The 174043-nt window shown below is 62.1% G+C and carries 137 protein-coding genes and 3 pseudogenes (1 of these 140 running past the window's edge); 83 read left to right on the plus strand and 57 right to left on the minus strand.

Annotation, left to right across the window (positions count from 1 at the left end; genetic code table 11):
- The 9 genes from BLP82_RS03705 to BLP82_RS03745 all read left to right on the plus strand — a co-directional run.
- Positions 1-1031: the 3' portion of an LLM class flavin-dependent oxidoreductase gene (locus BLP82_RS03705; protein ID WP_092165434.1), read on the plus strand. It extends 388 nt beyond the left edge of the window; 1031 of the gene's 1419 nt are visible here — the last part of the coding sequence; the start codon falls outside the window, past its left edge; the stop codon is at positions 1029-1031.
- Between the two features lie 4 nt (positions 1032-1035).
- On the plus strand, positions 1036-2007 hold the full coding sequence (locus tag BLP82_RS03710; RefSeq protein WP_092165435.1) for an AMP-binding protein: 972 nt from the start codon (positions 1036-1038) through the stop codon (positions 2005-2007).
- Positions 2004-2774 (plus strand): ABC transporter ATP-binding protein, encoded by a 771-nt coding sequence (locus BLP82_RS03715; protein ID WP_092165437.1) that lies wholly within the window; start codon positions 2004-2006, stop codon positions 2772-2774. The genes BLP82_RS03710 and BLP82_RS03715 overlap by 4 nt, the downstream gene beginning before the upstream one ends.
- Complete coding sequence (locus BLP82_RS03720) at positions 2771-3652, plus strand: branched-chain amino acid ABC transporter permease (protein WP_060742781.1); 882 nt, start codon at positions 2771-2773, stop codon at positions 3650-3652. Before BLP82_RS03715 ends, BLP82_RS03720 begins: the two co-directional genes overlap by 4 nt.
- Before the next feature lie 4 nt (positions 3653-3656).
- Complete coding sequence (locus BLP82_RS03725) at positions 3657-4721, plus strand: branched-chain amino acid ABC transporter permease (protein WP_092165439.1); 1065 nt, start codon at positions 3657-3659, stop codon at positions 4719-4721.
- Positions 4722-4826: 105 nt separating this feature from the next.
- On the plus strand, positions 4827-6161 hold the full coding sequence (locus tag BLP82_RS03730) for an ABC transporter substrate-binding protein (protein WP_092165441.1): 1335 nt from the start codon (positions 4827-4829) through the stop codon (positions 6159-6161).
- Between the two features lie 65 nt (positions 6162-6226).
- Positions 6227-7003 (plus strand): ABC transporter ATP-binding protein, encoded by a 777-nt coding sequence (locus tag BLP82_RS03735; RefSeq protein ID WP_072405040.1) that lies wholly within the window; start codon positions 6227-6229, stop codon positions 7001-7003.
- 159 nt (positions 7004-7162) lie between these two features.
- On the plus strand, positions 7163-8395 hold the full coding sequence (locus tag BLP82_RS03740; RefSeq protein ID WP_092165448.1) for an SfnB family sulfur acquisition oxidoreductase: 1233 nt from the start codon (positions 7163-7165) through the stop codon (positions 8393-8395).
- Between the two features lie 9 nt (positions 8396-8404).
- Positions 8405-8800 carry a hypothetical protein gene (locus BLP82_RS03745; RefSeq protein WP_092165450.1) on the plus strand — a complete coding sequence of 132 codons (396 nt, stop codon included), beginning with the start codon at positions 8405-8407 and terminating at the stop codon, positions 8798-8800.
- A gap of 76 nt (positions 8801-8876) precedes the next feature.
- Here BLP82_RS03745 and BLP82_RS03750 read toward each other — a convergent pair whose 3' ends face one another.
- The 5 genes from BLP82_RS03750 to msuE (BLP82_RS03770) form a co-directional block, all read right to left on the minus strand.
- Complete coding sequence (locus BLP82_RS03750; RefSeq protein ID WP_092165452.1) at positions 8877-9725, minus strand: amidohydrolase family protein; 849 nt, start codon at positions 9723-9725, stop codon at positions 8877-8879.
- Entirely contained in the window at positions 9722-10852 is a 1131-nt protein-coding gene (ssuD, locus tag BLP82_RS03755; RefSeq protein ID WP_092165454.1) for an FMNH2-dependent alkanesulfonate monooxygenase, read from the minus strand. Before ssuD ends, BLP82_RS03750 begins: the two co-directional genes overlap by 4 nt.
- A 126-nt stretch (positions 10853-10978) precedes the next feature.
- Complete coding sequence (locus BLP82_RS03760) at positions 10979-12082, minus strand: sigma-54 interaction domain-containing protein (protein WP_092165456.1); 1104 nt, start codon at positions 12080-12082, stop codon at positions 10979-10981.
- An 8-nt stretch (positions 12083-12090) separates the two neighbouring features.
- Complete coding sequence (locus tag BLP82_RS03765; protein WP_092165458.1) at positions 12091-13278, minus strand: acyl-CoA dehydrogenase family protein; 1188 nt, start codon at positions 13276-13278, stop codon at positions 12091-12093.
- Positions 13279-13337: 59 nt separating this feature from the next.
- Positions 13338-13901 (minus strand): FMN reductase, encoded by a 564-nt coding sequence (gene msuE, locus BLP82_RS03770; RefSeq protein WP_092165460.1) that lies wholly within the window; start codon positions 13899-13901, stop codon positions 13338-13340.
- Positions 13902-14040: 139 nt separating this feature from the next.
- On the opposite strand from msuE (BLP82_RS03770), the gene BLP82_RS03775 reads away from it, so the two are divergent.
- Positions 14041-14439 (plus strand): YceK/YidQ family lipoprotein, encoded by a 399-nt coding sequence (locus BLP82_RS03775; RefSeq protein WP_256576535.1) that lies wholly within the window; start codon positions 14041-14043, stop codon positions 14437-14439.
- 42 nt (positions 14440-14481) lie between these two features.
- Here BLP82_RS03775 and BLP82_RS03780 read toward each other — a convergent pair whose 3' ends face one another.
- The gene (locus tag BLP82_RS03780; protein ID WP_092165464.1) at positions 14482-15351 is read right to left on the minus strand and encodes an NmrA/HSCARG family protein; all 870 of its coding nucleotides are present in this window, start codon (positions 15349-15351) and stop codon (positions 14482-14484) included.
- Positions 15352-15492: 141 nt separating this feature from the next.
- On the opposite strand from BLP82_RS03780, the gene BLP82_RS03785 reads away from it, so the two are divergent.
- Positions 15493-16368, plus strand: coding sequence for a LysR family transcriptional regulator (locus tag BLP82_RS03785; protein ID WP_092165466.1), 876 nt, complete (start codon positions 15493-15495; stop codon positions 16366-16368).
- A gap of 6 nt (positions 16369-16374) precedes the next feature.
- Here BLP82_RS03785 and BLP82_RS03790 read toward each other — a convergent pair whose 3' ends face one another.
- Positions 16375-16833, minus strand: coding sequence for a winged helix-turn-helix transcriptional regulator (locus BLP82_RS03790; protein ID WP_092165468.1), 459 nt, complete (start codon positions 16831-16833; stop codon positions 16375-16377).
- Between the two features lie 125 nt (positions 16834-16958).
- Here BLP82_RS03790 and BLP82_RS03795 point away from each other — a divergent pair, with 125 nt between their 5' ends.
- Positions 16959-18284: an MFS transporter gene (locus BLP82_RS03795; protein WP_092165470.1), complete on the plus strand. Its 1326-nt coding sequence runs from the start codon at positions 16959-16961 to the stop codon at positions 18282-18284.
- Here the strand turns inward: BLP82_RS03795 and BLP82_RS03800 are convergent.
- Positions 18209-19099 (minus strand): LysR family transcriptional regulator, encoded by an 891-nt coding sequence (locus BLP82_RS03800; protein WP_003200706.1) that lies wholly within the window; start codon positions 19097-19099, stop codon positions 18209-18211. The two genes, BLP82_RS03795 and BLP82_RS03800, sit on opposite strands and share 76 nt — an antisense overlap.
- 167 nt (positions 19100-19266) lie before the next feature.
- On the opposite strand from BLP82_RS03800, the gene BLP82_RS03805 reads away from it, so the two are divergent.
- The 5 genes from BLP82_RS03805 (at position 19267) to BLP82_RS03825 (ending at position 26130) form a co-directional block, all read left to right on the plus strand.
- Positions 19267-20349, plus strand: coding sequence for a 4-oxalomesaconate tautomerase (locus tag BLP82_RS03805; RefSeq protein WP_092165472.1), 1083 nt, complete (start codon positions 19267-19269; stop codon positions 20347-20349).
- A 41-nt stretch (positions 20350-20390) separates the two neighbouring features.
- Positions 20391-21716: a C4-dicarboxylate transporter DctA gene (dctA, locus tag BLP82_RS03810; protein ID WP_092165474.1), complete on the plus strand. Its 1326-nt coding sequence runs from the start codon at positions 20391-20393 to the stop codon at positions 21714-21716.
- A 142-nt stretch (positions 21717-21858) separates the two neighbouring features.
- Positions 21859-23163 (plus strand): CitMHS family transporter, encoded by a 1305-nt coding sequence (locus BLP82_RS03815; RefSeq protein ID WP_092165476.1) that lies wholly within the window; start codon positions 21859-21861, stop codon positions 23161-23163.
- Positions 23164-23254: 91 nt separating this feature from the next.
- Positions 23255-24508, plus strand: coding sequence for an OprD family porin (locus BLP82_RS03820; protein ID WP_092165478.1), 1254 nt, complete (start codon positions 23255-23257; stop codon positions 24506-24508).
- 365 nt (positions 24509-24873) lie between these two features.
- Entirely contained in the window at positions 24874-26130 is a 1257-nt protein-coding gene (locus tag BLP82_RS03825) for an MFS transporter (protein WP_092165645.1), read from the plus strand.
- A gap of 42 nt (positions 26131-26172) precedes the next feature.
- Here the strand turns inward: BLP82_RS03825 and BLP82_RS03830 are convergent, their stop codons facing one another.
- The 9 genes and pseudogenes from BLP82_RS03830 to BLP82_RS31520 all read right to left on the minus strand — a co-directional run.
- Positions 26173-26928, minus strand: a complete 756-nt coding sequence (locus BLP82_RS03830; protein WP_092165480.1) for an ABC transporter ATP-binding protein — start codon at positions 26926-26928, stop codon at positions 26173-26175.
- On the minus strand, positions 26922-27983 hold the full coding sequence (locus tag BLP82_RS03835; protein WP_063321700.1) for a FecCD family ABC transporter permease: 1062 nt from the start codon (positions 27981-27983) through the stop codon (positions 26922-26924). Before BLP82_RS03835 ends, BLP82_RS03830 begins: the two co-directional genes overlap by 7 nt.
- Positions 27980-29167 carry an ABC transporter substrate-binding protein gene (locus tag BLP82_RS03840; protein ID WP_092165482.1) on the minus strand — a complete coding sequence of 396 codons (1188 nt, stop codon included), beginning with the start codon at positions 29165-29167 and terminating at the stop codon, positions 27980-27982. The genes BLP82_RS03835 and BLP82_RS03840 overlap by 4 nt, the downstream gene beginning before the upstream one ends.
- Before the next feature lie 64 nt (positions 29168-29231).
- A complete protein-coding gene (locus BLP82_RS03845) occupies positions 29232-31643 on the minus strand; it encodes a TonB-dependent receptor (RefSeq protein ID WP_092165484.1) in 2412 nt (803 codons plus the stop codon).
- A 99-nt stretch (positions 31644-31742) separates the two neighbouring features.
- Positions 31743-32720 carry a FecR domain-containing protein gene (locus BLP82_RS03850; RefSeq protein WP_092165486.1) on the minus strand — a complete coding sequence of 326 codons (978 nt, stop codon included), beginning with the start codon at positions 32718-32720 and terminating at the stop codon, positions 31743-31745.
- Positions 32721-33236: a sigma-70 family RNA polymerase sigma factor gene (locus tag BLP82_RS03855; protein ID WP_060742745.1), complete on the minus strand. Its 516-nt coding sequence runs from the start codon at positions 33234-33236 to the stop codon at positions 32721-32723. It lies immediately after the preceding gene.
- 98 nt (positions 33237-33334) lie between these two features.
- Entirely contained in the window at positions 33335-34579 is a 1245-nt protein-coding gene (locus BLP82_RS03860; protein WP_092165488.1) for an MFS transporter, read from the minus strand.
- 16 nt (positions 34580-34595) lie between these two features.
- The gene (locus tag BLP82_RS31515; protein WP_256574117.1) at positions 34596-34805 is read right to left on the minus strand and encodes a hypothetical protein; all 210 of its coding nucleotides are present in this window, start codon (positions 34803-34805) and stop codon (positions 34596-34598) included.
- A gap of 70 nt (positions 34806-34875) precedes the next feature.
- A pseudogene (locus BLP82_RS31520) lies at positions 34876-34968 on the minus strand (IucA/IucC family C-terminal-domain containing protein); the annotation flags it as partial.
- Between the two features lie 114 nt (positions 34969-35082).
- Here BLP82_RS31520 and BLP82_RS03870 point away from each other — a divergent pair.
- Positions 35083-37305, plus strand: a complete 2223-nt coding sequence (locus BLP82_RS03870) for a TonB-dependent receptor (RefSeq protein ID WP_092165489.1) — start codon at positions 35083-35085, stop codon at positions 37303-37305.
- Positions 37306-37434: 129 nt separating this feature from the next.
- Here the strand turns inward: BLP82_RS03870 and BLP82_RS03875 are convergent, their stop codons facing one another.
- The 3 genes from BLP82_RS03875 to BLP82_RS03885 form a co-directional block, all read right to left on the minus strand.
- Positions 37435-37653 (minus strand): tautomerase family protein, encoded by a 219-nt coding sequence (locus BLP82_RS03875; RefSeq protein ID WP_003200762.1) that lies wholly within the window; start codon positions 37651-37653, stop codon positions 37435-37437.
- Between the two features lie 138 nt (positions 37654-37791).
- Positions 37792-39576 (minus strand): IlvD/Edd family dehydratase, encoded by a 1785-nt coding sequence (locus BLP82_RS03880; RefSeq protein WP_092165490.1) that lies wholly within the window; start codon positions 39574-39576, stop codon positions 37792-37794.
- 47 nt (positions 39577-39623) lie between these two features.
- On the minus strand, positions 39624-40805 hold the full coding sequence (locus tag BLP82_RS03885; protein WP_092165491.1) for a fumarylacetoacetate hydrolase family protein: 1182 nt from the start codon (positions 40803-40805) through the stop codon (positions 39624-39626).
- Between the two features lie 114 nt (positions 40806-40919).
- Here BLP82_RS03885 and BLP82_RS03890 point away from each other — a divergent pair, with 114 nt between their 5' ends.
- The 4 genes from BLP82_RS03890 (at position 40920) to BLP82_RS03905 (ending at position 45165) form a co-directional block, all read left to right on the plus strand.
- Positions 40920-41858 carry a LysR family transcriptional regulator gene (locus BLP82_RS03890; protein WP_092165492.1) on the plus strand — a complete coding sequence of 313 codons (939 nt, stop codon included), beginning with the start codon at positions 40920-40922 and terminating at the stop codon, positions 41856-41858.
- A gap of 306 nt (positions 41859-42164) precedes the next feature.
- Positions 42165-43547: an MFS transporter gene (locus BLP82_RS03895; protein ID WP_092165493.1), complete on the plus strand. Its 1383-nt coding sequence runs from the start codon at positions 42165-42167 to the stop codon at positions 43545-43547.
- The gene (locus BLP82_RS03900; RefSeq protein WP_092165494.1) at positions 43544-44284 is read left to right on the plus strand and encodes an SDR family oxidoreductase; all 741 of its coding nucleotides are present in this window, start codon (positions 43544-43546) and stop codon (positions 44282-44284) included. The genes BLP82_RS03895 and BLP82_RS03900 overlap by 4 nt, the downstream gene beginning before the upstream one ends.
- Before the next feature lie 32 nt (positions 44285-44316).
- Positions 44317-45165, plus strand: a complete 849-nt coding sequence (locus BLP82_RS03905) for an ureidoglycolate lyase (protein WP_092165495.1) — start codon at positions 44317-44319, stop codon at positions 45163-45165.
- 210 nt (positions 45166-45375) lie between these two features.
- Here BLP82_RS03905 and BLP82_RS03910 read toward each other — a convergent pair whose 3' ends face one another.
- The 4 genes and pseudogenes from BLP82_RS03910 to BLP82_RS31945 form a co-directional block, all read right to left on the minus strand.
- Positions 45376-48471, minus strand: a complete 3096-nt coding sequence (locus tag BLP82_RS03910) for an efflux RND transporter permease subunit (RefSeq protein ID WP_092165496.1) — start codon at positions 48469-48471, stop codon at positions 45376-45378.
- A gap of 3 nt (positions 48472-48474) precedes the next feature.
- The gene (locus tag BLP82_RS03915) at positions 48475-49644 is read right to left on the minus strand and encodes an efflux RND transporter periplasmic adaptor subunit (protein WP_092165497.1); all 1170 of its coding nucleotides are present in this window, start codon (positions 49642-49644) and stop codon (positions 48475-48477) included.
- A gap of 101 nt (positions 49645-49745) precedes the next feature.
- Positions 49746-50501 carry a methyl-accepting chemotaxis protein gene (locus tag BLP82_RS31940; protein WP_371914108.1) on the minus strand — a complete coding sequence of 252 codons (756 nt, stop codon included), beginning with the start codon at positions 50499-50501 and terminating at the stop codon, positions 49746-49748.
- 102 nt (positions 50502-50603) lie between these two features.
- Positions 50604-51797: pseudogene (locus BLP82_RS31945) on the minus strand (HAMP domain-containing protein); the annotation flags it as partial.
- 478 nt (positions 51798-52275) lie between these two features.
- On the opposite strand from BLP82_RS31945, the gene BLP82_RS03925 reads away from it, so the two are divergent.
- The 4 genes from BLP82_RS03925 to BLP82_RS03940 all read left to right on the plus strand — a co-directional run bounded on the left by BLP82_RS03925 (position 52276) and on the right by BLP82_RS03940 (position 57997).
- On the plus strand, positions 52276-53724 hold the full coding sequence (locus BLP82_RS03925; protein ID WP_092165499.1) for an APC family permease: 1449 nt from the start codon (positions 52276-52278) through the stop codon (positions 53722-53724).
- Between the two features lie 82 nt (positions 53725-53806).
- A complete protein-coding gene (locus BLP82_RS03930; protein WP_092165500.1) occupies positions 53807-55228 on the plus strand; it encodes an aldehyde dehydrogenase family protein in 1422 nt (473 codons plus the stop codon).
- Between the two features lie 11 nt (positions 55229-55239).
- On the plus strand, positions 55240-56589 hold the full coding sequence (locus BLP82_RS03935) for an aminotransferase class III-fold pyridoxal phosphate-dependent enzyme (RefSeq protein WP_092165501.1): 1350 nt from the start codon (positions 55240-55242) through the stop codon (positions 56587-56589).
- 82 nt (positions 56590-56671) lie between these two features.
- Positions 56672-57997 carry an alginate export family protein gene (locus BLP82_RS03940; RefSeq protein ID WP_092165502.1) on the plus strand — a complete coding sequence of 442 codons (1326 nt, stop codon included), beginning with the start codon at positions 56672-56674 and terminating at the stop codon, positions 57995-57997.
- A gap of 190 nt (positions 57998-58187) precedes the next feature.
- On the opposite strand, the gene BLP82_RS03945 is transcribed toward BLP82_RS03940, so the two are convergent.
- On the minus strand, positions 58188-58940 hold the full coding sequence (locus tag BLP82_RS03945; RefSeq protein WP_092165503.1) for an IclR family transcriptional regulator: 753 nt from the start codon (positions 58938-58940) through the stop codon (positions 58188-58190).
- Positions 58941-59214: 274 nt separating this feature from the next.
- On the opposite strand from BLP82_RS03945, the gene BLP82_RS03950 reads away from it, so the two are divergent.
- From BLP82_RS03950 to BLP82_RS03995, 10 genes are all read left to right on the plus strand, one after another.
- Entirely contained in the window at positions 59215-60756 is a 1542-nt protein-coding gene (locus tag BLP82_RS03950; RefSeq protein ID WP_060742720.1) for an acetolactate synthase large subunit, read from the plus strand.
- Positions 60757-60766: 10 nt separating this feature from the next.
- On the plus strand, positions 60767-62257 hold the full coding sequence (locus BLP82_RS03955; protein WP_092165504.1) for an aldehyde dehydrogenase family protein: 1491 nt from the start codon (positions 60767-60769) through the stop codon (positions 62255-62257).
- A 26-nt stretch (positions 62258-62283) separates the two neighbouring features.
- The gene (locus tag BLP82_RS03960) at positions 62284-63078 is read left to right on the plus strand and encodes an SDR family NAD(P)-dependent oxidoreductase (protein ID WP_060742718.1); all 795 of its coding nucleotides are present in this window, start codon (positions 62284-62286) and stop codon (positions 63076-63078) included.
- Positions 63079-63090: 12 nt separating this feature from the next.
- Positions 63091-64131: a YCF48-related protein gene (locus tag BLP82_RS03965; protein WP_092165505.1), complete on the plus strand. Its 1041-nt coding sequence runs from the start codon at positions 63091-63093 to the stop codon at positions 64129-64131.
- An 11-nt stretch (positions 64132-64142) separates the two neighbouring features.
- Entirely contained in the window at positions 64143-64592 is a 450-nt protein-coding gene (locus BLP82_RS03970) for a VOC family protein (protein WP_060742716.1), read from the plus strand.
- Positions 64593-64605: 13 nt separating this feature from the next.
- Positions 64606-65208 carry an amino acid synthesis family protein gene (locus tag BLP82_RS03975; protein ID WP_092165507.1) on the plus strand — a complete coding sequence of 201 codons (603 nt, stop codon included), beginning with the start codon at positions 64606-64608 and terminating at the stop codon, positions 65206-65208.
- A 26-nt stretch (positions 65209-65234) separates the two neighbouring features.
- On the plus strand, positions 65235-66098 hold the full coding sequence (locus BLP82_RS03980; protein WP_092165509.1) for an alpha/beta fold hydrolase: 864 nt from the start codon (positions 65235-65237) through the stop codon (positions 66096-66098).
- 2 nt (positions 66099-66100) lie between these two features.
- The gene (locus BLP82_RS03985) at positions 66101-67708 is read left to right on the plus strand and encodes a bifunctional 3-(3-hydroxy-phenyl)propionate/3-hydroxycinnamic acid hydroxylase (RefSeq protein WP_092165511.1); all 1608 of its coding nucleotides are present in this window, start codon (positions 66101-66103) and stop codon (positions 67706-67708) included.
- Entirely contained in the window at positions 67705-68466 is a 762-nt protein-coding gene (locus BLP82_RS03990) for a 2-keto-4-pentenoate hydratase (protein ID WP_092165513.1), read from the plus strand. The genes BLP82_RS03985 and BLP82_RS03990 overlap by 4 nt, the downstream gene beginning before the upstream one ends.
- A 257-nt stretch (positions 68467-68723) precedes the next feature.
- A complete protein-coding gene (locus BLP82_RS03995; protein WP_092165647.1) occupies positions 68724-69665 on the plus strand; it encodes a helix-turn-helix domain-containing protein in 942 nt (313 codons plus the stop codon).
- Positions 69666-69782: 117 nt separating this feature from the next.
- Here BLP82_RS03995 and BLP82_RS31525 read toward each other — a convergent pair whose 3' ends face one another.
- Complete coding sequence (locus BLP82_RS31525; RefSeq protein ID WP_256576538.1) at positions 69783-69905, minus strand: hypothetical protein; 123 nt, start codon at positions 69903-69905, stop codon at positions 69783-69785.
- On the opposite strand from BLP82_RS31525, the gene BLP82_RS04000 reads away from it, so the two are divergent.
- From BLP82_RS04000 to BLP82_RS04020, 5 genes are all read left to right on the plus strand, one after another.
- Positions 69904-70572, plus strand: coding sequence for a GntR family transcriptional regulator (locus BLP82_RS04000; protein WP_092165515.1), 669 nt, complete (start codon positions 69904-69906; stop codon positions 70570-70572). The two genes, BLP82_RS31525 and BLP82_RS04000, sit on opposite strands and share 2 nt — an antisense overlap.
- Positions 70573-70648: 76 nt before the next feature.
- Positions 70649-71455, plus strand: a complete 807-nt coding sequence (locus BLP82_RS04005) for an ABC transporter substrate-binding protein (protein ID WP_092165517.1) — start codon at positions 70649-70651, stop codon at positions 71453-71455.
- 12 nt (positions 71456-71467) lie between these two features.
- Positions 71468-72244 (plus strand): amino acid ABC transporter permease, encoded by a 777-nt coding sequence (locus BLP82_RS04010; protein WP_060742708.1) that lies wholly within the window; start codon positions 71468-71470, stop codon positions 72242-72244.
- 2 nt (positions 72245-72246) lie between these two features.
- Positions 72247-73026, plus strand: coding sequence for an amino acid ABC transporter ATP-binding protein (locus BLP82_RS04015; RefSeq protein WP_024616526.1), 780 nt, complete (start codon positions 72247-72249; stop codon positions 73024-73026).
- 64 nt (positions 73027-73090) lie between these two features.
- Positions 73091-74701: a gamma-glutamyltransferase family protein gene (locus BLP82_RS04020; RefSeq protein ID WP_092165519.1), complete on the plus strand. Its 1611-nt coding sequence runs from the start codon at positions 73091-73093 to the stop codon at positions 74699-74701.
- A gap of 16 nt (positions 74702-74717) precedes the next feature.
- Here the strand turns inward: BLP82_RS04020 and BLP82_RS04025 are convergent, their stop codons facing one another.
- A complete protein-coding gene (locus BLP82_RS04025) occupies positions 74718-75554 on the minus strand; it encodes an IclR family transcriptional regulator (protein ID WP_092165521.1) in 837 nt (278 codons plus the stop codon).
- Between the two features lie 82 nt (positions 75555-75636).
- On the opposite strand from BLP82_RS04025, the gene BLP82_RS04030 reads away from it, so the two are divergent.
- The 7 genes from BLP82_RS04030 (at position 75637) to BLP82_RS04060 (ending at position 84747) form a co-directional block, all read left to right on the plus strand.
- The gene (locus tag BLP82_RS04030) at positions 75637-76443 is read left to right on the plus strand and encodes an enoyl-CoA hydratase/isomerase family protein (protein WP_092165523.1); all 807 of its coding nucleotides are present in this window, start codon (positions 75637-75639) and stop codon (positions 76441-76443) included.
- Between the two features lie 3 nt (positions 76444-76446).
- Positions 76447-78528, plus strand: coding sequence for an acetate--CoA ligase family protein (locus BLP82_RS04035; RefSeq protein ID WP_092165524.1), 2082 nt, complete (start codon positions 76447-76449; stop codon positions 78526-78528).
- 103 nt (positions 78529-78631) lie between these two features.
- A complete protein-coding gene (locus tag BLP82_RS04040; RefSeq protein WP_092165525.1) occupies positions 78632-79462 on the plus strand; it encodes an ABC transporter ATP-binding protein in 831 nt (276 codons plus the stop codon).
- Positions 79463-79488: 26 nt separating this feature from the next.
- Positions 79489-80256: an ABC transporter permease gene (locus BLP82_RS04045; RefSeq protein WP_092165526.1), complete on the plus strand. Its 768-nt coding sequence runs from the start codon at positions 79489-79491 to the stop codon at positions 80254-80256.
- Positions 80257-80294: 38 nt separating this feature from the next.
- Positions 80295-81293 carry an ABC transporter substrate-binding protein gene (locus tag BLP82_RS04050; RefSeq protein WP_092165527.1) on the plus strand — a complete coding sequence of 333 codons (999 nt, stop codon included), beginning with the start codon at positions 80295-80297 and terminating at the stop codon, positions 81291-81293.
- A gap of 76 nt (positions 81294-81369) precedes the next feature.
- On the plus strand, positions 81370-82620 hold the full coding sequence (locus BLP82_RS04055) for an OprD family porin (RefSeq protein ID WP_092165528.1): 1251 nt from the start codon (positions 81370-81372) through the stop codon (positions 82618-82620).
- Positions 82621-82647: 27 nt separating this feature from the next.
- Positions 82648-84747, plus strand: a complete 2100-nt coding sequence (locus BLP82_RS04060) for a 3-hydroxyacyl-CoA dehydrogenase NAD-binding domain-containing protein (RefSeq protein ID WP_092165529.1) — start codon at positions 82648-82650, stop codon at positions 84745-84747.
- On the opposite strand, the gene BLP82_RS04065 is transcribed toward BLP82_RS04060, so the two are convergent.
- Both BLP82_RS04065 and BLP82_RS04070 read right to left on the minus strand, forming a co-directional pair.
- Positions 84719-85726, minus strand: a complete 1008-nt coding sequence (locus tag BLP82_RS04065; protein WP_092165530.1) for an NADP-dependent oxidoreductase — start codon at positions 85724-85726, stop codon at positions 84719-84721. The genes BLP82_RS04060 and BLP82_RS04065 overlap by 29 nt on opposite strands.
- A 99-nt stretch (positions 85727-85825) precedes the next feature.
- Positions 85826-86614 carry an SDR family NAD(P)-dependent oxidoreductase gene (locus BLP82_RS04070; RefSeq protein WP_092165531.1) on the minus strand — a complete coding sequence of 263 codons (789 nt, stop codon included), beginning with the start codon at positions 86612-86614 and terminating at the stop codon, positions 85826-85828.
- A 154-nt stretch (positions 86615-86768) separates the two neighbouring features.
- On the opposite strand from BLP82_RS04070, the gene BLP82_RS04075 reads away from it, so the two are divergent.
- Entirely contained in the window at positions 86769-87356 is a 588-nt protein-coding gene (locus BLP82_RS04075) for a TetR/AcrR family transcriptional regulator (RefSeq protein ID WP_092165649.1), read from the plus strand.
- A 16-nt stretch (positions 87357-87372) separates the two neighbouring features.
- Here BLP82_RS04075 and BLP82_RS04080 read toward each other — a convergent pair whose 3' ends face one another.
- From BLP82_RS04080 to BLP82_RS04105, 6 genes are all read right to left on the minus strand, one after another.
- Positions 87373-88365 (minus strand): LacI family DNA-binding transcriptional regulator, encoded by a 993-nt coding sequence (locus tag BLP82_RS04080; RefSeq protein ID WP_092165532.1) that lies wholly within the window; start codon positions 88363-88365, stop codon positions 87373-87375.
- A 75-nt stretch (positions 88366-88440) separates the two neighbouring features.
- Positions 88441-89943: a glycoside hydrolase family 32 protein gene (locus BLP82_RS04085; RefSeq protein ID WP_170842264.1), complete on the minus strand. Its 1503-nt coding sequence runs from the start codon at positions 89941-89943 to the stop codon at positions 88441-88443.
- Positions 89940-91079, minus strand: coding sequence for an ABC transporter ATP-binding protein (locus tag BLP82_RS04090; RefSeq protein WP_092165534.1), 1140 nt, complete (start codon positions 91077-91079; stop codon positions 89940-89942). Before BLP82_RS04090 ends, BLP82_RS04085 begins: the two co-directional genes overlap by 4 nt.
- Before the next feature lie 31 nt (positions 91080-91110).
- Positions 91111-91953 (minus strand): carbohydrate ABC transporter permease, encoded by an 843-nt coding sequence (locus tag BLP82_RS04095; RefSeq protein WP_092165535.1) that lies wholly within the window; start codon positions 91951-91953, stop codon positions 91111-91113.
- Positions 91950-92912, minus strand: a complete 963-nt coding sequence (locus BLP82_RS04100; protein ID WP_092165536.1) for a carbohydrate ABC transporter permease — start codon at positions 92910-92912, stop codon at positions 91950-91952. Before BLP82_RS04100 ends, BLP82_RS04095 begins: the two co-directional genes overlap by 4 nt.
- A 21-nt stretch (positions 92913-92933) precedes the next feature.
- A complete protein-coding gene (locus tag BLP82_RS04105; protein WP_092165537.1) occupies positions 92934-94208 on the minus strand; it encodes an ABC transporter substrate-binding protein in 1275 nt (424 codons plus the stop codon).
- Between the two features lie 170 nt (positions 94209-94378).
- Here BLP82_RS04105 and BLP82_RS04110 point away from each other — a divergent pair, with 170 nt between their 5' ends.
- Positions 94379-95935 carry a carbohydrate porin gene (locus BLP82_RS04110; protein WP_092165538.1) on the plus strand — a complete coding sequence of 519 codons (1557 nt, stop codon included), beginning with the start codon at positions 94379-94381 and terminating at the stop codon, positions 95933-95935.
- A gap of 113 nt (positions 95936-96048) precedes the next feature.
- Here the strand turns inward: BLP82_RS04110 and BLP82_RS04115 are convergent, their stop codons facing one another.
- The 7 genes from BLP82_RS04115 to xylA all read right to left on the minus strand — a co-directional run bounded on the left by BLP82_RS04115 (position 96049) and on the right by xylA (position 104827).
- Positions 96049-96324 (minus strand): fructose-bisphosphate aldolase, encoded by a 276-nt coding sequence (locus tag BLP82_RS04115; protein WP_092165539.1) that lies wholly within the window; start codon positions 96322-96324, stop codon positions 96049-96051.
- A gap of 693 nt (positions 96325-97017) precedes the next feature.
- Positions 97018-98157 carry an epoxide hydrolase family protein gene (locus BLP82_RS04120; protein WP_092165540.1) on the minus strand — a complete coding sequence of 380 codons (1140 nt, stop codon included), beginning with the start codon at positions 98155-98157 and terminating at the stop codon, positions 97018-97020.
- Positions 98158-98263: 106 nt separating this feature from the next.
- Positions 98264-99193 (minus strand): hypothetical protein, encoded by a 930-nt coding sequence (locus BLP82_RS04125; protein WP_092165542.1) that lies wholly within the window; start codon positions 99191-99193, stop codon positions 98264-98266.
- Positions 99194-99432: 239 nt separating this feature from the next.
- Positions 99433-100569, minus strand: coding sequence for a sugar ABC transporter permease (locus BLP82_RS04130; protein WP_092165544.1), 1137 nt, complete (start codon positions 100567-100569; stop codon positions 99433-99435).
- The gene (gene xylG, locus BLP82_RS04135) at positions 100570-102126 is read right to left on the minus strand and encodes a D-xylose ABC transporter ATP-binding protein (protein ID WP_092165546.1); all 1557 of its coding nucleotides are present in this window, start codon (positions 102124-102126) and stop codon (positions 100570-100572) included.
- 176 nt (positions 102127-102302) lie between these two features.
- Complete coding sequence (xylF, locus tag BLP82_RS04140; protein ID WP_092165548.1) at positions 102303-103304, minus strand: D-xylose ABC transporter substrate-binding protein; 1002 nt, start codon at positions 103302-103304, stop codon at positions 102303-102305.
- A 206-nt stretch (positions 103305-103510) separates the two neighbouring features.
- Entirely contained in the window at positions 103511-104827 is a 1317-nt protein-coding gene (xylA, locus tag BLP82_RS04145) for a xylose isomerase (protein WP_092165550.1), read from the minus strand.
- Between the two features lie 155 nt (positions 104828-104982).
- On the opposite strand from xylA, the gene BLP82_RS04150 reads away from it, so the two are divergent.
- From BLP82_RS04150 to BLP82_RS04165, 4 genes are all read left to right on the plus strand, one after another.
- Positions 104983-106170, plus strand: coding sequence for a XylR family transcriptional regulator (locus tag BLP82_RS04150; protein WP_092165552.1), 1188 nt, complete (start codon positions 104983-104985; stop codon positions 106168-106170).
- A 78-nt stretch (positions 106171-106248) separates the two neighbouring features.
- Positions 106249-107376 carry a saccharopine dehydrogenase family protein gene (locus tag BLP82_RS04155; protein ID WP_092165554.1) on the plus strand — a complete coding sequence of 376 codons (1128 nt, stop codon included), beginning with the start codon at positions 106249-106251 and terminating at the stop codon, positions 107374-107376.
- A 2-nt stretch (positions 107377-107378) separates the two neighbouring features.
- Positions 107379-107873, plus strand: a complete 495-nt coding sequence (locus BLP82_RS04160; RefSeq protein WP_092165556.1) for a DUF2269 family protein — start codon at positions 107379-107381, stop codon at positions 107871-107873.
- Between the two features lie 115 nt (positions 107874-107988).
- Positions 107989-108924, plus strand: coding sequence for a hypothetical protein (locus BLP82_RS04165; RefSeq protein ID WP_092165558.1), 936 nt, complete (start codon positions 107989-107991; stop codon positions 108922-108924).
- Between the two features lie 30 nt (positions 108925-108954).
- On the opposite strand, the gene BLP82_RS04170 is transcribed toward BLP82_RS04165, so the two are convergent.
- The gene (locus tag BLP82_RS04170; protein WP_092165560.1) at positions 108955-109194 is read right to left on the minus strand and encodes a hypothetical protein; all 240 of its coding nucleotides are present in this window, start codon (positions 109192-109194) and stop codon (positions 108955-108957) included.
- Positions 109195-109347: 153 nt separating this feature from the next.
- Here BLP82_RS04170 and BLP82_RS04175 point away from each other — a divergent pair, with 153 nt between their 5' ends.
- The gene (locus BLP82_RS04175) at positions 109348-109689 is read left to right on the plus strand and encodes a hypothetical protein (protein WP_092165562.1); all 342 of its coding nucleotides are present in this window, start codon (positions 109348-109350) and stop codon (positions 109687-109689) included.
- A gap of 181 nt (positions 109690-109870) precedes the next feature.
- On the opposite strand, the gene BLP82_RS04180 is transcribed toward BLP82_RS04175, so the two are convergent.
- The gene (locus BLP82_RS04180) at positions 109871-110779 is read right to left on the minus strand and encodes a LysR family transcriptional regulator (RefSeq protein ID WP_092165651.1); all 909 of its coding nucleotides are present in this window, start codon (positions 110777-110779) and stop codon (positions 109871-109873) included.
- Between the two features lie 124 nt (positions 110780-110903).
- Here BLP82_RS04180 and BLP82_RS04185 point away from each other — a divergent pair, with 124 nt between their 5' ends.
- From BLP82_RS04185 to BLP82_RS04200, 5 genes and pseudogenes are all read left to right on the plus strand, one after another.
- Entirely contained in the window at positions 110904-111656 is a 753-nt protein-coding gene (locus BLP82_RS04185) for an SDR family oxidoreductase (RefSeq protein ID WP_092165564.1), read from the plus strand.
- A gap of 247 nt (positions 111657-111903) precedes the next feature.
- Positions 111904-112044, plus strand: a pseudogene (locus tag BLP82_RS31950) (aldo/keto reductase); the annotation flags it as partial.
- Between the two features lie 111 nt (positions 112045-112155).
- Positions 112156-112950, plus strand: coding sequence for a DeoR/GlpR family DNA-binding transcription regulator (locus BLP82_RS04190; protein WP_092165566.1), 795 nt, complete (start codon positions 112156-112158; stop codon positions 112948-112950).
- A gap of 118 nt (positions 112951-113068) precedes the next feature.
- On the plus strand, positions 113069-113995 hold the full coding sequence (locus BLP82_RS04195; RefSeq protein WP_092165568.1) for a Gfo/Idh/MocA family protein: 927 nt from the start codon (positions 113069-113071) through the stop codon (positions 113993-113995).
- 15 nt (positions 113996-114010) lie between these two features.
- On the plus strand, positions 114011-114706 hold the full coding sequence (locus BLP82_RS04200; protein WP_092165570.1) for a tRNA (adenine(22)-N(1))-methyltransferase: 696 nt from the start codon (positions 114011-114013) through the stop codon (positions 114704-114706).
- Between the two features lie 154 nt (positions 114707-114860).
- On the opposite strand, the gene BLP82_RS04205 is transcribed toward BLP82_RS04200, so the two are convergent.
- Positions 114861-115238, minus strand: coding sequence for a hypothetical protein (locus tag BLP82_RS04205; protein WP_092165572.1), 378 nt, complete (start codon positions 115236-115238; stop codon positions 114861-114863).
- A gap of 113 nt (positions 115239-115351) precedes the next feature.
- Here BLP82_RS04205 and BLP82_RS04210 point away from each other — a divergent pair, with 113 nt between their 5' ends.
- Positions 115352-115978: a hypothetical protein gene (locus BLP82_RS04210; protein WP_092165574.1), complete on the plus strand. Its 627-nt coding sequence runs from the start codon at positions 115352-115354 to the stop codon at positions 115976-115978.
- A 33-nt stretch (positions 115979-116011) separates the two neighbouring features.
- On the opposite strand, the gene BLP82_RS04215 is transcribed toward BLP82_RS04210, so the two are convergent.
- Positions 116012-116737, minus strand: coding sequence for a CPBP family intramembrane glutamic endopeptidase (locus tag BLP82_RS04215; RefSeq protein WP_256576543.1), 726 nt, complete (start codon positions 116735-116737; stop codon positions 116012-116014).
- A gap of 427 nt (positions 116738-117164) precedes the next feature.
- The gene (locus tag BLP82_RS04220; RefSeq protein WP_092165578.1) at positions 117165-118409 is read right to left on the minus strand and encodes an acyl-CoA dehydrogenase family protein; all 1245 of its coding nucleotides are present in this window, start codon (positions 118407-118409) and stop codon (positions 117165-117167) included.
- Between the two features lie 377 nt (positions 118410-118786).
- Here BLP82_RS04220 and msuE (BLP82_RS04225) point away from each other — a divergent pair, with 377 nt between their 5' ends.
- From msuE (BLP82_RS04225) to BLP82_RS04260, 8 genes are all read left to right on the plus strand, one after another.
- Positions 118787-119350: an FMN reductase gene (gene msuE, locus BLP82_RS04225; protein WP_092165580.1), complete on the plus strand. Its 564-nt coding sequence runs from the start codon at positions 118787-118789 to the stop codon at positions 119348-119350.
- A 39-nt stretch (positions 119351-119389) separates the two neighbouring features.
- Positions 119390-120487 carry a dimethylsulfone monooxygenase SfnG gene (sfnG, locus tag BLP82_RS04230; protein ID WP_092165582.1) on the plus strand — a complete coding sequence of 366 codons (1098 nt, stop codon included), beginning with the start codon at positions 119390-119392 and terminating at the stop codon, positions 120485-120487.
- 14 nt (positions 120488-120501) lie between these two features.
- Positions 120502-121662, plus strand: a complete 1161-nt coding sequence (locus tag BLP82_RS04235) for an AMP-binding protein (RefSeq protein ID WP_092165583.1) — start codon at positions 120502-120504, stop codon at positions 121660-121662.
- A 13-nt stretch (positions 121663-121675) separates the two neighbouring features.
- Positions 121676-122458 carry an ABC transporter ATP-binding protein gene (locus BLP82_RS04240; protein ID WP_092165584.1) on the plus strand — a complete coding sequence of 261 codons (783 nt, stop codon included), beginning with the start codon at positions 121676-121678 and terminating at the stop codon, positions 122456-122458.
- Positions 122459-122525: 67 nt separating this feature from the next.
- Positions 122526-123407 carry a branched-chain amino acid ABC transporter permease gene (locus BLP82_RS04245; RefSeq protein ID WP_092165585.1) on the plus strand — a complete coding sequence of 294 codons (882 nt, stop codon included), beginning with the start codon at positions 122526-122528 and terminating at the stop codon, positions 123405-123407.
- 11 nt (positions 123408-123418) lie between these two features.
- Entirely contained in the window at positions 123419-124486 is a 1068-nt protein-coding gene (locus BLP82_RS04250) for a branched-chain amino acid ABC transporter permease (protein WP_092165586.1), read from the plus strand.
- A 72-nt stretch (positions 124487-124558) separates the two neighbouring features.
- Positions 124559-125884 carry an ABC transporter substrate-binding protein gene (locus BLP82_RS04255; RefSeq protein WP_092165587.1) on the plus strand — a complete coding sequence of 442 codons (1326 nt, stop codon included), beginning with the start codon at positions 124559-124561 and terminating at the stop codon, positions 125882-125884.
- 56 nt (positions 125885-125940) lie between these two features.
- Positions 125941-126702, plus strand: coding sequence for an ABC transporter ATP-binding protein (locus tag BLP82_RS04260; protein ID WP_092165588.1), 762 nt, complete (start codon positions 125941-125943; stop codon positions 126700-126702).
- 180 nt (positions 126703-126882) lie between these two features.
- Here BLP82_RS04260 and BLP82_RS04265 read toward each other — a convergent pair whose 3' ends face one another.
- Positions 126883-127986 (minus strand): sigma-54 interaction domain-containing protein, encoded by a 1104-nt coding sequence (locus BLP82_RS04265; protein WP_092165589.1) that lies wholly within the window; start codon positions 127984-127986, stop codon positions 126883-126885.
- 316 nt (positions 127987-128302) lie between these two features.
- Between BLP82_RS04265 and BLP82_RS04270 the strand changes: the two genes are divergently transcribed.
- From BLP82_RS04270 to BLP82_RS04280, 3 genes are all read left to right on the plus strand, one after another.
- Complete coding sequence (locus BLP82_RS04270; protein WP_092165590.1) at positions 128303-129565, plus strand: serine hydrolase domain-containing protein; 1263 nt, start codon at positions 128303-128305, stop codon at positions 129563-129565.
- A gap of 115 nt (positions 129566-129680) precedes the next feature.
- Complete coding sequence (locus BLP82_RS04275; protein ID WP_092165591.1) at positions 129681-131018, plus strand: alginate export family protein; 1338 nt, start codon at positions 129681-129683, stop codon at positions 131016-131018.
- Between the two features lie 38 nt (positions 131019-131056).
- The gene (locus BLP82_RS04280) at positions 131057-132160 is read left to right on the plus strand and encodes a polyamine ABC transporter substrate-binding protein (protein WP_092165592.1); all 1104 of its coding nucleotides are present in this window, start codon (positions 131057-131059) and stop codon (positions 132158-132160) included.
- A 51-nt stretch (positions 132161-132211) separates the two neighbouring features.
- On the opposite strand, the gene BLP82_RS04285 is transcribed toward BLP82_RS04280, so the two are convergent.
- The gene (locus BLP82_RS04285) at positions 132212-132823 is read right to left on the minus strand and encodes a TetR/AcrR family transcriptional regulator (RefSeq protein ID WP_072410139.1); all 612 of its coding nucleotides are present in this window, start codon (positions 132821-132823) and stop codon (positions 132212-132214) included.
- A gap of 438 nt (positions 132824-133261) precedes the next feature.
- On the opposite strand from BLP82_RS04285, the gene gabP reads away from it, so the two are divergent.
- From gabP to BLP82_RS04325, 8 genes are all read left to right on the plus strand, one after another.
- A complete protein-coding gene (gene gabP / locus BLP82_RS04290) occupies positions 133262-134659 on the plus strand; it encodes a GABA permease (protein WP_092165594.1) in 1398 nt (465 codons plus the stop codon).
- Positions 134660-135281: 622 nt separating this feature from the next.
- The gene (locus BLP82_RS04295; protein ID WP_092165596.1) at positions 135282-136532 is read left to right on the plus strand and encodes an iron-containing redox enzyme family protein; all 1251 of its coding nucleotides are present in this window, start codon (positions 135282-135284) and stop codon (positions 136530-136532) included.
- Between the two features lie 90 nt (positions 136533-136622).
- Positions 136623-137927, plus strand: coding sequence for an aminotransferase family protein (locus tag BLP82_RS04300; protein ID WP_092165598.1), 1305 nt, complete (start codon positions 136623-136625; stop codon positions 137925-137927).
- Positions 137928-137963: 36 nt separating this feature from the next.
- Positions 137964-141479, plus strand: a complete 3516-nt coding sequence (locus tag BLP82_RS04305) for a non-ribosomal peptide synthetase (RefSeq protein ID WP_092165600.1) — start codon at positions 137964-137966, stop codon at positions 141477-141479.
- Positions 141480-141518: 39 nt separating this feature from the next.
- The gene (locus BLP82_RS04310) at positions 141519-142430 is read left to right on the plus strand and encodes a DMT family transporter (protein ID WP_092165601.1); all 912 of its coding nucleotides are present in this window, start codon (positions 141519-141521) and stop codon (positions 142428-142430) included.
- A gap of 356 nt (positions 142431-142786) precedes the next feature.
- Positions 142787-144508, plus strand: coding sequence for a type I secretion system permease/ATPase (locus BLP82_RS04315; protein WP_092165603.1), 1722 nt, complete (start codon positions 142787-142789; stop codon positions 144506-144508).
- Entirely contained in the window at positions 144501-145871 is a 1371-nt protein-coding gene (locus BLP82_RS04320) for an HlyD family type I secretion periplasmic adaptor subunit (RefSeq protein WP_092165605.1), read from the plus strand. The genes BLP82_RS04315 and BLP82_RS04320 overlap by 8 nt, the downstream gene beginning before the upstream one ends.
- Positions 145872-145873: 2 nt before the next feature.
- The gene (locus BLP82_RS04325) at positions 145874-147223 is read left to right on the plus strand and encodes a TolC family outer membrane protein (protein ID WP_092165607.1); all 1350 of its coding nucleotides are present in this window, start codon (positions 145874-145876) and stop codon (positions 147221-147223) included.
- A gap of 225 nt (positions 147224-147448) precedes the next feature.
- Here the strand turns inward: BLP82_RS04325 and BLP82_RS04330 are convergent, their stop codons facing one another.
- Positions 147449-153061: a putative Ig domain-containing protein gene (locus BLP82_RS04330; RefSeq protein ID WP_092165609.1), complete on the minus strand. Its 5613-nt coding sequence runs from the start codon at positions 153059-153061 to the stop codon at positions 147449-147451.
- A 406-nt stretch (positions 153062-153467) separates the two neighbouring features.
- Between BLP82_RS04330 and BLP82_RS04335 the strand changes: the two genes are divergently transcribed.
- The 3 genes from BLP82_RS04335 (at position 153468) to hemN (ending at position 156765) form a co-directional block, all read left to right on the plus strand.
- Complete coding sequence (locus tag BLP82_RS04335) at positions 153468-153911, plus strand: CopD family copper resistance protein (protein ID WP_092165611.1); 444 nt, start codon at positions 153468-153470, stop codon at positions 153909-153911.
- A gap of 95 nt (positions 153912-154006) precedes the next feature.
- Complete coding sequence (locus tag BLP82_RS04340) at positions 154007-155380, plus strand: oxygen-independent coproporphyrinogen III oxidase (protein WP_092165613.1); 1374 nt, start codon at positions 154007-154009, stop codon at positions 155378-155380.
- Positions 155377-156765, plus strand: a complete 1389-nt coding sequence (hemN, locus tag BLP82_RS04345) for an oxygen-independent coproporphyrinogen III oxidase (RefSeq protein WP_092165615.1) — start codon at positions 155377-155379, stop codon at positions 156763-156765. The genes BLP82_RS04340 and hemN overlap by 4 nt, the downstream gene beginning before the upstream one ends.
- Before the next feature lie 166 nt (positions 156766-156931).
- On the opposite strand, the gene BLP82_RS04350 is transcribed toward hemN, so the two are convergent.
- From BLP82_RS04350 to BLP82_RS04380, 7 genes are all read right to left on the minus strand, one after another.
- A complete protein-coding gene (locus tag BLP82_RS04350; protein WP_092165617.1) occupies positions 156932-157138 on the minus strand; it encodes a hypothetical protein in 207 nt (68 codons plus the stop codon).
- 6 nt (positions 157139-157144) lie between these two features.
- Positions 157145-158569 carry an AdeC/AdeK/OprM family multidrug efflux complex outer membrane factor gene (adeC, locus tag BLP82_RS04355; protein ID WP_092165618.1) on the minus strand — a complete coding sequence of 475 codons (1425 nt, stop codon included), beginning with the start codon at positions 158567-158569 and terminating at the stop codon, positions 157145-157147.
- 83 nt (positions 158570-158652) lie between these two features.
- Positions 158653-159477: a helix-turn-helix transcriptional regulator gene (locus BLP82_RS04360; protein WP_092165619.1), complete on the minus strand. Its 825-nt coding sequence runs from the start codon at positions 159475-159477 to the stop codon at positions 158653-158655.
- A 601-nt stretch (positions 159478-160078) separates the two neighbouring features.
- Positions 160079-161239: an FAD-dependent monooxygenase gene (locus BLP82_RS04365; protein ID WP_092165620.1), complete on the minus strand. Its 1161-nt coding sequence runs from the start codon at positions 161237-161239 to the stop codon at positions 160079-160081.
- A gap of 86 nt (positions 161240-161325) precedes the next feature.
- Positions 161326-168624, minus strand: coding sequence for an amino acid adenylation domain-containing protein (locus tag BLP82_RS04370; RefSeq protein ID WP_092165621.1), 7299 nt, complete (start codon positions 168622-168624; stop codon positions 161326-161328).
- A gap of 107 nt (positions 168625-168731) precedes the next feature.
- Positions 168732-169997, minus strand: a complete 1266-nt coding sequence (locus tag BLP82_RS04375) for a glycosyltransferase (protein WP_170842265.1) — start codon at positions 169995-169997, stop codon at positions 168732-168734.
- Positions 169998-170400: 403 nt separating this feature from the next.
- The coding region (locus tag BLP82_RS04380) for a condensation domain-containing protein (RefSeq protein WP_139197806.1) at positions 170401-174043 on the minus strand (3643 nt) is incomplete at its 5' end.

Below are 174043 nucleotides of genomic sequence, written 5' to 3' on the forward strand. Positions count from 1 at the left end.
TCGGTTGGAACATCGTCACCTCTTACCTCGACAGCGGGGCGCGCAACCTCGGACAGAAAGCCCTGAGCGATCACGATGCGCGCTACGACTACGCCGACGAATACCTGGAGGTGCTCTACAAGTTGTTCGAAGGCAGTTGGGAGGAGGGCGCGGTGGTGCGCGACCGTGAGCGCGGCATCTTCAGCGACCCGAGCAAGGTCCACGAGATCCGCCACCAGGGCAAGCACTTCCAGGTGCCGGGCATCCACCTCTGCGAGCCGTCGCCGCAGCGCACGCCGGTGCTCTATCAAGCGGGAGCGTCGAGTCGTGGCAAGGACTTCGCCGCCGGCCACGCGGAATGTGTGTTCGTGGCCGCGCCGTCCAAGGTGATCCTGAAGAAAACCGTGGCCGATATCCGCCGGCGTGCTGCCGAAGCCGGACGCGATCCGCGCAAGGTGCTGATCTTCAACCTGCAGACGGTGATCGTCGACGAGACCGACGCCAAGGCCCAGGCCAAGTGGCGGGAACTGAAAACCTACAGCAGCTACGAGGGCGCGCTGGCGCTGATCTCCGGTTGGACCGGTATCGATTTCGGTCAGTACCGGCCCGACCAGGTGCTCAAGCACATCCATACCAACGCCATCCAGTCGGCCGTGGAAACCTTTTCTACCGCCGATCCGGACAAGCAGTGGACCGTCCAGGAGCTGGCCGACTGGGTCGGTATCGGCGGCTTCGGCCCGTTGATTGTCGGCAGCGCGCAAACCGTGGCCGACGAGCTGCAGGCCTGGGTCGAGGACACCGATGTGGACGGTTTCAACCTGGCCTATGCCTTGGCCCACGAAACCTTCCGCGATGTGGTTGAGTTGCTGGTGCCCGAGTTGCAACAGCGCGGTGCGTACAAGACCGAATACCGCCCTGGCACCTTGCGCGACAAGCTGTTCGGCGACGGTCCGCGACTGCCCGCTAACCATCCTGGCGCCGGCTATCGGGACTTGAAGCGCCTCGCCCCGCGCACCCGCCTCGCTGAACCGGCCTTGGCCGGTGAGGAGTAAGCGCATGAGTGTCTACGAACTCAATTCGCCACTGCTCGACCGAGTCACGGACAGCGCCCTGGCGGCCTTGCAACGCTGGGCCAGGGAACGACCGACGCAGATCGCCCTGCGCCATCGGCGCCTCGGTCTCTGGAAGGCCTGGCGTTGGATCGATGTGCAGCGCGAGGTCGAGCGTGTGTGCGATGGCTTGCGCCAGCAGGGCTTCGCCCCTGGCGCGCGGCTGGCCCTCAGTGGCGCCTTCGAGCCGAGCCTGCTGATCCTGGCACTGGCCGCGCGCCAACTGGGTGGGCACAGCGTGGTGATCGACCGCGACAGCCGGGGTGAGGATCTACAACGTCAGTTACGCCTGACCCGTCCGGCGTTCGCCTTTGTCCAGCGTCGCGAAAGCGTGTCGCACTGGCTGCAGTGCGGCCTGAATGAGGAATGGCCGCTGCGGCTGTATTCGGCCCAGGTCAACGTAGCGAATCGTGGTCTGTGGCAGGTGCAGTCGCTGTCGGTGCTGTTCGTCACCGCGGCGCCGACCGCGCAACGCCAGGGCTGGGCCCAGGTTGCCGAGGATGCGGTGGTGTGGGTCGATGAAGGCACCGAGTGGCGCGATGGCCTGGCCCACTTGTTCAGTCGCTGGCTGGAGGGCGGCGAAGGCTTGGCGTTTCCGGAAACGCGCGAGTCAGCCAGTCGCGATCGTCGCGAGATCGCCCCCACGGCCTTATTGCTGTCCGCGGTGCGAGTCGAATCGCTGGCGGCGGAAATCGAAGCTCGCCTGCCACTTCCCGGCAGTTGGCGCCGACGCCTGTGCGAATGGACCCTGGACGATCCGCGGCGTGGCCTGCGACGCTGGCTCAAGGCGCGGGTACGGCACCTGCTCGGCTTCCAGCGGCTGCGCCGGATCGAAGTGCCGAGCGCGCCCGCAGACGCGGTGCTGCAAGGCCCGGCACGCCAAGCGTGGTTGCAGGAGTACCTGGAGCGAGCGGCATGAGTGCGCTGCTGGAGGTGCGCAACGTGTCGCTGTCGTTCCAGGGCGTGAAAGCGATTTCCGACCTTTCGTTCAGCGTCAAGCTTGGCGAGATCTGCGCGCTGATCGGGCCGAACGGCGCGGGCAAGAGTTCGCTGCTGAACATCCTCAACGGCGTCTACCGGGCCGACGCCGGCCAGTTGTTCTTCGCCGCCGAACCGTTGCGTCGCCCGCATCCGCTGAAAGCGGCGCGACTCGGTATCGGTCGGACGTTCCAGAACAATGCGCTGTTCAAGAAAATGAGCGTGGTGGACAACCTGCTCACCGGCCTGTCGCGCTTCCAACGGACGTTTTTTCTCGAACAGGCCTTGGGTTTGCCGCGTGCCCGGCGCGAGGCGCGGGCGTTCGCCGAGCGTGCCGAGCGGGTGCTGGAGTTTCTCGAGTTGCAGGCCTGGCGCGACGTCGCCGTGGGCAGCCTGGCCTACGGCCTGCAGAAGCGCGTGGAGCTGGGCCGGGCACTGATTGCGCAGCCGACGCTGCTGTTGCTCGACGAGCCGATGGCCGGCATGAACACCGAGGAAAAACAGGACATGAGCCGCTTCATCGTCGATATCAATCGTGATCTTGGTACCACGGTGATTCTCATCGAGCACGACATCCAGGTGGTCATGGGCTTGTCCAGCCACGTGGTGGTGCTGGATTACGGACGCAAGGTCGGCGACGGCTCGCCGGCCGAAGTACAGGCCAATCCCGATGTGATCGCTGCCTATCTGGGGACGCCTCGCCCATGAACTTCTTTCTGGAAACCCTGATCGGCGGGCTGCTGGCCGGCACCTTGTATTCGCTGGTAGCCATCGGTTTCGTGCTGATCTACAAGGCCAGCGGCGTGTTCAATTTCGCCCAGGGCGCCATGCTGTTGTTCGCCGCGCTGACCTTCGTCAGCTTGCGCGAACAGGGCCTGTCCTTTGCCCTGGCGTTGCTCCTGACGGTGTTGGTGATGGTCGTCGGTGCGCTGCTGATCGAGCGCCTGGTATTGCGGCCGTTGGTCAACCGTTCGCAGATTACCCTGTTCATGGCCACCCTCGGCCTGTCGTTCATTATCGAAGGCCTGGCCCAAGGGTTGATGGGCGCCCAGGTGCGCGCGCTGGATCTGGGCATCGAGGACGTCCCGCTGTTCGTCGGCGAGATCATGATCAGCCAGTTCGACCTGATCGCCGCCGGGGTGTCCGCGCTGACCGTGGCGGTGCTGGCCCTGCTGTTCAACAAGACTCGCATTGGTGTTGCCCTGCGCGCCGTGGCCGACGACACCCGTGCAGCGCTGTCGCTGGGCATCAACCTCAACCGCATCTGGCAGATCGTCTGGGCCGTGGCCGGGGTGGTCGGGCTGGTCGCCGGGCTGCTCTGGGGCGCGCGCCAGGGCGTGCAGTTCTCGCTTTCGCTGGTGGTGCTCAAGGCGCTGCCGGTGCTGATCATCGGGGGTTTCACCTCGATTGGCGGGGCCATCGTCGGCGGGCTGATCGTCGGCGCCGCCGAGAACCTCGCCGAGGCCTATATCGGCCCGCTGATCGGCGGCGGCATCACGCCCTGGTTCGCCTATTTCCTCGCCTTGATCTTCCTCTACATCCGACCGGCCGGCCTGTTCGGCGACCGGATCATTGAACGGGTATGACGCCATGACCGCTACTGTTCCGCGCCTGACTGCCAGCTTCGACGAGGCGCCCCTGGCCCTGGTGCGCCGGCGCTGGCGGCCGGGCTTGCTGCTGTTGTTGCTGGTGGCCTTTGTCGGCCTGCCGTGGCTGGGCAACGACTATTGGCTCAACGCGATCCTGATTCCGTTCCTGGTGCTGTCGCTGGCCGGCCTGGGGTTGAACCTGCTGACTGGCTACACCGGCCAGACGTCGGTCGGCGCCGCCGGCTTCATGGCGGTGGGCGCGTTTGCCACCTACGGCCTGCTGCTGCGCGTACCCGGATTGCCGTTGCCACTGGCGCTGATCGGCGGTGGTTTGATCGCCGGGCTGGTGGGGTTGCTGTTCGGCATCCCCAGCTCGCGGATCAAGGGCTTCTACCTGATGGTCACGACGCTGGCCGCGCAGTTCTTCCTGGAGTGGGTGTTCGCCAAATTCCCCTGGTTCTACAACTACGCCTCGTCCGGCACCATCAGCGCGCCACGACTGGAGCTGTTGGGCCATAACCTGACCACCCCAGTCGGTCGCTACCTGTTGACCCTCAGTTGCGTGGTACTGCTGACCTGGATAGCGGCCAACCTGGTGCGCAGCCAGGTCGGCCGTAACTGGATGGCGATCCGTGACATGGACACCGCTGCCGCCGTGATCGGCATTCCTGTGGAGCGCTACAAGCGCCTGGCCTTCGCGGTCAGTTCGTTCTACCTGGGCATCGCCGGGGCGCTCTGGGCGTTCGCCTACCTGGGCACGGCCAGTGCCGGCAGCTTCGACATCAACCGCTCGTTCCAGATTCTGTTCATCATCATTATCGGCGGCATGGGCAGCATCGCCGGCAGCTTCATCGGCGCGGCCTTCATCAGCCTTGTGCCAATCCTGCTCAGCCATGCCGGGCTATGGCTGTTCAACGGCAACGTCGACGCCGGGCAGTTGCAGAACCTGCAGAAGGTGCTTTTCGGCGGCCTGATCATCTGGTTCCTGATCAAGGAACCGGAAGGGCTGGCCCGCCTGCTTGGCGACTTGCGCGAACGCATCAGGGTCTGGCCGCTGCGGTTCTGAGCGCCGACCCACGACCCAACAGACCTTGACCCGACCCAGGGAAAGGAGGTTTCCAACCGCCGGCCGTCATGACGCGGCCAGGCACTCAAACCGAGAAAGACAATCATGCATGCAACCTTCAAACGTCGTCTCGCCGCCATCGGCCTGGCACTCGGCGCCTGCGCGGCGCTGGTACCGGCTGCCCAGGCGGCCAACGAACAGTTCTTCCCCCTGGCCACCTACCGGGTCGGCGCCTATGCCTCCAGCGGTATTCCGGTCTGGGCCGGAATGATCGACTACCTGCGCTACATCAACGAGGTGGAAGGTGGCATCAACGGCGTCAAGCTGGTCTGGCAGGAGTGCGAGACCGAATGGACGGCGGAGAAGGGCATCGAATGCTACGAGCGCTTCAAGAACGGTCTCGATGGCGCGCCGGTGGCGGTCTATCAGCCCAACGGCGCACCGGCTGCCTACGCCCTCGCGGACAAGGCCGAGGCCGACAAGATTCCCTTGATCACCCTTGGCTATGGCCGTACCGAAGCCACCGACGGCAGGGTGTTCCCCTATAACTTCCCAGCCATGCTGACGTTCTACAGCGAGGCCTCGGCGTTCATCAACTACGTGGCCGAGCGGGAGGGCGGGTTGGACAAGCTCAAGGGCAAGAAAATCGCCACCGTCTACCACGACTCCGCCTACGGCCGGGAAACCCAGGGGCCGTTGGCGTTGCTGGCGCAGAAGTACGGCTTCGAGAACATCCAGATCGCGGTGGCCGATCCGGGTAACGAGCAGGCCGGGCAGTGGCGCCAGGTGCGGCAACTCAAGCCGGACTGGGTGTTCCTGCGGACCTGGGGCGTGTCCACGCCGGTGGCGATCAAGACCGCGGCACGTTTCGGCTATCCGGTGGAACGCATCGTCGGCGACATCTGGGCCAGCTCCAACGAAGACGTGCTACCGACCGGTGAGGCGGGCAAGGGGTATCTGGCATTGACACCCTATCCGGGCGGCGCCGACTTCGACATCCACCAGCGCATCCGCCAGCACATCCTCGATACCGGCAAGAGCGACCTCAAGGACCCGAAGAGTTTTGGCAGCGTCTACTACAACTCCGGCCTGGTGAATGCCGCCATTGCCGTCGAAGCGATCCGCACCGGGCAGAAGCATTTCGGCAACCGTCCGCTCAACGGTGAGGAAGGTCGCTGGGGCCTGGAGCATCTCGACCTCAACGATGCGCGCCTCAAGGAAATCGGTTTTCTTGGGCTGATGCAGCCGTTGCGGTTGTCCTGCAGCGACCACGAGGGCGGCGGGGCGGCCAAGGTGCAGCAATGGGACGGCCAGCAGTGGAACCTGATCACCGACTGGGTCCAGGCCGATCGCGCCACGTTGCGCCCGTTGATCGATGCCAAGGCCGCCGAATACGCGAAAGAGAAGGGCGTGACCCCTCGCGATTGCGCGGCGCAGTGACCCTGCACACGGCTCGGCAAATCGAAACGCAACCGGGCGCGACTGCGCCTAAGGAGTAGGGAACCATGACCATTGCGGCCCTGGCGGGCGCCGAAAGCAGCGAGTTGCTGGCGGTGCAAGACATCGAAGTGATCTACGACGGCGCGATCCTCGCCGTGGCCGGGGTTTCCCTGCGAGTCGGACAGGGCGATATCGTCGCCCTGCTCGGCGCCAACGGCGCGGGCAAGAGCACTACGCTCAAGGCCATTTCCGGGCTGGTCCAGGCCGATCGGGCGCAGGTCAGCCGTGGGCGGATTGTCTTCCAGGGACAGGACACCGCCGGGGTTGCGGCCAATCTGCTGGCCCGCCAAGGCATCGTCCATGTGCTGGAGGGGCGGCATGTGTTCGCCCACCTGAGCGTCGAGGACAACTTGCGCAGCGGCGGCTTCCTGCGCAAGCCGACGCGCCGGGAGCTGGAGCAGGATCTGGAGCGGATCTACGCCTGGTTCCCGCGGTTGAAGACCAAGCGCAAGACCCAGGCCGGGCTGACCTCGGGCGGCGAGCAGCAGATGCTTGCCATCGGCCGGGCCTTGATGACCCAGCCTCGACTGGTGCTGCTCGATGAACCCTCGATGGGGCTGGCGCCGATTCTCGTCGAAGAGATTTTCGCCATCGTCGCGCAGCTCAATGCCCAGGAGGGCGTGAGCTTTCTGGTGGCCGAGCAGAACATCAATGTCGCCCTGCGCCATGCCAGCTACGCCTACATCCTGGAGAACGGGCGGGTAGTGGGCGAGGGCGACGCCACTGAGCTGGCGGCGCGGGAAGACCTCCAGCATTTTTACCTGGGTGGCAAGGCTCGCTGAGGAACTGTTCGCTGGGCAACAGTTCACCGACAGTTTGCCGCTAGCGGGGCTTTCAAACGCACCCGGGTATTTCTTCAAGTATTTGAATTTAAATAGTTTTTAATGTTGGTACGGGCTGTGCTTTAGCGCTGGATGAACCCGTTATGCATGGAGTAGCACATGACCGCCTCACCCTCTTTCGATCTGCCTGGACAGGCCCATCCGGCGCCGCGCAGTCCGGCCCACATTATCCGTAGCGACGCCGAGGCCATCGAGGTGGCCCAGCGCCTGGCCGAGGATTTCGCCCGCGAGGCGGCCTTGCGCGACCGCGAGCGACGGCTGCCCTGGGAAGAACTCGAACGTTTTTCCGCGAGCGGGCTGTGGGCGATCCGTGTGCCGAAGGCCTATGGTGGCGCCGAGGTGTCCTATGCCACCCTCAGCGAAGTGATCGCAATCATTTCCGCTGCCGATCCGTCCCTCGGCCAGTTGCCGCAGAACCATTTCGGTGTGCTCAGCAACCTCAGCCTGACCGGCAGCGAGGAGCAGAAGCGCCGCTACTACGCCAAGGTGCTGCGGGGCTATCGTTTCGGCAACGCCTTTTCCGAAGCGCGCAGCCAGTACGTCACCACCTTCCAGACGCAGATCCGCTTCGACGGCGACACGGCCGTACTCGACGGCGAGAAGGCCTACTGCACCGGTGCGTTGTTCGCCCACATCGTGCCGGTCGCCGGGGTGGACGAAGCGGGGCACGTGCATATCGCCTTCGTTCCACGGGATGCGGCGGGCCTGACGGTGATCGACAGTTGGGACGGCTTCGGTCAGCGCATCACCGCCAGTGGCCAGGTGCGCATCGAAGGTGTACGGGTACCGGCGAGCGACGTGGTGCCGGCCTGGAAGGCCTATGACCAACCCACTTCCGACGGCCCGATCTCGCAAATCATTCAGGCTGCGGTGGACACTGGTATCGCCCGGGGCGCGTTCGCCGAGACCTTGCGCGTAGCGCGCCAGGCGCGGCCATGGGTAGACAGTGGGCTGCAACACGGCTGGCAGGACCCGCTTGGCCAGGCGCTGATCGGGGAGTTGGCCTGGCGCCTGCAAGCGGCCGAAGCGATTCTGCGTCGCGCGGCGCACGCGGTCGACCGAGCCGTCGCCGAGCCCAGCGAGGAACGGGTCGCTGAAGCTTCGGTGATTGTCGGCCAGGCCAAGGTGCTGTCCACCGAGATTTCCCTGGAAGCTTCCAGCCGTCTGTTGGAGTTGGGCGGCACCCGCAGCGTCTCGGCCAGCCAGGGGCTGGACCGGTTCTGGCGCAATGCGCGGACCCACACCCTGCACGATCCGGTGCGCTGGAAATATCACTTGGTCGGCAATCAACTGCTCAACGGCATCCAGCCGCAACGTCATTCCTGGAACTGAGGTATCGCCATGTCCAACTTACATTCCCCAGGCCGTAGCGACCTGGCCCATGCTCGGCATGTCGAGGTGGCGCTGATCGACTATCTGCGTGCGCAAAGTGCCCGTCACGAAGCGCTGGTGATCGCCGCCGTCGGCGAACTGCGCATCCGCATCGACGCTGCTGACGCCTTGCTGGAATACGCCGATGAGTCCCAGTCGGCCGCCATCGCTTTTCGTCTGGCGGCTGCCGAGGCGGCGCGCCAGGCCGGCGACGTGTACTTCGAACTGGCTGGCGGCAGCCTGCCGCGGCCCCTGCCACACAGCGCCGAACCGGTATTGCTGACCCAGCGTCGACTGCTGGGCGACCACTACCTCAACGGCGCCGCGTTGGCCGACGAGCAAGAAGGGCGCCTGGCTGCGGGATAGGCGATGGATCGGCCAGGCAACGTGATGAAACCGGGGAGTGCCGGAGTGCTCCCCGGGAAACAGAACCGACGCCGGCTCAAGCCAGCCCAAACACCCTGCGCGCGTTACCGTGGAAGAACTTCTCCAGCACTTCGTCTTTCAGCCCCAGTTGCAGGGCGTCTTCGATGCTTTGACGGATCGGTCGGAAGGTGTAGGAAGAGCCGAACAGCAACTGGTCGGCCAGGTAGCCGTTGGCCGCTTGCACGTAACCCTCGCTGCCCGGCTGGAACAGGTACATGTCCGGCACCAGGTGAATGTTTTCAAAGCGGAAAGCAACGCCTAGGGCCTGCTGCACGTTGGGCCAGTAGCCGTGGTAGACGACGATCGTCAGGTCCGGGAACGCACGGGCTACGGCCGCCAGGCGTGCCGGGTCGTTGTAGCTCGGGTCCGGGGTGGTCGGCCCGCTCATCAGGAACAGCGGGATACCGCGCTTTTGCAGGTGTTCGTAGAGCGGCCAGTACAGCCCATCGTCAGGGTGCCGGGCCGGCTCGGCGAAGCCCGGTTCCAGGTCGATGCCGGCCAGGCCCAGGTGGTCGATCGCCCGGTCTATTTCCGCCAGGGCGCCTTCGATTCCTTGTAGCACCGGCTCTACCGAACCGATGCCGATCAGCTCGTCGTGACCCCGAACGATTTCGTGGATGCGCTCATTCGGCAGGTGCTGGCTCGGTGTGTGGCGGCCCACCACCACGGCTTTGTCCAGCCCGGCGTCACGCACCTCGGCGAGAAAACCCTCCGGTGTCAGCGAACGTTCGAAGTGATCGTCCGGGCCGCGGGTGCCGACGCGCCGGTTGAGCCAGCGCGCCACGGCGTGTTCGGGCGAGCCCGGTACCCCGCCGAAGAATGGGTGCAGGTAGGCCGGGCGACAACGCAGGTCGATGACGTTCATGCGACGTTCTCCTTGCCGGCGCGAACGTCGAAGGCGCCGCCAGTGAAGGCGCCTTCCACGGTGACCTTGCCCTTGCCCGGCAAGAGCGGGAACACCAGTTCGGCGAAGCGATAGGCCTCTTCCAGGTGCGGGTAACCCGAGAGGACGAAGCTGTCGACGCCCAAGTCGGCGTATTCGAGCAGGCGGGCGGCGACGGTTTCCGGATCGCCGACCAGTGCAGTACCGGCACCGCCGCGCACCAGGCCGACACCGGCCCAGAGATTGGGCGCCACTTCCAGCTTGTTGCGGTCGCCGCCGTGCAACGCGGCCATGCGCCGCTGGCCTTCGGAATCCATCTTGACGTAGTTGGCCTGGGCGGCGGCGATGGTGGCGTCGTCGAGGTGGCTTATCAACTCGTCGGCAGCGGCCCAGGCGGCTTCGCTGGTTTCCCGCACGATCACGTGCAGGCGCACGCCGAAGCGCACGCTGCGGCCATGCCTGGCGGCACGAGCGCGCACGTCGGCGATCTTCTCGGCCACGGCCGCCGGCGGTTCGCCCCAGGTCAGGTAGGCATCGACATGCTTGGCTGCCAATTCGTGGGCGGCCTCTGATGAACCGCCGAAGTACAGCGGCGGGTGGGGGTGTTGTACCGGCGGGAAGAAGTTCTGGGCGCCACGCACTTTCAGGTGCTTGCCGTCGAAGTCGACGGTTTCGCCCTGGAGCAGGCGACGCCAGATGGTCAGGAACTCATCGGAGGCGGCATAGCGCTCGTCGTGCGTGAGGAACACACCGTCGGCTTCCAGTTCGGTGGCGTCGCCACCGGGTACGACGTTGAGCAGCAGGCGGCCACCACTGGCCTGATCCAGGCTGGCGGCCTGGCGCGCCGACGCCGTGGGGTTGCCCAGCGAGGTGCGCAGCGCCACCAGCAGCTTGATGCGCTGGGTCACCGGAACCAGGCTGGCGGCGGTCACCCAGGGATCCAGGCAACTGGCCCCGGTGGGGATCAGCAGGCCATCGTAGCCGAGCTGATCGGCGGCCACGGCGATCTGGCGCATGTAGGCATTGGTCGCCGCTCGGCCACTGTCGGAGTGTCCCAGGTAACGAGTGTCGCCGGAGGTGGGAAGGAACCAGAAAATATCCAGGCTCATGAGGTTCGGTCCTTGTGCGGTTGGGCGTATGGAAGGGCGCATGGGCCCTTCCGGCATCGCAACGCTTCGCATATTGGGGCGTTGTCGGTCGCCCACGGGGGCGCCGCATCGCCTGGTTTATTGTGCTCAGATCGACAGTTGCAGCGCCCGATCCGGGCGTGTGTGGGTGTCCGGGCGACGTCGGTTGACCACCAACTCGCCAATGGCGATCAGTCGTGCTCGCGTGACGTTGCGACTCAGGCCCAGCAAGCCGGCGGTGCGCACCTGGTTACAGTGGCAGAAGCGGTAGGCGGCGCGCAGCAGGCTGTCTTCGACCTTCTCGTGGAGGCCGCCAGCCTGTTCTTCGAACAACCGGTGGAACGTGCGCAGCAGTTGTTCGTCGGCGCTCTCGCCGAGGGCGGCCTGCGGTGGCTCCTGGCGCTCGATGCGCAGGGACGACAAGCGCAAGTCGTCTTCCTGCACCAGACCGTTGCGGCACACCAGCAGGGTGTGGTGGATGACGTTCTCCAGTTCGCGGATGTTGCCCGGCCAGCTGTAGCCCGCCAGTTTGCGCTCGGCTCCGGAAGTCAGGCGCACTTCGCCGTAGCCCAGGCGGTTGCAGTAGGTCTTAATGAAGTGACGGGTCAGCGGCAGGATGTCGCCGGGCCGTTCACGCAACGGATAGAGTTGCAGGCTGACCACGTCGAGGCGGTAGTACAGGTCTTCGCGGAAGTGGCCGGCGCCGATGGCCTTGTCCAGCTGCACGTTGGTGGCAGCGACCACGCGCACGTTGATCGGGATGCTCTTGCGCGAGCCCAGGCGCACCACCTCGCGCTCCTGCAGCACCCGCAGCAGCTTGACCTGGATGGCCATCGGCAGGTCGCCGATCTCGTCGAGGAACAGTGTGCCGCCGTTGGCTTCCTCGAACCAGCCGGCCTTGGCGGTGAGGGCGCCGGTGAAGGCACCTTTCTCGTGGCCGAACAGCTCCGCCTCCACCAGCGATTCGGAAAAAGCCCCGCAGTTGACGGCGACGAAGGGCCCGGCGCGACGGCCGCTGAGGTTGTGGATGTGACGTGCGACCAGCTCCTTGCCCGTGCCGGTCTCGCCAATGATCAGGACGCTGGCCTCGCTGGGGGCGACCTGTTGCACGTGGGCGAGCAGCGCCTGCGATCTAGGGTCTTCGAAGACCTGTGCGGTCGCCCGGATCGAGGTAGCCAGTGTCGGCGAAGGGGGGAGAGTCAGCAGTTGCATGGGCATCCCTATGAGTAGAAGGAGGGGGTGGGGCGCGTCTGGTTCAGTGCCCATTCACCCAGTTCGTGGAGTTTGTAATCCACGGGGTCGTGCAGGCTCTGGGTGCGCAGGTTGCGCCAATGGCGGTCGAGGCGCAGCGAAGCATGGGTGGCGCAGGCGCCGGTGACTTCGAATAGGCGGCTACAGATATCCAGGCCGGTGCGTACGGCGGCGACTTTGGCGGTGGCGATGGACAGCGCCAGTTGGGCACGCTCCTCGGCACCCAGGGCGTGACCCTTGTGCCAGGCCTCATCCAACTGGTCGGCGGCGCGTTCCACCAGCAGTCGCACACTTTCCAGGCCAACCCAGAACTCGCCGTAGTGGCGCAACACATAAGGGTCTTCGCTGACATGCTGGGCCTTGGAGCGGAACCACGGACGGCCTTCCTTGAGGGTGTAGTGCCGGGCTTCTTCCAGGGCGCCTTCGGCAATACCGAGGAAGATGTGGGAGAAATGCAATTGCGCGATCAGCGGACGCAGGCAGGCGAAGGGCGTACTCAAGGGGCCGGGGTCGAGCAGCAATTCGTTCTCTTCTACCCGCACCCGTTCGAAAGTGGCACTGCCGCTGTCGGTCTGGCGTTGGCCCATATTGTCCCAGTCGCCGTGCAGGGTGATGCCGGTGCGGCCACTGGGGATCGCGGCGATCAGCAGTTTGCCGCCAGCGCTTTCGTCGATGGCCGAGGCGATCAGCATTTCCGAGTCGCTGGCACCGGAGCAGAAGCTCTTCTTGCCGGAGAATTCGCGCCAGCCGTCGAAGGTCTTGACCACGGTACGGGTGTCCAGTGGGTTCAGTGCGTTGCCCCAGAACCAGTTCTTGCGGGCGGTCTGTTCGAACCAGGGTTGCCACTGATCGGGGCGCGAGAACAGGCGCACGGTGGCCAGCATCAGGTGCTGAAAACCGAAGACGTGGGCGATGGAACTGTCCACCTTGGCGAACTCGCGCACCACGCCAAGGGTTTCGCTCCAACTGGCTCCGAGGCCACCGAACTGGGTGGGAATGCTCAAGGCCAGCAGACCGCTCTGGCGTATGGCATCGCGTTGCAGCTTGGGCGTGCCGCCGGCCTCGTCGCGCTCGACGGCGGTTTCGGCGAACTCCGCAGCCAGGCGGCGGGCAGTTTGCAGCGGCGTCAGCACGGTGGGTTGTGGTTGGATTCTCATGCGATGTCCCTCGCAAAAACGCCTTCCAGGCAGATGCAATCGTGATTCATGCGGGCTCCTCAGGCGATCTTGCGCAGGGCGTGCGCCTGGCCGGCAAACAGGCGAGCGGCACGTGCGGCCGCCAGCTCGATGCGCGATTGCAAGGCCGCGTTGACGATGCGGTAGTCGGCGAAATCGGTCTCGCTGGCGTAAACGCCGATGGGCAGGGTGAGTGACTGGAAGAAGCTGAACAGCGGGCGCAACTGGTGATCGAGGACCAGGGCATGGCGTTCGCTGCCACCGGTGGCGGCCAGCAGTACCGGCGTGTTGATCAGCGCGTCCTGGCCGACCAGATCGAACAAATGCTTGAACAGGCCCGGATAGGTGCCGCGATAGACCGGCGCGGCCACCACCAGCAAATCGGCAGATTCGATCAGGCGCAGTTCGTGCTCGACGGTTTCCGGCAGTTCCTTGCGCCACAGCGCACTGCCCAACGGACGGGCAATGTTGCCCAGTTCGATCAAGTGGGGGTCGATGACCAGATGCTGACCGAGCTCGCCCAGGATGGCTTCGGTCAATGCCAGTGTGCGCGAGGGGCGGGCGGTACCGCCGGAGACGGCGACGACTTTCAGTGGAGTGCTCATCCTAGGTGTTCCTGTTGGACTGTTGATCGAGGTACATAGGCTTGAGCAAGGGCCGTACCAACGCGAAAAGCCCAGCGTTTACTGGGCTTCGCGGGGATGGGAGGGGGCGTGACTGTTGGTCTGGCGGATGAATTGTTGAATGGCTGTTGCCCAGGCAACAACCGAGCCGCTGTTTCTGGGGCAACAGTCTTCAGTGGCAACAGTCTTCAACCCTACAGGTCGTCCGCCATCGATGCTACAGTCCCGCCTTTCCAGGGGAGAGCGCGTCATGCGGATCGTGGTATTGGCTTTGACGATGGCGCTGCTGGCGGGATGCGCGACGGCCAACGAAACCTTTGGCATGGGGCAAGTTTGCGGCCTTCATCCGTACTGCGGTGCGGCTACCGATATCGAGATCATCAAGGGCTCGATGAACGACAACGATGTGTATTCGCGCGCGCTGGCACCGTTTGCAATCGTTGACCTGCCTTTCAGTGTCGTGGCCGATACGTTGATTCTGCCCTATACGATTTTTCATATGAGGCCTGCCGAGGAGTAGGCCTCTCTGAATGATTCGAACCCGCTCCTTTGTCCTAAGGATTTAAACTCCCGCGACAGCCTCGCGAACGAAGTCTTCATAGGTGCGCAGCGGGCGTCCCAGAATCGCCTGGAGCCGTTCCACGGTGCCTTCGGCGGCCTGCATGCCAAACGTCTGGATACCGGACATCATCAGGCGCATGTCATAAGCCAGCCAGGCAGGGCCATGCGCAGCCAATTGTGCTTCGAAGGCGACCACATCGTCACCGCCGTAGGCGACCTCGCGACCCAGGGCGGCGCTCCAGATTTTCGCCACGGCGGTACCGGTCAATGCGTGCGGGCCGACCAACTCCAGGGTGACCCGGTCCAGGGCCGAAGGTGCCTTGTCGCGACGCAGCAACTCGGCAGCGGCGATATCGGCGATGTCCCGGGTATCGATCATCGACACGCCCGCCGAGCCGATCGGCATCGGGTACACCGAGTAGTCCTGAATCGTCTGCTGGACCATGAATTCGTTTTGCATGAAGTAAGCCGGGCGCAGGATGGTCGCCGGGATGTCGAGGCTTTCGATCATGCGCTCCACCGTGTGCTTGCCGGTGAAGTGCGGCACGTAGGTGAACTTGTCGGCATGGATCACTGACAGGTAGACGATGCGCTCGATGCCGGCTTCGCGAGCGAGGTTCAAGGTGATGAGGGCTTGTGTCACCTCGTCGGGCGTCACGGCGTTGAGCAGGAACAGCGTACGCACCGATGCCAGTGCGCTACGCAGCGAAGGGACGTCGGTGAGGTCGGCGACGACTTCAGTGACGCCCACCGGGAAACTGCCCTTGCCCGGCTGGCGCACGAGGGCCTTGACCTCGGCGCCTGCACTGGCGAGGCGTTGAATGATGAGTGAACCGAGGGTGCCCGTGGCACCGGTAACGAGAATGCTCATTTTGAATCTCCTGCAAAGCGTGGGTGAGTCAGGCAGTTCGCTACGACCTTGTCGGCGGTTGCGATGGACAAACGATAGGGTGTTGCAGGAATAAATCGAAGACCCCAGGATGTAGACACTCCGTTGCAAAAGTGGAACACCATGAACCTGAACGCACTGATCGATTTCACCCTCGTGGCCACGAACGAGGGGTTGGGCAAGGCAAGCCGTGCCAGCGGAATCTCCAAGGCGACCTTGTCGCGCCGCATCGCCGACCTCGAGGAGCAATTGGGGGTCAGGCTGATCGAGCGCAGCGCCCGTGGCCTGAAGCTCACCGAGGCCGGTGCGCTGCTGATGGCCAGGGCCGAAGGGCCGCTGGCCGAGGTGGCCGAGGCCATGGCGGCGGCGAAGGAGGGTGTATCGACGCCGCGCGGACGCTTGCGTGTCGCTGCTCCGGTCCTGTTCTCGCAGCTGGCGATGGGACGCATCGGCGCAGACTTTTGTGCGGCTTACCCTGACGTCACGATCGAGGTCATTGCGGAGGACCGCGTGGTCGATCTCGTCGAGGAACAATTCGATGTCGCCATCCGGATCAACCCCGGCCCGGACAGCGATTTAGTCGGTCGCTGTTTCGCCAGGGACCGGCTGGTGGTGGTGGCCGCGCCTGAACTGCCAATGCCTGCATCCGGGGCCATCCGCTCGGTTCCCGGCATTGTGGTGTCCAGTTTCGAGCCCACGCAGTGGACACTGGACGGCGGCCACTTGGTCCTGGAACCGATCCCCAGGTTGCGGTTCTCTTCGTTCCTGATGATCCGCGATGCGGCCATCGCCGGTGGTGGGGTGGCCCTTATCCCGCAGTCGATGGCATGGAACCAGCTGGCCACTGGCGAGTTGGTCCAGTGGGGCACGGTATCGGGGAAAGAAGCCGAACTCTGGGTCTTGCATACGTCCCGACGTCTTGCTGCGCCGAAGGTGCGGGCATTTGTCGATTTCATGTGTGCCAGGTACCCGGACATGTCCCTGGTTTTGCAGGGATAAAAACGCTCACGTCAGGTCGTCGGTCATGAGCCTCACCCTGTGGCAATCGGTCGGCCCGAGTTTCTGACCGCTTGCCGAGCGCACCTCCATCGGCATGAGAGTTTGCCCGGACGTGTTGTCCAACAGCACGGAACGCGTTTCCCCCGGCTCGAACAGGAAACGTTCGCCCCACTGGCGCAGGCTGACCACCACCGGAAAGATCTCCCGGCCTTTCTCTGTCAGGACGTACTCCTTGTAGGCGCTCCCATCCGAGGCGGGTCGAATGTCGAATACGCCGGCCTCGACCAAGGCTTTGAGTCGCGAAGCCAGAATGTTCTTGGCCACGCCCAGGCTCTTTTGAAATTCGCTGAATCGACGGATGTCGTCGAATGCGTCGCGGATGATCATCAGTGACCAGCGATCACCCATCACATCCAGTGTCCTGGCGACCGGGCATTCGTTGTTTTGCGATGAAGCGGTTTCCATTTTATTGACCCTCTGGAAAGCATTGCCACGTTGGCCGGAATTTTGTGGTTGCAAATTGAAACCTGATAACGCAACAATCCAAACAGGTTTTTAATTGAAACCAGTTTAGCGCCAAGGAGACGTGCATGACAGTAGAGGCCGACTGTTTCACCCAGCAGCCTTCGGGAAATCAGGGGGGCGAGGGAGCAAGCTCACTCTCCCCGGGCTCTTTGAATGAACAGCCGTGCCCGGGGCTTTCGCCGTCGCTCACGTTATTGTTTTCCGTGACCTGCGCATTGGCCGTCGCCAATGTCTACTTTGCCCAGCCCTTGCTCGCCTCGATGGCCGAGAGCCTGGGCGTCGCTTCCGGATTGATCGGGGGGGTGGTGACGGCCACTCAGGTGGGGTACGCGCTGGGGTTGCTGTTCATCGTCCCGCTGGGGGACAGGGTCGACCGTAAACGGCTGGCTTTCGCGCAATTGGTGTTGTCTGCCATCGCGCTGGCGGCCGTCGGCGCAGCCCGGCATTGGTTGGCTTTGCTGGGCGCCATGGTGGTGATGGGGTTGCTGGCGGTGGTCGTCCAAGTGCTGGTGGCCTATGCCGCCGTGCTGTCCTCGCCCTCCCAACGGGGACAGGCCGTGGGCACCGTCACCAGTGGCGTTGTCCTGGGGATTCTCCTGGCGCGGTTTACCTCCGGGGCGATCGCCGACCTGGCGGGCTGGCGCGGGGTTTATTTCGTTTCCTCGGGCTTGATGCTGACCATCGCGGCAGTGTTCTGGGCCGTGGTGCCTGCCGCTGTGTCGCCCCGTCACCGGCAGCCCTACCTGGCGCTTATCCGTTCGCTGTTCGTGCTGTTCGTGACTGAGCCGATGCTACGGGCCAGGGGGCTGCTGGCCTTGCTGATCTTTGCCGCTTTTTCGGTGTTGTGGACTGCGATGGTGCTGCCGTTGAGCGCCGCGCCGCTGTCACTTTCACACACGGCCATCGGCCTGTTTGGCCTGGCGGGTGTCGCCGGTGCCCTGGCGGCCAGAAACGCCGGTCGTTGGGCCGATCAAGGTTTTGGACAACGGGTGACCGGTTTGTCGCTGGGGCTCCTGACGTTCTCCTGGCTGCCCATCGCATTTACCGAGAGCTCCCTGATCGCACTGGTCTGCGGCGTGGTGCTACTCGACTTCGCGGTACAAGCCGTGCACGTCACCAACCAGAGCCTGATTTTCGCCGCGCGGCCCGACGCCCAAAGTCGCATGGTCGGTGCGTACATGTGTTTCTACTCGGTGGGCAGCGCGTTGGGAGCGGCCGCCGCGACCCAGGTCTATGTGCTGTGGGGCTGGATGGCGGTCAGCCTGCTGGGCGCCTTGATCAGCCTCGCCGCGTTGGTGGTGTGGAGACGCTCGCTTCATTGCGGCCACTGTTCAAGCAGGATCGAGACGAATTTCTCCGCGGCCGGGGAGAGCGATGCGCCCCGGCGGTAGACCAGGCCCAGGGAGCGGTTTACCACCGGCTCGATCAGCGGCACGCTGACCAGGGTTGGATGATCCCCGGCCGGCATGGCCAGGCTGGGCATCGCCGACACGCCCAGGCCGGCCTCGACCAGTCCCAGCGACGTAGACAAGTGCTGCACTTCGTAGAACCACTGCGGGCGCCAGCTCAGGCCCGACAGCGCGTGGTCCAGCAGCATGCGGTTGCCGCTCAGGCGCCCGACCCCGATCAGCCGGTAGTCGCTGAGTTCCGACCAGGTGACCGCGCTGCGTTCAGCCAATTCATGGTCGCGTCGGCAGGCCAGCACAAAGGGTTCGTTGACCAGGGGCACGAATTCGATGTCCGGGTGCTGGCCGCTCATCATGTTGATGCCGAAGTCGGCTTCGCCGCGCAGTACCGCTTCGAGCCCTTCGTTGGCGCTGAGGTCGAGCAGGCGGATGCGGATTTTCGGGTAGCGCTCGTTGTAGAGGCGAATCACCGAAGGCAGAAAATAGAACGCCGCCGTGGGGATGCACGCCAAGGTCACCCGACCGATCTGCCGCTCCGCCAGCTCGCGGATGTTGAGAATCGAGTCGTCGAAATCATCCAGCAGGCGCCGCGCCTTGGGCAGGAAGTCACGGCCGACACTCGTCAGGCTGACCTTGCGGGTCGTGCGGTCGAGCAAAGCGGTTCCCAGGCCCTCCTCGAGTTTTTTCATCCGTCGGCTCAGGGCCGGTTGTGACAGATGCAGCGCATCGGCGGCTTCGTGGAAACTGCCCAGTTCGGCGATTTTCACGAAAGATCGTATGTCCTGGAGCTCATATTCCATGTTCTACCTCACCGCAGAGGGGATGCGCAGTGCGAATCATCGTAAAATAATTCATTTGCAAAACGCAATAATCCCTCTGATCTTTGCATTGGAAACACTTTTCAAACTTTGCCACTCTTGTGTCCAGAGCATCAATTATCCAGATTGATCAACAAGAGTTAGTGAACATGCAGCGAATTCCTTGTGTGCTAATGCGCGGCGGTACGTCCAAAGGCCCGGTGTTTCTCGCCTGGGATCTGCCGGTCGCCATCGCCGAACGTGACGAGCTGCTGCTCAACCTGATGGGCTCCGGCCACGAGCTGGAAATCGACGGCATCGGTGGTGGCAGCCCACAAACCAGCAAAGTGGCGATCGTCAGCCCATCGCTGCACCCAGACGCGGATGTCGATTATTTGTTCGTCCAGGTCATGGTTTCCCAGCGTCGTGTCGATACCGCCCCCAACTGCGGCAACATGCTCTGCGCCGTCGGCCCCTTTGCCATCGAGCAGGGGCTGGTCAAGCCTTCTGGCAATCTGACCCGGGTGCGCATTCGCAACCTCAACACCGGGACTTTCGTGAATGCCGAAGTGCAAACCCCGGAAGGCAAGGTCAGCTATGAAGGCGACACCGCCATCGACGGCGTGCCTGGCACAGCCGCTCCGGTACAACTGACGTTTCTCGATGCGGCGGGCAGCAAGACGGGGAAACTCTTCCCGACCGGGCAGACCCAGGACCTGATCGACGGTATCCCGGTGACCTGCATCGACATGGCGATGCCGATGATGATCGTCGAGGCCAGCCAGCTCGGCAAACGCGGTGACGAAAGCCCTGCCGAACTGGACGCCGATAAAGCCTTTCTGCAGCGGCTGGAGTCCTTGCGGCTGAAAGCCGGCCTGGCGATGGGCCTGGGTGATGTCAGCGACAAGGTCATTCCCAAGCCGGTGCTGGTGTCTCCGGCCAAGTCTGGTGGGACGATCCAGGTGCGCTACTTCATGCCGCACAACTGTCACCGCGCCCTGGCGATCACCGGCTCCATCGGCCTGGCCACGGCGTGCGTAACCGAAGGCAGCGTCGTTGCACAGTTGCTCGGCAACGTCAGTAAACCGCGCTTGCAACAGGTTCGGATCGAACACCCAAGCGGCGGTATTGATGTCGTACTGTCCTACACGGGTGAAAAGGGTGAGACCATTCAGGCTTCGGTAGTACGTACCGCGCGCCGGCTTTTCTCGGGTTACGTCTACGCCACGGCGCCCCAACGTCTGGCCGGATAGCCCTGGCTGCCAGGGTCTTTTGCATCAGAACAATTCTAAAAATGGGTGATGCCATGAAAGTTGTTAAATCGCTCTACTTCCAGATCATCTGCGCCGTGCTGCTGGGCGTGGTCGTCGGGCACTTCTGGTCGCAACAGGCAATTGCCTTGAAGCCGCTGGGCGATGCCTTCATCAAGCTGATCAAGATGATGATCGCGCCGGTGGTGTTCTGCACCATTGTCACGGGCATCGCCGGTATGAGCGACAAGCGCTCGCTGGGGCGCTTGTTGAGCAAGACCCTGCTGTTGTTCCTGGCGCTGACGGTGATTAGCCTGATCATCGGCCTGGTGTCGGTCTACCTGTTCAAGCCCGGCGCGGGCATGAACATCGACCCGACGCAGTTGAGTACCCAGGGGTTGTCGCAGTACACCGACTCCGCCGCGAAACTGAGCGTGGTGGACTTCTTCATGCACATCATTCCCGACACCTTCATCGGCGCCTTCAATAAAGGCGAGGTGCTGCCGGTGCTGTTTATCGCGGTGCTCTGCGGTTTTGCCCTGTCGTCCCTGGGCGAGCGCGGCAAGCCTGTGCTGGAGGTCCTGGAATCGGCTTCGCACATGGTGTTCAAGATTTTCTCCTACCTGATGCGTTTCGCTCCGATTGGCGCTTTCGGGGCCTTGGCCTTCACGGTGGGGCAGTACGGCATCACGTCGCTGGGCTCGCTGGCCAAGTTGATCATGACCTTGTACATCGCCTGCGCCTTCTTCGTCTTCGTGGTGTTGGGTAGCCTTTGCCGGGCCCACGGTTTCAGCCTGTGGAAGCTGTTGCGTTACCTGCGTGAAGAGTTCCTGGTGGTGCTCGGCACGTCCTCTACCGAGCCGGTAATGCCGCGGATGTTGGAAAAACTCCAGGCCCTGGGGTGCAAGAAAGGGGTCGTGGGGCTGGTGCTGCCGACCGGCTACTCGTTCAACCTCGACGGCACGGCGATCTATCTGTCGCTGGCGGCGATCTTCATTGCCCAGGCCTGCAACATCGACCTGACGCTGACCCAGGTCATCACCATGCTGGCGATCATGCTGCTGTCGTCAAAGGGTGCTGCGGGTGTGACCGGCAGCGGGTTTGTCGCCCTGGCCTCGACCTTGACGGTCATCCACGACATTCCCCTGGCGGGCCTGGCCCTATTGATCGGGATCGACCGATTCATGTCCGAAGCGCGGGCGTTGACCAGCCTGGCGAGCAACGCCGTCGCCACCGTAGTGATCTCCCTCTCGGAGAATGCCTGCGACCGCGAAGTGCTGTTGCAGACCCTGGACGGCAAACCCGTCCTGACACAGACCCCGGCAACGGACTCGAGCTGGGACGGCACGAAGGTCGCCAAACACATCTAGCCGCTCACGGCTGACTCGACAGCACCGCGCAAGCTCACTCGATACCTCTGCGCCAGGCACACTTCAGCGTGTTGCCTGGCGGGTGGGAGGGCGTGCGCCTGGGTGTCTGCCAAGCTACTCATAACAACAAGAGATCTGACATATGCTCGCTTTACTTGGCTTGGCCATGGTGGTGGTCTTCACCTTCCTGATTATGACCAAACGCTTGTCCCCGATCGTCGCCTTGACGGTAGTGCCCATCGTCTTTGCCGTGCTCGGCGGCTTTGGCGGGACTACTGGCAAGATGATGCTGGACGGCCTGAAAATGGTCGCGCCCTCGGCGGCACTGCTGTTGTTCGCGATCCTGTTTTTCGGCCTGATGATCGACGCCGGTCTGTTCGACCCGCTGATCCGCAAGATCCTCAAGCGGGTCAATGGCGACCCGATGAAAATCGCCGTGGGCACCGCGCTGCTGTCGCTGTTGGTGGCGCTGGACGGTGACGGCACGACGACCTACATGATCACCTGTGCCGCGATGCTGCCGCTGTATAAGCGCATCGGCATGAGCCCGATGATCCTGGCGACCATTTCCATGCTCTCCCTGAGCATCATGAGCGGCATGACCCCTTGGGGCGGCCCGGCGACCCGTGCGATCGCAGCGCTGGGCCTGGATGCCGGTGAGTATTTCGTGCCGTTGCTGCCGACCATGATCGGCGGTGCGATGTGGGTGGTGTTCACGGCCTTCCTGCTGGGCCGTGCCGAGCGCAAGCGTATCGGCAACGTCCAACTGCAAAGCGGTGGCGGTGACTGCTACATCAACGCGATCATCGAGGACACGCCACACAAGCGCCCGAAACTGGCCTACGTCAACCTGCTGCTGGTGGTCGCGGTGATGGTCGCGCTGGTGATGGGACTCATGCACTCGGCGATTCTGTTCCTGATCGGTTTCGTCCTTGCGCTGATGATCAACTATCCGCAACTGGATATTCAGAAGGAGCGCATTCTCGCCCATTCGGGCAACGCCATGACCGTGGTCCTGCTGGTGTTTGCCGCGGGCATCTTCGCCGGGATCTTCTCCGGAACGAAGATGGTCGATGCCCTGGCACAAACCCTGGTCGATTGGATTCCGCCTTCCTGGGGCCATTTGTTCCCGCTGGTGGTGGCGATTACCAGCATGCCGCTGACCTTCGTATTGTCCAACGATGCCTACTACTTCGGTGTCGTGCCGATCCTGGCCAATGCCGCGGCTGCCTACGGGATTGCTCCGGTGGAAATTGCCCGGGCCTCCATTCTCGGCCAGCCGGTGCACCTGATGAGCCCGCTGGTGGCCTCGACCCTGTTGCTGGTGGGCATGGTCGACCGCGACCTGGGCGACTTCCAGAAAGCCACCGTCAAATGGGCGGTGCTCACGTCCCTGGTGATAACCGCGCTGGCCCTACTGACCGGGGCGCTGACGCTGTTTTCCTGATTCCCCCGAACCTTGTTTTCCTGCCTGACACGCCCCCTGCAAATGGGGTGAGAAGGCCTGCACGCCCAATAACAACAACGAGTAGCCAGACATGACCATTTTGCTGACCCGCGGGGCTTTGTTTCCAATCCTTGGCCTGTTGCCCCTGGCCACGGCCAGCGCCGAAGGTTTCATCGATGACAGCAAGCTGAAGCTGCAATTGCGCAACGTCTATTTCAACGAAAATTTCCGCGACGAACATGGTATGAGCGCCCGGGCGGCAAGGACCGCCAAGAGTGAGCGCACCGAATGGGCCCAGGGCTTCCTGCTGGATTACCAGTCAGGCTTTACGCCGGGCACCCTCGGCTTCGGGGTCGATGCCCTGGGCCTGCTCGGGGTCAAGCTCGATTCCGGGCGTGGCCGCAGCGGCACCGGCCTGCTGCCGGTGCATGACGACGGTCGCGCCGCCGACGAGTTCGCCAGTGCGGGCATGACCGCCAAGGCCCGGGTGGCCAAGACCACGCTCAAATACGGCACCTTGCTGCCCAAGACCCCGGTGCTGGTCTACAACGATGCGCGGCTGTTGCCCCAGACTTACCAAGGCACCCAGATCAGCAGCAACGACATTGACAACCTCACCGTCACCGGCGGGCACCTGGAGCGTTTCAAGCTGCGGGATTCGAGCGACAGCATGCCCATCGTGCCGGACGGCTACGGCGGCGATAAGTCCGGTGACTTCAGCTATGCCGGCGCCGACTACAAGCTGGGCAAGCACATCCGCCTGAGCTACTTCTATGGCGAGCTGGAGAGTTTCTATCGACAGAACTTCGTTGGCATCCAGCATGATCTGCCCCTGGGCGCCGGGGTATTGACCAGCGACCTGCGCTACTTCAACAGCGTCGATTCGGGGTCGGCCTACGGCGGCAAGATCGACAACGACATGCTCAGCGGGTCGCTGGCCTACGCCGTTGCCGGCCACACACTGAGCGCCGGTTACCAGACCCTCAGCGGCGAGGCGGGCCTGCCTTACATCAGCGGCGCCACGGTGTACTCCTTCAGCAACGTCGGGATCGGCAAGTTCATCGAGGAAGACGAGAAGACCTGGATGCTCGGTTACGGCTACGATTTCGCGCGCCTCGGTGTGCCCGGCCTGACGTTCTCCACCCGCTACCTGAGCGGTAACGACGGTAAGTCCAACACCACGGTCAAAGAGTGGGAACGTGACGCAGAGATCGCCTATGTGGTGCAACAGGGAACGTTCAAGGGGCTGGGGGTGAAGTTGCGAAACTACGTCTATCGCTCGGACTTTTCCCGTGGCCGTGACAGCAATCGGATCTACTTTACCTACGACATCGCGCTTTGGTAGATCATGCAGTCCACCTAAGAAAAAACGATGGACCTGACGCCAGAGATTGCTCCCGCTAGGCGCTGTAGGAGCTGGCGAAGCCTGCGATCTTTTGTTCTTTACGCTTGAGATTCAAGTGTCAGAGGAAAGATCGCAGCCTCGCTTCGCTCGACAGCTCCTACAGGCGCGACCCAGCGGGAGCAAACTCTGGCTCCGGTTTTCTCAATGGCTCCGCGGTCATCGCAGTGGCTCGGATCGATACTTTGCGACATCATGGCGCGTCCCGTCACGACGCGTGGGTGACGGACGGAACAGACCGTGTCGTCTTGTGTGGCCGCACACCTTGGCGCCAATCACCTTTGGGCAAAGCCCCCGTCGAGGCCGCTGTGGATCGAAACCGAGACCGACGCAACAACCTTTCCCTGGATGGCCTGAATTTTTTCCTCGCGGATGTGCGCGATGGTTTGGGTCCTTACCTGGCGATCTACCTGCTGGCGGTGCATCGCTGGGACCCGGCCAGCATTGGCGTGGTGATGACGGTGGCGGCCATGGCCGGGCTCGTCGCCCAGGCGCCCGCCGGCGCGTTGATCGATCGGGTGCGCAGCAAGCGTGCCGTGGTGGCCGTGGCGGCCTTGGTGGTGACGCTGGGTTGCCTGGTACTTCCGTTCACGTCGTCCTTTGGCCTGGTGGCATTGACCCAGGCCATCGGTGCCGTGGCAGCGTCAGTCTTTGCGCCGGCTATCGCGGCGATTTCCCTGGGCATTACCGGCGCCAAGGCCTTTACACGGCGCACGGGGCGCAACGAAACATTCAATCACGCGGGCAATGCCTGCGCCGCGCTGCTGGCGGGTGGGTTTGCCTGGTTGTTCGGTCCCATCGCGGTGTTCTACCTGATGGCCGCCATGGCATTGGCCAGCATCGTGGCGGTCGGTTGCGTGTCCGCCGAGGCCATCGACCATGACGTGGCCCGGGGCCTGGAGGCGGGGCAGTTGGTTCACGGCCCTGTACCCTCGACGCTGCGGGTCCTGCTGGATAACCGTACGCTGCTGTTGTTCGCCATTTGCTGCGGGCTGTTCCACCTGGCAAACGCGGCGATGCTCCCGCTGGTCAGCCAGAAGCTCGCCCAGGCCAATGTGCACCTGGCCACGCCGCTGACGTCGGCTTGTATCGTTGCGGCGCAACTGGTCATGGTGCCCATGGCGTGGCTGGTGGGCGTCAAGGCCGATGCCTGGGGCCGCAAGCCGTTGCTGCTGGCCGGCTTCCTGATCCTGCCCATCCGCGGTGTGTTGTACGTGCTCTCGGACGACCCCTACTGGTTGGTGGCGGTGCAACTGCTGGACGGTATCGGTGCCGGGTTGTTCGGCGCGCTGTTTCCCCTGGTGGTCAAGGACCTGACCCAGGGCACCGGACGCTTCAACGTCAGCCTCGGGGTGTTGTCGACGGTGTTCGGGCTCGGGGCCGCGCTGAGCAACAGCCTGGCCGGCTTCGTGGTGCAAGGGGCTGGCTACAGCGCGGCGTTCCTGACCCTGGCGGCGATTGCCGCGCTGGCATTCGGCCTGTTGCTGGCGATGCCCGAGACCTTCAGGCCAAGCCGTGTGAGCCAGGCCGACCCCCTTGCGGTGTCCGACGGCGGGGTCGCCTAGGTCCCGCGTCCCCGGCCCTTGGTGCAAGGCCCGGATGTTCGCTCAAACGATATCGTCGATCAGGATGTGGCGCTCGCCCCGGCTGCACCGCTCGATCCGCGCTTCGACCTTGTAGACCTGACGCAGCATCGACTCGGTGATCACCTCGGCGCTCGGGCCGCTGCCCTGGGCGGTGCTGTCGGCGATGACCAGCACTTGGTCGGCAAAGCGCAGCGCCTGGTTCAGGTCATGGATGGCGATGAACACAATGACCTGGCGTTGGCGCGCCAGGGCCCGCATGAAATTCAGCACCTGGACTTGTCGATGCATGTCCAGGGCGCTGGTCGGTTCATCCATCAACAGGATTTCCGGTTCGCGCACCAGGGTCTGGGCGATCGAAACCAGTTGCTGCTGTCCGCCGCTGAGCTCTCCGAGATTACGGAACGACAACTCAGTGATGCCCAGCGCGGCGAGAATGTCGTCCACCCGCTTCAGTTCATCATCATGGACGACCCAGCCCGGCGTGAGCTGCTTGCGTGCCAGCAGCACCGACTCGTATACCGTCAACCGGGCGCTGGCGTTCAAGCCCTGGGGCATATAGCTGATGCCCTGCGGTCCCTTTTTCGAGTCCTCCAAGACCACCTGTCCGGGGCCGTCGATCAACCCGGCCATGCGCTTGAACAAGGTGGATTTGCCCGCCGCGTTGGGGCCGACTACCGCCACCACCTGGCCGCCGACAAAAGCTGCCGTGGTCACGCCGTGAATGACCAGGCGCTGGCCATAGCGGGCCCCGAGATTCTCCAGCCGAATCGTTACCATGAGTTTTTCTTCCCACCGAGAATCAAGGAGATGAAGAAGGGCACGCCGATCAGCGACGTCACCACGCCGATGGGGAAAATGGCCCCAGGGATCAGGGTTTTGCTGATCACCGAACTGGCGGACAGAATCAGTGCGCCGGTCAACAAGGACGCAGGCAGGAAGAACCGTTGGTCTTCGCCGATCAGCATCCGCGCGATGTGCGGGCCGACCAGGCCGATGAAGCCGATCGTGCCGACGAACGCCACCGGAAACGAGGCGAGCAGGCTGACCATGATCAGCGTCTGAAAGCGCAGGCTGCGCACGTTGATGCCGAAACTCGCGGCTTTGTCGTCCCCCAGCCGCAGCGCGGTCAAGGCCCAGGCGCGCCTGGCGAAAATCGGCAGGGTGACCAGGATCACCAGGCAGATCACTCCGAGCTTGGGCCAGGTGGCTTTGGTCAGGCTGCCCATCGTCCAGAACACCACGGCGGCCACGGCTTGTTCGGTGGCGAAGAATTGCACCAGCGCCAGCAACGCGTTGAAGGTGAACACCAGGGCGATGCCAAGCAGCACGATGGTCTCGGCGGTGACACCGCGGCGCAGGCTCAGGAAGTGGATCAGCAATGCCGACAGCATGGCCATGATGAACGCGTTCACCGGCACCATGTACTGCGCCGCCAGCGGGAACAAGGCCACGCCAAACGCCAGCCCCATGGCCGCACCGAAACTGGCGGCGGCGGAAATGCCCAGGGTGAACGGGCTGGCCAGCGGGTTGTTGAGGATCGTCTGCATCTGCGCGCCGGCCAGCGACAACGCGGCACCGACCGCAACGGCCATCAGCGCCACGGGCAAGCGGATGTCCCACATCACCACGCGGACCTGGGGCGACGCGCTGTCCGGTGAAAACAGCGCGCCGAGCACTTCGTCGAGGCTGTAGCGTGCCGGCCCGAGGGCCAGGTCGAGCAGGACACTGCAGATCAGCAACAGCGTGAGCCCCCCGAGGATAAGCCGCTTGCGCAGCACCAGGCGCCGGTAGGTGTCACGTTGCATCACCAGGGTTTCGTTCAACGAAGTCATGGCTTGTCCTCTGTCTGGCCCAGGCTGACGGCATAACCCGGCTCATAAGGGACCGGCAGGAACTGCTCGTGCAATTGGCGGAACGAGGCGTCCGGGTCCAGGTCGGCGAACAACGTCGGGTGAAACCACTTGGCCAATTGCTGGATGGCCACGAACTGATAGGGACTGTTGTAGAACTGATGCCAAATGGCGTGGAACGCCTGGTCGTCCTGGGCCTTGATGCCGGCGTAGGCCGGTCGCTGGGTGTACCACGCCAGTTTTTTCCTGGCTTGGGCCATGTCCGCCCCGGGGCCGACGCCGACCCAATGGCCAGCGGGTGCAAAGGCTTCCCAGTTGGCGCTGGTGATCACCACCTGTGCCGGGTTGGCGACCACCACTTGCTCGGCATTCAACTGGCCGAACGTGGTGGGGATGATGCCTTTGGCGATGTTGTCGCCACCGGCCATTTCGACGAACAGGCCGAAGTTCTCGTTGCCGAAGCTCAGGCAGCAATCATCGGTGTAGCCGCCGATGCGTTCGATGAAGACCTTTGGCCGGGCAGGGTGGCGCGCTTCAATGACGTCGGTGACCCGTCGAATCTGTTGGTTGCGAAAATCGATGAAGGCTTCGGCACGGGCTTGCTTGCCGAACAGTTGGCCGAACAGGCGCATGGTCGGCTCGGTGTTCTGCATCGGGTTGTTGCGAAAGTCGACGTAGACCACCGGGATGCCCAAGGCGTCGAGCTTCTCGATGTAGCGCGCATCCTCGGTGGCGTGCTGGGCTTCGATATTGAGGATGATCACATCCGGACGCTGGGAGATGGCCTGTTCGATGTCAAAGGTGCCGTCCTCGAACCCGCCGAAGGTCGGGATCTTGGCAATGTCGGGAAATTTGCGCAGGTAGGCGCCGTAGGTGTCCGGATCTGACTGGATCAGGTCCTTGCGCCAGCCGACGATGCGTTCGATGGGATTTTGCGTGTCCAGCGCCGCCACCAGGTACAACTGGCGGCCTTCGCCGAGGATCACCCGCCTGACCGGGAGATGGACCTTGACCTGGCGCCCGAGCAGGTCGGTCACGCTGCCCAGGGCAGGGTCCGCCTCGGCGGCCAGGGCGTTGCGGGGCGTCAGCGAAAGAAACGACACACCGAGCAGCCCGGCGAACAGCAGGGCGGCGAGGGTGTGAGGGCGGCGAAAAACAGTAACCATGGTTCAGGCCTTTACAAAAGCCGGACCGGACAACGGCGCAAGTCGCCGCCCCGGCCCGCAGGTTTCAGAAATCAACGGTGGCGGATAACAACAGCGTGCGCGGTGCGCCTTGGGAGAACGCGCCATAGGACGCGACCCCCGACCAATAGGCGCGGTCAAAGACGTTCTGCACCGTGGCGCGAAATGTCGTGGGCCGTTCGGCAATGCGCGTGGCATAGCGGGCACCGACATCGAAGCGGGTCCAGGCATCCAGTTCCTGGGTGTTGGCCTGGTCGACGTACTGGCTGGCGGTGTAGATCGCACCGCTGGTCAGTGTCAGCCCGTCGATGCCCGGGGTGTCCCACTCGGCCCAGAGGTTGGCCTGGACCTTGGGCACGCCCACCGGTGTATTGCCGCGGTTGGCGGCGACGCTGGTGCGGGTCAGTTCCCCATCGAGTAGCGTCACGCCACCGAGCAGGCGCGTGCCCCGGGCAATCTCGCCGGACAGGTTCAGTTCCACGCCACGGTTGCGTTGCTGGGCCTGGACCGAGAACACCCCGGACGACAATTCACCGCTGGGTTTCTTGATCTGGAACAGCGCCAGCGTGGCCATGAAACGTTCGTAGTCGACCTTGACCCCGATCTCCTGCTGGCGGGAGATGTAGGGGGAAAAAACCTCTTCGGCGTTCGTGGCGGCAGACGGCGCGATGTCGCCCTTGCTCAGGCCTTCGATGTAGTTGTAGTACAGCGCGACATGGTCCCAGGGCTTGGCGACGATACCGAGCAGGGGTGTGGTCTTGCTTTTATCGTAGGACGGGGTGGCGACGGTGGTGTTGTAGTTGTTCGACTGGATGTTTTGCCGGCGCAACCCGAGGGTGACTTGCAGGCGCTCATCGAGCACCGACAAGGTGTCGGCCAGGGCGACGCCCGACAGTTCGCTTTCGGAGACTTTTGGCGTGTGAGGTTCGGCGAGGTTGGGCCTGGGCCGGTCGACCGGGTGATAGATGTTCGAGAGGATGGCGGGGCCGGAAATAATGCCGCGGGACAACTCATCGCGATAACGGCTGACTTGCAGCACCGCGCGGTGGCTGACCGGCCCGGTGTCGAAGCCCAGGCGCGCGCCGGCATCGACGGTGTAGCGTTGGACGTTGAATTTGTAATAACCGGGAACCGATGACGTGTCGCCGGCGGCGTTGATGATGGTCGGGGTCTGGTCGGACATGCGCTCGACCTCGGATTTTCCGCCGCCGGCGTGGGCAAACAGGGTCAGCTGGTCGCTGAGGTCGTACTCGCCACTCAGCAACGCCGATTTGTCCCGGGCCCGGGAGCGTCCCCAGTCCTGGCTGACACTGGTGCGGCCGTTGGCGGCGGAGGGAATTTGCACGCCAGGGGCGATCAGGAAAGGGCGTGAGGCGGCGTCGAATTTTTCATCCTGGCTGATCAGGTCCAGGGTCATGCGCAGGCGATCGCCTTGGTAATCCAGGGCCATGGCGCCGGTACCGACGTCTCGGGACTGCTTGTCGATGGCCGTGTCACCCTGCTGCAGGCTACCGTTGAGCCTGATCCCGAACCGGCGTTCTTCGCCAAAGCGCCGACTGACGTCGAGGTGGCCGCCCAGTTGCGAGTCCGTGGCGTAGCGGCTGGTGAATCGGGTCAGGTCCTCGTCGAGGGCGCGCTTGGGGACCACGTTGATCACGCCGCCCACGGCGCTGTTGGGCGACATGCCATACAGCAGCGCCGCGGGCCCCTTGACCAGTTCGATACGCTCGGCGTAATCGGTGAACACCCGGTAATTGGACGCCACGCCATACACACCGTCGAAAGCCAACTCCCCGAGGTTGCCTTCCCCCAGCGGAAAACCGCGGATGAAGAACGAGTCGACGATGCCGCCCGCCTGGCCAGTGGAGCGCACCGAAGCGTCGCGTTCCAGCAAGTCGCCCACGGTGATCGCCTGTTGATCCCTGATCATCGTCGAGGTGTAGCTGCTGACGCTGAACGGTGCATCCATCACATCGGCGTTGCCCAGCAGGCCGAGGCGTGCGCCGCGGGCGACCTGGTCGTTGGCGTCGGCAGGTGGCAGGTCGGTGCTGCGTCTGCCGGCGGCATCGACGCTGATCTGCGGCAGGGACACCTGGCGCAGCACCAGTGTGTAGCTGCCATCGTCGCGGGCAACCATCTCCACGCCGCTGTCGGCCAGCAGATGGGTGAGTGCTTGCGCTGCCGGATACGTGCCGGAAAGCCCAGGGCTGACCAGGCCTTCAGTGATCGAGGGCTGGAACGACAGGGCAATGCCGGCGGTCACCGCAAAGCTCGACAGGGCAGGGCCGAGCGGCCCCGGGGCGATGTCATAGGCGCGGGGAGCGACGGCTTCCAGTTGCGTGGGCGCGGCGGCGAAGGCGAACGGCCCGGTGACCGTGCTCAACGCAAGGCTCAACAGCACACTGCGCATGACGGGCTTGGACGGACGATCCGGACGCAGGGGCCGTGCAACGAGCATGGATGGATGACCCTATGGACGAGATGAAATGGTTATTCCTTTCTTTGCCAGTTGAGATCAAAAAAAGTATCACCCGGGCAGCCAATAATTTTTGTGGGGTCAGGCCGGGGAGAGCGTCACCCAGTAACCGCTCAAATGACCGGTGACCAGGACCGGGTAGGTTTGCACCAGCATGTTGAGCGTGCGCTGGGTATCGCTGATGGGAAACGCGCCGGACACCCGCAGCTCGGCAATGGCCGGGTCGCAACGCACGAAGCCGCGGCGATAGCGCGCCAGTTCGGCGACGAAATCCGCCAGGCGCATCCTGTCGGCCATCAGCATGCCTTGGGTCCAGGCGCTGGCGTTGCGATCTGTCGGGGTCAACGGGCCGAAGGCCTGGGACGAGAAGTCGGTGCGCTGTCCGGCGTTGACGATGAGCGGCGCGGCCTGGCGAGCCTCGGTCAATTCAATCCGCACCGCGCCTTCGAGTACCGCCAGATGGGTGCGCGATGGCAGTTGGCGCACGATGAACCGCGTACCCAGGGCCTGCATCCGGCCGTCGCGGGTGCTGACCAGGAACGGTCGGGCCTGGGGTGAGGCATCCGGCGCGGTCTGCACCAGGACTTCCCCTTCGCGCACATGGAGGAGCCGCTGGCGGGTGTCGAACAGTACGTCGATGGCCGTGCCGGTATTGAGGGTGAGGTGAGAGCCATCGGCCAGGGTCAACTCGCGGCGCTCGCCGATGGCGGTTCGGTAGTCGGCGGACCATTGCTGCGATTGCGCCAGTTTCCAGCTGCCCCAACCGACAGGCACCGCTGCCAGCAGCAACGCCAGTTTGCCGAGGGTCGCGCGGCGTTCGGGGCTGCTTGGGCGATCCAGCGCCGACATCGCCAATGCGCGTGGCAAGCCGCCGAGCTTGCTTTGCAGCAATTGCGCACGAGACCAGGCCCGGCCGCGCTCGGGGCTGCTGGCCCTCCAACATTCCCATTCGACGCGCTCGTTGTCACTGAGGTCGCTTTCGCTCAAGCGCATCAGCCATTCGGCGGCTTCTTCGAGGACCTTGGGGTCGAGCGGCGGCTCACGGCGACGAGTGAGCATTCATTCCACCAACATCAAGCACTGCACGAATGCCTGTTTCATGTAGCGCTTGACCGTGATCAGCGAGACGTTCAGCTGTTGGGCGATGTCGTCGTATTTCAGGCCGCCGATCTGCGACAGCAGGAACGCCCGCTTGACCGGCGCCGGGAGGGTGTCGAGCATGGCGTCGATTTCGTGCAGGGTTTCCAGCACCAGAAAGCGCAATTCAGGGGACGGCACTTCCTGGGCCGGCAAATGCGCGAGCGCCTCCAGGTAGGCACGTTCCAGGGCCTTGCGTTGATACCAGTTGATGAGAATGCCCTTGGCCACGCAGCTCAGGTAGGCCCGGGGCTGGTCGATGGCCGTGACTTGGGAGGCGAGAATGCGCGCGAAGGTGTCTTGCGCCAGGTCCGCCGCATCCATGGCGTTGCCCAGCTTCTTCTTCAGCGTGTTGTACAGCCAGCTGTGATGGCCGGCATACAGGTCTTCGATCACGCGCAGATGCTGGTCGTTGTTCGCGGGCAGGGTTTCGCTCATGGCTGCGGCTTTTTTGCAATTGAGAAGTATTCCCAATGCTAAGGGACAACCTGCTCGTGACGCAAGCGGCATGCAGGGTTCAAAGGGAAACGCCTTGATCAGTCCGCGGGCGGGGCGGGGCTGGCTTGCAGGCTCGCGGGCCAGTACCGCAAGGCGACGACGGGAATCAGGGCCAACACATAGGCTAGGCAAACGAACAGGTAGGTGTACTGCAAACCGTAGACCTGGCTGAGCAACCCACCGGCCGAGATGCCCGCGATCGAGGCGAACTGCGCGGTGCCCTGGGCAATGCCCAGCACGTGGCCTTGGCGCGCGCTGTCGGCGGATTTCGAGATCAACGCCATCAGCACCGGTGTGGTAGCCCCCAGCAGCACGCCCCAGATGAAGTAGACGACGACAAAGACGATGGCATTGCGCGTGACCCCCGCCAGGGCGGTCAGGGCGATGCAACCGAGCACGACGTAGATGATGCGGTGCAAGGTGTCCTGCTGGGTACGGTGTTCGAAATAGCGCGACCAGGCCGTGGCCGAGAGGATGAAACCCAGCGCCAGTAAGCCGTAGCATAGGCCGACCACTGAGTTGCTGACGTCGAATACCGAGCTCACATACAAGGAGAAGGAGGTCTGTGGCAGCATCCGGGCCAACAGCAGGATGCCCATGACCCACAGCAACGACAGCAATGGCGATCCTTGCCAGACACTGTCGGTACGGCTTGGTGTCGTCGGGGCCTGGCTGGTCGCGGGTTTTTTCACCGGTGGCACGTCCGGCAAGGTCACGGCGGCCACCACCGTGCACACCGCGCACAAGGCCGAGGCGATGATGTTGATCCAGAAGAAGGTGGCGTAGTCGAGGATCAGGCCCCCGACCACCGCGCCGAGCAATGAGCCGACGTTGGTGGATATTTGCAGGATCGCGAACAGCCGTGCCCGTCGCGAGGGGGCTTCGATGCTGACGCCATAGGCCTGGGCCGGGGCGATGTACCCGGCAAAGGCGCCCTGCAGGAAGCGCAGCACCAGGATGATCCAGATATCGCTGCACAGCGCCAGCCCGAGCTGCGTCAATGATAGGCCCGCCAGGGCGCGGATCATCATCAGCTTATGGCCGTAACGATCACCGATACGGCCCCAGAAGGCGCTGGTCAGAATGATGCCCAGCATCGGCCCGACATACACGGCGATGCTGGCGAAACTGAAGATTGACTCCGAGGACGTCAGCCCGCGCAGGTGGACCGGCCAGAACGGCCCGCTCATTTCCATCGCGCCCATGGAGATGAGCTGGATCGCGAATAGGAGGTAAATCAGGATCCTGACGTTCGAACCCTGGATGGCACCTGCGTGGGACATGACTCAGCCTCGGTGGTTAAACGCTCGCAAGCGGGTTGGTCAGCGTGTGCTGTAAACGATAGTTGGAGTATTGCAGCAGGTGCATGCGCAACAACGATCGGATCGGCCACAAGGCGATCTTGTGCAGGTGGGTGAGGAACACCGCGTCGAGCACGCACATGCGCATCGGCTCGATATCTTCCACGAACACGGTCGGCAAGATGCCCGGCTGCACATGAGGTTGCAAGGTGTACCAGCGTTCCTCCAGCAGGGGCGCGCGTAGCGAAATCGCGGATCAGCAGGCTACGCGCTTTGCCATCGGGGGCAAACATCACCATGGTGTTTTGCTGATGGGCTTCAAGGCCGATGCCGTATATCAGGTAGATCGCGACCACTGGGCGGGTGACCACCTGAGGGCCCGGCGCACTCTGAAAAAATAATCCCCGGGAGGTGATACTTTTCCGTAGGTCGACTGGCAATAGGAGTGATTACCATTTTCTCCCGTTGGAAAGGATCCTTAAGCCATGTCTGTTGCACGTCGACCTTGTGGTGAGTCTGCGTTATCCCTCGCGATTCGTAGCGCCACGCTGAGTTTCATTCTGGCCGCAGGAAGCGCCACCGCCTGGGCGGCAACCCCCGAACAGGCGCCTGCCGCCGATACAACCCAGGACGCCTCCAAGGGCAACGGGCAAGGCTTGACCCTTGACGCCACCACCATCAGCGGGACCCACAACGACCCAGGCGCACTACCGCCCGTGCTGGCCGGCGGTCAGGTGGCGCGCGGTGCACGCTTGGGGATGATGGGCAACAAGGACGTGATGGACACGCCGTTCAGCGTGACCAGCTACACCGAAAAGACCCTTGCCGACCTGCAAACCGTGACCGTGGCCGACGCCCTGCAACGAGACCCTTCGGTGCGCTCGACGGGGCAGGTGGGCGGCATCGTCGATTCGTTTTTCATCCGTGGTTTTCCCATCGGCGAGGGCAACCTCGGCGAGTTGGCCTACGACGGCGTATACGGCGTGGCACCCAACTACCGGGTGTTCACCGACTACGCCGAACGGGTCGAAGTGCTCAAGGGGCCGGGTGCACTGATGTACGGTATTTCTCCGAACAGCGGGGTGGGCGGGGTGATCAATATCGTTCCCAAGCGTCCGTTGGACGAAGACCTGACGCGCTTTACCGGTAGCTACGCATCCGATTCCCACGTGGGCGGGCACCTGGATGTCAGCCGTCGATTCGGCTCGGAAAACCAGTTCGGTATGCGCTTCAACGGCAGCCTCCAGGGTGGCGACACGGCCATCGACGACCAGGAACGCGAACTCGGGATCGGAGCTATCGCCCTGGATTATCGGGGCGAGCGTTTGCGCTTGAACCTCGACTTCATCAGCCAGAAAGAGAGCTTTGACGGCGCCTCGCGACCCTTCACCGTCGCGCCTGGCGTTGAAATCCCATCGGCCCCCAACGGTCGTACCAATGCGTCACAGAAATGGGGTTGGTCCGACACCAAGGAGCAGTCGGCCTTGCTGGGTGGCGAATACGACCTGACGGACGCGGTCACGGTGTTTGCCCACGCCGGTGGCGGTCGCTCGGACGTCAAGCGGATGTCCGACCAGGTACCAAGAATCCTCAACAACGCCGGCGATATCAGCAACACACCGGGGTATTACAAATTCAACGTAGACCGTTCGACAGCCGATGTGGGGGTTCGTGGGGTGTTCGACACCGGCCCTGTCAGCCACACGACCACGCTGATGGCGACCACTTACCAGGATGAACTGTCCCGGGGGATCAACAACGGGCCGGAGGTCCGCTCGAACATCTATCACCCGGTGGATGTGCCCAAGCCGGCCATCAATGCGCCCAAGGTGCTGCGGGTTTCCGAGTCGCAGCTGTCCGGCTTCGCCTTGACCGACACCTTGTCGGTACTGGATGACCGTCTGCAACTGACCCTGGGGCTGCGTCGGCAAAATATCGAGTCGCGCAACTACAATGCCAGCGGCGCGGTCAGTTCCCGTTATGACGACAGCGCAACGACCCCGCTGGTCGGCGTCGTGGTCAAGCCCTGGGAGGATGTGTCGCTCTACTACAACTATGTCGAGGGGCTGAGCAAAGGTGACGTCGCGCCAGGCAATGCGAGCAATGCCGGCGAAACGTTTGCACCTTATGAGTCCAAACAGCATGAGGTTGGGGTCAAGTACGAGCACGGCACGTTCATGACCACCCTGGCGCTGTTCCAGATCGAGAAGCCCAGTGGCGAAATCGGCACGAACAATGTTTTCTCTGTACAGGCTGAACAGCGCAACCGTGGCGTGGAGCTGAGCGTGTTCGGCGAAGTGGCCCCCGGCACACGCTTGATGGGTGGCGTGACATTGCTCGATGGTGAGCTGACGGATTCCGCCACAGCGGCCAACCGTGGCAATAAGCCGGTGGGCGTGCCAGACGTACAAGCCAACCTGTGGGCCGAATGGGACACCCCGTGGGTGGAAGGCTTTACCCTCACCAGTGGCGCGATCTACACCAGCAGCCAATACGTGAACCAGGCCAACACCCAGGAGCTGGATGCCTGGACCCGCTTCGATGCGGGCGCTCGTTACGCCACCAAGATCGAAGGTCGACCGACGACTTTCAGGGCCACGGTCCAGAACGTCTTTGACCGCGAGTACTGGTCGGGTGTCGCCTCGTACGGTGCCTTCTCTCCAGGCTCGCCGCGCACATTGCAGTTGTCGGCCACGGTGGATTTCTGAGGAATGGCGAGGGGGGCTCTAGCGCAGACCCCTCTCACTTTTCTTTCCCGATCTCTTCTATATAAGGTAATGCTGTTCACTTAGGAAAAACGATGAACCTGTGGCCAGACAAACCTTAAGCGAACAGCATTATTGGCCTTTGGCAGGCAGCCCCATCTTCGCCAGCGTCAGCGTTTCATCGGCGCGCCCCCAGCCACCGTCTGCCACCTCTTCGACCAGGACCATGGTGAATGGACGGACCCCTTCGCCGAAGTATTCGACGAACATTTCCGTGGTGCGATGGATGATCTCTTCCTTGCGGGCGTGGTCCAGGATTCCTTCGGGAAATTTGTAGTTGGCAAATGGCATGGATCGACTCCGTAGGTGTGAAAGATTCGCCAGGGGCGATGACCCCTGGCGCGCATCTTTCTCCTTTACGCCTGTGGAATAAACCCTTCTGGATTGGCATCTGAATTCAACGTACGTGAACAATCAGCCGCTTTGGACTCAGTGCGAATGACGCGGCTCGCCACTGCGGGCGATCACGCGCAGATGCAGCGTCGCAGGCTCCAGGCAGCCCCCGGTGGACAATTGCCCGACCAGTTGCCGGTACAGTTCCTGCCAAGGCGTTTGCGACGGTGGGATGTTCGGTGTCCATTCGAGTCGGCGCCGGGCCATCTCGTCATCGTCGATCAGCAGGTTCACGGTGCGGGTGTTCAGGTCCACTTTCAGCCGGTCGTTGGTTTGCAGCAACGCCAGGCCGCCGCCCACGGCTGCTTCAGGGGACATGTTGAGGATCGATGGGCTCGCCGAGGTGCCGCTCTGGCGACCGTCGCCCAGGCAGGGCAGGGAGTCGATGCCTTGTTTGATCAGCGCGGCCGGTGGGGCCATGTTCACCACCTCGGCACTGCCGGGGTAGCCCACGGTGCCGACACCGCGAATGACGAGGATGCAGCGCTCGTCGATGTCCAGCGCCGGATCGTCGATGCGGGCGTGGTAATCCTCCGGTCCTTCGAACACGATGGCCCGGGCTTCGAAACTGTTCTCGGCACCGGGCTCGGAGAGGTAGGTCTTGCGAAACGCTTCGCCCACCACCGACATCTTCATGATCGCGCTGTCGAAGAAATTGCCGCTGAGCACGATGAAGCCGGCACGGTGCTTGAGCGGGGTGTCGAAGGGATGGATCACGTCGGCGTTGCTGGTCAGGCTGCTGCTGACGATTTCGCCGATGGTCCTGCCGCTGACCGTGGCGCAGTCTTCGTGCAGGCGCCCGGCTTTTTGCAGTTCGTGCATGACCGAGGGCACACCGCCGGCCCGATGGAAACCTTCACCCAGATACTTGCCAGCGGGCATGCAATTGACCAGCAGCGGCACGTCCTCGCCAATCCGTTGCCAGTCATCCAGGCTCAGTTCGACGCCCATGTGCCGGGCGATGGCGATCAGGTGCGGCGGGCAGTTACTCGAAGCACCCAGGGCCGAGGCGACGGCGATGGCGTTTTCGAAGGCCTGGCGGGTCATGATCTGTGACGGACGAATGTCTTGCAGCACCAGCTCGCAGATGCGCTTGCCGGTGGCATAAGCCATTTGCCCGCGCTCGCGATAGGGCGCCGGAATGCTCGCGCAACCGGGCAGCGACATGCCCAGGGCTTCGGCCAGGGCGTTCATCGACAAGGCGGTGCCCATGGTGTTGCAGTGACCCACCGATGGCGATGCCGCGGTGGTCATTTCCATGAAGCCTTCGTAATCGATCTCGCCGGCGGCCATCAGGTTGCGCGCATGCCAGAGCACGGTGCCCGAGCCGATCAGCTCGCCCTTATGATGGCCGTCGAGCATTGGCCCGCCGGACAAGACAATGGCGGGCAAGTCGGTGGTCGCCGCCGCCATCAGGCAGGCGGGCGTGGTCTTGTCGCAACCGGTGGTGAGCACCACGCCGTCCAACGGGTAGCCGTGGAGGATTTCCACCAGGCCCAGGTAGGCCAGGTTGCGGTCCAGGGCAGCGGTGGGGCGCCGTGACTGTTCGGCGATCGGGTGCACCGGGAATTCCATGGGGATGCCACCGGCGTCACGGATGCCGGCCTTGACCCGTTGGGCCAGTTCCAGGTGATGACGGTTGCAGGGGGTCAGGTCGCTGCCGGTCTGGGCGATGCCGATGATCGGGCGTCCCGATTGCAGCTCTTCGCGGGTCATGCCGTAGTTCATGTAGCGTTCGACATACAGGGCGGTCATGTCCGCGTGAGCCGGGTCATTGAACCATTGCTCGCTGCGCAGGCGGCGTTCAGGCGTGTCACTCATGATTCATGTCTCTCTTGTAATTGGATGAATCGATCACGGTCGTAGCGTCAGCGGCCCAGCAGTCCGCGGGCGGCGAGGTTGCGCAACAAGGCGCTGACGCCAAAGGTCCAGGGGGCGGCGTCGCAGCTGTGGGTCACCTGATTATGCAGGCTGCCGAGCAAGGGGCTGCTGATGCTGACCCGGTCCCCGCGCTTGTGGGTGAAACCGCTGCCGGGATGGTCGCGGTCTTCGGTGGGGGCGAACAGGGTACCGAGAAACAGCACAAAACCATCCGGATATTGGTGGTTGGCGTTGAGTGTCTGGCTTGCCAGGTCCTGCGGGTCACGGCTGATCTGGCTCATGGAACTCGAACCGTGCAGGCGGTAGCCATCTTCGCCTTGTACCTGGAGGTCGACTACGCAGGCGCGTACGTCATCCAGGCTGAAGTGTTCGTCGAACAGGCGAATGAACGGCCCGATAGAGCAGGACGCATTGTTGTCCTTGGCCTTGCTCAGCAATAGCGCGCTGCGACCTTCGATGTCTCGCAGGTTTACGTCGTTGCCCAGGGTGGCGCCGTGGATCTGGCCACGGCTGTTTATCGCCAGCACCACTTCCGGTTCCGGGTTGTTCCATTGCGATACCGGATGAATGCCAATTTGGCTGCCGCTGCCCACGGCGGACAGGACCGGTGCCTTGGTGAAGATCTCCGCATCCGCGCCGATGCCGACTTCCAGGTACTGCGACCACATGCCCTGTTCGATGAGCAAGGCTTTCAGGCGCATGGCTTGCTCGGAACCCGGCACGATCGCCCGCAGGTTATCGCCGATCACGCTGTGCACGGTGGCGCGTACCGCCTCGGCCCTTGCCGCGTCGCCGCCTGCCTGTTCCTCGATCACCCGCTCGATCATGCTGGCGGCGAAGGTCACGCCGGCGGCCTTGATCACTTGCAAGTCCAGCGGCGGCAACAGAAACGGCTTGGCCGGGTCGGCATGGAGGCCGGTGTTGGTCAGCAGCGCTTCGACGCTGGCGATGAAAGTGCCGGGCGTTTGCCTGACCGCCGCCAACGGTGAGGACGTTTCCAGCACATCGCTCAAGGTCGCGAAACGATCCGACAGGTCGAACACCCCGTCACTGCGCAGCACGACGGGTGAGGGCCCGGCGACACGGCCAGGCACCCAGGCACGACCAATCAGGGTGCCGGCGACGCCATCGACGGGCAGTGTGTTCTCGGGAGTAAGCATCAGCGACATGGGCAGTCTTCCTGGTTCGTAAAGCTTTCAAGCTAGGGCCCGCGGTTGATGAACTCCAATGAGATATATTCAGTATCTGATAACGTCCGGTTATTGCATCGTCGAGGATTGCCCATGTCCGATCTGTCTTTCTCCAGCTTCTGCGGCTGGCTCAAATTCCGCCATCTGCTGTTGATCGATACCTTGGGGCGCACCTGCAACATGCACCTGGCGGCCGAGCAGATGAACCTCAGCCAGCCCGCCGTGAGCAAGATGCTCAAGGAAATCGAAAGCCTGCTCGGCTTCGCCCTGTTCGAGCGTCGGCCCCGGAGCATGCCGCCCACGGCATTGGGTGAGCACGTACTGCGTTACGCTCAGATCGCCTTGAACGATGCACGTTCGTTCGTCGAGCAAATCAGCAGCCTGCGCGAAGGCGGCCATGGCTACCTCAAGGTCGGCGGTATCTTTGCCGCGACGGCGGTGGCCTTGCCCGAGGCGATCCTGCAGATCAAGCAACGCTGGCCCTTGCTGTCCATCGAGGTGGTGGAGCAGACCAGCAACCATTTGATGAAGATGCTTGAAGAGAAAAAACTCGATCTGGCGGTGGCCCGGTTTACCGAGCAAAGCCAGCAACAGCGCTACGACTTCCAACCCCTGGCCCCGGAACCGTTCTGCATCGTGGTCAATGACCGCCATCCCCTGGCGAACGCCGGGCCGACCTCACTGCAGCAACTGGTGGACCTGCCGTGGATTCTCTACCCGGTCGGCACGCCGATCCGTGCACGCATGGAACTGGCCTTCGCCGAGGCGGGGGTGGGAATGCCGCGCAATACCATCGACACCATTTCCATGCAGACCTTCCTCCAGGTGCTGCAACGCGGGCCCATGATCGGCATGCTGCCCAATGCCATGGTCGATCCGCTGCTCGAAAGCGGCCAGCTCAAGACCCTCGATACCCCGCTGCACCTGGTGCCCCAGGACTACGGCATCCTCACGCGAAAGGACGAACCGCTGGTAGGCGCGGCGCTGGAGTTCGCCGAGATTCTCAAGGACAACGCCCGCCAGATTATTTGAAGAAGCAACCGAACCTGTGGCGAGGGGATTTATCCCCGCTGGGTTGCGCAGCAGCCCCAAGAAGTTCAACGCAATCAACCTCACAGGATACGAGGGCCAATTTAGGACTGCTTCGCAGCCCGGCGGGGATAAATCCCCTCGCCACAGGATCCTAGTCCGAATCCCAAGCCTCGATAACAATACGTTATCGACTAATCCAAAAATGCCATTGGGAAAGAATCGATTCCCGACAGTAGAGTCCTCATTCAATCGCCGAATGAGTCGCTCATTCGACGTGACCCAATAAAAACAATCAGGGGTTACCTCATGCAAACCATCTCCGAGCCGTTGCCCGCCCAGGCACAAGCCGGCCAGCTGGATTTTGAAGACCGGACCTACCGCAAGGTGATCTGGCGGATCCTGCCCGTGTTGCTGTTGTGCTACATGGCGGCGTACCTCGATCGGGTGAACATCGGGTTCGCCAAGCTCGACATGCTCAACGAGCTGCAATTCAGCAACACGGTGTATGCCTTGGGCGCCAGTATGTTTTTCTGGGGCTATTTCCTCTTCGAAGTGCCCAGCAACCTGTTGTTGCATCGCTTTGGCGCACGGTTCTGGATCGCCCGGATCATGCTCAGTTGGGCGGTGATCTCCATGGCCGTGGCCTACACCGTACCGCTGGCGGCTTTCTTCCACATCGAATCGAGCACGATGTTCTATGTGCTGCGCTTCCTGTTGGGCATCTGCGAAGCGGGCTTTTTCCCTGGGGTGATCCTCTACCTCAACTACTGGTTCCCGACCCATCGGCAGAGCCGGGTGATGTCCGGGTTCCTGCTGGCGTTGCCGGTCAGCCTGACCCTGGGCGGCATACTCTCCGGCTGGCTGATGAACAGCATGCAAGGGGTGCATGGCCTGTCCGGCTGGCAATGGATGCTGCTCATCGAAGGCATTCCGTCGATCATCATGGCGTTCGTGGTGATCGTCTGCCTGGCCGACAACATCGACAAAGCCAAATGGCTGACGGTCGCGGAAAAAGCCCTGCTCAAGGCCAATCTGCAAACCGACAACCAGGGCAAGGCCACGCGCTTGAGCGAAGTGTTCTTCAACCCTCGGGTGTGGTTGCTGGTATTGATCCTGCTGACCTTCAACACCGGCTTCTATGGCCTGGCGTTCTGGATGCCTTCGATCATCAAGAGCACCGGCATCACCAACAGCTTGCACATCGGTTTGCTCACCGCCATTCCTTATTCGGTGGCGGTGGTGGCGATGCTGCTCAACGCCCGGCACTCCAACCGCACCGGTGAGCGGCGCTTGCACGCGGCGATCCCGGCGTTCATTGGTGGCGCCGGCCTGATCCTCAGCGCCTTCTTCGCTGACAACCTGGTGTTGTCCGTGCTCTTTCTCAGCGTCTCCGCTTCGGGGATTCTCAGCTTGATGCCGATTTTCTGGACCCTGCCAGGCACCGTGCTGTCGGGGGTCGCCGCCGCAGCCGGCATCGGCATGATCAACGCCATCGGCAACCTGTCGGGCTTTACCGGCTCGATGATCACTGCCGTGGCCGAAACCCTCACGGGCAACATCAACAACGGCACTTATGTACTGGCCTTGTGTCTTTTGGTCAGCGGCGGGCTGATCCTGGCCATCCCCGCTTCGATGCTCGGCAGGACCCCCAAGCACGCCGCCACGGCAGCGCAACTGGAGACAGCATGAACCTGCAGAACAAGCGCGTTCTGGTCACGGCAGCAGGGCAGGGCATTGGCTTGGCCAGTGCCATTGCCTTCGCCCGGGCCGGTGCCGAGGTGATCGCCACGGACATCGATATCCATGCACTGGCGGGGATCGAAGAGGTCACCGCCATGCCCCTGGATGTCACCTCGACCGCTGCCATTAGCGCCGCCTGCGAGCGCATCGGCGGGCTCGATGTGCTGTTCAACTGCGCAGGCTACGTGCACAGCGGCAACATACTGCAATGCGATGAAGCGGCCTGGGCGCGTTCGATGGACCTCAATGTCACGGCCATGTATCGGATGATTCACGCGTTTCTGCCCGGCATGCTGGCCCGTGGCGGCGGCTCGATCATCAACATGTCGTCGGTGGCCTCCAGCGTCAAGGGCGTGCCCAATCGCTTCGCCTATGCCACCAGCAAGGCGGCGGTGGTGGGCCTGACCAAGGCTGTCGCCATCGACTTCGTCAGCCAGGGCATCCGCTGCAACGCGATCTGCCCGGGCACCGTGGACTCGCCTTCGCTGCGCCAGCGTATCGCCGACCAGGCCGTGCAACAGGGCGTCGATGAGGCGCAGGTCTACCGGCAGTTCCTCGACCGCCAGCCCATGGGACGCATCGGCAGCACTGAAGAGATCGCCCAGTTGGCGGTGTACCTGGGCAGCGATGCATCGGCCTACACCACGGGTGCCATTCACGTCATCGACGGTGGCATGAGCCTCTGAACCCCCGGTCTTCACTTGAGCAGGAGCACGACATGAAACTATTGCGCTACGGCGAAAAAGGTTCGGAAAAACCCGGGCTGTTGGATACCGACAATCAGCTGCGCGATCTCTCGGGCCATGTGCCGGACATCGCCGGGCAGGTCCTGGGCGCGGACAGCCTGGCAGCGCTCGCCGCCCTTGACCCGCGCAGCCTGCCGCTCGTTGCCGGCCAGCCGCGCATCGGTGCCTGCGTCGGCCAGGTCGGCAAATTCATCTGCATCGGCCTGAACTACGCCGACCATGCGGCCGAGTCGAATATGGAGGTGCCGAAAGAGCCGATCATCTTCAACAAATGGACCAGTGCCATCTGCGGGCCGAACGACGATATCCAGATCCCGCGCGGCTCCCTCAAGACCGATTGGGAAGTCGAGTTGGGCGTGGTCATCGGTAAAGGCGGGCGCTACATCGACGAAGCCAATGCCATGGAGCATGTCGCCGGCTACTGCGTCATCAACGATGTGTCCGAGCGCGAGTGGCAACTGGAGCGCGGCGGCACCTGGGACAAGGGCAAGGGCTTCGACACCTTCGGCCCACTTGGCCCCTGGCTGGTGACCCGGGATGAAATCGCCGACCCGCATACGCTGGATCTGTGGCTGGAGGTTGACGGACACCGCTATCAGAACGGTAATACCCGAACGCTGATCTTCAGCGTGCCGCAACTGATTGCCTACCTGAGCCGCTGCATGAGCCTGCAACCGGGGGATGTGATCTCCACCGGCACGCCACCCGGCGTCGGCTTGGGCATCAAGCCCGCCCCGGTGTTCCTGCGGTCGGGCCAGACCATTCGCCTGGGAATCGAGGGCTTGGGTGAACAGCGTCAGGTCACTGTGCAGGCGGACTGATGGACTGGGCTCGCTGCCCCCTCAGGTCTCTGTGGGAGCAGGCTTGCTCGCCAAGGCGGCGTCACAGTCAATGAAGGTGTTGACTGTGCTGGCCTCTTCGCGAGCAAGCCCGCTCCCACAGAAGGATTGCGGATGCACGCGGATAGTGTGTTCGCTGAAGATCCACTGTGGGAGCGAGCTTGCTCGCGATAGCGGTGGCCCGGCCTGGCCTCACTTTGGATCAACCCGCCTGACACGCTTCATCACCACCACGAAAAACACCGGCACGAACACCACCGCCAGCGTGGCGGTGATCATCCCGCCGATCACCCCGGTGCCGATGGCCTGCTGGCTCGCCGAACTGGCACCGGTGGCAATCGCCAGCGGTACCACCCCGAGGATGAACGCCAGCGAGGTCATGATGATCGGTCGCAGGCGCAGGCGTGCAGCCTGGAGCGTGGCGTCGATCAGGTCGTGGCCTTCGTCGTACAGGCTCTTGGCGAACTCGATGATCAGGATCGCGTTCTTCGCCGACAGGCCAATGATGGTGATCAACCCGATCTTGAAGAACACATCGTTGGGCATGCCGCGCAACGACACGGCCAGTACCGCGCCCAGCACACCCAGTGGCACCACCAGCAGCACCGAGGTCGGGATCGACCAGCTTTCGTACAGGGCCGCCAGGCACAGGAACACCACGAGCAACGACAGGCCCAACAGGATCGGCGCCTGGCTGCCGGACAAGCGTTCCTGCAAGGACAACCCGGTCCATTCCTGGCCCAGGCCCGTCGGCCCCAGGGCCACCAGCCGTTCGATTTCGGCCATGGCTTGCCCGGTGCTGTAGCCCGGTGCCGGTTCGCCGGAAATGCTCACCGCCGGATAACCGTTATAGCGGGTCAATTGCGCCGGTCCCTGGGTCCAGCGGGCCTGGACGAAGGCCGACAACGGGACCATTTTCCCGCTGTTGTTGCGCACGTGGATCTTCAGCAGATCCTCGACCTGGCTGCGCTGGTCGCCCTCGGCCTGGACCACCACCCGCTGCATCCGCCCCTGGTTGGGGAAGTCGTTGATGTAGGCCGAACCCACTGCCGTGGACAACACGCTGCCGACATCGGCAAAGGAAATGCCCAGGGCATTGGCCTGCTTGCGGTCGACCTCCAGTTGCACCTGCGGCGCCTCCGCCAGGGCGCTTTCGCGCACATTTATCAGCATCGGGCTTTTTTCGGCGGCGGCGAGCAATTCGCTGCGGGCCTGCATCAAGGTGGCATGGCCGAGTCCGCCACGGTCCTGCAAACGGAACTCGAAACCGCTGGAGGTGCCCAGGCCATCCACGGGCGGCGGCAGCACCGAGAACGCCATGGCATCCTTGATTTGACCCAGGGCCAGGTTGGCGCGGTCGGCAATCGACGCCGCCGAATCCTTGGCGCCGCGTTGCGACCAGTCCTTGAGGGTGGTGAAGGCCAGGGCCGCGTTCTGCCCACTGCCGGAAAAGCTGAAACCGAGAATGATCGTGCTGTCGCCGACCCCCGGTTCACCGGCGTTGTGGGCTTCGATCTGCTCCACCACTTGCACCGTCCGGTGTTTGCTCGCACCCGGTGGCAGCTGGATGTCGGTGATGGTGTAGCCCTGGTCTTCCACCGGCAGGAACGAGGAGGGCAGGCGACTGAACAACAGGCCCATGCCCACCAGCAGCACGCCGTAGATCAGCAGATAACGGCCGCTGCGTTTCACCGCATAGGCCACCCACCCCTGATAGCGGTCGCCGAAGCGGTCGAAGCCACGGTTGAACCAGCCGAAGAAACCGCTTTTGGCGTGGTGATCACCTTGGGCGATCGGTTTGAGCAAGGTCGCGCAAAGCGCCGGGGTCAAGGTCAGGGCCAAAAAGGCCGAGAACAGGATCGACGTCGCCATCGACAGCGAGAATTGCTGGTAGATCACCCCCACCGAGCCCTGCATGAACGCCATCGGAATGAACACCGCCACCAGCACCAGCGTAATGCCGATGATCGCACCGGTAATCTGCCCCATGGCCTTGCGCGTGGCCTCCTTGGGCGACAGGCCTTCCTGGGCCATGATCCGCTCGACGTTCTCCACCACGACGATGGCATCGTCCACCAGGATACCGATGGCCAGCACCATGCCGAACATGGTCAGCACGTTGATCGAGAACCCCAGCGCGAGCATCGTCGCGAAGGTACCCATCAATGCCACCGGCACCACCAGGGTCGGGATCAGGGTGTAGCGGATGTTCTGCAGGAACAGGAACATCACCGCGAACACCAGCAACATCGCCTCGCCTAGGGTGTAAATCACCTTGGTGATCGAGACCTTGACGAACGGTGAGGTGTCGTAGGGAATCTTGTACGCCACGCCGGCCGGGAAGTAGCGCGACAGCTCGTCCATCTTGTTGCGCACCAGGGTCGCGGTGTTCAAGGCGTTGGCGCCGGGCGACAGTTGCACCGCCACCGCGGTGGACGGCTTGCCGTTCAGGCGCGTGGAAAACTGGTATTCCTGGCTGCCGATCTCCACCCGTGCCACGTCGGCGATGCGCACCGTCGAGCCATCGGGATTGGCCTTGAGCACAATGTCGGCGAACTCCTGCGGCGTGTTGAGCTGGCCTTTGACGACGATGGTCGCGGTGATTTCCTGGGTGCTGCGGCTCGGCAACTCCCCCAGGCTGCCTGCCGACACCTGGGCGTTCTGCGCCACGATGGCGGTATTGACATCGGCCGGGGTCAGGTTGAAACCGACGAGTTTCTGCGGATCGATCCAGATCCGCATGGCGCGCTCGGCCCCGTACAGTTGAGCCTTGCCGACACCGTCCAGGCGCTTGATCTCGTTCATCACGTTGCGCGCCAGGTAATCGCTGAGGGCCACGTCGTCGAGCTTGCCGTCGCTGGAGGTGAGGGTAATCAGCAGCAGGAAGCCGGCGGAGACTTTGTCCACTTGCAAGCCCTGCTGCGTGACCGCTTGCGGCAGGCGCGACTCCACCGCCTTGAGGCGGTTCTGCACGTCGACCTGGGCCAGTTCCGGGTTGGTCCCGGGTTGGAAGGTCGCGGTGATGGTGGCGCTGCCCAGGCTGCTTTGGGATTCGAAATACAGCAGGTTGTCGGCGCCGTTGAGTTCTTCCTCGATCAGGCTGACCACGCTTTCGTCCACGGTTTGCGCCGAGGCGCCTGGATAGACGGTGTAGATCTCGATTTGTGGCGGGGCCACCACCGGGTATTGCGCCACCGGCAGTTGTGGGATGGCCAGGACACCGGACAACAGGATGAACAAAGCGACGACCCAGGCGAATACCGGACGGTCGATGAAAAATTGCGGCATGGCTTAGTGTCCTGCCTGTGGCCCGGGAACCTGGGCGAGGGGGAGTGGAGAGTCGTCGATCCGGACGTGCTCGCCGGGACGGGCGTGTTGCAGGCCTTCGATGACGATGCGGTCGCCGGGTTTCAAACCGTGGGTGACGACCCAGCGATCGTTTTGCGCGGCGCCCAGTTGCACCGGTTGCTGGCTAACCTTCTGCTCGGCGTCCAGCAGCAATACCTGGGCGATGCCGGCGCTGTCGCGCAAGATGGCCCGTTGCGGCACGGTGATGCCCTGGCTGTTGACCGCCTGTTCCAGGCGCACGCGGATGAAACTGCCCGGCAGCAGGTCCAGGTCGGGGTTGGGGAACTCGCTGCGCAGGGTGATCTGGCCGGTGCTCGGGTCGACGCTGAGGTCGGTGAACAGCAACTTGCCGGGCAGCGGATAAGGGCTGCCGTCGTCCTGGATCAAGGTGGCCTTGGCCTGGCCTTGGCCGACCGCTTGCAGTTGCCCTGCGCGAAAGGCGCGGCGCAGGTCATTGAGTTCGCGGGTCGATTGCGTGAGGTCGGCGTGGATCGGGTCCAGTTGCTGGATCAACGCCAACGGCGTGCTTTCGTTCTGCCCGACCAAGGCACCCTCCGTCACCAGGGCGCGGCCGATGCGCCCGGATATCGGCGCGGTCACCGTGGCATACCCGAGGTTCAGTTTCGCCCGTTCCACGGCGGCCTTGTTGGCGGCGACGTCCGCGGCCGTCTGGTGCACGTTGGCCCTGGCGTTGTCGTAGTCCTGGCCACTGATCGCCTTGTCATCGATCAACTGGGCGTAACGTTGTGCCTGCAAGCGGGCCTGGAACGCATTGGCCTCGGCCTTGCGCAACGCCGCCTCGGCACTGTCCAGGTCGGCCTTGAACGGCGCCGGATCGATGCGAAACAGCACCTCGCCCTGTTTGACGTCGCGGCCTTCGTGAAACACCCGCTGCAAGACCACGCCGGCGACCCGTGCCCGGACTTCGGCGACCCGTGGCGCGGCGATCCGGCCGCTCAGCTCGTTACTGATCGACAGCGGCCGGGCCTGGACCGTTTCGACACGCACGCTTGCCAGCGGGGCGGAGGCTTGCGGGTTCGAGGCACTATCACAGCCACTGAGCAACAGCACGCCCACCAACAGGCCCAGTGTGACGAAAGGAATCTTGGACATGGTGCTTCCCCAATATTGAGCCGCCCATGGTAGGGATCGAAGCCAATGCCAGGGGTGAAGCTTTGTAGGCGCTCTGTGAAATTGTGTAAGCGCACAGGCCGCTAGATCCGAAAATGCCCCACCAACTGCTGTTGATGGTTGGCCATGGCATGCAACGAGTGGCTTGCCTGCGACGCTTCTTCCATCCGGCCGGTCAAGGTTTCGCTGATTGCCCGAATGTCGCTGACGCGATGGCTGATGTCTTCCACGACAGCGCTTTGCTCCAGGGCGGCGCTGGCGATCTGTTGGTTCATGTGTTCGATCACTTCCACGGCGTCGGTGATGTGTTGCAGCGCCAGATGGGTCTTTTCGACTTGAGCGACGCTGTCCCTGGCCTGTTCGCGGCTCAGTTGGGTGCTGTGCACGACCTCCTGGCTCAACTGTTGCAACGCTTCGATCACCGTGCGTATCTGCACGACCGAGTTCTGGGTGTTGCTGGCCAGGTGGCGAACCTCATCGGCCACCACGGCGAAGCCGCGCCCCTGTTCACCGGCCCTGGCCGCTTCGATGGCGGCATTCAAGGCCAGCAGGTTGGTCTGCTGGGCAATGGCACAAATCACGTCCAGCACCTGGCCAATGTGTTGACTGTTGCCGGCCAGCGCCTGCACTTGCTCGAGGGTGGTTTCCAGGCGCCGGTCGAGGCTGTCGATGCTGGTGACCGCGTTGGCGAACAATTCCCGTCCCGATCGGCTGGCGTTTTCGGCAACGGTGGCGGCATCGGCCGCCTGGTGGGAATGGCGAGCCACCTCCTGGGCGCTGGTGCTCATTTCATGCAAGGCGGTCGCTGCCAGCTCGACTTCCCGGTACTGCGTGTGCATGCCCGCGCTGACTTCCCGGGCCACTCGCGCCGACGTATCGGCGGTGTTGCGGGTGTCCAGGGAGGCTTGCTGGATATCGCGGATGATGGGCTGCAACTTGTCGAGAAAACGGTTGAAACCCCTGGCCAGATGGCCCAACTCATCGTGGCGGTCGTTGGGCAGGCGCTGGGTGAGATCGCCGTCGCCTTCGACAATCGCATCGAGCATATGCGCCACCCTCAGCAGTGGCCGGGTCACGCCGTAAGCGGTGAGCCAGATGAGCAACAGTCCCAAGCCGGCAGCCAGCAAGCCCAGGCTGAGGTTGAACCAGTTGGCCTGGCGATGCTTGTCGTCCAGTTGCGCCTGCATGTGCAGGGCTGGCGCTTGCACAAGGGCTTCAGGTACGCGTATCTGCAATTGCCAGGGGCTATTGGCGGCAACGGTTTGCACGGCTTGCCGAACGTCGACCGAGGTGCCGTCAACCGTGCCGCTATGGCCGGCAACTTGCCCTGACGGGGAAAGAATGTTGATCGCGCTGTGGCCGGGATACAGGTCGTTGGCCAGGCTGGCGGCCAGTTGCTGGAGAGTATCGAGGCTGATGTCCATGCCCACCACGCCGATGACGTTGCCCTGGTCCAGCAGCGGTATGGAGATGCTGCTCATCAACGTCTTCTGGCCTTCGACTTCGATCGCGTAGGGCTCTGTCACGCAGGTGCGTCCCAGGGTCTGCGGGCAGACGTACCAGGCGTTGGCCGGCTCGCTGCCCGGTGGTGCGGTGTTGGCGCTGATCTGGGCTTCGCTGAGCACCTCCTGCACCAAGTGGCCGGGTTGGCTTTGCGACCAGTACAAGGCGAAGCGACCCTTTTCGTTGCCGGCCAGATCGCGCTGGCCAATGAAACTGGCATCTTCACCGACCAGCGCGTCGGGAAACAGCACCACGTAGAAGCCGAGGACTTTTTCGCGGTTCTGGAGGGCTTGGCGGGTCGCGGCGATCAGGTCACGGCGCAGTTGCCCCGGCGTCAGTCGCCCGTTCCACGCCTGGGCGCGCAGTTGCAGGACCTGTTGGGCAAAGCCTTCTCCATAGATCGCGGTTTCGCTGAAAAAGCGCTCCACCCGCTGACCGTGTGCCAGGCCCTGTGCCTGCAGGCCTTCCAGGGCCGAGCGCCCGAGCAGTTGACTGCTTTGCTGCTTGAGCAGTGTTGCGCCTTGTTGGTTCTGATACAGGGAGGTACCGGTCAATGCCCCGACGACGGCCAGCAGGCACAGCCCACTCAGGAGCGTGATCCGCCATTGGATAGAGAGACGAGCGAAGAACATGCTGAGATTTTCCTGCGCTTAGGGATTTTATTGTTCTGTGCCCAGCACTGTTTGAACGACGGGCGAGGCTATCTTGCGGCAGAAAGCGCCTGCCGGTTATCCCGAATCGGCAGCCGTTGTGCCCAGGCGTTGGGCTAATGCAAGTCACTTAGGGCGACGACGTCCCTGTGGCGAGGGGATTTATCCCCGTTGGGCTGCGCAGCAGCCCCCCATACAAGCCAACTCAATCTATCTGACACACCGAGTTGTTCGGCTTTTAGGACTGCTGCGCAGCCCAGCGGGGATAAATCCCCTCGCCACAGGGGCTGACCTGTTTTGGGGCGCCGCCTCGGATGCTGCCGTTTTGGGATAGCGAAGGGTTTTGGCAAGGGCCTAGCATCGAATCCAGCGTGCAAGCAGAACAATAAGCTTTTGGACGTCGGCGAAACTGGCCGTCTCCGATCCAGCAACACTGCCTCATACAATAAGGTCAAGAACAATGAGTGTATCTTTCCCGATCAGCAGCTCGACGGAGTTGAAGCGCGGTGCCCTGGGCGTCGGCTTCATCATCTTCTTTGTGATTTCGGCGGCGAGTCCCTTGAGCGTCATCGCCGGCGGTTTCCCCATCGGCATCATGCTGGGCAACGGCGCGGGTACGCCGGCGTTGCTGCTCCTGGCGCTGTTGGTGTTGCTGGCCTTCTCGGCGGGCTACACGGCCATGTCCCGGCACGTGACCAACGCCGGTGGTTTCTATGCCTTCACCTCTCGCGGTTTGGGTGGCCTGGCCGGCGGCGCGGCGGGGGTGCTGGCGATGTTCGCCTACAACATTCTCCAGGTCGGTCTGTACGGCATGTTCGGCGGCGTGGTCAGCGGCACGATGGCCAGTGTCTTTGGCCTGGATTTGCCGTGGTGGACGTATTCGCTCCTGGCGATGGCGAGCATCGCGATTCTCGGTTATCGCAAGATCGACCTGTCGGCCCGGGTGCTGTCGGTGGTGGTCATTGCCGAGTACCTGGCAATCCTGACGCTGGATTTCGCCATCCTCAAGACCGGCGGCGACAGTGGCATCAATCTCGATGCGTTCGATCGCAGCCATGTGTTCAGCGGCACGCCGTCCATCGGCTTGCTGTTCTGCTTCGCGGCGTTCATCGGCTTCGAGGCCACCACCATCTACGGCGAGGAGGCCAGGAACCCGCACCGTACGATTCCCATCGCCACCTACAGCTCGGTGCTGTTGATCGGCGGTTTCTATGCCCTGTCGGTTTGGGCCATGGTGGTTGGCGTAGGCGCGGACAAGATCGTACCGACCTTGCAGGCGCTCCAGGATCCCACCACGTTCATCTACGGCATGTCCGATCACTTTGTCGGCCCGCACCTGACCCAGATCATCCGTGTGCTGTTCATGGTCAGCATCTACGCTGGGCTGCTGGCGTTCCACAACGCCGCAGCGCGTTATTTCTATGCCATCGGGCGTGACGGTTTGCTGCACAGCCGGTTGGGCACCACCCACCGCGTGCACCAGAGTCCGCACATGGGCTCGGTCCTGCAGAGCCTGATCGCAGCGGTGGTGGTGCTGATCTTCGCCGCGCTGGACGCCGATCCAATCCTGCAATTGTTCGCCTGGTTCTCCAACCTGGCCACGTTGTGCGTGATCCTGCTGATGGCCCTGACCTCGGCGGCGGTATGGGTCTATTTCCGCTCGCACCCGGAGTTGAAGCTGGGGCTCTGGCGCGGACGGATTCTTCCAGGCTTTTCGTGCCTGGCATTGCTGGCGGTCCTGGCCCTCGCGGTGATGCATTTCGACGTGCTGACCGGCGCCAGCAAACTGTTGTCCTACGGCCTTTGCGCCGTCATTCCCGCCGCGCTGATTGTCGGCGTGTTCCTCGCCGCCCGATTGCGCAAGTCCTCACCCGAGCGGTTCATGGCGTTGGGCAGCCACAAGCTCTAGGGCGCCACGCGATCACGTCAAACCACACAAAAAACTGCGCTGTCGTTCGGGACGGTCCGGCCGCGCGTGAAAGGAAGATGCTATGCACGATTATCAAATGCTCATCAATGGGGCCCGGGTCGACGGCGAAAACGGCCACTTCGATGTGGTCAATCCGGCGACCGGCAGCGTGTTCGCCCGCTGTGCGGCCGGTTCCCTGGCCCAGCTGGACCTCGCCGTCGAAGCGGCACAGTCGGCCTTTGTCGAGTGGCGATACAGCAGCCATGAAGATCGCCGCCAGCGCCTGCTGAGCATCGCGGCGGACATCGAGCAGGACGCCGAGTCGTTGGCCCGGCTGATTGTCCTGGAGCAGGGCAAGCCACTGGAACTGGCGTTCTCCGAAGTGATGGGCGCGGTGGCCTGGACGCGTTACGCCGCCGAACAACAGATCCCCGTGGAGTTGGTGGAACAGACCCCGAGCCAGCGCATTGAACTGCACCGCAAGCCGTTGGGCGTCGTCGCATCGATCACGCCCTGGAACTGGCCCTTCATGATCGCCGTCTGGCACATCATGCCGGCGTTGCGGGCCGGCAATTGCGTGATCAGCAAGCCGTCGAGCCTGACCCCCCTGAGCACTTTGCGCCTGGTGGAGATCATCGCGCGCCATGTCCCTCGGGGCGTGATCAATAGCGTGACCGGCGAACAGGGTTTCGGCAGTGCGATCACTGCCCACGCCGGCATCCAGAAGATTGTTTTCACCGGCTCGACCGCCACCGGCCAAAGCGTGATGCGCGGCGCCGCGGTCAACCTCAAGCGCCTGACCCTGGAGCTGGGCGGCAACGATGCCGCCATCGTGCTGCCCGGCACGCCGGTCGAGGCGGTGGCCGAAGACATTTTCCAGGCCGCCTTCCTGAACATGGGGCAGACCTGCGCCGCCCTCAAGCGTTTGTACGTCCACCAATCCCAGTACGAGGCCTTTGCCGAGGCCCTGACCGTTATCGCCAGGCGTCAGGTGGTGGGTGACGGCTTGGCGCCCGGGGTCACGTTTGGCCCGGTGCAGAACCTCGAACAGCTGACACTGGTTGAGGAACTGGTGGCGGACGCCCGTGCCCAGGGCGCGCGGATGTTGTGCGGCGGTGCCCGTCTGGACCGCCCGGGCTTTTTCTATCCGCCGACGCTGGTCGCCGATGTGACCGATGGCCAGCGCCTGGTGGATGAGGAACAGTTCGGGCCGGTGTTGCCGCTGATTGCCTACCAGGATGTCGAGGACGTCCTGCGTCGAGCCAATGCTGGCGACATGGGCCTGGGTGGATCGGTCTGGGGACGCGACAGCGAGCAGGCACAGGCCCTGGCCAGTCGCCTGGAATGTGGCATGGCCTGGGTCAACTGCCATGCGCAGATCCAGCCGAATACGCCGTTTGGCGGCAGCAAGATGTCCGGCTTCGGCGTCGAGTTCGGCCTTGAAGGGCTGTTGGAGTTTACCGGCCAGCAGCTGCTGTACGTACGCAAGCGTGAAACAGAGTGAGGACTGCAGCCATGTACGAGCACTACAAGACGGCACAGAAGAAGTTCTGGCACCCGATGAGTTCTTCGGCGCCAGCCAACCGCTCCAAGACGTTGATCATCGCCCGTGGCGATGGCAACTACATCACCGATATCGAGGGCCATCGCATGCTCGACGGTGTGGGCGGCCTCTGGAACGTGAACGTGGGCCATAACCGGGCTTCAGTGAAGGCAGCCATTGCCGCGCAACTGGACGAACTGGCTTATTACCAGACCTTCGACGGCATCGCTCATCCGCGGGTGTTCGACCTGGCCGAGCGGCTGACGTCGATGTTCGCCCAGGAAAACATGGCGCGGGTGCTGTTCAGTTCCGGCGGTTCCGATGCGGTCGAAACGGCCCTGAAAATGGCCCGTCAATACTGGATCGCCAGCGGCGAGCCAGGGCGCACGCGCTTCCTGTCGTTGCGCAATGGCTACCATGGCGTGCACGTGGGCGGCACCTCCGTGGGTGGTAATGGGGTCTATCACTACAACCACGGGCCGCTGTTGGCCGGTTGTCATCTGCTCGATACGCCGTGGCTGTACCGCAACCCCTGGGACTGCCACGATCCAGAGGAATTGACCGCTCACTGCATTCGCCAGTTGGAAGACCAGATCGCGCTGCTGGGTTCGCAGACCATTGCCGCGTTGGTCGCGGAGCCGGTGCAAGGTGCCGGTGGCGTAATCGTGCCGCCGGCGCATTACTGGAAGAGGCTGCGTGAAGTCTGTGATCGCCACGGCATCTTGTTGATCGCCGATGAAGTGGTCACGGGGTTCGGCCGCACCGGCTGCATGCTCGGCAGCCGGGGCTGGGGCGTCGCGCCCGACGTGCTGTGCCTGGCCAAGGGCATCACCGCCGGCTACGTCCCCATGGGCGCCACGGTGTTCAACCAGCGCATCGCCGATGCCATCGAGAACGGTCCGGGTTTCAGCAGCGTGATCATGCACGGCTACACCTACAGCGGTCACCCGACGGCGTGTGCAGCGGCCCTGGCGGTGCTGGATATCGTCGAAGCCGAGGACTTGCCGGGCAATGCCGGGAAAGTCGGTGCCCAATTGCTGGAGCAGCTGCAGCCGCTGACCGAACGTTATGCCGTGGTGGGCGAAGTGCGTGGCAAGGGCTTGATGATCGCCGTGGACCTGGTGGCGGACAAGGCCACCCGCGAGCCGCTGGACCCGGCCAATGGCCTGGCCTCGCGCATCGCCGAGCAGGCGCGCCGCGCCGGCGTACTGGTGCGTCCGATAGGCAACAAAATCGTGATGTCGCCACCGCTGACCCTCACCTGCGACGAGGCCGCCATGATGGTCGGTGCGTTGGACGGCGCGCTCGCCGACTGCCGCTAGCCCGAACAGCCGGCGCAGCGTGCTGCGCCGGCTCCTGAATATAAAGACAGCCTTCGAAGGCGCACCACAAGGAGCTCCAGCCATGCGGAACCTATCGCGTATGGAATTTTTCGGCAGTGGCCTTGCCTGTACGCTGGCGCTCTGCGCTGCGAGTCAGGTCCAGGCCTATGCGTTGTATGCCGATGACGACACTCACCTCAACGCCGACATGCTGGCGGTGTTCGGCCATTTCAACAGCCGCAAGAACTACGACGGCAGGCCCGGCGGTTCAACCTGGCGCGAAGGCTTTATCAAGTATGGCGTCAGCGGCGACCAGGGCCTGGCCGGCCGTGGCACCGCCTACGGTGCGTTCAGCCTGGTCAGCTCCGCCACCTGGGGCGATGGCGACGCGGCCGGCAATACACTGGGCAGCGAGCGCACGACGAAGATCGAAGACGCTTACCTGGGCTGGCGCTCCGCCGATCTGTTCCCTGTGCTGGGGCAGGACGGTGTCAATATCTCCGGCGGTCGCCAGGTGGTCAAGCTGGGCAGGGGGTTCTTGATCAACGATGACGGGCCGAACCTGGGCAAAGGGCCTGCCGATGGACGCTTGAATCGCGGGGGTGCCTATTACCTGGCCGCCCGGCACGCCTTCGACCAGACCGCCGTATTGCGTCTGGGCGGGCAGGAGGGACTGCATGGCAGTGCGGTCTGGCTCAAGTCCGACAACCGTGCACAGGCCGAAACCGAACTGGCCGCTGGCACGCTGGACTACACCGCTAAGGCCGGGACCTTGGGCTTGACCTGGATCCATGGCCTGGATGTGAGCGACCAGTGGGCCAGTGACTTCCAGAAGCAACGCAAGGGCATGGACGTCTACAGCATTCGTGGTGAAGGCGACGCGGGCATCGAGAACGCCAGCCTGGCATTCGAATACGCCTGGCAGGACAAGGACGCCGGCCCGCAGAACGCCTGGTACGCCGAGGCCGGTTATAGATTTGCCGATCTCGCCTGGGCACCCAAGCTGACGTACCGCTACACCCGCTATTCGCAGAAGTGGGATTCGCTGTTCACCGGGCAGAGCACGGGTTATGGCACGTGGTTCCAGGGTGAAGTCGCGGGCAATTATGCCGGGCCCTTCAACAGCAATACGGGCATTCATCATGTCGGCCTGACAGCCACGCCGTTGGAAAACCTGACCCTCGGTGCGTTGTACTTCGATTACAACACCGTACGTAAAGACAACGCCCTGAACCTGGATGCCCGTGAGCTGGATGTGTATGCCGAGTGGGCCGTCAACGAGCATTTGATCGTCACCCCGCTGATCGGCCTCTACAAGCCGGATCGGGATGCAACGACGGGAGGCAATCAAGTGACGGGCAATGGCACCAACGTGTACAGCCAGGTGACGGTGGCTGTGCCGTTCTGAGGCAGGAGTTGTTCGATAAAACCTTGTGGCGAGGGAGCTTGCTCCCGCTGGACTGCGCTGTAGGAGCTGCCGAAGGCTGCGATCTTTTGATTTTGATCTTTCGTTTGAGACTCAATGGGGTCGAAAAGATCGCAGCCTCGCTTCGCTCGACAGCTCCCACAGGACACTGATATGGCTGCACCTCCGGTTTCTAACCGACGGCAGGCTGGATATGCATCCGCTCGGCAATCCGCCGGGTCGTATCCATCACCATTTCAACCACGGTTTCCTGGCGCAGCAGCTTGAAGCTATGGGTGCTGCCCACGGCCGAAAGGCTGCCCACCACCTCGTCGAGCTCCGGGTTGACGATCGGCGCCGCGATACCGGTGAGGCCCAGGTTGAGTTCGTCGTGGGTCATGCAATAGCCATCCTTGCGGATTTTTTTCGTGGCCTTGGAAAAGCTTGCCCAGTCATGGCCGCTGTCGGGGTCGTTGGCCAGGTGTTCTTCGAACAGGCGTTGCAGGCGCCGGCCCTTTTGGAAGGCGATCAATACCTTGGATTGCGCACCGCGAAAAAACGGCAGTGGTTGGCCGCGGCCGAATGAGAACTGGTAGGTGTCACTGGGTTCGGCGATGTAGGTGTTGATGATACGGCCGTCGTAGAAAACGCTGGCGAACACCGCCAGGCCAGTGGCGTCGGACAGCTCGTGCATCAACTCGCGGCCTGCCACAAGGATCGGGTCGTACTGCCGCATCATCCAGTCCAGCTCAATGATGCGGGGCCCCAGGCCATAGCTGCCGGCATCCACCCGCACCAGCAGGCCGGCATCGCACAAGTCCTTGACGTAGCGGTACACGGTCGCCCGTGAGAGGCCCATGCGCTCGGCGATGGTATCGGGGTCGATCTTCAATGTGGCCGGGCCGAAAAGGTCCAGCACACTCAGCATTTTGCTCAGACTGCTCATTTCGCTCCTAAAGGGGGGAATGGCGCGTAGGGGGTCGTTGGGTGAGCACTATAGGTAGCCGCGGCGCTGATGAAAAGCCCGCGCACTCGCTCAGAAGCGCGTCGCCACGGTAACTCAATGCTTGAGAAATACAAGGGGATTTCCAGTCGTTTTGTCTTCTAAAATATGCATTAATCTCAAAATATGATTTTAATGCAGAAAAATAGCTTGTTTTGTCGATTGTGCTGTGTGATAAATCTCAGCCACTGCAAACGCTCGATGAAGAGGGCTGGAAATGAATGGTGCGCAACTGATAGTGAAGGCGGCGGTGGCAAGCGGTATCGAATACTGCTTCGCCAATCCCGGAACGACTGAAATTCCCCTGGTGGCAGCCATGGCCAGCGCGCCAGCCCTCAAGCCGGTGTTGTCCTTGTTCGAAGGCGTATGCACCGGTGCGGCGGACGGCTACGGCCGGATTGCCGGCAAGCCGGCGATGACCCTGACTCACCTCGGCCCGGGCTTTGCCAATGGCATTGCCAACCTGCACAACGCGCGTCGCGCCAACACCCCGATCGTCAACGTCATCGGCGATCATGCGTCCTGGCACGTCAATTACGATCCACCGCTGGCCAGCGACATCCAGGCGTTGGCCGGCAGCGTTTCCAAGTGGGTACGGACCTCGCGCACGGCATCGGGCGTCGGTGAGGATTTCCAGGAGGCGGTGCGTGCCGCCTGGCAAGCCAACGGTCAGATCGCCAGCCTGATTCTGCCGATGGACCTGCAAGCCAACACGGTGCAGCACGAGAAAGCCTTCACGGCATTGCAGGCTCCGGTCCGGCGTTTTGCCGGTGACCGGGTCGAGGCGGTCGCCCAGGCATTGCGCGATGGTCGGCGCCTGGTATTTATCGTCGGCGACCAAGGCTTGTCCGTCGCCGGCCTGGAAGCGGCGGGGCGTTTGGCGCAACTGCCGGGCGTGCGGCTGTTCGCCGAAACCTTTCCGCGTCTGAGTTATCGCGGTGGTGGCCTGCCAGACCTGGATCGCCTGCCTTACTTCCCCGAAGTGGCCATCGAGATCCTTGACCAATACGACGCGGTGGTCTGTGCCGGCGTCCCCGAGCCCATCAGCTACTTCGGCTACGAAGGCATTGCCTCCCGGCTGGCAGAGCGTGAACGCCTGCTGTGTCTGGCCGAGGTGGGGGACGACGTTGCCGGGGCGCTCACTGCGCTGGCCGATGCGCTCGAGGCGCCGGCTTACGTGCCCACGCCAACCGGTATCGAACTGCCGCCCGGCGAAGCCACGTTGACACCGCAGTCGGTGGGCCAGGTGCTGGCGGCATCGTTGCCGGACGACTGCATCGTTTCGGTGGAAGGCGGCACGTGCGGTTATCCGTTCTTCACCGCCTCGGCCCATGCCGCCCGGCATCGGGTCCTGACCAACACCGGTGGGGCCATCGGCCAGGGCATCCCGGTGGGCTTTGGCGCCGCCATGGCCGAGCGTGGCAACAAGGTCTTCTGCCTGCAGTCGGACGGCAGCGCCCAGTACACCATCCAGACCTTATGGAGCATCGCCCGCGAGCAACTGCCGGTGGTGATCCTGATCGCGGCCAACCACCGCTACGCCATCCTGCAGAACGAGTTGCGCCGCTTCGGCATGACCGAGCTGGGCCCCGAGGCCCTGAGCCTGACGGTGCTGGACCGTCCACGTATCGATTGGAAGGCCCTGGCCAAGGGCTATGGCTTGCCGGCCAGCACTGTGCACACCAACGGTGAGTTGCAACGCGCCTTGGCCAACGCCAAGGCCGACGGTGGTCCTTGCCTGATCGAAATGGCGCTGTGAAGGAGCGGATATGAACCCGATTCAATTGTTACCTGCGGTCGAGAAGTTCCTGTCGCAACCCGGGCGTCTGTTTATCGGCGGCACTTGGCAGGACGCCGCCAATGGCCGCCGGTTTGCCGTGGAAAACCCGGCCACTGAACAGACCCTGGCTGAAGTCGCCGAAGGTGGCGAACGCGACGTGGATGCCGCCGTCGCTGCCGCCCGCGCGGCCTTCACGGGGACCTGGGCGCAGCAGTCCCCGGCCCAGCGCGGGTTGCTGCTGTTTCGCCTGGCGGAACTGCTCGACCAGCATCGCGAAGAGCTGGCGCAACTGATCACCCTGGAAAACGGCAAGCCGATCGGCGCGGCCCGGGGCGAAGCGGCCAGTGCGGCCAACATCATTCGTTACTTCGCCGGTTGGCCGACCAAGATCGAAGGCAGCACGCTGCCGGTTTCGCCCTCCAGTGGCGCGCCGATGCTCAATTACACCTTGCGCGAGCCGGTGGGCGTCTGCGCGTTGATCGTACCGTGGAACTTCCCGCTGACCATGTGCGTGTGGAAACTCGGCCCGGTGCTGGCGACCGGTTGTGTGGCGGTGCTCAAGCCCGCCGAGCAGACGCCCCTGGTTGCCATTCGCCTGGTGCAGTTGATCGAGGCCGCCGGTTTCCCGGCCGGGGTGGTCAACCTGCTCACTGGCCTGGGTGCGCAGACCGGTGCACCGCTGGCCCAGCACCCGGACGTGGACAAGATCGCTTTCACCGGCTCGACCCAGGTGGGACGACTGATCGCCCAGGCGGCCACTGGCAACATGAAGAAGGTCTCCCTGGAACTGGGGGGCAAGTCCCCCAACATCATCCTGCCGGACGCCGACATTGTCCGGGCCGCCAAAGGCGCCGCCGATGGCATTTTCTACAACCAGGGCCAGGTTTGCACCGCCGGATCGCGTCTGTATGTGCACGCCAGCGTCCTCGACCAGGTGCTTGAAGAACTCCAGCGCCACGCGGCCGCCCATGTGTTGGGGCCCGGCCTGGATCCGGCCAGCAGCATGGGCCCGCTGGTTTCGGCCCGGCAATTGGGCACGGTGCGTGGTTACCTGCAACGGGGCCAGGAAGAGGGCGCCGAACTGATCTGCGGCGGTGATCGGCCGGCCCACCTGGAGCGCGGCCACTTCATCCGCCCCAGCGTGTTTCTCGATCGCGCCGAGCGCGCCTGTGTTGCCCGGGAAGAAATCTTCGGCCCGGTACTGACCGTCATGAGCTGGACCGAAATCGATGAACTGGTGCTGCGCGCCAACGACTCGCCTTACGGCCTGGCGGCCGGTCTCTGGACCCGTGACTTGCGCTCCGCCCATCGCGTGGCGGCGCAGTTGAAGGCCGGCTCGGTGTGGATCAACTGCTGGAACGTCGTCGACCCGGCCTCGCCATTTGGCGGCTACAAGCAATCCGGCTGGGGTCGGGAAATGGGTAAGAACGTGATCGATGCCTACACCGAAACCAAAAGTGTCTTCGTCGATCTGGCCTGAACCGAATAATCACAAGAGGAACTGCTATGGATCTGGAATTGCAAGGCCGCGTGGCGATCGTCACCGGCGGCGGTATGGGCATCGGCAAGGAAGTCGCGCGCTTTTTGTCCCAGGAAGGTTGCAAGGTGGTGATCTGTGCGCGGCGCATGGAGTTTCTCCAGCAAGCCGCCGAGGAAATCACCGCCGAGACCGGCAACGAAGTGCTGCCGCTGTACTGTGACACCAACCAGATGTCGGCGGTGTCCGACATGGTCGAGGCGGCCCACAAGCACTTTGGCCGCATCGATATCCTGGTCAACGGTGCCGCGGCACCGTCCGGCGTGGTGCGCAACGACATCGAACATGCCGGCGACGACGAATTGCTCTCGGACCTCAACACCAAGGTGATCGGCTACTTCCGTTGTGCCAAGGCGGTGACCCCGCACATGAAGGCCGGTGGCTTCGGTCGCATCATCAACATCGGTGGCTTGACCGGGCGTGGCAGCAAGGTCCTCTCGGGCATGCGCAACCTGGCCATTGCCCACATGACCAAGACGCTCTCTGACCAACTGGGCCCTTCCGGTATCACCGTCAACCTGATCCACCCCGGTGTGGTCGATACCCCGCACATCCAGGAGCTGTACGAGCGCGAAGGGGTCAAGCAGGGCAAGACGCCTGAGCAGGTGGAGCAGGGCTACATCGACGCGACGCCGATCCGGCGCACCCTGGCGCCCATCGAAATGGGCTGGTTGATCGGTTTCCTCGCATCCCCCAAGGCGGGCGCCGTGACCGGGGAATCCATTGGCATCGACGGCGGTTTGACCCGTGGCATCTTCATTTGAGGAGCAGCAGTGATGAGTAACGGAACCCTTTTGGTCGCCACCGTGGGGCAAGCGGTGATCCGCAGCGCCGACGATGGCCGTACCTGGCATCGCCTGGGCCTGGGCCAGGACCTGGAATTCGATGCGATCACCCGATCCCTGAGTTTCCACCCGGCTACGCCCGAGGTGATCTACGCCGGCACCGACGTCGGCTTGTGTATCAGCCGTGATACCGGCGGCCATTGGCAGCGGGTAGATTCGCCGTTCAACGGGCAGACCGTCTGGAAGGTGGCCGTGGATCCCCAGGATGCACAGCGTATTTTCGTGGGCACCGGTGCGCCGTCGCGCGCCGTGCTGTGGCGCACCCTCGACGGTGGTCAGCACTGGGATCGTGCCCCCGTGGAGATCCCGGAGTTCTGCGACGGCGTCAGTCGTCCACGGCTGCTGGCTTTTGCCTACGACCCGACTGACCGCAACCAGCTCTGGTTCGGCCTGGAAGAGGGCGGGTTGTTCCACAGCCGTGACGGGGGGCAGAGCTGGACCCGCGTCGATGATCGCTTGCTGTGGGACTTCAACTCGGACGTGCACAACATCGTGGTCCTGCCCAACCATGGGCAGAAGGTCATCGTCGTGGTGTGCGTCAATGCCGTTTACCGCAGCCTCGACGAGGGGCAGACCTGGACCGGCATCGTCGCCCGGGAAGCCTTCGGCCTGTATTACGTGCGCGCCATGAATGCACCGTTGGGCGGCGAGGATACGCTCTACCTGAGCATCTCCGACGGCACCCCGGGCACCACTAGCAAGGTCCTGGTTTCCCGGGATGCCGCCCTCGGTTGGGAAGTGCTGCCGCTGCCACAACAGCCCAACTCCTGCGTCTGGGCGATTGCCTTGAACCCTGCCGACCCTCGCCAGATCGTCGCCGGCACCAAGTATGGGCATCTGTTCACTTCCGAAAATGGCGGTGACGGCTGGCAGAAGCAGTGGCGTGAATTCAGTGAAATCGCTGATGTGCTCTGGACCCCGGCCGTGGCGCAAATCAAGTCCGGGCATCAATCCATCATCAAGAAAAACTGAGGTATCGCGCGATGAAAGTCGAAGTCGTTCGTACTCACCTGTCGTTGTTCGTGAGCGACCCGGAAGTGTCGGCCCGTTGGTACGCCGATGTGCTGGGCATGCATGAAAGCGCCCGGGGTGAAAGCTGGATCATGATGGCGTTTGGTGCCAAGCATCACGACATCGCATTGCTCCGCGCAGAGCCCGGCGCCCACCAGGGCGGCCTGGGGTTGCAGCACTACGGGCTGGAGATCGCGGGCGACATGACCACCCTGCGCAAGCTCTACGGCATGTTGCTGAACAAGGGCGTCGAGGTGGTGAAGATCACTGACCACGAGATCGGCAACGGCGTGTACTTCAACGACCCCGATGGCAATCGCATGGAGTTTTTCCTCGAGTCCGAACACGACGACGAGCGCGGCAAGGCCCGCTTCAAGGCCGCTGGGGCCCCCAGCCGGCATTTCGATCTCGACCCACTTTAAAGAGGCAAGTCTGATGAAAACCGCGAATTTCGCCAGTTATCACATCCGCAAATGGTATAGCTTCGTCGAGGAAACCCTGGCCAACGAAACCGGCCAGTTGGCCGATGGCGAGCCGCTGTTCAAGTACGCCATTGGGGCGGTGATCGCCAACCCTTATGCCGGACGTTTCAGCGAAAGCCTGGCCGAGTTGATAGAACCGTCACCCTTGCTGGGCCAGGAGTTTGGTCGGCGTATCCAGGCCCTGGCCGGCGAGCATGAGATTGTCAGTTACGGCAAGGCGTGCCTGGTGGGCAGCCAGGGCGAGTACGAGCACGGCAATGCGTTGCTGACCAATCCGGCGGCGGATCCGATCCGTGTCGCATTGGGCGGTGGCAAGTCCTGGGTGCCCTCCACCGGCAAGCGGGGCGGGCCTGGCGTGACCATTGACGTACCGCTGGCCCACAAGGACGCGCTGTATGTCCGCTCCCATTACGACAGCATTTCCCTGTCGTTCGGCGATGGTCCCTCGGCCGACGAGTTGATCATCATCTGGGCCTTCGCCACGCGTGGGCGTTTGCATGCACGTCTGGGTGGTCTGCAGGCCGCTGACGTCAAGGGCAATGACGGCCTGTATTGAGGTGCGCTGACGTGGGAAGCCAACGAATGTCTGCAAACAGCCAGTTCTTCACCAATCGTTCGGGGATGCGCCTGCACTACTTGTCGTGGGGCAATGCGTCAGGCATTCCCGTGTTGCTGCTGCATGGGCTGCGGGCCTATGCCCAGACCTGGGCGTCCCTGGCCAATGCGTTGGGCGAGCAATTCTGTTGCCATGCCCTGGACCAGCGCGGCCGTGGCGACAGCGACTGGGCAGAGGCTTCCAGCTACCGGACCGAAGCCTATGTCAGCGATCTGGAAGATTGGGTCACGCACCTGGGACTGGAGCGTTTCATCCTGGTGGGGCATTCCCTCGGCGGCACCAATGCACTGGAGTATGCCCGGCTCAATCCTGGACGCCTGCAAGCCCTGGTGATCGAAGACATTGGCCCCGGCTCGTCGATCAGCGGCGACGGTGCCGAGCGCATACGTCGCGAAATGAGCCAGACGCCCCTGTCGTTTCCCGACTGGGAAAGTGCCTCGCAGTTCTGGCGCCGCTCACGTCCCGGCCTGTCCGCCCAGGGGCTGGCGTCCAGGTTGACCCATTCGATGAAGGAAACCCCGGCAGGCATCGGCTGGCGCCATGATCAGGCCGGCATTGCCCAGGCGCGCCTGAGCATCACCCCGACCGATCTGTGGCCGGCGGTCCGGGCGTTGGATTGCCCGACGCTGTTCATCCGGGGCGCGCGCTCCGATTTTCTGCCCGAGGCGACCCTGGAGGCGATGAAGGAGGCCAATTCGCGCGTGCATACAGCGCAAATCGCCGACGCCAGCCATTATGTCCATGACGACCAGGAGGATACGTTCAACCGTGTCGTCATGGATTACTTGCACGACCAATGCCTACAACCACAACAACAAAGCGGTGAATAACGATGAAGCAGGAGAAAACCCAGGTTGTCATCGTGGGCGGCGGCCCGAACGGGATCACGGCCGCTCATTACATGGGGCTGTACGGTATCGACTGCATCGTCCTTGAATTGGCTGACGGCGTCCTGCCGTATCCCCGCGCGGTGGGCATGGATGACGAGGCGCTGCGGGTGTTGCAGGGCATCGGCATCGCCGAACTGGCCGCGCGCGACATGATCTGCAACGTGCCCCTGCGTTACTACAATGCGCGAGGCGTCTGTTTTGCCGAGGTCAAGCCGAGCACGGCGAACTATGGCTGGCCGATGCGCAACATCTTCATGCAACAGTTGCTTGAAACGACATTGCGCGAGCAGTTGGGCAAGCACGCCAGTGTCGAGTTGCGCCAGGGCCATGAAATGCTCGACCTGGAGCAGGATGCCGAGGGTGTGACCTTGCAGGTGCGCGATGCCCGGGGCGAGCTCTATCAGTTGCAGGCGCAGTACGTGATCGGTGCCGATGGCGGACGCTCCAGCGTGCGCAAGAAACTCGGCATTGAACTGCTGGGGCTGACCCATCCGCGCAAATGGGTGGTGATCGATACGGCCAACGACACCCTCGACGCACCGTATACCGCCTTGCATGCCGACCCTCAGAGACCTTTCGTCTGCATCTACCTGCCGTATCAGCAACGGCGCTGGGAGTTCATGCTCCTGGAGGGCGAAGACGAAACCCGGATGTGCGAAGAGGCGACGATCCGGGACTTGATCCGTGGGCATATCGGCGATGCGGTCGACCAACTGGAAATCATCCGGATCCGCGCCTACACCCATAACTCCCGGGTCGCGGCGCGCTTTGTCCAGGGCCGTGTGGCATTGGTGGGGGATGCGGCGCATATTTCCCCGCCCTGGGCCGGGCAGGGGCTCAATTCGGGCTTGCGTGACGTCGTCAACGTCAGTTGGAAGCTCGCCGCGATTCTCCAAGGGCGGGCGTCGCCGGCGATCCTGGCCAGTTACGACCAGGAGCGCCGTGGGCATGCGACCGATCTCATTGCGTTGGCCGACAACATGGGCGCCATCCTGGGGCTGACCAACCCGTTGATGGCGGGTGTACGTGACTGGTTGTTCCAGGCCGTCAACAGCGTCGACAACCTGCGTTCGCACTTGCTGGAATTCAAGTTCAAGCCCAAGGCGACCATCACCAAAGGCCTGGTGTATCACGAGCGCGCCGAGCTGCATGAGGATGATCTGGTCGGGCAGTTGTTCATCCAACCGTCCATCGAAGATGCCCAGGGCCAGCGCCGACGCCTGGACGAGGTGCTGGGGCATTCCTATGCGGTGCTGGGGTATCGGGTCAACCCGAGCGAACAGCTCAGCGAAGAAACCGCCGCCTGGTGGGCGCGCTGGGAGACGCGCTTCATCCAGATCAATCGGTCGCGCAGCGGCGTGGGGCGCAACCAACCCTTGTCTGCCAGCGGGGCCATTTGCGTCGAGGATGTCGATAACCGCCTCGGCGAATGGTTTGCCAAGGTGCGTGATTGTGTCGTGGTGGTGCGGCCGGATCGGTTCGTTGCCGCGATCACCACGCCCGAGCGGCTCGAGGGCGTGTTGCGCAAACTGGCGGAGCAACTCTCATGAGCCGCGAAGATCATCTGTTGGTCCGGCTTCACGATGCCGCGCAGGCCGTGCACGCCTTGCCTTCGTTGGAGCCACAGGTCGTCGACCTGCCGATGGGCTACACCTTGCAGCGCGAGGCACTGCGCCGGCGCCAGGCCGGGGGTGAGCGGTTGACCGGATGGAAAGTGGCCTTCGCCGGCCGCGCCGCCCAGGACCGTTTCGGTATTGATGAGCCGGTATTGGGCGCACTGACCGATGCCATGGTGGTGGAGCCCGGCCGCGAGGTGTCGCTTGCGCGGCTGATCCAGCCGAAGTTGGAAATCGAGCTGGCGTTTGTCCTGGGGCGTACGCTGGTGCCCGGTTTCTACAGCGACGAGGACATCCTCGCCGCCGTGTCCGAGATCGCGCCGGCATTCGAAATTGCCGATTGTCGCTGGCAGGGCTGGCGTTTCGGCGTCGGCGCGTTTCTTGCCGACAATGCCGCCGCGGGGCTGTATTGCCTGGGGGCGCGGGTACGTTTTCAGGCCGATCAGTTGCCTCAAGTGAGCTATCGGCTGGAGTGCGACGGGGGGGCGTGCGGCGAAGGGAATGTCCTGGCGCGCGAGGACACGCCGGTGGCCAACCTGTGCTGGTTGGTCCGGCGCTTGCTGGCCGACGGGCAGTGCGTTGAAGCGGGGCAGGTGGTGCTTTCCGGCGCTTTGTTGGCACCTTTGGAGATCAAGGCCGCCGAGTATCGGTTGTACATGCTTGGCATGGAACTGGCTTTGGTTTTCCGGTAGGAGCTGCCGAAGGCTGCGATCTTTTGATCTTTTGATCTTTTGATCTTTTTTTCTTTCGCTTGGGATTCAAGTGTCTGGGGGAAGATCGCAGCCTCGTTGCACTCGACAGCTCCTACACAGCTCCTACACAGCTCCTACACAGCTCCTACACAGCTCCTACACAGCTCCTACACAGCTCCTACACAGCTCCTACACAGTTTCTACGCAGCGTTACGTAGCATCGGGGTTAAGTGCAGCGCCACCGAGGACCAATGATCATGTTCGCCGAAGTCCGTACCTTCAATGATCCTCAGCAACACGCCGGTTCGATCCTGGGCTGGCAACAAGTCTATGACCAGCTCGGGCGTGGATGCTTGTCCAGCGAGCTGCGCCAGGTATGCGCTGAACGTTTCCAGATCTTCCAGGAGGTGCTGGATAAACGCGTGGTGCAGCACGGTTGCGCGCCAAAAGGGCGCTTGTGCATCGCCATGTCGCTGGGCGGTGCGCCGGTGGTCCAGGGGCACCAGGTGGGCGCCCACAGCGTCGTGTTGTTGCGCGATGGCGAAGACTTCGTCTTGCACGCCCCGGAGGGCATGCATTTCTTCGCGGCCAATGTCGACACGGTGCGGTTCGCCAAGCTGGCGGCCTACGAACTGTCGAGCGAACAGCTCAAGCGTTTGAAAAGCGTGTCCCAGGTCAGCGTGGATGAAGTGGTACTGCGCCGCGTGCAACAACGCATCCACCCACTGTTTCGTCGCCTTTTGGAACAGGCGGACGCCGTCAATCCCGCTTCGGAAAAAATCCTCGAAGACGTTCTGCTCAATGCCTTTCTCGACCTGTTCAGCCACGCCTCGGACGAGGTGCGTGGCCGACGCGGCAACTTTGCCGTCAGTGCCTATCTGGTCAAGCGTTGCCAGGAGCTGGTCGTCGCCAGTGCCGATGTGCCCTTGAGCATTCTCGACTTGTGCGAGCAATTGCGAGTCAGCCGCAGGACCCTGCAGAACAGTTTCCAGGCGGTGACCGGGATGCGTCCGGTGGAGTACCTGCGCAACCTGCGGCTCAATGCGGTGCGCCGCCGTTTGATCGCGACCCGTGCGGCGGAGCAGAACGTCAGTGAGATCGCCGTGGAGATGGGGTTTTTTCACCTGAGCCATTTTGCGTTCCATTATCGGGCGCTGTTTGGCGAGTCACCTTCGGATACGCCCAGGGCGCCGGCGTGATGAGACGCCGTTTGCGGTGTTACCGAAGCACCATCGCGCACCTGTAAAGGGCAGCCACTGAGCTGTTTGGTAGCACGCGGCTGCAGCCTCGCCTGTGGCAGGGCTCGCGGCAGCCAGTCACTTTTCCTCGGTAAATTCCTTCAAATCAAATGCTTGCACGATTGCGTGAGAAGTTGGCACGTATTCTGCCTTTTTGAATCCATGGATAATTGGATACAAAAATGCAGAAGGTGCTTCCATGCAATTTGTTCCGACGTACGCTGAACGCCTGCCCATGACCGCCGAGGAGGAGGCCTACAACTTCCTGCTCGATGCCATTTGTGGCGGTCGGTTACGCAAGGGTGACCGGTTGATTGCCGAGGACATTGCCAACGAGATCGGCATGAGCCGGATGCCGGTGCGCGAGGCCTTCCGCCGTCTGGATGCCCAGGGCCTGGTGACACTGCGGCCCAATCGCGGGGCGGTTGTCAGCGGCTTGGACATTGATGAGCTGCACGAAGTCTTCGAAATGCGCAGCGCCCTGGAAGGCCTGGCGGTCCGTGTCGCGACAGCACGCATTGGCGAGCGCCAGTTGGCCGCCTTGGAGCGCTTGCTGGACGAGATGGACGACTACCGCGAGGAAAGCGCCGAGTGGGTCAGCCGCCATCGCGCCTTCCATGAATACCTGTGCAGCCTCAGCGGTCGCCCGCGATTGCTCAAGCAGATCAGCGCGCTTTATTCCCTGATCGAAGCGCCCATGCGCCTATGGCTGCAGCATGTGGAAAAGCCCCTGAGTGCGCGTCAGGAGCACATGTTGATCCTCGATGCCCTGCGTGCGGGTGATGCCGATAAGGCCGAGGCGGTGGTGCGTGGGCACATCGAAGGCACCGTTCCTGAATTGATCGAGTTCCTGCAATCGAAAAAATAACGAGAGCAGGCCCCGAGCCTGCCCGTGTTCTGACTTTGAGTACTGCCCGTTACCTACTGAACTGGAGTGTCTGGTCATGCATAAGCCTCGCCTGTTGGTTGCCGCTTTATCCTTGGGTTTCTGTGCGCAGTGGGCGGTTGCCGCGCCTGTTGTCCCGGAGCGTTTGCTCAAGGTCGACAAACTCGTCTACTGCTCAGGCATGGATTCGCCGCCGCTGGTGTCTTTTGATGAGGCGCAGAAACCCAAGGGATTGACCGTGGACCTGGGGCTGGAAATCGCCAAGCGCCTGGGTGACAAGAAGGTGGAGTGGCGGGTCATTCCCTTTTCCGGATTGCTTCCCGCGTTGCTGGCCCGCCAGTGCGACATGATCGTCGATCAGTTGTTCGACAAGCCCGAGCGCCGCGAGGTGATCGACATCGTCAACTACATGTATTCCAGCCAGGCGGTGGTGGTGCCCAAGGGCAATCCGAAGGGCCTCAAGACACTGCCGGATCTCTCCGGGCACAAGGTCGCGGTGCTCAACGGTTCCACCATCAAGACCCTGCTCGACGCCGAGAACGAAACCCTGGCCAAGGCCGGCAAGCCGGCGATGAAGCTGGTGGTCTACAACACCGATACCGATGCCTTCCAGGCCCTGCGCATCAGCCAGGTCGACGCCTACGGCACCACCGTGGAAACCGCCGGTTACTACGCGGCCATGGCGCCCGACCTGTTCGAGGAAGGGGTGCCGGCCTTCAGCCGGATTCTCACCGGCCTGGGCATTCGCAAGGACGATCCGCAACTGACCGCCGCCGTGCAGCAGGTGATCGGCGATATGCGCAGCGACGGCAGCTACAGCCAACTGCTTGGCAAATGGCATGTTGCCAGTGACACACTTGATTGAGGTGAACCATCGATGAATTTCAATTGGGATGTGTTCTGGCAGTACCTGCTGCAGCCCAGTGGGGTGTACCTCACCGGGCTCTGGCTGACCTGCCTGATCAGTGTGCTGGCGATGCTGCTGGGCTGTGCCCTGGGGCTGGCCGCCGCGCTGCTGCGGTTGTCGAGCAACCCCTTGCTGCATTTGCCGGTGCGCTTTTACGTGTGGCTGATGCGCGGCACGCCGTTGCTGGTGCAGATCGTCTTTCTCTACACCGCGCTGGCCGCCGGCGGGATTTTCCGCTTCGAAGACATCGACCTGTTCGGCCTGGTGATCCCCGGCAATATCCAGGCGGCGATCATTGCCCTGGGCCTCAACGAGGGGGCCTACATGGCCGAGATCATCCGCGCCGGCATCGGCGCTGTGGACAAGGGCCAATACGAGGCCGGGCGCTCCCTGGGCATGACCTTCGCCAAATTGATGCGCCGCATTGTCCTGCCCCAGGCGTTCCGGGTCATCGTTCCGCCGCTGGGCAACGAGTTCAACGTGATGCTCAAGAACACCACGCTGGTCAGCGTGATCGGCGTCCAGGAACTGTTGCTCAGTACCCAGATGGTCACGTCGGCGACGTTCCGGGTGTTCGAGCTGTACCTGGTGGTGGCGATCTATTTCCTGTTGCTGACCACGTTGTGGGGCTTTTTCCAGCGCTGGCTGGAGACCCGTTTCGGCCAATCGGATCGGCCTTCGTCGCCACCGCCGGCGTCGACGCGGATGTTCGGTCGCAGCACCTTGAATCTGCTGAGGGCACGTTAACCATGGCGCATAAAAGCGAAGAGCTGATCATCGAGGCGCTAGACGTTCACAAGTCCTTCGGCGAGCTGCAGATTCTCAAGGGCATTTCCCTGCAAGTGCGGCGTGGCGAAGTGGTGGTGCTGATCGGTGCGTCGGGCTCCGGCAAGACCACTTTCATTCGTTGCATCAATCTGTTGGAAGACATCCAGGGCGGACGCATCCGCGTCAATGGCCGGGCCATGGGGTATCGCGAGCGCGCCGACGGCAGCCTGGTGCGTGAGTCGGAGCGCAACATCGCCCGGCAGCGGCGGGACATCGGCATGGTGTTCCAACGCTTCAACCTGTTCCCCCACATGACCGCCCTGGAGAACATCATTGAGGCGCCCATCCAGGTGCTCGGTGTGCCGCGCGCCGCGGCGTTGGAACAGGCCCGCGGGTTGCTGGAGCGGGTCGGCCTGGCGGACAAGGCCGATCACTACCCCTCGATGCTCTCCGGCGGCCAGCAACAGCGGGTGGCGATTGCCCGGGCCCTGGCCATGAAACCCCAGGCCATGCTGTTCGACGAGCCCACCAGCGCCCTCGACCCGGAGACCGTCGGCGAGGTGCTGCAAGTGATGAAGGAGTTGGCCGAGGAAGGGATGACCATGGTCGTGGTGACCCACGAGATGGGCTTCGCCCGGGAAGTGGCCGACCGTGTGGTGGTCCTGGACCAGGGCGAGCTTATCGAGCAAGGGCCGCCGGAGCAGATCTTCTGTCACCCCATTCACCCGCGGACCCGGGCTTTCCTCAGCCGGGTGCTATGACCGCTGCAAGGTTGTCTACCCCCTGAGTCCGATCAATCAATTCCCGTATTGAAGAGCTTTCGCCATGCTGACATTTTCTGCCCACGAATACCCTTATCCATCCCAACGCCAGAGCGTTTTCGCCCGTCGGGGCATGGTCGCCGCGTCCCAGCCCCTGGCGGCCCAGGCGGGCATCGAGATCATGCAAAAAGGCGGCAATGCCATCGACGCCGCCATCGCCACGGCAGCGGCGCTGACGGTGGTGGAGCCCACTGGCTGCGGCATCGGCGGTGATGCCTTCGCCCTGGTCTGGTGCAAGGGCCAGCTACACGGCCTCAACGGCAACGGGCATGCGCCGGCGGCCTTGAGCATCGAAGCGGTCAAGGCCGCCGGTCATGAGCAGATGCCGATCTACGGCTGGACACCGGTGACTGTCCCGGGCTGCCCATCGGCTTGGGCGCAGTTGTCGCAGCGCTTTGGCAAGCTGCCCTTTGTCGAGCTGCTGCAACCGGCCATCAGCCTGGCCCGGGACGGCTTTGCGCTGTCGCCGGTGGTTGCCCATCAATGGCAGATCGCGCTGAACGAGCTCACGCCCCATCGCGATGCCGTCATGGAAGCCTGGTTCGAGACTTTCCTGATCGAAGGCCGGGCGCCTCGGGCCGGGGAGATTTTTCGCAACCCGGCCCAGGCGCGCACGCTCCAGGAATTGGCCGACACCGGCTGCGAAAGCCTCTATCGTGGTGCGTTGGCCGAGCGCCTGGATGCCCACTCCCGGGCCAGCGGCGGCTACCTGCGCGCCTCGGACCTCAGGGATTATCGCGCCCAGTGGGTCGACCCGATCCACGTCAATTACCGAGGCGTGGATGTCTGGGAAATCCCGCCGAGCGGGCAGGGCCTGGTGGCCTTGATGGCGCTGAAGATTCTGGAAGGTTTCGACTTCGATCAGCGTGACAGCCAACAGACCTGGCATCGTCAACTGGAAGCGATGAAGTTGGCCTACAGCGACGGCCTGCACTACATCACCGACCCCCTGCACATGCGCGTGGCGGTGGCTGACCTGCTCAGCGATGACTACAGCGCCCGTCGGCGCGGGCAGATCGGCGAACAGGCCCAACCGCCCAAGCCCGGCGACCCCCACGCCAGCGGCACGGTGTACCTGGCCACCGCGGATGAGGAGGGCAACATGGTCTCGTTCATCCAGAGCAACTACCACGGGTTCGGCTCCGGTGTGGTGCTGCCCGACAGCGGAATCGCCCTGCAGAATCGCGGGCAGGAGTTCAGCCTCGATCCGAGCCACGCCAACTGCCTGGCCCCGGGCAAGAAAACTTTCCACACCATCATTCCCGGGTTCCTTACCCGTAATGGCGAGGCCCTCGGCCCCTTCGGCGTGATGGGCGGCTACATGCAGCCCCAGGGGCATGTGCAGATGGTTATGAACCTGGTGGATTTCGGCCTCAACCCGCAAGCGGCCTTGGACGCACCGCGTTGGCAATGGCTGGGAGACATGAAGGTCGGGATCGAACAGGGGGCTTCACGGGACCTGGCCAATGCCCTGGCGCGACGGGGGCATGAGGTACAGATCGCCAGCGACCTGACCGACTATGGGCGTGGCCAGATCATCCTGCGCGACCCGGTCAGTGGTGTGCTGTGCGGCGGGACCGAACCCCGGGCGGATTCGCATATTGCCGTTTGGTAAGGGCCGTCAATGACGATCAGTCGGTACGGGCGTCTGCCAGTGCCTGCCTGATCGCCTGTGCCAGGTCCAGCAGTACCGCGGCATAACGTTCTTGCACTTGCTGCGCTGTCTCAACGGTCGCCAGGCTGATGTTCAGCGCATGGGTTCGATAGGCCGGGTGCCCGAGCGGGGTGGCGATCGCCATGACCTCCGGCTGCCATGAGGCCACGCAGTACCCGGTCGCCCAGACGTGCCTCAGCGCATCGTCGATGTCCTGAATCAGTTGGCTGGCGCGGGACTCGCATCGGCGTGACCTGAACAGCTCCAGCAATGGCCTGCGTTGTCCTTCTTCAAGCCCCGACAAGTAAGCCCGGCCCAGGGACGTCACGTCCATGGGCAGGCGCTGGCCGGCGAGTACATTGCGCGGCGACTTGCGCTTGCCGAAGCGAATCGATTCCAAGTAGATCATTTCGTCGCCATCGGCGGCGGCGAGGCTGACGTTGACCTGATGTTCGCGAGCCACTTGCAGCATCAGCGGCGTGGCGATCTGCAACAGCGTGCTGGCGTGGTACATCGAATGCGCCAGCCCAAGCAGGGAAGGCGCCAATCGGTAAGTGCCCGCGGTCGGGTCGTAATCCAGGAAGCCCGCGTGGACGAGGGTTTGGCTCAACCGGCTCACGGTGGATTTCGACAAGCCCGCCATCTCGCTCAGGTCGCCATTGGTAAGCGATTCGGTGCCCGGCCGGAATGCCCTGAGCAAATCGAGGCCGCGCTCAAGGGATCGGTTGAGCGGCGCCTTGCCTTGTCCTGGCACGTTTGCCGAAGCAAGGCCGGTATCACCCTGTTCCAACAGGTGGAACGGTCGCGTTGTCATCAGGTTCGCTCTCCCTCAGATTGAATCCAAGCTTGGCTCATCGCCTGGCGGTCAATCAACTGAATAATAAGAGAGGCACCGTATGACGATCCCTCAGCAATTGTCTGGCCCGATCGATTTGTCTGTCGTGGATGGCATCGCGACCCTGACCCTCAATCGACCTGAAGCGCGTAACGCAATCAGCGATGAAATGCGTGCATTGCTGATCGAACACCTGGAGCGGATTGCCTCGGACAACGCAATCAAGGCGCTGGTCGTGACCGGCACCGGCAAAGGCTTCTGCGCCGGTGGCGACATCAAGGGCATGCAGGCACGCATGAGCGCTCCCGCCGGCTCCGTGGCGTTCAATGGCTGGAAGCGCCAGCAACGGGTGCATCATGCCGTGTCGCTGCTGCACAACCTGCCCAAGCCGACCATCGCCGCGGTGAATGGCGCCGCGACGGGCCTGGGTTGCGACATGGCGTTGAGCTGCGATTTCATCATCGCCTCCGAGCACGCCAACTTCGCGATGAGCTATATCGCGCGGGGCCTGATTCCCGATGGTGGCGGCCTGTATTTCCTGCCCCGTCGTGTCGGCCTGTCCAAGGCCAAGGAACTGATCTTCAGCGGACGCACAGTCGCGCCGGTGGAAGCCCTTCGGATCGGCATGATCGATCGCGTCGTCGAGCACGATCATCTGCTCTCGTCGGCCCACGATTGGGCGTTGCAACTCGCGGGTGGATCCGCCACCGCCCTGGCGTTGAGCAAGTCGATCCTGAACAACACCTTCGAGCTCACCCAGAGCCAGATCTTCGCCATGGGTAGCCAGGCCCAGGGCATCTGCTACACCTCCAGCGAGCATCAGGAATCGGTTGCCGCCTTTCTTGCACGCAAGGCCGAGCGGAGCTGAACCATGAACAAGATCGCTCGCCTTCTCAGTCCCGCCAGCGTCGCCGTCATCGGCGCCTCGGGCGACGCCCGCAAAACCTCGGGTCGACCCATTGCGTTCCTGCGCAAGCACGGTTTCCAGGGGCGCTTGTATCCGGTCAATCCACGTTACGACGACATCGACGGCCTGCGTTGCTATCCCAGCGTCGCCGAGTTGCCGGAAGTGCCGGACGTGGCGATCATTCTGCTGGGGGCGGCGCGTGCCAACCAGGCCGTCGCGCAACTGGCGGCCCTCGGTTGCCCTGCGGCGATCGTATTGGCCGGAGGCTACGGTGAAACCGGTTCTGAAGGCGCCGCGCGCCAGGAAGAACTGAAAGCGGTTCGTGGATCAATGCGGATCCTGGGCCCCAACACCATCGGCCTTGTCAACTTGACCGAACGGATCACGCTGTCGGCCAGTGGTGCGCTGGACATGGACGAGCTGCTGGCCGGCCGGGTTGCCGTCGTGTCGCAAAGTGGCGGTATTCTTGGCGCGCTGCTGTCCCGCGGCGTTGCTGCCGGCATCGGTTTTTCCAAGCTGATTTCTACCAGCAACGAGGTCGACCTGGACGTGGCCGACTTCGTCGATTACCTGGCCGACGACCCCGCGACCTCGGTCATTGCCCTGTACCTGGAGGGCTTGCGCGACAGTGAAAAATTCTCCCGTGCGGTGCGCAAGGCTCGGGGTGCCGGCAAGCCTGTCGTGGTTTACAAAGTCGGGCGCTCACAGGCAGGGGCCCATGCTGCGGCCTCTCACACGGGGGCCATGGCGGGCTCCGATGCGCTGTACGGCGCCTACTTCCGCCAGCTTGGGGTGATTCGCGCCGAGACATTCGCCGACCTCCTGGATATTCCCTTTGCCTTGGCCAGTGGCAGGGTCATGCGCGGTCAACGGGTCGCGATTCTGACCTCCACCGGCGGTGCGGGCACTTTGATCGCCGACAGCCTTGGCGTCAGCGGCTTCGAAACGCCCACGCCGGGCGTGCAGACCGCGGCGAAACTGCGTGACCTGGATGTGGGCGACCAGGCGGTACTGGACCGTAACCCGATCGACTTGACCTTGGCGGGGCTGCAACCGGAGTTGATGCGGGCGGCCATTGGCATCCTGTTGGACAGTCCGGATTTCGATGCGGTGATCAGCGTCGTGGGCTCTTCCGGTGTTGCCCAGCCACACCTGATGGCCGATGCCATCCGCGACAGCCTGGCCAACTCCGATAAACCGGTGCTGGCCTACATCAGCCCCCATGCCCCGGCAGCCGCCCGGCGCATCAATGGCTCCGGGGGCGTGGCGTTCAGTTCGCCGGAAAGTTGTGCCAGCGCACTGAAGGCGTTGGCAGCACAGGTCACCTTTTGCGAGCAATCCCATGAGCCTGGCACTGCGCAGGCCCGGCCTGAGGTTGTCCATGACCTGCCAAGTGGCCCGCTCGATGAAGAACGCAGCAAGCGCTTGTACGCCAGTTTCGGCATCCCGGTGACGCGGGAACGGGTGGTTCGCGATGGGTATCAAGCCGCTCAGGCTGCTCAGGAGCTGGGCGGTCATGTTGCCCTCAAGGTCCTTTCCGAGCAGATCCCCCACAAGAGTGAAGTGGGCGGCGTGGCCTTGCATTTGGACGCCGGAAATATCAGCGCGCGGCTGGATCGCATGCGTGACGAGGTCAGCAGCCATGTGGGTTTCGAACCGCCCACCTTTCTCGTCCAGGAAATGGTGACGGGAGGGCAGGAGCTCATTCTTGGCTTCCACCGGGACCCGCAACTGGGCCCGGCGCTCCTGCTTGGAATGGGCGGGGTTACAGCGGAATTGTTCCAGGACACCACCTTGCATTTGCTTCCGGTAAACCTTGAACAAGCCCGGCAGATGCTGCGCGCATTGCGCACCTACCCGTTGCTGGACGGCTATCGCGGGATGCCCAAGGCCGACCTCGACGCCGCCGCCCATTGCATCGTCGCGTTCTCGGACATGGCCATGCAGTTGGGTGAACGCTTGGTTGAGGCCGAGATCAATCCGCTGCTGGTACGTCCTGCCGGAAGCGGGGTCATGGCCTTGGACGGCTTGACGATCATGGCCTGACGGGAGCCGTTCCACTCTGTGGAACAGCTGCCTTTACCCTGGAATTCACGCTCGCATAATCAAAGAACGCTCATTTCAGACTCATAAAAACAAGTAGGTCTCTATGAACAGCCCCCATATTGCTATCCAGTCGCGCGGTTCCCCGAGCAGCGCCACGGTGACCGCTCCGACGGTGGTTTCCTTCCGTGACGTGTCCAAGTCATTCACGGTGAAAGGCGTCGCCAAGCAGGCGTCCCACAGCATCAACGTCGACATCCAGCAAGGCCAGTTGGTGACGATCATCGGCCCCTCCGGCTGTGGCAAGTCGACCTTGCTCAACATGGTCGCTGGTCTGTTTTGTCCCACCACCGGCGAGGTGCTGTACCGCGGCGAGGCCGTGCAAGGCATCAACGGCCGCACCGGCTACATGACCCAGAGCGATCATCTCCTGCCGTGGCGGGACGTGGCCGGCAACATTGCTGTGCCACTGGAAATCCAAGGCGTACCCAAGGCCAAGCGTGAAGCGCGGATCCGCGAGTTGTTGACCCTCGTCGGCCTCGATGGACATGAGAAGGCCTACCCCAGCCAGCTCTCCGGCGGCATGCGCAAGCGCGCCGCCCTTGCTCGCTTGTTGGCCTATGACCCGGAGACGCTGCTGATGGACGAGCCGTTTGCCGCGCTGGATGCGCAGCTGCGGATTCGCATGCAGACCGAGCTGTTCAAGCTCAGTCGCCAGCTCAAGAAAACCGTGTTGTTCGTCACCCATGACCTGGACGAAGCCGTGGCCCTGGGCGACCGCTGCCTGGTGTTCTCCGGCCGGCCAGGGACCATCGTCCGCGATGTACCCATCCCCTTGGGTGACGACCGCAACATCATCCAGCTGCGCAAGAATCCGCGTTACCACCAACTGTGTGGCGACCTCTGGGAAATCATCACGCCGGATCACGATGCCTGAAGGCCCAGCCCTGGAGAACCCTGCACATGAATATCTTTCTTGGTCGTCTCGCTATCTTCGCTGGGATCTTCTTGTCCTGGCAGTTCGCCTCCGGTCCGTTGGTGGACCCGTTTTTCGTCAGCTCGCCGTTGGAAATCGGCCGACGCTTCATTGATCTGGTCGCCAGCGGTCGGCTGTTCGCCCACGGTTGGATCACTGTCGTGGAAACCTTGGTGGGCTTTTTCTTCGGTGCCCTGGCAGGCATCACCGTGGGCTTGATCCTGGGACGCAATGCGCTGCTCGCCAAGCTGCTGGACCCCATCCTGACCTCCATCTACAGCCTGCCGAAAGTCGCCCTCGCACCGCTGTTCATCATGTGGTTCGGAATCGGCATCGAGATGAAAATCATCCTGACCGCCACCATCGTGTTCTTTCTGGTGTTCCTCAACACCTACAGCGGCGTCCGTGCCGTGGAACGTGAACAATTGGAAATCCTGCGTCTGATGGGCGCCAAAGAGCACCACCTGATCACCAAGGTCGTACTGCCGTCGGCCATCCAGTGGGTGTTCACCGGTCTCAAGCTGTCGGTGCCCTATGCCCTGATCGGCGCCATCGTCGGTGAAATCATGGCCGCGAACCGCGGACTGGGCTACCTGCTGCAGGACGCGGCAGGGCAGTTGGACACCGCCGGGGTATTCGCCGCGCTGATCGCCATCATCGCCTTGGCGTTGCTGCTCCAGGCCGCCGTTCGCGCGTTGGAGACGTACCTGATGCCGTGGAAGAAGGAACAGGACGAGCGGGAAATATCGGTCTGAACAACGCCATCACAACAACAAAAACAGAGGGTCGCATCATGTCTATCAAAGGTTGGATATCTGCTTTGGGACTCAGCGTTGTACTCGGTGCTGTCGCGTTCCAGACGCAAGCTGCCGAGCGTGTAAAAGTCGCCTTGGGGACGGAAGGTTTCGTGCACATGCCGCTGTTCGTCGCACTCGACGGCGGCCTGTTCGAAAAACACGGCCTGGATGTCGAGTTGGTCAAGTTCAAGGGTGGTGGCGCGGCGACTTCGGGCCTTGCCAGCCGTTCGGTCGAGTTCTGCTCATGCGCCATCCAGAATGCGATCAACGCCAAAATCAAGGGGGCCGACATTACGCTCTTGGGGCGCATGGTCGGCCAGTACGCCAGTAACGTCGTCATTCGCCAGGACGTGGCCGATCGGCTCGGCCTGGATGCCAACTCCACCGTCGAGCAACGCCTGGCCGCGTTCAAAGGCCTGCGCCTGGCGGTCAGCGGGGCCGGTGGCAGCGCTGATTTCCTGGTGCGCTTCCTCGGCCAGGAGGCTCACCTGCAGTCGGAAAAAGACTTCACTCTGCTTTACCTCAATAACGGTGCCGCAATGCTGGCGGCGTTCGCCCAAGGCAAGATCGATGGCTTCGCCTTGTCATCGCCGGCGTCGGACAGTGCGGTCATCGAGCAAAAAGGCTTCACCTTGCTGGACATGTCCGAAGGCATGGTCGCCGAGCTGGATGGGTATCCTTCGATCGCCCTCAGTGCTCGCCGGCAATGGGCCGAGGACAATCCGGCCATCGTAAAGGCTTTCCTCGCTGCCCTGGGCGATGCGACGAAGCTCATCAACGAACAGCCGCAGCAAGCCATGAAGGCGGTGCGCAGTCGTTTCGACGGTGTGAATGACAAGGTCTATGCCGCCGCCTGGGAAAGCAATCGCAAGTCGTTCCCGCGCACCCCGTACCTGACGGATGCCGACGTGGAGCGTGCGATCAAGTTCCTGGGCGCGATCCAGAACGAAAAGATCCCGGGCAAGGCCCAGGACTACCTGACCCAGTTGCGCTGAAGCGCGCTTGAATTCCACCCGGCCGGCGCTTCAAGGAGCACATTGGCAGCGCTCGGCTTCTTCTCGGTAAGCAGTCATGAAATCAATAAGAACAATGCCGCTCTGCGCGGCAGGGATGAGCTTTGCCGTGTATCTGCCTGTGGCAGGCGCCGAAGGGTTCTTCGAAGACAGCAAGGCCTCCGTGGAAATGCGCAATTTCTACATGAGCCGGGATTTTCGCGAGGGCGCGGGCCAGTCCAAACACCAGGAGTGGGCCCAGGGTTTTATCCTGCGTTATGAGTCCGGCTTCACCCCTGGCGTCGTCGGCTTCGGTGTCGATACGATCGGCATGCTGGGCATCAAGCTCGATTCCGGGCCCGGGCGTTCCGGCACGGGACTGCTGCCGGTCCAGGACGATGGGGATGTCCCGGACAATTATTCCAAGGCGGGCGGCACCCTCAAAGTCAAAGTCTCGAACAGCCAGTTGCGGGTCGGGACCTTGCTGCCGAAATGGCCAACCCTGGTCGCCAACAACGGTCGTCTGCTGCCGCAGACCTTCGAGGGGGCCCAGGTGCAGGTCAACGAATGGAAGCGCCTTGAACTCACCGCGGCGCGGATCCAGGGCACGGTGTACAGGGACCAGTCGGGCTCGACCGGTCTTGAGCTGAACAACAAGAACCGCCGCTTCAGCGGCCCCCTCGACGGCGGTGATTTCAATCTCCTCGGCGGGACCTTCCATGTGAGTGAGACGACCGACCTGATTGCCCAGTACGCCGTCCTGGAGGACGTCTACACGCAGCGATTCCTGGGCCTGACCGACCGCCGCAAAGGCGACTGGGGCAGCTTCACCAGCGATGTGCGCTTCTTCGACAGTGACAGCGACGGCCAGGCGCGAGGCGGCCGTATCGACAACCGCGCATTCAGCGCCCTGGGGACGTACAAGCTAAAAGGCCATTCGTTGGGGGTGGGCTACCAGACGATGTCCGGGGACTCGGCGTTTCCCTACGTGGCCGGCACCGACCCTTACCTCGTGAATTTCGTCCAGGTGGGTGACTTTGCCGAGAAGGACGAGTGTTCCTGGCAGGCACGCTATGACTTCGACCTCGGCACGGTCGGCGTACCGGGCTTGAACTTCATGACGCGCTATGTGCGCGGTAGCCGGGCCGACGTGCCGGGCGCGGATTCCGACGGTGAGCGCGAGTTCGATGTCGAACTGCAATACGTGGTGCAGAACGGTTCGATGAAGGGAATGAGCATGCGGGTTCGCAGCGCCACGTACCGAGCGGACTTTGCCCGGGACGCTGACGATGTGCGTGTGATCGTCAGTTACCCGCTGTCGCTTCTTTAGTCCAAGCCATTCAACGGGAGACAATCGATGGACGCTTGTGTAGTGCTTCAACGGGATGGTCATGTCGGCCAGATCATCATCGACAATCCACCGGTCAATGCCTTGTCGCTGGCGGTTCGGGAACAGTTGCTCGAAAGGCTGCAAGAAGCGTGCGCCGACAGCGCCATCCAGGCGATCGTCATCGCTTGTCTGGGGCGGACGTTCGTCGCTGGCGCCGATCTCAAGGCGTTTGACCTGCCCCCGCAGGTGCCTCATCTCCCTGACGTGCTGGCCGCGATTGAACAGGCGTCCAAGCCCGTCGTTGCGGCGCTGCATGGCTCGGCGTTCGGTGGTGGGCTCGAACTGGCCCTGGCCTGCCACTATCGTGTGGCCGCACCGGATACGCTGTTCGCCTTGCCGGAAGTCAGCCTGGGCCTGATACCCGGAGCAGGGGGCACGCAACGTTTGCCCCGTTTGTGCGGCGCAGAGAAGGCCCTGGCAATGGTCCTGGGGGGCGAGCGTATCGGTACGGCAGAGGCGCTGTCGATCGGCTTGCTGGATAGATTGAGCGACGCCTCGGTGCTGGCGTATGCCACCGATTTCGCCAGGGAGGTCACGGACAAACCGATCCCTCGGGTTTGCGACCGCTCGGTGCCTGAATTCCAACTCCAGGTTTTCCACGCGCAGGCCCAGGCAATCCTTCGCAAGGCGCCGGGCCAGGAGGCCCCCGCCATTGCCCTGCAAGCGCTGCAAGACGCTTGGCAACTGCCCTTCGCCGAGGGAATGGCCAGCGAGCGAGAGCGGTTTATCGCCCGCCGCCATAGCGAGCAGGCCAGGGCACTGCGGCACGTATTCTTTGCCGAACGGGACCTGGCCTCCAGGTGTCGCGCATTGGCCAGGCAAGCCCCCACACGGGCCGTCGACATCGTCGCGGTGATCGGCGCGGGCACCATGGGCAGCGGCATTGCGCTGTGCCTGGCCAATGCCGGAATCGCCACACGCCTGATCGATACGCAACCCGAGGCTTTGGAGCGTGGCCGCTCGACCATCGATCGATACTTCACCAGCGCGGTGGAAAAAGGCCGACTCGATGCCGACGAAGCCGCCCGGCGTGCCACGCTGATCGAGTTCGATTCGAGCATTGAAGGTGTTGCCAGCGCAGACCTGGTCATCGAGGCGGTGTTCGAAGACCTCGCGGTCAAGCAGGGTGTGTTCAGGGAGCTGGACCGCTTCGCCAAGCCGGATGCGATCCTCGCGACGAATACCTCGTACCTCGACATCGATGCCATCGCTGCCGTGACCACTCGCCCGGGCGATGTGATCGGCATGCATTTCTTCAGCCCGGCGCATGTCATGAAGCTGCTTGAGGTGGTCAGGGGGGCCCAAGTCCGGCCTGATGCCCTGGCAACGGTGCTGCAATTGGGGGGGCGGCTGGGCAAGACCGCTGTTGCCGTGGGCAATTGCTATGGTTTTGTCGGGAACCGTTTGCTGGCCGTTCGTGAGCGCGAGGCGAGTTTCCTGCTGGAGGAAGGGGCCGCGCCGGAGGACGTGGACCGGGTCATCCGGCAGTTCGGCTTCCCGATGGGGCCCTTCGAACTGCGTGACTTGGCAGGCGTGGATATCGCCTGGCGGAACCGGCGGGGCAGGGCCGATCAATTGAGCGCTGTGGAGCGCCAGTGCAATTGGATCGAGCAGTTGCATGAGGCGGGGCGCCTCGGGCAGAAAACGGCGGCGGGTTTCTATCGATACGAGGAAGGCCAACGCCGGGGCCTGCCGGACCTGTATGTGGCCAGGATGCTCGTTGCTCATCGACAAAGCCGTGGCATCGAGCCGCGTGCAATTGACGACGGGGAAATCCTCGATAGATGCCTGTTCGCCATGATCAATGAGGCCGCGCACCTGCTGGAGCAAGGCATCGTCGACAGCCCCAACGACATCGATCTTGTCTGGATTCACGGCTACGGCTTTCCCCGTTACCGGGGTGGGCTTCTTTACTACGCCGACCGGGTTGGCTTGCCCGGGATCGTCGAGGTGCTAGCCCGGTGGGCGGCTTTATGGCCTGAGCGAGGCCTGCGGGTGTCTACATTGCTTCAGTCAATGGCTGCGCAGGGGGACTCGTTCAATCAGCCACCCCTGAGTGGATCTTGATGACGACCTTGCCCTTGGAGCGTCCTTGCTCGACATAACCCAGGGCATCGGCCGTCGCGTCGAAAGTGAAGGATCGGTCAAGCACCGGCTTGATGCTGCCGGACTCGACGAGCGTGGTGATCTCACGCAGTTGAGGACCATTGGCGCGCATGAACACGAAGGTGTAGCTCACCCCCTTTCGGCGGGCCTTGCGGCGTATGCCACTGCTCAGCAGGCCCATGATCAGCCGCAGCGGCCAGGAAAATCCCTGGGCGAACTGTGGGGTGGGTGGTCCCGAGATGGAAATGAGTTGGCCACCGGGTTTGAGGATCTTCAGCGACTTCTCCAGTTCATCGGCGCCCAAGCTGTTCAACACGACGTCATAGTCCTGCAGCACGCTTGAGAAATCCTGCTGTTTGTAATCGATGACAACGTCCGCCCCCAGTGCCTTGACCCAGGGCACATTGGCGGTGCTGGTGGTGGTCGCAACGAAGGCGCCGAGGTGTTTGGCCAGCTGGATGGCGAGGGGGCCGACGCCACCTGAACCGGCCTGGATGAACACCTTTTGGCCTTTCTTCAACTGGGCGGTTTCAACCAGTACCTGCCAGGCCGTCAGGGCGACCAAGGGCAGGGCGGCGGCTTCTTCCAGGCTGACGTTTGTGGGTTTCAGGGCCAGGGCATTTTCGTTCACTGCAATCTGCTCGGCGAAGGTGCCGATGTGCCCATCCGGAACGCGGGCATAGACTTCGTCCCCCGGTTTGAAATGCTCGACACGGGATCCCACCCGCATCACGACCCCGGCCACGTCATGCCCCAATACCAAGGGAAACGAGTAGGGCAGGATCAGCTTGAATTCGCCTTTGCGGATCTTTGAGTCCAGGACGTTGACGCCGGCGGCATGCACGCGGACCAGAACGTCGTGGTCAGCCACTTCTGGGGCCGGGATGTCGCCAATACGGCCACTGTGCTTGGCGTAGCGGTCGATTAAAAATGCCTTCATGGTGCTTTGCTCTCATAAGGGATGCCGCGGACTGATCGCCCGGCCAGGCATCCGGAAATGCCAGCGCTGCCCTTCGCGCTGGCGCCCGCTGGACGATGATTACGCCGGGTCTTGATAGCGCCCGGCAACCTGGGACTGCTTGATTTGCCCGAGCAGGCCTTGGCGTGCTGCCTGCAAGGCATCCCAGCGTGCCTCTTCCTGCAGCGGCGGGATGGTCACCGGCTCGCGACGGTCAAAACCGACCAGCGCGGCGTCGACCAGCTCACCGACTTCCATGACTTCACTCAAGGTGTTGATATCGATGCCCGCGCGCTCCCAGATCTCGGTACGGGTCGCGGCCGGCAGGACGGCTTGCACGTAGACGCCTTTGGGCGACAGTTCCAGGCTGAGTCCCTGGGAGAGAAACAACACGAACGCCTTGGTCGCGCCGTAGACCGACATGCCGAATTCCGGTGTCAGGCCCACCACGGAGCCGATGTTGATGATCGCGCCGTCACCCGCCTTGACCAGGCGTGGGGCGATGGCGCTGGTCAATCGGACCAGCGCGGTGGTGTTGAGCGACACGAGGTTCGCGACGCTGTCGGTCGACTGCTCGATGAAAGTGCCGGACTGGGCGGCGCCGGCGTTGTTGACCAGGATACCGATGCTGGCGTCGTCCCGCAGCCGGGCTTCGACGGTCGTCAGGTCGCTGATCTGGGTCAGGTCGGCCTGGAGAATGTCGATGGCAACAGTGTGTTCGCTGCGCAGCTTGGCGGCCAGGGCTTGCAGGCGCGCGCCGTCGCGGGCCACCAGGACGAGATTGTGGCCGCGTTGCGCAAAGCGCTGGGCATAGACTGCGCCGATGCCGGTGGAAGCGCCAGTGATGAGAACGGTTGTGCGAGTGTCCATGGAGTTTCTCTTCTTCAAGGGGATGAACCGTCGCCTGATGAGCGCGGCTTTTAATTAGGATGATGATCGAAATCTAAACTGTCAATGAATTTGATTATGCTCGACATCTATGTATGATGTGAGGGTGATTTTCGAGCAGCACGAGGAGCGGAAAATGCGGGTGACCAAGGCCCAGGCCCAGGCAAACCGGGAGCACATCGTCGAAACCGCGTCTGTCTTGTTTCGTGAGCGAGGCTTTGACGGCGTGGGTGTGGCGGATCTGATGGCGGCCGCCGGGTTCACCCACGGCGGTTTCTACAAGCATTTCGGCTCCAAGGCTGACCTGATGGCCGAAGCGGCCGCGCGCAGCCTTGCGCAATCGCTGACCAACAACGCGGGTCTCGATGTGCCTGGGTTCGTCAATCTCTACGTGTCCCGGGATCACCGTGACGCCCCGGGCGGTGGTTGCACCATGGCGGCACTGTGTGGGGACGCTGCCCGTCAATCGCCCGAGCTGAAGGCAACTTTTTCCAGCGGCATCGAAAATATGCTGGCGGCGCTCGCGAGCCGGTACGAGATCGGGCAAGACGCGCCGCAGGCAGAGGTCAGGGCGAAAATGCTCGACATGTTGGCCCATGTCGTCGGCGCGGTCATGTTGTCGCGGGCCTGCCCGGACGATTCCGCCCTGGCTGATGAAATCCTCGAGGTCTGCCGCGCCCGGATCATCGCATCACTGCCGCCATCGCCGGCACAGCAGCCCTGACGGATACCGCTTGGCCTTACAGTGACGCCCGGACCACCAGTGGGCAATCCACCGGCTGGGCGCCCGTCAGTTCGAGGGTCTCGATCAGGTGCCGGGCCGCCTGGCGACCGATCTCGTAGTAGGGCAGTTGGACCGTGGTCAGCGGCGGCATGAACAGTTCGGCGATGCCGATCATGTTGTCATAGCCCAGCACAGCGACATCATCAGGGATTTTCAAGCCGCGGCCCAACAGCAGTTGATAGGCGCAGAAGGCGATGCGGTCGTTGCCGCAGACCAGGATGTCGAATTGCGGACGGCCGTCGACGATATGCCGGTCGAGAATGGCGGCGGTTTCACCGTAGGCATCGTGATCGGAAAGGTCGTATTGCAGGAGTGCTTCAGGCGCCAGCCCGAATGCCTGGCAGGCGCGTTGCAGCCCTTGTTGGCGCAGATTCCAGGCAACACTCTTCCTGGGCAAGTTGATACACAGCGGGCGCCGATAGCCTTGGCTCAAGGCATGATGCACGGCGCGGTACTGCCCGGCTTCATCATCCGGCACGTAGCTGACCAGTTGGCTGTCATCGGCCAGGCAATTGGCGAGTACCAGCGGCTTGCTCTTGAGTCGCTCGGGAATGCTCACCTGGCGCAACCCCATGGCACTGAAGATCAACCCGTCGGGGCGATGCGAGAGCATCAGGTCGATGTCCTGGTCGGTGGGCGGGTTGCTCAGCAGGTTGAGGATGAAGACGTTCCAGCCAGCCTGTTGCGCGGTCTGTTCGATGGACAGCAGCAACTCGACGGCGAACGGCGTGGTCGCGGTGTCCAGTGCGAACACACCGATGGTGCGCGCCTGCAAGTTGTCGCCGCGCATCCTGCGCGCCGACAGGCTCGGTACGAATTGCAGTTCATCGATGGCGCGGCGTACCCGCTGAAGGGTTTCGGGGCTCAGTTTTTCCGGCGTGTTGAGCGCGCGCGAAACCGTCATCAGGGATACGCCGGCCAGCTGTGCAACGTCTTTCACGGAAGTCATGCGAAGTGCGGCCAGTCAGGTTGACGCAGAATCATGACACAGCGCCCGGGCTTCTCGCGACTCGAATGACGCGACTCACAGCCAACCCGAGGCCAGGGGCCAGGCGTTGGAAATGGCGACGCGCCCGCCAGTCCCGCTCGCCAACAGCTTCACCCCGAGGCTGTCGGGCCGCGGATAGAGGCGACTGCTGAGGCTGAAGCGGCCGCTTTGTTCAAACACCTCGATGGATGAACGATCGAGAAACACCCGCAGATACAGTTGCGTTTGCGCCTGTTCTATCGGCACGCTGCGCTGGCCGCTCACTTGCGCACCCGAGCGGCTGCGATCGAGCACCAGGCGTCGCAGTGACGCGTCGTAGTACAGCAGGGTCTGTTCCTGCTCATCGGCACTGCAGCGCAAGGCGATGCCCAACTGACCTTCGGTGCAATCGAGCAGGTCCAGATGCACATGGAGCTCCAGTCGGTCGCCACTCACTTGCGGCACCCAACGGCTGCCCGACTCGCCCCACGGCGCACTGCTCGGCAACGGCGCCTGGCGCAGCGCAACCAGTTCCCGCGCCGGAAACACGCCGAGGCGATCGCCCTGCAGTTCCAGCTCCCGTGGCAAACCGAGCATGCCGCACCAGTGATGGGCCTGGCTCGGCATCGGGCTTTCCCACATGTCCAGCCAGGCCCACACCAAGCGCCGGCCATCAGCGGCCACCAAGGTTTGCGCGGCATAGAAATCGTGGCCGTTATCCAGCTCGATGAACGGCCCGCCGCTGAAGTGCCATTGGCTGTCGAGGTGGCCAATGCGATAACCGGTCTGATACTTGTTCAGCCGTTCGTAACCCGCCGCTGGCATGCCTTGGGGGGAGTACAGCAGTACGTCGCGCCCGTCGAGGCGAAACAGGTCCGGGCATTCCCACATGTAGCCGTCGCCGTCAGTGCCCCTGGACACGTAATCGAGAAATTCCCAGGCGCGCAGGTCCGTGGAGCGGTACAGCGGCAGCAGCGGCGTGTCGCCCAGGCGCGCCCCGGCAATCAGGTACCAATAACCATCCTCCTGCCAGACCTTGGGGTCGCGAAAGTGCATGATCGCCGCTTGCGGCGCGTCCTCGATAACGGCGCCATGCTTGACGAAGTGGACGCCGTCGACACTGGTGGCCAGGCACTGGACCTGGCGGATCAGGCGTTCGTCACCCACCTCTCCCAGCCAGGTGTGTCCGGTGTAGATCAGCGCCAGGGTGTCGCCACACACCACCGCGCTACCGGAAAAACAGCCGTCGCGGTCGAAGTCGTCACCCGGTGCCAGGGCAATGGGCAGATGTTGCCAATGAACCAGGTCGGCGCTCTTGGCGTGGCCCCAGTACATCGGCCCCCATTTGGCGTCGAAGGGGTGGTGTTGGTAGAACACGTGGTACTCGCCCTGAAAAAACACCACCCCGTTAGGGTCGTTCATCCAGCCCGTTGGCGGGGCCAGATGATAGTCGGGTCGATAGTCGTGGATCAGGCGAGACAGGCCATCACGCAGGGCCTGCTGCGCATGTTCGAGAGAGGCGGGCATCGGATTGCTCAGGCTATTCAAGGATAAAGTCATAGGGCGCCCGCATGGGCCGGGCGCAGGGCGACGTCATCGGGCAGGCGGTCGATGGCGTGGCGTTTCAACGCCGTGCCGTGTGTGTCGAACACATGCAGATGGTTGATATCCAGTTGCAGTTCGACCCGATCACCCACTCGCCATCCGGCGTTGACCTCACAACGACAGACCATGGGGTCGTCCTGGCCGGTGTCGAGGTGCACATAGGTTTCACTTCCCAGGTATTCGACCCCGCTCACCACGATGCCGGCCGTTCCCTGGGCCGCCTTGAGGGCAATATGTTCCGGACGAATCCCCAGGCTCAGTTGCGCATTCGCGGCCAGGCCCGAGCTGTCGAAGGGCAAGGACGAGATGCCCAACACCAGGCTTTCAACCTGGCTGGTTTCGCCTGGCGCATGCAGGAACGCGGCAAGGAAATTCATCCTGGGTGAGCCCAGGAAACCGGCGACAAAGCGGCTGGCCGGACTCTCATAGAGTTCCCGTGGCGAGCCGACCTGCTCGATGCGGCCGCCGTTGAGCACGACAATCTTGTCGGCCAGAGTCATCGCTTCAACCTGGTCGTGGGTCACGTAGATCATGGTCGAGCCCAAGCGCCCATGCAGCCGGGCGATTTCGTTGCGCATCTGCACGCGCAGGGACGCGTCGAGGTTGGACAGTGGCTCGTCGAACAACAGAATGTCCGGCTCCCGCGCCATGGCCCGGCCCATGGCCACGCGCTGGCGTTGGCCGCCCGACAGTTCCCGTGGCTTGCGTTGCAGCAGTTTGTCCAATTGCAGGATCTGCGCGGTTTTCAGCACCCGCTCGCGCAGGCTGGTCTTTTCGGTCTTGGCCAGCTTGAGGCCAAAGCTGATGTTGTCGTAGACGCTCATGTGCGGGTACAGCGCATAGGACTGGAACACCATGCCGACGCCACGCTCGCGCGGCTCCAGGTCGTTGACCCGGCGTCCGTCGATCAGCAGGTCGCCGCCACAGATCGAATCCAGCCCGGCGATCAGCCGCAGCAGGGTCGACTTTCCACAGCCCGAAGGGCCGACGAAGACCACGAATTCGCCTGCCGAGATTTCCAGGCTGACGTCGCGAAGAATGCGTGCGCCGCCCAATTGTTTGTTCACGTTGTCCAGCTTCAACTTGATCACGATGCTGTTCCTTTTTTGTCTGTGTTGGGCCTCAACCCTTTAACGCACCGGCAGTGAGGCCGGAAACAATGCGGCGCTGGAAGATCAGCACCAGAATCACCAAGGGCACCGTGACCAGCACCGACGCCGCCATCAACAGGCCCCAAGGCAGCTCATGGGGACTGCCGCCGGAAATCAGCGCGATGGCGACTGGGACCGTGCGTTGCGAGTCGGTCAGGGTGAAGGTCAGGGCGAAGAGGAACTCGTTCCATGCGGCGATAAAGGCCAGAAGGCCGGTGGTGACCAGTGCCGGCCAGAGCAGCGGCAACAGCACGCGGGTCAGCGTGACCCAAGGTGACGCACCGTCCATGATGGCGGCCTCTTCCAGCTCATGAGGCAGTTGCCCCATGAAGGTGGTCAGCACCCAGACGGTGAAGGGCAGGGTGAAAATCGTGTAGCTCAGGATCAACGCCCAGGAGGTGTTGTACAGGCCCAGGGCACGGATCACTTCGAACAGCCCCGACAGCACCGCGACTTGGGGAAACATCGAGACGCCCAGGACCATCATCAACACCGGACCGCGTCCGCGAAATTTCACCCGGCCCAAGGCATAGGCGGCGGTCAGGCTGAGGAACAGCGCCAGCGCGACCACGCACAGCGCAACCACCAGCGAGTTGCCGATAGCCCGCAGGAACGAGGCCTGGTTGAGCACGGCGGCATAGTTGGAGAAATCGGGGTGGTCGATCCAGTAGCTCACCTGGAACAAGGCGCTGGACGGTTTCAGCGACGTTACGATGGCGTAGTAGAAAGGGAAGACCGCATACACCAGCAAGATTGCGATCAGGCACCAGAACCCGAGGCGCAACAGGGCTTTTTTCAGTAGGCGCGGGCTCATGAGCGGACCTCCAACTGACGGCGTCCGAGGTACAGATAAACCATGGCGATCACCGCGACGACCAGGAACAGCAAGGTCGAGGCGGCGCTGCCATAACCGACGTCCTGGAATTCCACCAAGTGCTGGCGTGCATAGACCGACATGCTCATGGTGCTCGACGAGTTCGAGGTCAACACATAGATGACGTCGAAGACCCGCAGGGAGTCGAGGATCCGGAAGATCGCCGCCACCAGCAAGGCCGGCATCAGCAGCGGCAGCGTGACCCGCCAGAACACTTTCACCGGGTGGATGCCGTCGACCCTGGCGGCTTCGTAGCAATCGCTGGGCAGCATCTGCAAGGCTGCCAGCATCAGCAGGGTGACGAAAGGCACGGTCTTCCAGACGTCGACGATGATCACCGCCCACATCGACAGGTCCGCGTCGGCGGTCCAGGCCAGGGGCGCGTCGATCAGGCCGAGGCCGAGCATCAGGTGATTGATGATGCCGAACTGGTCGTTGAGCATCCATGACCAGATCTTTGCGGAGACGATGGTCGGGATCGCCCAGGGAATCAGGATCAGCGCCCGCACCAGGGCGCGTCCGCTGAACCGGACGTTGAGCAGCAACGCCACCAGCAGCCCCAGGACGATTTCCAGCCCCACCGACACCACGGTGAAATGCAAGGTGTTGCGCACCGCATTCCACCACTGTGGATCGACGAGCAGGCCTGACCAACCGGCACTGCTGTGGAACAGATAATTGCTCAAGCCGACAAAGGTTGCATCCCCCGTATCGGCGAGGCTGGCGTCGGTCAGGCTGAACCAGAATGTACGCAACAGCGGCCAGGCCGCCACCAGCGCCAGGCACAGCAGCATCGGGGTCAGGAACAGCCAGGCGGCGCGAACGCGACGGCGTTGTACCGGCGTTTCCCGGGCGGACAGGTACTCGTCGTCGGGGACGAGTGTGGTGGAGACAGACATGGTGATTTCCTTCCTTGTGGCTTACCAGTTCCGGCGTTTGATCCGCGTGAGTTCGCTTTCCAGCTCGGCCAGGGCCTGATCCACCGGTCGCTCGCCCGCCAGCACGCCGTGCACTTGATCGAAGAAGGCATTGGAGACCCGTGGATAGCGGTCGGCGGTGATCGAGGCGGGACGCATGACCCCATCGTTGAGAATGCTGTGCAGTTGGCTGTAGTAAGGCATGGCCGCGAGCAACTCGGGATCCTGGTAGAGCGACTCGATCACCGGGTTGTAGGCGCCGACCAGGGCACGATGTTTCTGTTGTTGGGCGCTGCTCAGGTAGCTCACCAGCTCCGCGGCAAGCTTGGGGTTGGCGCTGTAACGCGACACCGCCAAGCCCCAGCCGCCGAGGGTGGACGCATGAGTGCCCATCGCGCCGCCGCGGGGCAGGGGTGCGACGCCGACCTTGTCTTTGACGGCGCTGTCCTGGCTTTGCACCAGGGCCCAGACATAGGGCCAGTTACGCATGAACAGCGCATTGCCCGACTGGAAGACGCCGCGTCCTTCTTCCTCGGTGTAATTGAGCACGCCACGGGGGGCGATGTCTCCTACCCAGCTTTTGGCCAGGGTCAATGCGGCCCTTGAGGCCTGGCTGTTGACCACGATGTCGCCTTGGGCGTTGACCAGCCCGCCTTGCGGTTGGCTGCTGATCCACTCCAGGGCATTGCACGTCAGGCCTTCGTAGGCGCGTCCTTGGAATATATAACCCCAGGCATTGGCGTTCCCGGCAGCGCGCTCCGCCTGCTGGACAGTCCTGGCGGTGGCCGTCATTTCTTCCCAGGTCTGGGGCACGGGCTTGTTGTATTTCTCGAGCAAGTCCTTGCGGTAATACAGCAACCCCGAATCGGTGAACCACGGCATGGTCACCAGGCGCCCGTTCACCGTGGCGTTATCCACCTGGGCCTGGAAATACCCCTGGGTGGCGTCGGCCGCAAGCACCTGGCGCAAGTCCAGCAAGTGTTTGGCCAACATTCCCGGCCACACCATGTCGATCTGGATGATGTCGATGTCGCTGGATTGCGCACTGAGGATCTGTTGGTAGAACGACAACCGCTCGGTCGCCGAGTTAGGTGTGGAAACCACTTCGACACTGTTGCCGGTCTGCTTCGACCACGCTTCGACGGCCTCTTTGCACAGTTGCAATTCGGCACCCACGGCACCACAGGAAATCGTCAGGTTGGCGGCAGTCGACAGGGCTGGAAACCCGACGCAAAGGCCGAGCAGCGCCGCTGGAAGGAGCGATTTGAGCTGTTTCATAAAGCCCTCTTTATTTTTGTTTTTAGAAAAGTTAACGTTAACATTGCCAAATGTAGCAGCGTATTTGCGATGAGGCATCCTTTTTTTCCTCTGCTTTGACAATTCAGAACCTGGGCGGAAAAGGCTGGTCGCGGCAACAGAACAATAAAAACAAAACAGGGAAAATCCACATGCAGAAAGCATCAAGCTGGCTACTCGCAAGCGTGCTCGGCGCCTCGGCGGCCAACTCTCAGGCCGCGACTCTGGAAGAGCGTATGGCGGCGTTCGAAGCCCGTGCCAGCGCAGCGGAAAAGCGTGCAGCCGCCGCCGAACAACAAACCCAGGCACTCGCCAGGGAACTGCAGCAAATCAAACTCGCCACCCCCGCCGCGCAACCGACCGTGCCCGCCGTTGCGACACCCACGCTCGATGCCCGCCTGGCAAAACTCGAAGCCCGCCAGCAAAGCACGGAAAAGCAGGGCGGTAGCGCGCACCTCACTGACGGCTTCAGCTTCAAGGGCTACGCCCGCTCCGGGTTGCTGATCAACGATGGGTTGGGTGGCGGGCGTGGCGGTCCGTACACCACCCCGGCCGGTTCTGTCGGCGGTGCCGTGGGGCGACTCGGTAACGAGGACGACACCTACATGCGCATCGACCTGTCGAAAGAGCTGTACGCGCAGAACGGCACCCGCTCCAAATTCACGGTGTCCATCGCCGATGGCGTAGAAAGCTCCAACGACTGGACTGCCGAGGAAAGCAATCTGAACGTGCGCCAGGTGTTCACCGAGCTCGATCACCTCGCGGCATTCAAGGGCAACTCGATGTTCGAACATTCCACCTTGTGGGCTGGCAAGCGCTTCGACAGGGACAATTTCGACATCCACTGGCTGGACTCCGACGTGGTCTATCTGGCCGGCACCGGGGGTGGCATCTACGACGTGCAGATGACCAAGGACTGGCGCTCGAACTACTCGTTGATCGGGCGTAACTACGGGGATTTCAGTGAGGGCGGGGTCAATGCCGATGTGGAAAGCTATATCCTGACGTCCAACCAGTTTTTCGACGGCGGGCAGTGGCAGTGGATGTTCAACGCCATAGGCTCAAAGAAAAACGACTTCGGCACTCGCACCAATGAAGCGGGACTGGCGCCGGCCGATTCCGGTTTGCACAGCATGGTCGCCAATCACCAGAAAACCTTCTTCGGTCGCGAAGGCTTCTTCAAGACAGCGCTGCTCTATGGGCAGGGGTTGGGGGCTGAAGTCAAGAACGTCGGCGCCGATGGCGAATTGATCGACGATGCCCAGGCCCTGCGTGTGGCGCTGTACGGCGAAACGCCCCTGGCCTCCGACTGGCGCATTGGCCCGAGCCTGCTGGCCGAGCGAAGCAAGGATCGCTACGTCAAGGGCGACGACTACCGTTGGATGACCCTGAACGTGCGCTTGGCCAACGAAATCAACAGCAATTTCGAGATGGCCTACGAGATGAGTTGGCAAACCATGCAGCTCGACCCCAAGGGCTACCTGCAACGCAATGCGGTTGACGGTAACTTCTGGAAGTTCACGGTGGCCCCGACCTTCAAACCCGACTTGGGCGATCTGCTTACGCGCCCTGAACTGCGTCTGTTCGCCAGTGTCATGAACTGGTCGTCGGACCTGGACAGGTACAGCTCCACAGACGCCTTCGGCAAGACGGACTTTAACGCCGGTGGCACCTGGCAGTACGGCCTCCAGATGGAAACCTGGTTCTGACACCAGCCAGTCGAGACCTGTGGGAGCGGGCTTGCTCGCGATAGCGGTGGATCAGCCTGGACAGGTGTTGGATGTGCCGCTGCCATCGCGAGCAGGCTCGCTCCCACAATGGCTCAGCCTTCGAGCCCGCGCTGCTCGATCACGCCGAACACATCTGCCACATCCTGCACCAGGATCCGAGCGACATTGGTGATGGTGTTGATGTCGCTCGTTGCCGAGTCGCTCAGGCTGGTGCAGGCCACAAGCGTCAGGTAATCGAGCGTCGCGTGCAGGCGTTCGCTGGCACAGGCATGGCGTTCGGGCAGTGGGGCGTGGGTGTCGATCAGCAGGACGGGGTGGGTGGTGGCGGTTTGGGTGAGAGGTGTGAAACGTTGATCGCGTTGATTCATGGCAAAAGTTACTCATTCTTCGTATCAAGAAAAAGCTACTTCGATCCGCTGCGAAACGAATGGGTGGTAGCTGCGCGTGGGTTCGCAGACCGAGGATACGAAGGAACCCGGCAGACCCGAAGATCTCCCACACACAGCCACCATACAATGACGTCGAACGCCAAAGGCGCTCATTGTCACTTTTATGATGCTTGGTTGCTACCGTATCTGTCGGGCTGCGAAACCCAGCCACTGACCAAAGCCAGCGACGAACCCAACTATAGAAGTCGATCCCTGTACCCACAACCGACCTGTAGGACGCCCCCGCACCCCCGTGGCGAGGGAGCTTGCTCCCGTTCGGTGGCGCAGCCGCCGTAAACCCGGCGCCGGCGGTCTGTCTGGCGAAACGCGGCGGCCGGTTGGGGTCGCTTCGCAGCCCAGCGGGAGCAAGCTCCCTCGCCACAGGGTGTAAATTCCTACGAGATTTTAGGACGGCCAATCACCGTCACTGCGCATATCTAGAGGCTAACTCACATTCCTATTTGGACAGGTGACATGGTTCCCTGTGGCGAGGGGATTTATCCCCGCTCGGCTGCGCAGCAGTCGTAAACCGGCCAACGCGGTTCACCTGTTGCAGCGCGGTGCCTGGTTTTGGGGCTGCTTCGCAGCCCAGCGGGGATAAATCCCCTCGCCACATGGAGGTACAGGAGCCCTCTAACGACAGCCGCGGAAAAACGCCCTGATATCCTCCGCCAACAACTCCGGCTGTTCCAACGCAGCAAAGTGACCACCCCGAGGCATCACGGTCCAGCGTTTCACCTCGCAGCAACGTTCCACCCAGCTCCGTGGTGGCATGGGCAGTTCCTTGGGAAACAGCGCGACTCCAACTGGTGGCTTCAAACGTTCGCCGCTGTTGAACAGCAATGGCCGCTTGCTGCCTTCCACATACTGACGAAACGACGAGCCGATACAGTGCGTCAGCCAGTACAGCGTCACATTGGTCAGTAACCATTCACGATCGATGGCGGGGCTGTCATCACACCAGGACAGGATCTTTTCCCCCATCCACGCCAATAGCCCCGCCGGGGAGTCATTCAGGCCCACCGCCAAGCTCTGCGGTTTGGTTCGCTGAATGTGCCCATAGGCGCCTTCGGCATCGGCAAATGCCGCCGCGCGTTGCAGGAAGGCCGTTTCTGCCTCGGTCGGCGCTGGCTCGTTTTCGCCAAGGGGAGGGCGATAGGAACCCGGAATATAGTTGAGGTGAATGCCCGTCACCCGCTCGGGAAAACGCACGCCCAACCACGTCGACACACCCGCGCCAATGTCCCCGCCCTGGACGCCGAACCGTTCATAACCCAGCCCGCTCATCAACTCACTCCACAAGCCCGCCACTTCATAGGGCCCCATGCCGGATTGCTGGAATGGTGTGGAAAAGGTGTAGCCGGGCAGCGACGGCACCATCACATCGAAGGCGTCCGCAGGATCACCCCCATGGCTGGCCGGGTCCGTCAGCAGCGGGATGATGCGCTGCATTTCGATGAACGAGCCGGGCCAGCCATGGGTAAGGATCAACGGTCTCGGACTCGGCCCGACACCCCGTTGATGAATGAAGTGCACCCTTTGCCCACCGATGTCGGCAACAAATTGCGGCAAGCGATTCAACGCTGCTTCCTGAGCGCGCCAATCGAACGTGTCCGACCAATAGGCAAGCAGTTCCCGAAGCACCTCCATGTCCATGCCTTCGCGCCAACCTTGCCCGGCCAGCGGTTCCGGTAACCGGGTGTGCTTCAGGCGGTGCCGCAGGTCTTCAAGGGCGTGTTCGGGGATGTCGATGGAGAAGGGTTTGATGAGCATGACTACGTCTCAAACTGCCGGGTTCACGACATTCTATGGGGCTGGGGCCGGGTTGCATCGGTCAGTTTGCTCGGCCTTGAGCAACGTAGGCAGAGACAGAATGCTTTTAGAACGGAATCCAATCGGTCTGGAGCATCTGCTCGCCGTCCAGGGTCAGGAAGCATTGGGTAAACATCGTTGCATTGGGGGCAACCGTATTTGGGACTTCCAAATCAGCCCAAGGGATTACCAATTGAATTTGTACGTTCTCTATTTGCTTGGCAGGAACCGTTTTGCTGCCGATGGTCACATAGCCATTCGGGTCGTTGTATTTGTTTTGGCTGTCGAGGATATAGGTGCTCTTATCCGTAGCGAAATAACACGCGATACCTCCCACTCTGCCCTCCATGAAGGCCAAATCGGCGCGACCCAATATCTGGAGTTCGGGCTTGCCGGAAGCGTCCTTCGCCCGGCGCGTATATAGATCATGGAAAAACAAGGATGGCTTTGGTGGATTAGATGAGGCGGTACCTGGATTACTAAAGTCGAAGCCTACCGAATTGTCCTGTGGCTCCCATTGAACGGTCCTGCCGTCCAAATCTGAAAAGCTCAGCCCAGAACCTGACGGAGTCACGGCGTTGGCCTTTTGCTTCGGTTTCCCTGAGTTGGCTTCTACAGCAGGCGGCTTCGTCCCCGCATAAGCAGCGTCAGCCAGGACTTTGATTTGTCTCTCGATAAAGTCTGGAGCACATGTAACGACGTCCCCGGTAGCCCAGACACAAGCACCTTGAGCCAAGCGTAGACGTAGCTGTCCAGTTTTGACCGTGATACCTCCCATCTTAATCATCAAGCTGTCGTCACCGAGTTTGATTTGGTCTGCCCCGGAGGAAATTTTGATGTATTCCTTCAAAACGATGGGGCGCTTCCCTTGAATAGTGGGGACCGCCTCGTTCTTGATCCACTTGAAGATGCCGGCTTGGGCATCACCTACCACAGAAAACGTCGCGAGCATCCAGAATATTACAGCCCTGTTGCCGATAGGCTTTCCACGTCTCATTGAAATTCCTTTTCGTAAATAGGAGTGTTGAGTCACTGCCGGCGCGGTACATGGATGCATCAAAGTCACTCCATGAATGCACAGGGAAAGGCATAGTGCCATTATTCTCGGGCGTGGGGTACGAGTTCCTGTTTGCTCAGCGGAAAGAGAGGTAGATTTGGTTTCCTATGCTTTGGATTGCGTTGGACAACTAGACTGCCCAACAGCAAAGTGTCTCAAATTACAGTTGCGTGTTCAGATCAACGCCGCCCCGTCCGTGTACTCACATCCACCCACACCGCCAGCACCAGAATGCTGCCTTTGACGATCATCTGCCAATAACTGTCGACATCGAGCATCGACATGCCGTTGTCCAGGCTGGTGATCACCAGCGCGCCGAGGAGGGCGCCGTAGACGGTGCCGGAACCGCCGCGCATGGAGGTGCCGCCGATGAAGCAGGCGGCGATGGCGTCGAGTTCGCCCATGTTGCCGGCCGAGGGTGAGCCGGCGGCCAGGCGTGCGGTGTTGACCACGCCGGCGAGGGCGCACATCACGCCCATGATGCCGAAGATCCACAGCTTCACCGCTTGCACGTTGATGCCGGACAGGCGCGTGGCTTCCATGTTGCTGCCCACCGAATAGACCCGCCGGCCGAACACGGTCTGGCTGGTGACGTAGCTGAACACCCCCAGCAGGATCAGCAGGAGCAGCACCGGTACCGGGATGCCGTCGTAGCTGTTGAGGGTATAGACGAACCCGGCCAGCACCGCGCCGATCACCACCACGCGCAATACGTCACGCACCAGGGAGTGAGCCGCCAAGCCATGGAGGGCGCGGTTGCGCCGCTGTTTCCAGGTCAGGAACAGGGTCAGGGCGAACAGCAGGATGCCAAGCCCGGTCCCGACCGTGTGCGGCAAATAACCTTGGCCGACGTAGACCAGTTCCGGTGACACCGGGGCGATGGTGGTGCCGCCGGTCACTCCCAGCAGGATGCCGCGAAACGCGAGCATGCCACCCAGTCCGACAATGAACGACGGAATGCGCAGGTAGGCGGTCATGTAGCCGTTGCCCAAGCCAATCACCAAACCGCACAAGGCCACTAGGCTCAAGTTCGCCAGCAGCGGGATGTGATAAACCACATCGAGGATCGCCGCCAGGCCCCCCAGCAGTCCAAGTAGCGAGCCCACCGACAGGTCGATCTCGCCGCTGATGATCACCAGCACCATGCCGCAGGCAAGAATCCCGGTGATGGACATCTGCCGCAGCAGGTTAGAGAGGTTGCGCGGGGTCACGAACCCGCCGTCGGTCTGCCAACTGAAGAACAGCCAGATGATCGCCACGGCGATCACCAGGGCGAGCATTTTGTAGCGGGAAAACAGCTGTTTGACCTGATTCATCTACGCGGACTTCCGATCATTATTGTTATGGCCGTCGGGATGGCTGAGTGCGGCGGCGAGCACTTGTTCCTGGGTAAGTTCGTGGTTGATGAAGTCGCCGCGCAACTGGCCGTCGCCGATTACCAGGACGCGGTCAGAGACTCCCAGCACTTCGGCCAGCTCCGACGAAACCATGATGATCGACACGCCCTCGGCCGCCAGCGCGCCCATCAATTTGTAGATCTCATACTTGGCACCGACATCCACGCCGCGGGTCGGTTCGTCGAGGATCAGCACGCGGGGTTTGGTCAGCAGCATCTTCGCCAGCACGGCTTTTTGCTGGTTGCCGCCGGAGAGGCTGGTGATCGGCAGGAACGGGCTCGCGGTCTTGAGGTGCATGCGCGCGATTTCCTTGTCGATACTGCCCAGTTCGGCTTCGGCGTCGATGCGGGTCAGTTTCGAGTAGTTGTCCAGCACCGCCAGGGTGATGTTCTGGCCCACCCCCAGGTCCGGGATGATGCCTTGGCGCTTGCGGTCTTCGGGGACCATGCACAGGCCGGCGCGGATCGACTTGAGGGGTGTGCGCGTGTCGATCTGCTTGCCTTCCAGCCAGACTTCGCCTTCATAGCGGCCAGGGTAGGCGCCGAACAGCGCCGATACCAATTCCGTACGACCGGCGCCGACCAGGCCGGCGATACCCAGGATTTCCCCACGCTTGAGCACGAATGAAATGTCGTCGACCCGTTTTCGCCTGGGGTTGTCGACGTCGTAGCAGGTGACGTGGCGCGCCTCGAAAATCACCTCGCCGACATCGTGGGGCTCGGTGGGGTAGAGGTTGCTCATTTCCCGTCCGACCATCTGGGTGATGATCTTCGGAATGTCCATGTCGGTCATGGCGGTGGTGGCGATGTGTTTGCCGTCGCGGATCACCGAAATGGTGTCGCACACGGCGGCCACTTCATCGAGCTTGTGGGAGATGTACACGCAGGCCACGCCCTTGGCCTTGAGGTCGCGGATGATGTCCAGCAGCACCTCGATTTCCGAGCGGGTCAGGGCCGAGGAGGGCTCATCGAGGATCAGCAGCCGTGCCTTCTTGTTCAGTGCCTTGGCGATCTCCACCAATTGCTGGTAGCCACCGCCGTACTGGGAAACCGGCAGCGACACGTTCATGTCCGGGACTTTGAGTTCACGCATCAGGGCTTCGGCACGGTGGATCATCGCCGGGTAGTTCATGCGTCCGCCGGGCAGCGTCAGCTCGTGGCCCATGAAGATGTTTTCCGCCACCGACAGGTCGGGGACGAGGGTCAGTTCCTGGTGAATGATGACGATCCCGGCTGCTTCGGTTTCGCTGATGGACTGCGCCTTGAGCGGCTGGCCGGCCCAAATGATCTCGCCTTCCCAGGTGCCGTAGGGGTAGACCGCCGACAACACTTTCATCAACGTGGATTTGCCCGCGCCGTTTTCACCGCACAGGCCGACGCACTCCCCGGGCCTGACCTTGATGTCGATGCCGTTCAGGGCTTTGACACCGCCAAAGGTTTTGACGATGCCGTTCATTTGCAGCAGGTAATCGGACATGGCGAAGGCTCGTGAAAAAGGGCTCACACAGAGGCAGGAACCCTGAAGTCAATCAGCCCCTGTGGGAGCGAGCTTGCTCGCGATAGCGAAGGTTCAGCTTGCACCCATCTTGGATGGGCTGCCGCCATCGCGAGCAAGCTCGCTCCCACAGGAACTGTGTTTAACCAAGCGCTGTGTCACTGCCCGGCGATCTGCGCCTTGGTATAGAACCCGTCTTTTTCCAGCAGGTCGATGTTGTCCTTGGTCAACGGCGTGGGGGTGAGCAGGATGGTGTCGACTTTCTTGCTGCCATTGTCGTATTGCGAGCTGAAGGCCGGTTTCTCGTTACGCGCCAGTTGCACCGAAAGCTTGGCGGCTTCGGAAGCGATCAGTTTCAGTGGCTTGTAGACGGTCATGGTCTGGGTGCCATCGATCACGCGCTTGACCGCCGCGAGGTCGGCGTCCTGGCCCGAGATCGGCACCTTGCCGGCCATTTTCTGCGCGGCCAGGGCCTGGATGGCGCCGCCGGCGGTGGCGTCGTTGGAGGCGACGATGCCATCTATCTTGTTGTTGTTCCGGGTCAGGGCGTTTTCCACGATGCTCAAGGCTTCGGTGGGGTTCCATTCCTTCACCCACTGCTGGCCGACAATCTTGATATCACCCTTGTCGATGGCCGGTTGCAGCACCTTCATCTGGCCTTCGCGCAGGACCTTGGCGTTGTTGTCCGTGGGCGCGCCACCGAGCAGGAAGTAATTGCCCTTGGGCGCGGCTTTCAGCACGCCACTAGCCTGCATCTCGCCGACCTTTTCGTTATCGAAGGAAATGTAGGCGTCGATATCGGCATTGAGGATCAGTCGATCGTAGGACACGACCTTGATCCCGGCCTTCTTGGCTTCGGCGACGGCGTTGGTCAGCACGGTGGCGTTGAACGGTACGATGACGATCACATCGACGCCGCGGGAGATCAGGTTTTCGATCTGGGAGATCTGCTTCTGCTCGTTGGCATCGGCAGACTGGACGAAGACCTTGGCGTCGAGTTTTTCCGCCGCTGCGACGAAGTAGTCACGGTCCCGCGACCAGCGTTCCAGGCGCAGGTCATCGATGGAGAAACCGATTTTCGGATGGGCCGCATCGGCCATGACCGGAAGCGAGAGCAGGGCGAGGGCGCCGGCGAGCAGGGTACGTTTGAATGTTTTCATGTAGTGCGTCCTTTTATTGTTGTTTGAAAGACACTGCCTGACGATGAGCGTGATACCGGGTAGAACTGTAGAGCGTTGCGAGGCGCCGTGGGCACAGATTTGTCGCGAGAATGTAACGGCCTCTTTGGTTGGGCAGAACAAATCAGTTTGTTCTTCCGGGGGGCTGCTTCGCAGCCCAGCGGGGATAAATCCCCTCGCCACATTTGTCAGGGGTAGATAAACCGATTGACCACGTTCTCGAGCATTTCCTGGCGACCGCTGACAGCCTGGGGATTGAGCTCGTTGTTAAAGGCGTGCTCGGCCAACGATTCCAGGCTGAAGTCGCCGGCCAGCACCGCCTTGCCAAACGGTTGCTGCCAGCCTGCGTAGCGCTGGTCCTTGAACTGTTGCAACTGATCGTTCTGGACCATGGCTGCCGCGCGCTCCAGGGCGAGGGCGAGGACGTCCATGGCGGCGACATGGCCGTGGAACAGGTCGATCTCGTCCAGGCTCTGGCGCCGGACCTTGGAATCGAAGTTGAACCCGCCATTGCCGAACCCGCCAGCCTTGAGGATTTCGTAGGTGGCCAGGGTCATTTCTTCGACGCTGTTGGGGAACTGGTCGGTGTCCCAGCCGTTTTGCGGGTCGCCGCGGTTGGCGTCGATGCTGCCGAAGATCCCCAGGGAGACGGCTGTGGCGATCTCGTGGTGGAAGCTGTGCCCGGCGAGGGTGGCGTGGTTGGCTTCGATGTTGACCTTGATCTCGTTTTCCAGGCCGTACTGTTGCAGGAAGCCGAACACCGTGGCGCTGTCGTAATCGTACTGGTGCTTGGTCGGCTCCTGGGGCTTGGGTTCGATCAGCAGGTCGCCTTTGAAGCCGATCTTGTGCTTGTGCTCCACCACCATGCGCATGAACCGGCCCAGTTGCTCGCGCTCGTGTTTCAAATCGGTATTGAGCAGGGTTTCGTAGCCTTCGCGACCGCCCCACAGTACGTAGTTGGCGCCTTTGAGGCGTTGGGTGGCGTTCATGGCGCTGAACACTTGGGCGGCGGCGCAGGCGAACACTTCCGGATCGGGGTTGCTGGCCGCGCCTGCGGCAAAGCGCGGGTTGCTGAAGCAGTTGGCGGTGCCCCACAGCAGCTTGATCCCGGTCTGCTCCTGATGGCGTTCCAGGTGGTCGATCATCTGGGCGAAGTGGTTGCGGTACTCCTTGAGCGAGCTACCCTCCGGGGCGACATCGGTGTCGTGGAAGCAGTAGTAGTCGATGCCCAGCTTGGAGAAGAACTCGAAGGCCGCTTCGGCCTTGCCGATGGCCACTTCCATCGGATCCCCGGCATGTTGCCATGGGCGCTTGAACGTGCCGGCACCGAACACATCCGACCCCGGCCAGACGAAGGTGTGCCAGTAGCAGACCGCCATGCGCAGGTGTTCGCGCATGGGTTTGCCGAGCACCAGTTTGTTGGCGTCGTAGTGACGGAAGGCAAGCGGCGAATCGCTGGCGGGGCCCTCGTAGCGAATCTTGTCGACACCGGGGAAGTACGGCATGTGCGGGTTTCCTTTTTATTCTTGGCGGTGTCTCGATACTAACGCCGGCCCCGTGGCTGCTGATTATGAAAATCACCAACGGGCAGTTCGATTTTGAGTATTGAGATTCGCCGGCCGCGCGCCTAGTCTGTGTCCACCGGCACAGGGTTAAACCAATGAAAACCGTCCCGCCCGTTCACCGCATCGCGCTGTTGTTCAACGGCAGCAAGATCTACGACCGCGGCATCATCAGCGGTATCGGCAACTACTTGAGCAGCACGCGTGCGTCCTGGGACTTGTTTCTCGAGGAGGATTTTCTCTGCCGCTTGAAAGGCATCGAGCGCTGGCAGGGCGACGGGATCATTGCCGACTTCGACGACCCGCTGATCGGCGAGGCGCTGGCCGGGATCAAGCTACCGGTGGTGGCGGTGGGCGGTTCCTATCAGGATGAACGCGCCTACCCGAAGGGCATCCCCTATGTCGCCACCGACAATGACGCGTTGATGAGGTTGGCCTACGAACACTTGATCGAGGCTGGGCTGACCCGCTTCGCCTGTTTCAGCCTGCCTGAAGCACAAGCTAATCGCTGGGCCCAGGAACGGGAGAAGGCCTTTCGTCGGCTGGTGCAGCGCGACGGCCTGCCGGCCGAGGTCTATCGCGGCATGGGTACCAGCGCACCGCTCTGGGACAGCGCCGTCGAACAGCAGATCGCCTGGCTGCAAAGCCTGCCCAAGCCCATCGGCATCATCGCCGTCAGCGACGCCCGCGCCCGGCAACTGCTGCAAGCCTGCCTGACCGCCGGGATCGCCGTGCCGGAGCAAGTGGCGTTGATCGGTATCGACAACGACCCGCTGACCCGCAGCCTGACGCGGGTGCCGTTGAGCTCGGTGATCCAGGGCACCGAGACCATGGGCCGGACCGCCGCACGCCTGCTCCACCAAATGCTGCACGGCATGCCGTCCACGGGTACGCAGACTCTGATCCCACCTGAGGCGATCAATGTGCAGGTGTCGAGCCTGCATCAACCGTTGGGAAACCCTTATGTCATGCAGGCACTGCTCTTCATCCGCCAATACGCCTGCCAGGGCATCAAGACGGCCCAGGTGGCGGCTTATGTAGGCATATCGCGCTCATCGCTGGAAGCGCATTTTCGCAAGGAGCGGGGCTGCAGCGTCCACGATGAAATCCTGCGCTTCAAACTGACCGCCGCTGCCAACGGGCTGGAAAATACCGACGCGCCGATTGCCGACATCGCCCAGAATTGCGGCTTCAAATCGGCGCAATACCTGCACACGGTGTTTCGCCGCGAATTCGGCTGCACGCCCCGGGAGTATCAGCAGGGGGCAAGTGCGGCAACCCAATGACCTGCCACAAGGGGTACACCACCGCGTCGTCCTTGTGGCAAGGTTGCGGGCTTCATCGAATATTTAGGGACGGATGGAATGACGCTCAGGGTCATGGTGGTCGGTGGGTATGGAAATTTCGGCAGTATCGTTTCCAGGCACCTGGTGGTGATGCCAGGCGTACAGCTGGTGATTTCGGGGCGCGACGCCCAAAAACTGCAGCGCAAAGTCGATGAGTTGAACGCCCGATCGGGCACGGTATGTGAAAGTTGGTGCGGCGACGCCATGGGCCCAGGCTTCAAATCTGTCCTTGGCTTGATGAACATCCAATGGGTCATCCATACCGGCGGCCCCTTTCAAGGGCAATCCTATGCCGTCGCCGAGAGCTGCATCGACGCCGGCGTGAATTACTGCGACTTGTCGGATAGCAGAGCCTTCGTCACCGGCATTGGCGCACTCGACACCCGGGCAAAACAGGCAGGCGTGGCGATCCTCAGTGGTTGCAGCTCAGTGCCGACGCTCTCGGCCGCCCTCATCGATCAGCAGCGGCATCGCTTTAAACGCATCGACACGATCGAGCATGGTATTTCCTCTTCGGCCAAAATGCCGGGGTTGTCCACCGTCGAAGGCGTTCTCGCCTATGCGGGTAAGCCGATCAGGCAACTCAGGAATGGCCGGGTGCATGAGGTTCTGGGATGGCAGGACCTGACGCTTCGCAGAATGCGCTACATGGGCACCCGGGTACTGGCCAATGTCGACGTGCCGGACATGGATATCTTCGCCAGCCGCTATGGTGCCCAGAACCTGAGCTTCAAGGCCGGCGCAGGCCTGAAGCTCGGCGGTATTGCCAACTACATGCTGGCCCAGGCAATGAGGATGGGGCTGGTGCACGACCATCTCCCTTGGGCGGCCAGGCTTCATCGGTGGGGGCTCTGGTTCGAACGATTTGGCGATGGCAAAAGCGCAATGTACATCGATGTCCATGGCATCGGTGCCGATGGCGAGCCGCTGTCGTTGAACGTGCAGCTCACCGCCATGAACGACAAAGGGCCGGAAATTCCCAGCTGTGCAGCCGTTGCCTTGGCGGCAAAAGTTGCCCAAGGGTATCTGCCCGAACCCGGCGCTCGGGCCTGTGTGGGTGAAATCACCGTCGACGAATACATGGCCGCCATCAACGATCCGCAAAACCTCAGCCTGTCCGTGCATTTCTCTGACGGGCAGGGTTGACCATGCTCTATCTGTGCTTGAAGTACATCCATGTGATCGCTGCCATTTTCCTGTTCGGCTTCGGCATGGGATCCTACCTCTACCTGATCGCCGCCAGCCGCACCGCCAATCCGCAGGTCATTGCCCATGTGGCCAGGACGGTCGTCCGGTTCGATACCTGGATTACCACGCCGGCGGGTTTCATTCAGATAGTGACGGGTTACCTACTAACGAGACTGGCCGGATTTCCTCTGACCACGGAATGGATCATGACGTCGTTGATCATTTTCCTGTGCGTGGGGGCGTTGTGGCTGCCTGTGCTGGTGTTCCAGAAGCGCTTGTACGTGATGGCGTCGAGCGCGGCGAGGGATGGACGCACGCTCGAAGATCGATACTCAACCGTGTATCGAAAGTGGTTCTGGATGGGGGTTCTGGGCTTTTTGGGGATGTTTGTCATTGTGCTGATCATGGTGACGAAGATGACGCCACAGCAGTGGGTCGAGCGACTCCTGGTCTAAATATCGATCCGTTGCACCGGGACCATTGTCTCGCCTGGCTGAGCAAGGGGGCGAGTTTGGGCGATGGGGATGAATGTGTGTCTAACACGATGACTTCAAGGGCATGATCCGATCCATGAGCGATGACACCTACACCCTGTACATGCGTTTCCAGACGCCCGATCCTGACATCGGCCCTCGGGAGCGGGCGCCGATGCTTGCTCAGGAGCAGGCCTGGGCGCGTGAGCGTGCGACCATGCATCGCTTCAGCTGGATCATGGTGCTGGTGCCGCCGTTGTGCCTGGGCCCGGTGTTGCCGGGCATCGCGTTTTTGCTGGGGCTGTTGGTTTATCAGGGGTTATCCGCCCCAGGCGTCGACCTTGACCGGATCGTGGGGGATTCCCTTGGCTGGCTTGTGCTCGTCACTTTGCTGTTCATGGCTGCCTGGGGCCTGCATAACTACTTACGCGATAAGCGCGACCCGACCAAGCGGTATTGGCAGTCGATGCCCGATCAAGGGCTGGTCGAACTCGAACACCACACCCTCATCCGCGGCATCAGCCTGTGGTCCAACGACTATGATCCGGACTGCAACACCCTCATGCAATGGACCGATGGCAAGCTGAAATGCGTGCAAGACAGCGGTGTGTCGCAATGGATTCTGGGCAAGACCGCGGCGGGGTACTGGCTGGTGCTCAAGGAGCAGTTTTCAGGTGACTTCAGCTACGGGCGAGTAGGGCAAATGCCGGCGCCGGACAAGCTGCTGCAACCCCAGCAGCAACTGGCGATTGCTTTCGCCCCCGGCACGAACCTGCAGTTGGGCCTGCGTTTCGACGGTGCGCCGATGCCATTGGTGGATACGCCGTACTGGATGTCTGCCGATGAACTCAAGCGTTTGGAGGAGGCCGCCCATCACTGGAAGTTTTTACCGCCGAACCGCTATGGGGTGGTCAATGACCAGGACGCCGCCTGGGTGCAACGGCTGGTGGACAGGGCGCAAGCCAGTGTCGGGCCGCAGCCGGCGAGCGATCGCAGCCCAGCCCGGCGGGAGCAATCGCCCTCGACACCCTGAATCGAACACATTCCCGGAATGTCCGGCCGGTCACTGAAGCCAGGTGTCCACCACCCGCCGATCCAGCTCCTCCCAATCCGCCATGCCCAATACCCGAGTGGTATTCAATCCGCGCAGATAACCGCGCAGTTGATTGGCCGTGGCCCGCTTGAGCTCCGGGTCGGGTTCCGTGTTGCCCAACAGCACGCTTTCGTACTGGATCAGATAGTCAGCCACCCGCTCACGGAAGTCGGGCAATACCGCGTCGCGAATCAGGTCAAACGTTCTCATGGATAGGCCTCATCAATCTTTCTCGGCTTGCAACTATTGCTAGGAGTAATAGTGACCATTACCAAATGCAAGTTCTGCTTTGCCGGCAATCATTGGAAAATCAGCGCCATCGAACACGCAGCCCCGTATTTTTATTTTCAGGACCCATGACCCATGCGCCGTTTATTTTTGCTTCCCCTGGCGTTTTCCCCATTGTTGCTGGCCGGTTGTGCCTCGGCACCGAACGATCCGACCCTGACCTTGCAGACCAGCAAGACGCCGGCCCAATACGCCGAATGCGTCGTACCGAAATTGCAGGGCAATGGCTTGAACCCGCTGGTCTCGCAGACCCAGCGCAGCTACCGCATCGTGGTGCCGAGCAAAGTCTCGGCGGACAATGTGCTGGAAGCCTACAAGGCCGGCAACGGTGGCAAGGTATTCATCTACGAGCGGCACTTGCTGGCCTCCAACCTCCTGCCTTCGAGTTTCGAGCGCGCCGCACAGGAATGCATCTGACCGGCCCGTAAACGCTTTTCACCGTGCTCCTTTGGTTGGCCGCAACCAACCAATTCCCTTGCCCCGCACCGTCCTCGGTCGCGGGGCTTTTTTTGTTTGACGATGACTCCAGCCCGGTATTTCGGCCCGGTCAGCGTAGCCTTAGGCAAGAGCGTGAGGGGGCACGTTTTGTCGTCTTGTCTTATAGCGTCGGCAAAGGGGTGCTGCCGTTCAAGGCTGGAATCTTTGAAAACACGTCAGCCATGAAATCCATGAACACGATAGCCCGCGTGGGGAGCAGTCTATTGGCGACATAAACCATCTGCACGGGGACAGGAGGAGCTGCATGGTCGGTGAGAATGAACTGTAATCTCCCGCTGTTCAGCCCATCCTCAAACAGCCACGCAGGTCCATGCGCCACACCCAGGCCTGCCACGACCGCCGCACTGACAGCGTCGGGCGAGTTGACCCTGAGCCTGCCGGCAATCGGAATGTCCGCGTCCCGGAATCGCCAGGTCGCCCCGGACGACAGTAAGGTGTAGATGATGCAATCGTGGTCGCGTAGATCATCCGGGGTCTGCGGAACTCCGCGTTTAGCCAAGTAGTCCTTGCTGGCGACGAAGACCCGGTCGTACCATCCAAGACGCCGGGCGCGCAAGGTGCTGTCCTCCAGCTGTCCTATGCGAATGGCGAGTTCGGTGCCTTCATTGACGAGGTCTACGTATCGATCGTTGAGTTGGAGATCCAGGTTCAATTGAGGGTAGCGCTCCAAGAAGGCCGGCACATGCGGCAGCACAAACGCGTGTGCGAGAGCTGTCGGACAGGCTACGCGCAAGAGTCCCGATGGCTCGACGTTGTTCCTGAATGACGATTCGGATTCATCCACCGCATCCAGGATGCGCCGGATGTCCGCATAGTAGCGTTCGCCTTCCGGCGTCAAGGATAGCTTGCGCGTAGATCGGTGGAGCAAGCGCGTCTGCAAATGATCCTCCAGAGCCGCTACATAGCGGCTTACATTGGGTTGCCCCAGCCCTAGATCGCGCGCTGCCGCCGAAAAGCTCCCCGTTTCTACAGCACGCGCGAAGCATGTCATCAAAAGAAATCGGTCCACTTCTCCACCTCGATTCATGCCTGATTTGCATGAATCATATACGAATAGGCAGTCTTCTCCGATACGGGGCATGAGCGCATATTTCTCCATATCGACCGCAGTGGTCATTCACCGGAGAATTCAAATGTCGCGCTTGCAAGGTAAACGTACGCTCATCACTGGCGGCACCAGTGGCATCGGGCTGGAAACGGCAAAGCAGTTCCTGGCGGAGGGTGCTCGCGTGATCGTTACGGGTGTCAACCCCGATTCGATTGCAAAGGCCCAGGCTGAATTGGGCCCGGAAGTGCCGGTGCTGCGCGCCGATTCGGCCAGCGTTTCAGCACAAAAGGAGCTGGCACAAGCCATCAAGGAACACTACGGTCAACTCGACGTTGCCTTCCTCAATGCCGGCGTATCCGTCTGGCTGCCCATTGAGGAATGGACGGAAGACATGTTCGACCGCTCTTTCGACATCAACGTCAAAGGGCCGTACTTCCTGATGCAGGCGCTGTTGCCGGTCTTCGCAAATCCTGCTTCCGTAGTGCTGACTACTTCCGTAAGCGCGCATGCAGGGGCAGATCGCTCGTCCGTGTATGCCGCAACGAAGGCCGCATTGCTGAACATGTCGAAGACGCTCTCGACCGAATTGCTGGGCCGTGGCATCCGTGTCAACGCAGTGAGCCCTGGCCCCGTCGAGACTCCGCTTTACGACAAACTCGGCATTCCAGAAGCTTATCGCGAGCAGCTTAACAAAGAGATCGCGGCAACCATTCCGCTTGGGCGCTTCGGTACCTCCGATGAGGTGGCCAAAGCAGTGCTGTACCTGGCATCCGACGAGTCGCGCTGGACGGTTGGCTCTGAAATCGTCCTTGACGGCGGCCGCCTGCTGAATGGCTAAGCGCGCAGCTCAGCAATTGCGCGAATGCAACATCGCCTGGGCTGAGTTAATCAGGTACTGAACGCCCGCCTCAGCACTTGGCGACGAACGAGTCCAATCCAGACTGTGCAAACAGCGGTACGTGGGAAGCTTCTGCCGCTGTTTCCGCTTGATCAACCTGTGATAGATGCTCTGCGCGCGGGCACCTTGGTGACAGTGCTGGAAGACTGGTGTCCCCCCATCGCAGGACACACGCTTTATTTTTCCGGCCATCGTCGGGGCCCCGTGCCCCAGGCAGGTCGACGGGCTGATTGCCGGCGCGCAGCTGCGCCTCAGTGCCGAGGAGATCGAAGAAATTCGACCCTTCCTGCCTGTGGGCATGGGCACGAATGTTCCAGGGAACGCTTGACCGTTTATCGTGCAGGCGCCCGCTGAATGAGCGGGTTTGACGCTTCGCTGCATAACCGGCACTATCTGCTCGTTGATGATCATTAGTGCTCGTTTATGCAGGTTGTATCTCATGACTTCTCCCCACGAAGCGTTCCCCGGTGAACGCCAGCAATTGATCAGCCAGCGTCTCGCCCGGTATGGCCGGGTGATCGCGGCGGACCTGGCCAGCGAATTCAATGTGTCCGAACACTCGATCCGGCGTGACCTGGGGGTATTGGCAGCGGCGGGGTTATGCAAGCGTGTTTATGGCGGTGCAATACTTGTGCCGGCTGCCGAAGGGTCGCTGGATGTACGCGTGCGTAAAGACCCGGCACGCAAGGGCAGCCTCGGCCAAGCGGCCGCTGCCTTGCTGCGCGCGGGCCAGCACGTGTTCATCGATGCTGGTTCGACCAACCTGGCGATTGCTGGCGCCATCGATCCAAGCCTTCAGTTGACCCTCTCCACCAATTCGCCATTGATTGCGGTGCAGTTGATGAAACTGCCCCGTGCCGAAGTCATCCTCCTGGGGGGGCGCTTGAACCCCATCGCCGGTGGTGTGATCGGGCTGACGGCGGTGGAGCAATTGCGCCAGTTCAGTTATGACGTGTGTTTTCTGGGCGCCTGCGCCATCGATCCAGACAATGGGGTCACGGCATTCGGCCTGGAGGACGCAGAGTTCAAGCGCGCAGTGGTGGCGGCGAGTGGGCAAGTGATTACCGCGGTGACCAACGAAAAGCTGTCCAGCGTTGCTCATTATCAGGTGGTCTCTTGTGAGGAGGTTGCCGCCCTGGTGGTGGAGCACGATGCGCCACGTGAGCGGCTGGAGCCCTTTTACGGGCGGGTGACCAACGTCGTGACGAGTGTCCGTGAGCAGCGGCGTAGCTGATGCCTTTGCGGCGCAGGGCTGGGCAATTGGGTAGATACTGCGCAGCCCCCATTGTCCGCCAGGCGATTTGCGTCTAGTTTGCTGGCCGATCACAAGTACAAAAAATCAGGAGTCATCGATGCAACCGATTCGTCTCGGCCTGGTGGGCTACGGCAAGATTGCCCAGGATCAACACGTTCCAGCCATCCTCGCCAACCCCGCGTTCCAACTGGTGGCGGTCGCCACGCAAGGGCAGCCCTGCGCCGGGGTGGAGAACTTCCGATCCCTGGGCGAGCTGCTCGAAAACGGCCCGCACGTCGATGCGATTGCGTTTTGCACACCGCCGCAAGGCCGATTCGCCCTGGTGCAACAGGCGCTGGCGGCCGGTAAACACGTTCTGGTGGAAAAGCCGCCGTGCGCCACGTTGGGTGAAGCCATGGCCTTGGTGGAGCAGGTTCGCGAGCAAGGCGTCAGCGGCCTGTTCGCCTGGCATTCCCGTTACGCCCCGGGTATCGCGGTCGCCCGTGACTGGCTGGCCAGTCGCACCTTGCACAGCGTGCAGATCGATTGGAAAGAAGACGTGCGCAAGTGGCACCCCGGCCAGGCGTGGATCTGGCAACCCGGTGGCCTGGGGGTCTTCGATCCCGGCATCAACGCGTTGTCGATTGCGACTCATCTGTTGGCGCTGCCGTTGTTCGTGGAGGCCGCCGAGTTGCGTGTGCCGGACAACTGCCAGTCGCCGATTGCCGCCAGCATCAAGATGGCCGACGCGCGCCATCTCGATATCCGGGCGGAATTCGATTTCGACCATGGCCATGACGAGCTCTGGAGCATCGAGATTCGCTGCGCCGAAGGCGTCCTGCGCCTGGACAACGGCGGCGCGCTGTTGAGCATCGACGGCGTGCGCCAGGCCGTGTCCGAGGAGGGCGAGTACGCCGCGGTGTATCGACATTTTCAGCAATTGATCAACGACAAGGCCAGCGACATGGACCTGCAGCCACTGCGGTTGGTCGCGGATAGCTTCTTTGTCGGCAGTCGGACGGCGGTCGAGCCGTTCTACGATTAAACCAGGGAACTGCAGTTGAACGAACAGACATTGTCCATGCGCCTGGAGCGCGTGGCGGCGCATATGCCGGCAGGGGCGCACCTGGCCGATATCGGCTCGGATCACGCTTACCTGCCGGTGGCCTTGTTGCGTCGTGGCGTCATTGCGACGGCGGTGGCCGGCGAGGTGGCGTTGACACCCTTGCGCGCCGCCGAACGCACCGTGGGCGAGAATGGCCTGGAGCAGCGCATCAGTGTGCGCCTGGCCAATGGCTTGGCGGCAATCGAGCCGGAAGACGGGATCACCGCGATCAGCCTCTGCGGCATGGGCGGCGAGACGATCCGCGACATCCTCGACAGCGGTAAAGCACGGCTGAGCGGGCGCGAGCGGCTGATTCTGCAACCCAACGGCGGCGAACAACCGCTGCGCCAATGGCTGATGGAAAACGGCTACCGCATCCTTTGCGAGGAAGTGCTGCGGGAAAACCGCTTCTACTACGAGATCATCGTCGCCGAGCGCGCCGGGCCCGTGACGTACACCGCCGAGGAGCTGTACTTCGGCCCGCTGCAGATGCACGCGCGAACGCCGACCTTCCTGGCCAAGTGGCAACGCTTGTTGCGCCAGAAACAAAAGACCCTCGCCAGCTTCGCCAAGGCGCGGCAAGCCGTGCCCGAAGAGAAGCGGCAAGACATTGCCCGGCAGGTCCGGTGGATCAGTGCGCTGTTGGCTTGAGTTGCATTGAGGTTGGATGTGTGGGACGTCATCGCGAGCAAGCTCGCTCCCACAGGGAGTTGCGCAAGTCCCTTTTGCGGGAGCGAGCTTGCTCGCGATGAGGCCATCAGTGACTTCACTGATTCGAGAACTGCCGCCTTCTCCGGCTGCCCGACTATCGACCCATCATGGGGTAGTGCTTGATACGGCACGGATGCGAATTACCGTCGCCTTTACAGATGCCATCCAGGTAGCGGTAGTCCACCCGTACCGACTGCCCTTTGCCGGGCCATTGTCGGCGGGGGAGCGTGGCTTGGTAGTCCGGGGTTTCCGGGGTGAAGGTCAACAGCGAGCCTTGCGCGGGGCACTCCACCGAGGTGGATTTCGGCCTGGCTTTCACGATCTGCGCCTGAAGTTGCGGGTAGGGTTGTTTCAGGACCTCGACGATACGCAGCTCCATCTGGCAGATCTGCCACGTCGAGGCCTGGACGGGCTCGCACAGGAAGGGGAGCGTCAAGGCAAGCAGTCCGAGGCATGCGGTGTGAGTGTTCATTGCTGACCTTGTTTGGGGTGCTGACGTTTGCCAATCATAGCTTGGCATTGTAGCCGTCAGCAGAGTGGTGGCACTATGCCTACAGTCTTTTGGCCAATACAAGGAAGTAACCCATGCCCGGCATCCAAAACGTCGCTTCAGCATTCTGTGCATTCATGCAATCGTGGGAAGAGGACCGCAAATACCTGCCGTCATCCATCAGTGCCCTGGCCAACGGTTTCGAGGGCTGGTTGAAGTTCGAGTTTTATTTCTGGCTGATCCAGGCCCGTGGGCTTCGTGGCCCCGACCGCGAACTGGCGGATGTTGGCGTCGAGTACAAAGTGAAGCTCGATCAGCGTTGGTCGCTGATGGACATTGCTTCCAAGCAATGCGATTTGTGGATTCGCGACCAGGATGAAAAGCGCTTTCACTTCATTGAACTCAAGACACCTTTCTTCAATGCCAACCAGGGCAAGATGTTTGAAAGCGCGGCCAAGGACTATTGGTACATGACCCGCTTGAAAGCCCAGGCGGAAAAGGTGGCAACGGGCAGTGTCATCATCTTTGGCGTGAACTTTGATCAGGCGCGCTGGGAAAAGCATCTCGAGTATGTCGAGGAATATGCCGGCTACGTCGAGCATTCGTCCAAGGCATCAGGCACCGTGCCAGGCGTGGAGGGGCTGAGGTGGGCAGTCCTGACCATGCACTACCCGCAGATGGGCGAGTTCCTTCTGCCACCCGTCGAGGTTCAGGCGCCGTGAAGCCGTGGAGGGCCGCTGCCTGGCACCGCTGGCTCAACCGTAAAGCCCCATCAGCGAGAAAGACTGGTCAGCGCTCAGTGCGACAATCTCGGTCAGCGAATGCAGGAGCACTGGCACCAGCAGGCCGCCGCTGACCACCCTGGCGATGGCGAACACGCCTCCACAGGCGAAGATCAGCACGATCGTCATCCAGTTCCCGTATTGGATGTGCATGCCGGCGAAGACGGCCGACGTCACGATGATCGCGATCCATGTCCAGGCACGGCTGTTCTCGTAGGGAAACAGCCGGAACATGTAATGGCGGAAGAACAGCTCTTCGGCGATGGGCGGCAGCACGATCAGCGAGGCAATCTTGATCGCGGCCTGCCAACGGTTGAGCCCGTCCAGAAGCTCGGCCATGAACACCTCACGGGGTAACCCGAGCACGAAGACGGCAACCCCGAAAAGCAGGTAGGTCCCGATAATGCCGATCGCTCCCCACCGCAGGGGTTTGCCAATGGCATGACCGCGCCACTGCGGGCGTGAATCGGCACGGTATTGCAGGGCGAAGAGGCCGAGGAGAACGAGTGCGGTGAGCCCCGAGGTGGTCGTGAACATCAGATAGGTCTGCATGTCCGCGGGTACGAAAAGAACCTCGGGTATCGCGGCCAGGAAGACGACCAGAGTGGCCAGCATCAACATCCCGAGTCGGGGAAAGAAGCGGTAGGGCGATGAAGTGGCGGCGGTTGCAAACTCAGGAGCGGCACTTAGATTCGTCACAGTCACTCCATGAGTGCAAGGAAAAAGGCATGATGCCAGTGTTTTGATCGTCTGGGATGAGTTCCTCTTGGCTTTGTGCGGAGGTAGGCAATTGGCATCTCACTACGTCGAACGTGTGGCGTAAGGAACAGGCATCCATGCAACTGCGCCGCCGCCATCGCGAGCAGGCGATCTCCAGTGGGCACGAAGCCTATGGTCAACCCAGACCCCCTGTGGGAGCGGGCTTGCTCGCGAAGGCGGCGTCACAGTCAATGAAGATGTTGAATGTGCTGGCCTCTTCGCGAGCAAGCCAGCTCCCACAGAAGGATTCCGGGTGCACGCGGATATTGTGTCCGCTGAAGATCCAATGTGGGCGAGCTTGCTCGCGATGAGGCCAGCCAGCCCAATATCCATGTAGCTGAACCGCCGCTATCGCGAGCAAGCCTGCTCAAAGCTGCTTCGAGCCCCCGCCAATCTGCCAGACATACGGCGGTTCCGTGCCGTTGATTTCCCAATCACCGATGATGCGCTCCTTATAGATCAACGGATTATGCGAGGCAGCAGTGCGGCCATTGCGCCAGTGACGGTCGAGGGCCTTGCTGGTGCTGGTGGCCGAAGCACCGAGGGCATTGAACAGGTCGCTGGTGGCGCGCAACACCAGGTCGGAAATCACCACCTGGGCCTGGGCCGACTCCAGTTCGGCGGCGATGTTGGCGGTGTGCTCGGTTTCGGCGTCCTGGCTGAAGCGGCTTTCGTAAGCGCGCTGGGAGGCGCTCGCGGCGCGCAGGGTGGTGGCTTCGGCGGCGTAGACCTGGGCCGATGCCCTGCCGACCACCTGTTGCACTTGCACGTCCTGGCTCACTTCGCTGGCATTGCCGGTGCTGAAGACCCGCGTGCGTTTGCGCACTTGCTCGGTGATGTCATGAACCGCCGCGCGGCCGGTGCCGGTCAGCACGGCCAGCAGCACCAGTTGATAAAACGCGGTCTGGTATTTGAAGCGGGTAGAGAAATCGATGAGATTTTCCGCCTCGACCAACGCATTCTCGAACACCGACGTCCCGCTGCCGGTGGTGCGTTGGCCGAAGCCGTCCCAGTCATCGCTTTGCTTGACGCCCGGCTGGTGCACACGGACGGCGGCAATCACGTCGGCGCCGTTGTCGTCGCGCTGGGCATACACGTCGATCCAGTCGGCGAAGATGCTGCCGGTGCTGTAGTACTTGGTGCCGTTGACGACCCACTGATCACCCTGGTGGGAAACCCGGGTGACGACTTCGCCGATTTTCACCGCGCCGACTTCCGTCCAGGCATTGCCCACCAACTCACCCTCGACAAAGCGCTTGAACCAGGTGTCCTGTGGGCTACTGGCGTGGGCGTTGAGGCGGTCCTCGACGAATGCGAAGTGCCCGCGCAAGGCCTGGGGCAGGTTGGAATCGGCTTCAGCCAGTTCGATCAGTAATTGCAAGAGCTGCGGCAACGAAGCCCCGGCGCCGCCATATTCGACCGGTACGCGGACGGCGCCAAAGCCGGCTTCCTTCAGCCATTTCACCTGTTCAAAGGGCAGGCTGCGTGTCTGCTCACGCTCCAGGGCTCCAGCCTGGATGCGCGCAAAGATCGGCCGGAAGCGTTCGGCCAGGGGCTCATAGTCGGTGCCCGTGGAAAGGATCGGCGGCAGGTGGTGTTGCTGTGCGGTCATGTTGATCTTCCTTCTTGATGGCGAGTCGGCGGGCAGGGGAAAAATCTGCCGGTGCCAAAGGCCATTGCACAGTCCATGCCCGAGGTCCAACGCCCGTAAATGCGGGGCCCATACGGCGTTCATCGGCGCAAGGGCTGTGCTGGCCACGGACAATCTGTTGCGCAACTGTGTGCCGGGCAACAGTTGCCGCGACGGACATCGACAGGCCGGGTGTTGGCCAGGCAACAGCGGACCAACAGCTTGTCCGTCGGGCGACAGTGCAGTGATTGGGAGTGTCATTTAATTATTTGATTAATAAGGAAATATTCAACTGGCACGGTTGCTGCTCTACACCTTGTGCAGACGCCGAGGTGGCGTCTCCAGGCATGGGGTAAGCGATGAGCAAGCAATTCAAAGTGGTGGCGGTGTCAGGCAGCGTGCAGCACCCGTCACGCACCCTGGCACTGCTCCAGGCGTTGGTGGATCGGCTCGGGCAGCAACTGCCGATCGAGGTGCGCTTGATCGAATTGGCCAAGGTCGGTCCACAGTTCGCCGGGGTGTTGCATCGCGAGGCGTTGCCGGCTGCCGTGCAGGAGGATCTGCATGCCATTGAATCGGCCGATCTGTTGATCGCCGCCAGCCCGGTGTACCGAGCCTCGTACACCGGCCTGTTCAAGCACCTGTTCGATTTCGTTCATCACGAAGCCCTCAAGAACATACCGGTGCTGTTGGCCGCGACAGGTGGCTCGGATCGCCATGCCTTGATGATCGACCACCAGTTGCGACCCCTGTTCGGCTTCTTCCAGGCCCTCAGCCTGCCAGTGGGGGTCTATGCCAGCGAAACCGATTTCAGCCAATACCGGATCTCCAGTGCACAGGTGCTGGAGCGTATCGAGCGCGCCGTCGAGTCGGCGTTGCTGAGCCTGGTCCCGGGCGCCCGGCGTGACGCCAGTGCTGCCTGATCCATTTTTCCTTTCAAAACGAGCCGTGGAGTACATGCAATGAGCCAGGACACGATCAAATTTGCCTACTGGGTGCCCAACGTCAGTGGCGGTCTGGTAGTCAGCAAAATCGAACAACGCACCGACTGGGGCATCGACTACAACCGCAAGCTGGCGCAGATCGCTGAAGCGGCCGGTTTCGACTACGCGCTGTCCCAAGTGCGCTTTACCGCCGGCTACGGTGCTGAATACCAGCACGAGTCCGTCGCGTTCAGTCATGCCTTGCTGGCCGCCACCACGCGCCTGAAAGTCATCGCCGCGGTACTGCCGGGGCCGTGGACGCCGTCGGTGTTGGCCAAGCAGATCGCAACCATCGACCACCTGACCGGCGGCCGTGTGGCGGTCAACATCGTGTCGGGCTGGTTCAAGGGCGAGTTCACGGCCATTGGCGAGCCGTGGCTGGAGCACGATGAGCGCTATCGCCGTTCCGAAGAATTCATCACTGCGCTCAAGGGCATCTGGACCACCGACAACTTCACCTTGCGCGGTGATTTCTACCGCTTCCACGACTACACCCTCAAGCCCAAACCACTGCAGCAGCACCCGGAGATCTTCCAGGGCGGCAGCTCACGTGCGGCTCGGGACATGGCCTCCCGGGTATCGGACTGGTACTTCACCAACGGCAATACCGTGGAAGGCGTCAAGGCGCAGATCGATGACCTCCAGGCGAAAGCCGCGGCCAACAACCACAAGGTCAAGGTCGGCGTTAACGCCTTTGTCATTGCCCGCGACACGGAAGAAGAGGCGCGTGCGGTCCTCGCCCAGATCATCGACCAGGCCGATCCCGAGGCCGTCAATGCCTTTGGCGATGCGGCGAAGCAGGCCGGCAAGTCCAGCCCGGAAGGCGAGGGCAACTGGGCCAAGTCCAGCTTCGAGGACCTGGTGCAATACAACGATGGCTTCAAGACCAACTTGATCGGCACGCCGCAGCAGATCGCCGAACGCATCGTCGCGCTCAAGGCGGTAGGCGTGGATCTGGTGCTCGCCGGTTTCCTGCACTTCCAGGAAGAAGTCGAGTATTTCGGCCGTAAGGTCCTGCCGCTGGTGCGTGAGCTGGAGCAACGCAAGGTGGCAGCCAAAACGGCGGCGGTCGCTTAGGCGCGGGAGGCAGCATGGGCACGTTCATCGATACCCTCGACGCGGTCCCGGCCAGCTTGCCCCAGTGGTTGCAGCGCCAGGCGCTGGAGCATGGCACGGATGTCGCGCTACGCCACAAGCACCTGGGTGTCTGGCAGGAGCGGACCTGGGCGCACGTGACCGACGAGGTGCGCCGTTTCGCGAGTGCCCTGCAAACCCGTGGTTTTGCGGCGGGCGCAACCCTGACGATCATCAGTCGACCCAGGCCGCAGGCACTGCTTGCCGCCTTGGCCGCGCAATGGCTGGGCGGCGTGGCGAGTCTGTTCGACCCGTTGGACGCATCGGCCGGACAGGTGCAATTGCTCGGCACGCTGCAGCCGGATTTCGTCCTGGTCGAAGGCGTGGAAGAAATGCTGCGTCTGCGTGCGGCGCAGGTGGCCGTGGGGGTGTGGGTCTACCTCGACAAGCGTGGCCTGTCGGATTCGACGCCATTTGCGCAAGCGCTGGATTACGCGGCGTTGGCTGCCGAGCGGCCAATCGTTGACCTGGCCCCGCAAGGGCAAGTGCTGCAGACGGCCTTTGTTTTTTATCGCGGAAGTGGACGGGCGATGGAGGAGCAACGCGTCAGCCACGCCGAGCTGCTGCAGGAGGGCCAGCGGTTGGTGACGCGCGAAGGCCTGGGCCGGCAGGAAGAGGCATTGGCCGCACGGGCGTTCGCCTCGGGCGGGCAAGCTCGCTATCTGCTGGCGCCCTGGTTGATGGCCGGTTTTCGCCTGAACTTCCCTGAGAGCCTGGCGACCCGTGATCGCGACCGTCGCGAGCTGGGCCCGACGCTGGTGGCCGGGACGCGGGAAACCTACCAGCGTTTGCACCGCTATGCGCTGGAACGTTTGCCGGAGCCGGGCAGTGGGTCGCGCTGGCTGGTGGACTGGGCGTTGGCAGCGCAGCCGAGGCTGTTGCAACGGTATCTGGGGGACTGGCTGGTGCGCCGGCCGTTGCGCGACGTGCTGGGGTTTTCCCGGACCCGCGCGCCGCTGCTGGTGGGCGATGCATTGCCGCCCGAAACCCAGGCATTTTTCCAGGCCTTGGGTATCGAGGTTCGCCAGTGGGACGACGGGGCCCACTGGCAAGCGCCGCCGAACCTGGTGCAGCACACCACCGATGACTGGACGGGCCTCCAGTCGCAACTGGCCTGAGAGGAGACGCCCCATGACCCAGACGGCCATCACGCATTTGCTGGAGCTGGAGCATATTTCGCTGTCATTCAAAGGTGTCAAAGCGGTCACGGACATCAGCTTTCGCGTCGCCGCCGGTGAGATCTGCGCCTTGATCGGCCCCAACGGCGCCGGCAAGAGTTCGCTGCTGAACGTCATCAGCGGTGTGTACCAGGCCCAGGACGGGCACATCCGTTTTGATCGACAGGAGCGGCGCCGGATGCGCCCCTACGACGTGGCGGTTCGCGGCATTGCCCGGACATTCCAGAATATCGCGCTGTTCAAGGGCATGAGCGTGCTCGACAACGTGCTCACCGGACGCAACCTCAAGCGCCGCAGCACCTGGATCGAACAGGCGCTGCGCATCGGTCGCGCCCGGGCCGAGGATGACCGCCAGCGCGAAGCGGCCGAGCGTGTCATCGCATTCCTGCATTTGCAGCCTTGGCGCGACGTCCTGGTGGGCACGCTGCCCTATGGCTTGCAGAAACGGGTGGAGCTGGCCCGCGCGCTGGCGGCGGAGCCCCGGCTGTTGCTGCTGGACGAGCCCATGGCCGGGATGAACGCCGACGAGAAGCAGCAGATGAGCCGCTTTATCGTCGACATCAACCGTGAGCTGGGCACGACGGTGGTGTTGATCGAGCACGATATCGGCGTGGTCATGGACATCAGCGACCACGTGGTGGTGCTCGATTACGGTCGCAAGATCGGCGACGGCTCGCCTGAAGACGTACGGCAGAACCCCGAGGTCATTTCGGCCTACCTGGGCACTCGCCACTGATACCGGATATTCGCCACCTTCCCACCAGGGAGGGCAGGCAAGTTGCGTCCGCAGAATAGGAGCGGCGATGGAATTTTTCTTTGAAGTATTGATTGGCGGGTTGTTGGCCGGGGTGATGTACGCCTTGGTGGCCATCGGTTTCGTGCTGATCTACAAGGCCTCCGGGGTGTTCAATTTTGCCCAGGGCGCGATGGTGCTGTTCTCGGCGCTGACCTTCGTCAGCCTGCTGGAGCGCGGTGTGCCGTTCTGGCTGGCGTTCGTCATCAGCCTGGCGGCCATGGTGCTGATCGCGGTGGCGGTGGAGCGGGTGGTGCTACGGCCCTTGGTCAACCGTTCGCCGATCACGCTGTTCATGGCCACCCTCGGGCTGTCCTACGTCATCGAAGGGTTCGCCCAGGCCCTGTGGGGCGCCCAGGTGCATGGCCTGGAACTGGGTATCAGCGATGAGCCGCTGGAGTTGGGCGGGATGCTGTTGTCGCAGTTCGACATTTTTGCCGCATTGACCGCGGCGTTCCTGGTGCTGCTGTTGTCCTGGCTGTTCAACAAGACCCGGCTCGGATTGTCGTTGCGGGCGGTGGCCGATGACCCGCTGGCGGCGTTGGCCGTGGGCATTCGTTTGCAGCGGGTCTGGGTGGTGGTGTGGGCAGTGGCGGGGTTTGTCGGGCTGGTCGCCGGCCTGCTCTGGGGCGCTCGCCTGGGCGTGCAGTTCTCACTCTCACTGGTGGTGCTCAAGGCCTTGCCGGTGCTGATCATCGGCGGCTTCACCTCCATCAGCGGGGCGATTGTCGGCGGCTTGATCATCGGTGCCTCGGAGAAGCTGGCGGAGGTTTACCTCGGGCCCTTCATCGGCAGCGGCATCGAGAACTGGTTTCCCTACGTGCTGGCGCTGGTGTTTTTGCTGGTGCGTCCGGCGGGGTTGTTTGGCGAACGGGTCATCGAACGGGTTTAGGGGAGCGCATCATGTTTTATCGAGAAACAGGCCAGTTCAACACCCGCTATGCCCAGGACCGCCGGTTCTTCGCCCTGCGCCAGGACCGTCAAGGGCTGGCCGCATCGCTGCTGTTTGCCTTCGTCGTGGTGCCCTGGCTGGGCAATGACTACTGGTTCAGCGCGATCCTGATTCCGTTTCTGGTGCTGTCCCTGGCCGGGTTGGGGCTCAATTTGCTCACCGGTTATGCCGGGCAACTGTCCCTCGGTTCGGCGGCGTTCATGGCGGTAGGCGCCTTCGCCACCTACAACCTTGAAATACGGGTCGCCGGCTTGCCGTTGTTGGTCAGTATCGCCCTGGGCGGGTTGACGGCGGCGCTGGTGGCGGTGCTGTTCGGCCTGCCGAGCCTGCGCATCAAGGGCTTCTACCTGCTGGTCTCGACCCTGGCGGCGCAGTTCTTCGTGACCTGGGCGTTGACCCGGTTCAGCTGGTTTTCCAACAACAGCGCCTCGGGCGTGATCAGTGCGCCGCGCCTGGAGGTCTTCGGGGTGAACCTCGACGCGCCGGCCGGCCGCTATCTGTTGACCCTGAGCGTGGTGGTAGCGCTGTTCTGGCTGGGCAAGAACCTGGTGCGCAGCGAGTTGGGGCGCAACTGGATGGCGGTGCGCGACATGGACACCGCCGCTGCGATCATCGGTATTCCCCTGGCGAAGACCAAGCTGCTGGCGTTCGCCATCAGTGGGTTTTTCCTCGGCGTGGCCGGTGCCCTGTGGGCCTTCGCTTACCTGGGCACCGTGGAGCCCCACGGCTTCGATCTGAACCGCTCGTTCCAGATCCTGTTCATCATCATTATCGGCGGCCTCGGCAGCCTGCTGGGCAACTTCCTCGGCGCGGCTTTCATCGTGCTGTTTCCGGTGTTGCTTTCGAACCTGGTGTCGCTGCTGCCCGGCGGGCTGGTGGACGCCGGCCAGGTGGAGAACCTGCAGAAGATGATATTCGGCGCCCTGATCATCCTGTTCCTGATCAAGGAGCCAGAGGGCCTTGCGCGCCTCTGGCAGAGATTTCGCCAGCGCGCACGGCTGTGGCCGTTGCGCTACTGAGCGAACCGCACAACGCGGGTTTGCAGTTCCATTTTGTTGGCTTATCCATGGCTTCATAACAAGGAAAATCCGATGTTCAAACGATCATTCGCCAGCAGCCTGGCACTGGCCCTGAGCCTCACCGCCGCGGCGTTCACCGTCCAGGCGGACAACGAACAATACTTCCCGCTGCAAAGCTATCGCGTCGGCCCTTATGCCGCCGGCGGCACCGGTTTTTTCGGCGGCTTCATCGACTACCTCAAGTACGTCAACGCCAATGGCGGCGTGAACGGCGTCAAGCTGACCTGGAGTGAGTGCGAGACCGAATACGTGGTCGAGAAAGGCGTGGAGTGCTACGAACGCCTGAAGAAAGGCTTGAACGGCGCTCCGGCGGCTGCCACCAATCCGCTGTCGGTGGGCATCGCCTACGCCACGCTGGAGCGCTCGACAGCCGACAAACTGCCGCTGATCACCATCAACCATGGGCGCACGGATTCCACCGATGGCAGCGTGTTCCCCTACGTTTTCCCGTTGCAGTTGAACCCGTATTCCGAGGTCTCGGCGATCATCAATTACATCGGCCAGCGCGCTGGCGGGTTGGACAAGCTCAAGGGCTTGAAGATCGTTACCCTGTACCACGGCTCGCCCTATGGCAAGGAAACCAATGAGGTCCTGCAAACCCTGGCCGACAAATACGGTTTTGCGCTGACCTTGCTGGAGGTGCCGCACCCCGGCAACGAACAGCAGTCGCAGTGGCTGAATATTCGCCGGGAAAAACCCGATTGGGTGATCCTGCGCGGTTGGGGGGTGATGAACCCGGTGGCGCTGAAAACCGCGCAGAAAGTCGGTTTCCCGGCCGACCACATCATCGGCAACATCTGGAGCAACTCCGAAGATGACGCCGCGCCGGCCGGTGCCGCGGCCAAGGGCTTCATCGCCATCACCACGCACCCTTCAGGTACTGATTTCCCGGTGTTGCAGGGCATCAAGCAGCAAGTGGTCGACGCCGGCCATGGCGACCTGGCCGATCTCAAGCGGTTCGGCACCGTGTACTACAACCTCGGCGTGGTCAACGGCATCCTCAACGTAGAAGCCCTGCGCATTGCCCAGCAGAAATTCGGCAAGCAACCCCTGACGGGTGAGCAGGTGCGTTGGGGCTTCGAGAACCTCAAGCTCGACGACGCCCGGCTCAAGGAACTGGGGGCGTTGGGCCTGGTGCAGCCGTTGCAGTTGTCATGCTCGGACCATGAAGGCGGCGGTGCGGTGCGCTTCCAGCAATGGGACGGTACCCAGTGGAAGCTGATCAGTGACTGGGTGCAGGCCGACCGCGCCCTGTTGCGGCCGATCATCGAAGCGTCTTCGCACCAGTACGCCCGGGAAAAAGGCATTACCCCGCGTGATTGCAACAAGGAATCCTGAGGCATCGCGGCAATCGGGCGCACGCGTCCGGTCGCTATCTGAAAAGGCGAAACAGCATGGCGACGAACGTGCCGATCCTGCAGATCGACGATATTGAAGTGCTCTACGAACAGACCATCCTGGCGGTGCGCAGCGTGTCGCTGGAGGTGGGAAAAGGGCAGGTCGTGGTGCTGCTGGGCGCCAACGGCGCGGGTAAAAGCACCACGCTGAAGGCGGCCTCCAACCTGGTGCGTGCCGAACGGGGCGAGGTGGTGCGGGGGCGGATTGTCTACCAGGGGCGCGACGTGACCCGCAGTGCGCCTCACACCTTGGCGGCGAGTGGCCTGGTGCAAGTGCTGGAAGGTCGGCATTGCTTCGCCCAGTTGACCGTGGAGGAAAACCTGCTGGCCGGTGCCCTGGCGCGCCAGGTGCCGCGGCGCCAGTTGCTGGCTGACCTGGAATCGGTTTACGGCCATTTCCCCCGGCTGAAACTGCGGCGCAAAAGCCTGGCCGGCTACACCTCGGGCGGCGAGCAACAGATGATCGCGATAGGTCGCGCGCTGATGGCCAGGCCGCAACTGGTCTTGCTGGACGAACCGTCGATGGGGTTGGCGCCGCAGATCGTCGAGGAAATCTTCGAGATCGTCCGGCAACTCAATCAGCGTGAGGGTGTGAGCTTCTTGATCGCCGAGCAGAACATCAATGTCGCCTTGCGTTACGCCCACCATGGCTACGTGTTGGAAAGCGGTCGGGTGGTCAGCGAAGGCAGCGCCGAACAACTGGCGGCCCGCAGCGATCTCCAGGATTTCTACCTGGGCGCGCGAACAGCAGCGCTGTGAGCACCGCTGACATGACCCTGTGGCGAGGGGATTTATCCCCGTTGGGCGCGCAACGACCCCAAGCAGGTTGAACGCGGTCGGCCTGATACATCAGGGACAGGTCTTGGGGCTGCTGCGCAGCCCAGCGGGGATAAATCCCCTCGCCACAAAAAAGGGACGCACCTGGCTTTTGTGGCGAACTCAGGTTGAAAGGTTGATGACCTGGCCGTCCCGCGTACTGAGCGCGGGGCGGCGTTTGTTGACCACCAGTTCGCCGATCCTGATCAGCAACGTGCGGGTGACGTTGCGACTCAGGCCCAGCAGGCTGGCGGTATGGACCTGATTGCAATTGGCGTATCGGTAGGCGGTGCGCAACAACTCGGCCTCGACCTTTTCATACACATCGCCATGCTCCTGCTCGAGCAGTTTCTCGAAGGCTTTCTGCAAGAGCGCCTCTGCACTTTGAGGAGTTGCTTGCGGTGGGTTGTCCTGGCGCTCGATACGAAAGTTCGACAGATGCAGGTCTTGCACGCCAATCACTTTGTTGCGGCAAATCAGCAGCGTGTGGTGGATGACGTTTTCCAGTTCGCGGATGTTCCCCGGCCAGGAGTAGTCGAGCAACTTGCGTTGCGCCTGGGCATCCAGCGTCACCTCACCGTGCCCGAGCCTGTGGCTGTACTGCGCAATGAAGTGGCGTATCAACGGCAGGATGTCGCCGGGACGTTCGCGCAGCGGCTTGAGCGCCAGGCTGACCACGTTCAGGCGGTAATAGAGGTCTTCGCGAAAGTGCCCGGCATTGATGGCTTTTTCCAGCTGTACGTTGGTGGCCGCCAATACACGCACATCGATCTTGATGCTCTTGCGCGAACCCAGTCGAACCACTTCGCGCTCCTGCAATACCCGGAGCAACTTGACCTGGATCGGCAGCGGCAAATCACCGATTTCATCAAGGAACAGGGTGCCGCCATCGGCTTCCTCGAACCAGCCGGCCTTGGCCGTCAACGCGCCGGTAAAGGCGCCTTTTTCGTGGCCGAACAGCTCGGCCTCCACCAGGGTCTCGGAAAACGCCCCGCAGTTGACCGCAACGAACGGCTTGTGGCGACGGGCGCTGAGGTTGTGCACGTGGCGCGCCACCAGTTCCTTGCCGGTGCCGGTCTGGCCGATGATCAACACGCTGGCATCACTGGGTGCTACTTGTTGCAGGTGTTCCAGCAAGGCGCGGGAGGTGGGGTCTTCGAAGACCTGGGCCGTGGCACGAATCGAGGTGGCCAGGCCGGGAGAGGGAGGTAGCGTTAGAAGCTGCATGACGGTGGCCCGTTAATGAGATTGCCGTGACGGAAGGTGGGTGAGTGCCAACGTTCCTTGATGGCACCACCGCGGTAAGCCTTTGGGCTTAAGGCTTAATCTAAATGATCTAAAAAAATGATAATAAATAACTTTAAGTTATTTGCTTAGGACTGGGCCGAGGGTGAGAGCGAGGCTTGCTCCCGCAGGCACGGTGGTCAAGGGATCCAGATTGGCAAGCAATGTCGATAAAAAGTTTTATTGACTAAAAAATTACATCGAGTAATTATTCTCCTGCATCTGCTTTCACGCAGAGTCATTTCCCAGGGGCAACCCAATGAATCAGAACACCGTGCCTTCACTGGCCAGTCTCTACGTCGAGACTCACGAATCGCCTTCTGACGCACGCCTGGCGCCTTCGCTCATGCAAGGCTTTCCCGCCGAACCCCACCGCCGCGTCACCTGGCACAACTGGATGAGCCCGCCCTACAGCCAATGGGGTTTCCGTAACCTGGCGCGCTTGCGTCCTTCCATCGATGTGCGGGCCGGCACCGGGCCGGTCAGCGCGTTCAAGCAGGCACTCCAGCCGCTGGATGAGCTGCACTTCGCCAGCGAGTGTGGCTTGAGCATCAGCGTGATCGACCACTTGATCGCCAGCCAGACCGATGGGTTCCTGGTCCTTAAGGGCGACACCGTACTGTTCGAGCGCTACTTCAATGGCCAGTGCCCCCAGGACCGACACATCATGTTTTCGGTGACCAAGTCGCTGATCGGTGCCCTGGGCGAGCAACTGGTCTGCGAAGGCCTGTTGGACCCGACGCTGACGGCCGCCCATTACGTACCGGAACTGATGGGCAGCGCGTTCGGCGATGCGACCGTGCGCCAGCTGTTCGACATGGCCGTGGCCGTCGATTACAGCGAGGTCTATGAGGACCCGGATTCAGAGAGCTCCCAATACGGCTACGCCTGCGGTTTCCAGCCGGCGCCAGCGCAGTACACGACGTTCGAATCCCTGTACCAGTACTTGCCATCCTTGAGAAAGCGCGGCAATCACGGCGGTTTTTTCCATTACGTGACGGCCACCACCGAGGCATTGGCGTGGGTCATGGAGCGGGCGTCCGGCAAGGCCTGTCATCAGTTGCTGCAGGAGGTCTGGAGCCAGTTGGGCTGTGAACGTGACGGCTACTTTCTGGCGGATCCCTGGGGCCGCAGTGTGGCCGGTGCCGGGTTCAGCGCGACCTTGCGTGACATGGCGCGCTTCGGCCGCCTGCTGGCCAACGATGGCCGCCAGCAGGGGCGACAACTGCTCTCGGCAGAGGCGCTCGCCGGTATCGCCGCTGGCGCCGACCCCACCATCTATGCCGCCTGCGCCGACTTTTCGAGCTGGACCCCTGGCGCGTCCTACCGCAGCCAGTGGTATGTCTTCAACGACCACAGCCAGGCGCTCATGGCCGGTGGCATCCATGGCCAATACCTGTTCATCGACAAACCGTCCGGCGTGGTGATCGTCAAGCAGTCGTCCCTGAGCGACGCCGTCAGCCTCTTCGACGGCGACAGCGTGCGCATGCTGCGTGCCATCGCGGCGCAACTGACGCCCTGAGTTCATCCGATAAACACAAGAGTTTCGTTCCGCTCACCCGGCCCAGCCAGGTGTTGGCGCGGGTTTGCGCCGCCATTCACTGCCCTGTAACAACAATAATCAACAGGAGCTCCATATGGTTTCCATGATGCGTTTGTCCCGAACGTTCCTCGTGCTCGGGTTACCCTTGACCGCCCAGGTTGCCTGGGCGGGCTACACCTTCGAGGAGGGCAACCTCAAGGGCGAGGTCAACTTAACGGCCGGTGGCGCGGTCCTGTCCACCCGCAACGTCAACTTTGGCGGCGGCGTGGTGGACATGCGCAGCGGCAAGAATGGCGGCACGAAAATCGACTGGCAGGAGTTCTACGTCAAGCCGGGCGTCAAGTTGGAGTATGCCGTGCAGCCGGATTTCAGCCTGCTGGCCGGCGGCTCCCTGGTGGGGGCGACCACCTTCGGGGATGGCGATGCCGGTGGCTTCACCCGCAGTTCCGACGGCAAGGTGTCGACCGAAGAGTTCTATGGCGGTTTCCGCGCCGGGGAGTGGACGGTTACGGGCGGTCGCCAGAATTACATGATCGGCAACGGTTTCATCGTGATGGATGGCAACCTCGACCAGTTGAACGACGGTGCCTATTGGCTCGCCCCACGCACCGCCTTCAAGGATTCTGCAGTGGTCGCCTGGGACCATGGCGCGTTGAAGGTCCAGGGCTTCAGCCTGGGGACCGACAGCGACCTGGGTGACTTTCGCATGAGCGGCGTGAACCTGGACTACAACCTCGACGACCAGGTGACGTTGGGCGCCACCGCGTTGAAGGTCAAGGCCATGGGGCCCAAGGGCAGTACCTTGCCGCGTCGCCGCGATGGCATGCTGGTGTATAACGTCAGGGCGTTGAACGCCAAGCTCCCGGGCATCGCCGACCTGAGCCTGAATGCCGAATATGCCTTGGAACGGGGGAGCGGCGAAGGCGTGGATTACGATGCCAAGGCCTGGTACGGCCAGGCGGATTACACCTTCAGCACGCTGCCGTTGACCCCGGTGATCGGCTACCGCTACGCGAGCTTTTCCGGCGACGACAACCTCACCGACAACCAGCAGAAAGCCTGGGACCCGTTGAGCAAGGGCTTCGTCGACTGGAGCACCTGGCTGATCGGCGATGTCGTCGGCAACTACCTGATGTTCAACAGCAACGAAAACGTCCAGCAGTTCTCACTCAAGACCCACCTCAACGAAACCCTCACCCTCGGTGTGATCCACTACCAGTTCTGGCTCGACGAAAAAAACTACATGGGCACCGCCGTCAGCGACCGGCGTTTTGCCGACGAGAGTGTAGTCTTCCTGGATTGGGCGCCGTCGAAGTCGTTGTCCACCTCGCTGTCGTACAACTGGGTCAAACCCATGGCGGCGGCCAAACAGGTCTTCGGCGACGACCGGAAATTCAGCGCGCTGGAACTCTACTTCACCTACCGCTATTAGTGCCGCGAGCCTTCGCGGCCGCGCTGGAGTGTTTGATCATGAACCTGTTTTTGCGCAACACCTTGCTGGGCGCTGTCGTTTCGATGCTGGTCAGCGGCGCGAGCCTGGCCGAGGAACGGACGGTGCGGATCTACAACTGGATCGAGTACCTGCCGCCTGAAATCCTCAAGAGTTTCGAAGAGGAAACCGGCATTCGTCCCATCTATGACGTCTTCGACAGTGTCGAAACATTGGAATCCAAGCTCCTGACCGGCAACTCCGGGTATGACGTGGTCTACCCGAGCAGCTCCAACGTCAGTCACCTGATCGCCGCGGGCGCCGTCGAGCCTCTGGACCGCAGCCAGTTGCCGAACTGGCAGCATCTGGACCCTGAGTTCATGAAGACGCTGGAGGCGGTGGGCGATCCGGGCAACCGCTATGCCGCACCGTACCTGTGGGGTACGACCCTGATCGGCTACAACGTCGACAAGGTACGCCAGGTATTGGGGGCCGATGTGCAGATGAACACTTGGGACATCCTTTTCAAGGAAGAGAACATGGCCAAGCTGGCCAGTTGTGGCGTCGGTCTGCTGGACGCCGCCAACGAGATCGTGCCCATTGCCTTGCACTACGAAGGGCTGGACCCCAACAGCCAGAAACGTGAGGACTACGCAAAGGCGCAGGCGGCCATGCTCAAGGTCCGGCCTTACATCACCTACTTCAATTCGTCACGCTATGGCATGGACCTGGCCAACGGTGAGATCTGCGTAGGGGTGGGTTGGTCCGGAGGGGTGGCCCTGGCCAAGCGACTGGCCGAAGATGCAGGGAAGGGGGTCAAGGTGGAAATGGTGCTGCCCAAGGAAGGTGCGCCGATGTGGTCGGATGTGATGATGGTCCCCGCCAACGCTCCTCATGCCAAGGAAGCCTACGCATTCATCAATTACATCTTGCGTCCGGATGTCATCGCGCGGATCAGCAACAAGATCGGTTACCCCAACCCGAACAAGGACGCCACTGCGTTGGTCAATGCCGACATTCGCAACAACCCCGCCATGTATGTGCCGGACGAGGCGCGCAAGACCCTGTTCGCCCTGGAGCCGGTGCCGGCCGCCGTGGAGCGGATCCGCACCCGCACCTGGATCGGCATCAAGACCCATCACTGATCAGCGTGACCCGGCGCTGCGGCGCCGGGTTCGTATCAGTGGGGGCCTCCCTCAGGCGCGCATGCCCAGGAAGAGCAATTCGGTGATCCGCCGGACCTGTGTGGAGTGTGCCTCGATATCCGGTTGTTCCTGGTTGACCAGCCTGAACAGCTGCAAGTGCGAATAGTCGTTCAACAGGAACGCGGCGAGGTCGACGTCCAGGTCGGCGCGTAATTTGCCGGCCTGTTGCAATTCCCTGATCAGCCCACTGATTTCGGCCCTGAGCGCATCGTTCATGGCGCGATACCCCTCGGGCAGCCCGTTATCGCCACCAAACAGGATCAGCGGCAGCAACTCGCGCCACAGGCTTGGGTGCATGACCTCCAGTGCGTAACCGGTCAACAGCCGCTCCAGATAACACAGCGCTTGGACCGGGTCCTCGATTTCAGGCATCCGGCTGCGGGTGTCCGTGAGCGCGCGCTGGTCGGCGTCGTGCAGGATTTCCAGGATGATCTCCTGCTTGTTGCCGAAGTACTTGAACACCGTGGGAGCCGATACGCCGGCCTGGCTGGCGATCTGTTCGATGGTGGTGTTCTGGAAACCCTGGCGCTCGAACAGTTCGACCGCCGCCTTGCTGATGGCTTGCCGGCGTTCGGCTTTTTGACGTTCACGCAGTCCGCTCACGGGAGGGTCCTTGTCGTAAAGAAGAGGTAAAGGCCATGGCACACCAATGTGGGAGCGAGCAGGCTCGCTCCCACAGGGCTTGCGGTTAGCAACAGGCCGGGCATAGGCATGCAAAATACTTAACCCAGTAAAGTTTTTAAAGGATTTATTTCGTTGCCGCCCCTCGACGACGTAGCTGAATACCGCGGTCCAGACGCCTGGCAAGAGGCAAAACGCCATGCCTCACGTGGCGAAATCAGGCACAGAGATGGCGCGTTCAGGTAACTGACTCGAGAGGGAAGGCAGGTAACGTGGCGCGACTTTTCACCGCAAGTGCGCACGTTCGCCCAGGGTGGATCAACACAACCAAACGGTGCCGCTTCCAGGAGGGGCGGGCAAACCAGCAATACCGACTGTCCCTGCGCGCGTCTCAATGTTCGATCACAAGAGAATAAGAAAATGACCAGCCCCAGCTTCAAGGACTCGAACGGCCATCTGGCACAGGGCTTCAAGCCTCGTCACGTCACCATGCTGTCCATTGCCGGAATCATCGGTGCGGGTCTGTTCGTGGGATCGGGCCATGCCATTGCCGCCGCCGGCCCGGCCGTCATGCTGGCCTATCTGTTTTCCGGGCTGTTGGTGGTCCTGGTCATGCGCATGCTGGGCGAGATGGCCGTCGCCAACCCGGACACCGGCTCCTTCTCCACCTATGCCGATCAGGCCATCGGGCGCTGGGCAGGCTTCACCATCGGTTGGCTCTACTGGTGGTTCTGGGTGCTGGTGATTCCCATCGAAGCGTTGGCCGCCGGTCATGTACTCAACCAATGGTTTCCCGCCGTCGATGCCTGGCTGTTCGCCTCGGTGTCGATCGTTCTGCTGGCCGTGACGAATCTGTTCAGCGTGTCGAAATACGGTGAGTTCGAGTTCTGGTTCGCCATGGCCAAGGTCGTGGCGATCATCGGCTTCATCTCCCTGGGTTTCGCGGTGTTGATGGGCTGGATTCCCGAGCGTGAAGCCAGTGGCCTGAGCCGCTTGATGGAGGAGCATGGCGGGTTCGCCCCCAACGGCCTGTCGGCGGTGGTGGGCGCGTTCATCACCATCATGTTCAGCTTCATCGGTACGGAGGCGGTGACGATCGCCGCCGCCGAATCCGATAACCCTGCGCAGAACATCGCCAAGGCCACTCGTTCGGTGATCTGGCGTATCGGTGTGTTCTACCTGTTGTCGATCTTCGTGGTCATTTCCGTGGTGCCCTGGAACGATCCGCTCCTGGCTTCAGTCGGTTCCTACCAGCGGGCCCTGGAACTGATGAACATTCCCCACGCCAAATTCCTGGTGGATGTGGTGGTGCTGATCGCCGTGGCCAGTTGCATGAATTCTTCGATCTACATCGCCTCGCGGATGTTGTATTCCCTGGGGCGCCGTGGCGATGCGCCAAAGGCCTTTAAGGCCACTTCCTCGGCCGGTGTGCCACGGTCCGCGGTGATTGCCAGTACCGTGTTGGGCGCGGGTGTCACTTTGTTCAGCTACTTCATGCCCGCCGGCCTGTTCCAGTTCCTGCTCGCCAGCTCCGGCGCCATCGCCTTGCTGGTGTACCTGGTGATCGCCATCTCGCAGCTGCGCATGCGCCGGATGATGCAACGGCAGAACATCGAGCTGCCTTTTCGCATGTGGCTGTTCCCTTGGCTGACCTGGTTGGTCATCGTGTTCATCTCGGCGGCGCTGGCGGTCATGATGATCACCCCCGAGCACCGCAGCGAGGTCAGTACCACCCTGGGCCTGGCGCTGGGCATTTCCTTTATCGGCCTGGCGACGTCGCGGCAGCCGCGCCCTGAGCAGGTTGCTTCCCTGGGGTGACCCAGCCTGCCTCCGTCTCCTTTGGCCCTGTAGGCATGCAATTCTGGTTGCGCTGAGAGGGCCGGTCTTAATTGTCTACTCAAGATTGAACAAGCCTGAATCCGACCGGCGTGTACAAAAAAGCTTTGGCCTTATCGGGTGTAAATTATTTTTTACTGTGCTTGGCATCAGCCACTTTTTACTAAGCCTTGAAAGTGCTGGTTTTTTTTAAAAAGTCATGCCCTCGGTTTTGTAGGGACTTAAAAGCTGTGAGAATAATATTGAACATCTGTTTGTGTTTTTTCACGTTGACAGCGACATTTTTACAACTATAAGATTGGATCCAGGAAAAGTTATTCAAGGAATGAATTAAATGCACTTCTGTTCCTCTCCGCACGCCTCGATCTTTCCTGTTGTTCTTAACTATCTGCGCGGCTTCCTGCCGCTTCCGACTTTGTACTCCCGTACCTTGTTTCCTCGTCAGGCAGCAGGCTCTTGCTGTTTCACGCCCTCATTTTTATCGAGGCTTGGTTCCTGACCCGATAAAAGTATTTCACCTAAATGAAATAAAACAATCGACTCAATAAACCTTTGTGCCAGTCTCTTGGTGCAGGGGCAATAACACCTGAGAGAAAGGGATTCTATGAAATATTTGGATGGCTCCATTTACCTAGATTACCAGCTTCCCAATGGGCAGTCGGTCAAACTTGACCTGGCCACGGAGGAGTTGCTGGGTGTTCGCATGAATAAAAATGTGAAGCGTCTGATCGGTTGTTATGAGCAAGACATGCTCTTTCTGAATAAAGAAATTGATGGGGATATTCAGCAGCATCTTGATGAGCGATACGGTCGGGACAAGAGTAAGAAAGCGCTGGATGAGTTGCGAACCCTTGAGGCTGTTGTGTTTGCCCCGGTCAGTGCACAGTTGGATAAAGTTGATTTCTCCGTCTCGGCCGAACAGTTGAGGACTTTTTTTGGCATTCACTTGGATGAAGAGTTTGCTCGCCTGAAGAATGGCGACTTCGATCCGACGCTCTCCTATATTCTCAACAACCCTAATGCCCAGGGACTGATGAGGAGCTTGCTGACACAGTTCTCAATTGAGTTTCTTATTGAAGGGGCTCCGATGGGCCTGTACGCAACTGGCGCGTTCGGCACCCTGCAGTCACATCTGCTGCGGGTGTATCAAGATGAAATGGGAAATGGTGTGCCGGAAGACAAGCACAGCCACTTGTACGAAAAAACCATGCTTGATCTGGGGCTGAGCGATACGCCGGATGCGTATCAGGATCATTTCCTCACCAGCAACATGTTGGTTTCGGCCTACACGTACCAAATCTGTCACGACAAGAGTAAGTTCTTGCGTTACCTCGGCGCTTTTTTCCGTAATGAAGCCTGTTTTATCGTGTGGCAAAAACAGTTGGGGGAATCGGTTCGCGAGATATACCGAGGGAAGGTGGATTGTCATTATTTCGATGTTCATACCTCGGTCGACCAAGCCCATGGTCGCTGGGTGCTTGATAATCTGATTGGCCATGCGCTGGATCGTTTCGGTGATGACGCCGCGCCTCATATTTTGCGCGGTTTTGTGGAATTGATGATCTATCAAGATATCTTCGGTCTTGAACTTGATCATCAAATACTTAATGGTACCGTTGCGGAGCCTGCCGCCGCGGCGAATTCAAGCCTGTCCCTTTCCAATCGAGTGGCTCCTGGCGCGACGGAGCATCTTTTTTCGGCCCGGGAAATCATTGTCGACCTTCAAGGTGACAGCAAGATTTTTCTCACCGATCCTCTGGCTGCGAGCCCTTCAGCCGAGTCCGGGCTCATCCGTCTTCCACCGTTTACCGCTGCCCATTTAAAAGCCGGGAGCGACGGCGCGCGTTATAACTAATATCAATAATGCGACTGGTCGCAGATCAGTCGCTTACTCGCCGATGCCAGATGATTAGAGCGCTTAGTTTCTGAAGCGTAAGGACCTTGCATGTTTAAAGAAAAAGTGTCATCCGATAATAATACTTGGCTTCATTTTTTTCCCTCCGACCAGATTGGTAAAACCGATGCGTTCCCTTCATCCATAATCGAGGCGCAGGGGATCTATGTAACAGACTCGGAAGGCCGTCGGTACATGGACGCCATCAGCGGCGCGTACTGCGTGAACGTGGGTTATGGTCGTGATTCGATTATTGATGCGGCCAGTGAAGCGGCCAGAAAGTTGGCATTCTGCTCTCCGTTCAGTTTTTCAAACCCTTATTCTTCCCGGTTGGCCCAGACGCTCGCCGGCCTGGCATCACCTGTTGTCGGCGCCAATGCCCGGGTGTTCTTTACCAATAGCGGTTCGGAGGCGGTAGAGACTGCATTGAAAATCGCTCGGGCATTCGCGGTCAGGAATGGCGAACCCCAGCGTAAATGGCTGGTGTCTCGCGATCATGCTTACCACGGTGTCACGCTGGGCGCGCTGTCTGTGTGTGGATTCGCGGCGCTAAAGGAAGAGTTTGGTCCGCTCTTGCCCATGACCGCCACCATCGCTTCGATGCGGGACAGTACAGACCCTCTCAGCGACGTGCTCCATGCAACGCCGGGCCTGGGTAAGGATGTTGCTGGCGTGTTGATTGAAACGGTTGAAACCAGCAATGGCATGGTAACCCCCACTGCTGAGTATCTTGATGGCTTGAAGCGCTTGCGCGAGGAAACCGGCGCGTTGTTGATCGTCGATGAAGTCATCACCGGGTTCGGACGCCTGGGCAGTTGGTTCAGCGCCGAGCAGTATGGACTTGAGGCCGATATCGTTATTTGCGCGAAAGGGCTTACAAGCGGATACGACTCGCTCGGCGCGACGATTGTCAGCGAGCGGGTCGCGGCGGTCTTTGCCCAGGGCGAAGACAGCATGTTCGCCCACGGCGCTACGTTTGGCGGTCGTCCGGCTGCCGCGGCCGCCGCCCTTGAGAATATCGGGATTCTCGAACGCGAGCGGTTGCTTGAAAACGCCTCATCCATGGGCATTTACTTGAAAGGTGTGCTTCAAGACTTGTTTGGTAACCACCCGAAAGTCTCCGGGCTCACCGGTACTGGCTTGCTCCAGGCGATCCACTTGCGCTCAAGCGACTCTTCGGCGCCTGCCACGGCCGAGGAAGTGAAAGTGATTCGAGAGCGATTGTTGAACAGCGGGATCATCACTTCTTTGTATTACACCCGAAACGATCCCACCATCGAAATTGCCCCGCCGCTCTGTATCAATCGAGAGCAGATCGACCATCTCTGCCGAGTGATCGTCGCCGCATTAGGCTGATTGTCGTCGCGACTCACTTATAAAGGATTATTAGAGATGACCTTCGATGAAATCGAACACACAGGTCCGGCGCGGAGTCCACAAACCCATGCCGGGGAATACGGCGTGACCGAGGCGGCGATCAAGCTTGAACGGGCTACTCCGGACTCTGATCTGGAGGTCCGGCTACTTGCGGCCTGGCTCATAACGGCTAGCTGGTACGCCAATTGGGTCGAAAACTTGAACTGCACTGTCGTATCGCGCCGAGGGCAGGTTGACTGCCCGAACATCGATTTTCAGGCGCCGGCTCGCAAACTTCTCGATTTCTGCAAGGCTGCGCTGGGGGCTATTTCTGGCGCGCAGAATACTTCATGGCAGGTCTGCGCCTGGTCCGACACTGAACAGTGCCCAGGCGTATTTGGCGCCGCTCGGCTGCAGATGTGCGTCAGCGCAACCAACGTCGAATTGGTCTTTGATGGACAGCTTCTCGAGCGAAGCCTGGCCCATGAGATTTTCGACACATTGCATGGCATCGCTTGCGCATTGCAGCACGAAAATAATTTCGTTGTACCGGACCTCGTGGAACGTGCCCGCCCAGAACATTCGAATTCCGAGCTGCTGGGAAAATTGCATGGAGTCGAGGAGCAGGATGTACTGGAGGCTTTCGAGGAGCACGTCTGCCGCGACCCGGACAAAGTGGCGATTCGCGACGCAGGCCGGGTGATCAGTTATGGGCAGTTGTCGGCTGACATTCGCAAGCTGGTCGCCCAACTGGCAGGCCAAGGCGTGAAGCCCGGCAGTCGAGTCGCGTTGCGAATGTCCCGATCCAGCGACTTCGTCGTTGCAGCCTTGGCGGTTCTCTCGCTGGACGCTATCTACATTCCGATAGACCCGCAGCTTCCTCCCGAGCGAAGCAAGCTGATGCTTGAAGATGCACGGGTAGGCTGGGTTGTAGAGGGCGATGCTGTCGTCGCGGTGGGACTCTCCCTGAGTGCAGCTCAACCCGACAATGAGCCACGGTGCGGATATGTACTGTTTACCTCCGGGACCACGGGGCGGCCAAAGGGTGTCTTGATCTCTCGCGCATCGCTCTCGTATTACGCCAGCGTGGCCAAGCACTCGTTCGGCCTTACGAGCCAGGACAAGGTCCTGCAGTTTGCGACTGTCTCGTTCGACGCCTCTGTCGAGGAAATCTATTGCTGCCTGATGGCCGGCGGAACATTGGTCATCCGTGATTCATCCGTCGATTTGCAGCCTGCCAGCTTTCTGCAGTTCCTCGACGAGCAGCAGATTACTTTTCTTGACTTGCCGACCGGGTACTGGCGAGAACTCAGCCTGGCTTGTACTTCCCAACAGCTGCATTTTCCTTCTTGTGTCAATCTGGTGGTGATTGGCGGAGAAGCCCTTTACAAATCAGACATACACAACTGGTACCGTCTCCCCGCGCCGCGCCCGACGTTGATCAATTCCTATGGCCCAACCGAGACGACCGTCGTTACCGCTCTCCAGCGAGTACGACGTCCTGACACGGATGACGATTCAAGGAACGACATCTCTATTGGTCGGCCCATTGCCGGTAGCCGAATTGTCTTGCTGGACCGTTTCGATAAACCTGCACCCCTCGGCGCAATGGGGCAGATATGCATATCCAGCCCAGGCGTGGCCGAGGGGTATTTGCACAATCCGGACATGACGGCGGAAAAATTCTTCGTGCGGGTGGAAACCGATCGGAGCCTGCGCCGCTACTACAAAAGCGGAGACCTGGGACGCATTGGCCGCGATGGAGCGCTGGAATATCACGGACGCATGGATAACGTGGTGAAGCGGCAAGGCTTCAGGATCAGCCTGGGTGAAATCGAGTCCATTGTACGAACATTGCCGGAAGTGTCTGACTGCTGCGTTTTCATGACGGACGCCGGCAGTGACAGCAAGCTTCTGTGTGTCGTTCAACTGATGCCCGGCATGAAGGTGTCGCAACTGGCGTTACGTCAACAATTGATGTTGGACCTGCCATCCTACATGGTGCCGAACAGCTTCATTCTGCTCGACGAAATACCGCGTAACCTGGCTGGAAAGATCGATTACAACACAGTAAGAAGGCTCGCAATGGCGGTTGTAGACGCAACGAGCAAAGACCTGTCGAGCCCTTTTGCGGGAAGCGAAATTGCCCGGGAAATACAGTCGACGTTGGGCGGTCGGGAACTGAATTGGGATGCCAGTCTTGTCGAAAATGGGGCGGACTCGTTGGAAATCGTACGCCTGGCCATGCTGTTACAGAAACACAGCGGGCACGAGTGGCCGCTTTCCACGCTCTATGAATACCCCAGCCTGGGAGCCATTTTGAACAATGTTGGCGGCCCTGGAATCGCAAAAAAACGCCCACGAGATTTCAAGGACTGGCGCTATGCTGAGTTTGAACGACTCAAGGGCTTGATTCGCCGCAGTGCGCCACGAGTCAGTCTTCCCAAGGACGGTATATTGGTAACGGGGGCTACGGGACTGCTTGGGCGCCATGTGGTCCGCGCATTGCTCAAGAGCACACAGCGCCCCATTTATTGCCTGGTGCGCTCTCCCATGGGCAGCACCGAGTCCCCGCATAAAAAGCTCACGCAATTGCTTAACGTGAGAAATGAAGCGCTGCAGAGACTGCACATTGTCGTTGGCGATCTGGATCACGATGACGTCGGCCTCGACGAGAAAGGTTTATATGCCTTGCAACGCAGCGTCAGCGATATTGTCCATTGTGCCGCCGATACCAACATGTTGTCGCCCTATTCGAAGTTGGTGACGACCAATGTCCAAGGGAGCCTGAATCTCATAAATCTGGCGCTTGAGAGTAACGCCAGCTTTCATTTCATTTCTTCACTGGCCTTGTTCGATACAAAACCATCTCTCCTGGCTACGCCGGAAACCAAAATCATGGAAGTCGATAACGTGGCTTCCGGCTATCTGCAAAGTAAGTGGATGACTGAAATGTTATTGGAGCACTGCGCCGCCTCCGGACTGAGGACGACGATCTATCGATGTGGGCGACTTTGGGGAAGCAGCATGAACCTTGAAGAAGCTCGTCACGACTATGTCTACCAGTTCCTGAGCGTTTGCCAGCGGATAGGCCAGTTCCCGATCATGCCGATGCAGTTGGAAATTTGTCCGGTGGACCGTATCGCTGAGCAAATCGCTTCGTCTGTCGTGAGCGCGTTACGCCAATCCGTATCGGGTGCAAGGATTCATCACTTGTGTTCCAACAAAAGCTACACGATGGAAGAAATCTACGCTGCCATGCGTCACCAGTTCAAAGATCTCTCGCTGGTTAATTCCTCGACGTGGCTTGCTGCATTGAATGCTCGCATTGTCAGGGCGCCGGAGGATGCTGAAGCCTTGAGGATATTCGCGGTAGTGAAATCGTTATCGTTGTCCGCGTGCATCGATGACCTGGCAATCACCGAGGCGATCGCTTCACGTGAATGCTGGGAGCATGGTCAACCTTTCGGCCTTACCCCTGAGCAAATGATCGAGGCCGTGTTGGCCGGATCTGCCCGGGTATCCTCCCATGCTCAAGCTGTCGCGCACTGATACCGTAGAGCTGGAAGCGTCTAGACAAGGAGTTAACGCATGACCCGTTACATCAACTTTCTTTTACTCGCGCTGATGGGAAGTACCTGGGGGCTGCATTTCGTGTTGGTAAAGAAAATTACCAGCACAGGGGTTCAAGCCGATCTCATTCTGTTTCCGACGCTGTTCGGCGTCGCGATTGCATTCATGGCGCTCATGGCGGTCAGTCGCAGTTCGTGGCGCATCAATGCGTCCTGGTGGGTGTTCCTCATCATTTGCAGCGTGTTGGGTTATGCCTTTCCAATATGGCTTGAGCTGATCGTGGCACCGTACATCGATTCGACGCTGCTCACGCTGATCGTCACCAGTACGCCGGTTTTTTGCATCTTGCTGGGGTTTATCCTGCGCTTGGCAACGGTCACTGTCTGGCATTTGTCATGCGCTGCCTTGGGGATCAGCGCTGCGATGATGTTACTGCTGCCCAGCGCGGCGCTTCCCGAGGGCTCGTCGAGGCTTTGGCTGGCCGCGGCCATCGGCGTTCCGGTGAGCTACGCGCTGTACAACCTGTACGTCGCCGCAGCCTGGCCCAAGGGGTTAGGCGTGTTCACCATGGCGGCCTATGAGTCGGTGATTGCGGCGTTGTTGGCATTGCCGTTGTTCATGACGTCGACATCGAAGGTGGGCTATCAAGGGTTGGTCCAACACGGGCCGGAGGTGACGCTGCTGGTTCTGGTCACGGCGGTGGAGGTCTGGTCCTTTTTCGAACTGGTACGCCGGGCCGGTGGGATTTATGTGTCATTCGCCAGTTTCGCAGCGCTGGTAGCAGGCATCGCATGGTCGGCGTTACTGCTCGATGAAGAAATTACGCCGTGGATGAATGTCAGCATCGGGGCGATCGTCTTGTCGCTGTTGCTGTGCCTGGTTGGAGATAGAAGCCAGGCTCGCGAGGCGCCGCTGAGCAAGGCGGCCTGAGGAAAGATTGCATCGGGTCGTTCAGACCCCGAAATCAAACGTACGCCCCCGACAGGTCCTGTCGGGGGCGTATTGGCTTCCATAAGCCGAAATGTCCATTCCGAGTGCCTGTCCAAGATTGAAAAACTTCAGTTTTGACGCGTGGTATTTCCGTCTGTCACCCACCTCAAGGACCAGCGTGTCGAACCGGCACTAACCGGTGGATGCGTTGTCAGTAGTTGGCGTCCGTAGCGGCGACGATCGGCTCCGATAGCTGCACGTCAGCAACATGACGCACTTTTTTTTGACGCCTTCGGGCAAGTAACTCGCGATGGATTGCGCCAGGACCGACTATTCCTATTGCGGGTTGACCTTCTATGCGTTTTCTACTCGATCCGCGTCATGACATCGATGCTGCCTTATTGAGCTACCGCCGGGTGTTCTGGGCCCTGGCGTTGTTCAGTGGCGTGATCAATCTGCTGGTACTGGTACCGTCGCTGTACATGATGCAGGTCTACGACCGGGTCCTGACCAGCCGCAACGAAACCACCTTGTTCATGCTCACCTTGATGGCCCTGGGACTGTTCATGTTCAGTGCCTTGATCGAGTGGGTGCGCGGCGAGGTGATGATCCGCATGAGCGCGGGTCTGGACGATGCCTTGGGCGAGCGGGTCTTCGACGCGGCTTTTGCCCGCAGCCTGCGCGAACACAACGCCAACCCGGCACAGGTGCTCAGTGACCTGGCGACGTTGCGTCAGTTGATCACCGGGCAAGGTTTGATCGCGTTGCTCGACGCCCCCTGGCTGCCGATCTTCCTGCTGGTGGCGTTCATCTTTCATCCCTGGTTCGGCGTGCTGACGCTGGTGCTCGCCCTGGTGCTGATCGGCTTGGCGCTGTGGGGTGAACTGGCCACGCGCACGCGTCTGGGCGAAGCCAATCGCTTGGGGGTGCAGTCGTCGATCTATGTCAACAGCACGCTGCACAACGCTGAAGTCATCCAGGCCCTGGGCATGCTCGGGCCGTTGCGCCAGCGCTGGAGCCTGTTGCAGCAACGCATCATTGCCGCCCAGGCCCATGCCAGCGACCGCGGCGCGCGCATCACTTCGGCGACGCGTTTCGTGCGGATCTCCGGGCAGTCCCTGGCCTTGGGGCTGGGGGCCTTGCTGGTGCTCGAAGGGCAACTGTCGGCGGGCATGATGATTGCGATGTCGCTGTTGCTGGGGCGAGCCCTGGCGCCCGTGGAAATCGCCATCGGCTCGTGGAAGCAATTCAACGCCGGGCGCCAGAGCTATCAGCGCCTGAGCCAATTGCTGGCCCAGCACCCGCGTGAGCGCTTGCGCATGCCGTTGCCACCGCCCACCGGTGCGGTGCGCCTGGAACAGTTGTATGTCGGCCCGCCGGGTGCTTCGCAGCCGATCCTGCGCGGGATCAATTTCAGCCTCGCCAAGGGCGACGTGTTGGCCGTGGTCGGGCCCAGCGCCAGCGGAAAATCGACGCTGGCCCGGGCCCTGGTCGGGGTCTGGGCGGCCATGGGCGGGTCGGTGCGCCTGGACGATGCCGAGATCAGCCAGTGGTCCCATGACGCCCTGGGGCCGCACCTTGGATACCTGCCCCAGGACATCGAGTTGTTCGACGGCACGGTCGCCGACAACATCGCTCGTTTCGGTGAGCAGGACGCCGACAAAATCATCGCCGCCGGACGGCATGCCGGCATCCACGAAATGATCCTGAGGTTTCCCAAGGGCTACGACACGCCGCTGGGCCCCGGCGGACTTGGCTTGTCCGGTGGGCAAAAACAACGCCTGGGCCTGGCTCGCGCACTCTACGGGCGGCCGTCGCTGATCGTGCTCGATGAGCCCAACTCCAATCTCGATGACGCCGGCGAACTGGCGCTGGTCCAGGCGATCAGTGCGCTCAAGGCGGCCGGCAGCACCGTGGTGTTGATCACTCACCGGCCCAGTGTGCTGGCGGTGGTCGATCACATCCTGGTGCTCAAGGACGGTACTCAACAGGCGTTCGGCCCTCGGGACCGGGTGCTCAAGGCATTGATGCCGGGGCCGCGACCGGCCACGGTCAAGGAGGCTGGCAAAGATGCGTGATCTGATCCCAGAGGCACACGCTTACAGCGAGCAGGGGCTGAGCGTGCGCAACACCCTGGCGCTGCCCAGCGCCAGGACCGATGCCGGGCGTGCAGCGCGTTATGGCGTGGGGTTCCTCGTCCTGACGCTGGGTGGTTTCCTGCTCTGGGCTTGCCTGGCGCCACTCGACCAGGGCGTGGTGGGCAGCGGCACCGTGGTGGTGGCGGGGGAGCGCAAGGCGGTGCAGTCGCTGGTCGGCGGGGTGGTGGAAAAGCTGCTGGTCAGCGATGGCGACCGCGTCACCCAGGGGCAATTGCTCGTGCAACTCAACACGGTGCAGGCGCAGTCGCAACTGGACGTGACCCTGGGCAAGCTGCTCAATGATCGCAGCATTGAGGCGCGCTTGATTGCCGAGCGCCTGGGCAGCGCCGAGATCCAATGGCCCGCGGAACTGCTGGCCCACGCCGACGAGCCGCGGGTCAAGGCGGCCATGGCGTTGCAGAGCCAGTTGTTCATCACCCGCCGTGCGGAGCTGGGTAGCCGCTTGCAGATCATCGAGCACGAAGCCGCGGCACTGCAGCAACAACTGCTTGGCTACGAAGGCGTCAAGCGCAACTACGACGCGCAGATGCGCTTCCAGCAGCAAGAGCTTGAAGGCCTGCGTGACCTGGCCCGGGAAGGCTACGTTCCACGCAACAAGCTGTTCGAGGCCGAGCGCAACGCGGCCCAGTTGGCGGGGCAGATTGCTTCTGGGGTGGGCGATGTCGGCAGGACTCGGCAGGCGATCAACGAAAGCCGGCTCAAGGCCTTGCAGGCGCAGCAGGAGTTCCGCCGCGATGCCGAAACCCAACTCAGCGAAGTCTCGGCCGAGGCGGCCGGTTATGCCGATCAGATCCGGGCCTTGCAGTTTGAAGTCGACAACGGTGCGATCCGCGCGCCAGTGGCCGGGCAGGTCATGGACGTGAGCATTCATACGGTCGGCGGCGTTGCGCAGGCCGGCCAGACCCTGATGCAGGTGGTGCCGCTGGATGCGCCGATGGCGATCACCGCCCGCTTCGAGCCGCTGATGGCCAACAAACTGCGCCCGGGCCTGCCGGTGCATGTGCATTTCACCGCGCTGCAACGGGTCGATACACCCACGGTGACCGGCACGGTGACGACGGTGTCGGCGGATCAGTTGATCAATGAGCAGACGCACCAACCGTACTTCTCCGCCAAGGTCGAGATTCCCGCCGACACTGTGATCGCGTTGCAGAGCGCCGGCCTGCTGGTGCGCCCCGGCATGCTCGCCGATGTCACGGTGGTGACGGGCGAACGCACCTTGATGAATTACCTGATGAAGCCTTTGCGCGAACGCTTGCTGGCAGCCTTCAAGGAGGAATGAGCATGGTCGACCGTTGCCGCTACCGTTGCTGTGTGTTGCTGGGTCTGTATACCGGTTGGGCGTTGATCGATCCGTTGTGGGCCGCCGAGGGTGGCCTGAGCCTCACCGCCGCCTACGACGCTTCGCGCCTCAACGATCCGACCGTGCAATCGGCGGCTCACGCTTTTGAAGCTTCGCGGCATGAAGAGGACATCGGTCGTGGTGGCCTCTACCCGCAAGTGTCGCTGACCTCGCGCTACGGCTACGGCGGACGTACCGACGGCGGTGACGACAGCACTTACGTCAACAGCAACGATTACCAGGCGAACAACGTCACCCTGGCGGCGCAGCAGCCGCTCTACGACAAGGCCCGCTGGGCGGCGTACCAGGAAGGCAAGGCACGAGGGCAACTGGGTACCCAGGTGTTCGACGTGGCCGGTCAGACCTTGTATGACCGGGTGGCAAAGGGGTATTTCGACGTCGCCCGGGCCGAGAACGAGATCAAGCTGATCCAGCAGCAAAAGGCGGCCATCCAAGGCTTGGTCATCCAGAGCAAAAAACTGTACGAGGGCGGCCAGGGCGCGATCACCGATATCGATGAGGCTCAGGCGCGGCTCGACCTGGTGCAAGCCCAGGAGGCTGAAGCCCAGGCGCGCCGCGTGGCCGCCTTGCGGGCTTTGTCCGGGCGGGCCAGCGTGCCCATCGATGACATCCTGCCGATGCGCGAAGAACTGGCCGCCGGTAGCCCGATCCCGCCGGAGCAGGACTTGCCGTACTGGACGGCGATTGCCCGCCAGGCCAGTCCCGAGCTGGCCGCCCGGCTGGCGGCAGTGAAAGTCGCCGAAGCCCAGGCCGACAGTCAGCGCGCCGGGCATTATCCGACCCTGTCGTTGACCACTCAATTGACCCGCCGGGAAACCCGTCAATACCAGGAACTCGACCCGCGCCAGGACACCTATTACGTGGGCGTGCAACTGGACATTCCGCTGTATCGCGGCGGGGCGGTACGGGCCTCGGTGGCCAAGGCCGAAGCACAACTGGCCGGGGCCCAGTCCGATTACGACGTACAGCGCCAACAACTGGCTGAAGACATCGAGGCGGATTACCTGGGCGTCGTCGCCGGGTTCACCAAGAGCAAGGCGATGCAGCGGGCGGTAGAGTCCAACCAGCGAGCACTGGCTTCGACGGAAAAAGGCTTCCAGGGTGGCGTGCGTTCCACGGTGGATATTCTTGATGCGCAACAGCGGCTGTTCCAGGCCCGCCGGGACCTGCTCAATACCAAGCTCGACATGCTGCAAAGCTATGTGAGCCTGCACACCCACACCGGCCAGATGAACCGCGCGGTGCTGGAGCAGGTGCAAAGCCTGTTCTAGACAATCCAGGGTTCAAGTTCGCCACAAAAACTGTCCAGGCGCTGTGCTTGCCTTCAATCTTTCAGGCACAGCACGACCCCTGTGGGACCCGAGCTTGCTCGCGATAGCGGTGGGTCAGTCAGCATCCATGCTGGATGTGCTGCCGTCATCGCGAGCAAGCTCGCTCCCACAGTTTGATCTCCCACAGTCTAATCTGGGGGCCAATCCCCCTTGTGGGTGCTTGCTTCAGGCGGTGAAGTCGCTGGCGTGCAGCTCCTTGACGCCCACCAGTTCGAATTCGAACTCGGGGGTGGCGTCGGCGTTGGTACTGCCGGAGAGGATGCCATCGACGAAGCGCAACTGGCCGGTGGCGTTGGTGGCGTCGAAGGCATTGCTGCCGATGAACGTGAAGGCATCAACCGTGGCGGTCAGCGGGTTGGCGTCCAGGCCGGTGAGGTCCAACTTGTCGAACTCCGCGCTCTTGAAGCCGCTGATCACATCGCGCAAAGCCCCGACGCCCATGTCCGACAGCGCGCCAAACGCGTAGGTGTCCGCGCCCGTGCCACCGGTGAGGTTGTCGGTGCCCGCGCCGCCGATCAACCGGTCATCGCCCGAACCGCCCACCAGCGTATCGTTGCCGGCTCCTCCGTCGAGGACGTTCCCTGCACTGTTTCCCGACAGGGTGTCGGCATAGGCGCTTCCCGTCAGGTTCTCGATGAATTTCAAGGTATCGAGCCCGGAACCCACCGTGTTTTGTTGCGCAGACGTCGAGAGGTTCACCGTAACACCGGACAGGGCTCGTTCGAACGATACCGTATCGTTGCCATCGCGCCCGTCCAGGATGTTGTTGCCGGCGCCGGCGAACAGCGTGTTGTCCAGCGCGTTGCCCGTGCCGTTGGCGGCGCCAGTGCTGTCGATGTACAGGTTTTCGACATTGTTGCCCAAGGTATAGGCCGCCAGACTGCTGTGCACGCTGTCGATCCCGCCCGTCATCGCATTGCCGTTGGTCTCGATCACGCTGTCGTCGGCATTGTCGACAAAGTAACTGTCGTTGCCGTCGCCACCGCTCATGCTGTCGGCCCCGGCGGCGCCATCGAGCACGTTATGGGCGGCGTTGCCGGTGATGAAGTTACGCCGCTCGTTACCGGTGCCGTCGATCTCCGATATGCCGGTGAGTACCAGGTTTTCGAGGTTTGCGCCCAGGGTCCAACTGACCGAAGCCTGCACGGTGTCGATCTGCGAGGCCGAGGTGTTGGTTTCCACCACACTGTCGAACGCGTTGTCGACCACGTAGATGTCGTTACCATCGCCGCCGGTCATGGTGTCGGCGCCCAGGTCGCCATCGATCGTGTCGTTGCCCGAGCTGCCCACCAGGGTGTCATCCTGGTCGGTGCCGGAGATCATCCCGCCCTGGTTCTGGGCATTGTCGAAAATGTCCTGCACGCTGTTGTTGTCGTTGGGGTTGCCCTGGAAGCCCAGGTCATCGGCGATGTAATCCGCCAGGCGCTGGCCGACGATCTCCGCCGATTCTTCGTGCAGGTGCCAGACGTCATCGGGGTATACCAGCGGATCGACTTCATAGCGCAAGGGCAGGTCGGTGTAGTCCACCGCCAGCTTGACGTCGGCACGTTCGGCGGCCATGGCCTCCTGGGCGGCGCGGACATAACCGACGCCTTCGACGATGGAGGCAATCTTCTCTTCCGAGTAACCCCGGGCTCGGGCCGCATCCTGCTCGTAGTGACCGGTCTCCATCAGGTACACACTGAAATTGCCAAACTGGGCGTGCAGGTAATCGAAGACTTTCAGGGTCGCGGCTTTGTACGCCGCTGCCGCCGCGGCCTTGTCCGTGGCGCGGGCGATTTCCTGGGCGGCTTCCTCGCCCTGGCCCCAGATGATGCCCATGGTGACGTTGTCGATCGACTGCAGCTCGGTGCGCTGGTCACGCAGCAGCGTCACTGCCCGCAACAGTGCCGGCCCGGGTTGGTTGGTGTCTGTCAGCCACCAGCACAACTGGAGTTCCTCGGGGCTGAGAGTGGACAGGCCGTTGACCGTGCTGCCGCCGACCGCGATGTCGATACCGTTGCCATCGGCATCGGTGAACTGGCTGCGCACGTCGTAGGTGGTGTAGCGGTTCAGGTCATTGACCAGCATCGAAGTGCCGGATTGGTCGTCGTCCTCGGTCATGCGCAGCAGGCGCGCATTGGATTGGCCGAGGGTGGGCAGGTAGAGAATGTCCTGCTGGGCACGCTCGCCGAAGACGAAGTCGTTGGCGGTGAGGGTATTGAGGTAGTTGCCGTTGAGGGCGATCTCGAAGCGATTGCCATCGGCGTCAGCTTCGGCGGACTTGACGTAGGTCTTGTCGCCGGCCGCGTTCAGGGTCATGTACAACGTGCCGTTGCTGCCATCGCCGAGGCCGAGAAAGCCCAGCCCCGAAACGTCGATTTTGTCGACGCCAACGGTGAAGTCATAAATCGTGTCGGTGGCCGTGACACCACCGGTGTCGTAGTCGCGGTAGCTGTCGGACAGGTTGCTGTAGCGAAACGTGTCGGCGCCATCGCCACCGTACAACGAGTCCCGTCCGGCACCGCCGTCGACGATGTCCGCGCCGGTGCCGGCCTTGATCGTATCGTTGCCGCCGAGGCCGAGGATCAGGTCCGCGCCTGTCGTGCCGTTGAGGGTTTCGCCATTGTTGGTGCCGGTAATGGTGTTGGCGGGCGCATCGGCCACCACGAGGCTGAAGTTGTCGCTGACCGAGGCACCCGAGGGATCGGTGGCCTTGACCAGTATGTCGTAGTTGCCCGCGGCGGTGCTGGTTGGCGTGCCGCTGAAGGTCAGGCTGGTGGCATTGAAACTCAGCCAGGTGGGCAGGGCGGTGCCGTTGGCGAGGGTCGCGGTATAGGTCAGCACATCCTGGTTGGCGTCGGTGAAGCTGTTGCTCGCCACGGTGTATTTGAATGGCGTGGTTTCACTGGCGTTCTGGTCCAGGAGTGGGGTGGCCACGACCGGGGCCACGTTGGTGGGGTTGGTCTGGTCGGCGAAGACGAAGTGACTGGCCGTCAGGCTGCTGACGAAGTTGCCCGCCATCGAGACCTCGAACCGGTTGCCATTGGCGTCGACCGTGAGGTCCTTGAGGTAGGTGCGGTTGGTCGACGAACTGTAAGTGACCTGCAGAGTGCCGTTGAGCCCGTTGCCCAGGCCGGTATAGCCGAGGGCCGACACGTCGATCTTGTCGGCGGCCACATCGAAGTCGAGGATCTGGTCACTGGCGCTGGTGGAACTGGTGCGGTAGCTATCGAGTTTCGAGGTGTAGCGGAACACATCGGCGCCAGTGCCACCGGTGAGTTTGTCGACCCCGGTGCCACCGACCAAAATGTCGTTGCCGGCGCCGCCATTGAGGGTGTCGTTGCCCGCGCCACCGAACAGTTGCTCATTGGCCGCGGTGCCGGTCAGGGTGTCGTTGTTCGGCGTGCCATTGATCACAATGGCTGTAGGGACGTCCTGCACGGCGAGGGTAAAACTGTCACTGACGGTGGCGTTGCTGCCATCGGTGGCCGTGACCTGGATCGAGTAGGTGCCCGACGCGGTGTCGGGAGGCGTGCCGTTGAAGGTGCGAGTGGCGGCATCGAAGGTCAGCCAACTGGGCAGGGGGTCGCCGTTGGCGAGCTTGGCGGTGTAGCTCAGGCTGTCGTTATCCGGATCGGTGAAGCTGGTGGCCGGCACCACGTAGCTGAACGGGGTGTTTTCGGTGGCGTTCTGATCCACCAGCGGCGTAGCCAGCACGGGCGCCTGGTTGGTCGGCGACGTGGTGGCGAAGACGAAGTTGGCGCTGGTCAGGGTATTGAGGTAATTACCGTCCAGTGCCACTTCGAAGCGGTTGCCATTGGCGTCGGCTTCCAGGGATTTGATGTAGGTCTTGGTGCCGGCGCTGTTGAGCACCAGGTACACGGTGTTGTTCTTGCCATCCCCCAGGCCGGTGAACCCCATGGCCGAGAGGTCGATCTTGTCGGCGCTGACGTTGAAGTCGGTGATCAGGTCGCCCAGGTTGGCGCCGCCGGTGTTGTAGTTGCGGTAGCTGTCCAGGCGATTGGCGAACACAAAGGTATCCGCCCCTGCGCCACCGGTGAGGGTGTCCATGCCGGCACCGCCGTCGAGCTTGTCGTCGCCAGCGCCGCCACTGAGGCTGTCATTGCCCGCCAGGCCGAGCAAGGTGTCGGCCGCATCGCTGCCCAACAGCGAGTCGCTGCCGCTGGTGCCGGTGATCACCCGGTTGAAGATGAAGTTGCTGGCGGTCAGGGTACTGGCCAGGTTGCCCGAGAGGATCAGCTCGAAACGATTGCCGCTGGCATCGGCGTCGAAGTCCTTGATGTAGGTGCGGTCGCTGCTGGCGTTGTAGCTGACTTGCAAGGTGCCGCCACGGCCGTTGCCCAGGCCGGTGAAACCGAGGCCGGCGAGGTCGATCTTGTCCTGGGTGACGTCGAAGTCGGTGATGGTGTCATCGAAGCTGGTGGTCGCGTTGCGGTAACTGTCCGACTGAGCGACGAACCGGAACGTATCGGCGCCAGTGCCGCCGGTGAGTTTGTCGACGCCTGCGCCACCGACGAGGATGTCGCCGCCGGCCGCGCCATTGATGGTGTCGTTGCCCGCGCCGCCATAGAAAATCTCGCTCGCGGCACTGCCGAGCAGGGTGTCGTTGCCCGCAGTGCCTTGTACGGTGGTCATCGGTACCGTGGCGCTGACGTAGCTGCCGTCGCCATAGACCAGCGTGGCGCCCTTGCTGGTGTGGCTGATGGTGTTGGCAATGATGGCGTTGCGGTCGGTGCCGTCTTCATTGCGCTCTGCAACACCGTAGGTCGACAGGTCGCTGCCGCTGATGATGTTGCCCTGGATGAGGTTATCGCTGCCGTTGAAGTACTTGCCGGACACGCCCAGGGTGTCGTCGTAGGACTGGATGATGATTTCCGGTACGGCACTGCCCAGGGAGTTGTTGTTGAGGGTGTTGTCGATGACCTCGACGTGGTTGCTGCCATAGATGCGGATCCCGGCGCTGGCGTTGTCATGGATGTCGACGCCCGTGACGGTCACTTCGCTGGAGAGCTTGACCAGCACTCCCTCGGCACCGTTGCCATACACCTCGCCGCCGGTGATGGTGATGTTGCTGGGCGAGGGAATGTCCTCGCTGCCGCGCTGCACCACGATGCCATTGCCGCCGTTGTCGTAGGCGACGTTATTGGTCAGGGTGAAATCGTGGGTGCTGGTGACGACGTTGAAGCCGTGGCGGTCGTTGTTGTAGGCGATGTTGTTTTCGAAGGTGCTGTCGCTGAGGAAGTCGGCGACGAAACCGTCCAGGCCGTTGCCGTGGGACACGCTGTTCTTGATGACCATGTTGACGGTTTGCTCGTGGGGGTCGAAGCCGTACCCGGAGCAATCCTTGATCTCGACGCTGTCGAGGGTGACGTTGGAGTCGTAGCCTTCTTCGCCGGGAATGTAGCCGTTGAACCAGCCGTCGACCTTGCCGGTGGTGCTGTCGCGGTTGCCGTCGATGGTGAGGTTGCTCACGCCGAAATCGTGGGTTTCCTCGCCATAGGCCGAGCGAATGATGCCGGTGATCTTGGTGTCGGAACCATCGGCCAGCTTGACCGTGGTGTCGCCCATGCCGTCGCCGTACAGGTAGACGTTGCTCTTGAGCATCAGGCAGCCGTCGGAAGGTTCCTCACCCCCCGAAACGATGTAGGTGCCAGTGGGCATGTACACCTGCCCACCGCCGGCCGCGGCCGCCGCATCGATCGCACTCTGGATGGCTGCTGTGTCGTCTGTGATGCCATCTCCTTTGGCGCCAAAATTTTGTACGTTGAAAATCATGAGCTTATCTCCGTATCAGGCTTAAACCTAGGTAGACGTCAACATTCCATCGACGACCTTCGTGTTATGACCCAACGGAGCGCAAAAGTTGTGACCGCATATCGGGGAAAGTGTCAAAAAGCCGGACTAACTGATCAGCGGTTGTGTGGGATGTGCGCAAGAGCAACGTTCCGTTGACGCTTTCAAGGCCGAACGATGTCTCCTTGTGGGAGCGGGCTTGCTCGCGAAGGCGGCGAATCAGCCGCTACTGCGGTGACTGACACTCCGATTTCGCGAGCAAGCCCGCTCCCACAGGTTCCATGGCGACTGATAGGGTTTTCCTTGATTGGCATCAACCCCACTTCCAGTCCCACGGGATAACCTCGAATAAACCAGCGCCCTGCTGAAAGGGGTGACCGAGGCCCCCATGAGTTATCCGCTGTTCCTGACCTTGCACCTGTTTGCCGCGCTGGTGTTCATCGGCACGGTGTTCTTCGAGGTCCTGTTCCTGGAGAGCATCCGCAAGCAACTGCCCGCCAAGGTCATGGTGTTGCTGGAGCAGGGCATCAGCCGGCGCGCCCGGCAGTTGATGCCTTGGGTACTGCTGGTGCTCTTCGGCGCGGGCGGCGGCATGGTCTGGCTGCGCTATTGGCCGGCATTGTCCTCGCCGTTGCAGTCGTCCTTCGGCGTGCTGCTGGGGCTGAAGATCCTGTTGGCGGGCAGCGTGCTGGGGCATTTCCTCTGGGCCATGTGGCTGTTCAAGCGCGCACGCATGAACGCCCGCTACGTGCACATCATCCATGTCAGCGTGTTCCTGCACATGGTGGCGATCGTGCTGCTGGCCAAGGGCATGTTCTACATCACCTGGTAAGCGCTGGCGGCGGGGCGCAAGGCGCTTGATACAGGTCAAGGTGGCCCGGCGGGTTAGCGCGCAAACTGCCCTGGCACAGCCACTCGGAGATTGTCATGTTCGACCCGTTCCATACTCTCGGCGAGCGACCCTCGGGACGTGCCTCGGGGGTGGCTGATTTCGATTGCCCGGTCGGTACGCGTAGATTCCATACCGGCATCGGGTCCCTCGACCTGCTTCGAGGGTTGCGCACCAGCCGCCAGAAACGACGGCCCCTATCCCTGGCGGTGCACTTGCCGTCGCGTTTGCGGCTGGCGTCGTGTTCGCCCCTTGCCAGCGACTGCCGATGCGGCGAGATCGAGGGCTATCTGCAGCGCCTTTCGTATGAAATGGGTTTGGTCGGTTGCCACCTGGGGGCAGGGCGGCGCGTCGAGCAGTTTTGCCTGACCGGTGGCACACCGGTGATCGCTCATTTGCAGAAGCTGATGGACGATCTGCGCAAGCGCTTTGACTTCAGCGAGTACGACGGTGCCGATCACAGCATCGAAGTGGACCTGCATCACACCGACTGGTCGACCATGGGCCTGATCCGTGACCAGGGTTTCACCCATGTCAGCATCGGCGTGCCCGACATTGGCGTCGACAGCGAGTTGCCGGTCGATTGCTACCAGAACCCGGCGTCGATCCATTCGCTGATCGATGCGGCGCGCACGTTTGGTTTTCGCTCCATCAACATTGACTTGGGCTACGGCCACGCCTGGCAGACGCCCAACAGTTTCGCCCTGAAACTGGCGACGCTGATCGAACTGGAACCGGACCGGCTGCACGTTTTCGACTATGCCCGCGCGCCTTATCGTTATCGCTCGAAGAACGCCGGGGTGGTTGGCGCCGTTTGCAGCACGGCCGACAAGGACGCCATGCGGCGCATCTGTTGCGAACAGTTGATCGGTGCCGGTTATCACTATATCGGCCTGGGCCAGTTCGTCAGGGCCGACGATGACCTGGCGGTAGCCCAGGAGCACGGACGCCTGCATCGCAATTGCCAGGGTTTTACCCGTCACGCTTACTGTGACCACGTGGGCTTCGGTTTGTCGGCCATTACTCAGATCGAGCACCTGTACGTACAGAACACCGATGACCTGCTTCGCTATTGCCAGCAACTGGATGCCGGGCAATTGCCGGTGTGTCGTGGCTGGCGTTGTGAAGCGCAGGACCAGGTCAGCGCGAGCGTGACCGAGCAGCTTTCCTGTGACCTGGAGCTGGACATACCGGCTATCGAAGCGCGTTTCGGCCTGGTGTTTCGCGAGCACTTCGCGTCCGCCTGGCCGTTGCTGGAAGCGTTGCATGACCAGGGATTGATCGAACTGACGAGCCGGTTTATTGGCATCTTGCCCGCCGGGCGCTTGAACGTGGATGCGATCTGCAACCTGTTCGACCCGGCACCGGATGAGAGAAGCCCACACGCTTTTGAAAAGTTGAACCCCTCATGAAGATTGCCTCCGGTTTCAATCGTGCCTTGGTGGAGAAATACGACCGCCCGGGCCCGCGCTACACCTCCTATCCGACGGCCCCGCAGTTCCACCAGGCCTTTGCCATGGACGAATACCGCCAGGCGGCCCAGCGCAGTCACGCGGCTGCGCAGCCCAAGTCGTTGTCGGTGTACATCCATATCCCGTTCTGCCAGAGCCTTTGCTATTACTGCGCGTGCCACAAGATCATCACCCGCAAGACCCATCGCGCCGCCGAATACCTGACCTACCTCAAGCGCGAAATAGCCCTGCAAGCGGCCTTGTTCGACCGCTCGCGCAAACTGACCCAGTTGCATTTGGGCGGGGGCACGCCGACTTACCTGACCCATGGACAATTGGCCGACCTGATGGACTGCCTGCACCAGTCGTTCGACATGGATGACAGCGACGCCCATGAGTTTTCCATCGAGGTCGATCCGCGGACCATCGATGCGCAACAGATCCAAGGCCTGCGCCAACTGGGATTCAATCGCCTGAGCTTTGGCGTCCAGGACTTCGATGCCCAGGTGCAGATTGCCGTCAACCGGGTGCAAAGCGAGGCCCAGGTCGTCGAGCTGGTGGAGGCCGCGCGCCGGGCGCGCTTCAAATCCGTCAGCGTCGACCTGATCTATGGCCTGCCGTTGCAGACCATCGCCAGTTTCGATATCACCTTGAGCAAGATCATCGCCCTGCGGCCAGACCGGATCGCGGCCTACAGCTACGCGCACCTGCCGCAACGGGTTCGGGCGCAACGGATGATTCGCCCCGAAGACATGCCGCCGCCCGAGCGCAAGCTGCAATTGCTGGAACTGACCATCAATCGCCTGACCGAAGCCGGCTACGTCTACATCGGCATGGACCATTTCGCTTTGCCAGATGACGAACTGGTGCGCGCCCGCGCCCAGGGCACCTTGCAGCGCAATTTCCAAGGCTATTCCACCCACGCCGATTGCGACCTGATTGGCCTGGGGGTGTCGTCGATCGGCAAGGTGGGTGACAGCTACAACCAGAACGTCAAGGAGCTTTCCCAGTATTACGCCCGGCTGGATCAAGGCCTGCTTCCGGTGCAGCGCGGTTATCGGCTAAGCGACGATGACCGCCTGCGGCGTGAGGTCATCAGCGAACTGATGTGCCATGGGCGCATCGACTTCGACCGGATAGACAACGCCCACGGCATTCGATTTGGTGAATACTTCGCCGATGCCCTGGAACGACTCCGGGAGCTGGTGCGCGACGGGTTGCTGGACATTCGCGACGATGAGCTGGTGCTGTTGCCCCAGGGCCAATTGATGATGCGCAACGTGGCCATGGCGTTCGACGCATACCTGGAGGCAGGCCAGACAGTCCAGTATTCGCGTACGGTCTGATGACGGCCCGTCTTGTGGCGAGGGGATTTATCCCCGCTGGGCTGCGCAGCAGCCCTGAGATCTGCCGCTGAGGTGCGTCAGCTTGATTGCGTTCAGCTTTTTTGGGCTGCTGCGCAGCCCAACGGGGATAAATCCCCTCGCCACAAGGGCCGGCTGATTGGCGTTGCTATGATCTTTCAGGGCCCGGGTTTCCGGAGGCCGGAATCAGGTCGCGGATCGCATAGAAGCCTTGCACCAGGCGATTCTTGGCCCGGTACTCACACAGGAGCAGCAAGGTATCCGGCATCTGGGAGATGGAAGAGGCATGTTTGACCACCATCGTCTTGCCTCCCGAGCGTAAGCGCACCAGTGCCCCGGGTTCGAATGTGCCCATTTGCAGTCACCTCACAGTCACGTTGCTTGTGCGTTCTACCCAACCCCCACCCAGTGCCTTGTACAGATTGACTTCGGCGAGCAGTTGCGACAGCCGGTCGACGATCAGGGTTTGCTGGGCGTTGAACAACGAGCGTTGGGCATCGAGGAACGTCAGGCTGCTATCCACGCCGATGCGATAACGCCGCTCCGCCAGGCGGTAGTAATCCTGGTTGGCTTGCACCAGATCGCGCTGGGCGAGTAACTGGTCTTTATAGGTCTTGCGTGCCGCCAGGCCATCGGACACTTCCTGGAAGGCGGTCTGGATGGCTTTCTCATATTGCGACACGCGGATGTCTTTCTGGATTTTCGAGTAGTTCAGGCTCGCCCGAAGGCTGCCAGCATTGAAAATCGGCAGGTTGATCTGCGGTTGAAACGTCCAACTGCCCGATCCGCCCTTGAACAGCCCGGACAGTTCCGTACTGGAACTGCCCGCGTTGGCGGTCAGGCTGATGCTGGGGAAAAAGGCGGCACGGGCCGCGCCGATGTTGGCGTTGGCCGATTGCAGCAGGTACTCGGCCTCCAGGATGTCCGGGCGGCGTTGCAGCAAGTCCGAGGGCAGTCCCGCCGGTACTTCTCTGAGCAGGTCCGATGCCAATGGACGGCCGGGCAGGTCGTCGGCGACCGACGTGCCCACCAGCAACGTGAGGTTGTTGAGGTCCTGGGCGACCTGGCGCTGGAACTTCGCCAGGCTGGCCCTGGCGCTTTCCACCGAGGTTCGCGATTGGCTCAGGTTCAAGGCCGAGGCGGTGCCGACCTGGTTACTGCGTTCGGTCAGGCGCAGGCTTTGCTCATAGGACTGGAGCGTGTCCTGGGTCAGCGCCAGCAGTTCCTGGTCGGCACGCCAGGTCAGGTAGGCACTGGCCACGCTGGCCACCAGGCTCAATTGGCTGCTGCGGCGGGCCTCTTCGCTGGACAGATAGATCAGCGACGCCTGGTCGCTGAGGCTGCGTATGCGCCCGAACAGGTCCAGTTCATAAGCGCTGATCCCCAGGGTTGCCGAATACGAACTGCTGATGGCGGCGTTACCGGTTCCGGTGAGGCTGGCCGGCAGGCGCTGGCGCGAACCGGTGCCGTTGGCGCTGATCGTCGGGAAGAGGTCCGCCCGCTGGATCCGATACTGCGCCTGGTAAGCCTCGACGTTCAGCGCCGCTACCCGCAAGTCGCGGTTGTTGGCCAGGGCGCTTTCGATCAGTTGCGCCAGCACCGGATCCTGGAACAGGTCACGCCAACCCTGTTCGGCCGCCAGGGGCCCCGACAAGGCCGGGGCATAGGCCGAGGTTTGCGGATACTGCCCGGCGACCGGTGCGTCGGGCCGTTGGTAGTCCGGGATCAGCGAACAACCGCCCAGCATGAATGCCGCGGCTGCCAGGGGGCTCAAGAGTTTATGCATCGACCTGTTATCTCATTGTGGTGCCTGCCCAGACCCCGCAGGCCCAGGCAGGCGGGTTCTGGCGGGCCGTGCGCGGCGAGCCGTCATGATCCGATCATCCACTTCGCCAGCCCATGCCGCCCACTCACGCCCAGCTTGGCGGCGGCACGCTTGAGGTAGGTTTCGATGGAGCTGTTCTTGACCTGCAGCTTTTCCGCTATCTCCGGCACGGTGCCCCCGGCCAGCAGGCCCAGGCAGACTTCTTTTTCCCGCACGGAAAGGGTGACGTCGCAGGGGCTCAATCGATCATTGAAATCCCGTTGCAACTGGGTCTGTTCGGCGGCATCGAGTGGATGGCCCGTAGCGCTGCCAGAGGCTTTGAAAGATTGGCGATTGAGGTGCGCATGACGCTCGGCCAGGGGCAGCAGTGTTTCGGAAAGGTATTTCAGAAAGGACAGTTCCTGAAGGGAAAAGTCGCGCTGTACCTGAGGGCGTTGCAATGAGATCACACAGCGGCGGTTGGCCTTGCGTGAAATCAGAATGCACTGGTGGGAAGTGCCGAGGCAGTCATTGCCTCTTTCATCTTTCATTCGTGCGTTCAGGTGGATCAGCAGGGCGTCATCGACCTCCAGCACTCTTTTCACCAAAGGGTGATCGTTGCGCTGTATCGCCGTGGTGGGACAGGGGGATTGCATGTGCACGTTTTTTTCCGCACCCGCATACCCCAACAGCTGTACATCGATGACGTTCGACTGGGTGTCGTCGGCTGTCCATTCACTCAATTCGAGTCGACTGACAGGCACCGTTGTTTCGATCATCTGGTGCACGTTGGTCAAGAAACTCTCGTGTCCGACACTTGAAATCAGCTTTCCTAGCTCTACGTAGAGGTGCGATTTTTCTGCACCCTCAATACACGCATGTCGATTCATAGTCCTTATTCCTGCTTACTCGAAAAAACTCCGCATCCGTGATGTCGACGGAAGAAAATCCGACCGCTTCCAAAATGCTTGAGCCTCTTCTGGAGTTGATACTTGGAGCCAATATCGTCTTGTGAACCTATTGACTTAAACGGTTTAGCCGGTAGGGCTATTAGGCGTTTCCATGTGGGAAAAGTCTGTAAGGGAAAACAGGGACATTCCGGGTCAGTCAGTGGGGTGTGGGTTCTTGGATACCTCCGGGCAAAAAACACGTTGGGTCACAGGTTTTTTCCTTTACGCTGATCGCCGCAGGGGACGGCTTTCAGCGCGGCTTAATGAAAATATTCAGATAAATCAAGTGGTTGTATTCTAGGTTCGATTCTCGAGAGGTTGCTTTTTTCATGATTGTCAACGTGGGAATTGTCTTGCAGTAGTGTCCCAATTCCGGAATCCCAGTATGGTGAAGAATTCTCGTTTATCGATTTTCCTCCCGGTGCATGTCGTTTTTTGTCTATATGGGAGTCGCTTTTTGTCATTGACGCTTTAGTGTCATCGGTAATCGGTCGGGTTTCACGCCGTCCCGCCCAGTTCGCTCAGTGACCGTTTCGCCAGGTCATGCGCAGGGCTTGAACGAGAGGAGGTCGATGTTCTTTTTCCGCAAGCTGCTCTGTGGCGCCAGGCGCATATACCATTCTCGAAGCCAGCAGGCGAGGCTCGATTCGGTTTGCTCGATACCGCTCATGAAGCGCGCGGCATTGACGATCCCGTTGGCCCGCGGGTGACGATGGGCCTGGTAGTGCAGCAGCGCGGTGCGCAGGTCTGGCGTTTGCGTCAGTCGATCGGCCAGTACCACGGCATCCTCGATCGCTTGTGCGGCACCTTGGCCCAGGCTGGGCAGCATGGGATGAGCCGCATCGCCCAAGAGCACCACGTGCCCATCGCAGAATTGCTCGACGGGATGGCGGTCCCGGGCATGCATTTTGAGTATGGCGCTCTCGGGGGTGGCCTCGATGGCAGCCACGACTTCCGGCGCCCAGCCGGCGTAGGCCGCGAGCACTTCCTGCTTGCTGATGTTCAAGGCGGCATCCGCCGCATTGTCGTGATTGCAGGTGCCCCACCAATACGCCTGGCCGTCCCCGACATCGCAGAGTCCGAAGCGCTTGCCACGTCCCCAGTAATGCGCCACGTAGCCTTCGGTCATGACCGGATGGCTGAAGGGCGCCACCGCCAGCCAGGCGACATAACCCGATGGGCGGGTTGGGGTTTCGCCGAGCATCTGTTGGCGAATCACCGAGTTCAGGCCATCGGCGCCAATCAACAGATCGGCTTCCTGAAGGCTGCCGTCCTCGAATCGCACCACCACACCATCGGGGCGAGGGTCATACCCCGTGCAGCGCAACCCGGTCGTCAAGGTGTCGGGTGCGAGTTGCTGCGCCAATGCGCGTAGCAATAGCGGGCGCTGGATATTCACACTGGGATGACCCAACTGTTCTCCGATCTCGTGGATCGGCATGCGGGTGATGGCATCGCCCTGGTGCTTCTTGAAGAAGAAGTCGCGGATCACCTGGCCGGCCTGTTCCACCGGAACATGGGCGTCAATCGAGTGCAACGCCGCCATGGCATTGGCCATGACGGACAAGCCGGTGCCACCGGTGCGCAGTGTCTGGGCCGCTTCGAAGACCTTGACCTGCCAGCCCGCGCGCTGCAGCGCGATGGCGGCGGTCAGCCCGCCGATCCCGGCGCCGGCGACAATGGCTTTTTTGGATGCTGTCATGCTGTTTCACCTGTATCGGGCCCGGAACGACCGGGCGATGTAGTCAAGCGGGGCCGTCAATCCGGCCCCGTGATCGGCGGTCTTGGTCAAGCCAGTGCATTCATGGATTCGGCGTTCCTGGCCCGGGCCAGGTCCATCCGTGATCGGATGCATTGGCCCACTCGCTCGATGTGCGGCTCGCGCATCATGGTCAGATGGTCACCCTCCACGGCGACTCGCTGCACTTGGGGTGCAATCGAGCGCCAGCCGCGGTACGGGTCGCGGAAGGCGGTACCCACCAGTTCATGGGGGGCTTGCAGTACATCGGGCAGCTCGACGTCCGCTGCGAACAGCGTGATGGGCAGGTCCAGTGGCGGGAAGCGATAGTCCAGCAGTCCTTGCCAATTGGCATGGAACACCCGGAACAGCTGATCGAGTGTCGCCAGGGTGATGGTCTCGTCGAAAATGCCTTGGTCGATGCCGTGCTGCCGGATCGCCGCGAAGGCCTGCGGGTCGTCCAGGGAGGAAAAGTCCAGGGCCTGATAGGCGTATTCCTTCTGGCCGTCGCCGCTGAGCAGTTCCCACATGAACCAGTTCATGAACTCGCTGCGTTCTATCTGCACCTCGCCCTGCCTGACGCGCACGATGGTGTCCAGCAGGAACACGTTATGCAGGCGCCGTCCGCGCCGCTGCAACTCGCTGGCCAGTTCATACGCCACGACGCCGCCATAGGACCAGCCGCCTATGTTCAGGGGGCCTTCAGGAGCGACCCGCTCGATGGCGTCCGCGTAGTACACCGCCTGGGCCTGCACCGATTGCAGCGGTTCACGGCCATCCCATGTGCCTGGCGCTTGCAGGGCATACAGGTGGACCTGGTCCTTGAGCACCCGCGCCAGTGCTGCATAGCACAGCACGTGTCCGCCGATGGGGTGGACCAGGAACAACGTCGGCTTGCGCGTGGCATTCTTGAAGTCCACCAGCGCGCCGGCGCCGGGGTGTCCGGTTTCGGTCTGTTGCAACACCTGGGCGAATTCGGCGATGGTCGGTGCCTGGATAAAATCGGACAGCGAAGGTTCCAGGCCTTGATGTCTGGCGAGCATGGCCACCAGTCGCACCGCCTTGAGCGAATTGCCCCCCAGCTCGAAGAAGTTGTCGTGGATGCTGATGTTGTCCAGGTCCAATGTTTCCTGCCAGTAGGCTTGCAGCAGATCCTCCATGGCATTGCGCGGTCCGATGAAGGACCGTTGCAAGGTGGTCTGGACTTCTATCTTTTGCAAGCGCTGCCGGTCGATCTTGCCCGTGGGCCCGAGCGGTAGCTTCGCGATCCTGACCAGCGTGTTCGGCACCATGTAGTCGGGCAGCGCCAGGCGCATTTCCGCCTTGAACTGGTCCAGGTCCGGCTCGCAGTCGGGCAGGGCCTGGACGAACCCCACCAGATAACGGCTGCCGTCGGTTGCCGTCTTGTCGATGACCGCCACCTGCTCGATGTCGGCCCTGAACCGGGCGGAGCCGAGCATGGCCACTTCGATCTCGCCGAGCTCGACGCGGTAACCGCGAATCTTGACTTGAGCGTCGCTGCGGCCCTGGTACACGAGATCGCCGCCAGGCAAGTAGAAGCCAATGTCGCCGGTTTCATACAAGCGTCGGGTCTGCCCCTCGAGCTGGCGATAAATGAAGCGCTCGTCGGTCAGGTCAGGGCGATTCCAATAGCCATTGGCAAGACAGGCCCCTTCGATGAACAGGTCGCCCGTCACGCCGACCGGGCAGGGGTTGCCGGCCGCGTCCAGGACATGCAGGCGTACCCCGTCGATGGGTGTGCCGATGGGCGGCATGCTCGGCCAGGTCGCCGTCGCGCCTTCAAGTCGCAGGCTCGTGACCACATGGGCCTCGGTCGGGCCATAGTGGTTCTCGACCCGGCAGTCGCCGAGGTGATCGATCAGGTCGCGGATTTCGGCAGTGATTTTCAACTGCTCGCCAGCGACGTTGATCTGGCGCAGCGAGGTGGGGTAAATACCCAGTTGTGTGGCGACTTCGGCCAAGCCCTGGAAGGCGACGTAGGGCAGGAACAGGCGATTCACCGCTTGCGTGCCAATAAACTTCAGCAAGCGGATGAAGTCATAGCGCAACCCTTCGTCAATCATCACCAGTTCATGACCGCTGGACAGGGTCGAGAAAATTTCCTGGAACGAAACGTCGAACGAAATGGGTGCGTATTGCAGCGTCTTCAGCGCTTGTGTCCCGCGGCCGTCCTGCGCCTGCTGGCGGTTCTGCCAGAGGATCATATTGGTCAAGGCCAGGTGCGGCATGGCCACGCCCTTGGGGCGGCCGGTCGAGCCCGAGGTGTAGAGCAAGTAGGCGTTGTCTTCAGCCATGATGCCAGCGGCAATGGCGGCCACCCGTTGGTGACTGCCGGCCAGATCGTCGTCGAAGCCGGCGACCACGCTGTCCCAGTGGCGCGTATCGGCCTGGCCTGCCAGGGCCATCGCCAGGTTCGCAGAGGCATCGGCGAACAGCACCAGGCGTGGCTGCGAGTCTTCGAGAATCAGCTGGATACGCTCCTGCGGATAGCTCAGGTCGATCGGAACGTAGGCGGCGCCGGCCTGAACGACACCGAGCAAGGCGACGATCAGGTCGGGCGAGCGGGGCATCATGATTGCGACCCGATCCCCTTGGCCGATACCGTGCCGGTGCAGCCAGCTCACCAGTTGGGCGCAAGTATCGTGCAGTTGGCGGTAGGAAAGACGGGCCTGGCCAAAGCTCACGGCGGTCTGCTCGCCATGGCGGGCGAAACTGTCCAGTAACACGCTCGACAGGTTGTCGTGGGGTAAAGCCGTAGTGGCTTGCGGCGTAGTTCGGTCGACGGGCGGCAGCCAGGCCGGAATGGCCGGCTTGGCCTCAGGCGCGGCGATCATCAGTTCCAGCGTACGCAGCAGGTACTCGGCATAGGCTTCGGCCTGGCTCGTGGCGACACGCGCGGTGCGGTAGTCCATCTTCAACATCAGCGAACCGTTGGCGGGGTGGCGGCCGAGGGTGGTCAGCAAGTCGTAGTTGCTCGCTTCCGTGGTTTCCCAGTCGGTGAGGATCTCTTCGCCTTGGGCCAGCAGGTCCTTGAGCACGTAGAAATCGACGTAATTGAACACCACGTTCAAGGCGATATCGGTCTCGCGATGAATCAACGCGAACGGATAGCGCCGATGGGCGAATACCTGTTGTTCCTGGGCAATCGTTGCCCGGATCAGCTCCAGCCAGCTCTGGCCCTGGCTGCTGAAGCGTACCGGCAGGGTATTGAGGAACAGACCCAGGACCGAGGCGGCATCTTCGAACGCCGGCCGACCATGACTGATCACGCCGCACAGCACGTCCTTTTGATTGGACATGATCGCCTGGGCGAAACCGTGGGCCGTCAGCAGGACCGCGCGCAGGGGCAGGTCATGGGCCTGGCAGAAGGCTTCGAGCCGGGCCAGGTCCGCGGCGGGCAGTTCCCGGTAGGCCGAGCGGTGCGGTGTCGGGTCCGGTGCCACCCCATGGATCCAGCTGGTCATGGCCGCGGCGGGCGCCTCGTGCAGGTATTCGCGCCAGAACCGGCGGTGGGTCTGCGTCGCGATGGCTTGTTGCTCCAGGGCCACGAAATCGGCTGGCGTGGTGGTCAGGGCCGGCAGGGCATCGGTGCCAGGTGCTGAGGTGTAGAGCGTGATCAGGTCGCGCATCAAGGTGGCGACGCTCCAGCCGTCGAGGATCGCATGGTGGAAGCTGAAGACCAGGTCGATTTCAGTCTCCGCGACGAACACGCAGAACTGATACAGCGGCGCCCGATGCCAGTCTTCGCGGTAACGCTTGCGTTCCTCCACGTAGGCGGCAATGGCCTGGGCCCGGGCGTCGGGGCTCATTGAGCAGACATCGATGATTTGCACCGGGGGCTCGACGCTCGAGTGAACCCGGGCCATGGGCACCTCGGCGTGACCGATATCGAACGACATGCGCAAGGCCGGATGACGCCGGATCAATGCGGCACAGGCCCGCTCCCATGCCGGCGCATCCCACTGCAGGCGCAAGCGGTAGCGGAAGATGTCGTGATAGATCGCCGAGTCCGGGTGCATCATCGAGTGATAGATCATCCCGACTTGCAGTTGCGAAGCGGCAAACACGTCATCGAACACGCCTTCGCTGGCCAGGCGGATCGCCGCCGGAACCTGGGCGAAAGGCGCCACGTGGGCCAAGGGTTCAAACTCGGTGGCCGGGGGTTGCCCGGACTCCAGGGCCTCGGCCAACTGGGCAATGGTGGGGTACTGGTAGACCTGCGCCAGGGTCAACGCAATCCCCTGTTCACGGGCATGGATCTGCAAGTGGATGACCTTCAGGGAGTCGCCACCGAGCATGAAGTAGTTGTCATGGATGCCCAGCGTCGAGCGCTTGAGGTTGTCCCGCCACAGCTCGGCGAGGGCCTGTTCCAGCGTCGTGCGTGGGGCTGTTGTATCGCTATCCAGGTTGGCTGTCGGCTCGGGCAGGGCCTTGCGATCCAGCTTGCCGTTGACATTCAACGGGAACTGATCGAGTTCGACCAGGTGCCTGGGCACCATGTAGTCAGGCACCTGCTGGCGCAAGGTTTCCTGCAGCGCCTGCGGGGATGGCGAGCAGCCGGGCTCGCTCACCCAATAGGCGTTGAGGTACGCATCACCGGCTTCCTGGCGGGCGATCACGACCACGTCCTTGACACCTTCACAGGCGAGCAGGTGGGCTTCGATCTCGCCCAGTTCGATGCGCAGGCCGCGGATTTTCACCTGGAAATCGTTGCGTCCCAGGTATTCGAGGCTGCCATCGGGCAGCCAACGCCCGAGGTCGCCGGTCTTGTACAGCCGGGCCTGGGGCTCGGTGCCCAAGGGGTCGTGGATAAACCGTTCGGCCGTCAGCTCGGGACGGTTCAGGTAACCCCGCGCGACCCCGATGCCACCGATGTGCAGCTCACCGGCCACCCCCGGTGGCAGCAGTTGCAGGTTCGCGTCGAGGACATGCATTTGGATATTCGCGATCGGTCGGCCGATCGGGACGATGCCGTCGTGCGCATCAGGCCGGCAATGCCATGCCGTCACGTCGACCGCCGCTTCGGTGGGGCCGTAGAGGTTGTGCAACTGCACCGTCGGCAGACATTCGAAAAAACGCTTCTGCAAGGCATGGGGCAAGGCTTCGCCGCTGCACAAGACCTGCTGGAGCGCGGGCAGGCGCTGTGGCTCTACCTGGTCGAGAAAGACCTGCAACATCGATGGGACGAAATGCAGTAGCGTAATGCCGGCGCTCGCCATGATGTCCATCAGGTAGCGCGGGTCCTTGTGCCCGTCGGGGGCGGCGACGATCAGTTGCGCGCCACTGAGCAACGGCAGGAAAAATTCCCAGACCGACACATCGAAACTGAACGGCGTCTTTTGCAGGATCCGGCTGTGTTCATCGACCCCATAGGCATCGCGCGCCCAGAGCAAGCGATTGACGACCCCGTCATGCTGGTTCATCACGCCCTTGGGCAAGCCGGTGGAACCGGAGGTGTAGATCACGTAGGCCAGGTGTCGCGGCGTCAGCCCGAGCGCGGCGGGGTCCGGGTTGTGCGTCGGTTGTCGGGACAGTGCTTCAGAGTCGGCATCCAGGCACAGCACGGGCATCGTCACGGCGGGCAGGTTCGCCAATAACCCTTGGGTGGTGATCAGGGCACTGGGCGCGCTGTCGCTGAGCATATGGCTCAAGCGGTCGGCCGGATAACCCGGGTCCAGCGGCACGTAGGCGGCACCCGCTTTGAGAATGCCCAACAGGCCGACCACCATCTCCAGGCTGCGGTCCAGGCAGATGGCAACGCGATCGTCGCGGCCAAGCCCGGTTTCCAGCAGGGCATGGGCCAGGCGGTTGGCCTGACGGTTCAGCGCGTCGTAAGTCAACGCCTGGTCTGCGAAGCGCACCGCGATGGCGTCGGGGCGAGCGGCGACCTGGGCCTCGATCAATTGATGGAGCAGCACATCCCTGGGGTAGTCGACGTCGGTGCGATTCCAGTCCCGCAGCAGTTGGCGCTCAGAGGGCGCCAACGGGTCGAGGGCCGCGACCGACACGTCGAAATCAGCGGCCACGCACGCCAGGATGTTCATGAAGCGCTGCTGCAGGGCCTCGATCTGCGGCGCGTCGAAATAGGCCTCGTTGTAGATGAAGTGCATCCACACATCGTCTTGCGGCGCGGACTCACGAACGTGCATCGCCAGTGGCATTTGTTCGTAGCCATTGCTGAGCTTGACCGGCTGTGCCGGCGCGGGCCCGTACCAGGTGTCCTGGTCCTGTTCGTAGGACACCACCACGTCGAACAACTGCCGACGCCCCAGGTTCTGTAACCCGAGTTCGCGGTTCAATTCGCTCAGCGGGAAGCGCTGGTAGCGATAATCCTGCTTTAGCGTCAGGGCGATCTTGCCGACCAGGTCGCTGAAGCTCAGGTCGGTGCCCAGGCTCAGACGTACCGGGCTCATGCCGACGAACAAGCCCATCGTGGCCTTGTGTGCGGCATTGGCGCGGTTGAGGATGGGCAGGCCGATGACGATTTCATCCCGTTGTTCGGTGCGCGCAAAGTAGCTGTACAGCACCCCGAGCATGACGTGGAAGACCGTCGCCTGGCCCGCGGCCTTCGCGTTTTCGCCAAGACGGTTGTAAAGCGCCCGGGGCAAGCGCCAGGCATGGTTCTGGCTGGGCGACAGGCGTTGGTCGAGTCGACCCAGGTGACGGGGCGCGAGCAGGGGCTCGGGCAGTGTGCGGTACTTCTCCAGCCAGTACTGGCGTTGGCGCTGGAACGAAGCCGAGTCTTTGCTGGCGACTTGCTGCTCGACATACGCTTGATAGGTGGGGGCCGTCGCCGTGTTTTGCGCTTGGTCATGCAAGGCGGTATAGGCCTGGCTGAGTGTTCGACCAATCATGGCGAAGGACCAGCCATCGATGATCAGGTGATGGCAATTGACGAAGCAGTAGTGGAGGTCTTCCCGGACCTTGACCAGGTCCGCGCGCACCAGCAGCCCATCGTCAAAGGAAAACGGGATTTGCAGCTTGGCCTGCAGCAAGGCCAATGCGCTGGCCTCCGGATCGGCATGGCCCGACACGTCGTGCACCGCCAGCGGGGCGTCGACCGGCCCCAGGAAGCGTTGGCGCGGCAGCGGGTGCTCGCTGGAGCCGGGCACCAGCTGGATCCGCAGGGCATCGTGGCCGTTGACGATCTGGTTGAAGGCCGCCTGCAGCAGCGTGGCGTCGACCGTGCCGTTGATACGGGCATAGCCGCCGATGTTGTACAACGGACTGTCGGCGTGCAGCACCTGGTCCAGCCAGATGTCCAGTTGCGGGGTGGTGAGGGGATAAAGCACGCACTCTGCGCTCGATGCGGGCAGGGTCTGGGTCATGGTGTTCTCCGTGGGCCGATCCGCTGGCCCGATGAAACGAGTGAAAAGAGTGATGCCTTCTGGCCGGGCCAATGGCAGCGCTGTGTCAGTCGCCAATCAATCCGTGATTACGCAACGCGATACGTCGCGGCTCTGCGGGCGATTGCCTCGATTTGCAGCGCTGCCGCTTCGCGGGCGCTGTCACCACTGGCCATCGCCTTGCTGTAGCGGTCACAACGGGTGCGCACGTCAGCACTGTTCAGCACCGTGTCCAGGGCTGAGGCCAGTGACTCGGCGGAGGCCGGCGTGAATACCTGCAAGCCGCATCCCAGGCGTTGTATTCGCGCGGCGTTGTCGAAATGGTCGTGGGCAAATGGGGTGACGATCTGTGGCACCCCGGCGGCGATTGCCAGGGCCGTGGTCCCGACGCCTCCGTGATGCACCAGGGCCGAGGTATGGGGCAGGATGCGGCTCATGGGAACATAAGGCCTGACCAGAATCCTGCCGTCGCTGGACAACGACGGGTCGACCGGCTGGCTGGTCAGGAACACGCCACGGCGGTCGATCAACTTCAGTGCTTTCGCCGCAGCGGCGAAATACTGTTCGGCATTGACCGTCGTCGAACCCGGGGTAAACACCACCGGTGGGGCTGCACTCAAAAAGTCCTCCAGCTCGGCGTCTGGGGCCTCGAAGCCGGATTCATCGAATAACGGGAAGCCGGTCAGTACCGTCTGGGCAGGCCAGTCCTGTTGGATCGGGGCGAACCAGTCCGGAAACAACCCCAATACCCGGTCGGGCGAGGAGATCCACTGACTGATGATGCGTTTGACCCCAGGCAAGCCCAATTCACGGCGAAAACCGTTGAGCTCAGGCTTCATGAGCCGATCGAGAAAGGTGTGCTCGATGACCCCCAGCAGCAGGCGTCGCAAGGGATACGGAACGAAGGTCGGCAGGTTCGTTCCAGGCGGATGGACGGGGCGCGCGAGGGGCGACCAGATGGCGAACGGTGTGACCTGGCCAGTGACCAGTGGGATGCCGTGTCTTTCCTGTAGCAGGCGCGCGGAAAATGCCCACAACGAGCCCAGCAGGACGGTGTCGTCGTCACACGCTTGTTCCAGTAGCCGATACTGTTCGCGCAACGTGCCACCGACGGTTTTCCATAGGGTGGGCAGTGACGTGCGCGGATGCCACAACGCCGGGTCAGCCATGACCGCTTGATATTCCTCGCGGGTACCCAAGGGCAGGAACTTGAAGCCACAGCGCTCGATCACCGGAGCGAACGCGGCGCTGGCGCAAAAGGTTATCCGATGCCCGCGTGCGGCGAGGGTGCGGCCGATCCCGATAAATGGGTGAACGTCACCGGCTGAGCCGATGGCCGTAATGATCACATGCATAAGGCTCCCTTTTTGAGTGATCGTGCGGTGGGTAACAGTCCTGATCGGCGGGCGACCGGACATCGCCTGTGGACTCCATCCACAAAAAACGATTCAGCTCGAGGGGGTATTTAAGCGGTTGCAGGTAGGAAACGTCTGTAGCGGAAAATGGGGACATTCCGGTCCGCAGATCAAGGATTGAACCTGTGGGGCTTGCTCGCGAAGCGGTGGGTCAGCGTGTGCCGATGTCGGCTGTGCCGCCGTCATCGCGAGCAAGTTCGCTCCCACAAGGCGGCCTGTGGTGAATGCAAGCTCCGTGAACACCTCGGATCCCCTGTGGGAGCGAGCTTGCTCGCGATGACGATGGATCAGCCTCCACACCTCGGGCTGCCCAGCGAATTGCTCGCGGGACAGCCCGGGGCTGTCATGACACCCTGGCGGTTTTCAAGGCCTGGGAAATTGCCTCGCCCAGCCGGGCTACATGGGGCGCCTTGACCAGTGTGTTGTGGGTGCCGGGCAGGGCCGTCACGTTCACCTGATCCTGCAGCAACGCACGCCAGCCCAGGGTCGGGTCGCTGCGTTGCTGATCTTTTGCAGTGAACAACGACACCGTGAGCGGGCTGGGCGGGCTGACGTAGCTGCCGATAGCCAGCCGCGTGGCATAGGCAACGCCCAAGTGCGTGCGCAGCAGGGCAGCGTCGATGTCATCGGGCAACTCCTCCGGTAGCAGGCGATGGGTCATGCACAGTGTCAGCATCGCCTCGATGGCAGAGTCTTCCGCCAGCGCCGTCAGTTGCCGGAGCAGATCAGGGTCGATCCCCTCGGGTAGCCAGGCCATCAGGAACTGCGCTTCACTGATCGACGATTCGGGCACCGGGTCCGGACGGGTCGACGTATCGATGATGCCGAGGAACTCTATGGCCTCACCGCCGGCCTGCAGTTGACGGGCCATTTCATAGGCGATCAGGCCACCGGCCGACCAACCGGCGATCCGGTACGGACCTTGCGGCTGGACCTGGCGGATGGCCGTCAGGTAACGCATTGCAATGGCCGGCACATCGGACAGGGGGGCCTCGCCCGCCACCAAGCCACTGGCGGCCAAGCCATAGACCGGTATCTGGGGATCGAGCGTTGGCGCCAGGTCCCGCGCATATTGCACTTCACCGCCCAAGGGATGGACCAGATACAGCGGTCGCTGGGAGCCGGTGCGGCGGATCGGCACCAGATTGCGCTGGACACCGGGCCGGGACTGGCCATCGAGGGTCCTGGCGAAACCGGCAATGGTCGGCTCGACGAACAGGTCGCGCACGGCGATCGGTTTCCCGAGGACTTTGCGCAGGCGAGAGGCCATTTGCACCGCCATCAGCGAAATACCACCGAGGCTGAAGAAGTCGTCGTGGCGGCTGATCCGTTCCTGTTTGAACAGGTCCTGCCAGAGGGCCGCGATGGCGATCTCGGTATCCCCTTGAGGCGCTTCATAAGGCAGCGGCACAGGACCGTCTTCTGCGATGACGGGCTGGACGATGGCATTGGTCGGGCGCTCCAGCGGCGGCGTGTCCTGCAACAACTGGCCGATGGATTGCTGTGCGTCGGTCACCAGGTTTTCCAGGACCTTGGCAAACAATCCGGCGATGTTCTGCACGGTGTGCAGGTCGAACAGGTCGTTGGCGTATTGCAGGCTTCCAGCGATGCGTTCGCCATTGTCGATCAGGGACAGCGACAGGTCGAACTGCGTGGTGTTGTGGGGGCTCGCCAGGGTTTGCACCTCGAGCCCGGGCAACTGCAACGGTGCCGGTGGCGTGTTGTCCAGGCTCAACATCACCTGGAACAGCGGGCTGTGGCTCATGCTGCGAGTCGGTTGCAGGGCGCTCACCACCTGTTCGAAGGGCAGGTCCTGGTGATTGTAGGCGGCCAGGGTCAGGTCCTTGATTTTCCCCAGCAGCTCGTCGATGCGGGTATCACGCTCGGTGGCGACTCTCAACGCCAGGGTGTTGGCGAAGAAACCGATCAACGCCTCCAGCTCCGGACGCTGACGGTTGGCCACCGGCGTGCCGACCACTACATCTGCCTGGCCGCTCAGATGGCTCATCAACACTGACCAGCCTGCCAGCAGCACCATGAACAACGTGGTGCCCCGGGCCTGGCTGAATGCCCGCAGATCGGCGCTGAGGGCGGGCGAAAAGCTGCACTCGATGATGCCACCGGTATACCGCTGTATCGCCGGGCGCGGACGATCCAGCGGCAGGTTCAGCAGCACGGGCGCACCTTCCAGGTGTTGCCGCCAGAAGTCGATCTGGGTTTGCAGCGCCGGGCCTTCAAGGGATTGTCGTTGCCAGGCGGCATAGTCCACGTATTGCAGCGCCAGGGGCGGCAACGGGTCTTTCTGGCCTTGAGTGAAGGCGTTGTAGAGCACGCTGACCTCGCGAGCCAGCACGCTGTTGGACCAGCCATCGGAAACGATGTGATGCAAGGTGATGAACAGCACATGTTCGTCATCGGTCACTTGTACCAGGTGGCCGCGCATCAGTGGCCCGCTGTGCAAGTCGAACAACTGTGTGGCGTTGATCTGGCCGAGGTGCTCGAGCGTGGCCTGGCGTTCAGCGGGGGCCATTGCACGCAGGTCCTGCTGCTCCAGGCGGAAACCGTAGTCGGCCGGGGCGATTTTTTGCAGTGGCTCGTCGTCCACCAATTCGAATCGCGTGCGCAAGGTTTCGTGGCGCGCTACCAGGCGGTCGAGGGTTGCTTGCAGCGCAGCTTTGTCCAACATCCCTTTCAGGCTCAAGGCCAATGGCAGGTGATAGGCCGCACCGGCCGCGTGGTCCAGATGATCGAGGAACCACAAACGCTGTTGCGAAAAGGACAATGGTAGTCGTCCCGCGCGATTGGCCAAGGGAATCGACACGGCCTCGGTGGGCGACGCCCCATGCACCAGGGCGGCGAGGCCACGCACGGTCGGCGCGTCGAACAGTTCGCGCAAGGTCACCCGTGCACCCAGCTTGCGTCGCAGCCGCGAGAGCAACTGTACGGCGAGCAGCGAATGGCCGCCCAGCTCGAGGAAGCCGTCGTGACGGCCAACCTGATCCAGGTGCAGCAATCCTTTCCAGATCTCGGCGATGGCGATTTCAGTGTCACCCTGGGGCGCCTCGTAGGTTTTGCTCGCCAGGGATTCCTGGCCGGGCGCCGGCAGGGCGCGACGGTCGAGCTTGCCGTTGGCGGTCAGGGGCAGGGCATCGAGGTGCACGAAGGCGCTGGGTACCATGTATTCGGGCAGGCCGCTCAACAACGCGCTGCGCAGTTGCTCGGCCGGGACCGGGTCGCCGCAGACATAGGCAACCAGGCGCTTGCTGTCCGAATCGCCCTGGCTGTCTTCCCGCGCAATGACCACGGCCTCGCGGATACCTGGATAGGCCACCAGGGCATTCTCAATCTCGCCCAACTCGATGCGGAACCCACGGATTTTCACCTGGAAGTCATTGCGCCCCAGGTATTCCAGCGTGCCGTCGGCCAGCCAGCGACCGAGATCGCCGGTCTTGTACAGGCGTGCGTTCGGTTCGGTGCTGAACGGGTCGGCAATAAAGCGCTCGGCGCTCAGCTCCGGCCGGTTCAGGTAACCCCGGGCCACGCCGGCGCCGCCGATGTGCAGCTCACCGGCCACGCCCAACGGCGTCGGTTGGCCGTGGGTGTCAAGCACGTGCACCTGGACGTTGGCAATCGGCCGGCCAATGCTCGGACGCTCGCCCAGGTCACGGATCAGGTCGATGGTGGCGTCCACCGTGCATTCGGTCGGGCCGTACATGTTGTAGAAGCGGATGCTCGGGCAGTCGCGCAACTTCGTCCAGGTCGCGGCGTTGATGGCCTCGCCACCGAGCAGCACGCTCACCGGCTGGTAGCTGCTGCGTTCCAGCAGGCCGGCGGCGAGCAAGGTGTCGAGCTGCGATGGCGTGGAGTCGAAGGCGTGCACCTGGTGCTGTTCGAGGAAGTCCAGCAGTTCATGGCCGCTGGCGCGGATCAGTTGCGGGATGATCACCAGCCGGTGGCCGGAGAACAGCTGGGAGATGCCCTTGATC

This window comes from Pseudomonas sp. NFACC37-1, from assembly GCF_900101575.1.
Taxonomy (GTDB): domain Bacteria; phylum Pseudomonadota; class Gammaproteobacteria; order Pseudomonadales; family Pseudomonadaceae; genus Aquipseudomonas; species Aquipseudomonas fluorescens_AA.

Bases quoted from the DNA above. Each gene is read 5' to 3' on its own strand.
- msuE (WP_092165460.1), bottom strand. From the start codon at position 13,901: ATGAGCACTCCACTGAAAGTCGTCGCCGTCTCCGGCGGTACCGCCCGC.
- BLP82_RS03935 (WP_092165501.1), top strand. From the start codon at position 55,240: ATGTACGAGCACTACAAGACGGCACAGAAGAAGTTCTGGCACCCGATG.
- BLP82_RS04080 (WP_092165532.1), bottom strand. From the start codon at position 88,365: ATGACTTCCGTGAAAGACGTTGCACAGCTGGCCGGCGTATCCCTGATG.
- BLP82_RS03890 (WP_092165492.1), top strand. From the start codon at position 40,920: ATGTCCGATCTGTCTTTCTCCAGCTTCTGCGGCTGGCTCAAATTCCGC.
- BLP82_RS04330 (WP_092165609.1), bottom strand. From the start codon at position 153,061: ATGATTTTCAACGTACAAAATTTTGGCGCCAAAGGAGATGGCATCACA.
- BLP82_RS03955 (WP_092165504.1), top strand. From the start codon at position 60,767: ATGAACCCGATTCAATTGTTACCTGCGGTCGAGAAGTTCCTGTCGCAA.
- BLP82_RS04250 (WP_092165586.1), top strand. From the start codon at position 123,419: ATGTTTTATCGAGAAACAGGCCAGTTCAACACCCGCTATGCCCAGGAC.
- BLP82_RS04095 (WP_092165535.1), bottom strand. From the start codon at position 91,953: ATGAGCCCGCGCCTACTGAAAAAAGCCCTGTTGCGCCTCGGGTTCTGG.
- BLP82_RS03845 (WP_092165484.1), bottom strand. From the start codon at position 31,643: ATGCTCGTTGCACGGCCCCTGCGTCCGGATCGTCCGTCCAAGCCCGTC.
- BLP82_RS03740 (WP_092165448.1), top strand. From the start codon at position 7,163: ATGACCGCCTCACCCTCTTTCGATCTGCCTGGACAGGCCCATCCGGCG.
- BLP82_RS04335 (WP_092165611.1), top strand. From the start codon at position 153,468: ATGAGTTATCCGCTGTTCCTGACCTTGCACCTGTTTGCCGCGCTGGTG.
- BLP82_RS04205 (WP_092165572.1), bottom strand. From the start codon at position 115,238: ATGAACACTCACACCGCATGCCTCGGACTGCTTGCCTTGACGCTCCCC.
- BLP82_RS03735 (WP_072405040.1), top strand. From the start codon at position 6,227: ATGACCATTGCGGCCCTGGCGGGCGCCGAAAGCAGCGAGTTGCTGGCG.
- BLP82_RS31525 (WP_256576538.1), bottom strand. From the start codon at position 69,905: ATGGAAGCACCTTCTGCATTTTTGTATCCAATTATCCATGGATTCAAA.
- BLP82_RS03880 (WP_092165490.1), bottom strand. From the start codon at position 39,576: ATGAGTGACACGCCTGAACGCCGCCTGCGCAGCGAGCAATGGTTCAAT.
- BLP82_RS04195 (WP_092165568.1), top strand. From the start codon at position 113,069: ATGCAACCGATTCGTCTCGGCCTGGTGGGCTACGGCAAGATTGCCCAG.
- BLP82_RS03940 (WP_092165502.1), top strand. From the start codon at position 56,672: ATGCGGAACCTATCGCGTATGGAATTTTTCGGCAGTGGCCTTGCCTGT.
- BLP82_RS03995 (WP_092165647.1), top strand. From the start codon at position 68,724: ATGTTCGCCGAAGTCCGTACCTTCAATGATCCTCAGCAACACGCCGGT.
- BLP82_RS03780 (WP_092165464.1), bottom strand. From the start codon at position 15,351: ATGAGCATTCTCGTTACCGGTGCCACGGGCACCCTCGGTTCACTCATC.
- BLP82_RS04155 (WP_092165554.1), top strand. From the start codon at position 106,249: ATGACGCTCAGGGTCATGGTGGTCGGTGGGTATGGAAATTTCGGCAGT.
- BLP82_RS04050 (WP_092165527.1), top strand. From the start codon at position 80,295: ATGTCTATCAAAGGTTGGATATCTGCTTTGGGACTCAGCGTTGTACTC.
- BLP82_RS03835 (WP_063321700.1), bottom strand. From the start codon at position 27,983: ATGACTTCGTTGAACGAAACCCTGGTGATGCAACGTGACACCTACCGG.
- BLP82_RS03900 (WP_092165494.1), top strand. From the start codon at position 43,544: ATGAACCTGCAGAACAAGCGCGTTCTGGTCACGGCAGCAGGGCAGGGC.
- BLP82_RS04040 (WP_092165525.1), top strand. From the start codon at position 78,632: ATGAACAGCCCCCATATTGCTATCCAGTCGCGCGGTTCCCCGAGCAGC.
- BLP82_RS04020 (WP_092165519.1), top strand. From the start codon at position 73,091: ATGCTGACATTTTCTGCCCACGAATACCCTTATCCATCCCAACGCCAG.
- BLP82_RS03730 (WP_092165441.1), top strand. From the start codon at position 4,827: ATGCATGCAACCTTCAAACGTCGTCTCGCCGCCATCGGCCTGGCACTC.
- BLP82_RS03805 (WP_092165472.1), top strand. From the start codon at position 19,267: ATGCAGCGAATTCCTTGTGTGCTAATGCGCGGCGGTACGTCCAAAGGC.
- BLP82_RS04190 (WP_092165566.1), top strand. From the start codon at position 112,156: ATGACTTCTCCCCACGAAGCGTTCCCCGGTGAACGCCAGCAATTGATC.
- BLP82_RS04315 (WP_092165603.1), top strand. From the start codon at position 142,787: ATGCGTTTTCTACTCGATCCGCGTCATGACATCGATGCTGCCTTATTG.
- BLP82_RS03815 (WP_092165476.1), top strand. From the start codon at position 21,859: ATGCTCGCTTTACTTGGCTTGGCCATGGTGGTGGTCTTCACCTTCCTG.
- BLP82_RS03775 (WP_256576535.1), top strand. From the start codon at position 14,041: ATGGCTGTTGCCCAGGCAACAACCGAGCCGCTGTTTCTGGGGCAACAG.
- BLP82_RS04350 (WP_092165617.1), bottom strand. From the start codon at position 157,138: ATGGGCACATTCGAACCCGGGGCACTGGTGCGCTTACGCTCGGGAGGC.
- BLP82_RS04165 (WP_092165558.1), top strand. From the start codon at position 107,989: ATGAGCGATGACACCTACACCCTGTACATGCGTTTCCAGACGCCCGAT.
- msuE (WP_092165580.1), top strand. From the start codon at position 118,787: ATGAGCAAGCAATTCAAAGTGGTGGCGGTGTCAGGCAGCGTGCAGCAC.
- BLP82_RS04295 (WP_092165596.1), top strand. From the start codon at position 135,282: ATGAAATATTTGGATGGCTCCATTTACCTAGATTACCAGCTTCCCAAT.
- BLP82_RS04070 (WP_092165531.1), bottom strand. From the start codon at position 86,614: ATGGACACTCGCACAACCGTTCTCATCACTGGCGCTTCCACCGGCATC.
- gabP (WP_092165594.1), top strand. From the start codon at position 133,262: ATGACCAGCCCCAGCTTCAAGGACTCGAACGGCCATCTGGCACAGGGC.
- BLP82_RS31940 (WP_371914108.1), bottom strand. From the start codon at position 50,501: ATGCACACGCAGTACCGGGAAGTCGAGCTGGCAGCGACCGCCTTGCAT.
- xylF (WP_092165548.1), bottom strand. From the start codon at position 103,304: ATGAAAACATTCAAACGTACCCTGCTCGCCGGCGCCCTCGCCCTGCTC.
- BLP82_RS03855 (WP_060742745.1), bottom strand. From the start codon at position 33,236: ATGAGCGAAACCCTGCCCGCGAACAACGACCAGCATCTGCGCGTGATC.
- BLP82_RS04075 (WP_092165649.1), top strand. From the start codon at position 86,769: ATGCGGGTGACCAAGGCCCAGGCCCAGGCAAACCGGGAGCACATCGTC.
- BLP82_RS03970 (WP_060742716.1), top strand. From the start codon at position 64,143: ATGAAAGTCGAAGTCGTTCGTACTCACCTGTCGTTGTTCGTGAGCGAC.
- BLP82_RS04235 (WP_092165583.1), top strand. From the start codon at position 120,502: ATGGGCACGTTCATCGATACCCTCGACGCGGTCCCGGCCAGCTTGCCC.
- BLP82_RS04260 (WP_092165588.1), top strand. From the start codon at position 125,941: ATGGCGACGAACGTGCCGATCCTGCAGATCGACGATATTGAAGTGCTC.
- BLP82_RS03870 (WP_092165489.1), top strand. From the start codon at position 35,083: ATGTCTGTTGCACGTCGACCTTGTGGTGAGTCTGCGTTATCCCTCGCG.
- BLP82_RS03960 (WP_060742718.1), top strand. From the start codon at position 62,284: ATGGATCTGGAATTGCAAGGCCGCGTGGCGATCGTCACCGGCGGCGGT.
- BLP82_RS03725 (WP_092165439.1), top strand. From the start codon at position 3,657: ATGACCGCTACTGTTCCGCGCCTGACTGCCAGCTTCGACGAGGCGCCC.
- BLP82_RS03720 (WP_060742781.1), top strand. From the start codon at position 2,771: ATGAACTTCTTTCTGGAAACCCTGATCGGCGGGCTGCTGGCCGGCACC.
- BLP82_RS04160 (WP_092165556.1), top strand. From the start codon at position 107,379: ATGCTCTATCTGTGCTTGAAGTACATCCATGTGATCGCTGCCATTTTC.
- BLP82_RS04025 (WP_092165521.1), bottom strand. From the start codon at position 75,554: ATGACAACGCGACCGTTCCACCTGTTGGAACAGGGTGATACCGGCCTT.
- adeC (WP_092165618.1), bottom strand. From the start codon at position 158,569: ATGCATAAACTCTTGAGCCCCCTGGCAGCCGCGGCATTCATGCTGGGC.
- dctA (WP_092165474.1), top strand. From the start codon at position 20,391: ATGGGTGATGCCATGAAAGTTGTTAAATCGCTCTACTTCCAGATCATC.
- BLP82_RS03965 (WP_092165505.1), top strand. From the start codon at position 63,091: ATGAGTAACGGAACCCTTTTGGTCGCCACCGTGGGGCAAGCGGTGATC.
- BLP82_RS04240 (WP_092165584.1), top strand. From the start codon at position 121,676: ATGACCCAGACGGCCATCACGCATTTGCTGGAGCTGGAGCATATTTCG.
- xylG (WP_092165546.1), bottom strand. From the start codon at position 102,126: ATGTCCGATTACCTGCTGCAAATGAACGGCATCGTCAAAACCTTTGGC.
- BLP82_RS04275 (WP_092165591.1), top strand. From the start codon at position 129,681: ATGGTTTCCATGATGCGTTTGTCCCGAACGTTCCTCGTGCTCGGGTTA.
- BLP82_RS04325 (WP_092165607.1), top strand. From the start codon at position 145,874: ATGGTCGACCGTTGCCGCTACCGTTGCTGTGTGTTGCTGGGTCTGTAT.
- BLP82_RS03905 (WP_092165495.1), top strand. From the start codon at position 44,317: ATGAAACTATTGCGCTACGGCGAAAAAGGTTCGGAAAAACCCGGGCTG.
- BLP82_RS04125 (WP_092165542.1), bottom strand. From the start codon at position 99,193: ATGAGACGTGGAAAGCCTATCGGCAACAGGGCTGTAATATTCTGGATG.
- xylA (WP_092165550.1), bottom strand. From the start codon at position 104,827: ATGCCGTACTTCCCCGGTGTCGACAAGATTCGCTACGAGGGCCCCGCC.
- hemN (WP_092165615.1), top strand. From the start codon at position 155,377: ATGAAGATTGCCTCCGGTTTCAATCGTGCCTTGGTGGAGAAATACGAC.
- BLP82_RS04035 (WP_092165524.1), top strand. From the start codon at position 76,447: ATGAACAAGATCGCTCGCCTTCTCAGTCCCGCCAGCGTCGCCGTCATC.
- BLP82_RS04220 (WP_092165578.1), bottom strand. From the start codon at position 118,409: ATGACCGCACAGCAACACCACCTGCCGCCGATCCTTTCCACGGGCACC.
- BLP82_RS03910 (WP_092165496.1), bottom strand. From the start codon at position 48,471: ATGCCGCAATTTTTCATCGACCGTCCGGTATTCGCCTGGGTCGTCGCT.
- BLP82_RS04340 (WP_092165613.1), top strand. From the start codon at position 154,007: ATGTTCGACCCGTTCCATACTCTCGGCGAGCGACCCTCGGGACGTGCC.
- ssuD (WP_092165454.1), bottom strand. From the start codon at position 10,852: ATGAGCCTGGATATTTTCTGGTTCCTTCCCACCTCCGGCGACACTCGT.
- BLP82_RS04175 (WP_092165562.1), top strand. From the start codon at position 109,348: ATGCGCCGTTTATTTTTGCTTCCCCTGGCGTTTTCCCCATTGTTGCTG.
- BLP82_RS03980 (WP_092165509.1), top strand. From the start codon at position 65,235: ATGTCTGCAAACAGCCAGTTCTTCACCAATCGTTCGGGGATGCGCCTG.
- BLP82_RS04270 (WP_092165590.1), top strand. From the start codon at position 128,303: ATGAATCAGAACACCGTGCCTTCACTGGCCAGTCTCTACGTCGAGACT.
- BLP82_RS04010 (WP_060742708.1), top strand. From the start codon at position 71,468: ATGAATTTCAATTGGGATGTGTTCTGGCAGTACCTGCTGCAGCCCAGT.
- BLP82_RS03895 (WP_092165493.1), top strand. From the start codon at position 42,165: ATGCAAACCATCTCCGAGCCGTTGCCCGCCCAGGCACAAGCCGGCCAG.
- BLP82_RS04130 (WP_092165544.1), bottom strand. From the start codon at position 100,569: ATGAATCAGGTCAAACAGCTGTTTTCCCGCTACAAAATGCTCGCCCTG.
- BLP82_RS04085 (WP_170842264.1), bottom strand. From the start codon at position 89,943: ATGACTTTATCCTTGAATAGCCTGAGCAATCCGATGCCCGCCTCTCTC.
- BLP82_RS03715 (WP_092165437.1), top strand. From the start codon at position 2,004: ATGAGTGCGCTGCTGGAGGTGCGCAACGTGTCGCTGTCGTTCCAGGGC.
- BLP82_RS04365 (WP_092165620.1), bottom strand. From the start codon at position 161,239: ATGACAGCATCCAAAAAAGCCATTGTCGCCGGCGCCGGGATCGGCGGG.
- BLP82_RS03745 (WP_092165450.1), top strand. From the start codon at position 8,405: ATGTCCAACTTACATTCCCCAGGCCGTAGCGACCTGGCCCATGCTCGG.
- sfnG (WP_092165582.1), top strand. From the start codon at position 119,390: ATGAGCCAGGACACGATCAAATTTGCCTACTGGGTGCCCAACGTCAGT.
- BLP82_RS04265 (WP_092165589.1), bottom strand. From the start codon at position 127,986: ATGCAGCTTCTAACGCTACCTCCCTCTCCCGGCCTGGCCACCTCGATT.
- BLP82_RS04120 (WP_092165540.1), bottom strand. From the start codon at position 98,157: ATGCTCATCAAACCCTTCTCCATCGACATCCCCGAACACGCCCTTGAA.
- BLP82_RS04030 (WP_092165523.1), top strand. From the start codon at position 75,637: ATGACGATCCCTCAGCAATTGTCTGGCCCGATCGATTTGTCTGTCGTG.
- BLP82_RS04360 (WP_092165619.1), bottom strand. From the start codon at position 159,477: ATGAATCGACATGCGTGTATTGAGGGTGCAGAAAAATCGCACCTCTAC.
- BLP82_RS04115 (WP_092165539.1), bottom strand. From the start codon at position 96,324: ATGAATCAACGCGATCAACGTTTCACACCTCTCACCCAAACCGCCACC.
- BLP82_RS03830 (WP_092165480.1), bottom strand. From the start codon at position 26,928: ATGGTAACGATTCGGCTGGAGAATCTCGGGGCCCGCTATGGCCAGCGC.
- BLP82_RS03875 (WP_003200762.1), bottom strand. From the start codon at position 37,653: ATGCCATTTGCCAACTACAAATTTCCCGAAGGAATCCTGGACCACGCC.
- BLP82_RS03975 (WP_092165507.1), top strand. From the start codon at position 64,606: ATGAAAACCGCGAATTTCGCCAGTTATCACATCCGCAAATGGTATAGC.
- BLP82_RS04000 (WP_092165515.1), top strand. From the start codon at position 69,904: ATGCAATTTGTTCCGACGTACGCTGAACGCCTGCCCATGACCGCCGAG.
- BLP82_RS03925 (WP_092165499.1), top strand. From the start codon at position 52,276: ATGAGTGTATCTTTCCCGATCAGCAGCTCGACGGAGTTGAAGCGCGGT.
- BLP82_RS04170 (WP_092165560.1), bottom strand. From the start codon at position 109,194: ATGAGAACGTTTGACCTGATTCGCGACGCGGTATTGCCCGACTTCCGT.
- BLP82_RS04185 (WP_092165564.1), top strand. From the start codon at position 110,904: ATGTCGCGCTTGCAAGGTAAACGTACGCTCATCACTGGCGGCACCAGT.
- BLP82_RS03840 (WP_092165482.1), bottom strand. From the start codon at position 29,167: ATGGTTACTGTTTTTCGCCGCCCTCACACCCTCGCCGCCCTGCTGTTC.
- BLP82_RS03795 (WP_092165470.1), top strand. From the start codon at position 16,959: ATGACAGTAGAGGCCGACTGTTTCACCCAGCAGCCTTCGGGAAATCAG.
- BLP82_RS04320 (WP_092165605.1), top strand. From the start codon at position 144,501: ATGCGTGATCTGATCCCAGAGGCACACGCTTACAGCGAGCAGGGGCTG.
- BLP82_RS04375 (WP_170842265.1), bottom strand. From the start codon at position 169,997: ATGCATGTGATCATTACGGCCATCGGCTCAGCCGGTGACGTTCACCCA.
- BLP82_RS04015 (WP_024616526.1), top strand. From the start codon at position 72,247: ATGGCGCATAAAAGCGAAGAGCTGATCATCGAGGCGCTAGACGTTCAC.
- BLP82_RS04370 (WP_092165621.1), bottom strand. From the start codon at position 168,624: ATGACCCAGACCCTGCCCGCATCGAGCGCAGAGTGCGTGCTTTATCCC.
- BLP82_RS03990 (WP_092165513.1), top strand. From the start codon at position 67,705: ATGAGCCGCGAAGATCATCTGTTGGTCCGGCTTCACGATGCCGCGCAG.
- BLP82_RS04105 (WP_092165537.1), bottom strand. From the start codon at position 94,208: ATGAAACAGCTCAAATCGCTCCTTCCAGCGGCGCTGCTCGGCCTTTGC.
- BLP82_RS04100 (WP_092165536.1), bottom strand. From the start codon at position 92,912: ATGTCTGTCTCCACCACACTCGTCCCCGACGACGAGTACCTGTCCGCC.
- BLP82_RS03800 (WP_003200706.1), bottom strand. From the start codon at position 19,099: ATGGAATATGAGCTCCAGGACATACGATCTTTCGTGAAAATCGCCGAA.
- BLP82_RS03915 (WP_092165497.1), bottom strand. From the start codon at position 49,644: ATGTCCAAGATTCCTTTCGTCACACTGGGCCTGTTGGTGGGCGTGCTG.
- BLP82_RS04055 (WP_092165528.1), top strand. From the start codon at position 81,370: ATGAAATCAATAAGAACAATGCCGCTCTGCGCGGCAGGGATGAGCTTT.
- BLP82_RS04045 (WP_092165526.1), top strand. From the start codon at position 79,489: ATGAATATCTTTCTTGGTCGTCTCGCTATCTTCGCTGGGATCTTCTTG.
- BLP82_RS03850 (WP_092165486.1), bottom strand. From the start codon at position 32,720: ATGCTCACTCGTCGCCGTGAGCCGCCGCTCGACCCCAAGGTCCTCGAA.
- BLP82_RS04110 (WP_092165538.1), top strand. From the start codon at position 94,379: ATGCAGAAAGCATCAAGCTGGCTACTCGCAAGCGTGCTCGGCGCCTCG.
- BLP82_RS03765 (WP_092165458.1), bottom strand. From the start codon at position 13,278: ATGAGAATCCAACCACAACCCACCGTGCTGACGCCGCTGCAAACTGCC.
- BLP82_RS03760 (WP_092165456.1), bottom strand. From the start codon at position 12,082: ATGCAACTGCTGACTCTCCCCCCTTCGCCGACACTGGCTACCTCGATC.
- BLP82_RS03950 (WP_060742720.1), top strand. From the start codon at position 59,215: ATGAATGGTGCGCAACTGATAGTGAAGGCGGCGGTGGCAAGCGGTATC.
- BLP82_RS03785 (WP_092165466.1), top strand. From the start codon at position 15,493: ATGAACCTGAACGCACTGATCGATTTCACCCTCGTGGCCACGAACGAG.
- BLP82_RS03820 (WP_092165478.1), top strand. From the start codon at position 23,255: ATGACCATTTTGCTGACCCGCGGGGCTTTGTTTCCAATCCTTGGCCTG.
- BLP82_RS04300 (WP_092165598.1), top strand. From the start codon at position 136,623: ATGTTTAAAGAAAAAGTGTCATCCGATAATAATACTTGGCTTCATTTT.
- BLP82_RS03750 (WP_092165452.1), bottom strand. From the start codon at position 9,725: ATGAACGTCATCGACCTGCGTTGTCGCCCGGCCTACCTGCACCCATTC.
- BLP82_RS04305 (WP_092165600.1), top strand. From the start codon at position 137,964: ATGACCTTCGATGAAATCGAACACACAGGTCCGGCGCGGAGTCCACAA.
- BLP82_RS04005 (WP_092165517.1), top strand. From the start codon at position 70,649: ATGCATAAGCCTCGCCTGTTGGTTGCCGCTTTATCCTTGGGTTTCTGT.
- BLP82_RS03710 (WP_092165435.1), top strand. From the start codon at position 1,036: ATGAGTGTCTACGAACTCAATTCGCCACTGCTCGACCGAGTCACGGAC.
- BLP82_RS04280 (WP_092165592.1), top strand. From the start codon at position 131,057: ATGAACCTGTTTTTGCGCAACACCTTGCTGGGCGCTGTCGTTTCGATG.
- BLP82_RS04310 (WP_092165601.1), top strand. From the start codon at position 141,519: ATGACCCGTTACATCAACTTTCTTTTACTCGCGCTGATGGGAAGTACC.
- BLP82_RS04150 (WP_092165552.1), top strand. From the start codon at position 104,983: ATGAAAACCGTCCCGCCCGTTCACCGCATCGCGCTGTTGTTCAACGGC.
- BLP82_RS04245 (WP_092165585.1), top strand. From the start codon at position 122,526: ATGGAATTTTTCTTTGAAGTATTGATTGGCGGGTTGTTGGCCGGGGTG.
- BLP82_RS03885 (WP_092165491.1), bottom strand. From the start codon at position 40,805: ATGTCGCTGATGCTTACTCCCGAGAACACACTGCCCGTCGATGGCGTC.
- BLP82_RS04060 (WP_092165529.1), top strand. From the start codon at position 82,648: ATGGACGCTTGTGTAGTGCTTCAACGGGATGGTCATGTCGGCCAGATC.
- BLP82_RS04065 (WP_092165530.1), bottom strand. From the start codon at position 85,726: ATGAAGGCATTTTTAATCGACCGCTACGCCAAGCACAGTGGCCGTATT.
- BLP82_RS03930 (WP_092165500.1), top strand. From the start codon at position 53,807: ATGCACGATTATCAAATGCTCATCAATGGGGCCCGGGTCGACGGCGAA.
- BLP82_RS03985 (WP_092165511.1), top strand. From the start codon at position 66,101: ATGAAGCAGGAGAAAACCCAGGTTGTCATCGTGGGCGGCGGCCCGAAC.
- BLP82_RS03945 (WP_092165503.1), bottom strand. From the start codon at position 58,940: ATGAGCAGTCTGAGCAAAATGCTGAGTGTGCTGGACCTTTTCGGCCCG.
- BLP82_RS04255 (WP_092165587.1), top strand. From the start codon at position 124,559: ATGTTCAAACGATCATTCGCCAGCAGCCTGGCACTGGCCCTGAGCCTC.
- BLP82_RS03790 (WP_092165468.1), bottom strand. From the start codon at position 16,833: ATGGAAACCGCTTCATCGCAAAACAACGAATGCCCGGTCGCCAGGACA.
- BLP82_RS04210 (WP_092165574.1), top strand. From the start codon at position 115,352: ATGCCCGGCATCCAAAACGTCGCTTCAGCATTCTGTGCATTCATGCAA.
- BLP82_RS03860 (WP_092165488.1), bottom strand. From the start codon at position 34,579: ATGTCCCACGCAGGTGCCATCCAGGGTTCGAACGTCAGGATCCTGATT.